The organism is Streptomyces sp. NPDC101227 (assembly GCF_044767545.1).
Lineage (GTDB): Bacteria > Actinomycetota > Actinomycetes > Streptomycetales > Streptomycetaceae > Streptomyces.
Genome location: NZ_JBIWOD010000008.1, coordinates 1 through 226,032, shown reverse-complemented (window position 1 = coordinate 226,032; position 226,032 = coordinate 1). Strand labels below are relative to the sequence as shown.

198 protein-coding genes (1 of these 198 only partly in view) are annotated in these 226,032 nt (G+C 72.3%); 95 read left to right on the top strand and 103 right to left on the bottom strand.

The window, feature by feature from the left end:
- Nucleotides 1-36, bottom strand: the start of a protein-coding gene (locus ACIRPT_RS20920) for a TetR/AcrR family transcriptional regulator (protein ID WP_403829037.1). It extends 600 nt beyond the left edge of the window; only the first 36 of its 636 coding nucleotides appear in the window; its start codon is at nt 34-36; its stop codon lies beyond the left edge, outside the window.
- Nucleotides 37-306: 270 nt separating this feature from the next.
- On the opposite strand from ACIRPT_RS20920, the gene ACIRPT_RS20915 reads away from it, so the two are divergent.
- Nucleotides 307-612: an SHOCT domain-containing protein gene (locus tag ACIRPT_RS20915; RefSeq protein ID WP_403508258.1), complete on the top strand. Its 306-nt coding sequence runs from the start codon at nt 307-309 to the stop codon at nt 610-612.
- A gap of 155 nt (nt 613-767) precedes the next feature.
- On the opposite strand, the gene ACIRPT_RS20910 is transcribed toward ACIRPT_RS20915, so the two are convergent.
- Both ACIRPT_RS20910 and ACIRPT_RS20905 read right to left on the bottom strand, forming a co-directional pair.
- Nucleotides 768-1,295, bottom strand: coding sequence for an ATP-binding protein (locus ACIRPT_RS20910; protein ID WP_403829034.1), 528 nt, complete (start codon nt 1,293-1,295; stop codon nt 768-770).
- A 175-nt stretch (nt 1,296-1,470) separates the two neighbouring features.
- A complete protein-coding gene (locus tag ACIRPT_RS20905) occupies nt 1,471-1,758 on the bottom strand; it encodes a hypothetical protein (protein ID WP_403508254.1) in 288 nt (95 codons plus the stop codon).
- Nucleotides 1,759-2,059: 301 nt separating this feature from the next.
- Between ACIRPT_RS20905 and ACIRPT_RS20900 the strand changes: the two genes are divergently transcribed.
- A complete protein-coding gene (locus tag ACIRPT_RS20900) occupies nt 2,060-3,157 on the top strand; it encodes a PLP-dependent cysteine synthase family protein (protein ID WP_403829424.1) in 1,098 nt (365 codons plus the stop codon).
- Between the two features lie 130 nt (nt 3,158-3,287).
- On the opposite strand, the gene ACIRPT_RS20895 is transcribed toward ACIRPT_RS20900, so the two are convergent.
- Entirely contained in the window at nt 3,288-3,761 is a 474-nt protein-coding gene (locus ACIRPT_RS20895) for an SRPBCC family protein (RefSeq protein WP_403829031.1), read from the bottom strand.
- 181 nt (nt 3,762-3,942) lie between these two features.
- A complete protein-coding gene (locus tag ACIRPT_RS20890) occupies nt 3,943-4,788 on the bottom strand; it encodes a DeoR/GlpR family DNA-binding transcription regulator (protein WP_403829028.1) in 846 nt (281 codons plus the stop codon).
- A 440-nt stretch (nt 4,789-5,228) separates the two neighbouring features.
- Here ACIRPT_RS20890 and ACIRPT_RS20885 point away from each other — a divergent pair, with 440 nt between their 5' ends.
- Complete coding sequence (locus ACIRPT_RS20885) at nt 5,229-7,748, top strand: hypothetical protein (protein ID WP_403829025.1); 2,520 nt, start codon at nt 5,229-5,231, stop codon at nt 7,746-7,748.
- Here the strand turns inward: ACIRPT_RS20885 and ACIRPT_RS20880 are convergent.
- The 6 genes from ACIRPT_RS20880 to ACIRPT_RS20855 all read right to left on the bottom strand — a co-directional run bounded on the left by ACIRPT_RS20880 (nt 7,708) and on the right by ACIRPT_RS20855 (nt 13,826).
- The gene (locus ACIRPT_RS20880) at nt 7,708-10,155 is read right to left on the bottom strand and encodes a right-handed parallel beta-helix repeat-containing protein (RefSeq protein WP_403829422.1); all 2,448 of its coding nucleotides are present in this window, start codon (nt 10,153-10,155) and stop codon (nt 7,708-7,710) included. The two genes, ACIRPT_RS20885 and ACIRPT_RS20880, sit on opposite strands and share 41 nt — an antisense overlap.
- Nucleotides 10,156-10,323: 168 nt before the next feature.
- Nucleotides 10,324-10,926 carry a hypothetical protein gene (locus ACIRPT_RS20875; protein WP_403829023.1) on the bottom strand — a complete coding sequence of 201 codons (603 nt, stop codon included), beginning with the start codon at nt 10,924-10,926 and terminating at the stop codon, nt 10,324-10,326.
- Nucleotides 10,927-11,042: 116 nt separating this feature from the next.
- Nucleotides 11,043-11,504: an ATP-binding protein gene (locus ACIRPT_RS20870; RefSeq protein WP_403829021.1), complete on the bottom strand. Its 462-nt coding sequence runs from the start codon at nt 11,502-11,504 to the stop codon at nt 11,043-11,045.
- The gene (locus ACIRPT_RS20865) at nt 11,498-12,385 is read right to left on the bottom strand and encodes an MEDS domain-containing protein (RefSeq protein WP_403829420.1); all 888 of its coding nucleotides are present in this window, start codon (nt 12,383-12,385) and stop codon (nt 11,498-11,500) included. The genes ACIRPT_RS20870 and ACIRPT_RS20865 overlap by 7 nt, the downstream gene beginning before the upstream one ends.
- Before the next feature lie 65 nt (nt 12,386-12,450).
- Complete coding sequence (locus tag ACIRPT_RS20860) at nt 12,451-13,275, bottom strand: MOSC domain-containing protein (RefSeq protein WP_403829018.1); 825 nt, start codon at nt 13,273-13,275, stop codon at nt 12,451-12,453.
- Between the two features lie 80 nt (nt 13,276-13,355).
- On the bottom strand, nt 13,356-13,826 hold the full coding sequence (locus tag ACIRPT_RS20855) for a DUF6643 family protein (protein ID WP_403829015.1): 471 nt from the start codon (nt 13,824-13,826) through the stop codon (nt 13,356-13,358).
- A 247-nt stretch (nt 13,827-14,073) separates the two neighbouring features.
- Here ACIRPT_RS20855 and ACIRPT_RS20850 point away from each other — a divergent pair, with 247 nt between their 5' ends.
- Nucleotides 14,074-15,405 carry a TerD family protein gene (locus ACIRPT_RS20850; RefSeq protein WP_403829012.1) on the top strand — a complete coding sequence of 444 codons (1,332 nt, stop codon included), beginning with the start codon at nt 14,074-14,076 and terminating at the stop codon, nt 15,403-15,405.
- Between the two features lie 21 nt (nt 15,406-15,426).
- Here ACIRPT_RS20850 and ACIRPT_RS20845 read toward each other — a convergent pair whose 3' ends face one another.
- Nucleotides 15,427-16,575 (bottom strand): glycosyltransferase, encoded by a 1,149-nt coding sequence (locus ACIRPT_RS20845; RefSeq protein ID WP_403829418.1) that lies wholly within the window; start codon nt 16,573-16,575, stop codon nt 15,427-15,429.
- Nucleotides 16,576-16,671: 96 nt separating this feature from the next.
- On the opposite strand from ACIRPT_RS20845, the gene ACIRPT_RS20840 reads away from it, so the two are divergent.
- The 3 genes from ACIRPT_RS20840 to ACIRPT_RS20830 all read left to right on the top strand — a co-directional run bounded on the left by ACIRPT_RS20840 (nt 16,672) and on the right by ACIRPT_RS20830 (nt 18,804).
- Nucleotides 16,672-17,499 (top strand): glutamate racemase, encoded by an 828-nt coding sequence (locus tag ACIRPT_RS20840; RefSeq protein WP_403829010.1) that lies wholly within the window; start codon nt 16,672-16,674, stop codon nt 17,497-17,499.
- A gap of 94 nt (nt 17,500-17,593) precedes the next feature.
- On the top strand, nt 17,594-18,211 hold the full coding sequence (locus tag ACIRPT_RS20835) for a hypothetical protein (protein WP_403829007.1): 618 nt from the start codon (nt 17,594-17,596) through the stop codon (nt 18,209-18,211).
- A 71-nt stretch (nt 18,212-18,282) separates the two neighbouring features.
- On the top strand, nt 18,283-18,804 hold the full coding sequence (locus ACIRPT_RS20830) for an NUDIX hydrolase (RefSeq protein WP_403829005.1): 522 nt from the start codon (nt 18,283-18,285) through the stop codon (nt 18,802-18,804).
- Nucleotides 18,805-18,814: 10 nt separating this feature from the next.
- Here the strand turns inward: ACIRPT_RS20830 and ACIRPT_RS20825 are convergent, their stop codons facing one another.
- Nucleotides 18,815-19,444 (bottom strand): hypothetical protein, encoded by a 630-nt coding sequence (locus tag ACIRPT_RS20825; protein ID WP_403829003.1) that lies wholly within the window; start codon nt 19,442-19,444, stop codon nt 18,815-18,817.
- A gap of 390 nt (nt 19,445-19,834) precedes the next feature.
- Here ACIRPT_RS20825 and ACIRPT_RS20820 point away from each other — a divergent pair, with 390 nt between their 5' ends.
- The gene (locus tag ACIRPT_RS20820; RefSeq protein ID WP_403829000.1) at nt 19,835-20,107 is read left to right on the top strand and encodes an Ada metal-binding domain-containing protein; all 273 of its coding nucleotides are present in this window, start codon (nt 19,835-19,837) and stop codon (nt 20,105-20,107) included.
- 43 nt (nt 20,108-20,150) lie between these two features.
- On the top strand, nt 20,151-20,786 hold the full coding sequence (locus ACIRPT_RS20815; RefSeq protein WP_403508228.1) for a DNA-3-methyladenine glycosylase I: 636 nt from the start codon (nt 20,151-20,153) through the stop codon (nt 20,784-20,786).
- A gap of 158 nt (nt 20,787-20,944) precedes the next feature.
- Here the strand turns inward: ACIRPT_RS20815 and ACIRPT_RS20810 are convergent, their stop codons facing one another.
- The gene (locus ACIRPT_RS20810; protein WP_403828997.1) at nt 20,945-21,529 is read right to left on the bottom strand and encodes a carboxymuconolactone decarboxylase family protein; all 585 of its coding nucleotides are present in this window, start codon (nt 21,527-21,529) and stop codon (nt 20,945-20,947) included.
- 165 nt (nt 21,530-21,694) lie between these two features.
- Between ACIRPT_RS20810 and ACIRPT_RS20805 the strand changes: the two genes are divergently transcribed.
- Nucleotides 21,695-22,000 (top strand): winged helix-turn-helix transcriptional regulator, encoded by a 306-nt coding sequence (locus ACIRPT_RS20805; RefSeq protein ID WP_403828994.1) that lies wholly within the window; start codon nt 21,695-21,697, stop codon nt 21,998-22,000.
- Between the two features lie 797 nt (nt 22,001-22,797).
- On the top strand, nt 22,798-24,423 hold the full coding sequence (locus ACIRPT_RS20800) for an FAD-binding oxidoreductase (RefSeq protein ID WP_403828991.1): 1,626 nt from the start codon (nt 22,798-22,800) through the stop codon (nt 24,421-24,423).
- A 138-nt stretch (nt 24,424-24,561) separates the two neighbouring features.
- Here the strand turns inward: ACIRPT_RS20800 and ACIRPT_RS20795 are convergent, their stop codons facing one another.
- The 7 genes from ACIRPT_RS20795 to ACIRPT_RS20765 form a co-directional block, all read right to left on the bottom strand.
- Nucleotides 24,562-25,305: an SDR family oxidoreductase gene (locus ACIRPT_RS20795; RefSeq protein ID WP_403508220.1), complete on the bottom strand. Its 744-nt coding sequence runs from the start codon at nt 25,303-25,305 to the stop codon at nt 24,562-24,564.
- A 97-nt stretch (nt 25,306-25,402) separates the two neighbouring features.
- Nucleotides 25,403-26,947 (bottom strand): MDR family MFS transporter, encoded by a 1,545-nt coding sequence (locus ACIRPT_RS20790; protein WP_403828988.1) that lies wholly within the window; start codon nt 26,945-26,947, stop codon nt 25,403-25,405.
- Nucleotides 26,948-27,056: 109 nt separating this feature from the next.
- Nucleotides 27,057-27,584: a cupin domain-containing protein gene (locus tag ACIRPT_RS20785; protein WP_403828986.1), complete on the bottom strand. Its 528-nt coding sequence runs from the start codon at nt 27,582-27,584 to the stop codon at nt 27,057-27,059.
- Between the two features lie 143 nt (nt 27,585-27,727).
- Complete coding sequence (locus tag ACIRPT_RS20780) at nt 27,728-28,963, bottom strand: class I adenylate-forming enzyme family protein (protein ID WP_403828984.1); 1,236 nt, start codon at nt 28,961-28,963, stop codon at nt 27,728-27,730.
- 6 nt (nt 28,964-28,969) lie between these two features.
- Nucleotides 28,970-30,448, bottom strand: coding sequence for an amidase (locus ACIRPT_RS20775; RefSeq protein ID WP_403828982.1), 1,479 nt, complete (start codon nt 30,446-30,448; stop codon nt 28,970-28,972).
- A gap of 99 nt (nt 30,449-30,547) precedes the next feature.
- Nucleotides 30,548-31,666, bottom strand: a complete 1,119-nt coding sequence (locus tag ACIRPT_RS20770) for a 3-dehydroquinate synthase II family protein (RefSeq protein WP_403828980.1) — start codon at nt 31,664-31,666, stop codon at nt 30,548-30,550.
- Nucleotides 31,663-32,484: a 2-amino-3,7-dideoxy-D-threo-hept-6-ulosonate synthase gene (locus ACIRPT_RS20765; protein WP_403508208.1), complete on the bottom strand. Its 822-nt coding sequence runs from the start codon at nt 32,482-32,484 to the stop codon at nt 31,663-31,665. The genes ACIRPT_RS20770 and ACIRPT_RS20765 overlap by 4 nt, the downstream gene beginning before the upstream one ends.
- A 358-nt stretch (nt 32,485-32,842) precedes the next feature.
- On the opposite strand from ACIRPT_RS20765, the gene ACIRPT_RS20760 reads away from it, so the two are divergent.
- From ACIRPT_RS20760 to ACIRPT_RS20730, 7 genes are all read left to right on the top strand, one after another.
- On the top strand, nt 32,843-34,039 hold the full coding sequence (locus ACIRPT_RS20760) for an FAD-dependent monooxygenase (RefSeq protein WP_403828977.1): 1,197 nt from the start codon (nt 32,843-32,845) through the stop codon (nt 34,037-34,039).
- 851 nt (nt 34,040-34,890) lie between these two features.
- Entirely contained in the window at nt 34,891-36,177 is a 1,287-nt protein-coding gene (locus ACIRPT_RS20755) for an IS701 family transposase (RefSeq protein WP_403828975.1), read from the top strand.
- A gap of 412 nt (nt 36,178-36,589) precedes the next feature.
- Nucleotides 36,590-37,675: a 50S ribosomal protein L11 methyltransferase gene (locus ACIRPT_RS20750; protein ID WP_403828973.1), complete on the top strand. Its 1,086-nt coding sequence runs from the start codon at nt 36,590-36,592 to the stop codon at nt 37,673-37,675.
- 39 nt (nt 37,676-37,714) lie between these two features.
- Nucleotides 37,715-39,139 carry an iron-containing redox enzyme family protein gene (locus tag ACIRPT_RS20745; protein ID WP_403508201.1) on the top strand — a complete coding sequence of 475 codons (1,425 nt, stop codon included), beginning with the start codon at nt 37,715-37,717 and terminating at the stop codon, nt 39,137-39,139.
- Nucleotides 39,139-39,459: a Rieske 2Fe-2S domain-containing protein gene (locus ACIRPT_RS20740; RefSeq protein ID WP_403508200.1), complete on the top strand. Its 321-nt coding sequence runs from the start codon at nt 39,139-39,141 to the stop codon at nt 39,457-39,459. Before ACIRPT_RS20745 ends, ACIRPT_RS20740 begins: the two co-directional genes overlap by 1 nt.
- A gap of 95 nt (nt 39,460-39,554) precedes the next feature.
- A complete protein-coding gene (locus tag ACIRPT_RS20735) occupies nt 39,555-40,829 on the top strand; it encodes an ATP-grasp domain-containing protein (RefSeq protein WP_403828970.1) in 1,275 nt (424 codons plus the stop codon).
- A 49-nt stretch (nt 40,830-40,878) separates the two neighbouring features.
- Nucleotides 40,879-41,529, top strand: a complete 651-nt coding sequence (locus ACIRPT_RS20730; protein ID WP_403828968.1) for a LysE family translocator — start codon at nt 40,879-40,881, stop codon at nt 41,527-41,529.
- Between the two features lie 17 nt (nt 41,530-41,546).
- On the opposite strand, the gene ACIRPT_RS20725 is transcribed toward ACIRPT_RS20730, so the two are convergent.
- From ACIRPT_RS20725 to ACIRPT_RS20715, 3 genes are all read right to left on the bottom strand, one after another.
- Nucleotides 41,547-42,101 (bottom strand): methylated-DNA--[protein]-cysteine S-methyltransferase, encoded by a 555-nt coding sequence (locus tag ACIRPT_RS20725; protein WP_403508194.1) that lies wholly within the window; start codon nt 42,099-42,101, stop codon nt 41,547-41,549.
- A 143-nt stretch (nt 42,102-42,244) separates the two neighbouring features.
- Nucleotides 42,245-43,027, bottom strand: a complete 783-nt coding sequence (locus ACIRPT_RS20720; RefSeq protein WP_403828965.1) for an Ada metal-binding domain-containing protein — start codon at nt 43,025-43,027, stop codon at nt 42,245-42,247.
- Nucleotides 43,028-43,047: 20 nt separating this feature from the next.
- Complete coding sequence (locus tag ACIRPT_RS20715; RefSeq protein ID WP_403828962.1) at nt 43,048-43,635, bottom strand: RNA polymerase sigma factor; 588 nt, start codon at nt 43,633-43,635, stop codon at nt 43,048-43,050.
- 689 nt (nt 43,636-44,324) lie between these two features.
- On the opposite strand from ACIRPT_RS20715, the gene ACIRPT_RS20710 reads away from it, so the two are divergent.
- Entirely contained in the window at nt 44,325-45,710 is a 1,386-nt protein-coding gene (locus ACIRPT_RS20710) for an aldehyde dehydrogenase family protein (RefSeq protein WP_403828959.1), read from the top strand.
- 799 nt (nt 45,711-46,509) lie between these two features.
- Nucleotides 46,510-47,343: an undecaprenyl-diphosphate phosphatase gene (locus tag ACIRPT_RS20705; protein WP_403828957.1), complete on the top strand. Its 834-nt coding sequence runs from the start codon at nt 46,510-46,512 to the stop codon at nt 47,341-47,343.
- Nucleotides 47,344-47,386: 43 nt separating this feature from the next.
- Here the strand turns inward: ACIRPT_RS20705 and ACIRPT_RS20700 are convergent, their stop codons facing one another.
- The 3 genes from ACIRPT_RS20700 to ACIRPT_RS20690 form a co-directional block, all read right to left on the bottom strand.
- Nucleotides 47,387-47,530, bottom strand: coding sequence for a hypothetical protein (locus ACIRPT_RS20700; RefSeq protein ID WP_403828955.1), 144 nt, complete (start codon nt 47,528-47,530; stop codon nt 47,387-47,389).
- A gap of 215 nt (nt 47,531-47,745) precedes the next feature.
- The gene (locus ACIRPT_RS20695; RefSeq protein ID WP_403828952.1) at nt 47,746-48,981 is read right to left on the bottom strand and encodes an adenosine deaminase; all 1,236 of its coding nucleotides are present in this window, start codon (nt 48,979-48,981) and stop codon (nt 47,746-47,748) included.
- Nucleotides 48,982-49,084: 103 nt separating this feature from the next.
- Nucleotides 49,085-49,831 carry a GntR family transcriptional regulator gene (locus ACIRPT_RS20690; protein ID WP_403828950.1) on the bottom strand — a complete coding sequence of 249 codons (747 nt, stop codon included), beginning with the start codon at nt 49,829-49,831 and terminating at the stop codon, nt 49,085-49,087.
- A 336-nt stretch (nt 49,832-50,167) separates the two neighbouring features.
- Here ACIRPT_RS20690 and ACIRPT_RS20685 point away from each other — a divergent pair, with 336 nt between their 5' ends.
- On the top strand, nt 50,168-51,616 hold the full coding sequence (locus tag ACIRPT_RS20685; protein ID WP_403828947.1) for an MFS transporter: 1,449 nt from the start codon (nt 50,168-50,170) through the stop codon (nt 51,614-51,616).
- Nucleotides 51,617-51,774: 158 nt separating this feature from the next.
- Here the strand turns inward: ACIRPT_RS20685 and ACIRPT_RS20680 are convergent, their stop codons facing one another.
- Nucleotides 51,775-53,058, bottom strand: coding sequence for a cytochrome P450 (locus ACIRPT_RS20680; protein WP_403828944.1), 1,284 nt, complete (start codon nt 53,056-53,058; stop codon nt 51,775-51,777).
- 50 nt (nt 53,059-53,108) lie between these two features.
- Nucleotides 53,109-53,846 (bottom strand): TetR/AcrR family transcriptional regulator, encoded by a 738-nt coding sequence (locus ACIRPT_RS20675; protein WP_403828941.1) that lies wholly within the window; start codon nt 53,844-53,846, stop codon nt 53,109-53,111.
- Nucleotides 53,847-54,250: 404 nt separating this feature from the next.
- On the opposite strand from ACIRPT_RS20675, the gene ACIRPT_RS20670 reads away from it, so the two are divergent.
- Complete coding sequence (locus ACIRPT_RS20670; RefSeq protein WP_403828938.1) at nt 54,251-55,516, top strand: cytochrome P450; 1,266 nt, start codon at nt 54,251-54,253, stop codon at nt 55,514-55,516.
- Nucleotides 55,517-55,667: 151 nt separating this feature from the next.
- Complete coding sequence (locus ACIRPT_RS20665; RefSeq protein WP_403508173.1) at nt 55,668-55,958, top strand: hypothetical protein; 291 nt, start codon at nt 55,668-55,670, stop codon at nt 55,956-55,958.
- 122 nt (nt 55,959-56,080) lie between these two features.
- Here ACIRPT_RS20665 and ACIRPT_RS20660 read toward each other — a convergent pair whose 3' ends face one another.
- On the bottom strand, nt 56,081-57,388 hold the full coding sequence (locus tag ACIRPT_RS20660; RefSeq protein ID WP_403828935.1) for a phosphoribosyltransferase family protein: 1,308 nt from the start codon (nt 57,386-57,388) through the stop codon (nt 56,081-56,083).
- Between the two features lie 238 nt (nt 57,389-57,626).
- Here ACIRPT_RS20660 and ACIRPT_RS20655 point away from each other — a divergent pair, with 238 nt between their 5' ends.
- On the top strand, nt 57,627-58,436 hold the full coding sequence (locus ACIRPT_RS20655; protein ID WP_403829415.1) for an HAD-IIA family hydrolase: 810 nt from the start codon (nt 57,627-57,629) through the stop codon (nt 58,434-58,436).
- On the opposite strand, the gene ACIRPT_RS20650 is transcribed toward ACIRPT_RS20655, so the two are convergent.
- Both ACIRPT_RS20650 and ACIRPT_RS20645 read right to left on the bottom strand, forming a co-directional pair.
- On the bottom strand, nt 58,360-59,004 hold the full coding sequence (locus ACIRPT_RS20650) for a histone deacetylase (RefSeq protein ID WP_403829412.1): 645 nt from the start codon (nt 59,002-59,004) through the stop codon (nt 58,360-58,362). The genes ACIRPT_RS20655 and ACIRPT_RS20650 overlap by 77 nt on opposite strands.
- 73 nt (nt 59,005-59,077) lie before the next feature.
- The gene (locus tag ACIRPT_RS20645; protein WP_403828933.1) at nt 59,078-59,284 is read right to left on the bottom strand and encodes a hypothetical protein; all 207 of its coding nucleotides are present in this window, start codon (nt 59,282-59,284) and stop codon (nt 59,078-59,080) included.
- A gap of 171 nt (nt 59,285-59,455) precedes the next feature.
- Here ACIRPT_RS20645 and ACIRPT_RS20640 point away from each other — a divergent pair, with 171 nt between their 5' ends.
- Complete coding sequence (locus tag ACIRPT_RS20640; protein WP_403828931.1) at nt 59,456-60,481, top strand: hypothetical protein; 1,026 nt, start codon at nt 59,456-59,458, stop codon at nt 60,479-60,481.
- 4 nt (nt 60,482-60,485) lie between these two features.
- On the opposite strand, the gene ACIRPT_RS20635 is transcribed toward ACIRPT_RS20640, so the two are convergent.
- Nucleotides 60,486-61,097 carry a TetR/AcrR family transcriptional regulator gene (locus ACIRPT_RS20635; protein WP_403828929.1) on the bottom strand — a complete coding sequence of 204 codons (612 nt, stop codon included), beginning with the start codon at nt 61,095-61,097 and terminating at the stop codon, nt 60,486-60,488.
- A 369-nt stretch (nt 61,098-61,466) separates the two neighbouring features.
- Here ACIRPT_RS20635 and ACIRPT_RS20630 point away from each other — a divergent pair, with 369 nt between their 5' ends.
- The 5 genes from ACIRPT_RS20630 (at nt 61,467) to ACIRPT_RS20610 (ending at nt 68,067) form a co-directional block, all read left to right on the top strand.
- Complete coding sequence (locus ACIRPT_RS20630; protein WP_403828926.1) at nt 61,467-62,825, top strand: purine-cytosine permease family protein; 1,359 nt, start codon at nt 61,467-61,469, stop codon at nt 62,823-62,825.
- Nucleotides 62,826-62,895: 70 nt separating this feature from the next.
- Nucleotides 62,896-64,560 (top strand): amidohydrolase, encoded by a 1,665-nt coding sequence (locus ACIRPT_RS20625; RefSeq protein ID WP_403828924.1) that lies wholly within the window; start codon nt 62,896-62,898, stop codon nt 64,558-64,560.
- A gap of 132 nt (nt 64,561-64,692) precedes the next feature.
- Nucleotides 64,693-66,240: an ATP-dependent DNA ligase gene (locus ACIRPT_RS20620; RefSeq protein ID WP_403828922.1), complete on the top strand. Its 1,548-nt coding sequence runs from the start codon at nt 64,693-64,695 to the stop codon at nt 66,238-66,240.
- A 4-nt stretch (nt 66,241-66,244) separates the two neighbouring features.
- Complete coding sequence (locus ACIRPT_RS20615) at nt 66,245-66,718, top strand: NUDIX domain-containing protein (protein ID WP_403828919.1); 474 nt, start codon at nt 66,245-66,247, stop codon at nt 66,716-66,718.
- A gap of 338 nt (nt 66,719-67,056) precedes the next feature.
- The gene (locus tag ACIRPT_RS20610) at nt 67,057-68,067 is read left to right on the top strand and encodes an ArsR/SmtB family transcription factor (protein ID WP_403828916.1); all 1,011 of its coding nucleotides are present in this window, start codon (nt 67,057-67,059) and stop codon (nt 68,065-68,067) included.
- A gap of 783 nt (nt 68,068-68,850) precedes the next feature.
- Here the strand turns inward: ACIRPT_RS20610 and ACIRPT_RS20605 are convergent.
- The 6 genes from ACIRPT_RS20605 to ACIRPT_RS20580 form a co-directional block, all read right to left on the bottom strand.
- Complete coding sequence (locus ACIRPT_RS20605; RefSeq protein ID WP_403828913.1) at nt 68,851-69,588, bottom strand: dienelactone hydrolase family protein; 738 nt, start codon at nt 69,586-69,588, stop codon at nt 68,851-68,853.
- Between the two features lie 418 nt (nt 69,589-70,006).
- Nucleotides 70,007-70,999, bottom strand: coding sequence for a zinc-dependent alcohol dehydrogenase family protein (locus ACIRPT_RS20600; RefSeq protein ID WP_403828911.1), 993 nt, complete (start codon nt 70,997-70,999; stop codon nt 70,007-70,009).
- Entirely contained in the window at nt 70,996-71,844 is an 849-nt protein-coding gene (locus tag ACIRPT_RS20595; RefSeq protein ID WP_403828909.1) for a carbohydrate ABC transporter permease, read from the bottom strand. The genes ACIRPT_RS20600 and ACIRPT_RS20595 overlap by 4 nt, the downstream gene beginning before the upstream one ends.
- Nucleotides 71,841-72,821 (bottom strand): carbohydrate ABC transporter permease, encoded by a 981-nt coding sequence (locus tag ACIRPT_RS20590; protein ID WP_403828907.1) that lies wholly within the window; start codon nt 72,819-72,821, stop codon nt 71,841-71,843. Before ACIRPT_RS20590 ends, ACIRPT_RS20595 begins: the two co-directional genes overlap by 4 nt.
- Nucleotides 72,802-74,181 carry an ABC transporter substrate-binding protein gene (locus ACIRPT_RS20585; protein WP_403828904.1) on the bottom strand — a complete coding sequence of 460 codons (1,380 nt, stop codon included), beginning with the start codon at nt 74,179-74,181 and terminating at the stop codon, nt 72,802-72,804. Before ACIRPT_RS20585 ends, ACIRPT_RS20590 begins: the two co-directional genes overlap by 20 nt.
- 230 nt (nt 74,182-74,411) lie before the next feature.
- On the bottom strand, nt 74,412-75,173 hold the full coding sequence (locus ACIRPT_RS20580) for a DeoR/GlpR family DNA-binding transcription regulator (RefSeq protein ID WP_403508147.1): 762 nt from the start codon (nt 75,171-75,173) through the stop codon (nt 74,412-74,414).
- Nucleotides 75,174-75,546: 373 nt separating this feature from the next.
- Here ACIRPT_RS20580 and ACIRPT_RS20575 point away from each other — a divergent pair, with 373 nt between their 5' ends.
- On the top strand, nt 75,547-75,975 hold the full coding sequence (locus tag ACIRPT_RS20575) for an STAS domain-containing protein (protein ID WP_403508146.1): 429 nt from the start codon (nt 75,547-75,549) through the stop codon (nt 75,973-75,975).
- 36 nt (nt 75,976-76,011) lie between these two features.
- Here the strand turns inward: ACIRPT_RS20575 and ACIRPT_RS20570 are convergent, their stop codons facing one another.
- Together ACIRPT_RS20570 and ACIRPT_RS20565 are read right to left on the bottom strand one after the other, a co-directional pair.
- Nucleotides 76,012-77,226 (bottom strand): exo-alpha-sialidase, encoded by a 1,215-nt coding sequence (locus tag ACIRPT_RS20570; RefSeq protein WP_403828901.1) that lies wholly within the window; start codon nt 77,224-77,226, stop codon nt 76,012-76,014.
- A gap of 115 nt (nt 77,227-77,341) precedes the next feature.
- On the bottom strand, nt 77,342-78,238 hold the full coding sequence (locus ACIRPT_RS20565; RefSeq protein ID WP_403828898.1) for a LysR family transcriptional regulator: 897 nt from the start codon (nt 78,236-78,238) through the stop codon (nt 77,342-77,344).
- Between the two features lie 153 nt (nt 78,239-78,391).
- On the opposite strand from ACIRPT_RS20565, the gene ACIRPT_RS20560 reads away from it, so the two are divergent.
- The 3 genes from ACIRPT_RS20560 to ACIRPT_RS20550 are packed head-to-tail and all read left to right on the top strand — an operon-like array spanning nt 78,392 to nt 82,747.
- Nucleotides 78,392-79,636: an NAD(P)/FAD-dependent oxidoreductase gene (locus ACIRPT_RS20560; protein WP_403828896.1), complete on the top strand. Its 1,245-nt coding sequence runs from the start codon at nt 78,392-78,394 to the stop codon at nt 79,634-79,636.
- Between the two features lie 50 nt (nt 79,637-79,686).
- Nucleotides 79,687-81,117, top strand: a complete 1,431-nt coding sequence (locus ACIRPT_RS20555) for a 2-oxoadipate dioxygenase/decarboxylase family protein (protein ID WP_403828893.1) — start codon at nt 79,687-79,689, stop codon at nt 81,115-81,117.
- Nucleotides 81,118-81,169: 52 nt separating this feature from the next.
- Nucleotides 81,170-82,747, top strand: coding sequence for an aldehyde dehydrogenase family protein (locus ACIRPT_RS20550; protein ID WP_403828891.1), 1,578 nt, complete (start codon nt 81,170-81,172; stop codon nt 82,745-82,747).
- A 22-nt stretch (nt 82,748-82,769) separates the two neighbouring features.
- Here ACIRPT_RS20550 and ACIRPT_RS20545 read toward each other — a convergent pair whose 3' ends face one another.
- Together ACIRPT_RS20545 and ACIRPT_RS20540 are read right to left on the bottom strand one after the other, a co-directional pair.
- Nucleotides 82,770-83,552, bottom strand: coding sequence for a hypothetical protein (locus tag ACIRPT_RS20545; protein WP_403508134.1), 783 nt, complete (start codon nt 83,550-83,552; stop codon nt 82,770-82,772).
- A gap of 17 nt (nt 83,553-83,569) precedes the next feature.
- Nucleotides 83,570-84,250, bottom strand: coding sequence for an RNA polymerase sigma factor (locus tag ACIRPT_RS20540; protein ID WP_403828888.1), 681 nt, complete (start codon nt 84,248-84,250; stop codon nt 83,570-83,572).
- Between the two features lie 343 nt (nt 84,251-84,593).
- Here ACIRPT_RS20540 and ACIRPT_RS20535 point away from each other — a divergent pair, with 343 nt between their 5' ends.
- Nucleotides 84,594-85,415 carry an SAM-dependent methyltransferase gene (locus ACIRPT_RS20535; protein WP_403828886.1) on the top strand — a complete coding sequence of 274 codons (822 nt, stop codon included), beginning with the start codon at nt 84,594-84,596 and terminating at the stop codon, nt 85,413-85,415.
- A gap of 18 nt (nt 85,416-85,433) precedes the next feature.
- Here the strand turns inward: ACIRPT_RS20535 and ACIRPT_RS20530 are convergent, their stop codons facing one another.
- The 9 genes from ACIRPT_RS20530 to ACIRPT_RS20490 all read right to left on the bottom strand — a co-directional run bounded on the left by ACIRPT_RS20530 (nt 85,434) and on the right by ACIRPT_RS20490 (nt 95,626).
- Entirely contained in the window at nt 85,434-85,847 is a 414-nt protein-coding gene (locus ACIRPT_RS20530) for a PTS-dependent dihydroxyacetone kinase phosphotransferase subunit DhaM (RefSeq protein ID WP_403828883.1), read from the bottom strand.
- Nucleotides 85,844-86,452, bottom strand: a complete 609-nt coding sequence (gene dhaL / locus ACIRPT_RS20525; protein WP_403828881.1) for a dihydroxyacetone kinase subunit DhaL — start codon at nt 86,450-86,452, stop codon at nt 85,844-85,846. The genes ACIRPT_RS20530 and dhaL overlap by 4 nt, the downstream gene beginning before the upstream one ends.
- Nucleotides 86,453-86,516: 64 nt before the next feature.
- Nucleotides 86,517-87,509, bottom strand: coding sequence for a dihydroxyacetone kinase subunit DhaK (gene dhaK, locus ACIRPT_RS20520; RefSeq protein WP_403828878.1), 993 nt, complete (start codon nt 87,507-87,509; stop codon nt 86,517-86,519).
- Between the two features lie 489 nt (nt 87,510-87,998).
- The gene (locus ACIRPT_RS20515) at nt 87,999-89,471 is read right to left on the bottom strand and encodes an aromatic amino acid ammonia-lyase (protein ID WP_403828875.1); all 1,473 of its coding nucleotides are present in this window, start codon (nt 89,469-89,471) and stop codon (nt 87,999-88,001) included.
- Nucleotides 89,472-89,554: 83 nt separating this feature from the next.
- Nucleotides 89,555-90,880, bottom strand: a complete 1,326-nt coding sequence (locus tag ACIRPT_RS20510) for an MFS transporter (protein ID WP_403828873.1) — start codon at nt 90,878-90,880, stop codon at nt 89,555-89,557.
- Between the two features lie 275 nt (nt 90,881-91,155).
- Entirely contained in the window at nt 91,156-92,130 is a 975-nt protein-coding gene (hutG, locus tag ACIRPT_RS20505) for a formimidoylglutamase (protein WP_403828870.1), read from the bottom strand.
- Nucleotides 92,127-93,803: a urocanate hydratase gene (gene hutU / locus ACIRPT_RS20500; protein ID WP_403828868.1), complete on the bottom strand. Its 1,677-nt coding sequence runs from the start codon at nt 93,801-93,803 to the stop codon at nt 92,127-92,129. Before hutU ends, hutG begins: the two co-directional genes overlap by 4 nt.
- 151 nt (nt 93,804-93,954) lie before the next feature.
- Nucleotides 93,955-94,773 (bottom strand): IclR family transcriptional regulator, encoded by an 819-nt coding sequence (locus tag ACIRPT_RS20495; protein ID WP_403828866.1) that lies wholly within the window; start codon nt 94,771-94,773, stop codon nt 93,955-93,957.
- Nucleotides 94,774-94,822: 49 nt separating this feature from the next.
- Nucleotides 94,823-95,626, bottom strand: a complete 804-nt coding sequence (locus ACIRPT_RS20490) for an IclR family transcriptional regulator (protein WP_403828864.1) — start codon at nt 95,624-95,626, stop codon at nt 94,823-94,825.
- A gap of 233 nt (nt 95,627-95,859) precedes the next feature.
- On the opposite strand from ACIRPT_RS20490, the gene hutI reads away from it, so the two are divergent.
- The 4 genes from hutI to ACIRPT_RS20470 all read left to right on the top strand — a co-directional run bounded on the left by hutI (nt 95,860) and on the right by ACIRPT_RS20470 (nt 101,724).
- Nucleotides 95,860-97,092 (top strand): imidazolonepropionase, encoded by a 1,233-nt coding sequence (gene hutI, locus ACIRPT_RS20485; protein WP_403828861.1) that lies wholly within the window; start codon nt 95,860-95,862, stop codon nt 97,090-97,092.
- A gap of 16 nt (nt 97,093-97,108) precedes the next feature.
- Entirely contained in the window at nt 97,109-99,946 is a 2,838-nt protein-coding gene (locus tag ACIRPT_RS20480; RefSeq protein WP_403828858.1) for an aminotransferase class I/II-fold pyridoxal phosphate-dependent enzyme, read from the top strand.
- A gap of 94 nt (nt 99,947-100,040) precedes the next feature.
- Entirely contained in the window at nt 100,041-100,994 is a 954-nt protein-coding gene (locus tag ACIRPT_RS20475) for a hypothetical protein (protein ID WP_403828855.1), read from the top strand.
- Between the two features lie 178 nt (nt 100,995-101,172).
- Nucleotides 101,173-101,724, top strand: a complete 552-nt coding sequence (locus tag ACIRPT_RS20470; protein ID WP_403828853.1) for a CAP domain-containing protein — start codon at nt 101,173-101,175, stop codon at nt 101,722-101,724.
- Nucleotides 101,725-101,735: 11 nt separating this feature from the next.
- On the opposite strand, the gene ACIRPT_RS20465 is transcribed toward ACIRPT_RS20470, so the two are convergent.
- Complete coding sequence (locus ACIRPT_RS20465) at nt 101,736-101,957, bottom strand: DUF6458 family protein (protein ID WP_403828850.1); 222 nt, start codon at nt 101,955-101,957, stop codon at nt 101,736-101,738.
- A 116-nt stretch (nt 101,958-102,073) separates the two neighbouring features.
- The gene (locus ACIRPT_RS20460) at nt 102,074-103,126 is read right to left on the bottom strand and encodes a Ku protein (RefSeq protein WP_403828847.1); all 1,053 of its coding nucleotides are present in this window, start codon (nt 103,124-103,126) and stop codon (nt 102,074-102,076) included.
- Between the two features lie 200 nt (nt 103,127-103,326).
- On the opposite strand from ACIRPT_RS20460, the gene ligD reads away from it, so the two are divergent.
- Nucleotides 103,327-104,250: a non-homologous end-joining DNA ligase gene (gene ligD / locus ACIRPT_RS20455; RefSeq protein ID WP_403828844.1), complete on the top strand. Its 924-nt coding sequence runs from the start codon at nt 103,327-103,329 to the stop codon at nt 104,248-104,250.
- 69 nt (nt 104,251-104,319) lie between these two features.
- Here the strand turns inward: ligD and ACIRPT_RS20450 are convergent, their stop codons facing one another.
- Nucleotides 104,320-105,309, bottom strand: coding sequence for a cation diffusion facilitator family transporter (locus tag ACIRPT_RS20450; RefSeq protein ID WP_403829410.1), 990 nt, complete (start codon nt 105,307-105,309; stop codon nt 104,320-104,322).
- 319 nt (nt 105,310-105,628) lie between these two features.
- Here ACIRPT_RS20450 and ACIRPT_RS20445 point away from each other — a divergent pair, with 319 nt between their 5' ends.
- Nucleotides 105,629-106,294 (top strand): endonuclease, encoded by a 666-nt coding sequence (locus ACIRPT_RS20445; protein ID WP_403508094.1) that lies wholly within the window; start codon nt 105,629-105,631, stop codon nt 106,292-106,294.
- Between the two features lie 32 nt (nt 106,295-106,326).
- On the opposite strand, the gene ACIRPT_RS20440 is transcribed toward ACIRPT_RS20445, so the two are convergent.
- The 20 genes from ACIRPT_RS20440 to ACIRPT_RS20345 form a co-directional block, all read right to left on the bottom strand.
- A complete protein-coding gene (locus tag ACIRPT_RS20440; RefSeq protein ID WP_403828842.1) occupies nt 106,327-108,141 on the bottom strand; it encodes a complex I subunit 5 family protein in 1,815 nt (604 codons plus the stop codon).
- A complete protein-coding gene (locus tag ACIRPT_RS20435) occupies nt 108,138-108,485 on the bottom strand; it encodes a sodium:proton antiporter (RefSeq protein ID WP_403828839.1) in 348 nt (115 codons plus the stop codon). The genes ACIRPT_RS20440 and ACIRPT_RS20435 overlap by 4 nt, the downstream gene beginning before the upstream one ends.
- On the bottom strand, nt 108,482-109,252 hold the full coding sequence (locus ACIRPT_RS20430; protein WP_403828836.1) for an MnhB domain-containing protein: 771 nt from the start codon (nt 109,250-109,252) through the stop codon (nt 108,482-108,484). The genes ACIRPT_RS20435 and ACIRPT_RS20430 overlap by 4 nt, the downstream gene beginning before the upstream one ends.
- On the bottom strand, nt 109,249-109,533 hold the full coding sequence (locus ACIRPT_RS20425; protein ID WP_403828834.1) for a hydrogenase subunit MbhD domain-containing protein: 285 nt from the start codon (nt 109,531-109,533) through the stop codon (nt 109,249-109,251). Before ACIRPT_RS20425 ends, ACIRPT_RS20430 begins: the two co-directional genes overlap by 4 nt.
- A 58-nt stretch (nt 109,534-109,591) precedes the next feature.
- Nucleotides 109,592-110,080 carry an MrpF/PhaF family protein gene (locus ACIRPT_RS20420; protein WP_403828831.1) on the bottom strand — a complete coding sequence of 163 codons (489 nt, stop codon included), beginning with the start codon at nt 110,078-110,080 and terminating at the stop codon, nt 109,592-109,594.
- Entirely contained in the window at nt 110,077-110,268 is a 192-nt protein-coding gene (locus ACIRPT_RS20415; RefSeq protein WP_403828828.1) for a hypothetical protein, read from the bottom strand. The genes ACIRPT_RS20420 and ACIRPT_RS20415 overlap by 4 nt, the downstream gene beginning before the upstream one ends.
- A gap of 166 nt (nt 110,269-110,434) precedes the next feature.
- Nucleotides 110,435-112,861, bottom strand: a complete 2,427-nt coding sequence (locus tag ACIRPT_RS20410) for a phosphoketolase (protein WP_403828826.1) — start codon at nt 112,859-112,861, stop codon at nt 110,435-110,437.
- Nucleotides 112,862-112,863: 2 nt separating this feature from the next.
- Nucleotides 112,864-113,064, bottom strand: coding sequence for a DUF5133 domain-containing protein (locus ACIRPT_RS20405; protein ID WP_403828824.1), 201 nt, complete (start codon nt 113,062-113,064; stop codon nt 112,864-112,866).
- A gap of 213 nt (nt 113,065-113,277) precedes the next feature.
- On the bottom strand, nt 113,278-113,448 hold the full coding sequence (locus ACIRPT_RS20400) for a hypothetical protein (protein WP_403508079.1): 171 nt from the start codon (nt 113,446-113,448) through the stop codon (nt 113,278-113,280).
- A gap of 366 nt (nt 113,449-113,814) precedes the next feature.
- Nucleotides 113,815-115,044, bottom strand: coding sequence for an NAD(P)/FAD-dependent oxidoreductase (locus ACIRPT_RS20395; protein WP_403828822.1), 1,230 nt, complete (start codon nt 115,042-115,044; stop codon nt 113,815-113,817).
- Nucleotides 115,045-115,177: 133 nt separating this feature from the next.
- Complete coding sequence (locus tag ACIRPT_RS20390) at nt 115,178-115,948, bottom strand: HpcH/HpaI aldolase/citrate lyase family protein (RefSeq protein WP_403828819.1); 771 nt, start codon at nt 115,946-115,948, stop codon at nt 115,178-115,180.
- 1 nt (nt 115,949) lies between these two features.
- Complete coding sequence (locus ACIRPT_RS20385; RefSeq protein WP_403828816.1) at nt 115,950-117,215, bottom strand: type III PLP-dependent enzyme; 1,266 nt, start codon at nt 117,213-117,215, stop codon at nt 115,950-115,952.
- Nucleotides 117,212-119,059 (bottom strand): IucA/IucC family protein, encoded by a 1,848-nt coding sequence (locus ACIRPT_RS20380; RefSeq protein WP_403828814.1) that lies wholly within the window; start codon nt 119,057-119,059, stop codon nt 117,212-117,214. The genes ACIRPT_RS20385 and ACIRPT_RS20380 overlap by 4 nt, the downstream gene beginning before the upstream one ends.
- Nucleotides 119,047-120,606 carry an MFS transporter gene (locus ACIRPT_RS20375; RefSeq protein WP_403828811.1) on the bottom strand — a complete coding sequence of 520 codons (1,560 nt, stop codon included), beginning with the start codon at nt 120,604-120,606 and terminating at the stop codon, nt 119,047-119,049. The genes ACIRPT_RS20380 and ACIRPT_RS20375 overlap by 13 nt, the downstream gene beginning before the upstream one ends.
- Nucleotides 120,606-122,453 carry an IucA/IucC family protein gene (locus tag ACIRPT_RS20370; RefSeq protein WP_403828808.1) on the bottom strand — a complete coding sequence of 616 codons (1,848 nt, stop codon included), beginning with the start codon at nt 122,451-122,453 and terminating at the stop codon, nt 120,606-120,608. Before ACIRPT_RS20370 ends, ACIRPT_RS20375 begins: the two co-directional genes overlap by 1 nt.
- 26 nt (nt 122,454-122,479) lie before the next feature.
- Nucleotides 122,480-123,667, bottom strand: coding sequence for an acetyl-CoA carboxylase biotin carboxylase subunit family protein (locus ACIRPT_RS20365; RefSeq protein WP_403828805.1), 1,188 nt, complete (start codon nt 123,665-123,667; stop codon nt 122,480-122,482).
- A gap of 341 nt (nt 123,668-124,008) precedes the next feature.
- The gene (locus ACIRPT_RS20360) at nt 124,009-125,022 is read right to left on the bottom strand and encodes an ABC transporter substrate-binding protein (protein WP_403828803.1); all 1,014 of its coding nucleotides are present in this window, start codon (nt 125,020-125,022) and stop codon (nt 124,009-124,011) included.
- Between the two features lie 87 nt (nt 125,023-125,109).
- Nucleotides 125,110-125,922: an ABC transporter ATP-binding protein gene (locus ACIRPT_RS20355; RefSeq protein ID WP_403828802.1), complete on the bottom strand. Its 813-nt coding sequence runs from the start codon at nt 125,920-125,922 to the stop codon at nt 125,110-125,112.
- Nucleotides 125,922-126,974 carry a FecCD family ABC transporter permease gene (locus ACIRPT_RS20350; protein ID WP_403828799.1) on the bottom strand — a complete coding sequence of 351 codons (1,053 nt, stop codon included), beginning with the start codon at nt 126,972-126,974 and terminating at the stop codon, nt 125,922-125,924. The genes ACIRPT_RS20355 and ACIRPT_RS20350 overlap by 1 nt, the downstream gene beginning before the upstream one ends.
- Nucleotides 126,971-127,981 (bottom strand): FecCD family ABC transporter permease, encoded by a 1,011-nt coding sequence (locus ACIRPT_RS20345; RefSeq protein ID WP_403829408.1) that lies wholly within the window; start codon nt 127,979-127,981, stop codon nt 126,971-126,973. The genes ACIRPT_RS20350 and ACIRPT_RS20345 overlap by 4 nt, the downstream gene beginning before the upstream one ends.
- 235 nt (nt 127,982-128,216) lie before the next feature.
- Here ACIRPT_RS20345 and ACIRPT_RS20340 point away from each other — a divergent pair, with 235 nt between their 5' ends.
- The 4 genes from ACIRPT_RS20340 (at nt 128,217) to ACIRPT_RS20325 (ending at nt 131,288) form a co-directional block, all read left to right on the top strand.
- Complete coding sequence (locus tag ACIRPT_RS20340; protein WP_403828796.1) at nt 128,217-129,383, top strand: FAD-dependent oxidoreductase; 1,167 nt, start codon at nt 128,217-128,219, stop codon at nt 129,381-129,383.
- A gap of 13 nt (nt 129,384-129,396) precedes the next feature.
- Nucleotides 129,397-130,119 (top strand): FAD-dependent oxidoreductase, encoded by a 723-nt coding sequence (locus ACIRPT_RS20335; protein WP_403828794.1) that lies wholly within the window; start codon nt 129,397-129,399, stop codon nt 130,117-130,119.
- Nucleotides 130,120-130,128: 9 nt separating this feature from the next.
- A complete protein-coding gene (locus ACIRPT_RS20330) occupies nt 130,129-130,710 on the top strand; it encodes a TetR/AcrR family transcriptional regulator (protein WP_403828791.1) in 582 nt (193 codons plus the stop codon).
- A 131-nt stretch (nt 130,711-130,841) separates the two neighbouring features.
- A complete protein-coding gene (locus ACIRPT_RS20325; RefSeq protein ID WP_403508054.1) occupies nt 130,842-131,288 on the top strand; it encodes an SH3 domain-containing protein in 447 nt (148 codons plus the stop codon).
- 73 nt (nt 131,289-131,361) lie between these two features.
- On the opposite strand, the gene ACIRPT_RS20320 is transcribed toward ACIRPT_RS20325, so the two are convergent.
- On the bottom strand, nt 131,362-131,817 hold the full coding sequence (locus ACIRPT_RS20320) for a group II truncated hemoglobin (RefSeq protein ID WP_403828788.1): 456 nt from the start codon (nt 131,815-131,817) through the stop codon (nt 131,362-131,364).
- Nucleotides 131,818-132,012: 195 nt separating this feature from the next.
- Here ACIRPT_RS20320 and ACIRPT_RS20315 point away from each other — a divergent pair, with 195 nt between their 5' ends.
- Genes ACIRPT_RS20315 through ACIRPT_RS20305 form a run of 3 tightly spaced genes read left to right on the top strand, consistent with a single transcriptional unit; the run spans nt 132,013 to nt 136,147 of the window.
- Nucleotides 132,013-133,212, top strand: a complete 1,200-nt coding sequence (locus ACIRPT_RS20315) for an acyl-CoA dehydrogenase family protein (protein ID WP_403508050.1) — start codon at nt 132,013-132,015, stop codon at nt 133,210-133,212.
- A 20-nt stretch (nt 133,213-133,232) separates the two neighbouring features.
- Nucleotides 133,233-134,150: an oxygenase MpaB family protein gene (locus ACIRPT_RS20310; RefSeq protein WP_403828786.1), complete on the top strand. Its 918-nt coding sequence runs from the start codon at nt 133,233-133,235 to the stop codon at nt 134,148-134,150.
- Between the two features lie 32 nt (nt 134,151-134,182).
- The gene (locus ACIRPT_RS20305; protein WP_403828784.1) at nt 134,183-136,147 is read left to right on the top strand and encodes a tetratricopeptide repeat protein; all 1,965 of its coding nucleotides are present in this window, start codon (nt 134,183-134,185) and stop codon (nt 136,145-136,147) included.
- Between the two features lie 31 nt (nt 136,148-136,178).
- On the opposite strand, the gene ACIRPT_RS20300 is transcribed toward ACIRPT_RS20305, so the two are convergent.
- Complete coding sequence (locus ACIRPT_RS20300; RefSeq protein ID WP_403828781.1) at nt 136,179-137,510, bottom strand: glycoside hydrolase family 27 protein; 1,332 nt, start codon at nt 137,508-137,510, stop codon at nt 136,179-136,181.
- A gap of 180 nt (nt 137,511-137,690) precedes the next feature.
- On the opposite strand from ACIRPT_RS20300, the gene ACIRPT_RS20295 reads away from it, so the two are divergent.
- From ACIRPT_RS20295 to ACIRPT_RS20275, 5 genes are all read left to right on the top strand, one after another.
- Complete coding sequence (locus ACIRPT_RS20295; RefSeq protein WP_403828778.1) at nt 137,691-139,250, top strand: phytoene desaturase family protein; 1,560 nt, start codon at nt 137,691-137,693, stop codon at nt 139,248-139,250.
- Nucleotides 139,251-139,382: 132 nt separating this feature from the next.
- Entirely contained in the window at nt 139,383-140,492 is a 1,110-nt protein-coding gene (locus ACIRPT_RS20290) for an NAD(P)H-dependent flavin oxidoreductase (RefSeq protein ID WP_403828775.1), read from the top strand.
- On the top strand, nt 140,489-142,039 hold the full coding sequence (locus ACIRPT_RS20285) for an acyl-CoA synthetase (protein ID WP_403828772.1): 1,551 nt from the start codon (nt 140,489-140,491) through the stop codon (nt 142,037-142,039). Before ACIRPT_RS20290 ends, ACIRPT_RS20285 begins: the two co-directional genes overlap by 4 nt.
- 502 nt (nt 142,040-142,541) lie before the next feature.
- A complete protein-coding gene (locus ACIRPT_RS20280; protein WP_403828770.1) occupies nt 142,542-144,086 on the top strand; it encodes an acyl-CoA synthetase in 1,545 nt (514 codons plus the stop codon).
- Nucleotides 144,087-144,203: 117 nt separating this feature from the next.
- The gene (locus tag ACIRPT_RS20275) at nt 144,204-145,004 is read left to right on the top strand and encodes a VOC family protein (RefSeq protein ID WP_403828768.1); all 801 of its coding nucleotides are present in this window, start codon (nt 144,204-144,206) and stop codon (nt 145,002-145,004) included.
- Between the two features lie 38 nt (nt 145,005-145,042).
- Here ACIRPT_RS20275 and paaK read toward each other — a convergent pair whose 3' ends face one another.
- The gene (gene paaK, locus ACIRPT_RS20270) at nt 145,043-146,407 is read right to left on the bottom strand and encodes a phenylacetate--CoA ligase PaaK (protein WP_403828766.1); all 1,365 of its coding nucleotides are present in this window, start codon (nt 146,405-146,407) and stop codon (nt 145,043-145,045) included.
- Between the two features lie 122 nt (nt 146,408-146,529).
- On the opposite strand from paaK, the gene ACIRPT_RS20265 reads away from it, so the two are divergent.
- Nucleotides 146,530-147,228, top strand: coding sequence for an alpha/beta fold hydrolase (locus ACIRPT_RS20265; protein ID WP_403828764.1), 699 nt, complete (start codon nt 146,530-146,532; stop codon nt 147,226-147,228).
- Nucleotides 147,229-147,270: 42 nt separating this feature from the next.
- Here ACIRPT_RS20265 and ACIRPT_RS20260 read toward each other — a convergent pair whose 3' ends face one another.
- Nucleotides 147,271-147,615: a hypothetical protein gene (locus tag ACIRPT_RS20260; RefSeq protein WP_403828762.1), complete on the bottom strand. Its 345-nt coding sequence runs from the start codon at nt 147,613-147,615 to the stop codon at nt 147,271-147,273.
- A gap of 80 nt (nt 147,616-147,695) precedes the next feature.
- On the opposite strand from ACIRPT_RS20260, the gene ACIRPT_RS20255 reads away from it, so the two are divergent.
- Both ACIRPT_RS20255 and ACIRPT_RS20250 read left to right on the top strand, forming a co-directional pair.
- A complete protein-coding gene (locus ACIRPT_RS20255) occupies nt 147,696-148,955 on the top strand; it encodes a hypothetical protein (RefSeq protein ID WP_403828759.1) in 1,260 nt (419 codons plus the stop codon).
- 225 nt (nt 148,956-149,180) lie between these two features.
- A complete protein-coding gene (locus ACIRPT_RS20250; RefSeq protein WP_403829406.1) occupies nt 149,181-149,792 on the top strand; it encodes a chorismate mutase in 612 nt (203 codons plus the stop codon).
- 64 nt (nt 149,793-149,856) lie between these two features.
- Here ACIRPT_RS20250 and ACIRPT_RS20245 read toward each other — a convergent pair whose 3' ends face one another.
- Nucleotides 149,857-151,485: an acyl-CoA synthetase gene (locus ACIRPT_RS20245; RefSeq protein ID WP_403828757.1), complete on the bottom strand. Its 1,629-nt coding sequence runs from the start codon at nt 151,483-151,485 to the stop codon at nt 149,857-149,859.
- Between the two features lie 131 nt (nt 151,486-151,616).
- On the opposite strand from ACIRPT_RS20245, the gene ACIRPT_RS20240 reads away from it, so the two are divergent.
- Genes ACIRPT_RS20240 through ACIRPT_RS20225 form a run of 4 tightly spaced genes read left to right on the top strand, consistent with a single transcriptional unit; the run spans nt 151,617 to nt 155,874 of the window.
- Nucleotides 151,617-152,612, top strand: coding sequence for a crotonase/enoyl-CoA hydratase family protein (locus ACIRPT_RS20240; RefSeq protein WP_403828755.1), 996 nt, complete (start codon nt 151,617-151,619; stop codon nt 152,610-152,612).
- An 18-nt stretch (nt 152,613-152,630) separates the two neighbouring features.
- Nucleotides 152,631-153,578 (top strand): OB-fold domain-containing protein, encoded by a 948-nt coding sequence (locus ACIRPT_RS20235; RefSeq protein WP_403828753.1) that lies wholly within the window; start codon nt 152,631-152,633, stop codon nt 153,576-153,578.
- Nucleotides 153,578-154,675, top strand: a complete 1,098-nt coding sequence (locus ACIRPT_RS20230; RefSeq protein WP_403828751.1) for a thiolase domain-containing protein — start codon at nt 153,578-153,580, stop codon at nt 154,673-154,675. Before ACIRPT_RS20235 ends, ACIRPT_RS20230 begins: the two co-directional genes overlap by 1 nt.
- Before the next feature lie 8 nt (nt 154,676-154,683).
- On the top strand, nt 154,684-155,874 hold the full coding sequence (locus ACIRPT_RS20225) for a thiolase domain-containing protein (RefSeq protein ID WP_403828749.1): 1,191 nt from the start codon (nt 154,684-154,686) through the stop codon (nt 155,872-155,874).
- Nucleotides 155,875-156,044: 170 nt separating this feature from the next.
- On the opposite strand, the gene ACIRPT_RS20220 is transcribed toward ACIRPT_RS20225, so the two are convergent.
- Both ACIRPT_RS20220 and ACIRPT_RS20215 read right to left on the bottom strand, forming a co-directional pair.
- Nucleotides 156,045-157,073 carry an aminoglycoside phosphotransferase family protein gene (locus tag ACIRPT_RS20220; protein ID WP_403828747.1) on the bottom strand — a complete coding sequence of 343 codons (1,029 nt, stop codon included), beginning with the start codon at nt 157,071-157,073 and terminating at the stop codon, nt 156,045-156,047.
- Nucleotides 157,074-157,189: 116 nt separating this feature from the next.
- The gene (locus ACIRPT_RS20215; RefSeq protein WP_403828745.1) at nt 157,190-158,113 is read right to left on the bottom strand and encodes a GNAT family N-acetyltransferase; all 924 of its coding nucleotides are present in this window, start codon (nt 158,111-158,113) and stop codon (nt 157,190-157,192) included.
- Nucleotides 158,114-158,427: 314 nt separating this feature from the next.
- Between ACIRPT_RS20215 and ACIRPT_RS20210 the strand changes: the two genes are divergently transcribed.
- Entirely contained in the window at nt 158,428-158,823 is a 396-nt protein-coding gene (locus ACIRPT_RS20210) for a RidA family protein (RefSeq protein ID WP_403828743.1), read from the top strand.
- A gap of 137 nt (nt 158,824-158,960) precedes the next feature.
- On the top strand, nt 158,961-159,200 hold the full coding sequence (locus ACIRPT_RS20205) for a DUF397 domain-containing protein (RefSeq protein ID WP_403508008.1): 240 nt from the start codon (nt 158,961-158,963) through the stop codon (nt 159,198-159,200).
- Nucleotides 159,201-159,323: 123 nt separating this feature from the next.
- Here the strand turns inward: ACIRPT_RS20205 and ACIRPT_RS20200 are convergent, their stop codons facing one another.
- Nucleotides 159,324-160,049, bottom strand: coding sequence for a leucine-rich repeat domain-containing protein (locus tag ACIRPT_RS20200; RefSeq protein ID WP_403828741.1), 726 nt, complete (start codon nt 160,047-160,049; stop codon nt 159,324-159,326).
- A 111-nt stretch (nt 160,050-160,160) separates the two neighbouring features.
- Here ACIRPT_RS20200 and ACIRPT_RS20195 point away from each other — a divergent pair, with 111 nt between their 5' ends.
- The 3 genes from ACIRPT_RS20195 to ACIRPT_RS20185 all read left to right on the top strand — a co-directional run bounded on the left by ACIRPT_RS20195 (nt 160,161) and on the right by ACIRPT_RS20185 (nt 161,801).
- Nucleotides 160,161-160,787, top strand: a complete 627-nt coding sequence (locus ACIRPT_RS20195; RefSeq protein ID WP_403508004.1) for a CGNR zinc finger domain-containing protein — start codon at nt 160,161-160,163, stop codon at nt 160,785-160,787.
- Entirely contained in the window at nt 160,784-161,179 is a 396-nt protein-coding gene (locus ACIRPT_RS20190; protein WP_403828739.1) for an ACT domain-containing protein, read from the top strand. The genes ACIRPT_RS20195 and ACIRPT_RS20190 overlap by 4 nt, the downstream gene beginning before the upstream one ends.
- A 121-nt stretch (nt 161,180-161,300) precedes the next feature.
- A complete protein-coding gene (locus ACIRPT_RS20185) occupies nt 161,301-161,801 on the top strand; it encodes a hypothetical protein (RefSeq protein WP_403828737.1) in 501 nt (166 codons plus the stop codon).
- A gap of 175 nt (nt 161,802-161,976) precedes the next feature.
- Here the strand turns inward: ACIRPT_RS20185 and ACIRPT_RS20180 are convergent, their stop codons facing one another.
- Both ACIRPT_RS20180 and ACIRPT_RS20175 read right to left on the bottom strand, forming a co-directional pair.
- The gene (locus tag ACIRPT_RS20180) at nt 161,977-163,974 is read right to left on the bottom strand and encodes an N-acetylmuramoyl-L-alanine amidase (protein WP_403828735.1); all 1,998 of its coding nucleotides are present in this window, start codon (nt 163,972-163,974) and stop codon (nt 161,977-161,979) included.
- 330 nt (nt 163,975-164,304) lie between these two features.
- Nucleotides 164,305-165,438 (bottom strand): aminoglycoside phosphotransferase family protein, encoded by a 1,134-nt coding sequence (locus tag ACIRPT_RS20175; RefSeq protein WP_403507999.1) that lies wholly within the window; start codon nt 165,436-165,438, stop codon nt 164,305-164,307.
- Between the two features lie 285 nt (nt 165,439-165,723).
- Between ACIRPT_RS20175 and ACIRPT_RS20170 the strand changes: the two genes are divergently transcribed.
- A complete protein-coding gene (locus tag ACIRPT_RS20170) occupies nt 165,724-167,265 on the top strand; it encodes a hypothetical protein (RefSeq protein WP_403828733.1) in 1,542 nt (513 codons plus the stop codon).
- 158 nt (nt 167,266-167,423) lie between these two features.
- On the opposite strand, the gene ACIRPT_RS20165 is transcribed toward ACIRPT_RS20170, so the two are convergent.
- Nucleotides 167,424-168,890, bottom strand: a complete 1,467-nt coding sequence (locus tag ACIRPT_RS20165) for a PP2C family protein-serine/threonine phosphatase (protein WP_403828731.1) — start codon at nt 168,888-168,890, stop codon at nt 167,424-167,426.
- A 323-nt stretch (nt 168,891-169,213) separates the two neighbouring features.
- On the opposite strand from ACIRPT_RS20165, the gene ACIRPT_RS20160 reads away from it, so the two are divergent.
- On the top strand, nt 169,214-170,638 hold the full coding sequence (locus ACIRPT_RS20160; protein ID WP_403828729.1) for a HEAT repeat domain-containing protein: 1,425 nt from the start codon (nt 169,214-169,216) through the stop codon (nt 170,636-170,638).
- Nucleotides 170,639-170,662: 24 nt separating this feature from the next.
- Here the strand turns inward: ACIRPT_RS20160 and ACIRPT_RS20155 are convergent, their stop codons facing one another.
- Complete coding sequence (locus ACIRPT_RS20155; RefSeq protein WP_403828727.1) at nt 170,663-170,887, bottom strand: DNA-binding protein; 225 nt, start codon at nt 170,885-170,887, stop codon at nt 170,663-170,665.
- A 178-nt stretch (nt 170,888-171,065) separates the two neighbouring features.
- On the opposite strand from ACIRPT_RS20155, the gene ACIRPT_RS20150 reads away from it, so the two are divergent.
- The 4 genes from ACIRPT_RS20150 to ACIRPT_RS20135 are packed head-to-tail and all read left to right on the top strand — an operon-like array spanning nt 171,066 to nt 177,959.
- Entirely contained in the window at nt 171,066-172,193 is a 1,128-nt protein-coding gene (locus ACIRPT_RS20150; protein WP_403828725.1) for a glycosyltransferase family 4 protein, read from the top strand.
- Nucleotides 172,190-173,443 carry a glycosyltransferase gene (locus tag ACIRPT_RS20145; RefSeq protein ID WP_403828723.1) on the top strand — a complete coding sequence of 418 codons (1,254 nt, stop codon included), beginning with the start codon at nt 172,190-172,192 and terminating at the stop codon, nt 173,441-173,443. The genes ACIRPT_RS20150 and ACIRPT_RS20145 overlap by 4 nt, the downstream gene beginning before the upstream one ends.
- Nucleotides 173,444-173,445: 2 nt before the next feature.
- A complete protein-coding gene (locus tag ACIRPT_RS20140) occupies nt 173,446-174,309 on the top strand; it encodes an SGNH/GDSL hydrolase family protein (RefSeq protein ID WP_403828721.1) in 864 nt (287 codons plus the stop codon).
- Nucleotides 174,306-177,959, top strand: coding sequence for a hydantoinase B/oxoprolinase family protein (locus ACIRPT_RS20135; RefSeq protein WP_403828719.1), 3,654 nt, complete (start codon nt 174,306-174,308; stop codon nt 177,957-177,959). Before ACIRPT_RS20140 ends, ACIRPT_RS20135 begins: the two co-directional genes overlap by 4 nt.
- Before the next feature lie 60 nt (nt 177,960-178,019).
- On the opposite strand, the gene ACIRPT_RS20130 is transcribed toward ACIRPT_RS20135, so the two are convergent.
- From ACIRPT_RS20130 to ACIRPT_RS20120, 3 genes are read right to left on the bottom strand one after another with little or no spacing between them, the layout of a single operon-like run.
- Nucleotides 178,020-178,934, bottom strand: coding sequence for a biotin-dependent carboxyltransferase family protein (locus tag ACIRPT_RS20130; protein ID WP_403828718.1), 915 nt, complete (start codon nt 178,932-178,934; stop codon nt 178,020-178,022).
- Nucleotides 178,931-179,554, bottom strand: coding sequence for a 5-oxoprolinase subunit PxpB (pxpB, locus tag ACIRPT_RS20125; protein WP_403828716.1), 624 nt, complete (start codon nt 179,552-179,554; stop codon nt 178,931-178,933). Before pxpB ends, ACIRPT_RS20130 begins: the two co-directional genes overlap by 4 nt.
- The gene (locus ACIRPT_RS20120) at nt 179,551-180,339 is read right to left on the bottom strand and encodes a LamB/YcsF family protein (protein WP_403828714.1); all 789 of its coding nucleotides are present in this window, start codon (nt 180,337-180,339) and stop codon (nt 179,551-179,553) included. The genes pxpB and ACIRPT_RS20120 overlap by 4 nt, the downstream gene beginning before the upstream one ends.
- A gap of 141 nt (nt 180,340-180,480) precedes the next feature.
- On the opposite strand from ACIRPT_RS20120, the gene ACIRPT_RS20115 reads away from it, so the two are divergent.
- From ACIRPT_RS20115 to ACIRPT_RS20085, 7 genes are all read left to right on the top strand, one after another.
- Nucleotides 180,481-181,224: a GntR family transcriptional regulator gene (locus ACIRPT_RS20115; protein ID WP_403829404.1), complete on the top strand. Its 744-nt coding sequence runs from the start codon at nt 180,481-180,483 to the stop codon at nt 181,222-181,224.
- 113 nt (nt 181,225-181,337) lie between these two features.
- Entirely contained in the window at nt 181,338-182,045 is a 708-nt protein-coding gene (locus tag ACIRPT_RS20110) for a DUF969 domain-containing protein (protein WP_403507974.1), read from the top strand.
- Entirely contained in the window at nt 182,042-183,010 is a 969-nt protein-coding gene (locus ACIRPT_RS20105; protein WP_403828712.1) for a DUF979 domain-containing protein, read from the top strand. Before ACIRPT_RS20110 ends, ACIRPT_RS20105 begins: the two co-directional genes overlap by 4 nt.
- A gap of 20 nt (nt 183,011-183,030) precedes the next feature.
- Complete coding sequence (gene pcp, locus ACIRPT_RS20100) at nt 183,031-183,675, top strand: pyroglutamyl-peptidase I (RefSeq protein WP_403828710.1); 645 nt, start codon at nt 183,031-183,033, stop codon at nt 183,673-183,675.
- A 179-nt stretch (nt 183,676-183,854) separates the two neighbouring features.
- Nucleotides 183,855-185,393 (top strand): hypothetical protein, encoded by a 1,539-nt coding sequence (locus ACIRPT_RS20095; RefSeq protein ID WP_403828708.1) that lies wholly within the window; start codon nt 183,855-183,857, stop codon nt 185,391-185,393.
- A 187-nt stretch (nt 185,394-185,580) separates the two neighbouring features.
- Complete coding sequence (locus ACIRPT_RS20090; RefSeq protein ID WP_403508303.1) at nt 185,581-186,468, top strand: hypothetical protein; 888 nt, start codon at nt 185,581-185,583, stop codon at nt 186,466-186,468.
- 75 nt (nt 186,469-186,543) lie between these two features.
- A complete protein-coding gene (locus tag ACIRPT_RS20085; protein ID WP_403828706.1) occupies nt 186,544-191,247 on the top strand; it encodes a hypothetical protein in 4,704 nt (1,567 codons plus the stop codon).
- A gap of 6 nt (nt 191,248-191,253) precedes the next feature.
- Here ACIRPT_RS20085 and ACIRPT_RS20080 read toward each other — a convergent pair whose 3' ends face one another.
- Both ACIRPT_RS20080 and ACIRPT_RS20075 read right to left on the bottom strand, forming a co-directional pair.
- Entirely contained in the window at nt 191,254-192,339 is a 1,086-nt protein-coding gene (locus ACIRPT_RS20080) for an S-(hydroxymethyl)mycothiol dehydrogenase (protein ID WP_403828704.1), read from the bottom strand.
- Nucleotides 192,340-192,580: 241 nt separating this feature from the next.
- Nucleotides 192,581-193,363 (bottom strand): IclR family transcriptional regulator, encoded by a 783-nt coding sequence (locus ACIRPT_RS20075; RefSeq protein WP_403507962.1) that lies wholly within the window; start codon nt 193,361-193,363, stop codon nt 192,581-192,583.
- Between the two features lie 326 nt (nt 193,364-193,689).
- On the opposite strand from ACIRPT_RS20075, the gene ACIRPT_RS20070 reads away from it, so the two are divergent.
- Nucleotides 193,690-194,019, top strand: a complete 330-nt coding sequence (locus tag ACIRPT_RS20070) for a bifunctional 3-phenylpropionate/cinnamic acid dioxygenase ferredoxin subunit (protein WP_403507960.1) — start codon at nt 193,690-193,692, stop codon at nt 194,017-194,019.
- Between the two features lie 13 nt (nt 194,020-194,032).
- Here the strand turns inward: ACIRPT_RS20070 and ACIRPT_RS20065 are convergent, their stop codons facing one another.
- Nucleotides 194,033-194,416, bottom strand: a complete 384-nt coding sequence (locus ACIRPT_RS20065; protein WP_403828701.1) for a hypothetical protein — start codon at nt 194,414-194,416, stop codon at nt 194,033-194,035.
- Nucleotides 194,417-194,801: 385 nt separating this feature from the next.
- On the opposite strand from ACIRPT_RS20065, the gene ACIRPT_RS20060 reads away from it, so the two are divergent.
- The 6 genes from ACIRPT_RS20060 to ACIRPT_RS20035 all read left to right on the top strand — a co-directional run bounded on the left by ACIRPT_RS20060 (nt 194,802) and on the right by ACIRPT_RS20035 (nt 201,136).
- Nucleotides 194,802-197,636: a nitrate- and nitrite sensing domain-containing protein gene (locus ACIRPT_RS20060; protein ID WP_403828699.1), complete on the top strand. Its 2,835-nt coding sequence runs from the start codon at nt 194,802-194,804 to the stop codon at nt 197,634-197,636.
- A complete protein-coding gene (locus ACIRPT_RS20055; protein WP_403828697.1) occupies nt 197,633-198,082 on the top strand; it encodes a roadblock/LC7 domain-containing protein in 450 nt (149 codons plus the stop codon). Before ACIRPT_RS20060 ends, ACIRPT_RS20055 begins: the two co-directional genes overlap by 4 nt.
- A 27-nt stretch (nt 198,083-198,109) precedes the next feature.
- A complete protein-coding gene (locus ACIRPT_RS20050; RefSeq protein WP_403828695.1) occupies nt 198,110-198,523 on the top strand; it encodes a DUF742 domain-containing protein in 414 nt (137 codons plus the stop codon).
- A gap of 161 nt (nt 198,524-198,684) precedes the next feature.
- A complete protein-coding gene (locus ACIRPT_RS20045) occupies nt 198,685-199,548 on the top strand; it encodes an alpha/beta fold hydrolase (protein ID WP_403828693.1) in 864 nt (287 codons plus the stop codon).
- A 64-nt stretch (nt 199,549-199,612) separates the two neighbouring features.
- Nucleotides 199,613-200,224: a TetR/AcrR family transcriptional regulator gene (locus ACIRPT_RS20040; protein ID WP_403828691.1), complete on the top strand. Its 612-nt coding sequence runs from the start codon at nt 199,613-199,615 to the stop codon at nt 200,222-200,224.
- Between the two features lie 300 nt (nt 200,225-200,524).
- Nucleotides 200,525-201,136, top strand: a complete 612-nt coding sequence (locus tag ACIRPT_RS20035; protein ID WP_403828689.1) for a GTP-binding protein — start codon at nt 200,525-200,527, stop codon at nt 201,134-201,136.
- Between the two features lie 71 nt (nt 201,137-201,207).
- On the opposite strand, the gene glpK is transcribed toward ACIRPT_RS20035, so the two are convergent.
- The 5 genes from glpK to ACIRPT_RS20010 all read right to left on the bottom strand — a co-directional run bounded on the left by glpK (nt 201,208) and on the right by ACIRPT_RS20010 (nt 207,561).
- Nucleotides 201,208-202,725: a glycerol kinase GlpK gene (gene glpK / locus ACIRPT_RS20030; protein WP_403828687.1), complete on the bottom strand. Its 1,518-nt coding sequence runs from the start codon at nt 202,723-202,725 to the stop codon at nt 201,208-201,210.
- A gap of 64 nt (nt 202,726-202,789) precedes the next feature.
- On the bottom strand, nt 202,790-203,557 hold the full coding sequence (locus tag ACIRPT_RS20025; protein WP_403507942.1) for an MIP/aquaporin family protein: 768 nt from the start codon (nt 203,555-203,557) through the stop codon (nt 202,790-202,792).
- 150 nt (nt 203,558-203,707) lie between these two features.
- Complete coding sequence (locus ACIRPT_RS20020) at nt 203,708-205,456, bottom strand: GGDEF domain-containing protein (protein ID WP_403828685.1); 1,749 nt, start codon at nt 205,454-205,456, stop codon at nt 203,708-203,710.
- A gap of 459 nt (nt 205,457-205,915) precedes the next feature.
- The gene (locus tag ACIRPT_RS20015) at nt 205,916-207,106 is read right to left on the bottom strand and encodes a lipid-transfer protein (RefSeq protein ID WP_403507938.1); all 1,191 of its coding nucleotides are present in this window, start codon (nt 207,104-207,106) and stop codon (nt 205,916-205,918) included.
- Entirely contained in the window at nt 207,103-207,561 is a 459-nt protein-coding gene (locus ACIRPT_RS20010; protein ID WP_403828683.1) for a Zn-ribbon domain-containing OB-fold protein, read from the bottom strand. Before ACIRPT_RS20010 ends, ACIRPT_RS20015 begins: the two co-directional genes overlap by 4 nt.
- A 116-nt stretch (nt 207,562-207,677) precedes the next feature.
- Between ACIRPT_RS20010 and ACIRPT_RS20005 the strand changes: the two genes are divergently transcribed.
- From ACIRPT_RS20005 to ACIRPT_RS19990, 4 genes are all read left to right on the top strand, one after another.
- Nucleotides 207,678-208,742: an ABC transporter ATP-binding protein gene (locus ACIRPT_RS20005; RefSeq protein WP_403828681.1), complete on the top strand. Its 1,065-nt coding sequence runs from the start codon at nt 207,678-207,680 to the stop codon at nt 208,740-208,742.
- Nucleotides 208,743-208,836: 94 nt separating this feature from the next.
- Entirely contained in the window at nt 208,837-210,012 is a 1,176-nt protein-coding gene (locus ACIRPT_RS20000; protein WP_403828679.1) for an ABC transporter substrate-binding protein, read from the top strand.
- Between the two features lie 16 nt (nt 210,013-210,028).
- Nucleotides 210,029-210,877: an ABC transporter permease gene (locus tag ACIRPT_RS19995; RefSeq protein WP_403507930.1), complete on the top strand. Its 849-nt coding sequence runs from the start codon at nt 210,029-210,031 to the stop codon at nt 210,875-210,877.
- Between the two features lie 15 nt (nt 210,878-210,892).
- Nucleotides 210,893-211,729, top strand: coding sequence for an ABC transporter permease (locus ACIRPT_RS19990; RefSeq protein WP_403507928.1), 837 nt, complete (start codon nt 210,893-210,895; stop codon nt 211,727-211,729).
- Nucleotides 211,730-211,742: 13 nt separating this feature from the next.
- Here the strand turns inward: ACIRPT_RS19990 and ACIRPT_RS19985 are convergent, their stop codons facing one another.
- Nucleotides 211,743-212,105, bottom strand: a complete 363-nt coding sequence (locus ACIRPT_RS19985) for an Mpo1-like protein (protein WP_403507926.1) — start codon at nt 212,103-212,105, stop codon at nt 211,743-211,745.
- A 107-nt stretch (nt 212,106-212,212) separates the two neighbouring features.
- On the opposite strand from ACIRPT_RS19985, the gene ACIRPT_RS19980 reads away from it, so the two are divergent.
- From ACIRPT_RS19980 to ACIRPT_RS19965, 4 genes are read left to right on the top strand one after another with little or no spacing between them, the layout of a single operon-like run.
- Nucleotides 212,213-213,166 (top strand): NUDIX hydrolase, encoded by a 954-nt coding sequence (locus tag ACIRPT_RS19980; protein WP_403507924.1) that lies wholly within the window; start codon nt 212,213-212,215, stop codon nt 213,164-213,166.
- Nucleotides 213,163-214,206, top strand: coding sequence for a molecular chaperone DnaJ (locus ACIRPT_RS19975; RefSeq protein ID WP_403507922.1), 1,044 nt, complete (start codon nt 213,163-213,165; stop codon nt 214,204-214,206). Before ACIRPT_RS19980 ends, ACIRPT_RS19975 begins: the two co-directional genes overlap by 4 nt.
- Nucleotides 214,207-214,252: 46 nt before the next feature.
- On the top strand, nt 214,253-215,245 hold the full coding sequence (locus ACIRPT_RS19970) for a hypothetical protein (RefSeq protein WP_403507921.1): 993 nt from the start codon (nt 214,253-214,255) through the stop codon (nt 215,243-215,245).
- Nucleotides 215,246-215,283: 38 nt separating this feature from the next.
- Nucleotides 215,284-216,681 (top strand): adenylosuccinate synthetase, encoded by a 1,398-nt coding sequence (locus ACIRPT_RS19965; RefSeq protein WP_403828676.1) that lies wholly within the window; start codon nt 215,284-215,286, stop codon nt 216,679-216,681.
- Here ACIRPT_RS19965 and ACIRPT_RS19960 read toward each other — a convergent pair.
- Together ACIRPT_RS19960 and ACIRPT_RS19955 are read right to left on the bottom strand one after the other, a co-directional pair.
- Entirely contained in the window at nt 216,632-217,426 is a 795-nt protein-coding gene (locus tag ACIRPT_RS19960; RefSeq protein ID WP_403828674.1) for a M15 family metallopeptidase, read from the bottom strand. The two genes, ACIRPT_RS19965 and ACIRPT_RS19960, sit on opposite strands and share 50 nt — an antisense overlap.
- A gap of 60 nt (nt 217,427-217,486) precedes the next feature.
- Nucleotides 217,487-219,880: a glycoside hydrolase family 31 protein gene (locus ACIRPT_RS19955; protein ID WP_403828672.1), complete on the bottom strand. Its 2,394-nt coding sequence runs from the start codon at nt 219,878-219,880 to the stop codon at nt 217,487-217,489.
- A gap of 311 nt (nt 219,881-220,191) precedes the next feature.
- Between ACIRPT_RS19955 and ACIRPT_RS19950 the strand changes: the two genes are divergently transcribed.
- Together ACIRPT_RS19950 and ACIRPT_RS19945 are read left to right on the top strand one after the other, a co-directional pair.
- Nucleotides 220,192-222,234: an acetoacetate--CoA ligase gene (locus ACIRPT_RS19950; protein WP_403828670.1), complete on the top strand. Its 2,043-nt coding sequence runs from the start codon at nt 220,192-220,194 to the stop codon at nt 222,232-222,234.
- 119 nt (nt 222,235-222,353) lie between these two features.
- Complete coding sequence (locus ACIRPT_RS19945) at nt 222,354-223,256, top strand: hypothetical protein (RefSeq protein WP_403828668.1); 903 nt, start codon at nt 222,354-222,356, stop codon at nt 223,254-223,256.
- A gap of 102 nt (nt 223,257-223,358) precedes the next feature.
- Here the strand turns inward: ACIRPT_RS19945 and ptsP are convergent, their stop codons facing one another.
- Both ptsP and ACIRPT_RS19935 read right to left on the bottom strand, forming a co-directional pair.
- A complete protein-coding gene (ptsP, locus tag ACIRPT_RS19940; protein ID WP_403828666.1) occupies nt 223,359-225,029 on the bottom strand; it encodes a phosphoenolpyruvate--protein phosphotransferase in 1,671 nt (556 codons plus the stop codon).
- Nucleotides 225,030-225,108: 79 nt separating this feature from the next.
- Complete coding sequence (locus ACIRPT_RS19935) at nt 225,109-225,558, bottom strand: PTS glucose transporter subunit IIA (RefSeq protein WP_403828664.1); 450 nt, start codon at nt 225,556-225,558, stop codon at nt 225,109-225,111.
- Between the last annotated feature and the right edge of the window lie 474 nt (nt 225,559-226,032).

Below are 226,032 nucleotides of genomic sequence, written 5' to 3'. Positions count from 1 at the left end.
CTGGTTGCCGGGAGGTCGTTCCTGAGTGCTGCTCATGATCGCACTGTACATACTAGTAGTTACAGAACTCAAGAGCGGGCGCCGAACGGTCCTTGAGCGATCGCCACTCGGTCGCCAATCCGTCACCAATCGGTCGTCAAACGCCCCTCGATCGCCGCTCGATCGGCGACCGGAGCAGCCCCGCGCGCCCCGCCTGCTTCCCCCGTCGTATGCGCGAAGCCGCTGGCCGTACGACGACTCGCGGTGCCCGGCGGACGACCCTCGAAGAAGACAGCTAGAACCCGTCTCGCTGAGGAGCTGAACCTGATGTTCGAACTGGCGAATCCCTGGTCCGGAGGCGGCCCCGGCCCCTGGATCCTCTTGGTCCCGGTCCTGTGGGCGCTGGCCGTCCTCACCGTGGTGACCCTGCTGCGCCGCACCGTGTGGCGGCACGGCGGACCGGGCGGGCGGTTCCGTGGCCCGCAGGCCGCCGGCCGGAGCGACGCGCCCACGCCCGTCGTCGTACTCGGCCGTCGCTTCGCCGCCGGCGAGATCGATGAGGAGGAGTACTGGCGGCGGCTGTCCGTCCTGGAGGAGCACTTCGGCGCCGGGCCCAAGGGGGGCGCGGCTTGACCGTCGTCGGCGCCGCCGTATTCACCGTGCCGGGAGGGTAGTTGGCGGCGATTGCGCCGGCCGCCGTGGCAGTGGCCGGGCCGCGTACGGTGCGCCGGGCCGCGGGGCTGGACGCGCTGCGGGCGATCGCCGCCGTAGCGCCGCCGCTGCGCGGCTCAGCCGACCTTCGTGCCCTCGGCCCGGGGGAGGGGGTCGGCCACCGCGGGGGCGGGCTGCAGCGGATCCGGGTCCAGCGGGATGGGCTCCCAGTGGGAGTGCGTCGCGGCGGGCCTTCGGGGGGCGGCGGCCAGGGCCGGGAGAGTGAACCAGACAACCTTTCCCCGGCCGTCCGTGTCCGGGCGCATCCCCCAGCTCTCGCTGAGCGCCGCGATCAGCGACAGGCCGCGGCCGCAGGTCTCCCAGGAGTCGGCGTCGCGGATCCGCGGCAGCCGCGGATCGCGGTCATGCACCGAGACCGTCAACTGATCGAGCAGTGCGTACAGTTCGACCGTGCACTGTTTGCTCGGACGGGCGTGCCGGTGGACATTCGCGAGCAGTTCGCTCACCCCCAGCGCCGCCGGATCTATCAGGGCGTCCAGATGCCAGTAGCGCAATTGCGCCGAGACGATCCTGCGCACATGTCCGATACGGGCCGGAAGGGCTTGAAGCTCCACCGTGCAGTGTCTGCTGGGCTGCCTGATCACGACCACGACTCCCTGATGAGGTCGGGCGCCCCGGCTTCACGGCAGGGGCGAAGATCGGATCCAGCGATGCCGGCTGCACCACAGCGTCACCGCTGGTGAACCCTCAGTGATACGAGTCCCAGGGTCGGGCAGCCGGCGCGGTCCCGCAACCGCACCCCTCGGTCGTCCCGGCCGTTCAGGTGCGTGGTGGACGCGCCGCCTGCACGGCCTTCAGGAAGCGGTCCGGGGCCCCCAGGGTCAGCGAATAACGGTGGCCGTTCAGCCTGGCGAGCGCCCGGTCCCGCGCCGCGAACAGCGGTTTATGGGCCTGTACGGCTCCCAGCGGGGCGCTGTCGATCTCTCTGCCGTAGCTGGTCAGCAGCGCCAGCCGGCCGTCTCTGATGACGACCTGCCCGGCGCGGGTCAGGGACCGCAGCCATCGCTCGATCCGTACGCCGGTCGCGTTGAATTCCGGCTCCGCCATGGCCACCACCTCCTCGGTGCATCGGGCAGGTGCCCTTCACCGCCCCTTCAGGAAGTTTGCCCGTACGACGCCCCGTACACCAGTGCCCCTGGTCACGGGCGGCCACAACAACCCTCTCCCAGGCTCTCCTTGGGGTCTCTCAAAGTGATGTTTATGCAGGTGAGAAGCGTGCGGCAGGTGGTTATAGTCGGAAGCGGCCCGGCGTTGTGCGCGGGCTCATGAATCCCTGAGGAGTGCGCCGGTGAGTACCGCACCGCAGCCGCAGAGCCGGCCGGACCGCGACACGACGGCCGCGGCCCCGATGGCGACCGTCGATGTCGACCGTACGGATCCGGGCTACCGTGACTGGCTGAAAGAGGCCGTCCGCAAGGTCCAGGCGGATGCCAATCGCACCGCCGACACCCACCTCCTGCGCTTCCCGCTGCCCGAACACTGGGGCATCGACCTCTACCTCAAGGACGAGTCGACGCACCCCACCGGGAGCCTCAAGCACCGCCTGGCCCGCTCGCTGTTCCTCTACGGGCTGTGCAACGGCTGGATCCGCCCCGGCAAGCCCGTCATCGAGTCCTCCAGCGGCTCCACGGCCGTCTCCGAGGCGTACTTCGCCTCGCTGATCGGCGTGCCGTTCATCGCGGTGATGCCGGCCACCACCAGCCGCGAGAAGACCCGGCTGATCGAGTTCCACGGCGGCAGCTGCCATCTGGTGCAGGACCCGCGGACCGTCTACGAGGTCTCGGCCCGGCTCGCCGCCGAGTCCGGCGGCCACTACATGGACCAGTTCACCTACGCCGAACGGGCCACCGACTGGCGCGGCAACAACAACATCGCCGAATCGATTTACCAGCAGCTGCGCCTCGAGCGTTACCCCGAGCCCGCCTGGATCGTCGCCACCGCGGGCACCGGCGGCACCTCCGCCACCATCGCCCGCTACGTCCACTACATGCAGTACGACACCCGCGTCTGCGTCCCCGACCCGGAGAACTCCTGCTTCTTCGACGGCTGGCGCACCGGCGACGCCAAGACCGACTGCGCCACCGCCTCCCGCATCGAGGGCATCGGGCGGCCCCGAATGGAGCCCAGCTTCGTGCCCGGCGCGATCGACCGGATGATGAAGGTCCCGGACGCGGCCAGCGTCGCCGCCGTGCGCGCCCTGGAGACGGCGATCGGACGCAAGGCGGGCGGCTCGACCGGGACCGGACTGTGGAGCTCGCTGAAGATCGTCTCGGAGATGGTCGCGGAAGGCCGTACGGGGTCCGTTGTCACCCTGCTCTGCGACCCCGGCGACCGCTACCTCGACAAGTACTACTCCGACGACTGGCTGGCCGCCCAGGGCCTGGACATCGCGCCGTACGCCCGCACCCTCGAGACCTTCCTCGCCGACGGTTCCTGGACGGGCTGACGGCGGCCTGAGGGTGTACGGGGCCTGTGGGCGAACGGGCTTAGGCGCGACGGCGCGGGCGTCGGCGCCGGGGCCGTCGCCGGGGTCGCTCGGCCGGGCCTGCGCCGTGCGTCGTGACACTTCGGTCACGTCACGCCGTGGCGAGGCGGCCCTCCAGCGCCCGTACGGAGTCCCGGAAGGCGCGCCCCAGCCCGGGCCGGGCCAGCGTCATCATCAGCCGGAACGGCGCCGGGCCGTCGGCCGCGAACGTCCACCGCAACCGGGTCCTGCCGCCGGCCGGCGTCAGCCGCCAGTCCTCCAGCAGGGCCCGCAATCCAGGGGCGTTGGTCGCGTCGACGCGGTAGGCGTAGTGCGCGTCGGGCTCGGCCGCAAGGACCGTCTCGGTGAAACGGGTGCCGCCCGTGAGCCGTACGTCGCGGCCTCTGCCGCCGTCCGTGGACTCCGCCCGCGAAACTCCCGTGAACCAGCACGACCAGCCCGCCACATCGTCCGCCAGCGCGGCATACACCGCCTTCGGCGGCGCGGTGACCTCCGCGGCGAACACCAGCCGCAGTGGAGCGGACTCGACGAAGTCGAGCTCGACGGGGCGGAGTCGGCGCGCCATGGACGAGCACCCCCTACGGGCCGGCGGACGGGCCAGGTTCTCCGGGCCCGGAGCCGCACACCATAGCTGACACCTCATCAGATGTCTGCGCCGGATGGCCGCGTCGGATGACTGCCGCAGGTGTAGGCATGGGGCGGCTGCGTCAGCTGTCCGCGTGGGGCGGCCGCATCGGCCGGCTGCGTCAGATGTCCGTGTCGGGTGACTGCTCGCCCGCCACCAGCAGCTCCGGCGGCAGCTCCGCGAACTCCGCCCGCGCCCCGGCGGACAGTCCGGCATCCGTCACCAGCACATCCACGTCCTCCAGCGACGCGAACGAACTCAGCCCGACCTTGCCCCACTTGGTGTGGTCGGCCACCACCACCACGCGCCGCGCGGACCGCACGAAATGCCGGTTGGTCTCCGCCTCCGCAAGATTCGGCGTGGACAGCCCCGCCTCCACCGATATGCCGTGTACCCCGAGGAAGAGCACATCGAAGTGCAGCGACCGGATCGCGGCGTCCGCGACCGGCCCCACCAAGGTGTCCGACGGCGTGCGCACCCCGCCCGTCAGCACCACCGTCGCTGCCCCCGCGCGCGGCGCCGCCCCGCCGCTCGCCGCCGCCCGCTGGGCGTTGTAGAACACATCCGCCACCCGTACCGAATTCGTCACCACCGTCAGATCCGGCACCTCGAGCAGCTGCTGCGCCAGCGCGAACGCGGTCGTCCCGCCCGCCAGGGCGATCGCGCTGCCCGGCGCCGCCATCTCGGCCGCGGCCTTGGCGATGTCCTCCTTGGCGCTCAGCTCCAGGCCCGACTTCGCCTCGAACCCGGGCTCATGCGCACTCGGCTCACTGACCGGCACCGCGCCGCCGTGCACCTTCTCCACCATGCCCTGCCGGGCCAGCGCGTCCAGATCGCGGCGGACCGTCATGTCCGACACGCTGAGCTTGCGGGTGAGCTCATTGACCCGCACCCCGCCCCGCCGCCTGACCTCATCGAGGATCAGGGCACGCCGCTGCTCCGCGAGGAGATTCTGGTTGTCGCTCACCCCGGCCCGTCCCTTCCGCCCGACCAGCTTCCTCGGGTCTTCTGCGCCTGCTGCCGCCTGCGATCACTGTTCCCTCATCCTCGCATGAGGCACTGACAGCGAGGCCTGGGCGGCGGGGCTGCCTCTGCCGGCGCCACTGTCGTTGCCGTCGGCTCACGGGTGTAATGCCGCGGTCCGGTGCAAACCGACGCAGGCGGGCGTTGATCGCCGCGGGCGGGCGCCCCTCGCTATTGATCCCTCGCATTTCGGTCCGAATCGCCCCGCCAATCGCTCCCCGGCCCCCTCCCGCCCCGCCGTGGCGCCCCGCAAGCGCACCCCGCTCACATTCCCCGTGCCAGGGCAAGGCAGGGCGGGACAGGAAGGCCCGCGTCCCACCCCGCCGCCCCGCGACAAGCCCGCCCACTCCCCGGCCGCGACACTTATCCACAGTCTTCACGTCAATGGATGCGCTTCCGCGGAAAAAAGAGAATCCTGAAGGCACCGCACCACACCGCACGGTGCCGTTCAACAACGGGGGAACATCAGTGGAGACCGCGGACACCACACCGCCCACGCACGCAAATGACAAAAAAACCAATGCAGTTGGACCGAAGGTGGTGGGACCACCATCTCTCTCCGTGCCGACCGTCGAGCCGCAACTCGCCCTGGAGTTACTCGTCCACGGCGTCGGCGGCACGACGCCGGAGGAAATGCTCGGCGACCCGCGCGTCCGGCGCATTACCGGCGACGACACCGCTGCCTGCTACCGCCGCACCGAGGACGCGGACGCCGAGGAGCGCCCCGACGCATATCTCGGCGAGCCGGTCCGCGAGGCGTACTGCTGGTCCAATCTCACCTCGGGCAACAGCGCCCGCGCCCTGTGGCTGATCCTGCTGCCCTTCATGGTGGCCAACCTCGCCCACTGGATGCGCCCCGCCGCGCCGCCGGAGCACCGGGCCCAGCGGATCTACGACCTGCTCGTCCGGATCCTGGCCCTGACCCTGACCGTCCTCCTGGCCGCCGCGGCCTGTGAGGTGGCGCTCGACCTGACCGCCTGGCAGTGCGCCGGCACCTCCGTCTGCGCCGACGGCAAGTCCTGGCTGGGCTTCCTCAGCCCCGCCAACTCCGGCTGGTGGAGCGCCCCCGGCCGCCGTCTCGCGCTCGCCTCGACGGTACCCCTGCTCGTCATCGGCTTCCTGTGGTGGCTCTCGCACCGCACCTGGAGCGCCTACGAATCCGCCTCGCCGCCGCCCCGCGACCCCGGCACCTCCCGCGACACCCCCGCCCACCAGCGCACCGTCCTCAGCCTGCACGGCTTCTGGTACGGCCGCCGGCTCGTCGCCCGGCTGCGCGCCGCGCACGCCACGGCGGGCGTGCTCACCATCGCCGCCGCCCTGCGCATCGCCACCGCGCAGCTCGACCGCAGGGGAGGGGGCGGCACCGCTCTCGCCGTCACCGGGCAGGCGCTGACCGCCCTGGTCGTGCTGCTCGCGGTCGCCACCGTGCTGATCGTCTGGCGCACCGCCCGCAGCGAGGCCGCCCCCGACGACCAGTCCGACCGCCTGGTCGTACGGGCGCTGCCGTACGCCTCCCTCGGCCTCCTGGCGCTCATCGCCGTACATACCGCCTGGTCGCGCCCGGGAGCCCACAGCTCCGGCCCGCTGCCGGGCGCCGCCGCCTTCGGCGCCATCGCGGTCTTCCAGAGCCTGGTGGTCCTCGCGCTGGCGGTGACCGCCTGGCTCCTCCACCGCGCCGCCCGCGACGAGGCCCGCAGCGCCCTCAACGGTATGGGCGGTCCCGCCGTCGCCCTGCTGGCCTGCGCCGTCGGCGGCGTGCTGTCCGGGGGAGTGGCCCAGCGCTTCGCCGACTGGATGGACGGCGACGCCACCCCGGGCCAGGCGCACGCCCCCATCCCCGGCCCGCCGGTCCTGCTGTCCTGGCAAGCCTCCGTCATCCCCGCCCTGCTGGTCGTGGTGGCCGTAGTGGTGGTGCTCGCCGCCATCCGCGTGCTGGTCGTCCGCGGCCAGGTGGCCCACAACGTCCCGGGCCTGTACGACCCCCGGGAGCGCCCCGACGCGCGCCGTACGCAGCGGATCGCGGGGACCATCGCCCGGGCCGGACTGACGGACGCGGCACCCGTCCTGGTGGCGGCCATCGCCGCCGTCACCCTCGTCCTGGGGGCCGGCGCGGTGGCGGGCGCCTGGCTCACCGATCTGGCGCCCGGCCGCGCCACCGAAGGGGCACCGCCCGTCGTCCATGCCGCCGCCCAGACCGCGGAGTCCCTCGGCTCCTGGCTGATGAGCGCGGGCGTCATACTCCTGCTCACCATGGGGCGGCGCGCCTACCGCGACCATTCCGCCCGCCGCACCATCGGCATCCTCTGGGACGTCGGCACGTTCTGGCCCCGCGCCGCCCACCCCTTCGCGCCGCCCTGCTACGCGGAGCGCGCCGTACCCGACCTCACCTGGCGGATGGCCACCTGGACCGAGCGGTTCGACGGCCGCCTGGTCATCTCCGGGCACTCCCAGGGCAGCGTGCTGGCCGCGGCCGCCGTCTGGCAGCTGGACCTGGTGACCCGCAGCCGCGTCGCCCTGCTGACGTACGGGAGCCCCCTGGAGCGGCTCTACGGGCGCTGGTTCCCGGCCTACTTCGGACCGGCCGTCCTAGCGGGCCTGCACCGCGAGATGGACGACTGGCGCAACCTGTGGCGCTTCACCGACCCCATCGGCGGCCCGATCCGCCTCACCACCGAGGACGGCGGCAAGGTCGACCAGGGACCGCTGCGCGACCCGCTCGCCTTCGGCCGCACCCTGCAAAATCCGCTGCCCGCCCAGATCCTGGGCCATGGCGACTATCAGGCCGACCCGGTCTTCGGCACCGTACGCAGCGAGCTGATCGCCCGGCTCGGCCCGGGAGTACCGCTCCAGCGGCCGCAGTCCCTCAGGGCAGCTCCGGCAGATCCTCCGCATAGAGCAGGGTGAGATCATCGGTACTCGGGTCGGCCAGCTGCGCGACCCGGCCCGCGTGCCGCTCCACCATCGACTCGAAGGTCTGCCGGGCGGTCCGGCCGTTGCCGAACGCCGGACCCTTGGGCAGCGCGGTGAAGTACTTCAGCAGCGCCTCGCCGGCCCCGTCGGCGAGGTGGTACTCATGCTCCTCGCCCTGCTGCTCGACGATCCGCAGCAGTTCCTCCGGCGCGTAGTCGCCGAAGGTGATGGTGCGTGAGAAACGGGACGCGACACCGGGGTTGACCGCCAGGAAGCGCCGCATCTCGGCGGTGTAGCCCGCCACGATCACGACCACCGCGTCCCGGTGGTCCTCCATCAGCTTCACCAGGGTGTCGATGGCCTCCTTGCCGAAGTCCCGCCCGGAGTCCTCGGGGGAGAGGGCGTAGGCCTCGTCGATGAACAGCACCCCGCCGCGCGCCCGGTCGAACGCCTCCTGGGTGCGAATGGCGGTGGAGCCGATGTGCTCGCCCACCAGGTCCACCCGCGAGACCTCGATCAGATGCCCGCGCTCCAACACCCCCAGGGAGTGCAGGATTTCGCCGTAGAGCCGGGCCACGGTCGTCTTGCCGGTGCCGGGGGAGCCGGTGAAGACCAGGTGGCGGCGCACGGATGCGGCCTTGAGTCCCGCCTCCTGGCGGCGGCGGCCCACCTCGATCATGTTGATCAGGCTGCGCACCTCGCGCTTGACGCTGTCCAGCCCCACGAGCGTGTCCAGTTCGCCCAGCACCTCGTCGGAGGGGCGGCTGACGACGGCCGGCTCGGCGACGGGCGATGCGGTCTGCGCAGGGGCGGCGGCGGGGGCGGCGGGCACATTGCCCAGCAGCCCGGCGGTCTGCGTCGCCTGCTGCATGCCGGGCGTCGTCACCGCCCCGGCGCCCGGCGCCTGCGCGGCCCGGCTCTCGTCGCTGCTGCAGTCCTCGACCGTCGGGCCGCCGCCGCTGCCGCCCCCCTGCGCATCGGCGAATTCGTAGCCGCCACGCGCGCACCGCTCCGTACGGCACCGCGTCAGCGTCGTACGGCAGCCGTCGATCACATGGAAGCCGAACCCCGAACTCCCCGTCACCCGGCAGCCGTTGAAGGTGCCGCGGCCCTCGGCCGAGACATAGAACCCGGCCTCGGCGGGCGAGCTGACCGTGCAGCCCTCGATGGTGGGGTCCGCGCCCTTGGTGACGATCACGCCGGTCTGCGCGCCGTCGATGGTGCAGTTGGCGAGCGTGCCGCCGCTGCCGTGATCGCGGAACCAGGCGCCGGTCGCCGCCTCCCGGATCCGGCAGTCGTCCAGCTGGACGGTCGCCCCGTCGCTCACCGAGACGGCGGTGTTGCGCACCTGGGAGATATCGCTGTCGACGACGTCGGCACGGGAGCCCCGGTCCAGTACGAAGAGGGCGTCCGGGACGTCGTGCACACGCGTCGAGTCCAGGACCGCGGTGGCGCCGTCGCTGACCCACACCGCCGGGTAGTCGCCCGTACTGTCGTGGATCTCGCACTGGTTGGCGTCCACCCGCGTACCCGGGTCCCATACGGACAGCCCGTTACGGCCGAAGTGCCGGACCGTGCTGCGGGTCAGCGTCAGCACCGAACGCGACCGCAGGTCGATGGCGTTCTCCGGGATGTCGTGGATATCGCAGTCGGCGAGTGTGAGGACCGCATCGGTGTCCAGCGTGACGCCGTCGGCGGAGGTCCGGTGCACCGTGCAGTCGGTCAGATGGCCGGTGGCCCGCGCGGCCACCTGGATGCCGGCGCCCTTGATCTCGTACAGCTCGCAGCCGACCGCCTCGACGGCGCTGCCCTCGCCGTTCACGGCCAGCCCGGCGCCGGAGGCGTGGTGGATCCGGCAGTTCTCCAGCCGCGGATGGCCCCCGCCGCGCACCGCGACACCGGCCTGCCCGGCGGCCATCACCTCGCACTCCTCGAAGACCCCGCCGCCGCCGTCCAGGACGCTGATGCCCACGCCGCCGGCGTTGTCGACCGTGCACCGGCGGACCGTCGGGCGGGCGCTGCCGCGCACCTCGATACCGGCCGCGGAACGCGTGACCACCCGCAGACCGGACAGCTCCGGGGCGCCGTCCTCCACCAGAAGCGCGGGGGAGGCGGAATCGGTCGCCTCCAGATGCAGATCGTGGACGGTGGCCGACGCACGTATGGTCAGCGCCACGCCGTCGGACGGGGCGATCCGCACCGAACCGCGGGCACCGTCCGGTCCCCGCAGCGTCACCGCGCGCGCCAGCACCAGATTCTCCCGGTACGTACCGGCCGGGACGGTGAGCACATCACCGTCCCCGGCAGCCTCCAGGGCGGCGGCGAGCGTGCTGTACTCCCCTGTACGGCGCCGCCAACGCGACGTTCCGGAGTGCGTCACCTGGACCGAGCCCTGTGCCATGGCGCTGTCGTGCCCCCACTTCGTACGGCTGTTGTCGGCAAGGCGGACTCCGTCCGCGGATGTCCGCATTCGGGTCCCCGAGGCCCCAGCCGAGAGGCTGGATGCACCACCGTAGCGCGCCCGGCGAGCGGTAGTTGACATGGTCAGCAACCTCACCGGATACCGGAGTCAGCCGCCCGCGCCGGCCCGTCCCCAGTCCTGTCCCGCGCGCTCCCATTCCTGGTCCCAGCGCCGGAAGCGACGCACCATCAGCCGCCAGACGATCAGCCTGCGGCCGCTCTCGACCAGCCCGCCGACGGCCGCCGCGCTGCCCAGACCGGCCAGCACCGCATGCGTACCGGCCGTGCCGGCGTCCATCGGCCTCGGTACCACCCGGCCGTGCTCGTCGGTCCAGATGCGGAAGCGGTCGCCGGGGTCCACGGGCCGCGGTGTGGAGATCGGGCCGAGGTGCCGGCTGCGGTCCCATGCCGTCCACCGGGCGATGACCCGGCGGTGGGCGTCGCGCTGCGACGAGGTCTCCGGATCGGGGTCGAGCGGGGCCCGGGAGACCAGACGGTCGACCGTTGCCCACACCAGATGCCGCTGCTCGTGCTGTATTCGTACGGTCCCCAGCAGCGCTTCGTCGGCGGCCTGCCCGGCCAGGCAGCCCGCCGTCGTGGCGCCGCCGGCGATCAGGAGAGCGGCGGCCAGCGCCACCCAGGCCTCGAGCCGGTCCGTCCGGCGCCGCAGCGGATTGTGCCGCCAGCGCCAAACGCCTGTGATCGCCCGCATCGTCGCTCCCCCCTCTCCGTGTCCGTAAATACCTCATCGGGCGCCGGCCACGCCATAGTTCCGCGAAGAGAGAGCAACATCACGCCAGGTGCGCGCAGCCGTGCCGCGGCGGGCGATCAGCGCAGCCGTACGGCGACCGTCACCACGGCGCCCGCATTGTCCGCATCTGCCGCCCCTGCTACGGCAGTTCCGGCGGACACCGCGAACCGGTCCGCCACCAGACGCGCCAGCCACAGCCCGCGCCCCTTCGGCGCCCCGTCCAGCCCCGGCAGCAGCTCGGGAATCACCGCCTCGCTGAACCCGGGCCCCGCGTCGCTGACCCGGCACTCCAACTCGTCGCCCACCCTCAGCAGCACCAGCCGCCCCGAACCGCCCGCGTGTTCCACGGCGTTCCCGGCGATCTCGTCCACGGCCAGCACGAACTCACCGCGCCGCGGCTCGGGCAGCCCCTCACGGGCCGCGCACTCCTCCACCAGGAGCCGTAGTTGGGGCAGCAGCCGGGCGGTGAAGCGGCGCTGCAGCAGCCGGCGGCCGGACTCCGGCGCCTGCCGGGGACCGGCCGGCTCTGGGCTCAGCACGGCCGTATCACCTCCCGCATCGCCAGCCGCGGCATCGCGTCGGCGCCGAGCCGCCGCAGCAGCCGCCGGTGCCCGGGGCCGCAGCGCACCTCGACCAGATCGTGCCCCGCGGCGCCATGAGCCAGGGCGAGCAGCGCGCCGGCGCAGCCGACCGACAGGAAGTGCAGGCGGGTCAGATCGACGGTCAGCCGCCGGTCCGGCGCCGTACGGGCCAGCGCGATCTCCAGCGACCTCATGAAGGCCGCCCGATTCGCGCCGTCCGCCTCGCCGATGAAGCACAGCTCGTCCTCGGCGCCGCGCACCGAGCGCAGGCTACCCAGCCGCTCCAGAAGGGCATGCGGATGCGCGCCCTCCATGGCGGCGACCATCGCGCGGTCGAACCGGCGGCGGTCGTACGCGCAGATTTCGGTGTACGGGCGCCCGGAGAACAGCCCGTCCGCATGGGTCTCGCGATGCGCCACCGCGGCGAGGTCCGTGCCGAGCGCGGCCACCCAGCCCATGTCGATGAAGGCCCGCAGGCCCGTGTACCCCTCGGCCGTCGCCCGGTCCGTCTCCGCGTGCAGCCGGCCCAGCTGCCGCGCGGCGGTGAACTCCGCGTCCGGGCGGATCACCGCCCGCATGCTGCTGAGCACCAGCTGGCCGCGCTCGCGGGCCGAGGCGGTGCTCCGGCTGGGGAAGTCGATCCTGGCCAGCACCTCCTCCTCGGGCACGGCCGGGCAGGGCAGGACCATGACCTTCTCGCCGCGGGCCAGCCCGAGCCGTACGAACGCCGTGATGACATCCCAGCGGATCTCGTCATTGCCGTAACTCACAAAGGCGTGGTCCCCGGGGTGCAGCTGCTGGACAGGGATGAGATGGCCGTTTTTGTCCCTCGCGGGCATCGTCACGCAGCTCTCGGCCTCCCCCCGTGGCCTCGCCCGCCCCTCGCGCGAGCGCGCCGGGCCGATCAGTCGAGTATCTCGAACGGGTCGCCGACACGGATCGTGCCGCTTCCGCGGGGAATCAGATTCTGGCCGAAGAGCAGCCCGTCGCCGAAGCGGCGATGCCGGCCGAGCGTGCGCAGCGGCTCCTTTCCGCGCTCGGCGGTGTGCTGGTCGGTGGTCGTGACCACGCAGCGTGCACTGGGTTTCGCCACCTGGAAGACCACCTCGCCGATGCGCACCCTGCGCCAGTCGTCCTCCGCCCAGGGCGCGGTGCCGTCCACGACCACATTGGGCCGGAAACGGTTCATGGGAAGGGGGCCCTCATCGGCGTGGTCGCCCTGTGCGATGAGGGAGTTGAGGGCGTCCAGGGACGAGGTGGTCGTCAGCAGCAGGGGGTAGCCGTCGGCGAAGGTCACCGTGTCGCCGGGCTCGGAGTACTGGGGATCGATGGGCCGACGCATCTCCGGGGCATCGAGATACACCAATTCCGCCTCGATGCCCAGATATTCACCGAACCACTCGGCCGCCGCCGGGCCCGCGCTCACCGCCTCGATCTTGTCCCGGAAATGCTCCACCGCAATCGTCTCGCCGGGCCCGGGGACCTCCACCGTCAGCGGCGGCATCCCGGGCGCGGTCAGCCTGAGAGCCCCCGCCGCGAGCTCCTCGGCGTGGGCCAGCGCCATCTTCGGCTGCGGCCGCTGGGTCAGCAGCTTGCTTCCGGCGTCCACCACCATCCAGCGTCGGTCCCCGGCGAGCCCCCACGGCTCTACGTTGGCTTCGCCGGGACCGGACCCCGCAATGGACTTGACCGGATAGAGATGGATCGCTTGGAGCGCAGGATTCGGCATGGATCCATCCTGCCAGCCGCCTGTGACAACCGGCCGAAGGGGCAGGTCAGTGCCCGTTCGGCGAGCGTTCCGCGCCCGTTTCAGTAGCCGCGCGGATACTGCCGGCCGCCGTACGGGTCGTCGTACGGCGAGGCCGGGCGCGGCGCCGCGGGACGGGGCGCGACCGGGGCCGCCGGCCGCATCGCCTCGTACCCCGTGCCCGGGGACGGCCGCTGGGGCTGCTGCGGCTGCTGGGACGGATAGCCGCGGACGCCCGCCTGCTGCGGGATGTACGGCGCCGGAGCGTGCTGCAGCGGCGCCACCGGCTGCGGAGCCGGGCTCGGGTAACCATGCGCCTGCGAGCCGGCGGAGGGGCCGGCCGGCAGCGCCGGCAGTCGCGAGGAGAGCGCGGGCAAATAGGAGGAACCCGTGTCGTAAGGGGAGGGGTTCACCTGGATCGGGGCGATCTGCGGTGTTCCGCGCTCCGCGACGAGGCTGTCGTAGATCGGAGTGTCCGGGAAGGAAGGCGAAGCGTAGTAGCCGCCGCCGTAGGTGGAGCGGGGGGAGGTCATGCCTCATAAGTTAAGCCCACGATGTGCCGATTGGGGAGCCTGAAAAGAGGGTTGTTTTACGTGTTCCGAGTGGTCGTCGATCCCCAATGCGAGCGAACTTGCGGAAATCGGTCGCGATCGGCCGTAGGGATCGTGTAAAGACCTCGCTTCTCGCCGGTGAACAGGGGACGTTCGGGACGCCCCGGGCCAAGTAGGTTGGAGAGTGCCACCGCTGACGGGGCACGGAGGACGAGAGGAAGGCGCGGCCATGTCGATGCTCAAGGGCAGCAACGTTCCGGTCCCGGCACCGGCGGTCCGGCTGGAGCTGGGCTGGCAGGCGCCGCCGGGCGCCCCGGACGTGGACGCCTCCGCCCTGCTGCTGGTGTCCGGAAAGGTCCGCAGCGACGCGGACTTCGTCTTCTACAACCAGCCCGTGCATGCCTCCGGCGCCGTACGCCACGAAGGCAAGCGGCAGACCGGCGGCGGGATGACCGACGCCCTCACCCTCGACCTCGCCGCCGTCGAGAGCACCGTCGAGACGGTGGTGCTCGCCGCCTCCGCGGACGGCGGCGCCTTCGGGGCCGTCCCCGGCCTGCACATCCGCGTCCTGGACGCGGCGAGCGGCGCCGAACTCGCCCGCTTCGACAGCCAGGACGCCACCACCGAGACCGCCTTCGTGCTCGGCGAGCTCTACCGCCGTCAGGGCGGGTGGAAGTTCCGCGCAGTCGGGCAGGGGTACGCCACCGGGCTCGCGGGCCTGGCCACGGACTTCGGCATCGGCGTGGCCGAGGAGCCGCAGCCGGCGCCGGCCCCGCCGCAGGCCCCGCCCGCCGCCATGCCCCCCGCGCCCCCGTTGCCGGCCGGTCAACCCGCGGCGTCAATTCCGCCGCCCCCGGGAGCGCCCGCCCCAGCCCCCGCGCCCACCCCCGTTCATCTGACGAAAGTCACCCTCACGAAGGACGCTCCGACCGTCTCCTTGACGAAACAGGGCGGCACCTCGGGCGCGATGCGGGTGAACCTCAACTGGACCAGCGGCAGTACGGGCAAGCGGCTGACCAAAAAATTCGGCCGCAAGGCCATGCAGGCGCTGGGCGCCGGCGGCGCGCTGCTGCCGCAGTCCGGCGAGCTCGACCTCGATCTGTGCGCGCTCTACCAACTCACCGACGGCTCCGCCGGTGTGGTGCACCCCCTCGGCGGCAATTTCGGCACCCTGCACGCCCCGCCGTACATCCAGCTCGACGGCGACGACCGCACCGGCGCCGTCGCGGCCGGCGAGAACCTCACCATCAACCTCGACCACCAGGCCCGCATCAAGCGCATCCTGATCTTCGTCACCGTCTACGCCGGCGCCCGCAGCTTCGAGGGCCTGCACGCGACCGTCACCCTCCAGCCGCAGTACGGCGCCCCCGTCGACTTCTCGCTCGACGAGTGCACCGTGCCGTCCAACGTCTGCGCGCTGGCCATGATCACCAACACCGGCAGCGAACTCGTCGTCGAGCGCGAGGCCCGCTACCTCGTCCCCGAACCCGGCGTCAGCCCCCAGCGCACCGTCGACTACGCCTACGGGTGGGGCCTGGACTGGTCCCCGGCCAGCAAATGACACCGCTGCCGGGGGCGCGGCTCACGGCGCCCCGTACGTCCGGCCCTTCCAGGCCGCCCCGCGCCCCCGGTAGTGCTGCACCGCCGAGTCCACCGTCATCAGCAGATACAGCAGCGCGGTGAACGGCAGCAGCGGCGCCGTCCACAGCGGCTGCCGGTAGTAGCGCAGCATCGGCAGATACGTCCCGCACATCACCGCCCAGGCCGCCCCGCCCAGCGCCGCCACCGCCCCCTTGCCGCCAGCCGCCCCCACGACCAGCGCGACCGGCGGCGCCAGATACACCAGCGCCAGCCCGATCACCGTGCCCAGCAGCAGCAACGGCCGGTGCAGCAGCTGGGCGTACGCGCTGCGCGAGATCATCCGCCACAGCTCGGCCAGCCGCGGATACGGCCGTACGCTGTCGACCCGGTCCGCCAGCCCCAGCCAGATCCGGCCGCCACTGTCCTGGACCGCCCGCGCCAGCGACACATCGTCGATCACCGCATGCCGGATCGACTCCGGAACACCCGCCCGCTCCGCCGCCTCGGCCCGCAGCAGCAGGCACCCGCCGGCCGCCGCGGCGGTACGCGCCCCGGGCCGGTTGACCCACCGGAACGGATACAGCTGCCCGAAGAAGTACACAAAGGCCGGGACGATCAGCCGCTCCCAGAACGTCACCACCCGCAGCCGCGCCATCTGCGACACCATGCCCAGCCCCGCCGACCGGGCCGCCGCGACCAACTCCCGCAGGCTGTCCGGAGCGTGCGCGATATCGGCATCGGTCAGCAGCAGATACTCCGGCGCCATCCGCTCCCGCGCCAGCGCGATCCCGTGCCGTACGGCCCACAGCTTGCCCGTCCACCCCGGCTCGGGCTCACCGGGCGAGGACACGGTCAGCGGCAGTCCGCCGCGCGCCGCCGCCAGCTCCCGGGCCAGCGCGCCGGTCCCGTCCGTACTGCCGTCGTCGACCAGAAAGACCTCGGCCCGACCCGGATACTTCTGCGCGAGCAGCGACGGCAGGCTCTGCGGCAGCACCTCGGCCTCGTCCCGCGCCGGGACCACCACGGCGACCGACGGCCAGCGCTCCGGATCCCGGCGGGCCGGCAGCCGCACATCCGTCCGCCAGAAGCGGCCCTGCCCCAGCAACAGCCACATCCAGGCCAGCAGTGACCCGGCGCCGATCCACTCCATCGCTCCCACGGCCGCAGTCTGCCGCACCGGCCGCGCCGTGAGCGGTAACACCGTCCGGTATGACAAGTCGGGCGCGCGGACCGATAAAGTGTCCGGGTGAAGATCGCGCTCATGGACTCCGGGACCGGGTTGCTCCCCACTGCCGCCGCCGTGCGACGACTGAGGCCGGACGCCGACCTCATCCTCTCCACCGATCCGGACGGCATGCCCTGGGGCCCGCGCACCTCCAACGACGTCATCGCGCACGCCCTCGAGGTCGCCCGTGCCGCCGCCGCACACGCCCCCGAAGCCCTGATCGTCGCCTGCAACACGGCGTCGGTGCACGCCCTGCCCGCCCTCCGCGCCGAGCTCGAACCCGCCATCCCGGTCATCGGCACGGTCCCGGCCATCAAGCCCGCCGCGGCCGGCGGCGGCCCGATCGCCATCTGGGCCACCCCCGCCACCACCGGCAGCCCCTACCAGCGCGACCTCATCGAACGCTTCGCGCACGGCGTGGACGTCACCGGAGTGCCCTGCCCCGGCCTCGCCGACGCCGTCGAGCAGGCCGACGACGCCGCGATCGACGCCGCCATCGAGGCCGCCGCGCGCCTGACCCCCCGCGACATCCACGCGGTCGTCCTGGGCTGCACCCACTACGAGCTGCTCGCCGAGCGCATCCGCGCCGCCCTCCAGCAGCCCGGCGCCCCCGCCCTCACGCTGCACGGCTCCGCCGAGGCCGTCGCCGCCCAGGCGCTGCGCCGCATCGGCGCCGAGCCCGCGCCCGCGGCCGCCCCGACCGGCGGCCTGCGCGTGATCCTCAGTGGCCGCACGGCGGGACTGCCGACCACGGCACTGGCGTACGCGGAAGGCCGGCTGCTGGCGGGGAGCGGTACGGACAGGGCCGCGGATGCCGCCCTGGTGGGGGACGGGGCCGGGCGACGCTGACGTCAGCCATGACGTCGGGCCCCTCGCGGACCGAGAGGGAAACGACCCGTCCGACGCACTGCCGTAGCGTGCAAAGGCGCGTACGCTGCGTCCCATGAGGGACCACCCCCACGAGGGGGCAGCAGCCCCCGAGGACCACGCCCGTACCGACGGCGCCGACAGCGGCGCACGCGCCCCGAGCGGTGCCCATGCGGACATTCCCGAGGTCTGGCACGGCAGCGCCACCAACCGCGTCCAGTGGCTCCTGGCCGCCGTCGGCGCCGGCTGCCTGGCGCTGGGCGTCGAACTGGCCGTCGACAGCTCCTGGACCTCGAGCCTCACCCCCCTGGTCATGTCGGTGGTCGGCTGTGTCGCCGCCGGCCTGCTGGTGCTGTTCGGCACGCTCGCCTTCGTCCATGTCGCGGTGCGGGTCGAGAAGGACTACCTGGAAGTGCGCTGCGGCCATATAGGGGTGCCGCGCCGCCGGATCCCCCTCGACCTGGTGGTCGGCGCCGATTTCGCGCCACGGGTCACGCCCCGCCACTGGGGCGGCTGGGGCTATCGCTGGCGTCCAGAACAGGGCACCGCCGTGGTCGTACGCCGCGGCGAGGGTCTGGTCCTGAGGCTCGGCGACGGCCGGACCTTCACGGTCACCGTCGACGACGCCGAGGCCGCCGTACGCTGCATCCGCGGCCGGCTGGGGCTGCCCAAGAGCACCCCGGCGGGCGCCTGAGCAGGCGGTTTCCCGGACTTCGGGCGTGTGCGTACCGTGGGCGCACCGCCCGGGTCCCGTAGGCTCGATGCATGGCAACCCCCGACTTCATCCGTGACCTCCGCAGCTCCATCGGCCGGCAGCTCCTGTGGCTGCCGGGCGTCAGCGCGGTCGTCTTCGACGGCGAGGGCCAGGTTCTGCTGGGCAGGCGGGCGGACACCCGCGGCTGGTCGGTGATCGGCGGAATTCCCGAGCCCGGCGAGCAGCCTGCCGAGACCGCGGTGCGCGAGGTGTACGAGGAGACGGCCGTACGGGTGGTGCCCGAGCGGGTCATCCTCGTGGAGGCCATGCCGCCGACGCGGTATCCCAACGGTGATATCTGCCAGTTCATGGACATCACGCTGCGGTGCCGGGCGATCGGCGGCGAGGCGAAGGTCAACGACGACGAGTCGCTGGAGGTGGGCTGGTTCGCCATGGACGCCCTGCCGAAGCTCGACGACTACGCCCTGACCCGGATCAAGCGGGCGATGGAGTCCGCGCCGACGTGGTTCCAGGGGATGGGGGAGGAGCCGCAGGGGCCGGGCGCGGCGGTTTCCCGGAGCTCCTCTTCCTAGGCTCCCGTTCCTAGAGCTCCTCCGTGGACGGCTCGCCCATCGGGTCGCCCGGCTCATCGGGCAGGCTCGGGAGCTGGGACTCGTCCGGTATGCCGGGCGCCTCCGATTCACCGGGGTCCGCCGATTCACCGGGCTCCTCCGGCCCGACGGGCTCCTCCGGCGCGGTGGATGCATCGGGCCCGGCGCCCTGACCGGATGCCTCCTCCGTATGCATCTCCAGCTCGCCCTTGCCGCAGGTACTGATCCAGGTGCCGGTCGGCCCGCTCTCGTACCGGCAGAGCCAGCCCCGCACGGTCAGCGACCCGGGCCTCTCGCCGTCCTGCTGCGGCGCGCGGACAAAGAATTCCGCCATCACGTCGTGTGCCTCCGCGCAGTCCACCGTGCCACCCGCACCGGGATCGGCGAACAGCGCGACGCTCCGGGAATCGCCCAGCGCATCGGAGATCTCGCCGCAGCGCACCGGCTGGCCGGGGACTCCGGCGGACGGGCCCGACGAAGGGGGGCCGGCCCCGGGACCCTCACCGTGGCTGCCGCTGGTCCCGGCCCCACCGTTCGGCCGCTGCCCACTCTCGTCACCGCTGCCACATCCCGCGGAGGTGAGGGCGAGCAGCACGGTCGGCACGGCGATGAGCCTACGCATGATCGGACTCCCTTGATCGGACTCCCCTGGTCGGACTGACGCGGGATCCCTGACGGGGAGTCCCTTGTGCGGAGTCCGTGCCGCGGACTCCCTTGCGACGGCGCTGTTGTCATGGGCAATTGGTGTGGTGATGGCGCTCGTGGAGGAGGTCCGCAGGCGCCGCGCTGCGTCGATTGACGCTAGGAGCCCTGCGGGGGCACGGCGATCCGGGGCGGCCGTTCGGGTGAGGGGAATTCGGCGGTGCGGCCTCGTTCAAGGCCGGCCCCCGCCCGAGGCCGGCGGCGCCGGAGAGCGGAGGCAGCCAGGGGGCAGGCGGTCGGGGAGCCGCCGACACAGCACGATGTCCGAATTCCGCCGGACCTTTGGGCGCGGCGCGTACAGACTCGACTCATGGGCGAGCCGACGTACAGGCTGACGGGGGCCGACGGCCGGCCCTACGTGAGCGCTGTGCCCGGCTCGTTGGGCGGCTACCGGCGGGGAAAGCTGTACGGGCGGCTGGACTGTCCCTCCGCGCTGCGTGCCCTCGCCCGTGGCCACTATCTGCGGCATCGGGTCTTCTTCGCCGATGAGGAGACCGCCGTCGCGGCGGGATACCGGCCGTGTGCGGTGTGCATGCCCCGGCAGTACGCGCGGTGGAAGGCCCGGAGGGCAGGCGCAAGGTGAGGGCTGTCCGCTCGGGGCGGCCCTGGAAGAGAGAAGTGAGTGCGTGACCAGTACAACCGCCAGCGAGTCGGACGTACGGCCGGCGGAGGGCGAAGCCGTCGTGGGGGAGGACGGGCTCGGGCGTTGCCTATGGGCCGCCTCGCACCCGCTCAACAGGCACTACCACGACACCGAATGGGGCCTGCCCGTCCGCGGCGAACAGGCGCTGTTCGAGCGGATCACGCTCGAGGCGTTTCAGTCCGGGCTGAGCTGGCTGACGATTCTCGCCAAGCGGCCGGCCTTCCGCGCGGCGTTCGGCGGGTTCGATCCGGAGGCCGTCGCGGAGTACACGGACGCGGATGTCGAACGGCTCATGGGCGACGCCGGAATCGTCCGTAACCGCGCGAAGATCGAGGCGGCGCGCACCAACGCCCGGGCCGTCCTGAACCTGCGGGAGCACGGCGGGCTCGACCGGCTGATCTGGTCGCACAAGCCCGGCCGCACCCCGGTGCCCCGTACGGTCTCCGAAGTGCCGACCAAGACCGCCGAGTCGAAGGCGCTGGCGGCCGAACTACGTGCGCATGGCTTCCGGTTCGTCGGCCCCACCACGAGTTATGCGCTCATGGAGGCCATCGGGATGGTCGACACGCATCTGGTGGGATGCCATCGGCGTGGGACCTCGCGCCAGCATGACGCGTAGTCGTGTGCCCGAATGGTCATGTGACGGGTAGTCATCTTGGGGCTACGTGACGGCCTGTCAGGTGGCGCCCGATGAGACTGCCGGTGCTGGCCTCCCGGTCCGGGGAACGGACCATCGGGAGCGGGGCGGGTGCGCCGGCCGATGAGGCCCGCCGGATGTCAGGGTGTCCGGCGGGCCGGGGGCGCTACGTCGCCGAACTGCGGCGCGCCGGGTTCCAGGGGAAGCCTGGTGGCGCGAGCGGTGAAGCTGATGGCGTGGTACCAACCGCACAGCATCAGCAGGTCCAGGAGCTGTTCGGGGCTGAACTCGGCGGCGAGCCGCTCCCACAGCGCATCGTCGATGTCCTGGTGGGTGTGCAGCGCATCGGTCGCCTCGATGAGGAGCCGGTCGCGGTCGGCCGTCCAGCAGGCGTCCGTGCTCGTCCCGTGAGTGAGGGAACCGACCTGGGCCGTGGTCAGTCCGGCGCGGGGTGCGAAGCGCGCGATGTGCACGCTCCACTCGTATTCGCATCCGCAGAGCGCGCAGGTGCGGTCGATGACGATCTCCCGGTCCCGCAGGCCGAGGCTGAGCTGCCGACTGAGCTGGTACGTGCCCCAGGCGTGGAGCGCCTCCGTCAGGCGCACATTGCGTGCATAGGTACGGAAGAGGCCGATCGGCTCCTCGCCGGGGGGCATCATGCGACGCAGGACCGGCGCGACCTCTGGCGGATAGGGCGAAGCGAGGGGAGGGATCCGGGCGGTCATGGGGTCATGCCATCCTTTCGCGCTTCGTTTTTAGAAGCATCGGCAGGGACGGTAGTGTTTCTGAAACCGAAGCGCAATCCCATGCGAAGAAGAACGGCGGGCGCAATGACGGCGGCTCCCACACCTCGGCGACCGGTCCGCGGAGCCTCCACGGGTCACCCTGTCATGGCTGCCCTTGACCTGTTCGGGCGCCGGTGGACCCTGCGCATCCTGTGGGAACTGCGGGGCCAGGCCCTTGGCTTCCGGCCGCTGCAGCAACGGTGCGGCGGAATGTCGTCCAGTGTGCTGCAGCAGCGCCTCACCGAACTGCAGGAATCGCTCCTCGTGGAGCGCGATGCCCAGGAGGGCTACCGGCTGACACCCCTCGGCAAAGGTGCCTGCGACGAACTTCAGGGCCTGCACCGTTGGTCCGAACGCTGGGCCGCGGAGCTCGACCGGGCGGCGTCCGACGGGCCGGAGGCGAAACCGTAGCTGTGACCGCGGCGGCGCGGTGGCCGTGAGCAACCGCGTGGTCCGCTGTGGCCCGTGCCGGAGGTCGTTCGGACGTCGTTCGGAGGTTGTCCGGGGGCGTGTTCCCGGCCGAATCGGTGATCGTCCGCTACCTCTTGAGGGGTCACGCCGCCGACAGGGCAAGAGTGAACTTCCTTTCTCCGTACCGTGGTTCTGCCGTGGCGAACCGACCCGTCGTGCCGCCCGCCCGCGCCTCGAACATGTCGGCCCGGGGGCTGGATCCGCGTCGTGACCTGCGGCCACGGCTCGGACTTCGGTAGGCGTCGCCGGCGCCCAAGGGGCGGCCCGGCCCGCCCCAATGCGGCGTCGGCCGACGCAATCACCGTCCAGGGCTCGGGTGTTGAGCGCCCGCTGACCCGGAGGGTGGAACTCCGATTTCGGCAGGCGGGCGGTGTTTTGCGCCAGTTCTGTCACAGCCTCTTGTCGGAATGGCAAACACTGTGCAGGGATACCCCAGTTTTCCTTGAAATCCTGTGGCGCGCGTTTCATTATTTCGGTGACTCCCTTTTGGAGCAGGGGCATTGAGTCCCCTTGCCGAGTGTCGGGGAGTCCAGGATCCGGGGGGAGATCTGTTCAATGGCGCTCCGTGCGCATTCTCTGCCTGCGACACGGCATGTGATCGCGGCGGTCGCACCTTCGGCCCTGATGGCGTTCGCGTCCATCGCCCGCTGCTGCTTCGCGGGCGGCGCAGAGATTCCCGGCTCACGGGGATCGAGTAGGTCCGGGGCAATTCACTCAGGAAGGGCTCGACAACTGTTATGACGAACGAACACGAGGATCAGGTGCGGGGTGGGGGTCCCAGGGGCCGGACGCCCGAGGATGCTCCCGCCGCCGAGTTTTCCGCGGCGACGATCGGGGCGGTGGATCCGCGTTACGGGGATCTGGTGCGCGGGATGAATCAGCGCTGGGTGGGGCGGCCGGAATTCGTACGAGTGGTCGATTCCACTCGGCAGGTTCAGACTGTGGTGCAAGAGGCGGTCCGGGCCGGCAAGAAACTGACGGTCCGCGGTGGCGGGCACTGCTATGAAAACTTCGTCTTCAACGCCGAGACCCAGATAGTGCTCGACATGTCGGAGATGACATCGGTCTACTACGACGACCGGTTCTCCGCATTCGCGGTGGAGGCGGGCGCGACGCTGCTCGATGTCTATGAGCGCCTGTACAAGGTGTGGGGTGTCACCCTCCCCGGCGGTATGTGTTACTCGGTGGGCGTGGGCGGCCATGTCAGCGGCGGCGGATGGGGCATGCTCGCCCGCCGCGACGGCCTGATCATCGATCACCTCTACGCGGTCGAGGTCGTGGTGGTCGATGACCACGGCACCGCGCGTACGGTGGTCGCCACCCGCGAGGAGTCCGACCCCAACCGGGAACTGTGGTGGGCCCACACCGGGGCCGGCGGTGGAAACTTCGGCGTCATTACCCGGTATTGGTTCCGCTCCCCGCGGGCCACCGGCCGCCGTCCGGAACAGGCGCTCATCAAGCCGCCGAGCGAGGTGCTGATCAGCGCCATTGCCTGGCCCTGGGAGGACGTGGCCAAGGAAGCGTTCATCCGCCTCACCCGGAATTACTCGGCCTGGCACACTGCGGACGAGAACTCCGAACCGGGCAGTGCCTACAGCGGGCTGATGAGTTCGCTTCTGCTCAATCACAAGTCGAACGGCCAGATCGCACTGGTGTCCCAGATGGATGCCACCACTCCGAATGCGGAGAAGCTGCTCGAGGCCTATATCGCCGCCGTTACCGAGGGCGTCGATATCGAGCACCAGCCCGTCACCAACACGATGGGCGAGCACAAGCCGATGCCGGAGTACCACAAACCGCAGCGGCTTCCGTGGCTGCAGGCCACACGGTTCTTCGGCACCACCACCAACTTCCTGGTCGACCCGACGCTGCGCGCGGACTACAAGTCGGCCTACAACAAGAAGAATGTGACCGACACCCAGATCGAGGCGATGTACGAGCACCTGGCTCATACCGATCTCGAAATCCCGCACGCGATGGTGCAGTTCAGTTCCTTCGGCTGCGCGGTGAACAGCGTGAAGCCGGGGGACACCGCGAGCGTGCACCGCGATTCACGCTTCAAGCTGCTTTACCAGACGTACTGGAATAACCCGGCCGACGACGATGTGAACATCTCGTGGCTGCGGTCCTTCTACGAGGACGTTTACCAGAAGACGGGTGGCGTTCCGGTCCTCGACGAGACCACCGACGGCTGCTACATCAACTACGCCGACATCGATCTCAACGACCCGAAGCACAACACGTCCGGAGTGCCGTGGCACACCCTGTATTTCGGGGACAACTATTCCCGCATGCAGCAGGTCAAGGCGAAGTACGACCCGGGCAACCACTTCAACCACGGCCAGTCGGTGCGTCTGCCGTAACAGGCGCGCGGTAACGGGCCCAGCAGCACCGCGATGCCGTGCCGGTGATGTCATGCCGGCGATGCTGTCCCGGTGACGCCGTCCCACCCGGAGCTGGTTGCCCCGGGTGGGCCGGCAGAGGGACCGCGGTGAGAAGGCTCAGGCGCCGAAGCCGCCGTCGATGTCCAGGCTCGCGCCGGTGACAAAAGCGGACTCGGGGCCGGCGAGGTACGAGACCATCGCCGCTATCTCATCGGACCGGCCGAACCGGTCCAGGGCCATCCAGCTGAGCATGCTGCTGGACATGGGACCATCCGCCGGGTTGGCGTCCGTGTCGGTCGGGCCGGGCTGGACGTTGTTGACGGTGATACCGCGCGGACCCAGCTCCCGCGACAGGCCGCGGGTCAGGCCGGCCACCGCCGCCTTGGTCATGCCGTAGACGGAACCGCCGGGGAAGGGAATCCGGTCGGCGTTGATGCTGCCGATCGTGATGATGCGGCCCCCGTCGGGGAGATGCCGGAGCGCCTCCCGGATCCCGACGACCACACCACGGATGTTCACATCGATCATCGTGTCGATGGCGTCGATGGGCAGATCCTGAACGGGCCCGAAGGTGCCGCCACCGGCGTTGTTCACCAGGATGTCCAGGCTGCCCAGGACCCGCACCGTCTCATCGACGGCCGCGGCGATGTCCTCGTCCTTGGCGCTGTCGGCCTGAATGGCGTGGGCGCGTCCGCCCGCGGAGTGGATGCCGGCGACGACCTCCTCCGCGCGGTCCTTGGAGTGGGAGTAGGTCAGTGCCACGGCGGCGCCGTCGGCCGCCAGGCGCTGCGCAATCGCCGCCCCGATGCCGCGGGATGCCCCGGTGACCAGGGCGACCTTGCCGTTGAGGGTGTCTGTCACGTTGTGCGTCCTCTCACAGGTATATCGATTTCTTTGATGGTGCGATGTGTTGGGCGGGGGTTCGTGGGGCGGCGGTGGTTCCGCGCGCCGGGGCGGTTCAGGTTTCCGCCGGGGTGCCGCCGCGCTCGGCGGACGGCAGGAAGAGCGCGACTACCGCTCCGACCACGCAGAGGCCCAGCGTCCACCAGAAGGCTGCGCCGAACGCCTCGGTGATCGGCCCGGCCAGATGGGGCGAGGAGACGACCGACGCGGCGGAACCGTTCGGGCCCAGACGGTCGGTGAGCTGCTGCTGTACGACGACGGCGAGCAGGGCCGTGCCGACCGAGCCGCCCAGCTGGATGGAGGCGATCAGGGCGCTGCTGGCCCGGCCGGTGTTCTCCGGGGCGATGCTGGTGAAGCCCGTCGACAGCGCCGGGGCGAGCGTCGTGCCCAGACCGACGCCTCGTACGAGGAGCGCGACGACGAGCAGTGCGGTGTCATGGGCGGGGTCGAACTGGGTGTAGGCAAGCGTGCTGATCGCCGCGAGGGCCATGCCGGCGAGTACGACGGCGCGGGGGCCGAAGCGGGCGACGAGACGTCCCACGGCGGGCAGGATCAGGACCGTGCCGACGCCCTGCGGCGCGAGCAGCAGACCCGAGGTCCAGGCGTCGAAGCCGCCGCCCTGCTGGAAGAAGAGCGGCAGCAGGAACATCATTCCGTAGACCGAGGCCCCGAACAGGAACGAGCCCAGGGCGGCGGCGGTGAACCGGCCGGTGGCGAACAGCCGCACATCGATGAGCGGTACGCCCCGCATCCGGAGCGCGTGCACCACATACGCGATCAGCAGGACCGCGCCGACGCCGAACGAGACCAGGACGACCGGGGCGCCGATGCCTCCGCCGGTGGCCAGCTGGGAGAAGCCGAGCAGCAGTCCCGCGAGGGCCGCGGGCAGCAGCGCCAGGCCGGTCACGTCGAGCCGGGAGACGCCCCGTTGCTCGCGAGGCGGGTCGGTGGGCAGGATGCGCTGGGCCAGCACCGCGCACAGCAGGCCGAGCGGGACGTTGAACCAGAACAGCCAGCGCCAGTCCAGGTTGTCCATCAGCACGCCGCCGACCATCGGACCGAAGACCGGGGCGAGCGTGATGGGGATCTGGACCATGCTCAGCACGGTGGTGGCGCGCTTCGGTCCGGCCGCACGGGCCAGCATCGTGAGCATGATCGGCTCGAACATGGCGCCGCCGATGCCCTGGACGACCCGGGCGCCGATCAGCGCGCCGACGCTGGTGGCGACGGCGGCCAGGACACAGCCGATGAGATAGACGACGATGGAGGCCTGCCAGAGGGTCTTCTCCCCGAAGCGGTCCATCGCCCAGCCGGCGATCGGGATGGCGACGGCGATCGCCAGCAGATAGGCGGTGCTCACCCACTGCACGGTGGACAGCGGCACCGTGAACACCTCGGCGAGGCGCCCCATGCCCACCGACACGATGGTGGTGCTGAGGAGGGCGATGACGGCGCCCAGGGACAACGTCGAGCCGATGGGCAGCAGGCGCTGCTCGCCCTGCTCGCCTCCCTCGGAGGGTGCCCCGGCGCCCGGGGCGTTGTCGACATCCGGCGGGTGTGCCGCCGCGGTCTCTTCCATCGTTACCTTTCGTGCGGTCATTGCGTTCCGTACCGCGCTGTTCGTGAGCGGCGCGCGGGCCGGCGGGGGTGAGGGGTTCGGTGGGCGTCCGCCGGCCGGTGGGCCGCTGGTGCCGGCGGGCGCGATGGGGTCAGTTGGCGGGCTCTTCGCCCGGCTCCCAGCGGTGGCGGGCGCCTATCTCTGCGATGCCCTCGAAGTGCTCCGCGGGCCACGGCTGGGGCTGCACGCCGGGCCGGGCCGGATCGCCGGCCTCCAGGAAGAACCTGTCGAATCCGGCGGGGGTGAACAGAAAGACCATCTTGGCCGCATGCAGGCCGCGGTTCTTGAACCGGTGGGTCACCCCGCGCGGGATGAAGACGAAGTCCCCCTGCCGGATGGTGAACGTACGCTCCCCGTCGAGGACCTCGAGCTCACCGGAGAGCACGTAGTACGCCTCGTCCTCACCGCGGTGGATATGGGCGTCGGGGCCGCAGCCGGGCGGCACGGAGGCCTCGACGAAGGCCAGTCGCCCACCGGTGTTCTCATGGCTCGCCTTGATGGTGTACGTGTTGCCGTCGACCCAGACGGTCGGCCCGTCCCCGGCGGGGACATGGAGCACGCGGTGGAGGCGCTCCGCGTCGTCGTCCTTCTTTCCATCGGACATCGTTGCCTCGGTCATGGGGTCTCCAGAACGGGTGAGTACGGGAACGGAGTCGGTACGACGCGGAGCGTCCGGTTCAGTGGCATGCAATGGGGAAACACCGCCGGTTCCGGAACGGTTGCATCCCGGGCCGAAAGGCGGCCCGGGATGCGTTGATGGATTCAGATGGCGAGGGAGCCGTCGCGGCCGAGAAGCCGGACGACGGCACGGTCGGCGACCTGCCGCTGCGTGGCGCCGGCGGTCAGCCCACGCCGGTCGGCGAGCGGGTCGAGCCGCCCCAGCAGCCGCAACGCCCCGCCGGCCGGATCGACCTCGACGAGGTCCCGGGTGCACAGCCAGCCGCCCGGGTCGCGCCCGCCGTCCGCGAGGAACCGCGCCGGAGGCTCCTCCGGCGCGAGATACGGCGAGTCCGGCAGCCGCACCTGAAGCTCCCCGGAGACCAGCCGGACCCGGACGCCGGGCGCCGGCACGCCGACCGTCCCCGGCCCGTGCGCCCCGGCCGCGTCGACCGCGATGATGCCGGTCTCGGTCGTGCCGTACGCCTGGCCGATCCGCACGCCGAAACGCTCGGCGAAGCGCGCGGGCACCTGCCGCTCCAGCGTGTCCCCCGCGGATATCACCGCCCGTAGCCGGGGCAGGGACGGCGGCGCGCCGTCGTGGTGCGCAAGGGCCGCGAAGTGCCCCGGCGCCCCGAGGACCGCGTCGACCTGATGCGTCCGGCAGGCGTCGAGCACCGCCCGGGGCCCGGTGTCCCGGGCGAAGACCGTGACCGCGCCGGTGTTCATGGCGTGCAGCAGCCCGCCGATGAGGCCGAAGGAGTGTTCCGGCGGCGCCAGCAGCAGCGCCTTCTCGCCGCCGTGGGGCATCCCGCCGATCGCACGGAAGCGCCCGAGTTCCGTGGTGAGGGACTCGGGCGTACGGCCGATCGCCTTCGCGATGCCGGTGCTGCCGGAGGTGAACTGGACCAGGCAGTGCGGGGTCTCGGCCGGGCGGCCGCCGACCAGCCGGCGGACCAGGACCTCGCACTCGTCGTGGAAGGTCCCGGCCGCCCACCCCGGGGCGTCGAAGGAGAGGTGGTACTGCGGCCGGCAGCGGTCCAGAAGGGTGCCCAGCTCCCGGCCGCGCAGGCCCGGCCCCATCAGCATCACCTGGGCGCCGCACGACCACAGCGCGAGCAGGGCCCACATCTGTGTGAAGCTGCGGGCACCCTGGAGGGCGACGGTGTTGCCCGCCCCGATGCCGTACGACCTCAGGGTATGACGTAATGACGTGACCTGGGCGCGCAGTTGGCCGTAGGTGACCGTGCTGCGGGCGAGCGCCCAGGGGGCGTCGGGCGGCCGCCTCTCCAGCAGCCCGGCGCCCCACCAGCCGGTGTCCCGACGGGAAGTGAGGGACACCGTGGCTCAGCCTTCCCGCTCGCGCCGCAGCTCCAGGCGCTCGTAGCCCGCGTGCCAGGGGCGGCGGCGTTCCACGGCGGCGCAGGCGGCGACGACATGCGGCTCGTCGAAGCGCCGGGCGGCGACCTGGAGGCCGATCGGGAGCCCGGCCGGGGTGAAGCCGGCGGGAACCGTGGCGGCGGGGCTGCCGATGAAGTTGTACAGACCCGTCAGACACCATCCGACCAGCGGATTGACGCTCTGACCCGCGACCTGGGAGGGGCCCACGGTGGTGCGGTCGGCGGCGTTGGGTATCCGTGCCACCGACGTCACCGGGCTCACGATGAGGTCGTACTCGTCGAAGACGTCCTCCAGCGAGTCGAGGAGTTCGCTGCGCAGCACGTCCTCGAGGCGGTAGTCGACGGCCGAGGGACGCTCGCCCATCTCCAGGAGTTCCAGATAGGTGGGCGCGATGCGGTCGCGGTGGGCGAGGACGTCCACGCCGGCGCGCCGCATACGGGTGATGAACTCCACCTGGCGGACGGCCTGCATGCGCCGCCACAGCGCGGTGAACTCCTGGTGGGGACGCGGGAGTTTGATGTCGACCTCGACGACGTCGGCGCCGTCGTCGATGAGCGCCCCGAGCGATTCCCGTACGACCGCGGCCACATCGGGTTCGACGGGGAAGCCGCCGAGGTCGGGGGAGTAGGCGACGCGCAGGCCGGTCAGCGGGCGGCGCAGCGCGTCCGTGAGGCGCTCGGGTGCGGCCGGCAGCGAGTAGGGGTCCCGGGGGTGCGGACCGGCCATCACCTCGAACATCAGCACCCCGTCCTCGACGGTGCGGGTGACCGGGCCGTAGCACACCATGGGGTTGAGCAGGCCGAACGCGTTGGGCCGCACCACGGTGGGCACCCGTCCGAAGGTGCCCATCAGGGCGAACACCCCGCACAGGGAGCCCGGGACGCGCAGCGAGCCGCCCGCGTCGGACCCCTGGGCGATGGGCACCAGGCCTTCGGCGACGGCCGCGGCGGCGCCGCCGGAGGACCCGCCCGCGTTGGCGGTCAGGTCGAAGGGCGTGCTGGTGGGCCCGAACAGGAAGTTGTCGGTGATGGCCTTGTGGCCGAATTCCGGGGTGTTCGTCTTGCCGACGACGATGGCCCCGGCCTGCTGGAGCCGTTCGGCGCTCACGCCGTTCGCCTCGGGCACGGTGTCCTGGAAGGCGTACGACGCCTGGGTGGTGCGGATTCCCGCCACCGGGTCGAGGTCCTTGATCCCTATGGGCAGACCGTGCAGCGGCGGCAGCGGACCGCCGGCGAGCACCTCGCGCTCGGCGCGGCGGGCGGCGTCCAGGGCCTCGTCGGCGCAGACCGTGACAAAGGCGTTGACGGCGGGGTTACGGCGTTCGATGCGGTCGAGGCAGGCCTGGACCAGTTCGACCGGGGACAGTTCACGGCGGCGGATCATTTCGGCCAGGCGGGCCGCCGGCTGATAGGCGAGTTCATCCATGGTGCGACTTCCCTCTACTTCGCGCGCGGCCGGCCCGGGCGCCCCGTACGGGACCTGGGAGTCGGCCCGTACAGTGGGCGCCCGAGCCGGCGCGCTGGCCTACTTCTCGACGCAGAACTCGCCAACCGGCCAGCCGACATGGCGCTGGTCGGTGGCGAGGTAGCCCATGAGCTTCTCGCCCTTCTTGAGCTCGGTGACGTTGCGCACCGCGTCCCCGGGGCCGAGGACCCGTACGTGCCAGTCGTCCTGGACGGCGAGGCTCACCAGGGTGCCGTCCTCGGCACGGGTCTTGATGGTCAGCAGCGGGCGCGATTCGAGCTTGACGCGGCCGACCACGACGCGGCGGGTGCGTCCGGTGGTGCTGACGGCCAGGACGGTGTCGCCGGCGCCGAGTTCGCTCAGGTAGTTGGTGCGGTTGTCGGTGCCGAGCACATACGACTGCAGGGCACCGGCGTTGACGCGGAACGGCCGGGTCGGCATGTAGGGCAGCGGATGCGTCTCACTGGAGCACAGGATGAACCCGTGGGAGTACGAGCCGACCAGGATGCCCTCGTCCTTGTGCAGATAGCTGCAGGTGTCGACGCACACCCGGTCGCCGAGCCCGCTGTGCTCGATGGACTCCACCGTCAGCTCGGTGAGCTGCAGCGCCGGGGTGTCGGTCTGGAGGAGCTCGGCGAGCTCCAGCACCTCGGCGACGGAGGTCGGCGCGAGGAGGATGCCCTCCGAGCCCTTCTCCAGCACATCGAGGATGATCTTCGCTTCCTCGAGGGAGTCCGCCCGGCAGATCAGCTGGCCAGGGGCCTTGTCGGCCGCGGCGATCACGATCTCGAGCGGGATCTTGGTGGGGTCCTTGAAGGTGACCGCGGTGTACGGCAGGGCCCGTGCGGCCGAGCACGCCAGGGTGAGCGAGGCGTCGTCGTCGACCGGCACGTGGGCGGCGACGGAGTCCTGGCCCTCCAGGGCACGGCCCTGCAGCACGGCGAGGCCGTTGACGTCGGTGACGTCGGTGAGCAGTACGTCGTAGCCGTCCCAGTCCGCGGCGGCCCCGTCGCCGGGCCCCTTGGCGACCAGTACCTTGCGCACGGTCGGGGGGAGGGTGGCCAGGATCTCCGGTCCGTCGTCGACGATGCCGTCGATCCGGGCGTGCACGGCCGCCTCGACCAGCGCCTTGCGCTGCTCGGCGGAAACGGAACGAATGTCAATCCAGGCGAACTTCACATCGCACCTGCCAGTTCGGGTAGGGAGGTTGAATTCGGGGCGGTTTCCGGTCGTGGTTCGTGGACGGCGGCGGCCAGCGTGCGCACCGCCTCCGCCGGGTCGGGACTGAGGAACACCCGGCGGCCGACCGCGAGTCCGCGGCAGCCGGCGTTCATCGCGAAGTGCGCGAAATCGGTGAGGCCGCGGCCGTCGCCCGACCCGCCGGCCACCACGACCGGGACGGGGGTCTTGGCGACGATGCCTGCCATGTCCTCCGCCGAGCCCGCGGCGACGGTCTTCACCAGGTCGGCGCCGAGGTCGACGGCGATGCTCACCACATGCGCGAGGAGCGCGGGGTCGCGGGGGTCCTCGATGCGCGGTCCGCGTGCGTACATCATCGCCAGCAGCGGCATACCCCACCGTTCGCAGCCCGCCGCGATCGCGCCGAGGTCTTCGAGCTGGCGTTTCTCGGTGTCCGAGCCGATGTTGATATGCACGCTGACCGCGTCCGCCCCGGCGCGTACGGCCTCCTCGACGCCGCCGACGAGGACCTTGGCGTCGCCGTCGGGTGCGTGGGGAGTACTGGCGCTGAGGTGGACGATCAGGGCGGCACCGTTCAGCAGGCCCGGTTCGATGGTGCGGGCGCGCCCCTTGTGCACGACGATGGCGTCGGCACCGGCGGTCACGACGTCACCGACGATCCGGCTGAACCCCGCGGCGTCGGCAATGGGACCGTCGGCCACGGAATGGTCCATGGGTACGATGAGAAATTTTCCGTCGCCGGGCCTGGAAAGCCGGGTAAGGCGCAGCGATTTTCCGCTCAGGGGTAGTAGGGGCACAGCACCCTCCGTAAGCACGGGTGATACGGGAACCGTCAGTCGAAACTGCGGATTGATAAAGACCCGGAGAATGATGAACTCTTGGGTAACGGGCCGACCCAGGCCGGGTGAAAGACTTTTGGAGCGCTCCGGCTTCAGCCCGTGTACGTTCCCGCCGGATACAGATTCTTAAGGCCCGGCGGCGCCCTGAGCAACATCCTCGGGGCTCCGGCGCCGAATGGAGAAGAAGTTGGCGGCTACAGCGGTACTTCGTCGGCCGGGTGAGGTCAATTTCCCCGAGAACGCAACTGAGTTGCGCTCTTCGGTGTTCTGCGGGTGACAGTGCCTGCAGGGGCACCGCGCCGTAGAGGAGGGGCCGATGAGGAAGGACACGCCGCCACGCATCGCTGTGGTCGGAGGAGGGCTGGCGGGTCTGACGCTCGCGCTCGCGCTGCACCGGGCCGGGCTGGAGTGCCAGGTGTATGAGCAGGCGCCCCGGTTGGGGGAGGTGGGCGCGGGTCTGCAGCTGGCGCCGAGTGCGACCAGGCTGCTGCACCGTCTTGGGCTGGAGTCCGCGCTGCGGTCGTCGGCGGTGATACCCGAGGCCATGGAGTTCCGTCGCTGGGCGGACAGCTCGGTGATCAGCCGTGGGCTCCTGGGGGAGTACTGCGAGAAGCGGTACGGCGCGCCGTACTACTCGATGCACCGCGCCGATCTGCACCGGGCGCTTGTCGATGCGCTGCCGCCGGGCATGGTGCGGCTGAACGCCCGGTGCACCATGGCCGAAGAGGGCGCGGACGAGGTCGTGCTGCGGTTCGCGGACGGCTCGGAGGCCGTGGCGGACGCCGTCGTCGGCGCGGACGGCATCCATTCCGTGCTGCGTCAGGCCCTGGTGGCCGACCGGCCGCGGTTCTCCGGCCAGTCCGTCTACCGGGGGCTGGTCGACAGCCGGCGGATACCCGCCCTGGTGGCGGAGCCGCGGGTGCAGTTGTGGCTGGGGCCGGGGCGGCACTTCGTCTGCTATCCGGTCTCGGGCGGACGGCTGGTCAACTTCGTGGCGACGCTGCCCACCAGCGCTTCCGAGGACGAGTCATGGTCGCGCCGGGGACGGGCGGCGGACGTGGCCGCGGCCTACGAGGGGTGGTGCGAGGACGTCACTTCGGTCATCGCCGCGGCGGATCAGGTGAGCCTGTGGGCGCTGCACGACCGCGACCCGATCGAGCGGTGGAGCACCGGCCGCGTCACGCTGCTGGGCGACTCGGCGCATCCGATGCTGCCGTTCCTGGGTCAGGGCGCCAACCAGGCCATCGAGGACGCGGTGGCGCTGGCGGCCTGTCTGCGCGACGCCGCGCCCGGGGACCTCCCCGCGGCGCTGCAGCGCTATGAGTCGCTGCGCCGACCGCGGACCTCGCTGGTGCAGGAGCGTTCCCGGGGCAACAGCACGGCGTTCCATCTGGCGGACGGCGAAGCGCAGCGCGAGCGCGACGCGGCCATGGGCACTCCCGCGCCGGAGCGGCAGGACTGGCTCCATGGCTACGACGTCGAGGACTCGCTGGAGAGTCATCAGCCGGTCTGACACCCGGCGCGATCTCCCGGCCCCCGGACGGCACCTGGCCTCCGGGGGCCGGGCTTTCTACGGGGCCGCCGCCCGAATCCCCTAACTGAGCCCCGTGGAATGTGGCCGGAATCCACCCGATCCACCGACGACCTCCGAGGTCATCCGGAAAGCCTTTTCCGTGGTGTTTCCTGAGGTCGGATCCCGCATGCCGTTCCGCCGATCTCTGCCGTCAATTCTCCGCCCTACCCCTATGGAACACCGCAGAGCTCCGGAAGGTTGCGGAAGGCCCGCTTCAGGAACGGCATTCGAGTCAAACCACCCGACCTGATCATTTCTCCGATCCGGGCAGTTCTCGGCCCGTTACGTGGTCAGCGGGCCGTCTACCTGCATCTACGCTGCCCCTGCTTACCACCGAAGATCTCTTTTCATGGTGCACGCTTTACCTTTTGTTGGGTTAGCTTTTAGTTGCCGAGTCTTCGACCCGTGGGGTTCGCTGGGGTTGGTCCGGAAAGTGCGCAGGGGGTGCCTTCGCGCGATCGGTAAACAAACTGACCGAAAAGTTTGTTTCCGTCGCCGGCCGGACCGTGCGAAGTAACGGGGGGTTCACGACGTGACTGGGCCGGAGCGGCCGGGCTTCGGGCGACTGCATATGCGCGCTCGCAGATACCGGAAGGCATCTGTCCGTTTTCTTGCTGCCCTCTGAGCGTTATTCATCTCACCTGGAATGAAGCACGTACCGCGCCAGAGCAGGTGCGCGGCCATGCGGCCGTGCGCCCGACGGAGGAGCTCTAGTGATCGTTACCGAGTGCGCTACCAGACCGTCGGACATTGCATTACCGACAACACCACCGACACCATCACCGGCGGCATTGCCGACCGGATCACCGACCGCATCGCCGACGTCACCGAAGGACGCGTCACCGGAGGCAATACCGACCGCGGAGAACGTCCGGAATCCGGTAGCCGACGAGACGGCCGCCGTCCACATACCGCCACCGCTGCCCCCGGACGGCGGCTGGGAACCGCCCGTCGCGGGCGGTCGACCGACGCCCCGCGCCGACGACGCCCAACTGTCCAAGGTCCTCGCCGAACTGGGAGAACGGATCGGCCCGCTCTTCGCCCGCCCCGAGCCACGGGCGCAGGCGATGCAGTACGCCCTGGGCCTGCTCGCCGACGGCGGCCGCAGCAACACCTGGCAGCTCGCCCAGCGGGTCGGGGACTCGTCACCCTGGCGGATGCAGCGTCTGCTCACCCGCGCCCGATGGGACGCCGCCGCGGTCCAGGACACCGTCTGCGGCTATCTCGCCGAAAACCTGGGCCACCCCGAGGCGATGCTCGTCCTCGGGCAGAGCGACGCCCTGAAGAAAGGAGCCAAGACCGTCGCCGCGGCCCGCCAGTACACCGAGCTCACCCGCCGCGTCGAAAACTGCCAGACCGCGGTCATGACCGCTTATATCTCCCCGCACGGCCGTGCCTTGATGGACCGTGAGCTGCTTCTGCCGGAGTCCTGGACCGACGACCCGCAGCGATGCATCAAGGCGGGCGTGCCCGAGGAACGCCTCGCGTACCGGACCAAACCCGAGCTGGCCCGGACGATGATCGAGCGCGTCATGGGCGCGTCCGTACCGTTCCAGTGGGTGTGCGGCGGCCAGGACTACGGCCAGGACGAGGCGCTGCGCGGCTGGCTGGAGGAGCAGGGCATCCGCTATGTGTTCGCCGTGCCGGCCAGACGGCTCGGCGCCGCCTCGGCCGCCGCCGCCATCCCGAAGCAGCGCTGGTGGCCGTCTCCTGGAGTCCCGGGCGAGCCCGGCACCGTTCCCGGCAGATGGTCGCGGCTGACCGTGCCGAACACCTCGCACTGGGGCCCCGCGGCGCCGCCCTGCGACGGTTTCACCCGCTCGCTGCTGCTGCACCGCAGGCCCGACGCGGCACGGACCGACTGCTATCTGGTGCACGCCCCTCGGGGCACCAACGGCCACGCCATGGTCACCGCCGCCGCGGCCCGTTGCCATGCGCGCCGCCACCTGGACGAGGCCCGGCTGCACACCGGGCTCGACCGGCACGAGATCCGCACCTGGACCGCCTGGTACCGGCACATCACGCTCTCCCTCCTGGCCATGGCCGCCCACACGGTGGCCCTGGGCCGGGCCGGCTGACAACGGGCCGGCCCGCAGCCGGCCCACGCCGGTCTCCCCACGGGTGAATTCGGCCGCCCGTCATCCCGGTTCGACGCCCCGTGGCGCCGTGCCGGGATGACGCCTGCCCGAACTCGGAAGGCTCCTTATTTCTTTTGTGACGGCCCGGGTACCGGATTGCACATGAGCAAGCGGTGAACTGTCAGGGGCCGCGTCAGTAACCAGCGGAAGGTCCCATCAAAACCCCGCCGCTCTCCCTTCATGAAATCTCCAAGTACCGCAGTAGGACGGCACTCCGAAAGGTTCCTTGCCCGGCCCCCGCGGCGGATGGTGTCCTGAGGATGAGAACGACCCGCTTCGCCCCCATGGGCAATACACACCTCAGCGGCCGTCAATTCGGAAATTCATTCCGGAGGAGCGTGCACACACTGCCATGAGTATTTCCGCCAACTCCCTGACCAACGGGAATACCGAATTCCGGGACGAGCAATTCACCGCGCTCGATCTCGACGCGTCTCCGGGGCTGCGTCTCGCGCTCGCCTCGTTGCAGACCCAGGCGCAGGAGCTGAACCGGCTGGTGACCGCCACGGTCGACGCCATGGCCCGGCCCCGCGAGAGCCTGTCCCCGTACTCCGCGGCCTTCGCCGAGATCGCCGCCCGGACGATCCCGCGCTGGCACTTCGCGATGCTCAACGACACCGAACGCAACGACGCCCTCATCGTGGCGCTGGAGCGCCGCATCCCGGCCGGCTCACACGTCCTGGACATCGGCACCGGCACCGGCCTGCTGGCCATGGCCGCCGCCCGGGCCGGCGCCGGACGCGTCGTCACCTGCGAAGAGAACCCGCTGCTCGCCGAGATCGCCCGTCAGATCATCGCCGAGCACGGCATGTCCGACGTCATCACCGTCGTCAACAAGCGCTCCACCCACCTCGAGATGGGCAGCGACCTGGAACGCCCGGTCGACGTCCTCATCTCCGAGATCGTCGACTGCGGACTGATCGGCGAAGGGCTGCTGCCCACCATGCGCCACGCCCGTACGCACCTCCTCGCCCCGGGCGGAGTCCTGATCCCGGGCGCGGCACGGGTGTACGGCCAGCTCATCCACAGCGAAGTGGCGGACGGCCTCAACCGGGTGGGCAACGCCGGCGGATTCGACGTCTCGCTGATGAACGCGGCGTCCACCCGCGGACACTTCCCCGTACGGCTGCACACCTGGCCGCACGAGATCCTCTCCGGCCCCGTCGAACTCCTCGACTTCGACCTGCTCACCGACCCGCTGGAGGCCGGCAGCCGGGTGATCCCGGTGCCCGCCACCGCCGCCGGGCAGGCCACGGCGCTGGTCGCCTGGTTCGAACTGGACCTCGGCTCCGGAGTCGTACTGCGCAACTCGCCCGACAACGTCGGGTCCCACTGGATGCAGGCCCTGATCCCGTTCGACAAGCCCGTCCCGGTCAGCCCGGGAGAGCGGCTGGACGTGGAACTGCACTGGACGGACTACAGCCTCTCCGCACGCTGAGCAACCGCACCCACCTCACAGGAAGGCCGACCTGATCCGATGAGCCACACTCCGTTCCCCTACGAACCGTTCGAGCTGCACGGCCAGGAACTGCGCGACGCGGTGGTCCGTTACGCCAGCAACCCCATCTACCTCGACAACGAGGAGTGGCAGAACAGCGATAACCCCTACCGCCGCCAGCTGCGCCCGCAGGTACTGCGGCATCTCGACCTCGACCGGGTCCCGGGCCGCGACGAGATACTGGACTACAGCAGCCTGGCCGTGCAGCGCCTGCTCACCAGCATCTACGAGGCCGACCTGGTCTTCCTGCCCAAGGGCGGCCTCAAGGGCGCGGGCAAGTGGGAGGACTTCAAGAGCTTCTACAGCCCGACCAACCGGGTGCTCGGCGAGATGATCCGGCCCGCGCTGGAGCGGTACGCCTTCGGCTTCCTCGACAAGGAGGTCGAGACCTCCGGGAACTGGACCGCCGAAAGCCTGGAGACCTACCTCGAATCCCTCAACGCCCATGAACCGTCCGGTCCTTCCCTCTCCGAGAAGGCCATCACCAACTCCACCGACCGCGAGCGCGCGGCCCGCATGTGGCTGATCCAGTTCGCCCCGGACTTCCTCTCCGAGGCCTCGCCGATGATCCGCAATGTGCTCGGCTACTACGGCGCCGCCCAGTCCGAGTGGTTCAAGATCGTCATCGATGAGTACGGCTACGGGGTCCACGACACCAAGCACAGCCAGCTCTTCGAGCGCACCCTGGAGTCGGTCGGGCTGGAGACCGACGTCCACCGGTACTGGCAGTACTACCTCAACAGCAGCCTGCTGATGAACAATTACTTCCACTACCTGGGCAAGAACCACGAACTGTTCTTCCGCTACGTGGGCGCGCTCTACTACACCGAGGCCACGCTGGTGGACTTCTGCCGCCGGGCCACCGCCCTGCTCAAGGACGTCTTCGGCGACCGCGTCGACGCCCAGTACTTCACCGAACACGTCCACATCGACCAGCACCACGGCCGGATGGCCCTGGAGAAGCTGATTCGCCCGCTCGTCGCCGAGCACGGCGAGCAGATCATCCCGGAGATCGTCCGCGGCATCGAGGAGTACCGCCGCATCCAGGACCTCGCCGACGAGGACTTCGCCACCCAGATCGCCTGGATGGACAACGGGCCCGAGTTCAAGAAGCTGCACGCGCCGGTGTGGGACGCCCTCTCCAGCGGCCGCGTCACCGCCCCGGTCGCCGACATCGTCGAGCCGTACGGCGAACTCTCCAACACCCACTGCCACGACGGCGACGAGCTGTGCCACATCGTGTCCGGCACGATGAAGTTCGTCTCCGGCTTCGACTCGCACCAGATACTCGAAGCCGGCGAGGGCACCGTCATCCAGCGCAACCGGCTGCACGGCGCGATCATCGAATCCGAGGAGTGCGTCTACCAGATCCACTCGGTGGGGGACTACAAGAAGTGCATGTAGTGACGTTCTCCGTGGCCGGCCGGGGCAACTGCGCGATCGTGTCCGGCGAGCCGTATGTGTATGCGCGGACCGACGAGGGCTCCTTCGTGATGCGGGCCCGCTGCCCGCACCGCGGCGGCCCGCTGCATCTGGCCGAACTGGCCCCCGAGGGCAACCGGCTGGTGTGCCCGTGGCACGAGCGCAAGACGTCGCTGACCCGGCTGCGGCAGGAGATACCCGCCGTACGCAGCGGCGACACCGTCACCGCGGTCTTCCCCGGCCTGCCCGAGGCCGAGGTCAGCATCGGGCACCGGCCGCTGTCGGCGGACCTGGCGGGCTGACCGCGCAGTGCGGCCGGGGCCCTGTGGTCCCGGCCGCCGCTGATCCCCCCCGACCGCGAGCCCCCCAACCACCGAGCGGACAAGGAACACCAGCTGTGCCTCCGTATCCTTCCGGCAGCCCTGCCGTCATCGTCGATCCGTTCTCCTCCGGTGGCCTCTACGCGCCGGCCTTCCGCGCCGCGGGCGTGCCGACGGTGGCGGTCGTCTCGTATCCGGAGATCCCGCAGGCCTACGCCGGGTCCTTCCAGCCGGCGGACTTCGACGAGATCCTGACCCTGACCGGCGACGAGGCCCCGCTGGTGGAACGGCTGCGGGCGCTGCGGCCGCGCTGCGTACTGCCGGGCGCCGAGATCGGCGTGGAACTCGCCGACCGGCTGGCGGCCCAGGTCGTGCCCGACGTGGCGAACGTCCCCGGACTGGCGGCGGCCCGGCGCCACAAGTACGCGATGGCGCGAGCCGTCTCCGCGGCCGGGCTGCCGGTGATCCGGCAGCTGTGCACCGACGATCCGGACGAGGTCGCCGCCTGGCTCGACACGGAGCAGCTGACCGGCCACGACCTGGTGGTCAAGCCGCCGAAGAGCGCCAGCACCGACGGCGTGACCCGGATCGCCGGCGGGCACCACTGGCGCCGGGAGTTCCAGGCCCAGCTCGGACAGCTCAACCAATGGGGAATCCGCAACGACCAGATGCTCGTGCAGGAGTACGCGACCGGCACCGAATACGTCGTGGACGTCTTCAGCCACGCGGGCAACCACACCGTCACGGACGTCTGCCGCTACCGCAAGGTCGACAGCGGCGGGCAGATGGCGGTGTACGAATCCATGGACTGGGTCCCCGAGGACCGCCCCGAGGTCCCGGAGCTGGTCCGCTACACCCGCGGTGTGCTGGACGCCGTCGGCTTCCGGTGGGGCGCCGCGCATGTCGAGGTGATGATGACAGCCGACGGGCCACGGCTGATCGAGGTCAACGCCCGGCCGCACGGCGGCGGCCACCCCCGCTTCTGCCGCGCCGCGACCGGCGACAGCCAGGTCGACCGGGCGGTGGCGTACTTCACCGGCCGTCGCGCCCTGCCGTCCGGCTACGAGCTGCGCCGACGGGTCCGCGTGGTGTTCCTGATCAGCCGGGCCTCCGGAGTGGTGCGCAACGCCGAAGTCCTCGATGCCATAAGGGAGGTGAAGAGCCATCATGTCTCCGCCGTTCCGGTGCGCAACGGCGACCGGATCGCCCCGACCAAAGACCTCCTGGGCACGCTTTCGCTGGGCTTCGTCGTCCTGGCCCACGAGGACCCGGAGCAGCTCGACGCCGATCATGCCGAGGTCCGGCGGATCGAGTCGCTGCTGACCGTGGACCCCGAGGAGGACACGGCATGAGCCCACCGTCCCCAGGGGCGACCGCCACCGGGCGCCGCCGGAGCCGGACATGATCAGCGGGTGGTTCCTGGGCAGCTCCCTTCTGGTGATCACGACGCCGGGTCCCGACGCGGCACTGGTCGCCCAGCTGGTGCTGCGCACCGGACGCCGCGCTCCCGCGCTCGCCGCGGCCGCCGGCATGCTGACGGCGGGAGCCGGCCATGCGGCGCTCGCCATCAGCGGGGTCTCCCTCGTCCTGGCCGGCCGGCCCGAGCTGTTCACCGCCATCCGCTGGTGCGGCGCGGCCGTCATGCTGTTCTGGGGCCTACGGGCCCTGCGGTCCGCGCTGCGCCGCCCACCCCCGCCGACCGAGCCGGGCCCCGACCGCGGGCAGCCGCCCGAGGTCTCCCTGCGGCGCTGCTGGCTGCAGGGGCTGCTGTGCACCGGCGCCAACCCCAAGGTCGGACTGTTCCTGCTCGCCTTCCTGCCGCAGTTCGTGCCGCCCGGTGATCCCCCGGCGCGCACGATGGCGGTGCTGGCCACCGTCCATCTGTCGCTGGCGGCGCTGTGGCTGGCCCTGCTGAGCGGCGCCGTACATCTGCTGCGTCGCTGGGCGGCCGCGCGCCGGCCCGACGCGGGCGCCGCGGCATCGCGCGTCGTCGAGGCAGTCGTAGGGACGGTGTTCATCGGCTTCGCCGTACGACTGGGCCTGGGCGGATGAGCGCACGCATCGCCGGCTCAGCCCTGACATTCCAGGGCGAGCAGGAAGCGCTTGGCCTGCACACCGCCCGCATATCCCGTAGGCCGGCCCGAGGCCCCCACGACGCGGTGGCAGGGCAGCACGACGCACAGCGGGTTCGCCCCCAGCGCCTTACCCACCGCCCGCGCGGAGCCGGGACGGTGCACCGCCGCGGCGAGCTCACCGTAGGTGGCCGTCCCGCCGTACGGAACGTGCTCCGCGACCGCCAGCACGACCTCCTTGCTGAACGGTGTCGCCAGGCTCGGGTCCAGCGGCAGGGAGAACGAGCGTCGCTTCCCCGCGAGGAAGTCGTCGAGCTGACCACGCGCCTCGCGCATCACCTCCCACTGGTCCGGGCCGGCCGCCGCTTCGTCCAGACACTCCCACGCACCCGCCGTCAGCCGTTGCCGTACGGTCTCCGGCGGGAAGAAACCGCAGTACAGCAGGGCTTCATCCGTGGCGGCGAGCGCTAGACGGCCGATCGGTGTGTGGTGCTCCGCGACGACCACGGAGCCCACCATTTCGTTAGCAGCGCCCCGGATTCTGGCATGCATGACGTCTTCCTCCCCGCTGAGCGACATGACTGGATGTCCCTTGTTCCGCGGCACCTGACATGCCGCTGGATCCCGCCCGGCGCGAGGGACCTCACGCCGCGAGCGGCCTCACTCCGCGGCGGACCTCATTCCGCCGGGCCGCCTCAGGCCGCTATCGGCCGGCAGCTCTTGCAGGCGCGGTATCCCGCCGCGCGTGCGGCTCGCGCCGAGCGGAACGGCACCTGATGCGGAGCGGTGATCCGCCGTGCATGGGCACAGGTCGGATGGCAGTAGATACGGGTGGTGTCGCTGCCGAGGAACACCGTCCCCGAACGGGACAGTCCCACCAACTCGTCGTCGATACCCTCGGCGGTGCGCAGCACCGCGCCCACTATCGGCCCGTACCGCAGATCGCAGGGCCCGCCGTCGTCGAACGTGACGCGGTGGCAGGGGATCAGCAGCGGCACCGGATTGGCCCCCAGCGCCTCGATGACGGCGGCTTTGTCCGGGAGCGCGGCCTCCCGCACGACCCAGGCAAGCGGCCGCAACTGGCCCCGCGGAATGGTGCGTACCGCATCGAGCGCGGCCCGCTCGGCTTCGGTGAGCTCCGGCAGATCGATCCGCAGACTCTTCGCACGCCCGGTGCGCAGCGCGGTCCGCAGCCCCGGCAGGGGCCGCGTCGTCGGAATCGCGCTTCGTCCCGTGCGGGCGAGGTGCGCCTCCTCGAACGCCTGGGGACCGGACAGGGTCCTGCCCAGCGCGGCTCCGGTCACGGCCTGCTCCCCGTACGCGACGTACAGCCCGCCGGCAGGCGCGTCGAGGTGCAGATACATGTCGTACCGGTCCCTCGGGATTCCGACCCGCTGCAGCACCCGCGCCGCGAAGTCCCCCGGAGCGGGGCCCGCAAGCTCCGCCAGGGCGGCCTCCACGCGGCCCTCCGGCTGCATGGGCCATTTCCCACGTCGGTTCACATCGTCACCTCCCTCAGCAACGCGACTTCTGGTTCCAGCAATTCACGCAGAGTGCCGAGCCCTCTCGACACCTGAGCCTTGACCGTACCGACCGGGCATCGCTGCACCTCGGCCACTTCGGCGTAACTCATCCCGACCACATGCCGCAACACCACCGCCTCCCGGGCCCGCTCGGGTAATCGAGCGAGCGCCGCGACCAGCAGCGCCCGGTCGGCGGCCGTGTCCATCCGCTCCTGCGGCCCCGGCCCTTCGGTGGGCCAGCTTTCGCAGGCGTCCTCCACACGTGCGGTGGCGACGGGCCGGCGGACGCAGGAGCGCACATGGTTGCGCCACACGTTCGCGGCGATCGTCATCAGCCACGCACGGGGACGCAGCGCACGGCGCCGTTCCGCGGAGTACCCCTGCAGTGCCGTATAGGCACGCAGGAATGTCTCCTGGCCCAGGTCGTCCGACTCCGCGGCGTTTCCCGTCATGCGGAGCAAGAAGGCATGGACCGCTGAGGCGTGGACCCTGACCAGTTCCGTAAAACCGTTGTCCAGGTCCGTCGCCAGGCGTTCGCAGAGTGGCTCGGCTGTCTCGTCCATCACTCACAAAAACACCGACGGGCTTCCGATGGTTGCACGGGGCCGCGAGCGCGTCTTCCGCGAGACCGGATCCGTGGCGTCATGCCGCTGCGGCGAGGGGGCCGGCGCGCGTCCGGGGCGACCGTTGGCGGCGGCCCGCACGGGCTCCGTACCGCGTCGCGGAACTCCGTACCGCGCCGCTGTGTGACGGCACGGCCGTCGCTCTCCCGCACGGCTCGGCGCAGGTCCATGACCAGGGACGACGGGCCCTCACCTGTCCGGTCGGCGGCCGGGCGGGTGAATTCGTGCCCTGGGCTGTGATCCACGGGGGCCGGGCGCCTTTAACACACCGATGGCACCTACGACCCGGCTCGCCGCAGGAGCGGCAGGGGCCGGGGGAGCCGACGTCATCCCCCGTTCCTATGCCACCAGGAGCCGCCTGTGTTCCGCGTCCCGCGCTGCGTTTCCCGCCCCGCTCGCCGCCACTCGCTCCCGAGGCACGAGCATCAGGCAGCCCTCGCGGCCGCGGCCGCGCCGAGACCGCGGCTACGGGCGGCCCGCACGACTGCGCCTCGTCCGCCGGCGGCCCGCAGCGGATCGCCACCTGTGGGGCCGCCCTCCATTACGGCGGATTCCCGGCGGCTGCCATGAGCTGAGCAGCCGCGCCCCCTCCCGCCCCACCACCCCCCACCCCTCCAGAACAGAGCGGCATGACCTCCTCCTCCACCCCCTCGGCCCCCACCCCCGCGCAGCTGTGTGCGGACCTTCCCGACCCCACGGCGCTCGGCCTGGTCACGTCGGGAAGCGATGCCTGCGCATCGGTGGCCAGCGCCTTCACCGGCCGGCGACTTGCCACCATCCCGGCGTCCGTTCCCACCGACGTCCACCAGGCCGCGGGGCGTGCCCGAGCCGCCCAACAGCTGTGGCACACCGCACCGTTGTCGAGAAGAATCGGGATTCTCCGGGAGCTGCGGGCCCGGTTCCGGGCGGAGCGCGCCCTCTTGTACCCCGCCCTGGTGCACGGCTGCGGTCTCGGCTCCGTCGACACCGTGACGGAACTGCATCTGGCCGACCGCTACTTCCCGGCCTGTGAGGCCGCCGCCCGCGCACACTTCCGCCGCTACCGCCTGCCCCGGCCGCACCTGAGCGGCCGCGTCGTCCAACGGGCCGCCCCGGCACACGCGGTGGTGACGTCCTGCACGGATGACGCCCACCCGCTGATGTCCCTGCTGGAGGGAGCGCTGCCCGCCCTGCTGTGCGGAAGCGCCGTCATCACCAGGCTGAGTGCCCGTACCGCGGTGGCCGCGCTGCGGATGGCGCAGCACGCCCGCGCCGCCGGACTCCCGGACGGGGTCTGGCAATTCGTCCTGCCCCAGAGCGGGACGGCCACCTGGGCCCTGCACGCCCTCCTGGCCGAACACTCCGACGCGCGCGCCCCGCAGTGCTGCCCGGCCACGCCCCACCCGGAAGGTGAAACCCTGGCCCCTCCGGGCCTGTTGGTCGTACGGCACGACGCGGCCGTCCCCGCGGCCGTGCGTGCGGCCGTACCGTCCTGCTTCGGGCGCGCCGGCCGCACCTGTGCGGCCGCTTCCCTCATCGCCGTACATCAGAGCGTCTGGTCCCCCTTCGAGAGCGCCTTCACCAGGGCAGCACTCCATTACTCGGCCCACCCCGCCAGCCGCACCGCCCTCCCCGTGGCCAACGCCGAGCGCGGAGCCGCATGGGCGCAGGCCGCCCGCGCCTGCGGGGCCCGGCCGGTTCTCGGGACCCCCCGGGGGTTCGCGCCCCGCCCGGACGCCCTCTGGCACCCCATGGTCCTGGCCGCGTCCTCCTGGGACGGCGCGCCGATCCCCGCCGTCCCGCGCGCCCCTCTCGCGCTGCTGGTCCGCTTCACGGCCTGGTCCGAGGTCCTGGACCTGGCCCGGCACAGCAACCGCCACCTGGGGATGTTCACCCGCACGCGGTTCTCCCAGTTCCTGCCGCAGTTCGCCGGCCTCCCCGCCGAACACATCACCCCCAATGCGGCACCCCGGTCGGGGCTCTCCCCCCGGCAGGCGCTGCACGCCCTGCAGCATCCGGCCGGCCCCTACGGCTGAGCGCGGCGGGCTTGGTGCGGCGGGCTTGGTGCGGAGCGCCGAGCTCCTGGGTGTCAGGCCGGCCGTATCGGCCGCCGTCCGCCCCTGACCGGGAACGGCCCACGTGCGCTCCCAGTCCGAAATTCCCGCTGTGTCCCTATATGAACATCCGGCATGTGAACATCCAGCCGGCCGCACTCCACCGGGTCGTCCGTTCACTCAGGGCGGCGACCGGCCGCCTGGCCCGGCGCACGCCAGGCGGGCCAGGAGGTCCACGCTGCCCAGCTGCACGCCGATGTGAGGGAACCGGCCGGCGCGGCGTCGGCCGCGCAGCGTACGGGGGTGAGGTGGCGCCGCCTGTGACGCGGCATCGGACGGTTCCCACGGGGCTTCGGCTGATCCAGCCGGTTGTCACCGACTCCTGCGCCCTCCGGTCAGCCGGCCCGCAGCAAGGCCCTCCGGCAGATCACCGCGCCGGGGCCCTTCATGGGGCGTGCCAGGGGCCCGGACTCCGTGGGCGTCAGCGGGGCGGCCCGGCCAGGCCCGGCCGGCTCCTGGTGTACGGGAGGTACCCCGTCCATCGACCCGAGACCGGCCTCCCCCTGGGGTCGTCTACAGTGATGTAGACCATCGCCGTGCGTTGCCAGCGGGGCAATGCCGCTCTGGCATCCTCACAGCGGTACCATCCTGCGTCCATTGCCGCACGGCGCTCCACCGGCCCGGACCGCTCGTCGGCCGGCCGTGGAAGCCGCCCCCGGCAATGTCCCCGCGACGCAGCCGCCCACGCCCACCGCCCACACCTTCCCCAGAAGTGGACCCCATGAGCGCGATCAACATCGGCCAAGCCCTCGTCCTCGGAGCAGTCGAGGGGGTGACGGAATTCCTCCCCGTCTCCTCCACCGGCCACCTCAAGATCGCCGAGGGCCTGATGGGGATCCCCGTCGACGCCAAGTCCGTCGTCGGCTTCTCCGCCGTCATCCAGGTCGGCGCGATCGCCGCGGCGCTCGTCTACTTCGGCAAGGACATCGTGCGCATCGTGGGCGCGTGGTTCCGCGGCCTGCGCAACCGCGAGGAGCGCTACCACCACGACTACAAGTTCGCCTGGTGGGTCATCTACGCCACCATCCCGATCGTCGTCGTCGGCCTGGCCGCCAAGCCCCTGATCGAGGGCCCGCTCGCCTCCCTGTGGGTGGTGGCCGGCTCACTGATCATCGGCAGCGGCGTGATGTGGGCGGCGGACCAGATGGGCCGCCACAAGCGAGGCGAGGACGACACCTCCCTCAAGGACGCCATGTGGGTCGGCTGCTCCCAGATCCTCGCGCTCCTCTTCCCCGGCTTCTCCCGCTCCGGCGCGACCATGTCCACCGCCCTCATCCTCGACCTGGAACGCGTCGCGGCCACCCGCCTGTCCTTCTTCCTCGGCATCCCCGCGCTCACCGGAGCTGGCATCTACGAGCTGAAGGACGCCGTCGGTTCGGGTGCCTCCCTCGCGCCGCTGGCCGTCGGCACCGTCGTTTCCTTCGGTGTCGCCTACGCCTCGATCTCCTGGCTGCTGAAGTTCGTGGCCAAGCACTCGTTCAACTCGTTCGTCATCTACCGGATCATCATCGGCGTGCTTCTGTTCGGGCTGCTGAGCGTGGGGATGGTGGGCTGACGCCCCGATCTGGGCGGAGGATTCCGGCGGGCGGAGTGCCGGTTCACCACTCGCCCCCGGCCGTGACCCCGACCCCGTCCCGGGCGAGGTGGCGGCCGTAGCCGGGTCCTCCGCGCACGATGCGGGACTTGCCCGCGGCGGGCACGGTGGCGGCCGGGCCGAGGACGGACCACAGCCCGGGCAGCACGGGGCGACGATCTTCTGTGCGGGCGTCCAGCGGCTCAGCCGGGCGAGGACGCTGCCCGCCGAGGGCAGCACCGGCAGCAGGGCGACGTCAGCGCGGGGTGCTGCCGGCCGCGCCGGGCGGGCGCGGTAGGCGGCGGGGCGTACGGCTGCGGCGGTACATGGCTCTCCAGCGTCCGATACCGCGTGCCCGGCCCGTTGACGGCCCGGACGAGGCCGCTACGCAGAAACCGCCGCCGTCGCGGCCCAGGCGGCCGGGAGGCGGCTGAGGCTCTGGGTGCGCAGCTGGGCGTAGCCGGGGCGGATGGTCTGGTGGATCAGGGCGAGGCGCTCGTCGAACGGGATGAACGCGGACTTCATCGCGTTCACGGTGAACCACTCCATCTCGTCCAGGCCGTAACCGAAGGTGTCGGTGAGGTGCTGGAATTCCTGCGTCATCGTGGTGCCGCTGACCAGGCGGTTGTCGGTGTTGACGCAGACGCGGAACTTCAGCCGGCGCAGCAGGTCGATGGGGTGCTCGGCGTAAGAAGAGGCCGCACCCGTCTGGAGGTTGGACGTGGGACACACCTCCAGGGCGATGCGGTGGTCGCGCACATAGGAGGCGAGCCGGCCGAGGGTGACCGAGCCGTCGGCGGCGACGGTGATGTCGTCCGCGATACGGACGCCGTGGCCGAGCCGGTGGGCCCCGCAGCGCTGCACCGCCTCCTGGATGGAGGGCAGGCCCACGACCTCGCCGGCGTGGATGGTGATGTGGCTGTTGGCGGCCCTGAGGTGGTCGAACGCGTCGATGTGCCGCTCGGGCGGGTTGCCGGCCTCGGCTCCGGCGATGTCGAAGCCGACGACGCCGGAATCACGGTGGGCGACGGCCAGTTCGGCGATCTCGCGGGAGCGGTCGGCGTGCCGCATGGCGGTCAGCAGGGTGGCGACGCGGATCGTGCGCCCGTCGGCGGCGGCGCGCCGTTCACCTTCGCGGAAGCCGTCGTTGACCGCCTCGATGACCTGCTCCAGGCTGAGGCCGCCCTCGAGGTGCTGCTCGGGCGCGTAACGGATCTCGGCGTAGACGACCCCGTCGGCGGCCAGGTCCTCGGCGGCCTCCGCGGCGACCCGGTGCAGCGCCGCTCGGGTCTGCATCACGGCGCAGGTGTGCGCGAAGGTCTCCAGGTATCGCTCGAGGGAGCCGGAGTCGGCGGCGTCGCGGAACCATGCGCCGAGCCGGGCGGGGTCGGTGGTGGGCAGGGCGTCGTAGCCCGCGTCGCGGGCGAGTTCGACGATGGTGGCGGGACGCAGGCCGCCGTCCAGATGGTCGTGCAGAAGGACCTTGGGGGCCTGCCGGATCTGCTCGTGGTCGAGGGCGCCGGTACCGGTTCCCGCGCCGGGGGCGGGGGAGATGCCGGGTGCGTCGGATGCGGCGAGTGCGTCAAGCGCGTCGGGGGATTGCTTGTCTGACAAGTGCATGGGGTGGGAGTGTAGCCGCGGGCTTCCGGAACCGGAACGGGGGGCGTGCCCGACGCGCCACGCACCGTTTGTCGCGCCGCCCTCGCCCGTTCGTCCGGCCCGTTCAGCGCGATTGCCAGACGGGAAGCGCCGGGGCCCCGGTGGGCAGCATGTACTTGGCCGCCAGGACGGGGGTCCGCCCCGCGTGGACGACCTGCGTCACCAGGACGGCCGGGGTGTCCGCGGGGCGCTCGAACTGCGCCCCGCGGTCGCGGCCGAGCATGGTGGCGACCATGGTCGAGGAGCCCTTCAGGGGCATTCCGCGCCCCGCCTCCAGCAGCAGCCGGAGCATGGTCGAGGGCGCTCCTTGTGCGTCGTCGAGGGCCTGCGCGGGCGCGAGCCCGAGCCCGGCGAGGGTTTCGTCGGTGGCCGCCCACTCGTGCGCCAGGCAGGACGGCAGGCCGTTGACCTCGACCATGCTCTCCCAGAACCGGACTTCGCCGTGCGCGGGAAGCAGCAGATGCTGCGCCGAGAAGTCGGTCGGCTCCTCAAGGGTTTGCGCCAGCCGGACGGTACGGACCGCCTGCCCCGCGCCGAGCAGTTCTTCCATGGGCTTGAGGGTCTCGAAGCCGCGCCGCGGCGGATGGTGGTTGACCGTACGGCCCACCCCGCGCCGTACCGTGATGACCCCGTCCTCCTGGAGCAGGATGAGCGCCTCGCGCAGCGCGGGCCGGCTCACACCCAGGTCGGCGGCGAGCCGCGGTTCGGTCGGCAGCTGCGACCCGGGCGGATAGACGCCCTGATGGATCGCTTCCACGATCCGCTCGTACAGCACGACGACCGGGCGCCGCTGCTGTTGTCTGTCAGCCATTGCCATCTCCTGAGGGTGTCGTCGGACCGCCGCTGACCGGCGGTCCAGCCTACGCAGGTGGGGGAGCGGCGGGGCAGTGCGGCCGGTGTGCGGGGAGTGCGGGGGACAGGGGATCCCTTGACAGGTCTCCGAGCACGGGGGTAGACCAGGCTCACCATCCCTTCTTGTCTGACAAGTAGTGCTCGGGCGTCACATCAATGGCGTACCGAGGGCCGTCCTTGTCCGGTGCATGTCCTGCTTCGCGGACAGCCATTACGGAGAGCGGAAGTACGGGGCCGACCCCCCACGCCCCACCTCCCCCCCACAGCCCCAACCCCTCTCCCGTTAGGAGCCGCCATGTCGACGCGCTCTGACCGCCCCGAGAAGCCGCGGTCCGACAGCCGTCCCGGCATGCTGGTGGCGTTGGCTCTGGCCGTGCTCGGCTATCAGCTCAACGCCACCATGCTCAGCCCCGCCCTCCCCGACGTCATCCGGCGCCTGCACACCACCAGCGGACTCGTCGGGCTCTCGCAGACGCTGTTCTTCCTGTTCGCGGCGGTCGGGCAGGTCACGCTGGCCCGTCTCAGTGACTACCGCGGCCGCAAGCCGATGATGCTGCTGGGCTGTCTGCTGGTGATCGCGGGCGACATCGCCTGCGCCGCGGCCCCGGACATCGGCGTATTCCTCGCGGGGCGCGTGCTGCAAGGCTTCTCCGCCGCGCTGTTCACCCTGTCGTTCCTGACCCTGAACGACACGCTGTCACCCAAGGGCTTCGGCCGCGCCGCGGGCATCATCACCGCGGTCAACGGCGGATTCGCCGGTGTGGACGCCGTCTTCGGCGGCCGGCTTGCGGACACGGTCGGCTTCCGCGGCATCTTCCTGGCCGGCCTCGCGGTGTCGCTGGCCGGCACCCTGGCCGTGATCAAGACCGTCCCCGCCGCGCCGCCGGCGGCAGCCGGCCGTATGGACTGGCGCGGTACGTGCTTCCTGGGCCTCGGCCTGACCGGCGTGCTGATAGGCCTGGCGCAGGGCGAGTCGTGGGGCTGGCTGTCCGCGCCGACCGCGGGCTGCGTGCTGGCCGGTCTCGTCTGTCTGGTCGCGTTCGTCCTGGTCAGCAGGGGCAACCGGGACGCCATCATCGACACCGGGTTGCTGGCGTCGCGCCGCGCCTGGCCGCTGCTGGCCACGACCGTACTGACCCTCGCCGGCGCCTTCGGGGCGCTCACCCTCACCGTGCCCCTGTTCACCCAGGACCCGCACGCCGGTTACGGCCTGAGCGCGACGCAGTCGGCGCTGCTGTTCGCCACCCCCGCCCAGGCCATCGGCGTGATCGGCGCCCCGCTCGCGGGCATCCTCGGCCCGCGGATCGGCTGGCGCCGCAGCGTGGTCATCGGCTCCGCGGGCTCGCTGGTCGCGTTCGCCGTCGCGGTGCCGTTCATGACCTCGCAGTGGGTCCTGATGGCCGCGCTCGCGGTGCTCGGCATCACGTACAACGGCCTGAGCATCACCGCCATCAACGCCCTGGCCGTCGTCTCGGCCCCCGCGGACCAAAAGGGCGCACTGCCCGGTCTGAACGGCGCCTGCTTCGGCATCGGCGCCTCCCTCGGGACCGCGCTGGCCTCCGCCCTGATCACGGCCGCGGGCAGCGGCGGCGCGCAGGGCCCGGACCTGTACGCGACCGCGATGTGGGCCTCGTTGGGGCTGCTGGCTGCGGCGATGGTGACAACGGTCGCCCTCAAGGCCGTGCCGAGGGAGGCTATGGGGCCGGAGGGGGCTGATGTGGCGGTACCCGCCCTGCATATGTGAGCCCTCGGTCATACGAGCCGTTGTCTCTCGTTGGCGGAACTCAACCAGCGGGGTGGGGCGGGCCGGTAGGCACCGGCCCGCCCCCTCCCGCTCGCATTGCCGTCGCTCGCTCGCGAGGAGAACGGCGCGACGCGATCGCCCGCACCGCCGCCCGGGCGCTACAGCCGCAGCGGCAAGGAGGCGAGCCGCCAGCCGCCGGGCAGTTCCGGGCGCTCGAGACGGTCGGGCTCGACGGCCAGCGATACGTCGGGGTAGCGCGCGAACAGTTTGCCCAGGGCGACTTCGCCCTCCTGGCGGGCGAGGGAGGCGCCCAGGCAATAGTGCATGCCATGGCCGAACCCGACGTGGTTCTCGGCGTGGCCGGCCGGGTGCCGGGTGATGTCCAGGCGGTCCGGGTCGTCGTAGTGGCGGGGGTCGAAGTTGGCGGAGACCAGGACGAGTTGGACGGCCTCGCCCTTGCGGATCGTGGTGCCCGCGAAGTCGATGTCCTCGGAGGCGTACCGCAGTTGGGTCACATGGACCGGACCGCACCAGCGCATCAGCTCATGGACCGCGCGGGGGAGCAGGGCCGGGTCCGACGTGAGCAGGCGTAGCTGATCGGGGTGGGTGAGGAGGGCGGCCGTGCCGTTGCCGATGAGGTGGGCGGTGGTTTCGTGACCGGCGAAGACCAAGGTGAGGACCAAGGTGGCCATTTCGACGTCGCTGAGCCGGCTGCCGTCGTCGTCGTGCGTCCGGATCAGCTCGCTGAGCAGGTCGTCGGTCAGCGCGCCGCGTCGCTCCCGGATCAGTTCGTGGATGTGGTCGATCATCGGCGGGACCGCTGCCCTGAGGCGTTCCGGAGACAGCGACACCAGGTCGGCGCCCCATTGCCGCCATTGCGGACGGTCCGCCTCCGGAATGCCGACCAGCTCGCAGATGACGGAGATGGGGAGTGGGTAGGCGAAGTGCTCGATGAGGTCGACGACGCCGTTCTCGGCATGGCCGGGGAGCTGGGCCAGCAGCTCGTCGGCTATCTGCGCCACACGCGGGCGCAGATCGTTGATCTTGCGTGCGGTGAAGGCGCGGGACACCAGGCGGCGGAGGCGGGTGTGGTCGGGGGCGTCGGCGTTGAGGATCGTTTCGAGGAGGTAGGGGTGGAGCTCCTCGGGGAGCCCCATGGTCTCCATCAGACGGGTCAGCGGGTTGTCGTCCACGCCGCCCAGTGCGGAAGACCGGTTGTTGACGAATCGCTGGTCGCGTAAGACCTCACGGACGTCGTCGAAGCGGGTGATGAACCAGACGGGCGAGTCGTCCAGGAAACGGCCACGGACCACGGGGCCTTGCTCGCGGAGCTCGCCGTAGCCCTTGAAGGGGTCGATGACCAGTGCCGGGTCCATCACGTTGGTCTCGCCAGGGTGTTTCCCGACATGCACGGCCAGGGGGTTGGTGGGGGATGCGGACATCGTCTGTTCTCCTCCGGACATCGTTTTCTCCTCCGGGTGGTGACTTGGCGTCAGTCGCGCAGCTGCCTGCGCATTTCCTGTGAGCTGAGCTCTTCCACGTGCTCGTAGAGAGCGATGATCTCGGGGGCGACGGCGGTGGCCGCCGCGAGCGCGCGGTCGGCGGAACCGGTGTCCGGGGCGACCGGGAATTCCAGTACGCCCCGGAGCGTGTGGGCCAGGATGTCGATCCGGTCCTCCGGTGCGACCGGGACGGCCGGAGAGTCCGGGGCGCCGGTGCCGAGGGCTTCGGTCATGAAGAATCCGGTGGACACCGCCAGCATGGCGTAGTGCTGGTGGGCGACGCTGACGTCCTCGCGCACCAGGCCGTGTGCGCGCAGCACTTGGAGATGGCGGCGCAGGGCGTCATTGCCGTGTGCCATCAGTTCCGCGAGCTCCTGCTTGGCGGTGTCATTGAGGCGGCCGAGGATGTCGGAGTCGTCGGTCTGTACGGCGCGCAGCACCGGGTCGGCCAGGTAGTCGCGGTGGAGCCCGCACATCATCCGGCTGGGCAGGACGGCCATCGGATCGGCGCGCATCCGCTCCAACTGGCGGCGCAGACTCCGCGATTTGGCGTTCAGCACGACGGCCAGGAGCAGGGCGTCCTTGGTCTTCCAGTGAAGGTAGACCGTGCCCTTGCCGACCTTGGCGCGGCGGGCGATCTCGTCGATGGTCACCCGCCGGTAGCCCCAGGCGAGCAGCAGCTCACCGGCGACCTCGAGGATGCGTTCACCGCGCTGTGTCTGTTCCACGACCTGTGCCTCTTCGGGGGCGAGTGCGACGAGCGGGACCGGCGTGACCAGATTTTGAATCTGGTCACGTGGTCAAAGCTAGACGGAGCAAGGGTGGGGGACAAGGTGTTAATCCGGTCAGATACGGCGGCGGGAAGCGGCAAGAACGGCGGGCGCGGCAACCGCGCTGCCAGCGGCGCGAGTGTCGGGGGCTCGGGCGTCCCCACGTGCCCCGCAGCGTGAAGGGGTGGGGGCTACGTGGCGAGATGGGCCCTCTGGACCGACCCGGTCGCCCTGCCATAGCGTCGGGCGGCATCGCAGGGGCGCCGGCCGCCCGACGCGATCCCGCTCCCCGACCTCACGCCCATCTCCATCCCTCTCCCGACCCCGATCCTGCTCCTCCTCAGGGAAGCCGAGGACGCGTCGTGACCACGATTCCGCAGCCGCCCGACATCCTCTCCCCGGAATTCGAAGCCGACCCCTACTCCGCGTATCGCGTCCTGCGGGAGCACTACCCGCTGTTTCACGATCCGGGGACCGGAAGCTATCTGATATCCCGGTACGAGGATGTCCAACGGGCCTTCCGCGAACCGGTGTTCACCAGCGACAACTACGACTGGCAGCTCGAGCCGGTGCACGGAGGCAGGACCCTGCCCCAGATGAGCGGGCGCGAACACGCCGTCCGCCGCGCACTGGTGGCGCCCGCGTTCCGCGGCCGCGAGCTGCGCGAGAAATTCCTGCCGGTGATCGAGCGCAACGCCCGGGAGCTGATCGACGGTTTCCGCGACGCCGACGAGACCGACCTCGTGGCGCGTTTCGCGACCCGCTTTCCGATCAACGTCATCGTCGACATGCTCGGTCTCGACCGGGCCGACCACGACCGCTTCCACGCGTGGTACGAGGCGGTCGTCGCGTTCCTCGCCAACCTCGCCCAGGACCCGGCCGTCACCGCCATCGGCCTGCGGACCAGCGAGGAGCTGGCCGCGTACATGTTCCCCATCATCCAGGAACGGCGCGCCGCACCCGGTGACGATCTGCTGTCCACCCTGTGCACCACCGAAATCGACGGCACCCGGATGAACGACCGGGACATCACCGCGTTCGTCAGCCTGCTGCTCTCGGCCGGCGGCGAGACCACGGACAAGGCCCTCGCGGGCATCTTCCGCAACCTGCTCGCCCACCCCGACCAGCTCGCCGCCGTACGGGCCGACCGCAGCCTCGTACCGGCGGCGTTCGCCGAAACCCTGCGCTACAGCCCGCCCGTCCAGATGATCATGCGGCAGCCCGCCGAGGACGTCGCCCTCAGTGGTGGCACCGTACCGGCGGGCTCCACGGTCACCTGCCTGATCGGGGCCGCCAACCGCGACGAGCGGCGCTACGACCACCCCGAGACATTCGACATCTTCCGTAAGGAGAATGCGGCGGCCAGTGCCTTCAGCGCCGCCGCCGACCACGTTGCCTTCGGGCTCGGGCGGCACTTCTGTGTAGGCGCGCTGCTGGCCAAGGCCGAGGTGGAGGTCGGCGTGAACCAGCTGCTGGACGCCTTCCCCGATATGTCCCTCCCGGACGGCGCCGCGCCCGCCGAGGCCGGGGTCTTCACCCGGGGGCCCACGCGACTGCCGGTACGGCTCACGACCACGGGCGGCCAGGGACGCGGCCAGGAAGGGGGCCGGAAGTACGAGCAAGAATAACTGTGCGTAGCCAGGAACGGGGTGCGTCCCGGCGGACCGCCCCGTTCCGGAATACCGGGTCGATGCGCTGCGCCGTCGCCCGTCCGGTGTCAGACTTGAAAGACCGCACTGGCTGCCGGCGGCCGGTGGCCCCTGGCACCAAGGGGGAGTCATGACCTGGGCATCTTGGACCACGATCGGCATCTACGCGCGGCCCGGGGTGGTACGCACCGAGGAGGTCGGCGTGATCGACGGTGACCTGAGTGTGCATACGACCTGGTCGGAGGGCCAGGCTCATGTGGCGGTGCAGTACACGGGCGCCACGGACTGGTTCACCATGGCCGGCAGCCCGGTCCCCTGTGGCTCGGAAGAGGACAGCCGCAGCTTTCACCAAGCGGTGGTCGAAGCGATGCGGGACGGCGATGAGGCCGAGCATCCGCTTCGGGAGCTGTTCCACCAGTAGGCGGTTGGCGGTTCACCGTCAGTGCGGTTGACGGAGCGTCATGTGGTCTCGCGCCGCCACATGAGGTCGCCGAGGGGTATCGGGGCGACGTGCGGTGCGGGCGGCGGAACGCCCCCGGCCTGCTACCCGGCCTGCGGGACCAAGTGCCTGGTGAACCAGTCCTGCGCCAGACCGGCGACCGCGTCCAGCGCTCCCGGCTCCTCGAAGAGGTGCGTGGCATGCGGCACGACCTCGAGCTGGTTCTCGCAGCGCAGCTCTTCCAGGGCCTGCCGGTTGAGGTCGAGGACCAGGGCGTCATTGCCGCCCACGATCAGCAGCGTCGGCGCCCGTACGTCACCGAGATGCGGCCCGGCGAGGTCGGGGCGGCCGCCGCGGGAGACCACGGCGCCGATGTCGACATCGGCGTCCGCGGCGGCTCGCAGCGCGGCAGCGGCTCCGGTGCTGGCGCCGAAATAGCCGATCGGGATCGGCACCCGGCCGTGCAGCCAGTGGGTGGCGTCGGCCAGCCTCCCGGCCAGGGTCCCGATGTCGAAGACCTTCGCCCGGTCGCCCTCTTCGGCCGGGGTGAGCAGGTCGAAGAGGAGGGTGCCCAGGCCGGCCCGGTTCAGGACCGTGGCCACCATCCGGTTACGGGGACTGTGGCGGCTGCTCCCCGAGCCATGGGCGAACATCACGACCGCCTCGGCGCCCTCCGGGAGGGCGAGGTCCCCGGCCAGCCGTAGGCCGCCCGCGTCCACCTCCACCGGCTCCTCGACCACCGACCCGTGGTCCGGACCGGGCGGGTCGGTCATCGGGCGGGCCGCCGCCTCGGTCAGCAGGGCGATGACCTCCTCGTCCGGGGTCTGGGAGAAGTCCTGGTACCACTCGCCGACGGCGGAGAACGAGGCCGGCGTGGACAGGCACACCACCTCATCCGCCTTGGTACGCAGCCAGGCGGCGGCGTCCGGCGGCGCCACCGGGACGGCCAGCACCACCCGGGCCGCGCCCTGGGCCCGTACGACTTCGCAGGCGGCCGCCGCCGTCGCGCCGGTCGCGATCCCGTCGTCCACCAGGACCGCCGTGCGGCCCTTGAGCGACAGCCGCGTCCGGCCGGCGCGGAAGCGTCGCGCCTGACGCGTGAGCTCCGCCTCCTCGGTGCGCTCGACGGCCTGGAGGTCCGCCTGCCGGATCCGGCCGCGGCGGACGATGTCCTCGCTGATCACCCGTACGCCGCCCTCACCGATGGCGCCGAAGCCCAGCTCACGGTGGTACGGAACGCCCAGCTTGCGGACGACGATGACATCGAGAGGCGCGCCGAGGGCCAGCGCCACCTGGTAGGCAACGGGGACTCCGCCGCGGGGCAGCCCGAGGACTATGGGGTCTTCCCCGGAGAGACGGCCGAGCGCCTCGGCCAGCCGGTGCCCCGCGTCCGTGCGATCGGTGAACAGCACAATCGTGCACCCCCTACCCAGGGGAGACTGAAGCCACGTCCACACCTACTTCGAAACAACCCCATGTACCGGTGTTTCGCAAGTCGGGAGGCGGGTCCGTTTGCCGCCGTGGACCGGTCGCGGCTGTCGTGGTTACGGTCGGCATATGGCACGAAGCGGTACGGGGCCGAGTGGTACGGGAGCGAGCGGTTCGGGACCGGGTGGCAGCGGGCCGTGCGGCACCGGGCCGGGCGGTCGCATCGGGGCGGTCCTGATCGATATCGACGGTGTGCTCACGGTGTCCTGGAAGCCGCTGCCCGGTGCCGTGGCGGCCATGGAACGGCTGCGGGCCGCCGGGCTCCCGCTGGCCCTGGTCACCAACAACACCTCGCGGACCCGCGCCGTGATCGCCAGGAGGCTGGCCGACGCGGGATTCCCGGTCGACGCCGACGACATCCTCACCGCACCCGCCGTCACCGCCGGGTATCTGCGCGAGCACCACCCGGGTGCCCGCTGCCTGCTGATCAACTCCGGTGATGTGCGCGCCGACCTCGAAGGCGTGACGCTCGTCGAGGAAGGGGCGGACGAGGCCCCGGACGTGATCGTTTTCGGGGGTGCGGGCGGCGCATTCGACTACCCGGCCCTCAACGCGGCCTTCCGCCATCTGCAGCGCGGCGCCCGGCTCGTGGCCATGCACCGGAATCTGTACTGGCGTACGGCGGAGGGGCTCGACCTCGACACCGGGGCCTTTCTCCTGGGGCTGGAACGGGCCGCCCGGGTCGAGGCCCAGGTCACCGGCAAGCCCGCCGAGGCGTTCTTCGCCACCGCCCTGCACCACCTCGGGGCCACGGCGGCCGAGACCCTGATGGTGGGCGACGACATCGCATCCGATGTGCTGGCGGCCCAGCGCGCCGGAATCACCGGCGTACTCGTCAAGACCGGGAAGTATCTGCCCGAGACGCACCGGGCGGCCGACGGCACGCCCGATCACGTCATCGATTCCTTCGCCGACCTGCCGGATCTTCTGGGGCTTGCGGACCCTGCGCCCCCGGGGACCCGTCCCGGGTGACCAGCGCCTCGATCTCCGCGACCGACCACCGCCCCGCCGCCCCCGGGCACCCGGCCAGGTACTCGGCCGTCCGCCGTGCGCTCCACCGGTGCCCGGCGATGATGCCCGCCGCGATGTGGCGGAGATACGCTGCGGACGGGGCGTTCCACGGGACGTCGGCGCAGCGCCACGGGGCCGTGAAGGTCAGGATGGGGGATCCGTCCAGCCGGCCCGCGCGGACCAGCGTTTCGTAGCGGCCGGGGCCGATCTCCGCCCGCCCCAGGCTGAGCACGTCCGTCAGATCGAGGTCCTCGCCGGGCGTCCGGAACATCTCCTGGGCCGCGATGTCGGAGAACTGGCCGAGCGTCAGAAGGTAGGCGCGGGCCGGGAGCTGGTCCTCGACCCCGGGGTCGTAGAAGGCCCGGCCGCCGGTCCAGGTCAGGGACTCGGTGGCGAAGTAGAGCAGGCCCGGCAGCATCACCGGCTCGGCGCGCAGGGGCGGGCGGGGGTCCCGGCAGCCTGGATAGTCGATCCGCCCGCCGGGTGGCCGGCCGCCCTCCAGATAGGCGGTCAGCCGGTCGAGGTGCATGTTGGAGCCGTATGCCGCGTACCAGACCCGGCAGGCGGTGGGATGGTGAGGCGTGGTCAACGGGGCGTTCCCTTCACGCTCGGGCCGCTTCCGTGGCGCCTACGCGGTACGTCGACACCTCGGCGGCGGGAGTCTTCGCGGTCCGTTCCCGATTCGGCTTCGCGCGGCGCAGCGTCATCGGCTGTTCGTCCGATTCTCCCTCGTTCTCCCCATTCCCTCGAACCCTCTCCATTCCCTCGGTCACCGCACTTTCTTCCTGCGCCGAGTTCACGCCATTCACGGCATTCACGGTAGTCGCGGCATGGTGCTCGGTGGCGGCGCAGTTCTCGGTGAACTCGGCGGACGGTCAGGTGAATTGGCGGCGGGACGGTGGCGCCGGGGGGAGGTTTTGCGGGGTGTGGGGTGGAGAGGCGCGTTGTGCGGGGGTGACGTGGCGACGGACGGAGGCGGCGTGGCGGATGGACTGGGCAGCGCGGACGGGGCGGGCGGCGTGGGCAGTGCGGACGGGGCGAGCCGCCGCAGGATCCTCGCCGCCGCCGCGGCCGGGCTCGGCCTCCTCGCGGGATGCGGCGAATCGGCCGCCCGGGACGACCCCGCGAACGGAGCGCCGCCGCCCGGGCGGCGGACGAAGCCGCCGCGCGCCCCGTCCGTCCGGCCGCCCGGGCGCCGGCCGCGCCCCCGCCCCGAACTCCCACGGGGCGGGCGGGAGCTGTTCCCCCGGCACCGCCTGGTGGGGTTTTGCGGGCTGCCCGGCGCCGATGCGCTCGGCTGGCTCGGCATGGGGGACCCCGGCGCCCGCGCCGCCGAGATCGAGAAGGTGGCGCACTCCTACGCCGCGGGGCGCGAGCCGTTGCCCGTACTGGAACTGCTGGCGGTGGTCGCGAATGCCGCCCCCGGACCCGACGGGGCATACCGTACGCGGACGCCGTCCGCCACGATCCGCCGCTTCCACGAACTCGCGCGGGCGCGCCGCGCCATGCTTCTGCTGAATATCCAGCCGGGCCGCGCGGCGCCGCTCGACGAGGTGAAGGCGCTGCGCGACTGGCTGGTGCATCCCGATGTCGGGATCGCGCTCGATCCGGAATGGGAGATGGGACCGGGCGAGGTGCCGGGACGGAAATTCGGCCACACCGGCGGGCGGGAAGTGACCGGCGTCGCCCGCTATCTGTCCGGCCTCGTCGAGGCACACGATCTGCCGGCGAAGCCGCTGGTCTTCCACCAGGTCTCCGCCTCCGTGCTGCGCGCGGAATCCGCGCTGCGGCCGCAGCCCGGTGTGGCGCTGATCAAGAGCGTCGACGGGATCGGCTCCCCGGGCCTGAAGCGGGGCACGTGGCGCCGGCTCGTCTCCCGCATACCCGAGGACGTGCACACCGGCTTCAAGCTCTTCTACGAGGAGGATGCGCAGGGCAGCCGGCTGATGACGCCGAAGGAGGTCCTGGCGCTGACGCCCCGCCCGGAGTACGTGATGTACGAGTAGGCCGTCAGGAGCCGGCCGCCCTGGCGATGAGGCGATCCGTCGCCGAGCGGGCCGCGGCCAGGGCCTGCCGGTGGTCGGTGCCGCGCTGACCGAGTACGACGCGGGTGCTCAACCCGTCCAGCAGCGCCAGGAGTTCGGAGGCGCGCGAGGGGACGTCCATCGGCGCGAACCTGCCGCGCTGCACCCCCTTGGTCAGCAGCGCCTCCAGGTCGTCCTGCCAGACCTGGTCCATCTCCTCCTGTGCCTGGTGCAGCGGCTCGTTCGACGGGGTGCGGGCCCAGAGCTCGATCCACAGCGTCCAGCGCGCGTCGCGCGGGCCACGCGGCAGATACAGCTCCAGGAACAGGTCGAGTTTGCGCTCCGCGGTCAGCCGGCGGGCCAGCAGCGCGCGCCGCTCCTCGCCGAGGGCCGCCTCGCTCCAGCGCAGGGCCTCCAGGAGCAGCAGGTCCTTGCTGCCGAAGTAGTACAGGATGTGGCCGCCGCTGGTGCCCAGCCGCTCGGCGAGGGCGGACATGGTGAGCGTGGCCAGGCCGTTCTCGGCGATGGCCGTCATGGCCTCCTCGAGCATCCGTTCCTGGGTGATGTGCCCATCGCGCCGTCGTGCCGCCCGTGCCACCCGTACCGCCCCCGCCTTCGCTGTCCTGCCGGTCTCGTCGCCGCGCCTTCGCGGTGTCGCAGCCCCGAGCCTATCCGCGAATTTGTGCAGGGGTCTTGACGGGTGGGGGAGTGGTCGCACATCTTGAATGTCGTTCTAGGAGTTAGAACAGCATTCAAGATATGGGCGTGGAAGGGTGGTGCGCGGATGGCGCGGCGACAGTCGGATACGGAGATCCCGGACGCAGAGATCCCGGGTGCGGGGGGCAGGGGGGCGGCGGAGGCGGCGAGTCATGCGGCCGATACGCCCGCAGCCACCTCCATCGGCGTTTCGGTCAATTCGACCCATACGGCTAATCCGGTCAGTCCGGTCAATCCAGATGCCGATGAAGTGTTCCGGGTCGAGACCCACGGCATCGACCCGATCCCCGACGACGAGCGGCACGGCAGCGCCAAGGACCTCTTCTGGCTCTGGTTCGGCTCCAACCTCACCTTCACCTACGTGATCAACGGCGCCCTCGCGGTCGGCTTCGGCCTGTCCTTCTGGCAGGCGACCGCGGTCGTGGTCCTCGGCGGGCTGTCGTTCTTCGCGATCAGCGCGGCCGGCCTGAGCGGCATCCGCACCGGCACCGCCACCCTGGTGATCTCCCGCGCCGCCTTCGGCGTCCGCGGCAACTGGCCCGCCGGACTGCTCAACTGGGTGGTCAGCATCGGCTACACCATCGTGAACACGGTCGTCGGAACCCTCGCCCTCGAGGCGTTCTTCGCCGACCTGGGCTGGGTCGGCGGCAACCTCGCCCGCGCCCTCGCGCTGCTGGTCACCCTCGCGCTCACCTTCGTGGTGGCGATGTGGGGCCATGCCACGGTCCAGTTCGCCGAACGCTGGATGGCCTACGTCCTCGCCGTCGGCTTCGCCGGACTGCTGGTCTTCGTCCTGCCCGGCGCGCACACCACCGGCCACGCCTCGGCCCCCGGCGCCGCGGGCTGGAGCCTGGCGTTCGTGGTCATGCTGGCCGGACCGTTCTCGTACGTGCCGATGCCCGCCGACTACACCCGCTATCTGCCGAAGGCGACCTCGCTGCGCGCCATCACCTGGTCCGGCGCGCTCGGCGGCTTCATCTCGTCCGTCGCGCTCGGCGTCATCGGCGTGGCCGCGGCGAGCCGTACGGACATGACCGACGCCGTGGCCGGAACCGAGAAGCTGCTGCCCGGTTGGTTCCAGCCGGTCTTTCTCGCCCTGGTCCTGCTCGGCTCGGTCACCAACTCGATCATCACGCTCTACTCGTCGTCGCTGAACCTCCAGGTCCTCGGCATCCCCTGGAGCCGCTCCAAGGCCATCATCATCAGCGCCGCGGTCACCGCGCTCGGCTCGCTCGGCGCGCTCTTCTTCACCGACTTCACCGAGTCGCTGCTGTCCTTCCTCTCCCTGCTGATCATCGTCTTCGCCCCCTGGGGCGGCGTCTTCCTCGCCGACATGGTGCTGCGCCGCTGCCGGTACGACACCGAAGCCCTGCACTCCGGGCGCGCGGGCGCGTACTGGTACCGCTCCGGCTACCACCCCGCGGGCATGACCGCGCTGCTCGCCGGCATGGTCTTCGCGGCCCTGACCTGCGACTCCGAGCTGTGGACCGGCCCCCTGGTCGCGCCCCTCGGCGGCGCCGACCTCACGCTGCTCGGCTCGGTCGTCTCCGGCCTCGTCTACTGGGCGCTCGCCCGCCGCACCGTCCGCCCCACGGCCGTGGCCGGCTGACGGCACGCCCCTTACTCCTCATCCACTCACCCACCGAGCACCACCCGCACCACCTCAGGAGCAACCCCTCATGTCCGCTATCGCCGCGTCCGCCCCCGTCCCGGCCGACCTGGTCCTCACCGGCGCCCGTATCCACACCGTCGACCCCGACCTGCCCGAGGCGCAGGCGCTCGCCGTACGCGACGGCCGGATCGCCTGGCTCGGTGCGGACGCCGACGCCGGACGGTGGACCGGCCCCGACACCGAGGTGATCGACGCCGGCGGCCGACTGGTGCTGCCCGGATTCATCGACGCCCACAACCACGTCCGGCTCGGCTCCGACGACGCCTGCGTCCAGCTCGCGGGCGTCCGCACCCTCGAGGCGATCCACGAGCGCATCCGCACCTGGCTCGACGCCCATCCGGACGCCGAGTGGATCGAGGCCGAGGCCTTCGACTACTCCGCGATCCCCGGCGGCCGGATGCCGCGCGCGAGCGATCTCGACCCCGTCACCGGCGACACCCCCGCCTTCGTCCTCAGCTACGACGTCCACACCGCCTGGCTCAACACCGCCGCGCTGCGCCGCCTGGGCATCGACCGGGACCGTACGAGCCTGCCCTTCGGCGAGGCGGAGACCGACCCCGAGACCGGCGAACCCACCGGATTCATCAAGGACTTCGCCGTCAAGGGCCTCTCCCGCGACGGACACCGCGCCCTGAAGGAACTCGGCGTGCCGTGGGCCTCCCCCGACCGCCAGTACGGGCGCCTCGCCAAGAGCCTCGACGACGCCATCCGCTTCGGCATCACCACCGTCGTCGAACCGCAGAACTCCCTCGACGACCTCTCCCTCTTCGAGCGGGCCCGCGCCGAGGGCCGGCTCCGCTCGCGGATCGTCGCGGCGCTCTTCCACCCGCGCGGCACCACCGACGCCGACCTCGACGACTTCGCGGCGGCCGCGCGGCGCCACGACGACGACCGGCTGCGGGTCGGCCCCCTCAAGCTGTACATCGACGATGTCGTCGAGCCGCGCACGGCCGCCCTCCTGGAGCCGTACACGGGCTGCGGCCACCACCGGGGCGAGACGTTCTACCCCGCCGCCGACTTCGGCGATCTGCTCACCAAGCTGGACGCCCGCGGCTTCCAGTGCTTTGTGCACGCCACCGGCGACCGCGGCATCCGCACCGTCCTCGACGCCGTCGAGCAGGCCCGTACGGTCAACGGCCCGCGCGACGCCCGCCACCAGGTCGTCCACGTCGAATGCCTCGACCCCCGGGACACCCCGCGCTTCGCCGAACTGGGCGTGGTGGCCTGTATGCAGCCGCGGCACTGCGCCCCGGAGATCGCCGGACCCGGACAGGACTGGGCGGAGAACGTCGGCCCGGACCGCTGGCACAAGGCCTGGCCGATGCGCAGCCTGCACGCCGAGGGCGCCGTACTGGCCTTCTCCAGCGACTGGAACGTCGCCGAGATGGACCCGATGATCGGCATCTACACCGCCCTCACCCGTAAGCCGCTGGCCGGCGGCGAGGCCTGGCAGCCGGAGGAGACGGTGGGCATCGAGACCGCGGTGTACGCGTACACGATGGGCTCCGCCTACGCCAACTTCCTTGAGGAGGAACGCGGTTCGCTGACCGTCGGCAAGCTCGCCGACTTCGTGGTGCTCTCCCGGGACATCCTGCGGGCCGCGCCCGAGGACATCCCCGGGACGGTCGCCGAGACGGTCGTCGTCGGCGGTGCGGTCGTCCACCAGGGCTGACGGCAATCCGCCGGGCCGTCGCCCCCGGCGGCCCGACGGGTCGTCGGGGGCAGGCGCCCGAGACCGGCCCCGAGCCCCGGAAAGCCGTGGATCCCGGAGGCAGGGGCGGCGTCGGGGGCGCACCATGGCCCTATGCTGCTGGCCGATCTCGCACAGGTCTCCGCGGACGTCGCCGCGGCCTCGGCGCGGTCCCGGAAGATCGCGCTGCTGGCCGAGCTGTTCCGGGCCGCGGAACCGCAGGACGTACCGATCGTCATCCCCTGCCTCGCCGGGCGGCTGCCCCAAGGGCGGATCGGCGTCGGCTGGAGCGTGCTGGGCGAGGCGGTGCCGGCGGCGGAGCGCGCCACGCTCACCGTGCAGGAGGCCGACGCGGCGCTCACCGCGCTGGCCCGGGTCGGGGGCGCCGGTGCGCAGGGCGAGCGCCGGCGGCTGGTCCACGCGCTGATGTCCGCGGCGACCGCACCGGAGCAGCGGTTCCTGCTCGGCCTGCTGACCGGGGACGTGCGGCAGGGCGCGCTGGACGCCATCGCCGCCGAGGCGCTCGCGGCCGCGACGCAGGCGCCCGCGGCGGACGTCCGGCGCGCCGTGATGCTGGCCGGCTCGCTGCCGGACGTGGCGCGGGCGCTGCTCGCGGAGGGCCCGCCGGCGCTGGCGCGCTTCCGGCTCACCGTCGGGCGCCCCGTCGGCCCGATGCTCGCGCACAGCGCCCCATCGGTGGCCGCGGCGATCGACAAGCTCGGACCGTGCGCGGTGGAGCAGAAGCTCGACGGCATCCGGGTGCAGGTCCACCGTGACGGCGACGTCGTACGGATCTACACCCGCACCCTGGACGAGGTCACCGACCGCCTCCCCGAGGTCGTCTCCCTCGCCCGCGGCCTGCCCGCCTCGTGCTTCATCCTGGACGGCGAGGTCATCGCCCTGGACGAGAACGGGCGGCCGGTGCCGTTCCAGCGGGTCGCGGGACGCTTCGGGTCCCGGGTGGACGTCACCGCCGCGCGGGCCGCGCTCCCGCTGTCGCCCGTCTTCTTCGACATCCTCTCGGCCGACGGCCGTGACCTGCTGGAACTGCCCGGCGCCGAACGTCACACGGAGCTGGTCCGGCTGCTGCCGGAGGAGGTCCGGGTGCGCCGCCGGCTGGTCCCCGACCCGGCCGACGCGGCGGGCCGCGCCGCCGCCGAGGACTTCTGGACCCGGACGCTGCGCGACGGCCACGAGGGCGTCGTCGTCAAGGCGCTGGGCGCCCCGTACAGCGCGGGCCGCCGCGGCGCCGCCTGGCTCAAGGTGAAGCCGGTGCACACCCTCGACCTGGTCGTCCTCGCGGCGGAATGGGGCCACGGCCGGCGCACCGGCAAGCTCTCCAACCTCCACCTCGGGGCGCGCGACCCGGAGGGCGGGTTCGTCATGCTCGGCAAGACCTTCAAGGGCCTCACCGACGCCACCCTGGCCTGGCAGACCGAACGGCTGCAGGAACTGGCGGTGGAGGAGCGGGGGCAGGTCGTCGCCGTACGGCCGGAACTGGTCGTCGAGGTCGCCTACGACGGCCTGCAGACGTCCACGCGCTACCCCGCCGGCGTGACGCTGCGCTTCGCCCGCGTGCTGCGCTACCGCGACGACAAGACGGCGGCGGAGGCGGACACGGTGGAGACGGTGCTGGCCGCGCACCGGGACGGGGAGACGTAGGCCCATGGCGGGGAGGCGCAGCGCCGGGCTGCTCCTGTACCGACGGCGTGCGGGCGGCGTCGAGGTGCTGTTGGCGCACATGGGCGGGCCGTTGTGGGCCCGGCGGGACACCGGCGCCTGGTCGGTGCCCAAGGGGGAGTACGCACCGCCGGAGGAAGCGCGGGACGCGGCCCGGCGGGAGTTCGAGGAGGAACTGGGGATACCGCCACCGGCCGGGCCGTACCTGGCACTGGGCGAGACCCGCCAGGCGAGCGGCAAAGTCGTGACCGTCTGGGCCGTCGAGAGCGATCTCGATCCCGAAGGTGTCGTGCCCGGCACCTTCGAGATGGAATGGCCGCGGGGTTCGGGCACGACCCGTAGCTTTCCGGAGATCGACCGCGTGGCGTGGTTCACCCCGCAGGGGGCGGCGGAGCGGTTGGTGAAGGGACAGCGGGTGTTTCTGGAACGGCTGGCCGAGGCCCTCGCGGCGGCCGGCTGAGGGCCCTGGGCGGCCCACCGGCCCGGTGGACGCGAACGCCGCCGCGCCCGGCACCTACCGCGACGCCGTCGGCGCGCTGCTCGGGTCCGATGCCCTCGACCTCGTCGCCGGGCTGCTCGCCGGGCTCTTCGTCGTCCGGCTCACGATGATGCAGGACGCAAAGGCCCGGCAGGGCCGGTCGCCGGTGGTGGACACGGCGCCGTTCGACGCCTGGACCGCCCCGGCCGGGCTCTGGGCACAACTCGGCCTGGACACCCCCCTTTCCGCCGGGCAGGCTGTGCGCGGGGAGAAAACGGGGGGCCTTGGGGACGGGGTCATGAGCATGCCGCGGGGGCCGCATGTTGCGTATCCATTTCGACGAGCGGGACATCGCGCGCGTGCAGATCGCGGCCGAGCCGGACCCGTTGTGGGAAACGGTGCTGGCGATGCATCAGCTGACGGCGCCCGGGAACGGCCTGCCGCCGTACGCCGCCTGGCGGATGCGCGCGCGGGCCGAGCTGGCCGAGCGCGGGCTGACCCGTGCCGCCCGGCTGATCAGCGCGCTGGCGCCGGGCGACGCCCGCTACTTCCCCGACTTCCTCACGCCCGATGAGGGACGCCACGGCCTGGCGGCCGGGCTGACGGCGCTGCGGGAGACGCCCCGGGCCCGGCTGACCGCGGAGCTGCGCCGGGCCGCCCTCCCCGCCCGGCTTCCGCGCTGGGCCGGCGCGGTGGCCAAGGGCAGCCGGGCGCCCCTGGACGAGCTGGCCGACGCGTTCCGGCAGGTGCACGGGACGGTGGTCGCCCCCGACTGGACGGAGGCGACCGCGACGGCCGCCCGCGACCGGGCCGGTCGCGCCCGGACGCTGTGCCACGGCGGCGTCGACCGGATGCTCAACTCCTTCCGTCCGTACCTGCGCTGGGAGCCGCCGGTGCTCCACGTCGACTACCCCCGCGAGGGGGATCTGCGGCTGCACGGACGCGGACTGCGGCTGGTGCCGTCCCACTTCTGCTGGCGCCGGCCCATCGCGCTCGCCGACCCGGACCTGCCGCCGGTGCTGGTGCACCCCGTCGAACACACCACGGCCTGGGCGCCCGCCACCACCCGCGCCTGCCATCCGCAGGCCCTGTCCGCGCTGCTCGGCCGCACCCGGGCCCGCGTCCTCACCGCGCTCGACGCGCCCGCCACCACCGGCGAACTGGCCCGCAGGCTACGGGTCTCCGCCCCCTCGGCGAGCGAGCACGTCAGCGCGCTGCGCGAGGCGAACCTGGCCCACAGCCGCCGCGACGGCGGAAGCGTGGTCCATGCCCTGACCCCGCTCGGCGCGGCGCTGCTGCACGGCGAGCTGGCGCCCGTACGGGGGGTGTGACCGAGATACGCGCCAAAGGAGCAAGGGGATGTTCTTGAAGTCCTGATGCGCTTGGACTCGCCTGCGGCGGCGGGCCGCGGGGTCGCGTTCGGCGACGTGTCGGGCGACCGAGTCGCAACCGGGGCGGGCGTACCGCTCCAGGGAGCGCACGGAGGTGTGGCGGGAGCGGGCCAGCAGCATCGGGGTGGAGGTGCCGTCCTCCACTGCGTCTTCTCCCGCAGGGTGACGTCCAGACGCCACAGGGCGGCGATCTGGTTCTCCGCCAGGGCCTTGGTGGGGTCGGGCGGCGCCGGCCGCCGCGCGATACCGATCGTCGGATCGTCTTCGATCCAGCCCTGGCGCTGCCACCAGCCGATCACCAGCGAGATCCGGTAGATCCGCGCGGACGACTTCGCGATGCCCGCACCGGTGAGGTAGCGCTCGACCGCCGCGCTGTACGTGGCCGGAGTGGCGGACAGAGGTACGACGCGGGCGCGCGGCAACCGCAACGAGCCCCTGCCTTCGAGTTCGGTCACCGGTTGGATCGTCACGCCCGCCCCGCCCTCCCGGTCCTGCCGCAGTAAATGCGTACACCTCACCCCGGCGGCCGGAGCACCCCGCCGCAGGTCGCGATGATCGCGGTAGAGGATCCGTCGCAGTAAATCCGGCATTTACTGCGGCAGTTGTGCATACGTCTCCGCAATCCAGCATCTGCCCGAATGCGGTTCAGCTGTGCGGACTTGAGGGGAGGGGACTGTCAGTGCCCGACGCCGACCATGCCTGGTGTCAGCATGTTTGCCTGGGTCATACCCCCAGGTCCTCCGTCACGGGCAGGCACTCGGCGAGCAGGTCGACGACGTCGCGCCAGGCTCGCTGCGCGTGCTGTGGGTGGTAGCCGACGCCGGGACGCACGGTGTGGTCGACCGATGGGTGGTGGAAGGCGTGCAAGGCGCCGCCGTAGACCACGAGGCGCCAGTCGACGCCCGCGGCCTGCATCTCAGCGGTGAACGCGTTCCGTTGCGCGGGCGGCATGATCGGGTCTTCCGACCCGACTCCGGCCCACACCGGGCAGCGGATGCGCGCCGCCTCGCCCGGTCGGCCCGTGGTCAGCGCGTTGACTGTCCCGATCGCGCGCAGGTTGACGCCGTCGCGCCCGAGTTCCAGCGCGATTGCGCCCCCGGTGCCGTAGCCGACGGCGGCGATCCGGTCGGGGTCGGTCCGCGGTTCGGTGCGGAGCACGTCGAGCGCTGCGTGGCCGATGCCTCGCATCCGGTCGGGGTCGGCGAGCAGCGGCATGCAACGGGCAAGCATCTCCTCAGGGTCGCCCAAATAGCGCCCGCCGTGGAGGTCGAAGGCCAGCGCCACGTATCCCAGCTCGGCGAGCGCGTCGGCCCGGCGGCGCTCGACGTCGCTGAGCCCCGTGCCCTCGGGCCCGACCAGGACCGCGGGCCGGCGGTCGGCACCGGCCGGGAGTGCGAGGTGCCCGATCATCGTCAGGCCGTCGGCCGCGTATTCGACCGTGCGCGTGGTAATCGTCGTCATGAGCCTGGACTGTAGTGATCGCCGGGCCCGGTCCGGCCGGTGTTCTGCCGCTGGCAGAACAGCCCGGGTATCCCAAATGCGGCGAGGGCTCACAAGAACCGTCACAAACCCCGTCCCCACGGCAGTGCTATCGGATCATCCGCCCAGGCCACGGCGTTGGAGGCTGACCCTCGCAGCAGGATTCTGGGGTAGACCGGCCCGCTCCCGTGAAGGGCGTCCCCAGCTAGTTCACCTCACGGTTCAGGCGGCTTGGCCGAGACCGGCGGCAGTCAGGTCCTGCTCGCGCAGCGGGGGTGCGGACCAGGCCCCGGTGATGCTTGGCCGTCCGCTCCACCCGGTGCACCGGCAGCGTGCCCTCCACCACCGTCTCCGGGACGTCCTCCAGCGCGGGAAGCACCCCATACGCCGGGTCACGGGCTCACGGCCGCACCTGGATCTTGCGTCCCTGCCCGGCCCGGAAGCGCTCCAGCGCCGCCGCGTAGTCCGTCAGCGGCAGCCGGTCGCTGATGAAGATCTCCGGGTCCAGGGCGCCGGCCGCGAACAGCTCGGCGGCGCGTTCGTAGCTGTGCAGGACGGCCATCGAGCCGGTGATGGTGATCTCCTGGTTGTAGATGCGGTACGGCTCGATGACGGCGCGGGCCGCATAGTCGGCGACCCCGAACTGGAGGAACGTGCCGCCCCTGCCGACCCGCCCGAGCGCGTCCTGGATGGCGCGTTCATTGCCGGTGGCGTCGATGACCACGTCCCAGCCGCGCGGCCGGTCCAGCTCGTCGGCGGAACCGGCCGCGTTGCTGCAGCCCAGGGTGCGGGCGGTGGCCAGCCGGTCCGGGTTGATGTCCACCACGTCCACGCCCGCCGCACCGGTGCGCTTGGCCAGTTCGAGCATCATCAGGCCCATCGTCCCGGAGCCGTAGATCAGGACCTGGGTGCCCAGCTGCTGGGAGCGCAGGATGTCGTAGCCGCGCACGGCGCAGGAGAGCGGCTCGATCAGGGCCGCGTCCTCGGTGCGTACATGGTCGGGCAGCTTGATGCAGTTGGCGACGGGGGCGAGAGCGAACTCGGCGGCGCCGCCGGCCCGGGTCACCCCGATCGCCGCCCAGCGCTCACAGAGGTTGTTGCGGCCGATGCGGCAGTAGTGGCACTCGTAGCAGTACAGCGACGGGTCGACCGCCACCCGGTCGCCCTCGGCGAGTTCGGTGACGGCGCTGCCGGTGGCGACGACCGTACCGGCGAATTCATGACCGGGCACGACGGGCAGGGTGGGGGCGAACTCGCCCTGGAGGATGTGCAGATCGGTGCCGCACAGCCCGCAGGCGGCGACCGAGACGACGACGTCGCGGGGTCCGGGGGTGGGGTCGTCGACGGTGGTGACCTCGACCTTGCCGGGGGCGCTGATCACTGCGGCTTTCATTTCACGGCTCCGAGGGAGAGGCCCTGGACGAGCTTGTCCTGGGCGGCGAATCCGGCGATGAGCACCGGGAGGGAGATGACGGTGGCGGCGGCGCACACCTTGGCGAGGAAGAGGCCCTGACTGGTGACGAATCCGGTCAGGAACACCGGCGACGTACCGGCCACGATGCCGGTCAGGACCCGGGCGAACAGCAGCTCGTTCCAGCTGAAGATGAAGGAGATGAGAGCCGTCGCGGCGATTCCCGGCATGGCCACGGGCGCGACGATCCGCAGCAGGGTGGTGCCCAGCCCCGCGCCGTCGATCGAGGCGGCCTCCAGCATCTCCACCGGGACCTCGGAGAGGAACGAGCGCATCATCCATACCGCGATCGGCAGATTCATCGAGGTGTAGAGGATGACCAGCAGCCAGATGTTGTCCAGCATCCCGGTGTTCTGCGCGACCAGATAGATCGGCAGCAGCCCCGCCACCAGCGGCAGCATCTTCGTGGAGAGGAAGAAGAACAGCACATCGCTCCACTTGCGCACCGGCTTGATCGACAGCGCGTACGCCGCAGGTACGGCCAGCAGCAGGACGAGGAGCGTGGAGGCGACCGAGGCGGTCAGCGAGTTGATCAGCGGGGGCCAGGGGCTGACGCCGCTGCCCGCGCCGAAGAACTCCCGGTAGCCGTGCAGGCTGAGCCCGGCGCCGACGCTCGGCGGGTTGGTCGCCGCGTCCGTCTCGCTGTGGAAGGACGTCAGCACCATCCATGCGACGGGCAGGAAGAAGGCGATCCCGCACAGCCAGGCCACCAGGCCCAGCAGGCCGTTGGTGCGCCGTCGGCGCGGGGTCGGGGGTGCGCTGTTCATCGGGTTCCCTCCTCGCGCAGCAGGGACGAGACGGTGCGCAGTGCGAAGGTCGCCACCAGCAGCGAGCACAGCACGACCACGACGCCCTGCGCGGACGCCCGTCCGTAGTCATGGGCCTGGTAAAAGGTCTGATAGATGGTGTACGGGAGGTTGGCGGTGCCGAGGCCGCCGGAGGTGATGGTGAAGACCGCGTCGAAGTTCTGCACGACGTAGACGGTCCCGAGCAGGGCGGCCAGCTCCAGATAGCGGCGCAGATGCGGCAGGGTCAGATAGCGGAAGATGTCCCACGGCGTGGCGCCGTCCATCCGGGCCGCCTCGACGGCGTCCGACGGCCGGCTCTGCAGCCCCGCCAGCAGGATCAGCATCATGAACGGTGTCCACTGCCAGATCAGCGACATCTCCACCGCGGCCAGCGGCGAGTCGGTCATCCAGTCAGGCTGCGGGGGACTGTCGCTGCCGAAAAGCCCCCAGATCCACGTCAGCGCGCCGTTGAGCAGCCCGTACGAGGCGTTGTAGAGGGCGTGCTTCCAGAGCAGGGCGGACGCGACCGGCACGACGAGGAACGGGGTGATCAGCAGGGTCCGGACGATGCCGCGGCCGCGGAAGCTGCGGTCCAGCAGCAGCGCGAGGCCCAGCCCCAGCAGCAGGCTGACCAGCACCACGGTCACCGTCAGCAGCACCGTCGTCAGCACCGAGGAACGCATCGCCGGGTCGGTGAAGACGGCCGCGTAGTTGTCGAGGGCGGCGAAGCCGCGGTTGTCGGGGGCCAGCGCGTTCCACCGGGTGAAGGAGATCACCACGGTTGCCACGAACGGCAGTTGGGTCACGACGATCAGGAAGACGAGGGCGGGCAGCAGGGGAGCGCGCCGGGCCCAGTCCTTCGCCCGCTGTGCCCGCCGGGCGCGCGCCGCTTGACGGCCGGGAGCCGCGGCGACGGCCTCGGCGGACCGGGGTGCCTCAGTGGTCGGCGTAGGCATCGGACACCTCCTGCGCCAGCCGCTGGCTCTTCTTCAGGGCCTCGGTCACGGTCTGCTTGCCGGCGATCGCCGAGCTCACCTCGTTGGAGACCTTCGTTCCCAGGTCGGCGAACTCGGGGATGCCGACGAACTGGATGCCGGGGGCCGGGCGTTCCTGAACGCCGGGATCGTGCGGCCTCGCCGAGCTGATCGCCTGCTTGGTCGCGGGCGCGAAGGCCCCCGCATTCTTCAGGTACTGGGGGTTGCGGTAGAGGGACGCCCGCTTGCCGCCGGGCACCTTCGACCAGCCCAGCGTGCGGCCCACCAGCTGCTCGTACTTCTGGCCGGAGGCCCAGCGGATGAACTTCCAGGCCGCGTCCTGATGCGTGCTGGCCTTCTGCACGCCCCACGCCCAGGTGTAGAGCCAGCCCGAACCGGCCGTCCGCTCGACCGGCGCCGGTGCGTAGCCAATCTTCCCGGCGACCTTGGAATCGGAGCTCTCCAGGGAGCCGGCGCCGGCGGTCGCGTCGTACCACATGGCGACCTTGCCCTGCTGCATGTCGTTGAGGCACTCGGCGTAGCCGGCCTGCGGCGCGCCCGCCTCGCCGTGCTTGCGCACCAGGTCGACATAGAACTGGGTGGCCTTGGTGAACTCCGGGCTGTCCAGCCGCGCTTTCCAGTCCTTGGTGAACCAGGTCCCGCCGAAGGTGTTGACGACGGTCGTCAGCGGGGCGACCAGCTGGCCCCAGCCGACCTGTCCACGCAGGCAGATGCCCTTCATTCCCTTGCTGGATCCATCCAACTTGCCGGCGATATCGGCTACTTGATGCCAGGTGGGCCGGGCGGGCATGGTCAGCCCGGCGGCTTTGAGGAGGTCCTTGCGGTACATCAGGAATGACGATTCGCCGTAGAAGGGCTCGGCGTAGACCTTGTCGTCGGCGGCGGTGAGCGAGGTACGGACCGGGGCGAGGATGTCGCCCTGGTCGAACTCCGGGTCCTTGTCGGCCCGTTCGCCCAGCGGGGCCAGCCAGCCGTTGCGGGCGTAGATGGGCGTCTCGTAGTTGCTGAGGCTGGCCACGTCGTACTGCCCGGCCTGGCTGGAGAAGTCCTGGCTCATCTTGTCGCGCAGATCGTCCTCCGGCAGCACGGTGTAATTCACCTTGATGCCGGTCTCCTTGGTGAAGTGCTCCGCGGTGAGCCGCTGCAGATCCACCATCTGCGGGTTGTTGACCATCAGCACATTGAGGGTGTGCGCGTCGCCGTTGGCCGCGCTGTTGGCGCCGCCGAAACAGCCGGTGGTGGCCAGCGCCAGGGTCAGGGCGGTCGAGGTCAGGGCTACGGTGCGGCCGGTACGGCCGCGGCTGAGGGGTCGTGCTCTCACAGCTCTTGCCTTTCTGGGGACGTCTGGGGGAGGCGGGGACACCGGGGGACGGTGCCGGGAACGGGGGAGGGAACTGGGGGAATGGGGGACTGGGGGACTGGGCGGTACCGGGACCTTGCCGCGGGGTTCCGGGCAGGCTCGGGGGACCGTCCGAGGGCCGGGGTGTGGCCGTCGGCGGTGCGGTGGCGGTGGTTTGTGCGGGGCCGGTCGTCCGGGCGGGCCCGCCCCGGTCAGACCCGGAGCACCTGCGGCCCCAGGAGCGAGTAGCGATGCGCCTCCGGCGCGGAGAGCCCGGCGTCGGTGACGACCGTGTCGAAGTCGCTCACCTCGGCGAACCGGCAGAAGCTGCTGGCCCCGAACTTGCTGTGCACCCCGACCAGCACCCGGCGCCGCGAGGACCGCACGGCCTGCGCCTTCACCTCGGCGACGGCCGGATCGGGAGTGGTCAGGCCGTGCTCCCGGGAGATCCCGTTCGCGCCCATGAAGGCCAGGTCGATCACGAACCCGGCGAGCATGTCGCGGGCCCAGGAACCCACCGTCGCCTGCGTCCCGGCGCGGACCCGGCCGCCGGCCAGCAGGACGGTGGTGGAGTCGGACGCGGAGACCAGCGAGGCGGTGCGCAGCGAGGCGGTGAGCACGGTCAGCGGGCGGTCGGTGGGCAGCAGCGTGGCGACCAGCTCGGGGGTGTAGCCCTCGTCCACGAACACCGTCTCCGCCGCGCCCACCAACTGCGCCGCGGCCGCCGCGATCCGGCGTTTCTCCGCCACCTGCTGGGTCTCCCGCTTTGCCAGCGTTGTCTCAAAACCCGCGCTCTCGACCGGATACGCCGCGCCGTGCGTCCGCCGGATCAGGCCGCGCCGCTCCAGCTCGCTCAGATCGCGCCGTACGGTCTCCCGGGCGACCCCGAACTCCGCCGCGGCGTCGGCGACCTCGACCCGGCCCGACTGCCGGGCGAGCACGAGGAGGCGGTGCTGACGTTCCTCGGCCCTCATGGTGGCCTCCTGCCCGTGGCGTCGTGGCGTCGTGGCTGTGCGGTACGGGCCCTCGGCGGCCCGTGGCGGCGGTGCGAAACGGCGGCCCGAAACGGTGCTCCGTTCGGTCATGGGCCCGCCCGTTTCTGCCCGCCCGAGGTTTATAGCAACGGTAGGACGCCGAACCTCCGCCCGTAACGGCGCAAAACCAGCCCGTTTCTGCCCGCGCCGGCTCGTCTCCGACCTGGCCGGATGGCCCCTCCAGGTGCCCGTACGGCCCCGCGGAACGCTCCGCAGGGCCGCCCGCGGGCGTGCGGGCGACCGGGGGACGACCCGCGTACACCCGTCGGCCGTGTCGATGATGCGGTCGAAAAGGGCGCATAGTCTGGACGCCATGAGTGCGGAGATGCGGTCCTTGGCGGTCACGGCGATCGTCGAGGCGGACGAGTGCGCGGTGCTGCGGGTCAGCGGGGAGCTGGATCTCCGTACCGAGCAGGCTTTCCTCGACGAGGCCCGGAGCATCGTCTCGGCGGGCCATCGCTTCCTCGTGCTCGATCTGACCGCCCTGCGCTTCTGCGACTCACGGGGGCTGAGCTGTCTGCTGGCCCTGGAGTGGCTGTGCCGGCGCCTGGAGGGCCGGCTGTTTCTGGCCTCGCTCGGCGTACGGATGCTGCGGCTGCTGGTCGGCACCCAGTCGCTGGGGGTCTTCTCCTGCTACCCCACCGTCGGCCACGCGCTGGCCGCCGTTCCCGACAACGCGCGTCCGGCGTGGCCTCCCGCCGTGGAAGAGCCGCCGATGGCGAGCGATGATCCGTTCGTGTGACGTGACGCGGCATCGGGGTGACGGCCACGGCGGCGGTCATCCGGCCGGGCAGCTCGCCCCCAGCCAGGCGCCGTCGAACCGCGCGAAGACGATCTTCTGATACGGACCGGACTCGTAGAGCAGCCCGAAGGTGCCGTCCTTCAGGCGGGTCAGGGTCGAGTACGCCGCCGGGCCGGGGGTGACGACCCGGGAGACGGGCCAGCTCCGCCCGTCGTCGCAGGACAGCCGTACGGTGAGGTTCTGCCGGGCGGTGGCGCTGGCCGTATTGCTGAACAGCAGCCAGTGCGCCCGCCCGTCCTCCGGCGGCAGCGTGGGGTCGTAGCGCAGGATCGACGCGTTGTTGACCGGGTCGACCAGTTCGTCGTCCGCGACCGGGGAGCTGTAGGTCAGCCCGCCGTCCGCGGAGTAGGCGACCAGCCGTCTTGTGGTGCTGCCGGTGCGGCTGTTGAGCATGATGCGGCCATCGGCCAGCTCGACGGTCTTGTTCTCGTCCATCAGCGGCCCGACCGGTGTTCCCAGGCGCCAGGTCGCCCCGTGGTCGTCGCTGTAGGCGCTGGCCGCCCACATACTGCCGTCGGCCTTACGGAACGCGTACTGCTGCAGCAGCCGCCCGGTGGACAGCTGGATGCCGGCGCCGGACGAGGCGAAGATGCCGAGCCAGGACGGGTCCTTGAGGTCATGGGTCAGGCGGCGGGCCCGCCAGCTGCGGCCGCCGTCGTCGGAGTAGTGGTAGTCGGCGTGCAGGGTCGTGGTGCTGTCGTGGTCGTTGCCCGGGCCCGCGTTACGGAAGCCGATGCCCTTGGGGCCGTACGCGTGAAAGAGGAAGAGGCGGCCGGTGTGCCGGTCGGCGAGCAGACTGGGGTCGCCGGCGCCCGCACCGGCGTCGTAGTCGGCGACCGTCTGCGGGGCGCTCCAGGTCCGCCCGTTGTCGGTGCTGCGCCGCACCACCACATCCACGTTGCCCGGCAGATCGGCGGCGCTGTCGTTGCGCCGGTCGTAGGCGGCGACGAGGGTGCCGTCGGGGAGGGTCGTCAGGGCCGGGATGCGGTAGGTGTGCGCGCCCTGCCCGGCGACCGCGAGGTCGGTGGTCTCGTACAGCGGGGTGGGCTCGTGCGGCGGGGAGGGCGCGCGCCGGGGCGGCGCTTCGGCGGCGGGCGCCGCGCGGGCGGCCGTCGCGAGGGTGCCGCCGGCCGCGAGCAGGACGGCCAGCGACAGGGAACGGGCGGCTCGCGCCGAACGGGCTGCTCTCACCGGTACCTCCAGGGCGGGGCAGGACGGGCCGGGGTGGTGTGCGCCTCGACGTCAAGGTAAGCCGCGCCGACGGACCGCGCCGGGGCGCGCGTTGGCCGCGGGGCCGCCCCTCGCGCTATGCCGCGGCGCCCTCGCGCAGCGCGGCGATCAGCGCCTCGACCGACGGCCGCCGGCGCGCGGCGGCGCCCACCGCGACCACGATGTGCCGCTCGACCACATCCGCCAGCGGCACCGAGTCGATCCCCCCGGACCGCAGCCGCAGCATCAGGTCCGTCAGCGGCGCGACCCCCAGCCCCGCCCCGACCATCGCCAGTGACGTGGCGGTATCGGTCACCTCGTGCACCACCCGCGGCTCGAACCCGGCCCGGCGGCAGGCGGCCCGTACCGCCCGCCCGTAGTACGAACCGGGCGCGGGCAGGATCCAGTCGAACCCGGCGGCCTCCACCAGCCGCAGCGGCCGCCGCCCGCTCACCCACCCGGCCGCCACGGCCAGCGCGAACCGCTCCGACCGCAGCCGTATCAGCTCCACCGCGCCGTCCGGCGCGAGCGGCGCATCCGGGTAGTCCAGGCCCAGCGCCAGATCCACCCGACCGGCGCAGACCTCCGTGTACGCCTGGTCCACATCCACCTCGCGGCTCGCCACGCACACCCCCGGATGCCGCGCCCGCAGCCTTTCCAGCGCGGGCGGCAGGAGCACGGCCGCCGCCGTACCGAAGACGCCCAGCCGCAGCCGCGCCGCGACCTCGCCGCGGCCGCGCTCCAGGGCCGCCACCGCCTCGGCCTGCGCGGCCAGGATCCGCGCGGCGTGCGCGGCGAGGGTGTGCCCGGCGTCCGTCAGCTCCACCCGCCGGCCCAGCCGCCGCACCAGCTCCGTCCCGGTGGCCCGCTCCAGCGCCGCGATCTGCTGGGACACCGCGCCCGGCGTGTAGCCCAGGGCCGCGGCCGCCGCGGTCATGGTGCCGCTGCGGGTCAGCTCCAGCAGCGCCCTCAGCTGGACCCCCGGCAATTCCATGCCGGGACCCTACCCAGCGCTCCCGAAGGCCAGAACTTCTGAAAGATCGCCTCCAGCAACTGTGCATGGACGGGGGACGTCCCACCCGCCACCATCAAAAGTGACCGGCTCGACGACGAGCGGGCCCCGCGCGACGACGGGAAGGCGGCCCCGATGGCTCCCACTTCTGTCCCCCGCCCCGAACAGGCCGACCTCCCCGAACCGGCCGATGTCCTCGCACCGGCCGACCTCCCCGGGACGGCGGCGCTCCCCGAGCAGGCCGACGTCGTGATCATCGGCGGCGGCGTCATCGGCGCGAGCATCGCCTTCCACCTGGCCGAGGCGGGTGTCCGCCGGGTGCTGCTGCTCGAACGCGACCGGCCCGCCTCCGGCTCGTCCGGCAAACCCATCGGCGGAGTCCGCGCCCAGTTCTCCGACCCGCTCAACATCCGGCTCGGCCGGCGCAGCCTGGACGCCTGGCACTCCTTCGCCCGCCGCCCCGGCGCCGACATCGGACTGGAATCCGTCGGCTACCTCTTCCTCCTCGGCGACGACACCGAACTGGCCACCTTCACCGAGGGAGTGGAGACCCAGAACGCCCTCGGCCTGCCCAGCCGCATCCTCACCCCGCGCGAGGCCGCCGAGCTGTGCCCGTACGTCGACCCCCGCAGCATCGTCGCCGCCGCCTACTCGCCCACCGACGGCTACGCCCTCCCCAAGGCCGCCGTCACCGGCTATCTCCGCGCGGCCCGCCGGCTCGGCGCCACCGTCCGCACCCGCTGCCCGGTCACCGCGATCGACACCGCCGACGGCGCGCTCCAAGCCGTCCGCACCCCGTACGGCACGGTGCGCACACCCACCGTGATCTGCTGCGCCGGCGCCTGGTCCGCCGCCGTCGGGGCGATGGCCGGCGTCGACCTCCCCGTCACCCCGCTGCGCCGCCAGATCGCCCTCACCGGACCGCTGCGCCCGGCCCCGCCCCGCATCCCCTTCACCCTCGACTTCGCCTCCACCCTCTACTTCCACAACGACACCGCGGACGGTCTCCTCCTGGGCCTGTCCGATCCCGGCCAACAGCCGGGATTCGGGCGGCGGTTCACCCGCGAATGGCTGCGCCCGTTCCGCACCGCGGCCGCCCGCCGGGCACCGGAACTCGCCGACCTGCCCGTCACCGGCGGCTGGGCCGGCCTGTACGAGATGACCCCGGACCACAACGCCCTGATAGGCGAGGCCGCCCAACCGGGCCGCTTCCTCTACGCCACCGGTTTCTCCGGCCACGGCTTCCTCCAGGCGCCCGCCGTCGGCGAGATCATCCGCGACCTCTGTCTCGGCCGCGAACCGTTCCTCGACATCGCCCCGCTCACCGCCGCCCGCTTCGACGGCCGCAGCGCCACCCGCCGCGAGGCCCACATCATCTGACGCCCCCTGTCACCCGCCCCCGTCCTCCGCCCTACGCCCGGGAGCCCCTCATGGTCCCCACCTGGCGGCTACGCGCCGCATTCGCCCGTCGGCTATCCGATATGTACGGCACCGAGGTGCCCGCCTACACCACGCTCCTGGAGGTGGCCGGGCAGGTCAACGACGAGGTCGCGGGCCGCGACCCGGACGCCGAACGGCTCGGCAGCATCTCCAGGGTCACCGCCGAACGCCACGGCGCCATTCGCGTCGGCACCGAGGACGAACTGCGCCAGGCCGCCCAGATCTTCGCCGCCCTCGGGATGAGCCCGGTGGGCTTCTACGACCTGCGCGACGGCGAGGTCGGCGCCGTACCGGTCGTCTCCACCGCCTTCCGCCCCACCGCCACCGAAGAACTGGACCGCAACCCCTTCCGCGTCTTCACCTCCCTCCTCACCACCTCCGACCGCCGCTTCTTCGACGCCGGCCTCGAATCCCGGCTGGACGCGTTCCTCGCCCGCCGCCGCCTCTTCCCGCCGGAACTCCTCCAACTCGCCGAGCGGGCCGAGGAGTCGGAGGGGCTGCCGGAGCCCGAGGCCGAGCGCTTCCTCGCCCTCGCGGTAGCCGCCTTCGAACTCTCGCCGGAGCCCGTCGACCGCGCCTGGTACGCCGAACTGGAACGCGTCTCCGCCGTCGCCGCCGACATCGGCGGGGTGGCCGCCACCCACATCAACCACCTCACCCCCCGCGTCCTCGACATCGACGCCCTCTACCGCCGCATGGGGGAGCGCAAAATCGCCATGATCGACCGGATCCAGGGGCCCCCGCGCTGGGACGGACCGGATGTGCTCCTGCGTCAGACGTCCTTCCGCGCCCTCGCCGAGCCGCGGCGCTTCCGCGAGCCCGACGGCCGCGTCACCGGCGGCTCGCTACGGGTCCGCTTCGGCGAGGTCGAGGCCCGCGGCATCGCCCTGACCCGCGTCGGCCGGGCCCGCTACGACGAGCTGATGACCGCGACGGACCGCCACCTCGCCCAGTACCCGGACGCCGACCGGCAGGAGAGCGCCCGCGCCCTGTGGCACCGCACCTTCCCCCGCACCGAACGCCAACTCGCCGTGGAACACCAGGCGTTCTTCACCTACCACCCAGCCGCCGGACGGCCCCGCGACGGCCACCGGCCGCCCGCCGACCTCGCCGGGCTCCTCGACGGCGGCTGGCTCACCGCCCACCCGATCGTCTACGAGGACTTCCTGCCCCGCTCCGCCGCCGGCATCTTCCGCTCCAACCTCACCGGCGAAGGCACCCAGGACGCGGACCTGACCGGCACCCCCTTCGACGCCCACCGCCTGTCCGAAGCCATCGGCCGCCCCGTGCTCGACCCGTTCGCCCTCTACGCCGCACAGCAGGAACGCTCCCTGCGCCAGGCGCTGTTCACGCTGCGGGCGGGCGCGGCGCTGCGCGCCCTGGACGCCGGTGGCGGACCCCCGGCATCCCCCGCCACCTGACGCCCGCCCACCGCCTCCCACCGCCAGCCCCCCGACCTCCAAGGAGCCCGCAATGACCGCCGGCCCGGCCGCCACCCCCTCCACCGGCCCCCGATTCCCCTCCGCCGACGCCCTGCGCTCCCGCGCGGCCACGGCCCTGCGCCACTGCGGCGTGGACCTCGACGCCCTCGACGCGCCCGATCCGGCATCCGACGTCCTGCCGGCCCGTACCCCCCTGACCGGCGCCAGCCTCGCCCGGCTCCCCGTCACCACCGCCGAACAGGCGGACCGGGCCATCGGCGAGTCCCACCGTGCCTTCCACCAGTGGCGCACCGTCCCGGCCCCCCGGCGCGGCGCCCTGGTCAAGCGGCTCGGTGAGCTCCTCACCCGCCACAAGGACGACCTCGCCGACCTGGTCACCCTCGAAGCGGGGAAGATCCGCTCCGAGGCGCTCGGCGAAGTCCAGGAAATGATCGACATCTGCGACTTCGCGGTGGGCCTGTCCCGACAGCTCTACGGCCGCACCATCGCCGGCGAACGCCCCGGCCACCGCCTCGCCGAGACCTGGCACCCGCTCGGCGTCGTCGGCGTCATCTCCGCCTTCAACTTCCCCGTCGCCGTCTGGTCCTGGAACACCGCCATCGCCCTGGTCTGCGGCGACACCGTCGTCTGGAAGCCCTCCGAGCTCACCCCGCTCACCGCGCTGGCCTGCGACGGCCTGCTCGCCCGCGCCGCCGCCGAGACCGGTGCGCCGCCCGGCGTGCACCGGCTGCTTCTCGGGGCGCGCGAATGCGGCGAGCGGCTGGTCGACGACGGACGCGTGGCGCTGCTCAGCGCGACCGGCTCGGTACGGATGGGCCGGCAGGTCGGCCCGCGGGTGGCCGCCCGCTTCGGCCGCTGCCTGCTGGAACTCGGCGGCAACAACGCCGCCGTCGTCACCCCCTCCGCCGACCTCGACCTGACCGTCCGCGGCGTCGTCTTCTCCGCCGCCGGCACCGCGGGCCAGCGCTGTACGACGCTGCGCCGGCTGATCGTCCACGAAGACCTCGCCGACGCTCTCACCGAACGCATGGTGCACGCATACGGCCAACTGCCGCTCGGCGACCCCTTCGAGGCCTCGACCCTCGTCGGCCCGCTCATCACCACGGCCGCCCACACGGCCATGACCGATGCCCTGGCGACCGCGCAGCGCGACGGCGGCAAGCTGCTGACCGGCGGGGACCGCCACTTCACGGCCGAGGCCCCGGACGCCGCCTATGTCCGCCCGGCCATCGTCCGGATGCCGGAACAGACCGGGATCGTCCGCACCGAGACCTTCGCCCCGATCCTGTACGTCCTCACCTACCGCACCCTCGACGAGGCCATCGCCCTGCACAACGACGTTCCCCAGGGCCTGTCGTCCAGCATCTTCACCCAGGACCAGCGGGAGGCCGAGCGCTTCCTTGCCGCGGACGGCTCCGACTGCGGCATCGCCAACGTCAACATCGGCACCTCGGGTGCGGAGATCGGCGGCGCGTTCGGGGGCGAGAAGGAGACCGGCGGCGGCCGCGAATCCGGCTCCGACGCCTGGCGCGCCTATATGCGCCGGGCCACCAACACGGTGAACTACTCCGCGGACCTCCCCCTCGCCCAGGGGGTCAACTTCCTCTGAGCCAACCGCCCCCGGAGGTACGTCAGTTGACCCTGCCGAGGTCCCGGACGAGGGTGGGCGACGGCCGCGGGATCTCCCCGAAGTCCTCGTCGTCGCCCTCCACCACAAGGCGGTTGATCACATTCTCCAGCGCCGTCGGCAGGGTCGGGGCGAGCCCGCTGTGCCACTGGACGAGGAGATTGTGCCGGGCCGAGTCCGGTAGCAACTGCTTCTCGTCGAACGCGGCCACCGCCGGACGTTCCTCGTCCGGCGCGTGCGCGGCCTGCCCGCGCCAGTAGTCGGCATCGCGGTAATCCCCGTCGCGCCGATGGGCGAGATAGAGGCAGTACGCGGCGGTCCGGCTCCCCGCGCCCGCGCCGAAGTGCCACCAGAAGTGCGCCGCGTCGAAGCGCCCGGTGATGTGCAGCAGACACGCGAAGACCAGTGCGCCCTCGGGGTCGATGCGGTGGTCGTCGACCAGCCGCTCCAGGCTGGCCGCGGCCGCCGCGGCATTGACGACCAGCGCACAGGCCAGCTCCAGTTCATGGGTGGCCTCGTCGCGGGCGCTCGGGTAGGCGCTGGGCGCGCCGTGGTCGGCGCGGACCGGGTGCGCGCCGGGCACCGCCGCCATCGCCCCGGTGCGGCACTCCGCCTCCGTGGCGGCCTCGAAGCAGCCCAGACCGTCGAGCGCGCCCGCGTCATCGAGATCGCAGAAACCGGCGAGGCCGTCGATTCCGGCCACCGCCGCGGCGGCGCTCAGCAGTGTTTCGACGGTCTCCCGACGCCCGGAGTGATCGGCGCGATGGAGGCGATCGGTGGACGACATGGTCAATTCCCCCCTGCTCATGCGTGGTGGTGATTCCGTACGGTGGTGCCCTGGTCGATGCCGAGCGCGGCGGCGAGCTTGCGTTTGCCGCGGCTGGCGTAGGAGCGGACGGTGACTTCGTCGACGCCGAGCAGCGCGGCGATCTGCGCGTCGTCGTACCCGATGACATGCCGCAGCACGATCACGTCGCACTGCCGCTCGGGCAGCCGTGAGATCGCCGCATACAGCCCCAACTGGCTCTCCAGCAGCGCGAACCGCTGCTGGCACTCGCGCAGCAGGGCATGCGTGACGACCGCGAAGGCGGCGGTCTCGGTGAGCGCGGTGGGCTGCTGGTGGTCGTACAGCCACTCCACCACGCACTCCTTGAGCACCGACCACGCGAACGCCTCCACCGACGCCTGCCGCAGCGCATGCGGCCACAGCCGGCCCAGCCGCCGGAAGGCGGACCGGGTCACCTCCTGGGCCGCGCCCTCGCTGCCGGTGTGCAGATAGGCGTAGGTCACCCACTTCGGGGCATGCGTGGCATGGAAGGCCTCCAGGGCTATGGACAGCTGACGGCCCGAGGCGTTCGCGGAACCCGGTGGGCCGTACGGTCCGGTCGAACCGGCCGGCAGCCGGCGGGGGAGCGCGGCTAACTCCGCGCGGGGGCCGCGCGCCTCCGCACACGCCGGCAGAAGTCGGTCCCGGTTTGCGCCCACGAGCCGTCCTCGTTCCGTTCGCCGTGCACCGCTCCTGCCGCACCGAGATGCCGGCGGCAGCGGAAGGACTGTCTGCCCTCACCTCTAATGAACAGGAAAGTGCGCCCGTTTGTGGCACCGGGGCGCAAGAAATCTTCCGCTGCGTATTCATATGACTACGCGTGCCGCGGGCATGTTCATCCGGCACGCCGCCGCGCTGTGCATGCTCCGGGCGTGCGCCGGGGCGCACGAGGCCTCCTCGGTATGATCCGGACCGTACCGGGCATTGCTCCAACTGCCGGGCGGGCGGCGGCATTCGGAACGTCGTCGGGCACCCGGCGGCCGACTGGGGAGGCAGCGCACGATGAGCGACCGCAATGAGCCCGTGGTGGACCTACAGCTCGACCGGGCCCACTCCTCCCGGATCTACGACTACTTCCTCGGCGGCAAGACCAACTTCCTGGCCGACCGGATGGCCGCCGGCAGCGTCCTGTCCGTCTTCCCCAGCGCACTGGTCGCCGCCCGGATCAACCGCGAGTTCATGCACCGCGCCACCCGATTCCTCGCCGGGTCGGGGATGCGTCAGTTCCTCGACATCGGCACGGGTATCCCCACCCCGCCCAACCTGCACGACATCGCCCAGGGCATCGCCCCCGAGGCCCGCGTGGTCTACACGGACAACGACCCCATCGTCCTCGCGCACGCCGCGGCCCTCCTCCTGAGCACCCACGAGGGACGCACCGCGTACGTGCAGGCCGATGTCAACGACCCCGCGGGCATCCTCGCGGCGCCGCAACTCCTCGACACCCTCGACCTGCGCAAGCCGGTCGCCCTCAGCCTGAACGCCCTGATGCACTTCGTCACCGACGACGGCCGACGGCGTGCCCACGCCATCGTCGACACCCTCAAGGCCGCCCTGCCCAGCGGCAGCACCCTGGCCATGAGCCATGCGACACCGGACTTCGACCCCGAGGCGATGCACAAGATCATCGACATCTACCGCGGCGCGGGCACCACCCTCCAGTTCCGCTCCCGCGCCGAATTCCTCCGGTTCTTCGACGGCTGGGAGCTGCTGGAGCCGGGCGTCGCCCTCCCCCACCAGTGGCGCCCCGACCACCCCGGGGACGCCACCCACGTCACCGACGCCGAGGCGGCCTGCTACGCGGCCATCGCCCGCAAGCCCTGATCGGCCGCCCCGCGCCCCTCACTCCTTCCGATAGCCGTACGCCTCCCCGGCCGCCGCCGCCACCGCGTCCAGATCCGCGCCGGCCGAGGCGGTGACCACCGCGGCCACCGCGCCCTCCACGAACGGCGCATCCACCAGCCGTGCGCCCTCGGGCAGCTCGTCCCCCTCCGCCACCATGGCCTTCACGGTCAGTACGGCGCTCCCCAGGTCGACCAGGACCGCCACCCCGGCGCCCCGGTCGACCTCCCGCGCCGCCGCCGCGATCAGCTCCGTACTCGTACCGAGCCCGCCGTCCGGCGTACCGCCCGCCGCGGCCACCGGCGCCGTGCCGCCACCTCCGGCCAGCCCCACCGCCATCGCCGCGACCGACTCGGCCACCGGCCCGCTGTGCGAGACCAGCACGATCCCCACCGGCGAAGCGTCCCCGCTCACTTCGCCACCTCCGCGAGGGCCCCGAACAGCAGGGCCGACGAGGTCGCCCCCGGATCCTGATGCCCGATGCTGCGCTCCCGCAGATAGCTGGCCCGGCCCTTTTTGGCCAGCAGCGGCACGGTGGCCAGCGCGCCTTGTTCCGCCGCCGCGGCCGCCGCCTCGAACGACGTCCCCAGCGCCGCCACCGCCGGCACCAGCGCATCCAGCATCGTCTTGTCCCCCGGCGCCGCACCGCCCAGCTGCGCCAGCATGTCCACCCCGGCCTGCAGCCCCGCCCGCAGCTCCCGCCTCGTCACCTGCGGTGCCTCGCCCAGCGCCTTCCCGCTGCGCCGCAGCAGCGTCCCGTACAGCGGCCCCGACGCGCCCCCCACGCTCGAGATCAACTGCCGCCCCGCGGCGACCAGCACGGCCCCGGGCGTCGAAGGCCCCTCGGCCTCCAGCATCTTCGCCACGGCGACGAACCCCCGCTGCATATTGGCCCCGTGATCGGCATCCCCGATGGCGGAATCCAGTTCGGTCAGCCGGTCGACCTCCCGGTCCACGGCGGCGGCCATCTCCGTCATCCACCGGATGAAGAACGCGGCATCCAAGACGGTGTCCGACACTTAGTACTCCTCTGCTCTTGCACTGGCTGATTCGTCGGGTCCTGAGGGGCGAGGCCTGCGGGGCTCACCGCCCCCAGCGCAGCCCCGCCGTCTCCACCGGCGCGTCCCACAGCCGCAGCAGCTCGCCGTCCACCTGGCACAACGACACCGAGCACCCCGCCATGTCCAGCGACGTCACATAGTTCCCGACGAGCGTACGAGCCACCGCCACCCCTCGTTCGTCGAGCACGCGCCGCACCTCCGCGTTGAACCCGTACAGCTCCAGCAGCGGCGTCGCGCCCATGCCGTTGACGAGAACCAGCACCGGCAGCCTCGGCTGCAGATCCTCCAGGATCGCCTCCACCGCGAAGTCCGCGATCTCGCGGGCGGTCATCATCGCGCGCCGTTCCCGTCCCGGCTCGCCGTGGATGCCGACCCCCAACTCCAGCTCCCCGGCCGGAAGGTCGAAGGTAGGGCTGCCCTTCGCCGGTGTCGTGCAGGCGCCGAGCGCCACCCCGAAGCTCCGCGAGGACTCAACGACCCGCCGGGCGAGCGCCTCGACCCGCTCCAGCGGCATGCCCTCCTCGGCCGCCGCCCCGGCAATCTTCTCGACGAAGAGCGTGGCCCCGGTGCCCCGCCGCCCGGCCGTGAAGGTCGAGTCGCTCACCGCCACGTCGTCATTGACGAGCACGCTGGCGACCTGCACCCCTTCGTCCTCGGCAAGTTCCGCCGCCATCTGGAAATTGAGCACATCGCCGGTGTAGTTCTTCACGACGAACAGCACGCCGCGCCCACTGTCCACCGCCGCGGCGGCCCGCACCATCTGATCCGGCACCGGCGACGTGAACACCTCCCCGGGACAGGCGGCATCCAGCATCCCCGGTCCCACGAACCCTCCGTGCAGCGGCTCATGCCCACTCCCGCCCCCGGACACCAGCGCCACCTTCTCCGCCACCGGCGCATCCCGCCGCACGATCACCCGGTTCTCGGCATCCACCACCAATTCGGGATGCGCCGCTGCCATTCCCCGCAGCGCGTCCGCCACGACGGTCTCGGCGACGTTGATGAGCATCTTCATGGGTACCTCCTGGTGAGCTGAGCAGTCGGGGCCCTGACCTGTGTCTTCCGGGTCGCGGGACGTTCTGCGAGTGGGGGGCGTCCTGCGAGTCGTTGATCCGGGCGATCGTCGGCGGTCGGAAGCGGGGGTCCGGCGGGTCCAGTATCGGACGGTGAGCGTGGTGACGGCACCGCTGTGCGCGGGTGTCGTTCCGCTTCGCGTGGTGTGTTCACCTCGGGGTCACCCGGAGGCGGCCGCCGCCATGGGGGCGTCACTTCGCGGGCGGCCTCGGGCGCCGCTCCCGCCGCCGCGCCCGGGACCAGGTCACGCCGGGACGGGCGGGAGCGCGGTCACGCTCCGGTGGAAGGGAGGTCTTCCGGTCTCTGAGGCCGGACGGTCAGGACGAACGGGCTGACCGCCGATCAGCGGCCGGACGGCTCATCCGTGTTCACCGACGGCACCCGCAAGCGTTTGCCGACACGCGGGCCCCGATTCAGGCGTTGCCGTCGGTCATCGGACGGCGCCCGGGCCCGCCGGATCGTGATGCCCGGCGCCGAGCAGCGCCGCCGCGGCGTGGACGTCCCCGGTGAGCTTGCGGTCGGCGGTGGACGGGTCGAGGACGGCTTCGACGGACCGCCGCAGGTCCCTCAGTTCCGGGGCCCCGAACGGCGGCAGGGCGCGCATGCGCAGTGCCCGTCCGGCGGCCAGGAGTTCGCAGGCCAGCACGTAGCGGAAGGCCGCAACGGCCTCCTGCAGCCGGCGGACGGCGGTCGAGGCGAAGCTGGCGTGCTCCTCGACGCCACGGGAGAGTACGGCGTGACCGAGCATGCTCGGCTGGGCGGCACCCCGCAGATCCGCGAGGGCGGACTGGGCGGCGTACTCGACGATCATGATTCCGCTGCTGCCGTCCCGGTCCGGGGCGAGGAAGGGCGGCAGTCCGGTGAAGTCCGGTTCGACCAGGACGCCGAGGCGGGCGGTGGACAGTCCGGCGGTGCCCAGCAGGGCGAGTCGCAGCTGGTCCAGTGCCAGGGCCAGGGAGGCCTGGTGGAAGCCGCCGTGGTGGTGGTATTCCGCCGCGTCGAGGTTGAGCAGCGGGTTCTCGCAGGCGGCGTTGAGTTCTACGTCCAGCACCCGGTCCAGTGCCGTCGTCGCGTCGAGGGCGGCGCCGTGGACCTGGGGCAGACAGCGGAAGCCGAAGGGGTCCTGGATCAGGGCGGGTTCCCAGGCCGGCCGCCCCAGGAGGGCGCACATGCGGGCGGCGGTGCGCCGCGCTCCCGAGTGCGGCCGGCGGGCGTGCACGTCCTCGGCGTAGGGCTCGGTCGACCCCTGGACCGCCGCCAGGGACAGCGCCGCCACCATCGGTACCCGGTCGAGCAGATCCCTCAACTCCGTGACGGCCAGGGCGGCTTGGCCTATGGTCAGCGCGCTGCTGGACATCAGCGGCAAGGCGTCCCAGTGGCTCAGCCGCAGGGGCTCGGGGGCCGGTCCGGTGCCCTCCCGCCAAGGCAGGTCGCCGGCGAGGGCGAGGCCCAGCTCGGCCAGCGCCGACAGATCGCCGGTGCCCACCGAGCCGTAGGTGTGCACCGCGGGGACGTGTCCCGAGGCCAGTGCCTGTTCGAGGCGGTCGGCGATGCCCACGCTGATCGCCGTGCCGGCCCCCAGCAGCTGGTTCAGCCGTACCGCGAGCATGGCCCGCACCTGCTCCGCCGGTACCAGGGGGCCGATTCCGCCGCTGTGACTGCGCAGCAGCCGCAGGCCGTGCTCATCGGCAGAGTCGCCGGGTACGGCGGTGGTGCGGTTGGCGCCCACGCCGGTGGTGTGGCCGTACACCGGGCGCAGGGCCACCACCTGCTCGGCCACCAGGCGGGCCTTGCACATCCGGTCGCGGGCGTACGGGGCGACCTCGGCGCGCGCCGTTCTCCTGGCAAGGGCCGCCACGTGGGACGCGGTCAGGCCGGTGCCGTCGAGGCGGAGGGAGGCCATCGGTGGTGCGGTCGGTGGTGCGGTCGGTGGTTCCGTCCGTGGGGCCGGCCGTGGCTCCGCCAGCGGTTCCATCAGCGGTTCCATCAGTGGTGCCAGCCTTCCGTCGTCACCGAGTCCTTGGTCTCCGGTGCCCAGGCGATGCTGATGACCGTGCCGAGCAGCAGGACGCCGGCCAGCCAGGCCATCGACCAGGTGACGCCGAGGTGGTCCAGGCTGACGGGGAGGACGAAGGTGCCGATGGCCGCGGCCACCCGGCTGGTTCCGCAGAGGAAGCCCACGCCGGAGGAGCGCAGCGCGGTGGGGTAGAGCTCGGGCGGATACACCTGGGTGATGTTGGAAGCCCCGGCCATGACGAACGTGTAGATCACGAAGGGGATCATCATGGCCAGCGGCGACGCGTCCGCGAGCACCGCCAGCGCGGCGAGGGCGACGGTGAGGATGCCGAAGCTGATGATGGTGAACGGGCGGCGCCCCATCCGCTGCGTGGGCCACAGGCCGACCACGCCGCCGAGCAGCAGGAACAGGTTGAGCAGCAGGTTCTGGGTGTCCGCGTCGGAGACCTGCATCGCGGACAGGATGGTGCCCATGAAGGTGTAGATGGCGAAGTAGGGGAGCACCTGGGCGCTGTAGAAGAGCACGCCGAACCAGGTGTTGCGCCGCTGGCCCCTGGCGAACAGCTGACCGTACCCGGCCGCCTTCCGTTCCTTGTCCGCTCCCGTGGGGCCGTCCGCTTCGACGTCCAGCTCGGCGCCCAGGAAGCGGCGGGCGATGGCGCGGGCCTCCTCGATCCGTCCCTGGCTGACCAGCCAGCTGGGCGACTCCGGGGTGCCGATGCGCAGCAGCAGGACCAGCGCGGCGGGCAGCGCGGCGCTGGCCAGCAGCAGGTGCGAGGAGCCGTCGTCGAGCGACAGGTAGCTGCCGAGGATGTTGGCCACGACGTACCCGACGGTCCACAGCACGGTGAGCGAGCCGAGCAGCACGCCGCGGAGCCGTCGCGGGGCGAACTCGGCCAGCAGCGTCGGTCCCACCGCGTAGTCCGCGCCGAGCCCGAAGCCGATCAGCAGGCGCAGCACGAACAGGAGGAGCGGGTCGTGCGCCCACAGCTGCAGCGCCGAGGCGACGGTGATCAGGGCGAAGTTGTAGATGTAGAGCTTCTGGCGGCCGATGAGGTCGCCGACCCAGCCCAGCACGATGCTGCCGAAGAACAGGCCGATCAGCGCGGACGCGCCGAGCAGGCCCTGCCACCAGCCGGAGAGGTGCATGGAGGCGGTGAGGGCAGGCAGGACTGCCCCGATGATGCCGAGGGCGTAGCCGTCGGAGAAATTGGCTCCGAACGTGGTCGCGGTGATCCGGAGATGGAAGCCCTTCAGGGGCTCCTCGGTCCGGGGTTCGACGGTGAGCGTGGCCATGCATGACCTCCCAGAGTGGGGATGCGGCACAGAGGGGATGGAGGGAATCTTGAATGGATACTTACAGCCAAGCAAGAGATGAATGGCTATTTCTCATATGCGAGACGCGGTAGCGCGGTCCCCCCACCGGATCGGGTCGGAGCGGAGCGCCGTCCGGCCCCAACGGCGTTGTCCGCATGGGGAGTTCACGGACGTAGGGCCCGCGGTGGCACGCGGGCCCGATCGCCGTCGGCGGCGCCGGCCCGCTCCGCCCGTCGTCTGCCACCGGCGCCCTGCTACCGGCGGGCGGCGGCGCCCGGCGAGGTCAGGATGCGGTGGACCAGCCGGGCGCCGGCCCGTGCCGTGCGGTGGTCGATGTCGAGCTGCGGATTCAGCTCGGCGACATCGCACACGGCGAGCTTCCGGCTCGCCGCCACCCTCGCGCAGACCCGCTCGACGATCTCCATCGGCACTCCGTACGCGGCGGGCGCGCTGACACCGGGCGCCGCGCCCGCGGGGAGCACATCGAGGTCGATGCTCAGATGCACGACATCGCAGCTCGCGAGGAACTCGTCGAGGAAGGCGTCGACGCGCTCGCGGTCGAGCAGCCCGCACTCGGTGTCGGGCAGATGGCGCACGCCGAGCTCGTCCGCGGTGTGGAACAGCCGCTCCGTGTTGCTCGGCTGGCTCACGCCGAGCACCCAGTAGTTCAGCCGCCGCCCGTGCCGCTCCTCGTCCCGCGCCATCTGGAGGAAGGGCGTGCCGGAGCTGGGCCGGGCGTCGTCACGCAGGTCGAAGTGGGCGTCGAGGTTCAGTACCCCCAGCCGCGCACCGTCGCGCAGCGCGCCGCTGCCGGCCAGCCCGAGATAGCTGCCGTAGGCGACCTCATGGCCGCCGCCCAGCACCACCACCGAGCTGCCGCGGTCGACGAGCGAGGAGACGACCTCGCCCAGCCGGCGCTGTCCGTCCTCCAGCTCGCCGTCGCCCACCTCGACGTCGCCGACATCCAGCGCCCGCACCGGTGCCGGCAGCGCCATCGACGCCAGGGCGCCGCGCAGGGCACGCGGCCCGTCCGCCGCGCCCGGACGGCCCTTGTTGCGCCGGACGCCTTCGTCGCTGCGGAAGCCGACGAACGCGACATCGCGGGGTCCGGCCGGGCCGGCGTCGACGCCGACCGCATGGTGCCAGCGCAGATTGCCCGGCCCGTGTCCGTCGTCCCGGCCCGTCCAGGGCTCCGGGGCCCTGTCCACGGCCGTCGTCGCGGTCGTCACTTCGTCTCGTCCTCCGTCATCGGGACGCGCACTCCGCGCTGCTGCGCCACGTTCGCGGCGTGCTCGTAGCCGGCGTCCACATGGCGGATGACGCCCATACCGGGGTCGTTGGTCAGCACACGGGACAGCTTCTGCGCGGCGAGCTCGGTGCCGTCGGCGATGCAGACCTGGCCGGCGTGGATCGAGCGGCCCATGCCGACGCCGCCGCCGTGGTGGATGGAGACCCAGGACGCGCCGGACGAGGTGTTCACCAGGGCGTTGAGCAGCGGCCAGTCGGCGATCGCGTCGGATCCGTCGAGCATCGACTCGGTCTCGCGGTACGGCGACGCCACGGAGCCCGAGTCCAGGTGGTCACGGCCGATGGCGAGCGGCGCCGACAGCTCCCCGGACGCGACCATCTCGTTGAACCGCAGACCGGCGCGGTGCCGCTCGCCGTAGCCGAGCCAGCAGATGCGGGCCGGCAGGCCCTCGAACGCCACCCGCTCGCCGGCCATCTTGATCCAGCGGTGCAGATGCTCGTTCTCCGGGAACAGCTCCAGGATGGCCCGGTCGGTGGCCTCGATGTCCTTGGGGTCGCCCGACAGCGCGGCCCAGCGGAACGGGCCGAGGCCCTCCTCGAACAGCGGGCGGATGTGCGCCGGCACGAAGCCGGGGAAGTCGAACGCCCGCTGATACCCGGCCTTGCGGGCCTCGTCGCGGATGGAGTTGCCGTAGTCGAAGACCTCGGCGCCGGCGTCGAGGAAACCGACCATCGCCTCGACGTGCCGCGCCATGGACGCACGGGCGCGCTCGGTGAAGTCGGCCGGGTCCTTACGGGCCTGCTCGTGCCACTCCTCCATGCTCACGCCGACCGGGAGGTAGGACAGCGGGTCGTGGGCCGAGGTCTGGTCGGTCACGATGTCGAGGGGCGCGCCCATCTCCAGCAGCTTCGGGAAGACCTGCGCGGCATTGCCGGCGAGCCCGATGGACAGCGGCTTGCGGGCGTCGCGGGCCTCGATGGCGAGCCGGAGGGCGTGGTCCAGGTCGTCGGCGGCGACATCGAGGTAGCGGTGCGCGATGCGGCGCTCGATGCGGGTGGGGTCGACATCGACGCAGAGGGCGACGCCGTCGTTCATCGTCACGGCCAGCGGCTGGGCGCCGCCCATGCCGCCGAGTCCGGCGGTGAGGGTGATCGTGCCGGCAAGGGTCCCGTTGAACTTCTTGCGGGCGACCGCGCCGAACGTCTCGTACGTGCCCTGGAGGATTCCCTGGCTGCCGATGTAGATCCAGGAACCCGCGGTCATCTGGCCGTACATGGTCAGTCCCTGGGCCTCCAGGGACCGGAACTCCTCCCAATTGGCCCAGTCGCCGACCAGGTTGGAGTTGGCGAGGAGCACGCGCGGCGCCCACTCGTGGGTGCGCATGACGCCGACCGGCTTACCGGACTGGACGAGCAGCGTCTCGTCGTCCTTGAGCGTCTTGAGCGTGCGGACGATGGCGTCGTAGGCGCCCCAGTTTCGCGCGGCCTTGCCGGTGCCGCCGTAGACGACCAGGTCCTGCGGGTGCTCGGCGACCTCGGGGTCGAGATTGTTCATGAGCATCCGCAGGGCGCCCTCCTGCTGCCAGCCGAGGCAGTTCAGTTCGGAGCCGCGGGGGGCGCGGATGCCGCGGGCATCCGGGAAAACGCTGGTCATGGTGCCTCCTGGGGAGTCGGGTCTGCTCGCGTCCCATGACAGGCGACGGGAGGGGCGGCAGCCAGGCACACCGGCCGGGTTTCTCGGATCCGAGAACGAATCGGCCGGGGCCCCGCAGCGACGCACCGATGCGCCCGAGGGCCCGCGGCCGTCAGCCCGTCGCCCGCCGGGCGGGCGCGCGGCCGGACACCGCGGCCGTCAGCCGCGCGGCGCCCTGCTGGAGGACCTCCCGCACATGGTCCGGGTCGTGCCGGCAGTGGTGCCGGTGCCAGGTGCTGCTGAGCGCCGCCACCGGCCGCTCGTTGTGGTCGAAGGCCGCCACGCCCATCGAACGCAGCCCCTCCGACACCAGCTCGATCTCCTCCGACCAGCCCCGCTCGCGGTCCCGCGCCAGCTGACTGCGCAGCTCGGCCAGCGAACGCGGGCCCTTGCCGGTGCGGGTGATGAGGTCGCCGGGCCGCGGGAACAGCGCCCGTAGCTGCGCCTCCGTGGAATGGGCGAGGATCGCGCAGCCGTTGGCCGTCAGATGCGCCGGGAGCCGGACCCCGATGTCGGTGACGAGCGCGACGTCGACGTCGCCGGCCCGTGCCGTGGACGGTCGCTCCTTCAGCAGGTACACCGTCTCCGCGCCGTGCAGGATGCCCAGGTGAACCGTCTGGCCGAGCCGGTTCGAGAGGCTGCGCAGGATGGGGCGGGCGCGCCGCTCCAGCGGCTCGTGCCGCAGATAGGCGGAGCCGATCTCGAAGGACGCGACGCCCAGCCCGTACGCCTGCTCCTTCGGGACGTAGGTGACGAAGCCGCGGTCCACCAGGACCGAGAGGATGTGATACGCCGAGGACCGCGGGATCCCCAGGTCCCGGGCCAGCGCCCCCGCCTGCACCAGACCGGAACGGCCGGCGAGGTGCAGCAGGATGTCGAGCGCCCGCCCGACAGCCGGCGAGGTGCTCGAAATCGTCTCGCGTTCACTCATGCGGTCATCCCTGACAGAGCCGTATATACAGGAATATACAAGTCGACATTCAGCGGTCGTCTCCGTCCGTCCCGCAGGACAGAGCAGCGTGCCCGGCCTCGCCGCCGACGCGCCGGCTGAGTTCGCGAGCCGTCCGGGCCACCTGCGCGGCGATGCCCCGCCGCCGCTCCGGGCCCACTTCACCGGCCGGGAAGGTGACCGACACGGCCGCGACCGGGTGGGCGCTGTGGTCGAGGATCGGCACGGCGACGGAGGAGAAGCCCGCCGTCACCTCTCCGTCCTCCGTCGCGTAGCCGCTGCGCCGTACCTCCACGAACAGGCCCCGGAGCGCGGACAGCGAGCCGGGGCCGCGGCCGTTGCGCGACACGAAGGCGGCGGGATCGGGAAACAGCGCCCGTACCTGGGCCTGCGGCAGGCGCGCCAGCATCGCCCGGCCGCTGGCGGTGAGCTGCGCGGGCAACCGGACGCCGACCTCGGTGACCAGCGGCGGACGTCCCGGTGCCCGCTCCTCGATGACGTAGATGACCTCGCGGCCGTGCGGCACGGCCAGATGGGCGTTGTGTCCGGTGCGGTCCACGAGCGTGGCCAGTGGGACCCGGGCCAGGCGCTGGAACGGGGCCTGCCGGCTGTAGCCGGAACCCAGCTCGAAGGCGCCGACTCCCAGCCCGTAGCGGCGCTCCTCGGGCAGGTGCACCGCAAAGCCCTCGCGGACGAGGGTGTCGAGCAGGTGGTACGTCGTCGACCGGGGCAGCCGGACATCGCGGCTGATGGCCGCGGCCGGCACCGGGCCGCCCTGACCGGCGAGGTACCGGAGGATGGCCAGGACCTGCGCGGCGGCGGGAACCATGGACATGCCGCGAGCGTAGATTCCGGCCTCCGGCCCCCGGCGCAGGCCGTCGCCGACGTCTGGGATACGAGACGGATTGCCGCCCTGGGCCGTAGCAGAAGCGCTCCCGCCCGGTGCTTCATGGACCCAGACGCACGGCACCCGCGGCGGCGGCCGGTACGCCGTCGCCCCCGAACGCCACCGGCACCGGCCGGCACCGCCGTCGCGAACGCATCCGCACCACGCCCCGGAGAACCCGCATGGCACCGCACGATCACCGCGCCGTACCCCACGAGGACACCCCCGCCCCGGCGACCGGGACGACCCTCCTCACCCACATCGGCACTCTGGTGACCAACGATCCCTCCCTCGGCGACGGCGCCCTCGGAACGATCACCGACGCCGCGCTGGTCATCGACGGCGACGCCATCGCCTGGGCCGGGCCCGCCGCGCAGGCACCCGCGGCCGACCACCGTTTCGACGCCGGGGGCCGGGCGGTCATCCCGGGCTTCGTCGACTCCCACTCCCATCTGGTCTTCGGCGGCGACCGCACCGAAGAGTTCAACGCCCGTATGTCGGGGCGCCCTTACCGCGCGGGCGGCATCCGCACCACCGTCGCCGCCACCCGGGCCGCGACCGACGCCGAGCTGCACGCCCGCGTGGACCGCCATCTGCGCGAGGCACTCCGGCAGGGCACCACGACCATGGAAACCAAGTCGGGGTACGGCCTGACCGTCGACGAGGAGGTCCGCGCGCTCGCCATCGCGGCCGGCCACACCGACGAGGTGACCTTCCTCGGCGCGCACGTCGTGCCCGAAGAGTTCGCCGACGACCCCGGCGGCTATGTCGACCTCGTCACGGAGCCGATGCTGGAGGCCTGCGCCCCCCACGCCCGCTGGGTGGATGTCTTCTGCGAACAGGGCGCCTTCGACGGCGACCAGGCCCGCGCGATCCTCCGGGCCGGCGCCGCCCACGGGCTGCTGCCCAGAATCCACGCCAACCAGCTCTCCTACGGCCCCGGCGTCCGGCTCGCCGTCGAACTCGGGGCGGCCGCGGCCGACCACTGCACCTACCTCACCGACGCCGACGTCGACGCCCTCGCCCAGGGAAGCACCGTCGCCACGCTCCTGCCGGGTGCGGAGTTCTCCACGCGCAGCCCCTATCCCGACGCGCGACGGCTGCTCGATGCGGGCGTCACCGTCGCCCTGTCCACGGACTGCAACCCGGGCTCCTCCTTCACCAGCTCCATGGCCTTCTGCGTGGCGCTGGCCGTACGGGAGATGGGCATGAGCCCCGACGAGGCCCTCTGGTCGGCGACGGCCGGCGGCGCGCGGGCGCTGCGCCGCACGGACGTCGGACGACTGGCGCCCGGGGCGCGCGCCGATCTCGTCGTCCTGGACGCTCCCTCCCCCGTGCACCTGGCCTATCGCCCCGGGGTGCCCCTGGCCGCCGCCGTCTGGTGGGCGGGCCAACGGGTCTTCGGATCCGCGTGACGCGAGGACGAGACAGATGAACGACCGCTACCACCGCACCACGCCGTACGAAGGGAACCACCCGATGGGTGACAGGGCCGCCGAGGCGGCAACAACCCCGCCCGCCGATCCGCCGACCCCCAGTGTCTACAACAGCGTCCGGCAGCTGCGCGCGGACGCCTGGAGCTCGCTGGCGGAGCTGACCCGCCGGTCGGCCCTCGCCACCGGCGCCGACGCCCCTCCCCGGGCGACGGCCGACCGGGTGGAGGAACTGCTGCGGCTGCTGACGCCGATCGAGAACTGCTGGGCCTTTCCCGGCAAGGCGCGCCTCGGCGAACTGCGCCGGCTCCACGAGACCGGTGACCGGCACCGGCTGGCGCGGTACGCGGACTGCCTCAACCGGGCGCTGGGCACGGACTCCTACCGCAACGCCCCGCCCCCACAGGACCGCCCCGAGGACGCGGCCGCCGAGGACGTCCCGGTGCGCGACGCCGCCGCCCGGCCCTACTTCGAGGTGCTCGTCGTCGGGGATTTCGACGACAGCGAAGAGGAGGCGCTGCGCGACGAGCTGCGCAACCAGCGCCGCGCCGACGACGAGTTCGGGTACGAGCTCGTCATGGCCCCCAGTTTCGAGGACGCGGTGGTCACCGCGCTGGTGAACTCCGACGTCCAGGCGGTCGTGATCCGCCACCGGTTCGGCAACCGGTCACCCCATGACCTCCAGGTGGCGCGCACCTTCTTCGAAGGCAGCGCCGCGGGAGCCGTCCCCGAGGGCCACCGGTTCGAGGAGCGGGCCCGCGCGCTCGGCTCCCGGCTGCGCGAACTGCGGCCCGAGCTGGACCTCTACCTGATGACGGAAGGGTCGGTGGAGCGGACCGCGGGCACCCTCGGCGCGGACTTCACCCGGGTCTTCCACGCCAGGGAAGGACTTCTCGACCTCCACCTGTCGATCCTGCACGGAATCGGCGAGCGCTACCGCACCCCCTTCTTCGCCGCCCTGCGCGCCCACAGCCAACGGCCCACCGGCGTCTTCCACGCCCTCCCCATCTCCCGCGGCACCTCCGTGGTCACCTCGCACTGGATACCGGAGATGGCCCGCTTCTACGGGCTGAACATCTTCCTCGCCGAGACCTCCGCCACCTCCGGCGGCCTGGACTCCCTGCTGGAGCCCACCGGCCCGCTCCGCGAGGCCCAGGACCTGGCGGCCCGTACCTTCGGCGCCCGGCAGACGTACTTCGTCACCAACGGCACCTCCACCGCCAACAAGGTCGTCGTGCAGGCGCTGGTCCGGCCGGGCGACATCGTCCTCGTGGACCGCAACTGCCACAAGTCCCACCACTACGGGCTGATGCTCGCCGGCGCCCACGTGGTCTACCTCGACGCCTATCCGCTGGACCGGTACGGCATGTACGGGGCCGTGCCACTGGCGGAGATCAAGCGCAAGCTGCTGATGCTGAAGCAGGAAGGGCTCCTGGACCGCGTCAAGCTTCTCCTCCTCACCAACTGCACGTTCGACGGAATCGTCTACCACCCCGCCCGGGTCATGGAGGAGTGCCTGGCGCTCAAGCCGGACCTGGCGTTCCTGTGGGACGAGGCGTGGTTCGCCTTCGCGCGCTTCCACCCCGTCTACCGCAGCCGCACCGCGATGGCCGCGGCCCGCGAGCTGACCGAGCGCTACCGCGACCCGCACTACGCCGACCGGTACGCCGCGCACCGGCAGCAACTCGGGGCGGAGCCGGACGACGAGACCCTGCTCGACGGGCGGCTGCTGCCCGATCCCGAAAAGGTCCGCGTCCGGGTGTACGCCACCCAGTCGACGCACAAGACCCTGACGTCGCTGCGCCAGGGATCCATGATCCATGTCTTCGACCAGGACTTCCGGCACAAGGCCGCGGAGACGTTCCGCGAGGCGTATATGACCCATACGTCGACATCCCCCAACTACCAGATACTCGCCTCTCTCGATCTCGGCCGCCGGCAGGGTGCGCTGGAAGGGTTCGAGCTGGTGCAGAAGCAGCTCGAGCAGGCGGGCGTACTGCGGGACGCCATCGAACAACACCCGGTCCTGAGCCGGTATTTGCGCTTCCTCACCACCCCCGAGCTGATACCGGAACGGTTCCGCTCGTCCGGCGTGGACCAGCCGTTGCGGACCGGGCTGTCCGGAATGGCGGCCGCGTGGGAGGAGGACGAGTTCGTCCTCGACCCGAGCCGGGCGACGCTGCACATCGGGCTCACGGGAATCGACGGAGACACCTTCAAGCACGAATACCTGATGGACCGCTATGGCGTTCAGGTCAATAAGACGACCCGCAACACCTTGCTGTTCATGACCACCATCGGAACCACCCGCAGCGCGGTCGCCTACCTCATCGAGGTACTCGTCAAGATCATCGAGGGCCTGGAGGAAGGCATCGGGGAAATGAGCCTGCGCGAACGCGCCCGGCACGACCGGCGCAGCGCCGCCCTCAGCGGACGATCCGCCGCCCTGCCGGACTTCAGCGCCTTCCACGCCGGATTCCGCCCGAGCGCGCACACCCCCGAGGGGGACCTGCGCAAGGCGTTCTTCCTGGCGTACGACGACACCCGGTGCGAGTACCTGCCCGCGGACGACATCGCCGATCTCCTCGCGGGCGGCCGCGAAGTCGTCTCGGCCACTTTCGTCACGCCGTATCCCCCGGGCTTTCCCGTGCTCGTGCCCGGCCAGGTGATCAACGACGCGGTGCTGCGCTACATGGCGGCCCTCGACACTCGCGAAATCCACGGATACCGGCCGGACACCGGTTACCGGGTCTTCACCGAACCCGCGTTGAAGGAGCTCTTCCCGGCGGATGCCGCAGCGGACGACCCGCCGGGTCCTCGCCAGGGGCCCGAGTGATCGCTTGCATATACCCCTAGGGGGTATATGCTGTCCTCGATGTCATCGCAGCGGTACGGCAGTTGGCCGGCCCGGACGATCAGAGGAGAGCGCCATGAAGGACCCGCTGAAGATCACCGCATACGCCGCCGCGCTCGCCGCGTTCTTCGCCGGGGCCTACGGCGTGGGGCACGTCGTAGGCCCCGGTGCCGCCGACACCGGACCGGCCGCACACGCCGGACACGGCACGCCCGGGAGCGGGACGGCCGGCGGCCAGGACGCACCCGCCGGCGGTCTGGAGATCTCCGGGAACGGCTACACCCTCGACCTCAAGACGCCCCGCGTAGCGGCGGACCGCAACAGCGCACTGCGCTTCGCCATCCGCGACCGCACGGGCCGGCAGGTCACCGCCTACCAACGCCGGCACGACAAGGAACTCCATCTCATCCTCACCTCAAGGGACTTGGGTACCTTCCGCCACCTGCACCCCACCCGCGCCGCCGACGGCACCTGGAGCGCCCCGGCCGACCTCCCCGAGGCCGGCACCTACCGCCTCTTCGCCGACTTCACTCCCGCCGGCAAGGGCGCCAAGAACCTCACCCTGGGCGCGGACCTCGCCGTCTCCGGTGACTACCGGCCCGCCCCGCTCCCCGCCGCCTCCGCCGTCGCCAGGGTCGACGGCTACACCGTCACGCTCGCCGGCCGGCTGCACCCCGGGACGGCGGGCGAGCTGACGGTGAAGGTCACCAGGAACGGCCGCCCCGTCACCGATCTCGACCCCTACCTCGGCGCGTACGGCCACCTGGTCGCCCTGCGCTCCGGCGACCTCGCCTACCTGCACGTCCACCCCAACGGCGAACCCGGCGACGGCAGGACGAAGCCCGGCCCCGAGGTCTCCTTCACCGCCACCGCCCCGAGCGCCGGTGCGTACCGGCTCTTTCTCGACTTCCGGCACCACGGCACGGTCCGCACCGCCGCCTTCACGGTCACGGCGAGCGGCGGCGGGCGGACGAACGAGAAGGCGCAGAGGGCGCAGCCCGAGGAGGCGGCCGCGGGACATCGGCACTGACGCCCGGATGCCGGGCCGTGGTGCGGGGGGCGTTGAACACAACTCGCGCACAGATAACGCGGATTAAGTGAGTACTGCGGCAATCACACTCTTATGCAGTGAGGTGATCCACCGTGGGGGAGGCATCGCCGCGCCGGACGGTGAGCGGCACCGTCCCGCAGGCGAGAGGAATGTGTCTGTGCTCCCTCACGGTGGCGGCCCGCGGGGCCCGCTTCGTCGACCCGCAACCGCAGCCGGCCGCGCGATCGCCGGCACTGCCGTCGTCGCGGCCTACCTGCTCCTGCTTCCGCTCGCCGGCACCGCCGGGGCCGGCACCGCCGCGGCGGAATCCGCGGTCCGCGCCCGCGAGGTACGCCATGTCGTCCAGCGCACCAACATCGCCCGGAGTACCGCCCGTTGCCCGGCGGTCAGGGAGGACCCCCGACTCGACCGGGCGGCCCGCCAGCACGCCGCGTATCTGGCCCGCGTCGGCCGGCTCACCCATCACGGTGCCGGGGGAACCTCCACGGGGCAGCGGGCCCGCCGTAACGGATACCGGTGGTCGGCGGTGGGGGAGGCCATCGCCCAGGGCTACCGCGACGCCACGGCCGTGGTCGACGCCTGGATGGACAGCCCACCGCACCGGCGCCTCCTGGTCACCTGCGGCTATCGCGACATAGGAGTGGGCGTGGCCCGACGCGACGGCAGAAAGTGGTGGGTTCAGGTCCTGGCCACCCCCGCGGGCGCGTGAGCGCGCCCCGCTCAGCGGCGGTTGTCCTCGACGTCGACCACCGGGGCGCCCGGGGAGGGCGGTTGGGTGCGGCGCCGCTTGAGGATGTTCACGTAGGCCGCGAGGCCGATGATCCCGACGACCATCAAGATGATTCCGACCAGATCGACATTCACTCCGGCCATGTGCCAGTCCACCGCGAAGGTGAGGATCGCCCCCACCGCGAGCAGACCGATGCACCCGCCGATACCCATGGTTTCCGCCTCCGTAGTGGTAGGGGGGAAGGACTAGGTGTGCGTGGAGGTTCGGGTACCCGGACGTGCGCTCTTCATGTCCGGGTGGGCGGGGGAGGCGGGCCCGCCGGGGGCGGTCAGCCGGCTCGGCGACGGGGCTTGCCTGCGGTTTTCTTGGCCGCGGTCGCCTTGGCGGCCGCGGACTTCTTTGCGGAGCCGGCGGACTTCCCGGCGCCGCCGGCCTTGGCCGTACGGGCGGCCGTCTTCTTCGCCGTGCCGCCGGTGGATTTCTTGGCGGACGCCTTTTCCGTGGCGCTCTTCCTCGTGGTGCTCTTCTTCGCGGCGCTCTGCTGCGACGGGTGGCCGGTCAGCGAGGTCACGGTGGCGCCCTCGGTGTCACCGCCCTCGCCGCGCGACTGCTGCGCGGCCCGAACGCTGTCCTGAAGGGCCGCCATCAGGTCCATCACCTGGGCCGCGGGCTCCGCCTGCGGTGCTTCGAAGTCCGGCTCGCGGTGCGCCAGCTTCGCCGCGACCATCTCTTCGAGCGCCTCGCGGTAATGATCGTGCACGTCGCCTTCCGACAGCTCGCGATAGGAGTCCATCAGGCTCTCCGCGGCCTCCACCTCCTGGGCGCCGAGATCCACCCCGCCCTCGGGCAGTACACCCTCCATCGGGCGGATCTGGTCCGGCCACAGCAGGACCTGCATCACGAGCGTGTCCTCGACCGGACGGATCATGGCCAGCGTCTCCCGGCCGTGCAGCGCGACCTTGCCCAGCCCGACGCGCTGATGCCGTTCCATGGCCTCACGCAGCAGGACGTAGGGCTTGGCCGCGGCGCTGCCGTCGGCGCTCAGGTAGTAGCCCTTGCCCATCTGGAGGGGGTCGATGTCGCCACCGTCCACGAAGGCCAGGATCGTCAGCGTCTTCGCGGTCGGCAGCGGCAGCGCGGCGAGATCCTCGTCGGTCAGCGGTACCAGCGTGTCGTCGTCGGCCTTGTAGCCCCGGCCGATCTCGTCCTCCGTGACCTCGACGCCCTCGAGCGAGCACACCGGTTGATTGCGCACCCGTCCGCCGTCCGCCGTGTGGATGCGCACGAAGCTGACGGAGGCGGTGGTGTCCGTGGCGGAGTAGGCGGCCACGGGGATGGTGACCAGGCCGAAACTGATGGAGAACTTCGCCGTGGGGCGCATGGGGGCCGCTTTCATCGGTACCTGTCGGCGGGCCGGCGGTCGGGGTGTCGGCGGGTGTCGGCGTTGACAGCAATGCTAGGCGGGTCGGTCGGGGCGTACATCTCCGCCGTGCGGCCGGATCGGCCGATAGGGGTAAGCGGGTACCGGCCGCCACCCGGACGCACGAGACTGCGGCCGGGCCGTTCGGGTAGGCCCGCCCCATGAGCAACGCGGACCACACCGACAGCGTGCGCGCGGGACGGCATACCGTGCAGCTTCACCGGCCGGACAAGGTGCTGTTTCCCGACGACGGATTCACCAAGGCGGATGTGGTCGACTACTACGGTCGGGTGGCCGCGGCGATGGTGCCGCAGTTGCGGGGGCGGCCCCTGATGCTGGAGCGGCTTCCGGAGGGGCTGGGCGGGCCGCAGTTCATGCAGAAGGACACCCCCGACCACTACCCCGACTGGATCCGGCGCGCCGAGGTCGCCAAGGAAGGCGGCACGGTCACCCACACCGTCTGCGACGACAAGGCGACCCTGCTCTTCCTCGCCGACCAGGCATGCCTGACCCTGCACCGCTGGCTGTCGCGCGCCGACCGCCCCGATACGCCGGATCGGCTGGTGTTCGATCTGGACCCACCCGGCGACGACTTCGAGTCCGTACGCCGGGCCGCCCGGTGGCTGACGGATCTGCTCGACGAGCTCGGTCTGCCGGCCGTGTTGATGACCACGGGGTCCAAGGGACTGCATGTGACGGTGCCGCTCGACGGGCACAGCGATTTCGACGCGTCCCGCGGCTTCGCGCAGCAGGTCGCGGAGGTGCTCGCGGCGCGCCACCCGGACCGGCTGACCACCGCCGTACGCAAGAAGGCCCGCGGGAACCGGCTCTACCTCGACGTCCAGCGCAACGCCTATGCGCAGACCGCCGTCGCCCCATGGTCGATCCGGCCGAAGCCGGGAGCGCCGGTGGCGACGCCGATCAGCCGGCGGCAGCTGGCGGACCGGGAACTGACCGCGCGGAGCTGGTCGTTGAAGGATGTGGCGGGCGTGCTGGAGCAGATGCGGTCCCGGCCGTGGTCCGGGGTGCCGGGGCGCGGGCGTTCACTGCGGGCCGCCCGCAAGCGGCTGGACGCGCTCGGCTGACCCGCGTGGGGCGGGGCCGTACGGCAAGGCCGCCCGCCGCGGACGCCCGGTCGCCGGTCCCCGGCGGACTCAGCTCTCGCGCCCGGCCGCACCGTCGGCCCCGGAGGCGGCCCCGCCGTCCCGCCCGCCCTCCTCCGCCACCGTCTCGTCGAGCCGCCGGCGCTCCCGCCGGGCCCGTGCGCGGTCCCTGGGGGAGGCCTCCGTGACATCGAGGAAAATCTGGTCGGCGATCGGCCACCGCCGCGACATGGCGGACTTCACCCGGACCAGGACCTCCTCGACCTCCTCGCTGTCGAGCCCGCCGACCAGATCGACCCGGGCCGCGACCAGCGTCGACCGGGTGCCCAGCCGCATCGACAGCAGCGTCGTCACGGTGTCGATCTCCGGCTGCTCGTCCAGGAACGCCTGCATGGCCTGGCGCAGCGAGGGATCGGCGGCCTCCCCGATGATCTGGCCGCGTGATTCCTTGGCGAGCTGATACGCCACGAACATGAGCAGGGCGCCGATGAGCAGCGACGCCCACGCCTCGTACGCCACATTGCCCGTGATCATGTGCAGCCCCATACCGGCCATCGCGACGAGCACACCGAGGCAGGCGGTGGAATCCTCGGCCAGCACCGTCCGCAGCGCGGGATCGCCGCCCGCCCGGATCGTCCCGCGCATGCCCCGGCCGTCCGCGCGCGCCTGCCCGTGCACCTGCGCCAGCGCGCGGATCAGGGACGACCCCTCGGCGATCAGTGCCACGGCCAGCACGGCGAGCCCGGCGATATAGCCCGCACGGCTTTCCGCGCTGCCCGTGCGCAATGCCTCAAGGCCCTGAAAGAACGAAAAACAGCCGCCCATGACGAAAATTCCGACGGCGGCGAGCAGGGACCAGAAATAGCGCTCCTTGCCATAACCGAACGGGTGCAGTGTGTCGGGGGCGCGTTTGCTGCGCTTGAGTGAGGCGAGCAGAAAGAGTTCGTTGATGCTGTCGGCCACCGAGTGCGCGGCCTCGGACAGCAGCGCGGGCGATCCGGCGAAAACGCCACCGAGCGCCTTGGCCAGCGCAATCACCATATTGGCGCCGAGCGCGACGACGACGGTGACCGCCGTCTCGGCATCTTCGCTCTCACCTTTACGGGACACGTGTGTCCTCCCCGGGAAGCGGTATCGGTTTCCGTATCCCCGGCCCGGGGGTACGGAAACCGAAGCGGATTCTGGCGCAGAAACTGACGCCGATAATGACGCAGATACTGACACGGCCGATCGACGGAGGATATTGCGTGGCCGCAATCGCATTCAGGGACGTGGGGGAGGGCACCGCAGACGCCGGCGGAGGGTGCGTCGGGGAGCGCCTCTCCGAGAACTCCACCGGCCCGCGCACCGGCGGCCGGGCATGAGCGGCGACGGCGGGCACCGGGCCATCGCCCGGGTTCTGCTGGACCGGCACGGCGAGACCTACGCCGAACAGTGCGGCATCACGGTGCGGAACACCCCGCAGCCGCTCTATCAGCTGCTGGTGCTGGCGGATCTGCTCAGTACGCGGATCCGCGCATCGGTGGCGGTCGCCTCGGCGCGGGCCCTGTTCGACGCGGGTATGGGCACCGCGCGCCGCATGCTGGACGCCACCTGGCAGCAGCGCGTCGACGCGCTCGGCGAGGGCGGCTACCGGCGCTACGACGAGAGCACCGCCACCCGGCTCGGCGAGGGCGCCTCGCTGCTGCTGGACAAGTACGGCGGCGATCTGCGGCGGATGCGGCAGGCGGCCGACGGCGATGCCGGCGCGCTGCGCCGGGCGCTCGAGGAGCTGCCGGGTGTCGGGCCCACCGGATCCGCGATCTTCCTGCGCGAGGTGCAGGGCGTCTGGACGGAGTTCGCCCCGTTCCTCGATCCGAAGGCCGTACAGGGCGCGGAGCGGCTGGGGCTGCCCGGCGACAGCAGGAGGCTGGCGCGCCTGGTCACCGAGGACGATTCGGCCGCGTTCGCCTCGGCGTTGGTACGTGCGGCGCTGGACCGGGACATCGCCGAGGAGGTACGGGAGGCCGCGGCGCACTCGGGCTGACCCGCCACGGTGACTTCCCCAAGCCGGCGGTGTCATAGGGCCAGTGCCGCCAGCAACGTGACCCCCACCAGAAGCCATGCGACGTAGTCGCCCACATGGCCCGAGTGGAGGCGGCGCAGCGGCACGGTCCATCGGGCGGGCTCCTGGCGTACCGCCCGGCGTACGGCCAGGACGGCGAGGGCCGCGGCGAGGGCGGTGGCCAGCAGTCCCCACAGGACGCCGGTCAGCGACCAGTGGGGCGGGGGAGTGGGCGCGGGCGGCGGCGCGTGGCCGTCCAGGACGGATGCCGCATAGCCCGTGTGGTCGGCGAAGGTGTCCGCGGCCCGGCCGATGGCCGGGCGCAGGCCGGGGACGAGTCCGACCGTCAGCGCCCCGAGGAGCAGCACGGCGGGCACGGCCGGCATCGACTCCGGGATCCGGGACAGCCGGCCGCCCCGCGTCTCCGGCTCCTCGTTCTCACCGGTCGTCTCCTCCGGGGCATCCGCCGGGCGCGGGCCGAGCCCGAGGAACACCCGCGCCCCGGCGCGCAGTACCGCCCCGCCGGTGGCCGCCGAGACCAGCACGCACAGCGCCGTCGCCCAGCCTCCGGCCGCCTCCTCGATGACGGCCTTGCCCAGCGCGGTGCCGAAGGGCGGCAGCCCGGCGAGCGCCAGGCCGCCGACCCCGAACAGCACACCCACCCACGGAAGTTCCCGCCCCTTGCCGTGCAGCTGGTGTTCGTCGACGCTCCCGAAGTGGTCCAGGAGGATGCCCACGCAGGCGAACAGCGCCGCCTTGACTCCCGCGTGCGCCAGTACGTAGAGCGCCACGCCGCCGATGCCCTCCGGGGTGAGCACCGCGAGGCCGATGAGGAACAGGCCGGTGTGCGCGACGGTGGAGTAGGCGAGGAGGCGTTTGAGGTGGCGCTGCAGCCAGCACATCACCGCGCCCAGTACGGCCGTCACGATGCCGAGGGTCACCAGGACACGGTGCGCGTCGGGCGCCGGGATGCCGCCGGGGCCCGCGAAGACGGTCCAGTAGACGCGGGCGGCGCCGTACAGGCCCAGCTCGACCATGACCCCGGACAGCAGCATGCACACCGGTGTCGGGGCCACCGCGTGCGCGTCGGCGAGCCAGAAGTGGAAGGGCACCGACGCGGCCTTGACTAGCAGGCCGGTGAGGACGAGGACGAAGGCGGCGATCACCAGGGCATCGGGGCCGCCGGAGCCGTGGGGGTGGGCGTCGAGGGCCCGGCCGATCGGCGCGAAGCCCAGCTCGCCGGTGCGCGCGTACAGCAGCCCGATGCCCAGCAACGTGGCATACGCACCCACGGAGTTGACCAGGGCGAAGACCAGCGCGCCGTGCACCGCGCGGGCCTCCTCGACGCGGTAGCCGGTCAGCGCGTACGCGACCACGCCCATCAGCTCGAAGAAGACGAACGCATTGAAGAGGTCACCCGTCAGCGCGAAGCCGCACATGCCCGCCTGGAAGAGGAGGACCAGCCCGGGGAAGGAACCGGCGTGGCGCAGCGGGGGCTCGTCGAAGTACCGCCAGGCGAAGGCGAGGGAGGCAAGCACCAGTACGGAGACCAGCGCGGCCAGCCCGAGACCGACGGGGTCGCCGACGAGGACGATGCCCACCCCCGCGCCGTGGTGCGGGCGCCAGCCGCCCAGCCATTCCGCGGGCCGCGCGCCGGCCGACGGCGTGGCGGCCAGCGCGCCCAGGGCCAGCGCCCCCGTACCGGCACAGATCGCGCAACCCATGACCTCGGCGGCGTAACGGGGCAGCCGCCGGCCCGCCCCGACCAGCAGCGCCGCGCCGAGCATCGGGACGGCCACGATCAGCGGAAGGATCCCCGCGACGCTCACCCCCGCAGCTCGGAGAGCTCATCGGGGTCCACGGTCCGGTGCCGTTTGGCGATCTGGATGACCAGGGAGAGGAGGAGCGCGGTGACGGTCGCGCCGATGACGATGTCGGTCAGGACCAGGGCCTGGACGACGGGGTCGACCACGGGGCGGGAGCCGGGGGCGATGTCGGAGAAGACCGGTGCGGTGCCGCCCTTCCGGTAGCCGATGGCGAGCAGCAGGACGTAGGTCGAGGACTGGCAGACGACCAGGCATCCCACGGCGTGGAGGAGATTGCGGCTGGTGGCCAGCCCGTAGCAGCCCACCAGGAACAGCCACCCCGCGATGGCATACGGCAGCACATTCACCGCTCTCCCGCCTCCGTTCCGGCACGCCCGTCATCGCGCCGTGCGTCCTCGATCTCCACGGCCTGGTCCAGAAAGCGGGCCAGCAGCACCACGACCCCGCAGGCGACCTCCACCCCGATGGCGGCGTTGAGAAGGGGGACGGTGCCGCCGGAGGAGAGGGTGTTGAAGGTGCCGTACGGGAGGAAGTTGGTCAGGAAGGCGGCACCGGTCAGCAGGGCGGCGCCGCCCACCAGGAGGTAGGCCGCCTCGCCCGCGGCGTCCGCCACCTCGTACAGGCCGACCGGCCGGATGCGCTCCAGGGCGCGGTAGTCGACGGCGACATAGAGCAGATGCAGCGCCGTCGCGGCCACGATGCCGCCCTGGAAGCCGCCGCCGGGGCTGAGTTGGCCGTGCGCGATGACGTACAGGCCGATCAGCAGGGTGACGGGCAGGGCGAGCAGCGCATAGCGGCGCACCGGCGGGGCGACGCGGGCGGGTTGGGGCGGCAGGCGTCCCTCGTCGCGGGTCTGGCGGAGCAGGACGACGGTGCCCAGGACGGCGCCGAAGAGGATGGACTCCTCGCCGAGGGTGTCGAAGGCGCGCTGGTCGAAGTTGACCGAGGAGATGGTGTTGGCGGTGTGACGGGTGAGAGCGGCGTGGACGGCCCGGTCGCCGTACGGGTGCCAGGTCCCGCCCCAGCGCGGCAGCTCGCCGCACGCGGCGGCGAAGAGGGCGGCCACGCCCAGGCCGCCCAGGAGGAGCACCCACAACCGGAGCCTTCTGCTCATTCTCGCTCGTCCCGGATCTCGTCGCGGGCGCGGCGCCGGACCTTGCGCACGGACAGCAGCAGCATCAGCGGGGTCAGCGCGGAGCCGACGGCCAGCTGGGAGAGCGCCACATCCGGCGCCTGCAGCAGCAGGAAGAGGAGCGCGAGGGCGAGCCCGAGGACGGAGAGCAGAAACGACTGGCGTACGGGGTCGCGGACCAGCACCGTGGCGGTTCCGGCGACGGCCACCAGCACCAGGCCGAGCGACAGCGGAAGGCCGAGCGACAGCGGGAAGTCGGACACGGGACATCCCCTCTCTTCAGGCACGGGATCTCTTCAGGCATGAACCCTCCCGGCCGGGTCAGACATCGGACATTCCCTCCGCGGGCGCGGCCGGCCCGTTCCCCGACGAGACGGCCGCGGTCACGGCCCGGGTCGCCACCCGGCTGCCGAGCACCAACAACGCCCCGATGACCAGCAGTTTCAGCATGGCGCGACCGGGGCCCGTGGCCACACACAGCGGCAATACGACCAGGAGTACCGCGACGAAGTTCAGCCAGGTCGCCGCCCGCAGCGGGCCCGGCGGCGGACCGGCCGCCAACTTGTCCGCGAGCAGCCGCACATACACCAGCGTCCCGGCCGGGCCGAGCACCGCGAGCACCAGGGCCGGGTCCTGGTACGCGGGGCGGCCGAAGCCCTGGGCCAGCAGCAGGACGGCCAGGCTGAGCAGCGTGGTCGCCGAGTTCTGGGCGACCACCCGCCGCCCTACCGGACCGGTGGCCGCGGCCCAGCCGGCCGGTGCCGCGCCGCACAGCAGCAGCGCCGTGGCCGCGGCCGTCCAGCCGTTCACCGGCGGCCGGATGCGCGCCGCGCGGCGCAGGCCGCACAGGCGGCGAGCAGCGCGGCGAGGGTACCGGTCACCCGCTCCAGCGTGTCGACGGCGCTGATCAAGACGATCCACAAGCCGGTCAACGCCGCCCACCAGGCGAGGAGTTCCCCTCCCGCCACGAGTGCCCGCGTCGCCATCGGGTGAGCCATCCGTGCACCTCCTGCCGACCGGCTACCCCGGGCCCAGGCTCACATGCGGGCGAGTGGCCGCCGGGTCACCGCGCCGCGGGTTACTCCGACGGGGTATGCACGCCGGACGCCGGGGCCGCACGCCGGGTGTGCCCCCGGACGCCGGGGCCGCGTCCCGCTCCCGCCCTCACCCGGTCCACGTCCAGTCCGCCACCTCCGGGAGGTCCGTCCCGTGCTCGCGGACCCAGGCGTGATGGCGGGTACGGACATCCGCCATCGCCTGGCGCAGCGCGACGGCGCGGACGCCGAGCCCGGGAACGCGGTCCACGACGTCCATCACCAGGCGGTAGCGGTCGAGGTCGTTGCGTACGACCATGTCGAAGGGCGTGGTCGTGGTGCCCTCCTCCTTGTAGCCGCGGACGTGCAGATGGCGGTGGCCGGTGCGGCGGTAGCAGAGGCGGTGGATCAGCCAGGGATAGCCGTGGTAGGCGAAGATGACCGGCTTGTCCGGGGTGAAGAGGGCGTCGTACTCGAAGTCCGGCATGCCGTGGGGGTGTTCTCCCGGGGGCAGCAGCCGGGCCATGTCGACGACGTTGACGACCCGGACGGCGAGTTCGGGCAGATGGCGCCGGAGCAGACCGGCGGCGGCCAGGATCTCCTGGGTGGGGATGTCTCCGGCGCAGGCCAGAACGACATCCGGGCCGGTGGTGTGCCCCGCCCGGGGCGAGCCGGGAGCCTGGGGCGGATTGCCGTCCTCGGTGCCCGCCCAGGCCCACGCCCCGGCGCCGCGCGCGCAGTGGGCGCGGGCCTCGTCGAGGGTGAGCCAGTCGAAGCTCGGCTGCTTGCCCGCCACGATCACATTCACGTAATCGCGGCTGCGCAGCGCATGATCGGCCACCGAGAGCAGGGTGTTGGTGTCCGGCGGGAGATAGACGCGGACGGCCTCGGGGCTCTTGTTGAGGATGTGGTCGACGAAGCCGGGGTCCTGGTGGGAGAAGCCGTTGTGGTCCTGGCGCCAGACGTGCGAGGTGAGGAGGTAGTTGAGGGAGGCGATGGGGCGGCGCCAGGGGAGCCGGCGGGTGGTGCGCAGCCATTTGATGTGCTGGTTGACCATCGAGTCGACGATATGGGCGAACGCCTCGTAGCTGGAGAGGAGGCCGTGCCGGCCGGTGAGGAGATAGCCCTCCAGCCAGCCCTGGCACAGATGCTCGGAAAGCACCTCCATGACCCGGCCGTCGTGCGCCAGATGCTCGTCCGTGGCGACCGTCTCGGCCTGCCAGGCCTTGCCGGTGGCTTCGTAGAGGGCGTCCAGGCGGTTGGAGGCGGTCTCGTCGGGGCCGACGACGCGGAAGTTACGGCGCTCCGCGGTGTCCGCCATGATCGCGCGCAGCAGGCCGCCGAGGACCCGGGTCGGCTCGTGCAGCACGGTGCCGGGCTTGTCGACGTCCACGGCGTGCCGCTCCAGGGGCGGGAGCGGCAGATCGCGCAGCAGGAGCCCGCCATTGGCGTGCGGGGAGGCGCCCAGCCGCCGCGACCCCTCCGGCACCCAGGCCAGCACGTCCGGCCGGGGCCCGCCCGACGCGTCGAAGAGTTCCTCCGGGCGGTACGAGCGCAGCCAGGCCTCCAGCTGATGGCGATGGCCGGCGTGGTCGCGTACGCCGGACAGCGGGACCTGGTGCGCGCGCCAGGTGCCCTCGACGGGCACACCGTCGACCTCGCGCGGGCCGGTCCAGCCCTTGGGCGTCCGCAGCACGATCACCGGCCAGTGCGGCCGCTCCCGCTCGCCTCCGGAGCGGGCGCGCCGCTGGATGTCGGCGATCCGGTCCAGCGCCCGGTCCATGGCGGCGGCCAGCGCGTCGTGCACGGTCGCGGGGTCGTTGCCGACGACGTACAGCGGCTCGTGGCCGTAGCCGCGCAGCAGGGCGTCCAGTTCGTCGTGCGGGATCCGGGCGAGCACCGCCGGGTTGGCGATCTTGTAGCCGTTGAGGTGCAGGATCGGCAGGACGGCGCCGTCGTGTACCGGGTCGAGGAATTTGGTGCTGTGCCAGGACGCGGCGAGCGGTCCGGTCTCCGCCTCGCCGTCCCCGACCACGCAGGCGACCAGCAGGCCGGGGTTGTCGAACGCCGCCCCATAGGCATGGGCGAGGGAGTAGCCCAGCTCGCCGCCCTCATGGATGGAGCCGGGCGTCTCCGGTGCGACATGGCTGGGCACGCCGCCGGGGAAGGAGAACTGCCGGAAGAGGCGTGCCATGCCCGCGTGGTCCCGGCTCACGTCGGGGTACGTCTCGCTGTAGGTGCCGTCCAGCCAGGAGTTGGCCAGCACGGCGGGGCCGCCGTGTCCCGGACCCCAGACGCACAGCGCCTCCAGACCGCGGGCCTTGATGACGCGGTTGAGGTGGGTGTGCACGAGGTTCAGGCCCGGCGAGGTGCCCCAGTGGCCCAGCAGCCGCGGCTTGATGTGCTCGGGGCGCAGCGGCTCGGTCAGGAGGGGGTTGGCCATCAGATAGATCTGGCCGACGGACAGGTAGTTGGCGGCACGCCAGTGGGCGTCCAGGGTTCGCAGGTCGGCGGGGTCGAGGTGGGTCGGCGCGGGCGTCGTCGCTGCGTCGCGCATGCTCATCTCCTCGCGAGGAAGCTCTCCGCCGCGATGACCGCCTCGCGGGCGGTGCGGCGGCCCGTCAGTACGCACAGGGTGTAGGCGACATCCTCCAGCCGACGGCGCCGGGCCGCGTCATGGGGCTCGGCGTCCACGAGGTCTTCCCACACCCGGTAGCGCCGCAGCTGTGCAGCGAGCACAGTTCTGTCCGGCAGCAGCATGCTGTCTTCTCCCGCGTGGTGTTCGCCTGCCGGGGCCCGTGGAGCCCCTCCACCACCAGGGGGTGGGAAGTTCCACGTTGCGCCGTTCATGCTGTGCACGCAAGCGGAGGCGCGCTGCACGGGGGCGGGCGGCGTCGCGCGGGCGGGGCCGGGCCGTGCCGGGCGGCCGGTCGGGAGGGTGTCGGCCGGTCGGGGTGTCGGCGCGGGCGCCGGTCAGTCGGGAGGTTCCGGCGCCGGATGCTCGTCCGGTCCGGTACCCGGCGGTTCCGCCGGGCGCGGGCCCGGCTCGTCCGGCTCCGGTTCGGCCGGTCGGGGGTCGCGCGGCACGGGATCCGGCTCGCGCGGCACGGGGCCCGGCCCGTCGGGAAGCGGCTCAGTGGTCATGGCGGCCCTCCTTCGTCTCCATGGTGCGCGCGTCTCTTCGCCCGCGCGCGATCCCCGGTTCGGGTAACCGCCGGCCCGGGACGCAAACGTGCGGCCGGCCCCCTTTCCGCCCCTTCAAGAGCTTCACTTCAACAACGCAAACAGCCGCCCGGCGTGCTCTTGCGTTCACAACATGGATGAACGCATGCTCGACGGCAGCTTCGGGGACGTGGACCACGGCTCGGTGGGCGGCCGGCACACCGACTGCCGGTGACCCGACGACCGCATCGCCGCCCACGGCGGGCTGCGTCAACAGCCTTACCTCTAGGGCACGTCGGCGCTGCTGCGATCCGTTCCGGAAGGGAACCGCCGGCCCCGGCCGTCACCTCATACGAGCTCCGCCAGCGGCACCCCGGGGTCGGCCAGACGCGCCGTATCGACCGTCCGCCCGCTGGTCACCAGCGCCCGGATCGGCTCCACCACATCCCAGATGTTGACGTTCATACCGGCCAGCACCCGGCCGTCGGAGAGCCAGAAGGCGAGGAACTCGCGGCTGCCCGGATCGCCCCGGAAGACGACGCGGTCATAGCCGCCGGGCGCGACGTAGCCGGTGTACTCCATCCCCAGGTCGTACTGATCGGTGAAGAAGTACGGCAGCCGGTCGTACGCCACGTCCTGACCGAGCATCGCCTTGGCCGCGGTCGCCGGCTGATGGAGGGCATTGGCCCAGTGCTCGACCCGCAGGTGCGTCTCCAGCAGGGGATGGAAGGCGTTCGCGACATCCCCGGCGGCGTGGATGTCCGGGTGCGAGGAGCGCAGCTGCGCATCCACCCGCACGCCGTTGTCCACCTCGAGTCCCGCGTCCTCGGCCGGCCGGCTGTTGGGCACGACGCCGATACCGATGATCACCGCGTCCGCCGGCACATGGGTGCCGTCCGCCAGCTGCACCCCGTCCGCGTGCCCGAGCGTGCCGGTGATCTCACCGACCTGGACGCCGCACCGGATCTCCACCCCGTGATCGGTGTGCAGATCCGCGAAGACCTGCGCGACCTCGCGGCCCAGCACCTTGAGCAGCGGGAGCTCCGCCGCCTCCAGAACGGTCACCTCCACGCCGGCGGCGCGGGCGGCGGCCGTCGTCTCCAGCCCGATCCAGCCGCCGCCGATCACCGCGATGCGGGTGGCGTGCCGGAAGGTCTCCTTGAGCGTGTCGCTGTCCCCCAGCTGCCGCAGATAGTGCACCCCGTCGAGCTCCGCGCCCGGCACCGACAGCCGGCGCGGCGCGGCACCGGTGGCCAGCAGCAGCTTCGCGTAGCCCTGGCGGCTCCCGTCGGCGAGGGTCAGCTCATGGGCCGCGGGATCGATGGCGGTGACCGCCGTACCCAGCCGCAGATCGACGTCATGGTCGCCGTACCACCGGCTCGGATGCACATACGCCTTCTCCCGTTCCGAGGTGCCCAGCAGATACCCCTTGGACAGCGGCGGCCGCTCGTACGGGCGCTCGCGCTCGTCCCCCAGCAGCACCAGCGGCCCGTCGAACCCCTCCTCGCGCAGCGCCTCCGCCGCCTTCGCCCCGGCCAGCCCCGCTCCCGCGATGACCAGCGCATTGCTCGTGCCCATTCCGCTCAGCTCCCTCTGTCCCGTACTTCAGGCCACAGGTACCCACTGGGCGGCCGGGCGGATCCCGCCGATGGTGTTGCCGGGGCGGGAGCCGCGAGCGCCGGGCGCCGGGCGCCGGCGACGGCCGGGCCCCTCAGCCGCCCCCGCCCATCCGCTCCAGCTGTCCCCGCAGCGCCCGCGCCGTCAGATCGCGGTCCTCGCCGAGCACGAACGCGGTGACGCCGTCGGCGCGCCAGTCCGCGCGGCGTTCCGGGGTGGTGGACATGGCGCAGAAGGGGACGGAGTGACGGGCGCAGGCCGCGCGGACGGAGCGGACCGCCTCCTGGACGCGGGGGTGGCGGACCTGCCAGGGCACGCCGTAGGACTGCGAGAGGTCGCCGGGGCCGGGCAGGACGAGGTCGACGCCGCCGGGAGCGAGGATGTCCTCGATCGCCGCGACGCCCTCGGCGTCCTCGATCAGCGGGATGAGCATGATCTCTGCGTTGGCCCGCCGGATGTAGTCCGTGAGCTCGATCCGGCCGAAGCCGGGGCCGCGGCCGCCGTTGAGGGAGCGCATGCCCTCGGGGGCGTAGCGGGCGGCGCGGATCGCGGCGTCCACGTCCGCGCGGGTGCGTACGTGCGGGACGACGATGCCCATGGCCCCGGCGTCCAGGGCGCGCAGCACGGCACCGGGGTCGGCCTCGGGGACGCGGACGAACGGGGTGAGGCCGTTGGCCTCCGCGGCCCGGATGAGGTTTTCCAGCTGCTGAGGGTCGGTCAGGGTGTGCTCGGTGTCCAGGATCACGAAGTCGTATCCGGCGCAGCCGATCATTTCGACCAGGGCGGGCTCGGGCAGCGTGCTGAACAGGCCGTTGACCTCCTGGCCCGCGGCGAGTTTCCGGCGTACCTGGTTGGGACGGAGCATCTCAGGCCTCGCCCGCCGCGACGCCTGCCGTACCGGTGTGCTCCGTGCCGGCGCGCTCCTCGGTGCCGAGGAAGTGGAACCCCGGGCGCGGGTGCATCAGGAAGTCATGGTGCGAGATGTTCCAGGCATACGCCCCGGCCACCCCGAACGCCACCCGGTCACCGGCCCGCAGCCCCGGCGCCGCGACATCGCGGGCGAGAACGTCCTTGGGGGTGCACAGCTGGCCGGTCAGCGTCACCCGGTCGCCCGTCGCCGCCGAGCGGGGCCAGGGATGCGGCCAGGGCTCGTCGTGCGGCAGCACCGTGCAGGGCTGGTCGTGGCCCTTGGTCGCCGGGGTGCGCAGGTGGTGGGTGCCGCCGCGGACCACGGCGAACTCCTCGCCGTGACTGTGCTTCACATCCAGCACCTCGGTCGCGTACCAGCCGCAGTACGCGGTGAGCGCGCGGCCCGGCTCGATGCGCAGCGTGACGCCGGGGTGCGCGGCGGCGAGCCGGGCCAGGCCCGCCCCATAGGCCGCCCAGTCGAAACGGGCATCCGGAGCGGCGTAGTCCACGGCCATACCGCCGCCGATGGTCACCTCGGGGAGGGGGACGCGGTGGCGCTCGGCCAGCTGCGCGGCCCAGGTCACGATGGACCCGGCGACCGCGAGCTGCTCGGGCGCCTCCAGGCCGCTCGCCAAATGGGCGTGGATTCCGCAGAGTTCCAGCTGCGGGTAGGTGCCGTCCGTCAGGAGGGCGACCACCTCGTCGGCCTGCGCGGGGTCCAGACCGAAGGGAGTGGGGCGACCGCCCATCGCCAGCGAGCTGCCGTCCAGGGTGCCGTCGCCCACGGGAAGATTGAAGCGCGGCAGCACGGCGAGGCGCCGGCCCGCGCCGTGCCGGGCGGCCAGCCCGGCCAGCATGTGGAGCTCGTACACGCTCTCCACATGGAAGCGCGCGACGCCCAGATCCAGCGCCTGAGTGATCTCGGCCGGCGTCTTGCCGGGCCCTCCGAAGGCCAGCGGGGCACCGGGCACGGCCTTGCCGACGTGCGCCAGCTCGCCGCCCGAGGACACCTCGTAGCCGTCGACGTACGGGCGCAGCGCCGCCAGGATCTCCGGTTCAGGGTTGGCCTTCGCGGCGTAATACAGCTCCACGGCGGAGGGAAGGGCCGCGCGGATACCGCGCAGGTGCTCCCGCAGGGCCGTCATGTCGTACACATAGGCCGGGAGTTCGTCAGCGCGCAGGGTGCGGAGGCGTTCGCGGACCAGGGGGGTGGGGGCGGTCATCGGGCGTTCCAGGGGGTGGTGTCGTCGGTGCGTACGGTGCCGGTCAGAACGGACTCGGCGAGGGGCGAGGGCAGCAGGACGTAGCCGGCCTCGCGGTCGGCCTTGCGCTCCCAGCGGGTGAGGAGGTTCGCCTTGGCCGGCAGCGGGACGCCGGCGAGCAGGGCGGCCAGCCGGGGCGGGCAGCCGTACCGGTCGGCATGGGTCCCCAGGGTGCGCCGGACCTGTGCCCACAGCTCGGCCTCGGTGTCCGGGTGCAGATCGGCGAGCGCGGCGAGCATCTCGGAGACGTGGTTGACCAGCAGGCAGTAGACGACGCGGTCCCAGCCGCGCTGCGCGTCGTACGTCATCGGCGCCGCGACCGCCTCGGGCAGCGAGGCCAGCAGCTCGGCGTGGCGTTCGGGGACGAGCTTGGTGCCCTCCAGGTCACGGAAGAGGACCTGGGCGGGCATGCCGTCGCCGTCGACGCAGACCAGGACGTTCTGCAGATGCGGCTCCAGCACCACGCCGTGGTCGAAGTAGGCGGCGAGCACGGGCGGGAGGAGCAGGTTGAGGTAGGCGGCCCACCAGTCGAGCGCGGCCTGCGGGCCGGCGCCGTCCAGGAGGCGGGAGATATGGGCGGCGCTGTGCGGGTACTCGTCGGCGACCGCGGCGGCCAGCAGCGGAGTGGTGCCGGGGAGCAGCCGCTGGGACAGGCCCTCGCGGATGATCACGCCGAACCCTTCGAGCAGCTCGGTGTCCGTCCGGCCGTCCGGCCCCGGCAGGGCGAGGCTGCGGTAGGCGGGCTCGCGCAGCACCGCACTGCCCGGGAAGCGGGTGGCCAGGTCGGCGAGCACCGGCTCCAGCAGCCGGGTGAGGGCGACCGCCCCGGACAGCTCGTAACTGGCGTTCTTGCGGAGGCAGTTGGTGATCCGGACGTTCAGGCTGAACTTGAGGAAGGACGCGCCGTCGTAGAGCGTACGGACGGAGGCGGTGGCGGCGAAGGGGGTCCGGCCGGTGCCCAGGATGCGGATGTCGCCGCGGTCCAGCGCCTCCCGCAGACCGGGACGTTCGCGCAGCAGCTCGTACTGCCAGGGGTGCGCGGGCAGCAGCCGGTAGCCCTCCGGGACCTCGGCGTGCAGCGCGTCCAGGGGCGCGGCGTCGCCTGGCGCGGCCGACTCCTCGACGATCAGCTCGTCGCGCACGGCGAGCAGCAGCAGCGGGAAGGACGCCCCGGCCTCCGGCGCATACGCACCCCAGGAGGCGGCCTCGCCGGTGCGGGCCTTGGGGGTGGGGTGGAAGCGGTGACCGAGGACCAGGGACTGTTCGGAGGCGAGGTAACGGGCCAGCCAGTCGTCGGCGTCGGTGTTGGTGCCGGTCGCGCCGTCGGCGGCCGGTCCGGCCGGACGCGGCACCGTACGGCCCTCGAGTGCGGCGGAGACCGCCTGATGGCTGGAGGTGATCTGCGCCAGGAACTCGTCGTTGTCCACACCGGTCCGCAGCGACAGCTCCGCATGGACGTACTCGGCCAGCCGGCGCCAGCCGACCTCGGCCCAGCCGCCGTCGGTCTCCTCGGTCACCGGGCCGGTGAACCGGTGCGCACCGATCAGCGACGTACGGCGCAGCGCGACGCGCAGCAGCACACCGCGGCGCGGCAGTCGCAGCAGCAGATGGCCGGTGTCGACGGCGGTCTGGTGCTCGGGCCCGGAGACCTCGCGCAGCAGACAGTTCAGGAGGGTGTGCGCGACGGCCTGGTCGGCGGTGGGCGGACCGGCGGGCGCGGCGGAGCCGGGGGCCGGGACGGTGTCGGAGGCCGGGACGGTGTCAGGGGCCGGGACGGTGTCGGGCGAATTGGTCAGCGGGGGCATCGAGGGCTCCTGCGGGTGCGGGGGAGACGGGACAGCAGAGCGGGGGTGACGGTCGCGAGCACTGTGACCAGCGCAATCGCGGTACCGATCAGGAGGGGCGCGGCGGGGCCGAACAGGTCGTTGCCGGCCGCCGCGGCCAGACCGGCGGCGACGGCGCCGGCCTTGGAGAAGAATTCGATGGAGCCGAACAGCCCGCCGGGCGCCCGGCCCCTGGCGCAGTCGGCGGCCAGCACGGACAGACAGACCAGGCCCATGGTGAGACCCGCGCCGAGTACCAGGCGGACCGCGATGAACGTGGTGAGCGAGTCGGCGAAACCATGGCCCGCCAGGCCGAGCGCTATACAGCCGAAGCCGATCGCTATGCCGAGCCGGGGGCGGGTACGGAACAGCGCGTGCACCGCTATCGCCGCGACGAGGTAGCACATGTGCGGCAGCGCGAACAGCACACCCGACACCATCGGACCGGTGCCCGGTATGCGCTCCTTGATGAGCGAGATCAGATACGGGAAGGAGATCACGGTCGAGAAGACGAAGGCGAACTCCAGCGCGTAGAGCGTGCGCAGGGAGGCGGCCGGGGCGCGTCCGGACGGCTCGGCCGCGGCGGCGTCCACGGCCGTCGCCTCGACTTCGGAGGCGGCCGGGGCGCGCGCGGCCGACTGCTGCTGCGGCGGCTCGGGGAGCGCCGCCAGCATCAGGGCCGCGGCCAGCGGCAGCACGGCCAGCAGGGCGTACTGGCGGTGCGGCGAGAGCCAGGGCGTCAGCGCGCCGACGACGATCGGCGCGAAGACCAGCGCCGCGCGGGCGCTGCCCTGCATCACCGTCAGCGCCCGGGACAGGGAAGCGCCCTCGAGCGCCGCCCCCAGATACCCGTTCGATGCGGCGAAGGTGCCGCCCAGCATGCCCTGGAGGACCAGCGCGGCGGCGAAGGTCCCCAGCGAGTCGGCCCAGCCGGCCAGCAGGAACGCGGCGGCGAGCCCCAACTGCGCGCGCAGCAGCAGTCGTTTACGGCCGAAGCGGTCGGCGAGGCGGCCCCACAGCGGGGCGCCGATGGCGCCGAAAATGGTCGGGACGATGTAGAGCAGACCGGCCCAGCGGGCGGCCCCGTCGCCCAGCTCGGGCAGGATCTCGGTGAGATACGGCGGCAGGCCGAGCGCGGCGAACGACGCCACGAAGTAGCAGCCGGCCACCGCGTACACCTGACGGCGCGGCAGGCCCGGCCGGACCTTGGTCTCGACGCCGGCCGCGGCGAGCCGCTGCGACTGTACGGTTCCGGCGCCTCGTTCCGTTCCGGCGCCTCGTTCGGTGCCGGTGACCTTGTGCGGATCGGCAACGACCTTCCGGGAACCGGCAACTCTCTGTGATCCTGCGGTGTTCTGTGAGGTAGCGGCGTTCTCCGAGGCGGAGGCGTGCGGGGGAGTGGAGGTGATCCGTGATGCGGCGCCACTGGACGAAGCTGATGACGTCGACGAAGCGGAGGAGGCCGACGAAGCGGAGGAGGCCGACGAAGCGGAGGAGGTGGCTGAGGTGGATGAGGTGGAGGTGGCCATCAGAAAATCCCCGTCGGCAGTCGAGGGCTCCGCAGCGAAGAATTCGCCGGCAGAGCTTCCGGCAGCAGGTAGTTGGGACCGCTGGCGTAGTGCTTGTTGATGTCGGCCGCGCCCGAGCGCTCCTTGGAGAGCAGCGTCCCGGCGCTGACCATGGCCTTTATCGGCAGTTCCGGCGCGTCCAGGACGGCCGCGCGCAGCGCCGCGCCCGGCTCGCCCGCTCCGGTGCCCAGCCGTTCGACGGCCTCGGCGAGCCGGTCGCGGACCAGGCCCAGCAGCCGCCCGAGCGGCGCCCGGCCGTGCCGGGCCAGCCCGAAGGCGTAGGAGCCGGCGCAGAGGTGGAGGGTGATGGTCGTGAACAGGTCCAGCACCGGCCGGTCGCCGTCGGCGAATATCCGCGGGTCGGCGAAGTCCTCGGGGTCCGGCGCGTCCGCGCCCAGGGTGTCCCGCAGCCGTACGGTATTGATGCGCGGCGCGTCATTGTCCTTGAACAGCAGCCGCAGCCGGGTGTCGCCGGCCGCCCGGTCCAGCACCAGCGAGATGTTCTGCTGATGGGACTCCAGCCCGATGCCGTAGCCGAAGAGGGTGGTCTGCCAGTCGAAGAGGAGGGTGAGGAAGGCGTCCAGCAGGGCCAGCGGTTCGCCGCCGTAGTAACGGTCGGCGAGGTGGTCGAGCACCAGCCGCCCGCCCGGTGCCCGGCCCAGCAGCGCCGCCATCGGCACGACGGTGCTGCCCTCGAGACCGGCCGGGTAGCGACGGCAGAGCACGGCCAGCAGTTCATGGCCGGCATGCGCGTAGACGGTCTCGTCGGCCTGCAGGACCGACCGGGCGAAGCGCGGCTCGCGGGCGATCACCTTCTCCAGCAGCCGCTGCCCCTCGGCACCGTCGATGAGGGTGCGGGGCTTGATGGTGCGCCGGTTGCGCAGACCCAGGGTCGCGGTGGCCAGCGGCAGCTTCAGATGCAGCGCCGGATCGACGGTCAGCGCCACGGTGCGCATCGACAGCGTCGGTACGACGGAGAGCCGGGCGGACTCGGCCCGCACCGCCTCGCCCTCCAGCCCGCTCTTGCGCAGCGCATCATGCAGCGCGTCGCCGAGCGTCAAGGGATGAACGGGGAAGGGGAGATGGGTGCCTTCGAGGTGCGGCAGGCCCAGCTCCGCCGGGGTCGGCCAGCAGGCGGGCAGGGTCGCCTCGCCGCCCGGCACGGTGACCGCGGCGCGCGGCAGGGCGAGCCAGCGCAGCGCGAAGTCCGGCCGGAATTCCGGCGCGTACGCGCGCAGCTGCGCCTCGTCGAGGCCGGCGCGGCCACGGGACGTCGGATAGACGGGATGGTCGAGGCGGGCGGCCAGCGCCTCATACGCCAGACCGCCGTCCAGCCCCAGCCAGGCGCCCGGGTCATCCCCGTGACGCTTCGTCAGCTCCGTCTCGGTCTCGTCCCGCGTACGGGCGTGCAGCCGCATCGTCGCCAGCGTCTGGCGGCACTCCTCGGCGAAGGCGTCGAAGCCCCCGTGGTCCTCGGGGGCGGCGAGCGCGCGCAGCGCGGTGAGGACGGCTTCGACGGTGCTCAGCCGGGCGCCGTCGGACTCGCGGACCAGCAGCGGCAGCCGGGCGGTGTAGGCGCTCTGATAGCCGTCTGTGGCGAGCGGCAGCAGCAGGGCGCCGGCTGTCTCGTCCGCGGGCAGCCGTAGCCAGGGGCCGTCGGGGCGTTCCAGCACGGTGCCGCGGGTGCGCAGCCCGACGACGTCCTCGCGCAGCAGGGCGCCCAGGACCCGTATCAGCAGCTCGGCCTCCTCGGCCTCGCCCGAAGCGTCTCCGTCCCGACCACCGGTGGTCTCCAGTGCCTCACTCATCACGACTTCTTCCGGCGCTCCGCGCATCACGAGATCTCCCAGCGCTCGGCGGCGAAGAAGCCGTCCACGGCCCGGTCCACCGCGCCCTGGTCGCTGCCGATGGCTCGGACGACGCCGAGGTAGTCGCGGTTGGTGCGGTAGAAGGGGTGCTCCGTGCCCACGGCGCGCAGCGGCCGGTAGGCCAGCCGTACGCCGTCCGCGGCCCGGTCCATGGCCTCGGGCGCCGCGGTGAGCGTCCCGGCCCGGTCGGCGAGGGCGTACTCCACCCGGGCCGCGCCGTCCTTGCGGGCGCCGAGGTCCGCGGGCAGCGGCTCTCCCGCATGCGTCCGCAGAATGTGCTCGAACAGCGGAATGTCCAGGACCTGCGCGAGCAGCAGATCGCACTGGTCACCGATGACCCGGTAGTTCACCTCGATGAGCCGGGCCCGGCCCTCGTGCACCACGAACTCCGTGTGACAGGCGCCGAAACCGACACCCAGCGCGTCCAGTTGGGCCAGCACCTGGGCGCTCACGGACTCCGGGTGGACGGCGACGAACTCGTGCCGTTCCTCGATGAAGGTCGGCGGCGCGGAGAGGGTCGAGTGGAACCCACCCAGGGCGTGCCGCAGCCGGCCGTCGCCGAGCGTCTCCAGCGTGTAGAGCTCGCCGGCCAGGAACTCCTCGGCGACCAGCGCCGCTTCCGGCCGCCGCGCCTGGATTTCCTTGGCCCGCACCACGAGTTCCTCGGGCCCCTCGACCAGCACCACATCCTCGCTGGCCACGCCCTCGCGGGGCTTGACGACACAGGGATAGGGCAGGTCGGCGGCGGCCAGCGCCGACGGGTCCTGGCCGGGGCCGAGTTCCACGGCCCGCACGACGTCCACGCCCGTGGCGGCCAGATGACGGCGCATCTCGGCCTTGTTCTTGGCGCGCAGCGTGGCCCGCCAGTCCTTGCCGGGCAGCCCGAAGTACGCGGCGGCAAGCGCCGCTTGGGTCTGCAGGTGATCGCTGTTGGTGAAGATCGCGTCGGCCGGGTGGTGGCCTGCTACGCGGGTGATGACGGCGCGGAAGTCATGGACGTCGCACTCCAGGATCTCGGTCTGGGGGCAGCGGCGCCGGTGCGCTTCGGGCTGGTCGGTCAGGACCGTGATATCGAGACCGAGGCGGGCGGCGGCGGGCAGAAATCCCTCGGTGACCGAGTCGGTGGGGTTGAGGGCGAGCAGATACATCCGCATGAGCGGGACCCCTTCGGGATCATGGGTGGTGCGGGGGGACAGGCGGGGGCGGGCCGGAGGCGGCAAGAGGCGACAACTGGCCACCCACCGCAAGGAACTAATGACTCTCCGTAATCGTTGCCGGAAAGGAAGGAGGCGCACGAGGCACAAGGCGAAGGCACGCGCCACACAGGGCACGGGCACGAGTACGAGCCATCCGCTCCGCTGCACCCCGGGCGAGCCACCCCCTTCGGCCGAGGGCCCGCCCCCTCCGACGAGCGACGCCGGCGTCGACGGGGCGGGGCGCCGGGTGGCCGTCCTTCGCTCAGGACGGCCCGCCCCCTTCGGCTTTCGGCGGCCGGTCAGGCCTTCGGCAGCGGCACGCCGGTGGCCTTCGCCACGTCGGCGAGCATGTGCTCGGCGGCCTGGATACCGATGCCGGACATCCAGGTCTCGTCCGGAACGTCGAAGACCTTGTGGTTCTTCACGGCGGGCAGCGCCTTCCAGACCGGGTTGGACGTGACGTCCTTCTTCTGGGTCTTGTCGGGCAGATCCGCGACGGTGACGAAGACCAGGTCGGCGTCGGCCTTGTCGATCTCCTCCGGGCTGACGTCGAGCATGGTCTTCACCGGGTCGGTGGAGCTCTGCGACTTCGGACGGGCCAGGCCGATGTCGTTCAGGACGACACCGCTGTAGGAGGACTTCTGGTAGAGGCGGGTCGGGCCCGCGACGAAGCGGACCACGGAGACCGACGGCATCTTGCCGTGGTACTTCTTCTTGATCTCCGCGCCCAGCGCCTTGGCGCGCGTCTCGTACGCCTTGAGCTTCTGGTCGGCCTCCTTCTCCAGGCCCAGCGCCTTGGCGTGGACCTTCAGGTTGGCCTTCCAGGGGCCGCCGGTGGTCTCGGTGAAGACGGTCGGCGCGATGCCCTTGAGCTTGTCGTAGATCTTCTCGTGCCGGACCTTGGAGGACAGGATCAGGTCGGGCTTGAGGGAGATGATCTTCTCGAGGTTGGGCTCGAGCAGCGGGCCGACGTCCTTGACCCCGCCGATCTCGTCCTTGAGGTACGAGGGGAAGCCGCCCTCGGTCTTCATGTGCGGGGAGACGGCGCCGACCGGCTTGACGCCGAGCGTGGTGACGTCGTCGAGCTCACCGGTGTCGAGGACCACGACGCGCTTGGGCTTCGCGGAGATCGGTACGTCGCCCATGGCGGTCTTGATCGTGCGGGGGAAGCCGGCGCCGGCGTTGCCCTTCGCCGAGTCATCGTCGGCGGACTTGCCGCCACCGCAGGCGGTGAGGGCGGCGGTGCCCAGGGCGAGGGTGAGCAGAGCGGCCGGCAGTCGGCGGATACGACGCGAAGCGGGTCTGGTGAACATGAGGGTTCGACTTCCTTAGGGGGAGCGGAGCGGTGTGGAAGGGGGGACGGAGGGCGAGGGACCGCTCGTGGGGGAGAGCGGGCCCGGTCAGGCGGTCACGGCGGCGTGCCGCTTTGCGCTGCCCTTGGGGACGACCAGCGGGGTGCCGGTCTCGGGGTCGGGGATCACCCGGCAGTCCACGTCGAACACGGACTTGACCAGCTCCGCGTCGAGCACGTCCGCCGGTGCGCCGGCCGCCGCCAGCTGCCCGTCCTTGAGGACCACGAGGTGGTCCGCGTAACGGGCCGCCTGCCCGAGGTCGTGCAGCACCATCACCACGGTGCGGCCCGCCTCGGCGTGCAACTCGGCGACCAGGTCGAGGACATCGAGCTGATGCCGCAGATCGAGGAAGGTGGTGGGCTCGTCGAGCAGCAGCAGATCGGTGTCCTGGGCCAGCGCCAGGGCGATCCAGGCGCGCTGCCGCTGCCCGCCGGAGAGCTGGTCGACGCACTGGTCGCGCAGTGCGGTGGTCCCGGTGCGCTCCAGCGCGTCGTCCACGGCCCGCTGGTCGGCCGCCGACCAGGGGCTCAGCAGCTTCTGGTGCGGGTAGCGGCCGAGCCGTACGAGCGCCTCGACGGTGATCGCGTCGGGGGTGACCGGCTGTTGCGGGAGCAGCCCCATCCGCAGGGCGAGCGCACGGGCCGGCATCCGGTGGATGTCCGCGCCGTCCAGCGTGACGGTGCCCGCGGCGGGAGCCAGCAGCCGGGTCAGGCCGCGCAACAGGGTGGACTTGCCGCAGGCGTTGGGGCCGACGACCGCCGTGACGGCGCCGCCGGGCAGCACCAGATCGAGGCCGCCGACGATCAGCCGGTCGCCGTAGCGCAGATCGAGCCCGTGCGTGGAGAGCTGGTTGGCGGTCATCAAACACTCCTGTTCACGGAACTGCTCTGACGGATCATCAGCACCAGCAGCCAGGGCGCACCCAGGGTGGCGGTGACCACCCCGACCGGCAGCCCGCTGACCGGCAGCAGATGCTGCGCCACCAGGTCGGAGGCGAGCAGCAGTACGGCACCGGCGAGACCGGACAGCGCCAGCGTCCCGGCGGTGGGCGGGCCGGCCAGGAACCGCACCATGTGCGGCACGGCCAGCGCGACGAAGGCGACCGGGCCGGTGAGCGCGGCGGCCAGCGACGCCAGCACGATGGCGGTCACCAGGACCTGGAGGCGGGCGGCGTCGGCGTTCAGGCCGAGCGCGCCGGCCGAGTCGTCGCCCAGGTCGAGTACGGCCAGCCGGCGGTGCAGCGCGAAGGCGATGACCATCGTCACGGCCACCCCGCCGCCCGCGGCCCACACTTCGGTCCAGGTCCGTCCGTACACCGAGCCGGTCGTCCACTGCAGGGCGGAGCCCGCCAGTTCGGTGGGGAAGCGCACGACCATGAAGTTCACCGCGGCGGTCAGCCCGGCCTGTACGGCGAGGCCCACCAGCACCAGCCGGGTCACGCTGGCACCGGAACGCCAGCCCAGCACCCCCAGCAGCACCGCGGCGAGCAGCCCGCCGCCGAGCGCGGCCAGCGGCATCAGCGCCTGCGAGGCACCGGCGGCCAGCATCACCACCGCACCGAACGACGCCCCGCCGGTCACCCCCATGACGTCGGGCGAGGCGAGCGGATTGCGGAACAGTCGCTGCAGCAGCGCACCGGCCACCGCCAGCCCGGCCCCCGCGATGATCGCGGCGGCCATCCGCGGGGCGCGGAACTCCTGGACGATCAGCACCGTGGCCGTATCGCCCACCCCGAACAGGCCCCGCAGCGCATCGAACGGCGGGAGCGGCATATCGCCCGTGGACACCGACGCCGTGACCAGGGCGAGCAGCACCGCGACGGCGCCGAGGGCCAGCAGCGGAGTACGGCGAACGGTGCGCCGGCGCACGGTGGTTGACGAGGCGGGCTGCGCGGGACGCAGGACGTCGGTCATCGGGCCACCTTCCGGGCCAGCAGCGCCAGCAGCGGGGCGCCGAGGAAGGCGCTGATGATGCCGACCTGAAGCTCGGACGGCCGGATGACGAGCCGTCCGAGGATGTCGGCGGCGAGCAGCAGCAGCGGTCCGGCGATCAGGCAGCCGGGGATCAGGATGCGGTGGTCGGAGGTGCGGAACAGCTGCCGTACGAGATGCGGTGCGGCCAGCCCGATGAAGGCGAGCGGCCCGGCGACCGCGACGGCCGAGGCGGCGAGTAGTACCACGGCGAGGCCGCCGGCCAGCCGGATGCGGTTCACCGGTACGCCGAGCGCCTGCGCCGAATCGTCGCCCAGCGCCAGGGTGTTGAGCGCCGGGGTGATGGCCAGCGCGATGACCAGGCCGATCACCAGGGTGGGCAGCACCGGCCAGAGAACCGACAGCGGGCGCTCGGACAGCGAGCCTGCCAGCCAGAACCGGGCCTCGTCCAGCGACCGCTTGCTGGCCAGCATCACCGTCGACGTCCAGGACAGCAGCACGAGTTGGAGGACGGTGCCGCCCAGCGCGAGCCGTACCGGGTCGAGGTCTCCGGCCCGCCGGGCCAGCGCCTGGGCGAACACCGCGGCGGCCGCGGCGCCGGCGAAGGCGAACCAGAGGTATTCGATGGGGTGGGTCAGATGGAACGCGTAGATGGCGGTGACCACGGCGAAACCGGCGCCGTGGTTGATGCCGAGGGTGGTCGGTGAGGCGAGCGGGTTGCGGGTGATGCCCTGGACGACCGCTCCGGCGACGCCGAGCGCCGCGCCGACCGCGAGTCCGACGATGGTGCGCGGCAGCCGAAGCCCCGTCACCACGAGGGCGTCCCGCCCGTGTTCGGTCCCTGACAGGGCGTCGAGCACGGTGGACAGCGGTACGGAACGGGCCCCCAATGCGAGGCTCAGCGCCGCACAGGCCGCCAGCACGCACAGGCCGGCCACGAACAGCGGGACACGCCGCCAGGTCCGCGCGGCGGGGCGCGGTCCGGGCACAGGGGGTGCGGTGGCAGGTGGTTTGGTCGTCGACACGCGTCGTTACATTAGGTTAGGCATACCTAATTCTGCAAGTGCAAGGACTGGATGCGGTCAACTGTCCTTTTTGTCGGCGAAGTTGAGTTGAAGCCTGCCTTTCGAAGGTCCCTTCAGGGGTGCGGTACCTCTCGCAGGATTGACTCGCTTAAAAAGTTTATTGATTGCACTTTCTTAGTGGCTGTGCTTTTCTGGAGTCATGACCACCACCCCGCGTATCGCGATCATCGGCGGCGGCCCCGGCGGGCTGACCTGCGCCCGGGTCCTCCAGCGGCACGGCATCGAGGTCACCGTCTTCGACCGCGATGCCTACGCCGAAGACCGCCCGCAAGGCGGCACGCTCGACATGCACGAGACCACCGGACAGGCGGCCCTGCGCGCGGCGGATCTGGACAAGGAGTTCTTCGCTCTCGCCCGCCCCGAGGGCCAGGAGATGCGACTGCTGGACCACACCGGCACCCTGCTCTTCCGGCACGCACCGGACGCCGGCGAGCGGGACAAACCCGAGATCGACCGCGGCGAACTGCGCCGCCTCCTCCTGGACTCGCTCGCCCCCGGCACCGTCCGCTGGGGCCGCTATCTGCGCACCCTCCACCCGCGCGGCGACGGTGCCCACGAGGCCGAGTTCGACGGCGGCCCGTCCGAGACCTTCGACCTGGTCATCGGCGCCGACGGGGCCTGGTCCCGGGTGCGGCCGCTGCTCTCGGACGACTCGCCCCACTATGCGGGCGTCACCTTCGTCGAGACCGGATTCGACGAGGCCGACACCCGCCACCCGGCCGTCGCCCGACTCGTCGGCGACGGCGGCATGATGGCCGCGCACCGCAACAAGGCCCTGATCGCCCAGCGCAATTCCCGCGCCCGGATCCGCGTGTACGCCGCCTTCCGGGGGTCCCAGGACTGGGCGTTGGAGCGCGGCATCCACCTCGCCGACCCGGAAGCGGTGCGCGCCGCGCTGCTGGAACGCTTCGCCGGCTGGGACGACCGGCTGCTGGCACTGCTACGGGAGAGCGACGACGGGTTCGCCAACCGGCCGCTGTACGCCCTGCCCGTGCCCCACACCTGGACCCACACCCCGGGCCTGACCCTGCTGGGTGACGCCGCGCATCTGATGACGCCGTTCTCCGGCATGGGCGCCAACCTCGCCATGCTCGACGGCTGCGAACTGGCCCAGTCCCTCGCCCGTCACGCGGAGTTGGACGAGGCGGTGCGCGCGTACGAGGCCGCCATGCTGCCCCGCGCCGCCCGGGCGGCCGAGGCCGCCGCCCGCGGCCTGGACAACGCCATCGCCCCCGACGCCCCGCAGGGCTCCCTGCGCCATATGCGCCGCTTCCACCGGTCCACCGACCTGCCGCCCGCCCCGTAAGGAGACACCTTCCATGTCCCGCGTCCCTCCTGCCCGCATCGCCATGGTCGGCGGCGGCCTCGGTGGCCTCACCCTCGCCCGCATCGTCCAGATGCACGGCGTCGAGGCGGTCCTCTACGAGGCGGAGACCACGCTCGATGCCCGCGCCCAGGGCGGCACGCTCGATCTGCACCCCGAATCCGGCCAGTATGCGATCCGCGCGGCGGGACTGGACCGGGCCTTTCGGGCGATCGCCCGTCCCGAGGGGCAGGACCTGAAGATCGTCGACAAGACGGGCGCGGTCCACTTCGCCGAGATCGCCGAAGAGTCCGACGGCGACCGCCCCGAAGCCGACCGCGGCGCGCTGCGCGCCGTCCTGCTCGACGCCATCGACCCCGCAACGATCCGCTGGGGACACCGCCCGAGCCGGGCCACACCGCTAGGCGACGGGCGCCACCGGCTGCACTTCGCCAACGGCGTGACCGAGACCCACGACCTCCTGATCGGCGCCGACGGTGACCTCACCGCCGCCCTCGGCGCGTACGAGAAGACCATGACGGAACGCGCGGCCGCCCACGCCGAGGAGTCCGCGCGCAATCTCGACCTCTGTATCGCCCCTGACGGCGCCCGCCTGATGGCCGCCCAGGCGGCCCGCTACGCCCAACGGCCACCGGGCGGCGCCACATCCTCGTCCGCCCGCACCGACCGTACGCCCGTACCGACTCCACTTTCCGAGTCGCTCAACCCTGAGAGTTAGTCTGACGTTATGACTCAGCCGACGACCGGCCGCCGGGAACGCAAGAAGGCCCAGACCCGCAAGGCGCTGGCGGACTCCGCCCTCGAGCTGTTCCTGGAGCGTGGCTACGACCAGGTGAGCGTCAAGGATGTGGCGGAGGCCGCCGATGTGTCGGTGACCACCTTGTTCAAGCACTTCAGCGGCAAAGAGGCGCTGGTGTTCGACCAGGACGCCGAGCGGGGCGAGGCGCTGGTCGCGGCGGTACGGGACCGGGCGCCGGGCCGGACGGTCCTGGACGGGCTGCGCGACCATCTGCGGCCCCTCGTGCTCAAGGTCCATGAGGCGCCGGATTTCCGCAGGTTCCGGGAGCTGATCGACGGCACCCCGGCGCTCGGCGAGTACGCGCACCGCATGTGGATGCGGCACGAGACGGCCCTGGCCGGTGCGATCGCGGCGGAGACCGGCGCCGACGCGGACGATGTGCAGATCCGCGCGCTGGCCCACTACGCGCTGGCCGCGCCCCGGCTGGCCGGCGGCGGCGAGGATCCCGGCGCGGATCTGGACCGCATCTTCACCCTTCTGCGACACGGCTGGGGTGACCTGGGCGCCTGACGGGACGAATCTTCATTTCGTCACACGAACGGCTCCTCGACCGCCGTTGCGTCGTCGAATTCTTGTGATTTACGCGTAATGTCCGCTTCGCGCCAATGGTGGCATTGCGCGTCAAGAACAGGAGAACCTTTATGTCCACGACCGACATCTTCGGGGGCCGAGGCAAGCAGCTGGCGGCCGGTGCGGGCGCACTGACCGCGGCCCTCACCCTCGGTGCGACGCTGCTCGCTGCGGCCCCCGCTCAGGCGGCACCCCCCGCGCCCCCCTCGCCGCCCCAGGGTGCGGCCGCGAAGCCGTACGGCACGATCACCGCCAGTCACGGTCTGACGCTGCGTCAGGACCCGAGCACGGACGCTCTGGTGCGGGGCTACATCCGCCACCAGGTGCGGATCGGCCTGCAGTGCAAGGTCCGTGCGCAGAGCATCGAGGGGAACAACATCTGGTACCTGGTCCGTGACACCCGGGACAGCTGGATCTCGGCGAAGCACGTGAACAACAGCGGAGCCGTCAAGTTCTGCAAGGACATGCCGCACAACAAGGTCGCACCGAACAACCCGCCCAAGCACGCCAAGGGCTGACCGGCCCGGCGAGGCCCGGTCCGGCACCCCCGCGGTGCCGGACCGGGCCTTCCACGTGCGCCGAACGGGCGCGTCAGACCAGGCCGTTCCAGCCCCACCGGGGCGTGGGGCCAGGGTCGCCGAGGTCGGTGCCGGCCGGATCGGCGGACACCTCGCGGGCGATCTTGGTGCCCCAGTCGAAGTACGCGATGACCTGCCCGCGCAGCTCCTCGTCGTGCGGCAGCTCCTTCTCGACGGCTCCGGTCATCAGTTCCATCCAGCGCAGCCGCTGCTCCTCGGTGATCTCCAGGCCGAGATGGGAACGCAACAGGGCCTGGTGGCCGCCCAGTTCGTCGGTGAATGCGGTGTCCCCGCCGAAGATCTCCGCCAGCCAGACGGCGACATGCTCGATATGGGTGCGGGTGAAGTCCGCGAACACCGGTGCCAGCACGGGGTCGGCGAGCACCGCCTCGTAAAAGGTGTTGCTCAGGCGGCGCAGCACCTCGATGCCGCCGATCGCTTCCAGCGGCGTGTGCGGTCGCTCGGTCATGGCTCCGGTTCCCTCCGTTGGTGTCACCGCATCGGTGATCGTCCGGCGAGCGTAGGGCGGACGGCCGGCGCCGAGAGGCCCTTCCGTATTAATGGAACACGTTCTACTGTGCCCTTCGGTCCGGTGGCCGACGGACCGTCAGGATCGCCGCGCGCCATCGCACCGGATGACCGGACCGGACGAACTGGAGGGGCCGTGCACCTCGAATACACCCCCGAGCAGCAGCAGTTGCGGGCCGAGCTGCGGACATACTTCGCCGAACTGGTGCCGGACAACGCCTACGCCCGGTACGCCGACCCCGCCGCCCAGAAGCGCTTCTACCGCGACACCGTGCGCCGGCTCGGCTCCGACGGCTGGCTGGGCGTCGGCTGGCCCAAGGAATTCGGCGGCCGCGGGCTGACCCCGATGGAACAGTTCATCTTCTTCGACGAGGCCGCGCAGGCGGGCGTCCCGCTGCCGCTGATGGCGCTGAACACCGTCGGCCCGACGATCATGCAGTTCGGGACCGACGAGCAGAAGGCCTACTTCCTGCCCCGGATCCTCTCCGGCGAGATCGACTTCGCCATCGGCTACAGCGAACCGGACGCCGGGACGGACCTGGCCGCGCTCAAGACCCGCGCCGTACGCGAAGGGGACGAGGAGAGCGGCCACTACGTCGTCAACGGGCAGAAGATCTGGACGACCAACGGCGACACCGCGGACTGGGTCTGGCTCGCCGTACGCACCGCCTTCGAAGATCCAGCCGCCCCGCCCCACAAGGGCATCACCATGCTCCTCGTCCCCACCAGCGACCCCGGCTACTCCTGCACCCTGATCAACACCCTCGCCTCGCACGACACCTCCGCCAGCTACTACGAGAACATCACCGTCCCCGCCTCCCGCCGCGTCGGCCAGGAGAACAAGGGCTGGCGGATCATCACCAACCAGCTCAACCACGAGCGGGTCACCCTCGCCGCGCACGGCACCATGGCCATCCGCGCGCTGCACAACGTCCAGCGCTGGGCGTCCCACACCAAGCTCGCCGACGGCCGCCGCGTCATCGACCTGGGCTGGGTCCGTGGACGGCTGGCCCGCACCCACACCAAACTGGATGCGATGAAGCTGCTGAACTGGAAGATGGTCGACGCGCTCCAGCAGGGCACGCTCACCCCCCAGGACGCCTCCGCTGTCAAGGTCTACGGCTCCGAGGCGCGGCGGGACGCCTACGCCTGGCTGATGGAGATCGTCGGCGCCGCGGGCCCCCTCAAGGAGGGCTCGGCCGGCGCGGTGCTGCACGGCGAACTGGAACGCGGCTACCGCTCCGCCGTCATCTTCACCTTCGGCGGCGGCAACAATGAGATCCAGCGCGAGATCATCTCGTGGATCGGCCTCGGGATGCCCCGCGTACGGCGCTGACCTGCAGCGGAGGTGTGGTGATGGCAGGCGACCCCGGGCTCTTCGGGCCCCGATCGGTGACCTGGCAGATGCACGGCGATCCGATGATGTGGATCGCGGGCATCCGCGCGCTGTACCTCCAGGCGCTGCATCCCCGCGCGGTGGCCGGCGTCATCCAGAACTCCGCCGCCTTTCAACAAAACAAGAGGGGCAGGCGCGACGCCTGGGGCCGGCTGATGCGTACCGCGAACTTCGTCGGCACCCTCACCTACGGCACCACCGACGCCGCCGAACGGGCCGGCGCCGCGGTCCGCGCCCTCCACCGCAGGCTGTCCGCCACCGACCCGGCCACCGGCGAGCGCTACCGCATCGACGACCCGGAGCTGCTGCTGTGGGTCCACTGCGCCGAGGTGGACTCCTACCTCCACGTCGTGCGCCGCTCCGGGTTCGCGCTCAGTGACGCCCAGGCCGACGCCTACCTGGACGAACACCGCGTCAGCGCCGGGCTCGTCGGCCTCGACCCGGCCACCGTCCCCGGCGACCGGGCCGCACTCGCCGCCTACTTCGCGGCCGTACGGCCCGGCCTCGCGCTCACCCCCGGGGCCCGGCAGGTCGACGACTTCCTGCGCAGCCCGCCGGCCCCCGCCCCCCTCGTCCCCGCCCGCGCCCTCCTGTGGCGCCGGGTGGCCACGCTCGCCTACGGCGCACTGCCCGCATTCGCCCACGAGCTGTACGGGCGCCCGGCGCCACCGCCCGCCACCGTCACCCGCCGGCTGCGCACCACCGGCCGGGTCCTGCGCACCATTCCTCCCACCCTGCGCTGGCAACTTCCGCCGAAACACATCCTGCGCGCCGTCGCGCGGCTCGGCCCCGACGCCCGCCCAGCGCCCTACAAGCCGCGCCGGTCCGCCGCCATACTGGACGGGCAGAAGGACCCGCAGGGGGAGCTGCACGACTGAACGCGGGGCGTGGACGGGGGCGGCGATACGCGATGGCGGAAAACAGGCTGATCCAGGGGCGCTACCGGCTGCTCGACATCATCGGGCGCGGCGGCATGGGCGAGGTCTGGCGGGCTCGTGACGAATCGCTGGGCCGCCAGGTCGCCGTCAAATGCCTCAAGCCCGTGGGGCCGCGGCACGATCCGGGATTCCTCACGGTGCTGCGCGAGCGCTTCCGCCGTGAGGCGCGGGCCGCCGCCGGCCTCCAGCACCGCGGCATCACCGTCGTCCATGACTTCGGCGAGGACGACGGCACCCTCTTCCTCGTCATGGAGCTGCTCAACGGCCGCAACCTCAGCCAGCTGCTGGACGACAACCGCCGCCAGCCGCTGCCCGTCCCGGACGTCATCGACATCGCCGAGCAGGTCGGCGCCGCGCTCGCCTACACCCATGCGCAGGTCATCGTGCACCGCGACCTGAAACCGGCGAACATCGTGCGGACCATCGACGGCACGGTCAAGATCTGCGACTTCGGCATCGCCCGGCTCGGCCACGACATCGGCTTCACCGCACGGCTGACCGGCACCGGCGTCGCCATGGGCAGCCCGCACTACATGTCGCCCGAGCAGATCGGCGCGGACACCGTCGACCACCGCAGCGATCTGTACTCGCTGGGCTGTGTGCTGTACGAGATCGCCACCGGCGCCCCGCCGTTCGGCACCGGAGACGCCTGGGCGGTGCTCGTCGGCCATCGCGACACCGCCCCGCAGCCCCCGCGCGGGCGCCGCCCCGACCTGCCCGCGCCCTACGAGCGGATCATCCTCGACCTGCTCGCCAAGGACCCGGACGACCGCCCCCAGGACGCCGATGAACTGGGCAAACGCCTGGCCGACGCCCGCCAGGGGCGGCCCGCCCGCACATCCCTGGCGGCCGACGAGGACACCGTGCCCACCCCGCGCCCGCCCTCCTGGACCCACGGCATGACCCTCGGCTCTGCGGTGAGCACGCCCCGCCTTCACCCCTTCGACCGGGCCACCGCCGTCCTCACCGACACCTGGACGGGCGGCAGCGGCGGCCTGCGCCACGAGGCCTCACCGGCCGCCGCGATCGCCCGGCCGGCGGCGCCCGGTGACGACCCCGACGCCCTCACCGCCCGCCTCGAGGCAGGCTTCGCACTGGAGAGGCTCGGCCGGCACTTCGAGGCGCAGCAGATCTGCGCCGCGGTGCTCGCCGGCCGGGAACGCGTACTGGGACCCGACCACCCCGACACCCTCGGCTGCCGCCATCACCTCGCGTTCGGCCTCGCCCGGCTGGGCCGGCTCGAGGACTGCTACGCGATGGCCTGCGAGGTCGCCGACGCGCGCGCCAGGGTGCTCGGCGCGCGGCATCCCGACACCCTCGTCACCCGCTACGAAATCGCCCATGTGCTGGGGCAGCTGGGCAGGTGGCAGGAGGCGCTGCGGACCTACCAGGAGGTGGCGGCGGCGCGCGCCGAAACGCTCGGCCCCGAACACCCCGACACCCTCGCCGCCCGCTACGAGTGCGGCATCAGCTTCGGCCGGCTGGGCCGAGGGGCCGAGGCCCTGGCGCTCTACCGCGACCTGGTGGCCGTCCGCAGCCGCGCACGGGGCGCCGACGACCCCGAGACGCTGCGCGCCCGGCACGGTCTGGGCGTCAACCTCGGGCGGCTGGGCCGCTGGGAGGAGGCGCTGGCCGAGGCCCGCGAGGTGGCGGCGGCGCGCGAGCGGGTGCTCGGCGCCGACCACCCCGACACCCTGGTCAGCCGCCGGGAGGTCGCCGTGGCGCTCGGCTGGCTGGGCCGCTGGGCCGCGGCGCTGGCCGACTACCGCCAGGTCGCCGACGCCCGCGAGCGGGTCCTGGGCGCCGGCCATCTCGACGCGCTGGCCAGCCGTACGGACGAGGCGCAGTGCCTGGAGCAGCTGGGCCGCGCGGAGGAGGCGGCCGCCCTCTACCGCCGGGTCGCGGCGCTGCGCCGGGAGCGCGCCGCGCGACGGTAGCGGACGGCCGCCCTCCGGCGGCCCGGCCGCGTCAGCGCGCGGCGACCCGGTAGAGCACGGTGCCGTGCGCCGGCACGTCCCGCGCGACGATGTCCCCGGAGCTGCGCCTGTCGTGTCCGGTGACCAGATCGCGCAGCCGGTACGAGGACGCCTGGGGCAGCCCCACCGCGGCCGCCGTGGTCGACACCGTCCGCGGGGTGTCACCCGTGTTGAACAGCGCCACCGCCCGCTGCCCGTGCCGGAGCGGCTTGGACATCACCGTGAAGCCGTCGTTCTGCTCGATGACCTTGCCCTGCTTGCCGAGCGGGTCCTGGTCGACGGCGATGATCTCTTCGTTCCCCAGCACCTCGCGCGCCTCCGGGGAGAGCTTGCCGAGATCCGTACTGGAGATCAGCGGCGCGGCCATCATCGCCCACAGCGACATCTGGCTCTGCATCTCGTGCCGGTTGAGCCCCGAGTCGCCCACGAGCAGGAAGTCCGGGTCGTTCCAGCGTCCGGGCCGCTGGAGCTGCGCCAGCCCCGCGTTGTAGCGGAAGTTGTAGACGATGGAGGACCACTTCGTGGCCGGGCTCTGCTGCTCCAGGGCGATGTCCCGCCCGCCCCGCCACAGATTGCCGAGCCGGGCGGACCAGTCGATGACCTCGTGCCAGACGCTGTCGCCGTCGTACTGGAAATAGGCCGGCGCGGACACCGAGAAGGTGATGGGCCGTCCGGTGGCCTCCAGCGCCTGGCTCTGCTGCTCGTACACCTCGCGGTAGATCTGCTCCTTGGTACGGCCGGCGGGCCGCGGCACATTGCAGCCGTCCGCCTTGAGGTAGTCGACCCCCCAACGAGCGAACAGCTGCGCGTCCTCCTTGAAATGGCCGTAACTGCCCGGGTATTTCCCGCAGGTAAGGGTGCCGACGTCCTCGTAGATCCCGAACTTCAGTCCCATCCGGTGCAGTTCCCGCCCGATGTATGCCATGCCGTGCGGGAACTTCGCCTGGTCCGGCACCAGCTCGCCCTGGGGACCGCGCTGCTTGGCCATCCAGCAGTCGTCGACGGTGACGGTGTCGTAGCCCTTCTTCGCGAGCCCGGTCCGCACCAGCGCCCGGGCGTTGTCCAGGACGACCTTCTCGTTGATGTCGCACATGTAGTACGACCAGTTGTTCCAGCCCATCGGCGGGGTCGGGGCCAGATTCGGATACGCGGCGGAGGCGCGCGCGCGGGCCGCGGTACGCGTGGCACCGGAGGCCGCGCCGGCGTCCGCATCGGAGGCGGCGGAGGCGGGGCCGGTGGCCGCGAGCAGCCCTGCCGAGCAGGCGGCGACGGCGGCCAGGGCGACGAAGGTGCGGCCGGTGCGGGGAACCTGACGGTGGGACACGGGTCACCTCACGGGGTGGGTGGGACGGCCGGAGCGCGGCACCGTACGGCGGAAGCGGTGCGGCGCACGGCCGGACGCTAAAAGTCGGCCCCGGCGCGGTCAAGAAGCCGCACCGACCCGCCCGGAGGTTTCAGCCGCCTGCGCCTGGCGAGCGAGATCACCGCGTGCTATTCCATGGGCATGCCGGAACGGACTTCGTATGACGCGGTCATCGTCGGCGGCGGGCACAACGGACTGGTTGCCGCCGCCTATCTCGCACGCGCCGGGCGCAGCGTGCTGGTGCTGGAGCGGCTGGACCACACGGGTGGTGCGGCCGTGTCGACCCGGGCGTTCGCCGGGGTCGACGCCCGGCTGTCCCGCTACTCCTACCTCGTCAGCCTGCTGCCACCGAAAATCGTGCGGGACCTCGGCCTGCGCTTCGCGGTCCGCAAACGCACCGTCTCCTCCTACACCCCCGCCGTGCGCCACGGCCGCCCCACCGGCCTCCTGGTGGGCGGCGGCGAAGCCCGTACCCGTACCGCGTTCGCCGAACTCACCGGATCGGACCGGGAGTTCACCGCCTGGCAGCGTTTCTACGGCACCACCCAACGCCTGGCCGAGCGCGTCTTCCCCACCCTCACCGAGCCGCTGCCCACCCGCGCCGCGCTGCGCGCCACCATCGACGACGACGCCACCTGGCACGCCCTCTTCGAACGCCCCCTGGGGGAACTCGTCGAGGAGACCTTCTCCGACGACCTGATCCGCGGCGTCGTCCTCACCGACGCCCTGATCGGCACCTTCGCCACCGCCCACGACCCCTCCCTGCGCCAGAACCGCTGCTTCCTCTACCACGTCATCGGCGGCGGCACCGGCGACTGGGACGTCCCCATCGGCGGCATGGGCGCGCTCACCGACGCCCTGGCCGACGCCGCCCGCCGGGCCGGTGCGGAGATCGTCACCGATTGCCCGGTCACGGCCATCGCCACGGACGGCCGGGCCGCCGAGGTGACGTCGGCCCGGGGCACGTTCGGCGCCCGCCGGGTGCTGGTCAACGCCGCACCCCGAGAGCTGGCCCGGCTGCTCGGCGAGGGCCCGCCACCGCCCGCGGAAGGCGCCCAGCTCAAGGTCAACATGCTGCTCACCCGCCTGCCGCGGCTGCGGGACGCCGGCGTGGACCCCCGGGAAGCCTTCTCCGGCACCTTCCACATCGCGGAGGGGTACGGCCAGTTGGAGGCGGCCTACCGGCAGGCGGCCTCCGGGAAGCTGCCCGCCGCCCCACCCTCCGAGATCTACTGCCACTCGCTCACCGACCCCTCCATCCTCGGCGGCGACCTGGTCCGCCAGGGTTACCAGACCCTCACCCTCTTCGGCCTGCACGCCCCCGCCCGGCTGTTCGCCGCCGACAACGACACCACCCGGGAACGGCTGCTGACCGCCACCCTCGCGGAACTCGACACCCACCTGGCCGAACCGCTCGCCGACTGCCTGGCCCGCGACGCCGACGGCCGCCCCTGCATCGAGGCCCGCAGCCCGCTCGATCTCGACCGGGAGCTGGGGCTGCCGGGCGGCAACATCTTCCACCGGGACCTGGCCTTCCCCTACGCCGACGAGGAGGCCGCCGGGGCCACCGCGCCCGGCCGCTGGGGCGTGGCCACCGGGCACGCCAATGTGCTGCTGTGCGGGGCGGGCGCGGTGCGCGGCGGGGGAGTGAGCGGCATTCCCGGGCACAACGCGGCGATGGCGGTGCTGGAGGAGGGCTGAGGGCCGTTCGGCGGAACGGGCTCCGCTCCGGGGCGGGCACCCGGACCCGTCGCCGGGCCGCCCCGGGCGAGTTTCTGACGCAGCATCAGAAACTCTCTTCCCTCCCACGCCCCGCTGCGGCATCCTGCGCCCATGCAGACGGAGCTGAGCAACACGCTGGGCGTCGAGCACGCCGTCTTCGGGTTCACGCCCTTCCCCGCGGTCGCCGCGGCGATCACCCGGGCGGGCGGCTTCGGGGTGCTCGGCGCGGTCCGCTACACCGCGCCCGACGAACTGGCCCGCGACCTCGACTGGATGCAGGACCACACCGACGGGCTGCCCTACGGCCTCGACGTCGTGATGCCCGCCAAGAAGGTGGAAGGCGTCACCGAGGCCGACGTGGAGGCGATGATCCCCGAGGAACACCGCCGGTACGTCGCGGGGCTCCTCGACAAGTACCAGGTGCCGCAGCTCGCCGACGGGGAAAGATCCGGCTGGCGGATCACCGGCTGGATGGAGCAGGTCGCCCGCAACCAGCTCGATGTCGCCTTCGACTACCCGATCAAGCTCCTCGCCAACGCTCTCGGCTCACCGCCCCCCGACGTCATCCAGCGAGCCCACGACCGCGGCGTCCTGGTCGCCGCACTGGCCGGCAGCCCGCGCCACGCCCGGCACCACAAGGCGGCCGGAATCGACATCGTGGTCGCCCAGGGCTACGAGGCCGGCGGGCACACCGGCGAGATCGCCACCATGGTCCTCACCCCCGAAGTGGTCGCCGCCGTCGACCCGCTGCCCGTACTCGCCGCCGGTGGCATCGGCACCGGCGAACAGATCGCCGCCGGGCTGGCCCTCGGCGCCCAGGGCGTCTGGCTCGGCTCCCTCTGGCTGACCACCGAGGAGGCCGAGCTGCACTCCCGCCGGCTGACCGCCAAACTGCTCGCCGCCGGCCCCGGCGACACCGTCCGCTCCCGCGCCCTGACCGGCAAGCCCGCCCGCCAGCTGCGCACCGAATGGACCGACGCCTGGGACGATCCCGGCGGCCCCGGCCCGCTTCCCATGCCGCTGCAGGGACTGCTGGTCGCCGAGGCCAACTCCCGTATCCAGCGCCACGAGGTCGAGCCGCTGCTCGGCACCCCGGTCGGCCAGATCGTCGGCCGGATGACCAGCGAACGCAGCGTCCAGGCCGTCTTCGACGACCTCACCCGAGGCTTCGAGCGGGCCATCGACCGCATCAACCGCATCGCCGGAAGGAGCCAGCAGTGAGCCAGCCCCCCAACGGCTTCTGGGCACAGGCCGCCGCCGACCCGGCCCGCACCGTCCTGATCGCCCCGGACGGCGAGGAATGGGCCGCGGGCCGCCTGCACGCCGCCGTCAACCAACTGGTCCACGGACTGCGCGCGGCGGGTCTGGAGCGCGGCGACGCCTTCGCCGTCGTCCTCCCCAACGGCGTCGAGTTCCTCACCGCCTACCTGGCCGCGTCCCAGGCCGGTTTCTACCTCGTCCCCGTCAACCACCACCTGGTCGGCCCCGAGATCGCCTGGATCGTCGCCGACTCCGGCGCGAAGGTGCTGATCGCCCACGAGCGGTACGGCGCCGCCGCGCGCCAGGCCGCCGACGAGGCGGAACTCCCGGCCGCCCGGCGGTACGCCGTGGGTGCGGCCGACGGATTCCGCCCGTACGCCGAACTCCTGGCCGGACAACCGGAATCCGCGCCCGCCGAGCGCACCCTGGGCTGGGTCATGAACTACACCTCGGGCACCACCGGACGCCCCCGCGGCATTCGCCGCCCGCTGCCCGGCAAGCCCCCCGAGGAGACCTACCTCGGCGGATTCCTCGGCATCTTCGGCATCAAACCGTTCGACGACAACGTCCACCTCGTCTGCTCGCCGCTCTACCACACCGCCGTACTCCAGTTCGCCGGCGCCTCGCTGCACATCGGGCACCGCCTCGTCCTGATGGACAAGTGGACCCCACGGGACATGCTGGCCCTGATCGATGCGCACCGCTGCACCCACACCCATATGGTGCCCACCCAGTTCCACCGCCTGCTCGCCCTCCCCGAGGAGGTGCGGGCGACCTACGACGTCACCGCCATGCGGCACGCCATCCATGGCGCCGCGCCCTGCCCCGACCACGTCAAACGCGCCATGATCGACTGGTGGGGCGGCTGCGTCGAGGAGTACTACGCGGCAAGTGAGGGCGGCGGCGCCTTCGCCACCGCCGAGGACTGGCTCAAGAAGCCCGGAACGGTCGGAAAGCCCTGGCCGATCAGCGAGCTGGCGGTCTTCGACGACGACGGCAACCGGCTGCCGCCCGGCGAACTGGGCACCGTCTACATGAAAATGACCACCGGCGGCTTCAGCTACCACAAGGACGAGGGCAAGACGAAGAAGAACCGCATCGGCGACTTCTTCACCGTCGGTGACCTCGGCTATCTGGACGAGGACGGCTATCTCTTCCTCCGCGACCGCAAGATCGACATGATCATCTCCGGCGGCGTCAACATCTACCCCGCCGAGATCGAATCCGCCCTCCTCGGCCACCCCGCCGTCGCCGACGCGGCCGCCTTCGGCATCCCGCACGACGACTGGGGCGAGGAGGTCAAGGCCGTCGTCGAGCCGGCCGAGGGCTACGAGGCGGGGCCCGCGCTCGCCGACGAGATCCTCGCCCACTGCGAACGCCAACTGGCGGGCTACAAACGCCCCCGCTCCGTCGACTTCGTCGACACCCTGCCCCGCGACCCCAACGGCAAGCTCTACAAACGGCGGCTCCGCGACCCGTACTGGGCGGGCCGGGAACGCGCCGTTTAGCAACGCCGGCTACGCGCCCGGGGGCGCTGGCGGTGCGCCCAGGGCCGCTGGCGGCGCGGCGCCCGGGTCGTTGACGGTGCGGTACCCGGGGCCGTCGGGGGCGCGGCGCCCTGCCTCGCGGCGCCTCGCCTCGCCTTGCCCCGCCTCGCCTCGCCTTGCCCCGCCTTGCCCCGCCTTGTCCCGTCTCGCCTCGCCTCGCCTCGCCCCGCCTCGCCCCGCCTCGTGCGGCCCCGCGCCGCTTTGCCTTGCCTCGCCCCGGCCTGCCCGTCTCGCCCCGCCCCGCGCTTCTCCACCCGCCCACCCCCCGAAGGGGGGTGGGCGGCGGGGAAACAACAACACCGGGGTGGGCGGCGGGGAAACAACAACACCGGGGTGGGCGGCGGGGAAACAACAACACCGGGGTGGGCGGCGGGGAAACAACCCAGGGGCGGGTACGGCCCGCCCCGGCGGCGCGTTGTCCACAAGGCTTGACCGGGCATCGGGTGGCCCCGAGGATCGCGCCATGACGCAAGTGCGGAGCAACACGGTGGACGCGGTCCTGCGGCGCAGCGCGCGGCGGGAGCCCGGGCGGACGGCGGTCCGGTATGCGGAGCGGGCGTGGACCTACCGCGAGCTGGACGAGGCGGTGACGGCCGCGGCCCGGGTGCTGCTGGCGGAGGGGCTGCGGCCCGGCGACCGGGTCGCCTCGTACGGGCACAACTCCGACGCGTACCTGATCGGCTTCCTGGCCTGCGCCCGCGCCGGCCTGGTGCATGTGCCGGTCAACCACGGCCTCACCGGCGAGGACCTGAGCTACGTCCTGGAGCAGTCCGGCAGCGCGCTCGCCCTCACCGACCCCGCCCTCGCGCACCTCCTGCCCGCCTCCGTACGCACCATGCCGCTGCACGGCGCCCCCGACGGGCTGCTGGAGCGGCTGGCCGCGGCCGGTGACGAGGCGGGCGGGCCGGACCCCGCACAGCCTGCGGCGGACGCCGACACGCTCGTCCAGCTGCTCTACACCTCGGGCACCACCGCCCTCCCCAAGGGCGCGATGATGACGCACGGCGCGCTGGTGCACGAATACACCAGCGCCATCGTCGCCCTGGACCTGAACGAGAACGACCGGCCGCTGCACTCCCTGCCGCTCTATCACTCCGCGCAGATGCACGTCTTCCTGCTGCCCTACCTCGCGGTCGGTGCGGAGAACATCATCCTGGACGGGCCCGATCCCGGGCGGATCTTCGACCTGGTCGAAGCGGGCCTGGCGGACAGCCTGTTCGCGCCGCCGACCGTCTGGATCGCGCTCTCGAACCACCCGGGCTTCGCGGTACGGGAGCTGAGCGGCCTGCGCAAGGCGTACTACGGCGCCTCGATCATGCCCGTACCGGTCCTGGAGCGGCTGCGCGCCCGGCTGCCCTCGCTCGCCTTCTACAACTGCTTCGGGCAGAGCGAGATCGGCCCCCTGGCCACCGTGCTCGGCCCGGGCGAACACGAAGGCCGGATGGACTCCTGCGGGCGCCCGGTGCTCTTCGTGGAGGCGCGGGTGGTCGACGAGGCGGGCCGGGAGGTGCCGGACGGCAGCCGTGGTGAGGTCGTCTACCGCTCGCCGCAGCTGTGCGCCGGCTACTGGGACAAGCCCGAGGAGACCGCCGAGGCCTTCCGGGACGGCTGGTTCCACTCCGGCGATCTCGCCGTACGGGACGCGGAGGGCTATTTCACGGTCGTCGACCGGGTCAAGGACGTCATCAACTCCGGCGGCGTACTGGTCGCTTCCCGCCAGGTGGAGGACGTGCTCTACGAGCATCCGCAGGTCGCCGAGGTGGCGGTCATCGGGCTGCCGGACGAGCGGTGGATCGAGGCGGTGACCGCCGTGGTCGTACGGCGCACAACGGCCGACGGCGGCACCGGCAACGGCGAGGTGAGCGAGCGGGAGCTGATCGACGCCGCCCGCGCCCGCCTCGCGCCGTTCAAGGCGCCCAAGCGGGTGATGTTCGTGGACGCGCTGCCGCGCAACGCCAGCGGCAAGGTCCTCAAGCGGGAGCTGCGGAGCCGCTTCGGCGCGCCCTGAACGGCGAGCAAAGGCCGACTGTCAGTGCCTCCTGCCATGCTGAGAGTGACCTGAAAAGCGGTCGTGCACCTCACACGCACGACCCCGATCGGCAAGCAGCGCACTGGAGGAGCGACCATGCTGACGACCCATTACGTCCCCGGCACACCGAACTGGCTCGACCTCGGGACGCCCGACATCGACGCCGCCGTCGACTTCTACACCGGCGTCTTCGGCTGGACCTTCCAGTCGGCGGGCCCGGAGGCCGGCGGCTATGGCTTCTTCCAGCTCGACGGAAAGACCGTCGGCGCGGTCGGCCCGCTGATGGAGGAGGGCGCGAGCTCCGCCTGGACGGCGTACTTCCAGGCCGCCGACGCGGACGCCACGACCAAGGCCGTGCAGCAGGCGGGCGGCGCGGTCCGCGTCCAGCCGATGGATGTCCTCACCGCCGGCCGGCTGGCCGCCTTCACCGACCCGACGGGCGCCGATTTCGCCGTATGGCAGCCCGGTGACACCAAGGGCCTGGAGACGGTCATGGAAGCGAACACCCTCTGCTGGACCGAGCTTTACACCACCGATTCCGCCGCCGCGAAGGACTTCTACACCTCGGTGTTCTCCTGGGACTACCAGGACATGCCGATGGGCGGCGACATGGTGTACTCCGTCGTCTCCTCGCCCGGCGGCGGCAAGGAGGGCGACACGGGGCAGGGCGGCATCATGCAGCTCCCGAAGGAGAACCTCCAGGCGGGCTCGACGTCCGAATGGCACCCGTACTTCGGCGTGACCGACTGCGACGCGACGTTCGCCGCGGCCACCTCCCGCGGCGCAACGGTCCTCATTCCCCCCAGCGACGCACCGGGCGTCGGCCGGCTGGCCATGCTCAAGGACCCCGCGGGCGCGCCCTTCGCCCTGATCAAGGGCGAGCCGAGTACGGACTGAGCCGGCCGGACACGCTGAGAGGCATGCCCATGGGCCGGCTACGACTCGTCCCGCGGCCGCGCGTCCACGATGCGTTTGATCTTGCCGACCGAGCGCTCCAGCGTCTCGGGATCGACGATCTCGACCGCGACCCCGATGCCGTCCTTGACGCCTCGGGCGATCCCCCCGACGGCCGCCGTGCGCTCCTCCGGAGTCGCATCCGGCCGGGCCTCGGCGCGCACGGTCAGGTGGTCCATCCGGCCCTCGCGGGTCAGCCGCAGCTGGAAGTGCGGGGCGACGCCCGGCGTGCGCAGCACGATCTCCTCGATCTGCGCGGGGAAAAGATTGACGCCACGCAGAATGATCATGTCGTCGCTGCGCCCGGTGATCTTCTCCATCCGGCGGAAGGCGGCGCGAGCGGTGCCGGGCAGCAGCCGGGTCAGATCGCGGGTGCGGTAGCGGATGACCGGCATGGCTTCCTTGGTGAGCGAGGTGAAGACCAGCTCGCCGTGCTCGCCGTCCGGCAGCACCTCGCCGGTGAACGGATCGACCACCTCCGGATAGAAGTGGTCCTCCCAGATGTGCAGCCCGTCCTTGGTCTCCAGGCACTCCTGGGCGACGCCCGGTCCCATGACCTCCGACAGGCCGTATATGTCCACGGCGTCGATCGCGAACCGTTCCTCGATCTCCCGGCGCATCTCCTGGGTCCACGGCTCGGCGCCGAAGATGCCCACCTTGAGGGAGGTGGCACGGGGATCGATGCCCTGGCGCTCGAACTCGTCCAGGAGGGTGAGCATGTACGACGGCGTCACCATGATGATCTCGGGGCGGAAGTCCTGGATGATCTGGACCTGCCGGGCGGTCATCCCGCCCGACGCCGGCACGACCGTACAGCCGAGCCGTTCCGCGCCGTAGTGCGCGCCGAGGCCGCCGGTGAACAGCCCGTATCCATAGGCGATATGGACGGTGTGCCCCGGGCGCCCGCCCGCCGCGTGGATCGAGCGGGCGACGACATCCGCCCAGTGGGAGAGGTCGCGTTCGGTGTAGCCGACGACCGTCGGCCGGCCGGTGGTGCCGCTGGAGGCGTGAATGCGGCGCACCTCCTCCTTCGGGACGGCGAACATGCCGAAGGGGTACTGGGCGCGCAGATCGTCCTTGACGGTGAAGGGGAAGCGGGCGAGATCGGCGAGCGAGCGGCAGTCGTCGGGGTGCACTCCGGCGCGGTCGAACGACTCCCGGTAGAACGGGACGCGGTCATACGCATACCGCAACGAGGCGCGCAGCCGGGTCAGTTGCAGCTCTCGCAAGGCCTCCTCGGAGAGCCGTTCCGCATCGTCGAACGTCTCGCCCGCGCCGCGGCCCAAAGCGCCCGAAGACGTTCCCGTAGCCGCTTCCCTGGCCGATTTCGGAGCCGTTTCCGGCATGGAATGTCACCGCCTCGTCTCCCTACCGATCATTCGGTAGCTGGATGCGGATCCAAGTAATCAGCGCGCGGCGAACACGTCAAGGGGCGTGCCGCATACTGCTCGCGGGTAGCGTCCAGCGCATGAGTGACGTCCAGAAAGTGCAGGTCGGTGAGGTCCAGCTGGCATACAGGGTGTGGGGTGAGCCGGACGCGCCGCCGGTTGTGCTGCTGCACTGCCTCGGGGAGGACGGCGAGGACTGGCGCGGCGTGGTCGGCCGGCTCGCCGGCACGCATCGTGTCTTCGCCCTCGACCAGCGGGGACACGGACGCAGCGACTGGCCCGGGGAGTACGGTTTCGCGCGCTGGCGGGACGACGCCATCGGTTTTGTCACGGCCCTGGGCCTGGCACGGGTCACCCTCATCGGGCACTCGCTGGGAGCCGTGACCGCGCTGCTGCTGGCCGCGGACCGCCCGGAGCTGGTGGACATGCTGGTCCTGGAAGAAGCCGCGCCGCCGGTGCCGGCCGATCCCCCGCAGGAGGTGCCCGAGCAGCCGAAGGGGCCGCAGTCGTTCGACTGGCGGGCCAAGACCGCGGTGGTGGCGGAGCGCAATATGCCCGACGCCTTCGAGTGGGACGCCCTGGCGAAGATCAGCGCGCCCACCCTCGTCATCGCGGGCGGCTCCACCAGCCATATCCCGCAGCACCACCTCGCCGAGGTGGCCGACCGGATCCCCGACGCCCGGCTGGTGACCGTCGAGGGCGGCGGTCATTTCGTCCATGAGGAGCGCCCCGGGGAATTCCTCACCGCGGTGACCGCTTTCCTGGGGGCACGGTCGTGACGCCCTTCCCCCACGCGGGACCGTAGCGGGCGCGGTACCGCGTCACAGGGCGGTGCAGCCGTACGCCAACGTCATGCCGTCGACCCGCACGGGGTGCCCGGGCGGCAGCGGCGTGCCGGTGAGCGGCGGTATGGCGAGGCCGGCCGGGTCCCCGTCGCCGGCCGGGCCGTCAGTGGCCGCGCAGAGGTCGTGCGCGGCCACGAACCGGCCGTTCTCGTGGACCCGCAGCCGGAAGGGATCGGCGGCGGGCTCATCCGCGTCCAACTCCCGCATCGCCACGACGGCTCGGCGGACGTCGTCCGGGTCGCTCAGCACGAAGACATGGTGGGAAAGATCGCCGTTGTTGTTGAGGAGGTCGGAGCGGTGCAGAACGTAATAGCTGTACATGGACGGCCTTTCGCTGCGGCGGAGAGCTGAGGGGACCGTATCCCGCGGGACTGTCAGTGGCGGGTGCGAAGATGACGCACATGACAGCGACGGGGGAGACGGAGCCGGGCCGGCTGGACTCGCTGCGGCGGGCGGCCGACGGCGGACAGCAGGCGGCCGCAAGGGAGTTGGGGCACCGGCTCGGCGTGCTGGACGACGCGGTGATACTCCGGCGGCCCGATGAGGTACCCGAGGCGGAGCGATGGCTGCGACGGGCCCTGGAGCTGGAGCCGGGCGATGCCCTCGCGGGCACACTCCTCGCCGGGCTGCTGGGCCGCCAGTGTGAGTCCGTGGTGGCGGGGCAGCCGTGGGAGTGGTCGGAGGAGGCCGCGGCGGACGACGAGGAGCCGGAAGACCCCTGGTTCCGGGCGCTGCGCGAGCGGCTGCGGGAGGGCGAGCGCATCCTCGCCGCGATACTCGCCGCGGATCCGGACAACGCCACGGCGGCGAGCGGGCTGGCGCTGGTGGCGGCCGGACGTGCGGACATCGAGGACTACATCACCGACTACTTCGGGGAGTCCGGCCCCGACGAGGAGGACGAAGCGAGCGGAGGGACCGGGGACGGCGAAGGGGAGGAAGCGGACGACGGGCCCGGGGGCGACGCGGCGGACCGGCGGGAGTACTGGTGCCGGCGCGCCCTGTCGGTGAACGGCGGCGATACGGCGGCCGCGGGCGTCCTGGCCGCCGTGCTCGAGGAACGGGGGGAGACGCAGGAGGCCGCCGGCCTCTGGGGGCGGCTGGTCGAGCTGAACCCACAGGACTACAGGGCGGCATGCCGGCTGGTCATGACCGGCGGGGACACCACCCGGGCGGAGCGGGCGAGCCGGGAGCCGGCCGCCGCGGGCGACCCGCAGGCGGTCCTCACGTTGGCCCTGCTGCTGGACGCCACCGGCCGGGAGACCGAGGCCGACGACTGGCTGGCCCGGCCCACCACCTACCCCATGCCCCAGCCCGTGCTCCCCAGGGACACCCTGGGGCTCCACCACCGCCCGCTGCCCGCCCTGGAGCTGGCCCGCTCGTTCCAGCACGCCGAGGACCTCGCCGGGGCTCGGAGGTGGGCCGGCCGCGCGGTCCGCCAGGCAGACGGCAAAAGGCGGCTGATCGCCGCCGTCGAGCGCTACGCCGAGCTGCTCAAGGGCGCCGACGACGACGCCGGAATACGGGAATTCCTGGAGGCCGGAGCCGCAGCGGGCCAGGCCGCCGCCGCGTTCGCCCTGATGACATGGCATCGCGTGCTGGGCCACCGGAAGGACGAGGAACGCTGGCGCAGCCGCGGTCAGGAACTGCTCGGCAGCTCATGACCCGGCACTCCCGTCCCCGCAGGCGAGGCGCCGGATATCCGCCGCTCGGCCGCCGCGGCGGGCGCGGCCGTGCAGCGGAGCCCCGTCCGCGCCCGCCGGGCCGCGGCCACCGAGTCGCCGGGCGGCCGCATACCGGGTGCAGTACGGTGACGTGACCACCCAACTCTCCACCGCCCGCAGTGCATTCCGTTGCGAGAAAGGCCGAATGTGCAGCCGACCAGCCCGATGCGCCGCGCGCTGATCGCCGGTGCCACCGCGACCCTCCTGTTCGCCGGTGCCGGTGGTGCCGTGGCGGCGCCGGCGCACCCGGACGCCGCCTCCGTCACCGCCACCGCGCCCCCCGCCTCCCCGTACAGCAGGCTCCGTCCGCTGGCCGAGCTGTCCGCCGAGCGGCTGGCCACCGCCGATCTGGTGGCCGCGGCGAAGTGGGGCACCGGCAGCCCGATCGACGATCCCGCGCGTGAGCGGGCGGTGCTGGACGCGGTGGCGGAACAGGCGCGGCGCTCGGGCGCCGATCCCGAGGCGACGGTGCGGATCTTCCGGGACCAGATCGAGGCGAATAAGATCGTTCAGCGGGGGCTGTTCCGGGAGTGGGACGCGGACCCTTCGCGGGCGCCGGCCGAGCGGCCCGACCTCGACGAGGTCCGCAAGGAGATCAACCGCATCAACGGCGCACTGGTGACGGCCGTCGCCGAGTCCCCGCGGGCCCGCTCCGCGCCGTACTGCGGTCCGCTGCTGTCCGGGGCCGCCGTCCGCGTCCGGCACGAGCGCAGGCTGGACGCCCTGCACACCGTGGCGCTGGCCCGCGCGCTGCGCTCGGTCTGCGCCCCGGGCTGACCGTGGAAGAGGCAGGACCGCCGTACGGGCGACGGCCGGCCCCCTCACCCGGTCGGCCCGCCCCTCACCCGGTCGGCTCGCCCGCCACCATGGCCTTCGCCCAGCGGTAGTCCGCCTTCCCGCTGGGCGAGCGCTGGATACGGTCGGTGAAGACCACGGCCCGCGGGATCTTGTATCCGGCCAGCCGGGTACGGCAGTGGTCCTGTACCCCCGCAAGGTCCAACGGCCCCGCTCCGGACCGCAGTTGGACCACGGCCGCGACCCGGTTGCCCCACCGCGCGTCCGGCACCCCCGCCACCAGCGCGTCGTACACATCCGGATGGGCCTTCAGCGCCTGCTCGACCTCCTCCGGATAGATCTTTTCGCCGCCGGAGTTGATGCACTGCGACCCCCGGCCGAGGACGGTGACAATGCCCTCGGGATCGACGGTCGCCATGTCCCCCAGCAGCACCCACCGGTCCCCGCCCGCCTCGAAGAACGTCTCGGCGGTCTTCTTCGCGTCGTTGTAGTAGCCCAGCGGTACGTGTCCGCGCAGCGCGAGACGGCCCGGCTCGCCCACTCCGACCGGCTGGTGGGTGGCCGGATCCACCACCGCCGTACGGGAGTTGACCCGTAGCCGGAACCCCGTATCCGGGCCCGAGTCCGCCGTCGCGGTCCCGTTGAAGCCGGATTCCGAGGAGCCGAAGTTGTTGAGCAGCATGGCGTTCGGAACCAGGGCGCTGAACTGGGACCGCACGGTCTCGGAGAGGATCGCGCCGGAGCTGCTGACGCTGAAGAGGGACGAGCAGTCGGTGCCCTTCAGCGGTCCGGCCAGCGCATCGACGAGCGGGCGCAGCATCGCATCGCCGACCAGCGACACGCTGGTGACCTTCTCGCGCGCGACGGTCACCAGCACCTCCTCCGGCACGTACTTGCGGTGAATGACGACCTTCTGGCCGAAGTGGAAGGCGATGAACGCGGTGAGCGTGGAGGTGCCGTGCATCAGCGGGGGTGTGGGGAAGAAGACGAGCCCTTCGCCGCCGGCCGCGACCCGCTCGGCCAGTTCCTGCGGCCGTTTCACCGGCTCGCCGGTCGGTGCGCCGCCGCCCATTCCGGAGAAGAAGATGTCCTCGTGGCGCCACATCACGCCCTTGGGCATCCCGGTGGTGCCGCCGGTGTAGATGACGATCTGGTCGTCGGCGGAGCGCGGGCCGAAGCCGCGCGCGGGCGATCCGTCGGCCTCGGCGTCCGCCAGGGCCACGGGCGCGATCGCCGGCTCGGGGGCATCGGCGGGCGGCGTGCCGACCCGTACCAGATGCCGCAGCTTCGGCGTCTGGGGGAGCGCGGCGGCCACCCGCTCGGTGAATTCCGCGTCGAAGACCAGGCCCACCAGATCCGCATCCCGGTAGAGGTAGACCAGCTCTTCCTCGACGTAGCGGTAGTTGACGTTGACCGGCACGGCGCGGATCTTCAGGCAGGCGTAGGCGGCCTGGAGATATTCGATGCCGTTGTACATATGCAGTCCGACGTGCTGGCCGGGGCCGATCCCGCGGTCGCTCAGGTGGTGGGCGAGGCGGTTGGCGGCCCGGTCCAGTTCCGCGTAGGTGAGGCGGCGTTCGGCACCGGTTCCCGGGTGATCGACGTACACCAGCGCCTCGCGGTCGGGAACCGTGTCGACGATCGACTCGAAGAGGTCGGCAAGGTTGTACTCCACGTCTCCTCCAGACCGGGCGGGCATCGACTCGGCCCGGTCCGCCGGACCGGGCCTCGGCGGTCATTAGAGCGCCGGGGAGGGGAGCAGGGAAGGGGCACGGCCAAGAAATCTGACTGAGTGTCAGAAAAGCCTTGAAGTCGCCGTGCGGCTACTGCAACCTGTTCTACGCCTTGAGACGGGAGGACGGAATGGGCGGTACAGACGGAACAGGCAGCGGAGATGACACAGGCAGCACGCAGGGAACAGGCAGCACGGACGGAACAGGCAGCGCAAACAGCACAGAGGGAACCGGCAGCACGGACGGAAGGGGCAGCGGGCACGGACCAGCTGGGGGCACGGAGCATCTGACCATGGAGCGCGTCGGCGCGACCCTGGTGCTCACCCTCAACCGGCCCGAGGCGAAGAACGCCCTCTCGCTGCCGATGCTGGTGGGCCTGTACGACGGCTGGGTCGCGGCCGACGCGGACGACGACGTCCGCTCCATCGTCCTCACCGGTGCCGGCGGCACCTTCTGCGCCGGGATGGACCTGAAGGCCCTGGCCGGTAAGGGCATGGCGGGCCAGCAGTACCGCGACCGCCTGCGCGCCGATCCCGACCTGCACTGGAAGGCGATGCTGCGGCATCACCGCCCCCGCAAACCGGTGATCGCCGCCGTCGAGGGCCACTGCGTCGCCGGGGGTACGGAGATCCTCCAGGGCACCGACATCCGCGTCGCCGGCGAGGGTGCGACCTTCGGGCTCTTCGAGGTCAAGCGGGGGCTGTTCCCCATCGGCGGCTCCACCGTCCGGCTCGCCCGCCAGATCCCCCACACCCACGCCCTCGAGATGCTGCTCACCGGCCGCCCGTACCCGGCGGCCGAGGCCGAACGCATCGGACTGATCGGGCATGTCGTGCCCGACGGCACCGCACTCGACAAGGCCCTGGAGATCGCCGAACGGATCAACGCGTGCGGGCCGCTCGCCGTCGAGGCCGTCAAGGCATCCGTCTACGAGACCGCCGAGATGACCGAGACCGACGGGCTCAAGGCCGAACTCGCCCGCGGCTGGCCGATTTTCGACACCGCTGACGCCAAAGAGGGCTCCCGGGCCTTCGCGGAGAAGCGCCCGCCCGTCTACCGGCGCGCCTGACACCCTACGGAGCCCCGCATGCCAGAAGTCCTCACGGCGCCCCTCGTCGTCGAATTCCCCTTCACCCGCTCGCTCGGCCCCGTACAGAGCGCCTTCCTCACCGGGCTGCGCGAGCGCACCGTCCTCGGTGTCACGGCGAGCGACGGCCGGGTCGTCGTCCCGCCCACCGAATACGACCCGGTCACCGCCGAGGAGATCCGCGATCTGGTCGAGGTCGGCACCACCGGCACCGTCACCACCTGGGCCTGGAACCCGGCCCCGCGCCGCGGCCAGCCCCTGCAAACCCCCTTCGCCTGGGTCCTGGTCCGGCTCGACGGCGCCGACACCGCCCTGCTGCACGCCCTGGACGCACCCGGCCCCGATGCCGTACGCACCGGCATGCGGGTAGCCATCCGCTGGGCCGCCGAACGCACCGGCGCGATCACCGACATCGCCTGCTTCGAACCGTCCGGCGCGGACGAGCCCACCACCGGACGGGGGCCGCACAGCGGCGAGTTCGCCGACCCCGTCACCGGCATCACCGCCTCCGCCCGCCTCGACTACACCTACTCGCCCGGCCGCGCCCAGTCCCGCTACATCCAGGCGCTCGCCGACCACAAGACCATCGGCGAGCGCTGCCCCTCCTGCCGCAAGGTGTACGTCCCGCCCCGCGGCGCCTGCCCCACCTGCGGCGTCGCCACCGACACCCAGGTCGAGGTCGGCCCCCGCGGCACCGTCACCACCTTCTGCATCGTCAACATCAAAGCCAAGAACCTCGACATTGAAGTCCCCTACGTCTACGCCCATATCGCACTCGACGGCGCCGACCTCGCCCTGCACGCCCGGATCGGCGGCATCCCCTACGACGAGGTCCGCATGGGCCTCCGCGTCGAACCCGTATGGAGCGAGGGCGGCCGGTACCCCGACCACTACCGCCCCACCGGCGAACCCGACGCCGACTACGACAGCTACAAGGAGCTGATCTGATGCCCGAGCCAGTGCGGGATCCAGCGGGCGGTCCGGTGCGGGGCCCCGGGCGCGAGGTCGCCATCGTCGCCTTCGGGCAGAGCGCACACGTCCGCGACAGCGCGGCGGCCTCCGAGGTCGAAATGCTGATGCCGGTGCTCCACGACGTCCTGGCGCAGACCGGCCTCAAGGCCAGCGACATCGACTTCACCTGCTCCGGCTCCAGCGACTACCTCGCCGGCCGCGCCTTCTCCTTCACCATGGCGCTGGACGGCGTCGGAGCCTGGCCGCCGATCTCCGAGTCCCACGTCGAAATGGACGGCGCCTGGGCGCTGTACGAGGCCTGGGTCAAGCTCCTGACCGGCGAGGCCGAGACCGCGCTGGTCTACTCGTACGGCAAATCCTCGCCCGGCGACATCCGTGAGGTCCTCACCCGCCAGCTCGACCCCTATTACGTGGCCCCGCTGTGGCCCGACTCCGTCGCGCTGGCCGCCCTCCAGGCCCAGGCGCTGATCGACGCGGGACTGACCGACGAGCGCCAACTGGCCGGTATCGCGGCCCGCAGCCGCACCTCCGCCGAGTCCAACCCGCACGCCCAGCTCCGCGGCCCCGTACCTCCCGGCGCCCCCGTCGTCGCCCCCCTGCGCACCGGCGACTGCCCGCCCATCAGCGACGGCGCGGCCGCCGTCGTCCTCGCCGTCGGTGACACCGCCCGCAGGCTGTGCGACCGGCCCGCCTGGATCCGCGGCCTCGACCACCGCATCGAGGCGCACAGCCTGGGCGTCCGCGACCTCACCGACTCCCCGTCCACCCGCCTCGCCGCCGAACGGGCCGGCGCCTTTACCCGGCCGGTCGACACCGCCGAGCTGCACGCCCCCTTCACCTCGCAGGAGGTGGTGCTGCGCCGCGCCCTCGAACTCGACGCGGCCGGCTCCACCGTCCGGATCAATCCGTCCGGCGGCGCACTGGCCGCCAACCCCGCCATGGCCGCCGGCCTCATCCGCCTCGGCGAAGCCGCCGCCGGTATCCAGCGCGGGGACTCCGACCGCGCCCTCGCGCACGCCACCTCGGGGCCGTGCCTGCAGCAGAACCTGGTCGCCGTCCTGGAAGGTGAGTGAGGAGCGTCATGAGCGACAGGAGCAAGGCCGCGACGGCGAAAGAGCCGGTGGCCGTCGTCGGCATCGGCCAGACCAAGCACGTCGCCGCCCGCCGCGATGTCTCGATCGCCGGACTGGTCCGTGAGGCCGCCCAACGTGCCCTGGAAGACGCCCAGTTGACCTGGGCCGACATCGACGCCGTCGTCATCGGCAAGGCCCCCGACTTCTTCGAGGGCGTGATGATGCCGGAGCTCTACCTCGCCGACGCGCTCGGCGCCGTCGGCAAGCCGATGCTGCGCGTGCACACAGCGGGCTCCGTCGGCGGCTCCACCGCCCTGGTCGCCACCAACCTCGTCGCCGCCCGGGTCCACCGCACGGTCCTGACCCTCGCCTTCGAGAAGCAGTCCGAGTCCAACGCCATGTGGGGCCTGTCCCTGCCGATCCCCTTCCAGCAGCCCCTGCTCGCCGGCGCCGGCGGATTCTTCGCCCCGCACATCCGCGCCTATATGCGCCGCACCGGCGCCCCGGAGACCATCGGCTCCCTCGTCGCCTACAAGGACCGCCGCAACGCCCTGAAGAACCCCTACGCCCACCTCCACGAAACCGGCCTCACCCTCGAAAAGGTCCAGGCGTCCCCCATGCTCTGGGACCCCGTCCGCTACTCCGAGACCTGCCCGTCCTCCGACGGCGCCTGCGCCATGATCCTCACCGACCGCAGCGGCGCCGCGCGCGCACCTCACCCTCCCGCCTGGGTACACGGCGGCGCGATGCGCAGCGAACCCACCCTCTTCGCCGGCAAGGACTTCGTCTCCCCGCAGGCGGGCAAGGACTGCGCCGCCGACGTCTACCGCCAGGCCGGTGTCACCGACCCCCGCCGCGAGATCGACGCCGTCGAGATGTACGTCCCGTTCTCCTGGTACGAGCCGATGTGGCTGGAAAACCTGGGCTTCGCCGCCGAGGGCGAGGGCTGGAAGCTCACCGAGTCAGGCGTCACGGAACTCGACGGCGACCTCCCCGTCAACCCCTCCGGCGGCGTCCTCTCCACCAACCCCATCGGCGCCTCCGGAATGATCCGCTTCGCCGAGGCCGCGCTCCAGGTACGCGGCCGGGCGGGCGAGCACCAAGTCGACGGCGCACGACGCGCATTGGGGCATGCGTACGGCGGCGGCTCCCAGTTCTTCTCCATGTGGCTGGTCGGCGCCGAACCCCCGGCCAACTAGGCGTACTGCTCACGAGCGGTGCCGACAGCCGCCGGGCTTGATCATGGCGAAGGCTTCCGGCGTGGTGGACCTGGACAGCGCCACCACACCGGAGGCCTTCGTATACCGCCGCCGTGATCCACGGGCTCATGGACTCCGGGCCGTGCAGCGGGACGAGGGATCAGGGTGCCCTATGGCCGTTGCAGGGGCAGCGGTTGAAGCGCGGGCCAGCGGGTGAGCATGGCCCGCCGGATGTCCGTGGCGAGTTGCCCCAGGCACCGGAGCTCACCGCCGTCAGCGGTCATCCGGCTGACGATGCCGAGACGGTGGACGAGTCGCTGCCGGGCCGTTGCCGTACCCCACTTCCAGTCCCGGTCCGGGACCTCGGCCAAGTGGTCGGCGGTTCCGCGGTACGCCCGCTGGACCAGCGCGTCGCCCCGTAGCAGCCAGCCGGCACATGCGTCGGCGAGATCGTCCTGGACCTCGGTGCCCGTCGCCTCGCGCCATGCCGCCCGATAGGCGGCCTCGGCCGCGTGCAGCAGGGGCTCAGGTGGGGCGGTGGCGCACCAGCAGGTCGGGAAACCGATGCGCAGGTAGGCAAGTTCCACCAGCCCGTCGCCCAGCGCGGCCTGTTCGAAGTCGATGAACCGGATGCCACTGCTGGTGTGCATGTCATTGCCGGGGCAGGGGTCGCCGTGCAGCAGGGCGTGGCCGGGTGTGCCGAGCAGACGGCCGACGAGCCCCTCCAGCTCGGCTCGTGCTCCGGACGGCACCGCGACACCGAGCGTCCTGGCGAGCCCGAGGAAGGAGTCGATGTCGTCCTGGGTCGGGCCGGACCAGGCGGGGAGCATGTCTGCGTCCTCGGCGCCGGTGGCCGCGTGGAGCCGGGCCAGCGCCGAGGCGTAGTCGACCACCCAGTCCTCGCGGGGCTTCTGGTGCTCCAGGTGCTCGAGGACCAGGACCCGTTCCCCCGGGTCGGTGCCGAGCAGCACCGGCGCCACGGGCGGGTCAACCCGGGAGGCGAGCTTCAGCGCGGCCACCTCGCGTGCATACCTCTCGGCGGCCTCCGGAGCGTCGATGAGCTGCTTGACCACCACTCGCGTGCCGGACAGCTCGGCCCGCCACACCCGCGACCGCGGGCTGCTTTCCAGCCGGCGACCCCGGCCAGGTGCGCCGAGCTCGGCCCGCAACTTCTCCCCGAACGGCAGTCTTGACCACATGGCTTCATCCTTGCTTGCGCCTGAACACTGCTGACTGTGGAACGAGTTGGAAAGCGGGTTGGCCTTGAAGGCCCCGGCACGTGCGGCTGCGCTGGAGTTCCCCCCCCGTGCCTCGGTCAGCTCCAGGTCATGTTGATCTCACGCGCGAAATTGATGTATCCGGCGCGCCGGAAGGCGTTCGCCATGGGGATGTTGCCGAGGTCTGTGGACGCCCGGATGCGCGGGACGTCTTGCTCGGCGAGGACCCGGGTGCCCTCGGCGAGGATGTCGTCGACGTAGCCGTTGCCGCGGTGTGTGGGCAGGACCGCGAGGTACGCGATGACCGGGTTGTAGTCGTTGTGGGCCGGGATGACGAACCCCACCGGCTCTCCATCGGGCAGCGTGGCGATGCGCCACCAGTCCCGCGGGCTCCGGTAGCGCGCGAGTTCGTCCTCGTAGTGTCTGACGGCCGCTTCGTGGGCGGACATCCGGGTCAGGTCCGCCCGGCCGTGTGCATCCAGCGTCCCTTCCAGCACCGAGGCCATCAGAGCCACGAGTTCCTCGGCATCGTGGACCGGCCGGAAGACGAGGCGCCTGCTGACCTCGGGAACCGGCAATTCCGGACGCCATTCCAGCCGCAGTCGTTCGACCAGGAGCCGGGCGCCGGTCCGTTCCAGTAGCGTCATCCGCTCTTCCACGACTCGTCTGCTCGTCGCGTCCTCGCGCCAGTCCGGCGGGACGAAGCGGCTGTACTCGGGTGGACGCGCCCCGTTCGGAAAGGCGGCGGCCATCGCGGTGCGCAGAAGCCGCACCCCGATGTCCACGTGAGGGGAACCCGAGGCGCCGTCTTCGATGTCGAGGACGTCCAGGAGGAGCGGTGCGTCGCCCGCCGATCGGCTCCACCAGGCTGCCCTGGCCAGCAGTTGGTCACCGCGGAGGGCGACCCACATCCATTGCGGACGCCGGCGGCCGGCGGCGAGGTCTTCCGTCAGTTCCTCGTTGAGGACGTAGGGCAGTCGGGAGAAGAGGTCGAGTTCTTCGCGTCCGGTGATCGGACGCATGGTCAGCTCATTCGCTTTCACGGTCAAGGCACGCTCCGGTGAAGGCGCTTGTCCGCTCCGGGGTCAGACGCGGTCGGCGCCCCGGGAGGACACAAGCGCGGTGATCATGGCGATCATGGGCTTATCCCTCCTCTCGCTGTCGTGGCCCCTCGCCCTCGTGGCGGAGGTCCGACGCCAACGTCTATCCAACCGCAGCCCCGCCCGCAAACCCTTTTCGACCGCCCCGCCGGTCGCGAACAGTGGGTTTCGGTTGTCAGCCGCAGTTTCCGATCACCGTGGTGCCTGGCAGGAAACCGGCCTGAGAGCATGGTGCGATGGAACACGTTCGACAGCTGGTCAGTTCTGGCTCACCACTTGAGCCCCGGATCGGATTCTCCCGGGCGGTCCGCAAAGGGCAGCATGTCGTGGTGGCCGGCACCGCGGCCATCGGGGACGACGGGAAGACGGTGGGGCAGGGCGACGTCTACGCCCAGACCGTGCGGTGCCTGGATATCGCCGAGGCCGCGCTGAAGGAAGCCGGGGCGGGGCGGGAAGATGTGGTGCGGACCCGCATCATGCTCACGGACGTGACGCGGTGGAAGGAGGCCGCGAAGGCGCACGGAGAGCGGTTTGCCTCGGTCCGGCCGGCCTGCACCTTCGTCGAGGTCTCGCGTTTCATCGACCCCGACTGGCTCGTCGAGCTCGAGCTCGACGCGATCCTCGACGACTGACCATCCGCGGCTGATCGTCCACGGCCGGGATCCGCTTCCCCCAGGGCCCCGGCTCGCCCCCGGACGGTCGCACCCTGTCCGTCACCGGGCCCGGTCACTACGCTGACGCCGGATGACCAACCGGGAGGAGCGGCAACGTGGCCGACAGCATCACCGAGCAGCGACTGACGGGCGAAAGCGCACCCGCGCTCGACCTGACCGAAGCCGAGTGGCAGTCGAGCAGTCAGGGCGTGGGTGACGTCCAGATCGCCTTCGTCGAGGGCTACATCGCGATGCGTAATGGTCGCAGTCCGGAGATCCCGGCACTGATCTTCACCCCTGCCGAGTGGCGGGCGTTCGTACTGGGCGCGCGGGAGGGGGAGTTCGACCTCACGTAGCTCGACCGCACGCGGGCCGGCGTGGAGCGGGCCGGTATGGCGCGGGTCGACGTGGCGCGGGCCCGCCTCATGCGGCCCGCCCTCGCCCGGCCCGCGCAACGGAATTCCATGCCGTGCTCACCCTTACGTGAGCACCACGCAGCCCCTTTCCCGCAGCGCCACGACCGGTTCCGCGGTGTCCGCCACCGCGTTCCACCGCAGATCGAGCTTTTCCAGTGACGGCAGCTCGGCGATCCATGACGGCAATTCCCCGATCCGATTTCCCCGCAGGTCGATCCGGCGCAGCAGTGGCAGTGCGCGCAGCGCCTCGGGGACACCGGGCAGGGCATTGTTCCGGAGCTCCAGCACCCGCAAGGCGTGCAAGGCGGTGAACGAGGCGGGCAGGCCGGTCAGGGCATTGCCGCCCAGCCACAGTTCCCGTAGCAGTCCGAGCCGGCCGGCCGACGCCGGTACATTCGTCAACTGGGCGTTCTGGGCGCGGAGTTCGACCAGTCCGCCCATCTCGCCGATTTCCTCCGGCAAGCGGCCCAGCGGATTGTCCCCGGCATTGAGATAGCCGAGCCGGTCCAGCGCGCACAGCCCGTCCGGCAGGCCGGTGAGCCGGTTGTCGTGGAGATACAGGTACCGGGTCAGTCCGGGCGCCAACTCGCCGATTTCCTCCGGTATCCCGGTCAGCGCGTTGTGGCCGAGGTCGAGGGTGTGCAGTGCACGGAGGCGGCCGAGGGCGGGTGGAATCCCGGTGAGGTGGTTGTCGGCGAGGATCAGGACCTCGCAGTCCTCGCGTCGCCAGACCTCGGGCGGGACCGAACGCAGGCCCGCCTTCCAGTAGTTGAGGCGGGTGTCCCTCACGGCCTCCCGCGGCGCGCGGCCCGCCGGCCTCGCCGTGCGAGCGGTGAGACAAGGATCGGCCATCGTTCCCCTCCATGATTAATGGCAGGCGGCGACGCTACCATTAGCCGCATGACCGCAGCACGGCTCGCCCTCGACCTCGCCGTCACCCTCCGCCACGACGGCCACGGCGGCGTCGCCGACGACCTCGCCGATACGGCCGGCCTCACCGCCTGGCTACGGGAACGGGCCGCCCTCCTGGACGGCGCCCCGGACGCCTCCGCGGACAAGGCCCTGCTCGCCGCCGTACGGGAGGTGCGGGCCGCCACCCGGTCCCTGTTCGCCCGCGCCGTCCGGCCCGGGCCGCCCAGCAGCGCCGACGCCCACCGGCTGCTCCCGGAGAGCGAGGCGATCCGCCGGCTGAACGCCGCTGCGGCCCTGGTCCCGACCGTGCCGCGGCTCGCCTGGCCGCCCGGCGCACCGCCGACGACGGAACGCCGGCCGACGGGCGAGCCGCCCGCCGCCGACCGGCTCACCGCCGCGCTCGCCCGCGCCGTCATCGCCTTCCTCGACGGCCCCGACCGCACGCTCCTGCGGGCCTGCCCCGCCCCTCGCTGCGTCCGCTATTTCGTCAAGGACCACGCCCGCCAGGAGTGGTGCACCCCCTCCTGCGGCAACCGCGCCCGGGTGGCCCGCCACCACGGACGGCGCCGGGAAGAGCGCGCGGAACGGCGTGCGGAAGGGCGGGGCGCCGCATGACGGGCGAGCGCGACCTCCAGGTACTGATCAGGAGCATGCGACCCCAGCTCCACGAGGGGCGATATGTGTTCACGACCGTGCGCGGCGCCGTCCCCGAGGGCCTGGAGCCGGTGGTCACGGTCGCGGAGCCGGAGGGCAGCACGCTCGTCGTCCGACAGGAGGACGCCGACCGGGCGGGCCTGGCCTACGACTACGTGGCCGGCTGGCTCACCCTCCGGGTGCACTCCGCGCTGGATGCCGTCGGGCTGACCGCCGCGGTCGCCGCCGAACTCGCCGCCGCGGGCCTCAGCTGCAATGTCGTCGCCGGGTACTTCCATGATCACCTCTTTGTGCCGTACGCCGCGGCCGACGAGGCGGTCCGGCTGCTCACCGCGCTGGCCGAGCGGGTCTGAGGAGGGCCGCAGCCGACCGGGCAGGCGCGCGAGCCGGTCCGGCCGCAGCCCCGGCCGCAGCCGCCGTCACTCGCCCCGATGTCCGCGCGGCGAGCCCGGCGCGGACACGTACGATGGCGGCATGTCCTTCCTCCGCCGCCGTAGCGCAGCCACGCCCGCTGGTCCTGACTTCGACGTTCTCGCGATGGACCCCGGGGACTGGCCGGGCAACCTCGGTGCCGGGCTGCTGCCCGCGCCCGACGGCACCTGCCAGGGTGTTTTTCTGCGCTACGACCTGTTCGGCGGCCGCGGCCCCGCGATGATCATCGGCAATCTGCCGGAGGGCTCACCGGCCCGCGACCTCGCCGACGACGAGGTGCCCTTCGAGGTGGCCCAGCTGCTCGCGGCGCTCGGCAACGACGAGCCGGTGACGGTCGTCGAGAGCGAGGACACCCCCGTGATGCACGAGGACAACCTGCTCATCGTCAAGCGCATCAAGTGCTCCGAGAGCCGGATCTCCTGCGCCCAGTTCGACCGCAGTGACGGCGTGCTGGTCACCATCGCCAGCTGGGAACGCCCGATCACCGACGATCTCTACGCGCTGCTCAAGCCGCTGCCCGCGGAGCTCTTCCAGCAGGGCTGACGCCGGAGCGGAGGCGCGTCGCGCCCGGTGGACGAGAGGACCGTCCACCGGGCGCGACGCTTGCCGTCACACGAGCGGAGTCATCCCCCGGCGTCGTCGATACGGCCTGTACGGCCCATACGGCCACACGCGACAGCGGGCCGCACCGCGCGCGACCGCAGCACGCGCGACCGCACTACGCGTCCGACCGGCGGATATCCACATCGTCCGCCCGGACATAGCCGACCCGGTGGCCGAGCTGGATCTCGTAGTAGACGTCGTTGCCGCGCACGACCGTGTGCTGGGAGACGTCGAACGTCGGCGCATAGAAGTAGTCGCCGCGCATCCGGTCGCCGACCGCGTACTCCTGGCCGGCCGTGATCTTGTACGGGAGTGGGGTCACGGCCTGGTACGGCACGCCTGCCGGGTAGGCCTCCTTCTCCGGGTACGCCCGGCCGTAGACCGGGATCTCCGCCCGGCCGTCCTTCGGCGTGGCGACCGGGCCCCGCGAGTTCACCGCCGTCCGGGCGCCGGCCGGGTTGCGGAACCACGCCCGCTGCCCGAGGTACCAGATCGCCGTCCAGTCACCGGCACGCTCCGCCACCGCGAACTGCTGCCCGGTGGAGGCGCGGGCGCCGGTGTCATTGACATCGATGGTGGAGTCGCTGCCGTCCGGGTGCAGCCCGATGTCCCTGACCAGCGGAGCGTGCTCGTCCGGCGCGGTGTACAGCCGGACCGCCGCCGAACCGTGCGACGCACACGGCTCGCCGGGCTTCGTGCAACCGGTGTAGTCGGGCCGGTTCTGGCCGTAGTGGGGGCGGATGGTCACCAATCCGCCGCGCGGTCCCGCATTGGGTGTGAAGGGCGCGCCCAGCAGCGTGAAGTAGTGGTCCCAGTCCCAGTACGGCCCCGGGTCGGTGTGCATGCCCTTGATCGTCGCCGGGGTCGTGCCGGGCACATTGTCGTGGCCCACGATGTGCTGCCGGTCGAGCGGCACGTCGTACTTCCGGCTCAGATACCGCACCAGCCGGGCCGACGTGCGGTACATGGCCTCCGTGTACCAGGCGTCCGGCGACGCCAGGAAGCCCTCGTGCTCGATGCCGACCGAGTGCGAGTTGATGTACCAGTTCCCGGCGTGCCAGGCGACGTCCTTGGTCGGCACATGCTGCGCGATCAGCCCGTCGGAGGATCGGATCGTGTAGTGCCAGGACACGTACGTCGGGTCCTTGATCAGCTTCAGCGTGGTCTCCCACGAGCCCTCGGTGTCATGGATGACGATCGTGCTGACGCGCTGGTCCCGGGGGCGGTTCGCCAGGTCGTGGTTGCCGTAGTCGTGGTCGCCGAACTCCTCGTACGGCGCCGGGACCGACTCGCAGGCCACGCTCCACGGGCACTCCAGATCGGGCGCGGGGCCCTCGTCCGTCTGCATGCCGGCACGTTTCGCCTGCCCGGAGTCGAGGTGCAGGCTGGGCACGGCGGCCAGCGTCACCCGCTGCCCGGCGTCCGTCGTCCGGGTCAGGCCGCGCCGGATCACCGCGTACACATCGTTGGCGAACGACCGGCCGGCCTCGGAGTTGTCCTCGCCCGCGTAGCGCGCCACCGCCGCGTACCACTGGGCCGGATCGGCGCTGCCGGCCGTCCCCGTCCGGCGCTGCTCCGCGGCGAGCAGCGCCGCGCCGCCGAGCACATTGGCCGCCGGGTCCGTACGCAGCTTCTCGGGCGACAGCCCGGTCAGCCCGGCGGCCGTGTGCAAGGTCCGCAGCCGGGCGGGGAGTTCGCCCGGCAGCTTCGCCCGCTCCGCCTGGCGGGCCGACACGGCCTTACGGCCGCGCGAGCCGTCCCCGCGGGCGTCCTCGGCCGGCCCGCTGAACTCCGGCTCCCGCGACAGGGCCGTCCGGGCGTCGGTCAGATGCATCGGGCCGTAGCCCCCGGAGACGCTGGGCGCGCCGCCGTGATCGTCCCACCGGGACTCCAGGTACGAGACGCCGAGCAGCACGCTGCGCGGTACGTGATAGCGCTCCGCGGCTTCGGTGAAGGCGCGCTGCAGATCGCCGGGGCCGGGCTTGCCGGCGCCCGCGGACGGAGTGGCCGCGATCAGCGGCAGCAACAGCACCGCGGCGGCGACGGCGGTGACGGACCTGCGCAGGGCGGGACGGGCGGTTCTCTTGTCGTCTTCCGGGGCGGATCCTCGCAAAACAGCCTCCTCAAGCCGGCCCGAGCCGACGCGATGTGACGGTTGATGCGCAAACGGCCGTACGAAGCGAAGGACCCGAGACTAAAGCCACCGGTCGGCCCAGAGCCAGGGGTTTGCCGACGCTCCGTCAATCGCCACGCCGCCTCCGGATTTCGCATGTCAGCGCATCTTCCGGGGATCCTTCCCGGACCGGGCTCCGGGCCTGCGGAGCGTCAGTGGAATGGACCAATGAACCGGCACCCCACACACGGGTGAGCGGCGCGCCCCGTCCCGGGCGCGCCGCTCCTCTTCCCTCACCGCCTGAACGGCGCGGGGGACCCCCGCCCGCCGTCAGCGCGTACCGACCGCCGCCCGCACCGCACGCCGCGCCATCTGGCAGTCGTCGTGCAGCCGGCGCAGGAGCAGCCGCTGCTCCTCGCCCGCCGCGGGGGCCCCGGGCTGTCCCGGTCCCGGAGTCCCCGTAGGCGCGGGCTCGCGCATGGTCCGCTGCACGGCCGTTTCGTAGCGCCGGATCTCGCGGGTCAGGACCAGCATCAGATTCACGAGGAAGGCGTCCCGCGAAGCCGGTCCCGCGGACTGCGCGAGCTGGCTGATCTGACGGCGTGCCACCGGGGCGTCACCGAGCACCGACCACAGCGTCGCCAGGTCGTAGCCCGGCAGATACCAGCCCGCGTTGTCCCAGTCCAGCAGCACCGGGCCGGCGGGCGAGAGCAGGACGTTGTTCAGCAACGCGTCGCCGTGGCAGAACTGCCCCTGGGTGTGCGCCAGGCCGTGCAGCAGCTTCTGCAGATCACCCAGGTCCCGGTCGGTGAGCAGCCCCAGGTCGTGATACCGGCCGATCCGGCCCGCGTAGTCCAGCGGGGCGTCGAACAGCCCGGCCGGCGGCCGCCAGGTGTTGATCCGGCAGATCGCGCCGAGCGCGGCCCGTACGTCCGCGCGGGGAGGCGCCTCGGACGGATGCCGCGCCGCGGCCGCGACCCGGCCGGGCATGCGCTCGACGACCAGCGTGCAATTGTCGGGATCGGCCGCTACCAGCCGCGGCACCCGTACCGGCGGGCGATGCCGGACGAATGCGCGGTAAGCAGCTATTTCCTGCCGGAACCGCTCGGACCACGCGGGAGAGTGGTCCAGTAAACACTTCGCGACCGCGCTCGTCCGGCCCGTCGTGCCCACCAGGAGGACGGACTTGCCGCTGCGGCGCAGCACCTGGACCGGATTGAACTCCGGACAGATGCGGTGCACCGAGGCGACGGCGGCGCGCAGCTGAGCGCCCTGGGGGCCGGACAAATCGAGTCTCCCGCTGAGCGGTTGGGTGCCCGTCCCCTGTGGCCGCCGGTTACGTCCGCCGGTGAGGCCGGCGACGCTCCCCACGGAAGGGGAGGGGTCGAGATACGGCCCGCTGCCGGAGGGGTGCGGGCGGTACGGCCGGGCGGTGGCGGTCACGGCGGACGATGCTGCATACATGGGTGAGACAGATCCCTTCGTGCGCCGACGAATTGCGTGCGCTCCCGGCCCGGTGGTGGGAACCCGGTGAACGGGCCCGCAGAAGGAGGCCGATCCAGGGTCCCTGTGAAGGGCGCGCACCCTGGGGAATGCGGTCCCGCCACCGGGCCGGGGGCTGCACACCTACCGAACACGGGGCTATGGGTGGCAGACCATCTGGCGCACCCTGGCGAACCCTGGCGAATGGTCGCAGCCCCCCTCACCGGCCGTTACTGTCAACTCAGTCGAGGAACCTGGGGGCTTGACGTGGACAGGCAGCCGAACACCCGTCTCGCGGACCTTTTCGGCCTGGCCGGCTGGTCCAAGGGAGAGCTGGCGAGACTGGTCAACCGGCAGGCGGCGGCCATGGGCCATCCGCAGCTGGCGACCGACACCTCGCGAGTGCGGCGCTGGATCGACATGGGGGAGACGCCCCGCGATCCGGTGCCCAAGGTCCTGGCTTCCTTGTTCACCGAGCGCCTCGGCCGTGTCGTAACCATCGAGGACCTCGGGTTCGCCAGAACCGGTCGCTCGGGGAAACGGCAGGCCACGGACGGTCTGCCGTGGGCTCCCGAACGGACCGCTGCGGTCCTCACGGAATTCACGGGAATGGACCTCATGCTCAACCGACGCGGCTTGGTGGGCGCGGGCGCGGCGCTCGCCGCGGGATCCGCACTCACCGGCGCCATGCACGACTGGCTGCACACCGACCCCGCCCTGACCGCCGAAGCCCCACGCCACGGCGATCCCTTCTCCGCCGACTCCCTCGACCAACTCGACCAGATCGGCCTCGACCGCTACGAGGCGGCCCCCGTCGGGTCCCAGGAGATCGACGCGCTGGAGCGCTCGGTCGAAGTCTTCCGCGCCTGGGACGCGAACCGCGGCGGCGGCCTCCAGCGCAAGGCAGTCGTGGGACAGCTCAACGAGGTCGGCGGCATGCTCGCCTACCGCCACCCCGACCATCTCCAGCGCAGGCTGTGGGGCGTGGCGGCCAACCTCGCCGTGCTGGCCGGCTGGATGTCCCATGACGTGGGGCTGGAGCCCACCGCGCAGAAGTACTTCGTCATCGCCGCCCATGCCGCGCGCGAGGGCGGCGACCGACCCCGGGCCGGCGAGGCGCTCTCCCGCGCCGCCCGGCAGATGGTCCACCTGGGCCGCCCGGACGACGCCCTGGACCTGATGAAGCTGGCCAAGTCCGGCTCCGGCGAGCAGACCCTGCCGCGGACCCGCGCCATGCTGCACACCATCGAGGCCTGGGCACAGGCCTCCAAGGGCAACGGCCAGGCGATGCGCCGCACCCTGGGCGAGGCGGAGGAGCTGTTCGTCTCGGACAAGGGCGATGTGCCGCCGCCCAGTTGGATGCAGATGTTCGACGAGGCGGATCTGCACGGCATGCAGGCGCTGGCCTTCCGTACGCTCGCCGATCACGACCCCTCCGTCGCGAAGATCGCCCAGAGTCACGCCAAGCAGGCGCTGCGGCTGCGGAACGCCGGCTTTCAGCGGTCCCAGATCTTCGACTACATCTCGATGGCCTCGGCCTGCTTCATCGGCAACGACCCCGAACAGGCCGACCGCTACGCCCGGCTGGCTCTGGTGTCCATCGGCGAGAACTCTTCGCATCGGACCTGGGACCGGCTGCGCGAGATGTTCCGGCTCACCAATCAGTACGCCAGCTACACCAAGATCCAGGACCTGCGCGAGGAGATCCAGCATGTCCTGCCGAAGGCGAAGACCAAGCCGAAGGGAAGCGCGTCAGGGCTCGGACCAGGGCTGGGATCGACGGGCCTGGGCCCCAACTTCGCCGTATGACAAGGGATATGGCGCGGCGTCAAGTGAAGGTCACGATGACGAGGCATCACATGGCGATGTCTCGGGTGATGTCGGTGCCCTGAAGTCCGTTGCGCCGTGCGACGGTGCTTCCGTGTCGGACGGCGCGTACGTGTCTGCCGGTGCGTGCGCGGTGTGTGTCAGTCGCCGATCCTGGCGATCAGCACACATGCGTCATCCTCGCGCTCCGTGCTGCCGAACTCCTCGACGACGATACGGACGCTGTCCTGCGCACTGCGGGCCGCGGCGAACCGTGGCGCCAGTGCGAGCAGCCGCTCGGCCCCCTCGTGGGCGTCGGCGGTGGGGTTGCGGCGGGGCACCAGACCATCGGTGTGCAGAACGAGCAGATCGCCCGGCTCGAGTTGTTCGGTGCGCTGGGCGTACGTCGCGCCCGAGGTCGCGCCGAGCAGTACGCCCTCGGGCGGGTCCAGCGCGCGCCCCGTGCCGCCGCGGAACAGCAGCGGCGCGGGGTGCCCGGCCTGGGCCCACTCCAGCCGGCGGGTGTCGGGGTCGAAGCGGCAGCACACCGCGCTGCCCAGTGCGGGCTGCGCGGTAGTGTCCAGAAGCTGGTTGAGGAAGCCCATCAGCGGTCCCGGCTCCTGCCCGGCGACGGCCATCCCGCGCAGCGCGCCGAGCACCATCGCCATCCCGGACGTGGCGGTGACGCCGTGCCCGGTGAGATCGCCGACGCTCAACAGCGTCTTGCCGTCCGGGAGTTGCAGTGCGTCGTACCAGTCGCCGCCGATCAGCGCGCTGGTGCCGGACGGAAGGTAGCGGCCGGCGAAGTCGAGGGCGACCGGGCCACCCTGCGGGAAGCGCAGCGAATCGCGCCACTGCGGCAGCACGGCCTCCTGGAGCTCGACCGCCAGACGGTGTTCGGTCTGCTCGGCATGCCGCTCGCGCTGCAGCGAGTCCACGCTGTCGCGCACCGCGGCCTGGCTGCGCCGCAGCTCGCTGACGTCGCGCAGCACGGCCCACATGCATGCCGTACTGCCGTCGGAGTCGAGCACCGGCTCGCCCACCATGTGGACCGTGCGCAGGCTCGCGTCCGGGCGCACGATCCGGACCTCGCCGTCGATCGGCTTGCCGTCCACCAGGCAGTCGGTGACCATCGCGGCCAGCCCCTCCTGGTCCTCTGCAAGCACCAGCGACGGCAGCTCGTCCAGGGTCAGCGGTCCGTCGGCGGGCTTCCGGCCGAACATCGCGAAGAGCTCGTCGGACCAGGTCGCCTCGTCCGTGAGCAGATTCCACTCGGCGCTGCCCACCCGGCGCAGCAGCGAGCCGCGCTCGTGCGCCGCGGGCTCGGGCGGTGCCGCGGGCAATTCCGCATACGGCGCCTCGTCCTCGTCGTTCTCCGGCGGAAGTCCCTCTCTCAGCTGGTCGAGATGACCGCCGAGGTCGTCGAGGTGGTGGACGGCGAGGTCGCACAGCGCCCGCTGCCAGCGCAGCTGCGGGTCGGTGGCGAGGCCGGTGTCCACGGCCGCGGACTCCCGGCGCACCGCGTCCAGGCCACCGCGCAGGCGGCGGGCCTGCGTGATGAGTGCCTCGACGGTGTCGCGCTCGGGAGACCGGTCGGCTGAGTGATCCGCGAAGAGAGGGGACGGCATGACGTACTCCGTGATCAGGCGGCGCCGGGGCCAGGTCTGACAGAAGGGGCCGGTTACGACTGTTGCACAGGCTGCGACGGTCCGTAAGGGATTTGGCATTACCCGATACGGTGGTGCACCTGGCATATGCCGTTGGCCTTCCGTGGCAACCCCGGGTCGAATCGGCGGAATGACAGCTTCCAGGCTAGGCTGCGGCCGCCGTAGAGCTGTCATGCCCGCCGATCCATGGTGGGAACGACGCATACAGCCCGCAGTCACCGGCAAGAATGCCGGTCAGCGGAAATCCCGTTGCCAGCCTGCCCCTCGCCCCGGATGCTGACCTCATGTTCGATCCAGACATAGCGCCCAGCGGCACCCTGCTCGGCCTCCTTCAGCGAGGCCGCGGCGACGGGACCCTGCATGCCCTCGCGGCGCCGCGTGCCGAGGCGCTCGCGGCGCTCAACGACAGCGTGCTGCGTGACCCCAGGCGCGACTGGCAGATCGAGAACCGCTCGCTCTACTACGCGCGCCTCTACATGCAGCTCGACGGCGGACTCGAAGAGATCGAACGCCACCTCTTCCACGCCGACGACCTCGTCGACACCGGCGAGGAGCGCACCGGTCTCGCCCTCGCCGTGCTCGGCCACCTCGCCTCGTACGGCCGGGCCGCCGCCCGCCTGCTGCTGCGCAGCTACGCCGCGGCCGGCAGCAACTGGCGCTGGGCCCTCGACGAGCTCGCGCTGCGTGACGACGACGCCGGGCTGATGACCCTCGCCCCCGCCGCGCTCGCCCGCTTCCCGGAGACCGAGGAGGGCGAGGCGGAACTCGCCGCCGCCGTCCGCGATGCCTTCGAGCCCCGGCCCTGGCGGCTGTGGGCCGAGGACCCCCGCTACCGCGCCCGGCTGGCCGCCGCTGCCGAGCAGGGCTCCTTCGACCGGTGGCAGCGCCAGCTGCGCCCCCGTGGGCCGCGCCCCGGCTGGAGCGTGACCGAGGTCCTCGCGTGGGCCCAGCAGGGCCTGGAGCTCGAGCCCGAGGAGCACCGGTACGTCGCCGCCGCCCGCTGCCTGGGCGCCGTCGCCGGACCCGAGGACCGCCCCGAGCTGCTGAATGCCGCCCGTACGGGCCCGGACGCCGCGCGCGCCGCGGCCCTGCACCACCTCGCCGACCGCGGCGACGCGGACGTCCTCGATCTGATCGAGGACGCGGTCGCCTGCCCCCTCTCCTCCGAATTGCCGGTCTCGGCCGCGCTCGCCGCCTTCGCGCGGATGCGCAGTGTGGCGGCCGTGGAGCGGGCCCGCATCTGGGCCCCGCGCACGGACCGCCTCGGTGCCTCGGCCGCCGCGATGCTCGCCCGCCGTGGCGCGCAGCGCGACGCCGATCTGGTGCTGGCCGCGCTGCGCCGCACGGTTCGTGAGGAGGGCCCGGACGCGGGCGGTCTGTGGGAGCTCGTCGACGGCGTCGGCCGCCTCGGCGTCGCCTGCGCCGCCCCCGTACTGCGCCACATCTACCGGGAGACCTCCTCCTCGCACCTCCGGGGCCGGGCGGCCGGTGCGCTCGCCGCCACCGATCCCGGCTTCGCGGCCGGCTTCGCCGTCGAGTGCCTGTGGGACTGCGAGGAGACCACCCGCGAACTCGCCGCCCGGCACGCCGCCACCGGCGACGACCGGGTCGTCGAACAGCTCCGCCGCCTCGCCGCCGATCCGGCGGAGGAGGCCGAGGTCCAGACGGCGGTCCGCAGCCGCTTCGGGCCGGAGGCCCAGGGGGTGTAGGGCGCCGGTGGTTCCGGGCCCCGCTCACTCCCCGGCGAAGGACATCCCCTGCGCCGCCAGCGCGTCCCGCAGGATGCCCAGGGCCTTGGGGCCCATCCCGTGCAGCTGCCGCAGCTCGGCCTCGTTCGCGCCGGCCAGTTGCGACAGCCGCAGATAGCCCGCCCGCTCCAGGGCCCGGCGTGCCGGGGCGCCGATCCGCGGGGGGAGGCCGTCGGCGGGCTCGTCGGGCTCCGCTTCGTAGGAGGTCACACGTCTCCTCGTCCGTCCGCTCCGCTTCGGCGCCGCGGCGCCGGGTCCACTTCCAGCCTGACATCCGATCCGGCCGGCCGCCCGGCGGCGCCGCGCGCAGCGGAACGCTCATGGGACGTTCCCCGGCTGGAAAGATCCCCTTGGCCCGGTCCACGCACGGCGCGCCGAGAACAGCCGTATGCGTGTCGTCATCGTCACCGAATCCTTCCCGCCCGATGTCAACGGCGTCGCACACTGCGCCCTGGAAACCACCCGGCATCTCGTCCGGCGCGGCCACGATCCGCTGGTCATCGCGCCGCTCGCCGCTCATGAGCCGGCGGTAGCGGCCGTCGAGAGCCCCTGCCCCGTCGTCCGGGTGCCCTCCGTGCCGCTGCCCGGCTATCCCCAGGTACGGATCGCGCTGCCGGGGCGGAGACTGTCCGCCGCGCTCGACGCGCACCGGCCGGACGTGGTGCACCTCGCCAGCCCCTTCGTCCTCGGCGCCCGCGGGATGGCCGCGGCGGCCCGGCGCCGGGTGCCCGCGATCGCCGTCTACCAGACCGATCTGGGCCGCTACGCCCGCACCTATCTGGGCGGCGGCGCCGCGACGGCCTGGCGCCGGATCCGGGCGGTGCATGCGGCCGCCGACCGGACGCTCGCGCCCTCCAGCGCGGCGCTGCTGGATCTGACCGAGCACGGCGTGCCGCGGGTCCATCTGTGGCCCCGCGGGGTCGACTCCGCGCGCTTCCACCCCGGCCGGCGCGATGCGGTGCTGCGCGGCTCGCTGGCCGCGGGGCGTGAGCTGCTGGTGGGGTACGTGGGGCGGCTGGCCCCGGAGAAGGACGTCCGCCTGCTGGCCGAGACCTCCCGGCTGCCCGGCGTGCGCACCGTCGTCATCGGCGACGGCCCCAGCGCCCCTGGACTGCGCGCCGCCCTCCCCGAGGTGCGCTTCCTGGGCCGCCGCACCGGCGATGAACTCGCCCGGATCTATGCCTCGCTGGACATTTTCGTGCACACCGGTCCGTACGAGACCTTCTGTCAGACCGTGCAGGAGGCGATGGCCTCCGGGGTGCCCGTGGTCGCGCCGCGCGCCGGCGGCCCGCTCGACCTGGTGGACCACGGCCGCACCGGGCTGCTGGTGACGCCGGGCGACGGCGGGGCCGTGCGGGACGCGGTGCGGCTGCTCGGGGACAGCGCCGAACTGCGCATCCGGTACGGCGCGGCGGGCCGTGCGGCCGTCGAGGACCGCACCTGGGAGGCCGTGGGCGATCAGCTCCTCGGCCATTACGAGGACGTGCTCGCCGGCCGGACGGCGGTGGCGGCATGAGCGGTGACGCCGCGGACGGCATACGAAGCGCTGCGAAAGCCCGCCGGGGCCGCGGGGCGGGGCTGCGGATCGTACGGGTCGCCAATTTCGTCACCCCGGCGTCGGGCGGGCTGCGTACCGCGCTGCGCGAGCTCGGCGCCGGCTACGCGGCCGCCGGGCACGAGCCGGTGCTCATCGTGCCGGGGGCGGGACACGGGACGTCCGACGAGCTCACCGGACAGGGCCGGGTGATCACTCTGCCGGGGCCCGCGGTGCCCGGCACCGGGGGCTATCGGGTACTGACCGACGGGCGCCGGCTGCGGCGGGTGCTGCGGGCGCTGGACCCCGACCGGCTGGAGGTCTCCGACCGTACGACGCTGCGGTGGACGGGCGAGTGGGCGCGCCGGGCCCGGGTCCCCGCGGTGATGGTCTCGCACGAGAGCGTCGACGGGGTGCTGCGGACCTGGGGCGTGCCGCACCCGCTCGCCCGCGCCGCCGCGGACCGGCTCAACTCCCGTACCGCACACGCCTACAGCCGCATCGTGTGCACCACCGAATGGGCGGCGGCGGAGTTCACCCGGGTCGGGGCGCGCAATGTCGTGCGGGCGCCGCTCGGCGTCGACCTCGCCGCCTGGCACCCGGACTGCCGGAGTGCGGAGCTGCGGCGGCGCTGCGCGGGACGGGCCGCCGTCCTGATGGTGATGTGCTCCCGGCTGTCGCCGGAGAAGCGGCCGGGGCGGGCGCTGGACGCGCTGGCGGAGCTGCGCCGGCGGGGTGTCGACGCGGCGCTGGTGGTGGCCGGTGACGGGCCGCTGCGGGCGCGGCTGGAGGGCCGGGCGCGGGCGGAGCGGCTGCCCGCGGCGTTCCTGGGGCACCTCGCCGACCGCGCCCACCTCGCCGCGCTCCAGGCCAGCGCCGACCTCGCGCTGGCGCCGGGCCCGGCCGAGACCTTCGGCCTGGCGGCCCTGGAGGCGCTCGCCTGCGGCACACCCGTGGTCGCCAGCGCCGCCTCCGCGCTGGCCGGCCTGGTCGGCAGCAGCGGCGACACCGCGCTCGACGACGGCCCCTCCTTCGCCGACGCCGCCCAGCGGGTGCTGGCCCGCCCCGAGCCCGCCCGCCGCGCCGCCGCCCGGCAGCGCGCGGAGGGGTACGGCTGGCGGCCCGCCGTCGAGGCCTTCCTGGCCGCGCACGACGCGCACGACGCGTCCGCGCCATGCGGCCCGGCGGACGTCGAGCCCGTGTCGCCGGTGCGTCCCCGGGCCGGGTGGTGACGATGCAACGGTCCGGCTTCGCCGCGCTCGGCGACTCGCTCACCGAGGGCCTGGGGGACCCCCTGCCCGCCGGCGGCTGGCGCGGATGGGCGGCGCTGCTGGCCGCGGCGGCGGGGGAGCGGCCGGGAAGCGTGCCGCTGGTGAATCTGGCGTGCAGCGGGGCGCTGGCGGCCGATGTGGCCACGCGGCAGCTGCCCGCGGCGCGGTCCCTGGCGCCCCGCTACGCCTCGCTCGTCGTCGGTGCGAACGACACCTTGCGGGCCGCCTTCGCCATAGAGCGGGTCGCCGCCGCGCTCGATCTGACACACCGTACGCTCAGCGCCGACGGCACCGTGGTGCTGACCGCGTGTCTGCCCGACCCGGGGCGGATGCTGGGACTGCCCGCGCCGCTGGCCCGCCCGCTCGCCCGGCGGATGCGCGCGGTGAACACCGTCGTCCATGCGGTGTCAGGCCGCTACGGAGGCATCCATCTGCACCTCGCCGACCACGCCTGGGTCGCCGACCGCGCCAGCTGGAGCGTGGACCGGCTGCACCCCAGCGAGCGCGGCCACCGGCTGCTGGCCCGCGGCTTCCACGCGGCGCTGGCCGCCGCCGGGCACGCCGTGGGGCCGCCTCCCTCGCTCACCCTCGACGGGCCGCCGCCGACCCGCGCCGGGTCCGCCTGGTGGATGGCCACCCGCGGCACCCGCTGGGTCGCCGACCGCTGTACGGATCTGCTGCCCGGCCTGCTCGCCCTCGCGCTCCAGGAATGCCGGCACGGTCTGGCCGGTTCCGGACGGCTCCTCGATGCCACCGCCGAACGCGCCACGCGCGCCGCGCTCGCCGCCCTTTCGGATCCGAAGGGCGCTGCGACAATGGCCGGATGACCGGACGCTGGGAGTTCTGGATCGACCGCGGCGGCACCTTCACGGATGTCATCGGCAGACGGCCGGACGGCCACCTCGTCACCCACAAGCTGCTCTCGCACCACCCCGAGCGCTACCGGGACGCCGCGGTGGCCGGGATCCGGCTGATGCTGGGGCTGGGACCGGACGAGCCGGTGCCCGCCGAGCGGGTCTCCGTCGTCAAGATGGGCACCACCGTCGCCACCAACGCCCTCCTGGAACGTACGGGCGAGCCGACGGTGCTGCTCATCACCGAGGGATTCCGGGACGCGCTGCGCATCGCGTACCAGAACCGGCCGCGGATCTTCGACCGGCGGATCGTGCTGCCCGAGGCGCTCTACGCGCGGGTGATCGAGGTGCCCGAGCGGATCGGCGCGCACGGCGAGACCGTACGGCCGCTGGACGCCGACGGGGTCCGCGAGGCGCTGATCCGGGCCCGCGCGGACGGGCTGCGCAGCGCGGCCGTCGTCCTGATGCACGGCTACCGCCACGCCGCCCACGAGAAGGCCGTCGCCGAACTGGCCCGGCGGGCGGGCTTTGCGCAGGTGAGCTGTTCGCACGAGGTCAGCCCGCTGATGAAGCTGGTGCCGCGCGGCGACACGACCGTCGTCGACGCCTATCTCTCGCCGATCCTGGGCCGGTACGTCGACGAGATCGCCGCGCAACTCCCCGGCATCCGGCTGATGTTCCTCCAGTCCAACGGCGGGCTCCGGGAGGCCGAGCACTTCCGGGGCAAGGACGCGGTGCTGTCCGGGCCCGCGGGCGGCGTCGTCGGCATGGTCCGCGCCGCCGAGGACGCCGGGGGCCACGACCGGGTGATCGGCTTCGACATGGGCGGCACCTCCACCGATGTGTCCCACTACGCCGGGGAGTTCGAGCGGGTCTTCGGCAACGAGGTCGCGGGAGTGCGGATGCGCTCCCCGATGATGAACATCCACACCGTCGCGGCCGGCGGGGGCTCCGTGCTGCACTTCGACGGGCGCCGCTACCGCGTCGGGCCCGACTCGGCCGGCGCCGTCCCGGGACCGGCCTGCTACCGGCGCGGCGGGCCGCTGACCGTCACCGACGCCAATGTGATGCTCGGCCGCATCCAGCCCGACCACTTCCCCGCGGTGTTCGGCCCCGGCGGCGACCGGCCGCTGGACGCCGACGTCGTCCGCACCCGGTTCGCCGAGCTCGCCGCCCGCGCCGCGGCCGCCACCGGGGACGACCGCGGCCCCGAGGACGTGGCCGCCGGCTTCCTGGACATCGCCGTGCTCAACATGGCCAACGCGGTCAAGAAGATCTCCGTCCAGCGCGGCCATGACATCACCCGCTACGCCCTCACCAGCTTCGGCGGCGCGGGCGGCCAGCACGCCTGCGCGGTCGCCGACGCGCTGGGCATCGGCACGGTGCTCGTACCGCCGCTGGCCGGTGTCCTCTCCGCGTACGGCATCGGGGTCGCCGACGCCACCGCGATGCGCGAGGCGGCCGTCGAGGCGGAATTCGGGCAGGCCGGGGCCGTCGACCGGGTGCACGAGGTGTGCGACACCCTCGCCGGGCAGACCCGGAGCGAGCTGCTCGACGACGGCGTGCCCGAGGAGAGCATCACCACCCGGGCGCGGGTGCTCATCCGCTACGCCGGGACGGACTCCACCATCGGCGTCCCACTGGCCGACGCCGCCACCATGGCCGATGACTTCGACCGGGCGCACCGCGCCCGCTACGCCTTCACCATGGACAAGCCGCTGGTGGCCGAGGCGGTGTCGGTCGAGGCGGTCGGGGCGGCCGGCGGGGCGAGCGGCTACGAGGTCCCCGTCACGGAGCGGTCCGGAGATGTGCGGCCGCTGACCACCGTGCGGATGTATGCGCAGGGCCGCCGGCAGGACACCCGGCTCTACCGGCGCACCGATCTGCGCCCCGGCGACTCCCTCACCGGCCCGGCGATCATCGCCGAGGAGGACGCCACCACCGTGCTCGACCCGGGCTGGCGGGCGGCCGTGGGCGAGCGCGGGCACCTGCTGCTGACGCGTGTACGGGAGCGCGAGGGCCGCACGGCGGTGGGCACGGAGGCCGACCCCGTGATGCTGGAGGTCTTCAACAGCCTCTTCATGGCCATCGCCGAGCAGATGGGCGTCCGCCTGGAGAACACCGCGCACTCCGTCAACATCAAGGAGCGCCTCGACTTCTCCTGTGCGCTGTTCGACGCCGACGGCAATCTGATCGCCAATGCCCCGCACATCCCCGTGCACCTGGGCTCGATGGGGGAGTCCATCAAGGAGGTGCTGCGGCGGCGCGGCGGCGACATGCGGCCCGGCGATGTCTACGCGATCAACGATCCCTACCACGGCGGCACCCACCTCCCCGACGTCACGGTCGTCACCCCCGTCTTCGCCACGCACGATGACGCGACTCGCGAAGCCGGAACTCACGGTGAGGTAACGCACGGTGACGAGCTGTTGTTCCTGGTCGCCTCCCGCGGCCACCACGCCGAGATCGGCGGCATCACCCCGGGCTCGATGCCCGCCTTCAGCAGCACCATCCAGGAGGAGGGCATCCTCTTCGACAACTGGCTGCTGGTGCGCGACGGCGAGCTGCGCGAGCGCGAGACCCGCGAACTGCTCGCCTCCGGCCCGTACCCCTCCCGCGCCCCGGACGCCAATATCGCCGATCTGCGCGCCCAGATCGCCGCCAACGAGAAGGGCATCGAGGAACTGCGGCGGATGACCGGGCAGTTCGGCCTGGATGTCGTACGGGCCTACATGGGGCACGTCCAGGACAACGCCGAGGAATCGGTGCGGCGGATCATCGCCGGGCTGTCGGACGGCTCCTGCCGCTACGAGACCGACAGCGGCGCCGAGATCCATGTCGCGCTCACCGTCGACCGCGCGGCCCGCGGCGCCGTACTGGACTTCGCCGGGACCTCACCCCAGCAGCCCGGCAACGCCAACGCGCCCAGCTCGGTGGTGATGGCCGCGGTGCTGTACGTCTTCCGCACCCTCGTCGCCGAGGACATCCCCCTCAACAGCGGCTGCCTCAAGCCCGTCCAGGTCCGTATCCCGCCGGGCTCGATGCTCGCCCCGCGGTTCCCGGCGGCCACCGTGGCGGGCAATGTGGAGACCTCCCAGGCGGTCACCGGCGCCCTCTACGCGGCGCTCGGCATCCAGGCCGAAGGCTCGGGCACCATGAACAACCTCACCTTCGGCAACGACCGGGTGCAGTACTACGAGACCGTGGCCGGCGGTTCCGGAGCGGGCGACGGCTTCGACGGCGCGGACGCCGTACAGACCCATATGACCAACTCCCGGCTGACCGACCCCGAGGTACTGGAGTGGCGCTACCCCGTCCGCGTCGACCGCTTCGCCATCCGCAGCGGCAGCGGCGGAAGCGGGCGCTGGCACGGGGGCTGCGGCGCCGAACGCCGGCTGCGTTTCCTGGAGCCGATGACGGTGGCCCTGCTGAGCAACCACCGCAGGGTCGCGCCCTACGGGATGGCGGGCGGCGCGCCCGGCTCGCTGGGCGTCAACACCGTGGAACGGGCGGACGGTTCGCACGAGGCGCTGCGCGGCTGCGACGCGGCGGACGTGGGGGTGGACGATGTGCTGGTGATCCGCACGCCCGGCGGGGGCGGGTACGGGCCGGCGGAGGGCTAGGGCTGAACTCCTTCACCGACCTTGTCGGCCGGGTCCACTCGCCTGCCTCCGGCGTCGCCTTCAAGCGCACCCGGGGCTCGTGGTCGGCGTCGATGTACCGGCCCGCAGCACCGGGCGCATGCGCACGAAGCGGACCGGCGTCCCCGGTACGGCCTGGGCGGCGGGTGCCAGGAAGCGTTCGGGGACCACGCCGATGACCGGATAGCCGCCGGTGGTGGGGTGGTCGTGGAGGAAGAGCACCGGAAGGCCGTTGGGCGGGACCTGGAGGGCGCCCAACGGCATGCCCTCGCTGTGGAGTTCGCCGGGGCGGGCGCGTTCCAGGGGCGGGCCCTCGGTGCGCAGGCCGATGCGGTTGCTCGCCGCGGAGACGCGGAAGCGGCCGGTGGTCAGGGTGTGCAGGCCGGCGTCGGTGAACCACGCGTCGCGCGGGCCGGGCAGGAAGGGGAGGATCAGTTCCGTGACCGGGCCGGGGTGCGGGACGGCGTCCGCGGTGGCGGGCGGGGCGCCGGGCCGGCCCAGGGGGAGGACCGCGCCGTCGCCGAGCGGGTCGGGCCCCAGTCCCGAGAGCAGGTCACTGGCGCGGCTGCCCAGGACGGGACCGGCCTCGATGCCGCCGCCGAAGGCGAGATACGAGCGCAGGCCGTGGGTGGCGGGCCCGGCATCCAGGACGGCGCCCGCCGGGACGTGTACCGGGGCGCCCCAGGGGGCGGGGCGGCCGTCGACCGTCACGGGGCAGGGAGCGCCGGTCACCGCGACGGCGGTGGCCGTGCGGACCCGTACGGCGCACCCCGTCAGGGTCGTCTCCAGGGTGGCGGCCCGCTCCGGGTTGCCCACCAGGCGGTTGGCGAGGCGGTGCGCGGGCTCGTCGAGGGCGCCGGCGCGGGGCACGCCCAGGTGGGCATGGCCGGGCCGGCCGAGGTCCTGGACGGTGGTGAGCGCTCCGGCCCGTACGACCGAGAGGGCGCGGTCGGTCATCGGGCGGTCTCCTGGGGGACGAAGCGGACGCGGGTGCCGGGCGCGAGCAGCGCCGCGGGTTCGCGGTCGGGGTCCCACAGAACGGTGTCGGTGGTGCCGATCAGCTGCCAGCCACCGGGGGAGGAGCGGGGGTAGACGCCGGTGTACGGGCCCGCGAGCGCGACCGAGCCGACCGGGACCCTGGTGCGGGGGGTCGCCCGGCGGGGGACGTGCAGCTGCCGGGGCAGGCCGGTGAGATAGCCGAAGCCGGGGGCGAAGCCGCAGAAGGCGACGTGGAAGGCGGTGCCGGAGTGCAGACGGACGACCTCGTCGGGGGTGACGTCCCACAGGGCGGCCACCTCGACGAGGTCGGGGCCGTCGTAGCGGACGGGGATCTCGACGGCGGGGCGGTCGCCGGACGTCAGCGGCGGGATGTCCCACGTCGGCAGTTCCGCGATGAGGCCGCGGGGGTCGGCGAGGCCGTCGAGGAAGACCGTGCCGGCGGCGGGCACGATCTCGCGGACCGGCGGCAGCGTGCCCTCGGCGGCGCGGCGGCGCAGCTCGGCGTGCAGCGCCTCGACCTCCTCGGCGGAGTCCAGCTCGATGAGCAGCCCGTGCTCACCGACGGGCAGCGGCCTCATGCACCGCTCCGGACGAAGCCGCGCACCTGCACGCCGGCCGCGGTCAGTTCGGAGCGCACGCGGCGGGCCAGGCCGGCCGCGCCGGGCGTGTCGCCGTGCAGGCACAGCGAGCGCGCCGTGATCGCGATGCCCCGGCCGGCGATCGAGGTGACGGTGCGGTCGCGGGCCATGCCCAGGGCGCGCTTGACGACCTCGTCCGGATCGTGGATCACGGCGCCCGGCTCGCGGCGCGGGACGAGGGTGCCCTCGGCGGTGTAGGCCCGGTCGGCGAACGCCTCGCCGACGACGGGGAGCCCGGCCTCCCGGGCCGCGTGGTGCAGCCGGGAGCCCGCGAGGCCGAGGACGGGCAGTGCGCCGCCCGCGGCGCGGACGCCGGCGATGACGGCGACGGCCTGCGCCTCGTCGTGCACACAGCGGTTGTAGAGCGCGCCATGCGGTTTGACATAGCCGACGCGGGCACCGGCGGCGCGCGCGAAGACTTCCAACGCGCCGATCTGGTACGTGACTTCGTCGGCCAGCTCGTCCGGCGGGACGTCCATCGCGCGGCGGCCGAACCCGGCCAGATCGCGGTAGGAGACCTGGGCGCCGATGACCACACCGCGCTCGGCGGCCAGCTCGCACACCCGGCGCATGGTGGACGGGTCGCCGGCGTGGAAGCCGCAGGCGACGTTCGCGCTGGTGACGACGGACAGCAGGGCGTCGTCGTCGGTGAGCTGCCAGCGGCCGAAGCCTTCCCCGAGGTCGGCGTTGAGGTCGATTACGGGAGGGGCCGCCGGGTCGGTCATGGGTGTCCGTTCCGTGGTGTGCACGTGCAGGGGCGCCGGCCAACGTACTGGATTGTTGAACGATCCGACAAGAGGTGTGTTGTCTCGTTCTCCCATCTGGGATTGACTGCCGCCGACACGACAGCGGAGAGCGGGAGTGCAATGGCCGGCGGAGTGGCGAAGAACGATCAGCGGCGGCTGGCCGAGGTCAAGGGCCTGGAGTCGGACCGGGCCCTGCTCGGGCGCGCCAGTACCGCCGAGCGGGTCGCCGACATCCTGCGGGACCGGATCACCGAGGGCTTCTTCCCGCCCGGCGCCCGGCTGTCCGAGGAGAGCATCGGCGGCGCGCTGGGCGTCTCGCGCAACACGCTGCGGGAGGCGTTCCGGCTGCTCACGCACGAGCGGCTGCTGGAGCACCGGCTCAACCGCGGGGTGTTCGTACGGCTCGTGACGGTCGAGGACCTGGACGATATCTTCCGGGTCCGCATGATCGTGGAGTCCGCGGCGGTGCGGGGGCTGGGGCGGGGCCCGTACGACGCCGGGGTGGGCGAGGCGATCGAGGCCATCGACGCGGCGGTGCGGGCCGGTGAGCGGGCCGCCGCGGACCGCGCCTGGGAGGACCTCTCGACCGCCAATATCCGCTTTCATCAGGCCGTCGTCGCCCTCGCCGGCAGCCCGCGCACGGATGAGCTGATGCGCGGCGTACTGGCCGAACTCCGGCTGGTCTTCCACGTCATGGACGATCCGCAGCGTTTCTACGCGCCGTATCTGGTCCGCAACCGGCAGATCGCGGACGCGCTGCTGGCGGGCGAGGCCGCCGAGGCCGAACGGCTGCTGCTGGACTATCTGGAGGACTCGCGCGGCCAGTTGTCGGGGGCGTACGCCCAGCGCATCGCGGAGGGATGAGGCTCGCCGGAGTTCGCCCCCGCCGACCCCTTGTCGGATCGTTGAACAATCGCCTAGCCTCCTCGGCATTCTCCTCACCGTCCGTGGGGTCCCTGCATGCGGAAGGCGGACCCATGATCGTGCTCCTGGGTGTGCTCGTGGTGGTGGTCGGCTTCGCCACGAAACGCAATCCCCTCCTGGTCGTCGGGGCGGCCGGCATCGCGACCGGCTTCCTCGGCGGGCTCTCGCCCGGCAAGGTGCTGGCCGCCTTCGGCGACGGCTTCGCCAACAGCCGAGCGGCGACGATCTTCGCCATCACCCTCCCCGTCATCGGCCTCCTGGAGCGCTACGGCCTCCAGGAGCAGGCCCGCAACCTCATCGCCAGGTTCGCCAAACTCACCACCGGACGCTTCCTCGCCCTCTATCTGGGCATGCGGCAGATCGGCGCCGCGGTCGGGCTGACCAACGTCTTCGGGCCCGCACAGACCGTGCGCCCGCTCGCCGTGCCGATGGCCGAGGGTGCCGCGGAGCGGAAGTACGGACAACTCCCCGAGCGGGCACGGGAGAAGGTCAGGTCGTTCGCCGCCAGCGCGGACAACGTCGGCCTGTTCTTCGGTGAGGACGTCTTCCTGGCCGTCGGCTCGATCCTGCTGATCACCGGCTTCGTCAACACCTCCTACGGCACCCACCTCGAACCGCTGCACCTCGCGCTGTGGGCGATTCCCACCGCCGTGTGCGCCTTCCTCGTCCACGGCTGGCGACTGCTACGGCTGGACCGACAGTTGGAACGTGAACTGCGCGCCGCCCCGGCCGGCGCCGAGGTGACGGAGGCCGCCCAGTGATCAAGGCAGAGTGGTTCTACTGGCTGGTCGGCCTCAGCTTCCTGGTGATGGCCGCCCAGATGTTCACCGACCGCAGCAACCCCAAGCGCTTCGGCACCGGCGCCTTCTGGGGCCTGGTCGGCACCGGATTCATCTACAGCAGCTGGGTGGTCACGCACCAGGCGCCGGCCGAGCCGCTGGGCGTCGCGGTGCTCGTCATGGCCGCTCTGGCGGGCTTCGGCCGCACCGGGCGCGGCACCCCGCGCACCACCACGGCGACGGAGCGCGTGGCCGCCGCCGCCCGGCTCGGCAACAAGCTCTTCGTCCCCGCGCTCACCATCCCCCTCGTCGCGATGGTCTGCGCGATCGGCGTCAAACACCTCTCCTTCGGGGGCGAACCCGTCCTCCAGGAAGGCAGCGAGACCATTCTGGGACTGGGTCTGGGCGCCGTCGTCGCCCTGGTCGTCGGCATGGTCATGCTGCGCGAGAAGCGGGTCTCGGTGCCCGTGGAGTCCGGCCGCTCCATGCTGGAGGCGATGGGCTGGGCGATGCTGCTGCCGCAGATGCTGGCCACGCTGGGCGCCATCTTCCAGGTGTCGGGCGTCGGCACCCAGGTGGGCAAGCTCGCCACCGCCGTGCTGCCCAAGGACTCGCTGTACGTCGCCGTCGTCGTCTACTGCGTGGGCATGTTCCTGTTCACCACGATCATGGGCAACGCCTTCGCCGCCTTCCCGGTGATGACCGCCGCCGTCGGCTGGCCGGTCCTGATCGGCCACTTCGACGGCAATCCCGCCGCCGTCCTGGCCATCGGCATGCTGGCCGGATTCTGCGGCACCCTCGTCACCCCGATGGCCGCCAACTTCAACATCGTCCCGGCGGCCCTGCTGGAACTGAAGGACCGGTACGGGCCCATCAAGGCCCAGCTGCCGACCGCCGGCGTGCTGCTCGGCTGCAACATCGTCTTCATGTCCCTGTTCGCCTTCTGAGACCGTCGAGGAATCCCGATATGACCCGGGTGCTGCTGACCGGATTCGAGCCCTTCGACGGCGAGTCCGCCAACCCCTCCTGGCAGGCGGTCCGCGCCGTCGCGGACCGGCCGCCCGCCGGCCTCGAGGTGTCGGCCGTGGAACTGCCCTGCGTCTACGGTGCATCGATGACCGCCCTGCGCGCCGCGATTGCGGACCGGCGCCCGGAGATCGTGGTGTGCGTCGGCCAGGCGGGCGGCCGCCCCGACGTCACGGTCGAACGCATCGCCATCAACGTGGATGATGCTCGCATTCCGGATGTTATGGGTGCGGAGCCGGTCGACGAGGTGATCGTGCCCGGCGGCCCCGCCGCGTACTTCTCCACCCTGCCGATCAAGGCCTGTGTGGCGGCGGTCCGTGCCGTGGGGGTGCCCGCCTCGGTCTCCAACACCGCGGGCACCTTCGTCTGCAACCACGTGTTCTACGGGCTCGCGTATCTCCTCGCCACCGAACTGCCCGGCGTACGGGGCGGCTTCGTGCACGTGCCGTACGCGCCGGAGCAGGTCGTGGACCGGGCCCAGCCGTCGCTGTCCGTGGCGGTGGTGGCGCGGGCGCTGGGGGAGATCGCGGCGACGGCCGCCCGCGTCCGTACGGACATCCGCGTGGCGGAGGGGGCCACGCACTGAGCCGAGGAGCACGTGGTGAAGGGGGCGGTGGGCGCGGCACGGGGCCGCCGTAGACTGGTGCGCCGGCCGGCGAGCGGGTCCCGTCAACAGGTCCCGCGGCGGTCCCACCAGCGGGTTCCGTGCGGTGCCCCACCGCGCCGTTTCGTCCGTTGTCAGTGCGAGCGCCTACTCTGTGCGACGTGACTTTTTCCGCCCCGGGGCCCGCTGCGTCCCAGCTCAACGGGCCGGCCCGGCCCGCGCCGGGACCGGCCGCCGACGAAGGCCTGGCCCGTCGGCTGCGTGCCCTGGCATGCACGGCGCCGCTGCACGACCTCGATGCGCGCAAGGCCAACCTCGCGGGCGAGTACGGCGTCTATGCGATGGCGGAGGTGGCGCTCGCCGTCATCGATCTCGTCACGCTCAACATGGACTTCGACACCGGCGCCGATCATGAAGAGATAGTGGCGAAGGTGCTCCCGCGGGTCGCCGCCCAGGCTCCCCGGCGCCCCCAGGTCGAGCACGAACGGGTCGCCCGCTGGGTGCTGGAGAACCTCATCAACGTCGGCAGCGTGGACCGCGGCTTCCGGGCCGTCTACGGCACCTTCACCACCGACGGTGAGTACGTCCGCCGCGACTACGACTTCAAGCTCATCGAGGAGGTCCCGGGCCCCGGCGGCACGGTCTACCTCCGGGCCACCGACGAGGCGGTCAACGTCCTGGTCGGCGCGCTCGACACGGACGTCACCAGCGCCCAGATCGCCGCCGAGGTCAAGCTCGAGGTGCTGATCAACCGCGGCAGGCTGGCCGACGCCCAGCTCGCCGCCGAGCAGGCCCGCTACCGCACCGTGCAGTACGCCGAGACGCTGCGCAAGACCCTGGACGCCACCCGGCGCAACGTCCGCGCGGTCGACTGGCTGGAGACCGTCCCGGACATGATCGCCGAGGCGCTGGACCACGTCGCGGACCGCTACCGCCATGAGAACGCCATCCTCACCAACATCCGCAAGACCCGTGACGAGGCCGAGGCCGTCGACCAGAAAACCGGCGAGCACAAGCGGCGCGCCGCCGAGCTCGTCGACATCGTCAAGGACTGCATCCGGCGGCACACCCAGCTCCAGTCCCGGCTGCTCGAAGCCGGCCCGCTCTTCCGCGCCGAGCAGGACCGGCAGGCCTTCGCCGCCCCCACCGCCCGCTCCGGCCTCGACCTCTACGGCCAGCTGGTCGCCCCGCTGCTGCCGCTGCCCGCCGAACGGGCCATCCGCGTCACCGACGCCTTCTTCGCCCACGGCACGGGCCTGCGCACCCCCTCCGCGGTCCGCGTCGGCGATCTCGTCGAGATGCTGCTCACGCCGCCCCTGGAGCGCGAGCACCTCGGCGCCGAGATGCCCGAGCCCGATCTGGTGGCCACGCCCGACGACAGCCGCTTCAGCGAGGAGCAGCTCGACGCCGCGATGGAACTGCTCGACCTGCCCGCCGACGCGCCCCGCAGGCTCTCCGGCCTGCTGGCCGACGCGCGCCGCAAGGACCCCGAACTCCCTTACCTCGTCGCCCTGCTGGCGGTGCACGCCGCCAGCCCCCCGGTCGGCACGGCCTACCGCCAGGGCGAGTCGCAGCTGCTGTTCGCCGTGGACGACGGCACGGAGCTGGCCGACCCCGAGTTCGGCGGCGCCGACCTCATCGTCGGCACGGCCCTGCTCGACGCGGCCGGCATGGCCGCCGGCCGCTCGGAGGTGGCCTGATGTCCCCGAACGCGATGTCCCCGGGCCTGCTGTCCCCGGGCCCTGCGCGCCCGGCCCCGATGTCCCCGGCCCGACGGATACCGCCGCTGCCGCACCCCCACCCGGCCGTCCGGACCCCGCACAAGGAGCTTCAACCGTGACCGAGTCCATTGGGTCCACCGCCGCCGACCAGACGGCGCCGGATCCCCTGAGCGACGCCGCGTCCTGGGGCGGGCCCGCAGACGAGACGCCGGCGCCGGCCGCCCCCGCGCCCCTGAGCCCGGCCGACGCCGCGGACGCCGCCCGGCTGGTCTCCTTCGGGCTCCAGCCCAAGCTGCTGCCCGCCCGCGACGCCGAGTACGCCGAGCTGCTGCGCCGCTATCGGGACGAGCCCGCCTTCGCCCGCCTCGCCGACGCGGTCGCCACGGGACTGGGCCTGGTCGTCCTGGAGGTCTCCACCCGCGCCGGGATGGCCGTCACCGCCGCCGAGGACTCCGTCTTCGCCGTACGGATGGGCGACTACGCCCGCCGCGCCTCCACCGACTCCGCCGACCGCTTTCTGCACGGCCTGGCCCATCTCGCGGTCGCCGCGCTGGCGTTCCCCCGCCCCGAGGACCTCGCCGACGACGGCTACATCGGCCGGATCACCGTCAACGGCGTCGACGCGTTCGTCCGCCAGGCCTGCCGCCGCCTGGAGGAGCGCGCCGAGCAGGACGGCGAGAACACCGACCCGGTCAGCGATGCGCCCGGCCTGGAGTCCGCCTGGCGGGTCTATGCCCGGCGGAGCGCGACCGGCGCCACGAAGGACGCCCGGCGGCTGGCCGGTTCGACCACCGGCATCATCGCCAAGGCCGTAACGTTCCTCGTCGACTCCGGCTTCCTCCAGCGCACCGGCGACGACGCCGGAGGCGCGTACCGCACCACCGCCCGCTATCAGCTCCAGGTCCGCGACATGGCCGGCAGCGCCGCCATGGCCGAGCTGCTGGAGCTGGGCGTGGTCCCCGTAGCCGACGGCAGCGGCTCGCTGCTGCCCGGCGAGGACACCGACGACCTCGACCTGGTCTCCGATGCGGGACTGCCCTTCCACTCCGGCTGACCGCCCGCAACCACCGCCGTACGACCGCCGCCCAGTCCGCCAGACCACCGACCGACACCACAACGAGAGTCCGCCATGTACGAGCTGTCCCGGGTCCGCCTCTACTCCATCGGGCCCGCCGGTGCGCGCTATGCCGACACGGTGCTGGACCTGCGCGGGGTCGGCGCACCTGTGCCCCAACCGGCCCCGGCGCAGGCGGACTTCTTCGAGGACGAACCGGTCGGCCCGCCGCGCCGCCCGGCCCCGGCCGGCGTGCTCTTCCTGGAGAACGGCGGCGGCAAGTCCGTCCTGCTCAAGCTGATCTTCTCGGTGATGCTGCCCGGCCACCGCAACACCCTGGGCGGAGCCAGCTCGGGCGTGCTGCGCAAGTTCCTGCTCGCCGACGACTGCGGGCATGTCGCCCTGGAGTGGCAGCACGTCCTCACCGGCGAGAGCATCGTCGTCGGCAAGGTCAGCGAATGGCGCGGCCGCCAGGTCTCCAACGACCCCCGTAAGTTCGCCGAGGCCTGGTACAGCTTCCGGCCGGGCCCCGGGATGAGCCTGGACTCCCTCCCGGTGGCCGAGGCCACCATCGTCCGGCCCCGCCAGGAGAAGGGCGAGGGCGCGTCCGGGGCCCAGGGCCGCCGCCGCACGATGAAGGGCTTCCGCGACGTCCTGACCGAGGCGGGGAAGAACTACCCGAATCTGGACGTGGTGTGGGAGGAGATCCACGAGCGCTGGAACGAGCACCTCGGCATGCTGGGCCTGGACCCCGAGCTGTTCCGGTACCAGCGCGAGATGAATGCCGACGAGGGCGAAGCCGCCGGACTGTTCGCCGTCAAGAACGACTCCGACTTCACCGATCTGCTGCTGCGCGCCGTCACCGACACCCGTGACACCGACGGCCTCGCCGACCTGGTGCACGGCTTCGCGCACAAGCTCGGCCGGCGCGCCGAGCTGACCGCCGAGCGGGACTTCACCGCCGGATCGCTGGATCTGCTGTCGCGGATCGCCGAATCCGCCGAGCAGCGCGAGCGGGCCCGCGAGGTCCATGCGGGGGCCGAGCGCCGTACCCGGGGCCTGGCCCAGCGGCTGCATGCCCGCGGCACCGAGGAGCGCGGCCGGGCCGCAGAGCTCGCCGAACAGCTCGCCGCCGCGGCGCACCGCGTCACCGACGCCGAGCGCACCCGCGAGCGCCGCTCCCTGGTCTCCGCCGAGCTGGCCTACCGTCACGCCTCGCTGGCGCTGGCCGCCGCGGAGAAGGGCGCCGCCGCCCAGCGCCGCGAACTGAACGACGCCCGTACGCTGCACAGCGCCTGGCAGGCCGCCGAGACCGCGCTGCGGCACCGCGCCGCCGCCGACCGCTCCGCGCGGGTCGCCGCCGCCATCCGCGAGGCCGAGCGGGACGCCGCCCCGGCGCTCGCCGCCCGTGCCACCGCCGCCACCGACCTCGTCCGCGCCCTGCAGGTGGCCGCCGAGGCGGGCGAGCGGGTCGCCAACGAAGAAGAGGAACGATCCGCCGCCCTCCAGGAGGCCGGCGAATCGGCGCACCGCGACGCCACCGCCGCCGCCACCCACGCCCAGCGCGCCCGCAGCGAGGCCGACCACCTCAAGCAGCGTCTGGCCGAGGTCGCCCAGGAGACCGCCGAGGCCGTCCGGGCGGGCTGGCTGGACGACTCCGCCCCGGACGCCGACCCGGCCCGCGCCGCGCTCGCCGCCTCCGACGCGGAGAAGACCGCCGTGCAGGCCTGGGACTCGGCCCGCGAGGCCGCCCGGACGGCCACCGACCGTGCCCGGGAGGCCGCGGCCCGGCACTCCGCCGCGGAGCTGGCGGCGGCCCGCGCCGAGGACGCCGCGCAGGCCGCGGAGCGGGCGTACGACGCCGAGCGCCGCGCCGCCGGCTCGATCGGGTCCGAACAACGGCTGGCCGACCTCCTCGGACTCCCCGAGGCGAAGGCCGTCGCGCTGCCCGGCCCCCGTACGGCCGACGCCGGTACGGACGGCGGCGCTCCCGCGGGACCGCTGACCGCCGAGGAGCTGGACCGCAGCGCCGACGCGCTGCGCGAACTGCTCGAGGAGGGCGTGGCCGCGGCCGAGCGCCAGCTGTTCGACCTGCGCACGGCCGCCGCCGACGACTCCCGGATCCTCGGCGCGCTGGGCGACGGGGGGCTGCTGCCCCCGGGGCCCGATGTGCTGGCCGCCGTGGAGTACCTGGGCGAGCACGGCGTCCCCGCGCTGCCCGGCTGGCGCTATCTCGCCCAGTCCGTCGACCCGGCCGACCACGTCCGGGTGCTCGCCGCCCGCCCCGAGCTGGTCGACGGCGTGATCATCACCGACCCCGACACCCACGCACGGGCCCGCGAGGTGCTCTCCCAGGCCGCGCTGCTGCCCCGCTCCGCGGTCGCCGTCGGCACCGCCGCCGCGCTGCTCGCCCCCACCCCCGCCCCCGACGGCCGGGACAACAGCGCCTCCCAGGTATTTCTCGTCCCGCCGAACCCCGCGATGCACGACGAATCGGCGGCGGACGAGGAACGCCAGGCGCTGCGCACCCGCGCCGCCGAGCGCGACGAGGAGATCCGCGGGCTCGCCGCCCGCCTCGCCGGGGACCGCGCGCTGGCCGCCCGGCTCGCGTCCTGGCGTACGGGATGCCCGCAGGGCCGCCTCGCCGAGCTGGCCGGCGCGGCCGAGCAGACCCGTACGGCCGCCGATGAGGCGGCGGCCGAGCTGGCCGAGGCCCGCACGGTCCGCGCCGAGGCCGACGAGGTGGCGGCCGAGGCCACCCGGGTGCGCGACGAGCGGCAGGAGAACGCACAGCGCGCCCGCCGGGCCGCCGACCTGCTGGCAGGGCTGGCCCACCGGCTGCGCGAGCGCGCCACCTGGCAGTCGCGGCTGCGTGAACTGGCCGATGAGGCGGCCGAGTTCGAGGCCCGCGCCGAGGAGTGCGTGGACCGCGCACGGGCCGCCGACGAGGACCGCAGGGCCGCCCAGCGCGCCGCCGACGACGCCCGCCGCACCGCCCGCGCGCTGCGCGCCGAGCGGGCCGAGATCGCCGGCGTACCGGACGACCCGGGCGCGGCGCCCGAGGGCACGAGCACCTCGCTCCCCGCGCTGCGCGAGGCCTACCGCGCCGCTTCCCAGCTCTACGAAAAGGTCGGCGTCGGCGCCGATCTGCGCGCCGAACAGGCCCGCGCCGAAGGCGACGAGTCCGCGGCGCTGGCCGAGCTGAACCGCCTCACCAACAAGGTCCGCACCCGCGCCGAGGCGCTCCTGGAGAGCCCGGACGCCGCCGACGGCCCGTCCCGCCAGGCCGCCGCGGCCCGCGCCGAATCGCTCGTCCAGATGCTGGAGAGCCGCGCCTCGGCCGCCAGCGAGCAGCTCGGCCGGCTGCGCGGCGAGGCCGAGCGGCTCGCGCCCACCGACGGCGAGGCGCACACGGAGCTGCCCGACGAGCTGGTCCCCGCGGACGCCGACCGCGCCAAGGAGCTGCTGCGCGCCGCCAATGCCGAACTGGCCACCGCCGCGGAGGCGTTGGAGGACGCCCGCGCACGGCACGAGGAGCTGCTGCGCGGCCACCGCAGCGCCGAGGACGCGGCCGGCGGCTTCGACGAGACCGCCGCCCTGCTGCGCGACCTGCTCCGCGACCACCAGGAGGCCGAGGACGCGGCGAACGGCGAGATCGAGCCGTACGCCGGCAGCCTGGCCGAGGCACGGCAGGCCGCCGCCGAGTCCCGCCGCTCGCTGCGCGGCTGCGCCGCCGACCTCTCCGGCGCCGATGCCGCGGTCCGCGAGGCCTCCGACATCCTCGTACGGCACGCCAACTCCACCCGTTACGAACAGGTCCGCACCCCCGCCCGGCAGCAGATCCGCGAACTGCCCGCCGCGGCCCTGCCCGACCACGCCGCCAAGTGGGCGGAGGCCTTCGCGCCCCGGCTGCGGGTGCTCACCGACGAGCTGGCGCAGCTCGAGCGCAACCGCGACTCCATCGTCGACCGGCTGCGCGGCCTCGTGGAGTCGTCCCTGACGACGCTGCGCTCCGCCCAGCGGCTGTCCCGGCTGCCCGAGGGGCTGGGGGAGTGGTCGGGCCAGGAGTTCCTGCGGATCCGTTTCGAGGATCCCGACCAGGCCACGCTCACCGAGCGGCTGGGCGAGGTCATCGACGAGGCGACCCGCTCGGCGGTCAAGAAGAACAGCGATCTGCGGCGGGACGGAATGTCCCTGCTGCTGCGCGGGGTCGGCGCGGCGCTGCTGCCGCGCGGCGTGGCCGTGGAGATCCTCAAGCCGGACGCGGTGCTGCGCGCCGAGCGGGTGCCCGTCGGGCAGATGGGCGATGTCTTCTCCGGCGGCCAGCTGCTGACCGCCGCCATCGCCCTGTACTGCACGATGGCGGCGCTGCGCAGCAACGACCGGGGCCGCGACAAGCAGCGGCACGCCGGCACGCTGTTCCTCGACAACCCCATCGGCCGCGCCAACGCCACCTATCTGCTGGAGCTCCAGCGCGCCGTCGCCGATGCGCTCGGCGTCCAGCTGCTCTATACGACCGGACTCTTCGACACCACCGCGCTCGCCGAGTTCCCGCTGGTCATCCGGCTGCGCAACGACGCGGACCTGCGCGCCGGGCTGAAGTACATCAGCGTCGAGGAGCATCTGCGGCCGGGCCTGCCGCAGCAGAACGCGACCGGGGAAGCGGTGCACGGCCAGATCACGGCGACACGGATGTACCGCCGCCCGGACGAGACGCCGCAGGTGCCCGCCCAGCAGGAGACGGGGCCGGAGGACGCGCCGGGCGGGTCCCCGCTCTGACGGCCGTCAGAGCGTGACCACCGACCGCAGGACCTCGCCGCGCCGCATCTTGGCGAAGGCCGCTTCGAGGTCGTCGAGTCCGATGGTCTCGGTGACGAACCGGTCCAGGTGGAGCTTGCCGCTCAGGTAGAGATCGATCAGGACCGGGAAGTCCCGGCTGGGCAGGCAGTCGCCGTACCAGGAGGACTTCAGGGCGCCGCCGCGGGAGAAGAGATCGATGAGCGGGAGTTCGATCTTCATCTCCGGGTCGGGAACGCCCACTTGGACCAGGGTTCCGGCGAGGTCGCGCATATAGAAGGCCTGGGTGTACGTCTCCGGGCGGCCGACGGCGTCGATGACGACATCGGCGCCGTGACCGCCGGTGAGCCCCCGGACCGCCTCGACCGGGTCCGTACCCCGGGAGTTGACGGTGTCGGTGGCGCCGAACCGCTCGGCGGCGTCCAGCTTGCCGTCGTCGAGGTCGATGGCGATGACGCGCCGGGCGCCGGCCCGTGAGGCCCCGGCGATGGCGGCGTTGCCGACGCCGCCGCAGCCGATGACGGCAACGGTGTCGCCGCTGCCGACGGCCCCGGTGTGCACGGCGGCGCCGTAGCCCGCCATCACGCCGCAGCCGATGAGCCCGGCGGCCTCCGGACGCGCCGCGGGGTCCACCTTCACCGCCTGGCCGGCCGCGACCAGCGTCTTCTCGGCGAACGCGCCGATCCCCAGGGCCGCGGACAGCGGGGTGCCGTCCAGGAGGGTCATCGGCTGGGTGGCGTTACGGGAGTCGAAGCAGTACCAGGGGCGGCCGCGGCGGCAGGACCGGCACTGGCCGCAGGGCGCCCGCCAGGCGAGCACCACATAGTCGCCGGGAGCCAGGTCCCTGACGCCGGGGCCGACCGCCTCGACGAGACCCGCCGCCTCGTGGCCGAGCAGATAGGGAAAGTCATCGCCGATCGCGCCCTCGCGGTAGTGCAGATCGGTATGACAGACGCCGCAGGCCTGGACGGCGACCAGTACTTCCCCCGGGCCGGGATCCGGCACCAGGATCGTCTGCACCTCGGCGGGTGCACCCTTCTTGACGGCGACGGCGGCGCGGACTTCGTACGGCATGTCTCACTCCTCAACAACGCCCGGACGACGATCCGGCAGCGCGGCGACGTCGGCCCAAAGTTGCTTATGGCGCTCTGGGTTGCGCCATGGGAGACATGCTGGGAGCCCGTCAGGGATCCGTCAAGAGGCGATTTCCCGCTGCCGGAGGAGTGCATGATGAGTGCCTGATGGGTGCCTGATGGGTGTTGAGTGACTACCGGATGGCTGCCCGATTCCTGCCCCCCCCGCCGCCGCTGGCCGGTCACCCCGGGTAGCCCATCCGGCGGGAGAGTTCGGCGGCGGCCTTCGCGGAACGCTCCGCGAGCTCCGGGAGCAGGGCGCACTCCATCCGGTACGCCGGCCCCGAGACGCCGATCGCCCCGATCACCGCGCCGTCGTGCGCCCGTACCGGCGCCGCCACCGCGTTCAGCCCGATCTCCAACTCCTGGGTGGAACGGGCGAATCCGTCCTCGAAAGCGGCCGTCAGCTGCTCGCGCAGCCCGGCCGGTGTGGTCAGGGTGTTCTCGGTGAACCGGGCGAGTTTGCGGGTCACCAGGGTCTCCCGGCGCTCCCGGGGCAGATGCGCCAGCAGCACCTTGCCGCTTGCGGTGGCGTGCAGCGGGGTGCGCCTGCCCAGCCAGTTGTACGCGGTCACCGCGGCGGCGCCCCTGGCCTGCATGATGTTGACCGCCGCATCGCCGTCCAGCACCGCGATGTTGGCGGTCTCCCCGGTGTCGTCGGCGAGCGCCCGGCACACCGGCTGGCCCTCCTGAGAGATGTCCAGCCGGATCGCCGCCGCGCCCGCCAGCCGCAGCACCCCGGCGCCCAGGAAGTACTTCCCGCGCTCCTTCTCCTGGCCCACCAGCCCGCGGTTCTCCAGCACCCCGAGGATCCGGAACGCCGTCGACTTGTGGACGCCCAGCTCCTCGGAAAGCTCGGTCACCCCGGCCTCGCCCAGCCGGGCCAGGATCTCCAGCACGCTCACCGCCCGGTCCACGGACTGGACGGAGCCGGCACCGCCGCGCCGCTCCTCGGTCCGCTCCATCGCCGCCCCGCCTTCCGAGGCCACCGAGGTGTCCGGGACATCCGGCGCATTCGCCGGGCCTGACGTGCCTGACGTGTTTGCCGTACCTGCCGTGCTCGCCGTATCCGATGCGCTCGATGTGCGTGCTGCGTTCGATGCGTTCGATGTGCTTGACATGGGTGTTTGCGTCACCGCCCGTTCGGCCACCGCGGGGCGCCTCTCAGGGTGTTTGTCCGGATCTCCGGAAAGCCCTTGACGGCCCGCTCCCCGACTTGGATTCTGTTGCGCATCGCGCTCTGCGATGCGTTATTCAAAACGATGATACCGATCAGCGCGAGGGGGGCCAGATGATTGCCGTCTGCCGCATCGAGGACCTGCCCGAGGGTGAGTCCCTCCGGATCGAGATCGACGACACCACGCCGGCGATCGCCGTCTTTCACGCCGAGGGCGGTTTCTACGCCGTCGACGACACCTGCAGCCACCAGGACGCCTCGCTCTCCGAGGGCTGGGTCGAGGGCTGCTTCGTGGAATGCCCGCTGCATGCGGCGCTGTTCGACCTGCGTACCGGAGCGCCGACCTGCCTGCCCGCCCGTCGTCCCGTGCGCACCCACGAGGTCAGCGTCGTGGACGGGATGATCCATGTCCGGCCCGCCGTGAGGGAAGAGGCGGTGGCGTAACGGCCGCCCGCGCTCAGGCGGCCGCGCGGTCGATCCGGGACGGACCGTCCCGCGTCTCCCGCGCCGCCGCCCGGCGCGCCCGCCGCCGCTCGCGCCGCAACTCCCGTGCCGTACTGCTCGGTTGGGACTGCACGCCATGGCGCTGCACCCACACCTGGCGGGTCACCCACACGTCCAGCACGGCCCAGGTCGCCACCACGGTGCTGGCGACCGTGCTGAGCACCGCGGGAAAGGCAAGCCAGGAACCCGCCAGCGTGCTCAGGAAAGCCACCATGGCTTGAATCAGCGTGATCGCGGCGATGATGACGGCGCGCACCGCGGCCGTACGCACGGGATCCGCCATCCGGCGCCGCGGTGCGGACTCCTCCTGCCACAAAGGACGCCTGTCGGTGTCCATGAAAACGTCACTCTCCCCGCACTCTCCCCGCCTGTCCGACTCCTCGGTGGCTGCCCGGGTTTCGCCGGGTACATGCCCCTGGTGCCGCTCCCCGTCTTCCTCTGTCCTCCCTTATCGTCACGCACCGTTCGGGCGCGGAGTTCCCCGGGGTAGGAGAATTCCGGCCAGTTACCGGGGGCGCCCACCGGACGGTCGCGGGGGGTTCGCTGCCCCTGGTCGCGGGCGTGTTGTCCGCGTATCGACGGACAACATGTGACGATCCCGCCGCGCACCCGACTCCCAACGTCCAGGCGGGCCTTCGGATTGGTCCCCCGGCAGTAGTAGGCTCTCGCCGTTTGTTGACGGAACACCACCCCCGTGCGCCGGGGTTGACGTAGGGGAGGCCATGCGCTTTCGCGGAAAGTCGATCCGCCGGAAGATCGTGGCGTTGCTGCTCGTACCGCTGGTGTCCCTGACGGCCATGTGGACGTTCGCGACGTACATCACCGGGCGCGAGGCCGACCAGCTGCTCGAAGTCGCCAGCGTCATGCAGAAGGTCGGCTATCCGGCCGAGGACGTCGTCCAGGCCCTCCAGCGCGAGCGCCGCCAGAGCCTGCTGTATCTCGCGGACCGGCGCGGCGCCGACGCGCTCACCCGGCTGCGGCAGCAGACCCGGGCCACCGACGAGGCGATCGCCCGGCTGCGCGGCAACGCCCAGGACCCCGGGGTGCTCGACGAGCTCCACGGCGGGGTCGCCAATCAGGCGGAGAACGTCGTCAAGAGCCTGACCGGGCTCCCCGAGCTGCGGAAACAGGTCGAGGACAACACCGTCAGCCGCGACGAGACCCTGGAGGCGTACAACTCCGTCGTCGACCCCAACTACGACTTCCTCGCCTCCCTCAACTCCCTGCAGAGTGTGGAGATGGACAAGCAGGCCCGCGCGCTGGTGCAGGTCACCCGCGCCCGCGAGGCCTTCTCCCGCGAGGACGCGCTGATGTCCGCTGCGCTCGCCTCCGGCAGCATGACCAGGCGCGATCTGCGGATGCTCGCCGACCGGGTCGCCGAACGCCGGATCCTCTACGGCACCAGCCTCACCCTCCTGCCCGCCAAGGACCGGGGCATCTTCGAGGACTACTGGCGCTCGGCCAGGGCGCGCGAGGTGACCTCCTACGAGGACACGGCGATCGCGGCCGGCGCCCGGTCCGCGCCGCATGTCGTCAACGCCGAACGCTGGAACACCTCCGCGGACAAGGTGCTCGACGACCTCACCCGGATGGGCAAGGAGGCCGGCGACCGCTACCAGAAGCGGGTCGAGCCGTACGCCACCAGAGTCGTCCTGAAGGCCGCCATCGCCGGCGTGCTCGGCTTCGTCGCGCTGCTGGTCTCGGTCATCGTCTCGTTCCGTATCGGCCGTAAGCACGTCAAGGACCTGACCCGGCTGCGCAAGGCTGCGCACGAGGTCTCCGGCGTACGCCTGCCCAGCGTGATGCGCCGGCTCGCGGCGGGCGAACGGGTCGATGTGGAGACCGAGGCGCCCCGGCTCGAATTCGGCCAGGACGAGACCGGCCAGGTCGGCCAGGCGCTCAACACTCTCCAGCGGGCCGCCGTCGAGGCCGCCGTCAAGCAGGCGGACATGCGCCGCGGCGTCTCCGAGGTGTTCGTCAACCTCGCCCGCCGCAGCCAGGTGCTGCTGCACCGCCAGCTGACCCTCCTGGACGCCATGGAGCGGCGCACCGAGGACACCGACGAACTCGCCGACCTCTTCCGCCTCGACCACCTCACCACCCGTATGCGGCGGCACGCCGAGGGCCTGGTCATCCTCTCCGGCGCGGCCCCCTCCCGGCAGTGGCGCAAGCCGATCCAGCTGATGGACGTGGTGCGCGCGGCCGTCGCCGAGGTGGAGGACTACGAGCGGATCGAGGTGCGGCGGCTGCCGCGGCTCGCGGTGGACGGCCCGGCCGTCTCCGACCTCACCCACCTGATCGCCGAACTCCTCGAGAACGCCACCGTCTTCTCGCCGCCGCACACCGCCGTCCAGGTTCTCGGCGAGCGGGTCACCAACGGCTTCACCCTCGAGATCCACGACCGTGGCCTGGGCATGGCCGCCGACCTGCTGCTGGACGCCAACCTCCGGCTCGCCGAGACCCCGGAGTTCGAGCTGTCCGACACCGACCGGCTGGGCCTGTTCGTGGTCAGCCGGCTCGCCCAGCGGCAGGGCGTACGGGTCTCCCTGCAGACCTCGCCGTACGGCGGCACCACCGCCGTGGTCTTCATCCCCGGAGCGATCCTGACCGAGACCTCCGAGGGCGGCCGCGAGGACACCGGAGCGCATGCGCTCGGTCCGGCGGACGGGCGCGGCGGCAATGAACTGGAGCGCGCCGCGGGCCGGCCGGCCGCGCTCTCCCGGGGGCCGGCGGCGCTTCCGGAGCGTCGCACCCCGCACGTCATCGACGGCCCCGTAGAACTCGAGGCGCCGCTCGCCCTGGACGACCTGGGGCCCCTGGACGACGAGGACAGCTTCTTCCGCGGCCGGGAAAACGGCCGGGAAAACGGCCGGGAAAGGAGCCGGGAAGGCGCCCGGGAACGCGGCCGTGAGCGGCCCGGACCGGTCGCCCGGCCGACCGGCCCCACCCCCTCACCGGCCGCGCCGCCCGGCCTGGCGCCGGTGCGCTCCGTCGAGCAGCATCAGCAGGCCCGCGACCAGGCGCCCGGCGGCGACCCCGCCCCGCTGCCGCGCCGTCGTAAGCCGCCGGTCCTGGTCTCCGACCACGGCAGGACGGTCGACGGCGGGGACGCGCAGGCGTCCGCCGAACGGCCGGAACCGGAGCGCCGCGGCCCGCGGCGTCCCGAGCCCGTCGAGGAGCCGCCCGAGGGCGGCACCCCCGAGGCCCCCGCCCCGCTGACACCGGGCGGGCTGCCCCGCCGGGTACGCCAGGCCAGCCTCGCACCCCAGCTCAAGAAGGAACCCGAGCGGCAGTCCGGGGACCGCCCGGCCGAGGAGCCCGCGGACGACCGCGACGCCGAGGCCGTACGGGCCCGGATGGCCTCGCTCCAGCGCGGCTGGCAGCGCGGCCGCCGCGACAACGAGGACACCGCGGCCGGTGACCGTCCCGAAGGCGACGACCCGGCACGCGACGACGACGCCCACCGCGCCGAGACCGGCCGCGGGGCACCGGCCCACGGCGGCGACGACGGTGACAGCACAGCACCAGGAACCACAACGGGAGGGGACGGTCCATGACCGCATCGAAGGCAGCAGCGTCGATCGCATCGGCTTCGGGGCAGGCACACAGGGGGTCCGGCGAGCTGAACTGGCTCCTGGACGAGCTGGTGGAGCGGGTCGGCTCGATACGCAAGGCGCTGATCCTCTCCAGCGACGGCCTGGCCACCGGCGCCTCGAAGGATCTGACCCGCGAGGACGGCGAGCATCTGGCCGCGGTCGCCTCCGGTTTCCACAGCCTGGCCAAGGGGGTCGGCCGGCATTTCGAGGCGGGCCGGGTCCGGCAGACGCTGGTCGAGCTGGACGATGCGTTCCTGTTCGTCAGCGCGGCCGGTGACGGCAGCTGCCTGGCCGTCCTGGCCGACGCCGACTCCGACGTGGGGCTGATCGCCTACGAGATGACGCTGCTGGTCAAGCGCGTGGGTACGCACCTGGGCACGGCGCCCAGGTCCGGTCCGGTCACCTGATCGACGACGGATCACGACGGTGACGCCATGAGTGATCAGGACGGCCGCGCCGTACCGAAGCGGGGCGCGGCCCGCTGGTTCGACGACGACGCGGGCCCGGTCGTCCGTCCGTACGCGATGACCCGCGGGCGCACCCGGACGACGGCGGAGGGGCGGCTGGATCTGATCGCGCAGGTGATCGCCGAGAGCCGCGCGGAACATGACGTGGCCGATCAGCTGCTGTCGCCCGAGCATGTCGAGATCGTCGAGCTGTGCCGTCAGGCGCCGCTCTCGGTCGCCGAGCTGGCGGCCGAACTCGACCTGCCGGTGGGTGTGGTGCGGGTGCTCATCGGCGATCTGCTGGAGGCGGAGCTGGTGCGGGTCAGCCGGCCCGTACCGCCCGCCGAGCTGCCGGACGAGCAGGTGCTGCGCGAGGTGATCGACGGTCTGCGGGCGCTGTGACGCGGCCGCTCGGCCATCGCCGCCGCCGTCGGGCTCCCGCCCGGGGCGGCGGCTCTTGCGTGTACGGGGAGCACACGTACCGCCCCGGCACTTGTTGAGCAATACTCAACGCAGCGGTACGGTGCTTGTTAAGCAGCCGTCAATACGAGGAGAGCGTCGCCATGGCCACCACACCGGCCCCCTTCGAGCGCCTGGAGCTCCAGGTCGGCCCGCACACCTACGACGCCCTGGCCACCGGCCCGGCCGACGGCGAGCTCGTCCTGCTGCTGCACGGCTGGCCCGAATTCGCCGACTCCTGGAGCGGCGTGCTCCCCGCCCTGGGTGCGGCCGGCTACCGCGCCGTCGCCGTCGACCAGCGCGGCTACTCCCCGGGCGCCCGCCCCTCCGCCGTCGCCGACTACGCCGTGCCCGAGCTGGTCGCCGACGCCCTCGCCTTCGCCGACTCCCAGGGCGCGGACCGCTTCCACCTCGTCTCGCACGACTGGGGCGGCATCGTCGCCTGGGCGCTGGCCGGCGCCCACCCCGAGCGGCTGAAGTCGCTGACCGTACTGGCCACCCCGCACCCCGAAGCGCTCAACCGCGCCGCCGCCGGCGATGCCGACCAGTACCACCGGTTCGACTACATCCGCTTCTTCCGGACCGAGGGCCACGTTGCCGAGGCGGCCCTGCTCGCCGACGACGCCGGCCGGCTGCGCGCCGCCTACGGCGGCAAGGTCCCGGACGCACTCGTCGAGGCCAATGTCCGCCGGCTCGCCGAGCCGGGCGCGCTGACCGCCACCCTCAACTGGTACCGGGCGCCCGCATCGGTCATCTCCGTACCCACGGGCCGGATCGCCGTGCCGACCCTCTTCCTGTGGGGCAGCGAGGACGTCGCCCTCGGCCGGATCGCGGCCGAATCGACGGCGGAGTGGGTGGACGGCCCGTACACCTTCGAAGAGCTCGCGGGCGCCAGCCACTGGCTGCCCGAAGAGGTCCCCGACGTGGTCACGCCGAAGATCCTCGACCACCTCGGCAAGCACGCCTGACGAGCCGCCGGGCCGGTACGCACCGAGATCGTTCCGGCCCGGCCGGCCCCCGTACACTGCGGGCATGTCCGGCAAGCGGGTCACCCGCCTCACCCCCGACCAGCGCAGGGAACAGCTGGTCGGCATCGGTCTGGAGATGCTCGCCGACCGCTCCCTGGACGAACTGTCCACCGACGAGGTCGCCCGCCGGGCCGGCATCTCCCGCGGACTGCTCTTCCACTACTTCGACTCCAAGCGCGACTTCTTCCGCGCCGTGGTCCGCGCGGAGTGCGAGCGCTTCACGGCCGCCACCGAACCGGACCCCGAGCTGGCCCCGGTCCCATGGATGCGGGCCTTCATCGCCGGTTTCGTCGCGTACGTCATGCCGCACCGCCAGGTGTATCTCGCGCTGGTCCGGGGCGCGGCGGGCAGCCACCCCGCGGTGACCGACATCCTCGACGAGACCCGCGAGGTCCTCGCCCGCCGGGTCCGCGACGGCCAGCGGCGGCTGGGCATGCCGGACGCACCCCGGCTGGATCTGGCCTCCCGGGCCTGGATGGCCTTCGCCGAGGAGGCCGTCCTCAGCTGGCCGGCCGAGGAGGACGGCGACCACGAGGAGCTGTGCGCCTTCGTGGAGTCCAGCTTCGTGTGCTTCCTGGGGCTGCTCGACCGGCCCGCGGCACTCGCCCAGAGCTGACCCGCCGCCTCGGCGGCTCCGGTCCAGCGCCCTCGGCCGATCCGGTCCCTCGCCTCGCGTCTCCCTCGCCTCAACCGTCCGCTCCGCCTCCCCAAAGGGCCCGCTCCGGCGCCCTTTTGGGCCCATTGGGGGCCTCTGGGAAGCGACCGTTCCGGATGAGGTCCCACCTCAAGTGGGCGCCGCGCGGCGCACGTTGTACCGTTCCCTGTAGCTGCCATCGGTGTGCCGCACCGCTTCCCGGCAGGCCGTACAAAATCTTGATTTCCCCCTGCACATACGGCAATTCAGGAGAAGAATCCCATGGCCTTCGGGCGTTCCGAGCGCCGCCGCCGGTCACCGGCAGCCGACCCGATGACGCTCAAGATCCTGGTCGCGGGCGGCTTCGGCGTGGGCAAGACCACCCTGGTGGGCGCCGTCAGCGAGATCAAGCCGCTGCGCACCGAGGAGCGGCTGACCGAGGCCGGCCGGCCGGTCGACGACCTGGAGGGGGTGGAGGGCAAGACCACCACCACCGTCATGATGGATTTCGGCCGCATCACCCTCAACGAGGAACTGATCCTCTATCTCTTCGGCACCCCGGGTCAGGACCGCTTCTGGTTCCTGTGGGACGAGCTGGCGCGCGGCGCCCTCGGCGCGGTGGTGCTCGCCGACACCCGGCGCCTGGCGGACAGCTTCGGCGCGATCGACTACTTCGAGCGGGGCGGCCTGCCCTTCACCGTGGCCGTCAACTGCTTCGACGGCGCCGAGCACTACCCTGCGGAGACCATCCGGGAGGCCCTGGACCTGGACGCCGGGGTGCCGGTGATGCTGTGTGACGCCCGGCGCAAGGACTCCGCACGGGACGTGCTGATCGCGGTCGTCCGGCACGCGATGCAGTTCAGCGCCGAGCAGCGGGAGCCCGCGCTGCCCTGACCGGGCGCGCGGCTGCGGCCCGTACCCCGCCGTCCGGGGCACGGGCCGCAGGCCGGCCTACCCGTCCCCGGTCACGACCCCCCGTCCAGCCAGCCGAAGCTGCGCTCCACGGCCTTGCGCCAGTTGCCGTACTCGCGCTCCCTGGCCTGCCCGTCCATCCGCGGCGTCCACTCCGTGTCGCGCTTCCAGTGCGCCTTCAGCTCGTCCAGGTCCTGCCAGACACCGGTCGCCAGCCCCGCCGCGTACGCCGCGCCCAGGCACGTCGTCTCCGGGATCACCGGGCGGATCACCGGCACGCCCAGCACATCCGCCTGATGCTGCATCAGCAGATTGTTGGCCGTCATCCCGCCGTCGACCTTGAGCTGGGTGATCCGCACCCCCGAGTCCTGGTACATGGCATCGACGACCTCGCGGGTCTGCCAGCTGGTCGCCTCCAGTACGGCGCGCGCCAGATGGGCCTTGGTCACGAAGCCGGTGAGCCCGGTGATCACCCCGCGCGCGTCCGAGCGCCAGTACGGCGCGAACAGGCCGGAGAACGCCGGGACGACATAGGCGCCGCCGTTGTCCGGGACGCTCGCCGCCAGCGGCTCGATCTCGGCCGCCGACGCGATGATGCCGAGCTGGTCGCGCAGCCACTGCACCAGGGCGCCGGTGATCGCGATGGAGCCCTCCAGGCAGTAGACCGGCGCCTCGCCGCCGAGCTGATAGCCCATGGTCGTCAGCAGCCCGCTCTTGGACGGAACCGGGCGGTTGCCGGTGTTCAGCAGCAGGAACGAGCCGGTGCCGTAGGTGTTCTTGGCCTCGCCGACGCCGTAGCAGGTCTGCCCGAAGACGGCCGCCTGCTGGTCGCCCAGCGCGGACGCCACCGGGACGCCCTGCAGCTGCCCGACGGCCGTCCCGTACACCTCGGCCGACGACCGGATTTCGGGCAGTACCGCCTCCGGCACCCGCATCGCCGACAGGATCGCCGGGTCCCACTGGAGGGTGGTCAGGTTCATGAGCATGGTGCGGCCCGCGTTGGTGACGTCCGTGACATGCACGCCGCCGTCGGTGCCGCCGGTCAGGTTCCAGATCAGCCAGGAGTCGATGGTGCCGAACGCGATCTCGCCGCGCTCGGCGCGGGCCCGCAGCCCCGGGATCTCATCCAGCAGCCAGGCGGCCTTCGGCCCGGAGAAATAGCTCGCCAGCGGCAGCCCGGTGGCCTCCCGGAAGCGGTCCTGGCCGTCCTCGCCGCCCAGTTCGGCGCACAGCTGGGAGGTACGGGTGTCCTGCCAGACGATCGCGTGGTGCACCGGCTTTCCGGTGGCCCGGTCCCACAGGACCGTGGTCTCGCGCTGGTTGGTGATGCCCAGGGCGCTCAGCTGGTCCGCGCGCAGTCCCGCCTTGGCCAGCGCGCCCGCCACCACGGCCTGCACCTTCGACCAGATCTCGGTGGCGTCGTGCTCCACCCAGCCCGGCTGCGGAAAGATCTGCCGGTGCTCGCGCTGGTCGACGGCGACGATCGCCCCGTCGTGGTTGAAGATGATGCAGCGGCTCGACGTGGTGCCCTGGTCGATCGCCGCGACGTACTTCTCGGTGTGCTCCGTCATGCCTCACGCCTCCTGAAGTCCTGGTAGTGGGTGCAGCGGGCCCGCCGGTTTCGCAGCCGGGGGATCAGAACGCCGCTTGGTAGGCCAGGCCGGAGAGCACCGCGCCGATCAGCGGACCGGCCACCGGCACCCAGGAATAACTCCAGTCGGAGGAGCCCTTGTTGGGTATCGGCAGCAGCGCGTGCGCGATCCGCGGACCGAGGTCGCGGGCGGGATTGATGGCGTAGCCGGTGGGCCCCCCGAGCGAGAGTCCGATGCCGACGACGAGCAGCGCGACCAGCAGCACATTGATTCCGGAGCCGTAGACGCCCGCTTTCGCGCCCGGGACCTGGCCGATGCCGATGCCCTTGTTCTCGCCGAAGAACAGCAGCGGCAGCACCAGACCGATGGTGGCGATGATCTCCGTGACGAGGTTGGCGGCCGGATTGCGGATCTCCGGACCGGTGGCGAAGATCCCCACGGTCGGCTGCGCCTTGTCCTGTTCGGAGTTGGCGGCGAACTGCGCGTAATACAGGGCCCAGGCCAGCACGGCGCCGATCAGCGCGCCGATCAGCTGGGCCAGGATGTACAGCGGCACCTTCGACCACTCGGTGCCGCCCGCGACGGCCGAGCCGACCGTCACCGCCGGGTTGAGGTGTCCCCCGGACAGTGGCGCGGCGGTGTAGGCCCCGGCGAGTACGCCCAGACCCCAGCCGAAGGCGATCACCACCCAGCCGGCGGATCTCGCTTTCGAGTAGTGCAGTGTGACGGCGGCGCACACCCCGGCGCCGAACAGAATCAGGATCGCGGTGCCGATCACTTCACCGACGACGATGTCCCCATTGGAATACATGGCGGCTCCTTGGCCCTCGCCCGGGGCGGCCCCCCGGACCTCCGTGCAGGCACCGGGAAGTGTTCACCTGAGGTGATGGAGCGTCAAGGTCGCGCACAGCGGAGGTTGTTGAGGAAGGAGGGACGGTGTGGAGGACGCCCTATGGCGCCGTTACAGGCGGCTTCGTAGCCCGCCTGCGCCCTCGGTGCCCGCCATGTCCGCGGTGCCCGTACCGGTCGGACCGGCCGGCGGCGGCACCCGCGCCGCGCCTCCCCGCCGGACCTCCGTACGCTCCGTGCCCGGCCGGCCGACCACCCAGCTCGCCCCCGGCAGCGCCTTCGCGGCCTGCTTCAGCGGCGCGAGGGCGGCCGCCGCCTCACGGTGACCGCGGACGCTGCCCGGCGGACAGTCCACCGTCGCCAGCGACAGCGTGACCGGCCGCCCGCCCGCCGACCACGTCACATCCAGTACCGCCGCCGCGAACGGCGCCAGCGCCTCGGACCCGGTCAGCACCAGGAAGTCGTCCCCGCCGATGTGTCCCACCCGGGCGCCCGGCTCGCGCGCCGCGACCTCCGCCAGCGTCCGTCCCACCGCGCGGATCAGCTCATCGCCCGCCGCGAACCCCGCACCGTCGTTGACCTGCTTGAAACCGTCCACATCCAGCCAGCTCAGCGCGAACGCCCGGCCCTCGGCTATCCGCCGGTCCACCTCGCCGTTGACCGCGTCCGAACCGGGCAGCCGGGTCAGCGGATTGAGCCGCGCGGCCTCCTCCACCCGGCTCTCGGCCAGCGCCCGCACGATGTCGGCGAGATGGACCACACCCATGCACCGGCCGCGCTCGTCCACCACCGCCACATCGTCGCCGGTACGGTCGCGCTCCCCATCGGCGATCAGGTCCAGCACCTGCCAGGCGGTGGCGTCCGCACCCACCGTGCGCGGCCGGTCCGCCAGCCGCAGCGCCGGCCGGTCCGCGTACAGCGCATGCCCGTACCTCCCCGACAGCGACAACAGGAACCGGTCGCGGTCGATCGCCCGCACCGGCACCCCGTCGGTGTCCACCAGCAGCACCCCCGACACCCCCGGAAACCCGGTGAGATGGCTGCGCACGGCGCCCGCCGACGCGGACATCGGCAGCATCGCCGCGGGCTGGAGGAACTGGGCGACCGGCGGCCCCGACGGCGGGCTGTACGGTGCCGGGCCGCGGCTCTGCGGCGGGCGCTCGGCCGGCAGATACACATCGACGGCGGCGCGCCGGGCGGGCGGCGCGAACAGATGCCCCTGCGCCAGCTGCACCCCCGCCGCCCGCGCCGCCGCGTACTGCCGCTCGGTCTCCACCCCCTCGATGGCCAGCAGCCCGCCCACCTGCTCGCACAGCTGGCGCATCGCGGCCACCGCGGCCCGCCGGCCCCGGTCGGTGGCCAGCCCCGCGCACAGCGACCGGTCGAGTTTGACCAGGTCCGGCGTGAGTTCGCCGAGCAGCCGCAGCGGCAGATCGCCGTCCCCGACCCCGTCCGCGCAGATCCGGTACCCCTCGTCGCGCAGCCCCGCCACCGCCTCCAGCAGCGCGCGGTGCGGGACATGGGTGAACGGTCCGCCGATGTCCAGCGTGATCTCCCACGTCCGGCGTCCCACGTCCCGGACCGCCTTGCCCAGGGACGTCAGCGACGGCAGCTCGGCCACCGTCGCCGCGAAGACGTTCACATGCAGCGGCAGCATCGTCTCCTGGCGTGCCGCGGCCCGTACGGCGAGCGCCGCCAGCTCGGCGTCCAGATCGGGGCAGCGGTGCGCGGAGCCCAGTATGTCGAAGCCGCCCTCGCCGTCCTCGGGGCGGGCGAGTATCTCCAGCGCGGCGACCGAACCGGTCGCGAGGTTCACGACGGGCTGAAAGGCGAAGCGAAGCTGGTCCATCCAGGCAGGCACCGCGCCAGCATGCCGCTCCCGGGCTCCGAACGGCGCCCGGTTCACGCACTGTTCACGCACCCTTTCGGAGCGTACGGACCGCTGCCCGGCGAGGCACACACGGTCTTCGGGCGGGTAGGTCGTGTCCGCAAACTCCCGCTTGGCTCGCGGCGCTCCCCCAGCTAACGCTGGGAGGTGCCCCCAGGCACGGCACTCCCCCAGCTAACGCTGGGGGCACCCCTCGCGGCGTTGTCGGCGCACCCGCAGAGAACCTCCCCCACGCCTTAAGGGCGCGGGGGACCCCCATTGCGGGCGCACCTGCGCCTTGCGATGCAGCTCGGCATCCGGGGATCGCATCGAAGAGCCGAGACGGAGCGAGCGAAGCGAGTGCAGTGCACCAGACGCCGCGAGCCCGCCCTACGGGCAACAACGGGAGTTTGCGGACACGACCTAGCGGCCGGGTGTCGCACGGCCGGCCGTTCACCGTACGGCGACGACCGCCGACCCGTGTCCGAACAGCCCCTGATTGGCCGTCATGCCGACCCGTGCGCCGGGCACCTGACGCTCACCCGCCCGCCCCCGCAGCTGCCACGTCAGCTCGCAGACCTGGGCGATCGCCTGGGCCGGCACCGCCTCGCCGAACGAGGCCAGCCCGCCGCTGGTGTTCACCGGAATCCGCCCGCCGAGCGCCGTCGCCCCGTCCCCCAGCAGCTTCGCCGCCTCGCCCGTCCCGCACAGTCCCAGGTCCTCGTACCACTCCAGCTCCAGCGCGGTGGACAGGTCATAGACCTCGGCCAGCGAGAGGTCCTCGGGGCCCAGCCCCGCCTCCTCGTACGCCTGGCGCGCGATGGAGGCCCGGAATCCGGTCTCCGGCTCCGGCACGGCGGCCGCGGAGTCGGTGGCGATATCGGGCAGGTCCAGTACGGTCCGCGGATAGCGCGGGGAGGCCGTGGAGACCGCCCGGATCCGGACCGGGTCACCCGCGCCGTGCCGCCGCGCGAAGTCCATGCTGCTCAGGACCAGCGCCGCAGCGCCGTCGGAGGTGGCGCAGATGTCCAGCAGCCGCAGCGGATCGCAGACCACGGCCGACGCGGCGACCTCCTGCGCGCTGACCCGCTTGCGGTAGCGGGCGTACGGATTGAGCGCGCCCGCCGCCGCGTTCTTCACCTTCACCTGCGCGAAGTGGTCCGTCGTATCGCCGTACAGCGCCATCCTGCGGCGCGCGTACAGCCCGAAGTACGCCGGATTGGTGGCACCCAGCACCCGGAACCGCAGCCAGTCCGGATCGTCCGGGCGCTCGCCGCCGGCCGGGGCGAAGAACCCCTTGGGCGCGGCGTCCGCACCCACCACCAGAGCCACGTCCGCCAGGCCCGCCAGGATCTGCGCCCGCGCGGTGCCGATGGCCTGCGCCCCGGACGCGCAGGCCGCATAGACGCTGGTCACCCGCGCGCCCTGCCAGCCCAGTGCCCGGGCGAAGGTCGCCCCCGCCACCTGGCCCGGATAACCGCCGCGCACCGTATTCGCGCCGACCACGCTCCGTACGGCGCTCCAATCGAGCCCCGCGTCCGCCAGCGCATCCCGCGCCGCCTTCGTCCCGTACTCGACAAAGCTGCGTCCCCACTTGCCCCAGGGGTGCATCCCCGCGCCGAGCACCGCCACGTCGCGCGTCACGGGGCCTCCCCGCGGCCGTCGGCGATCGGCTTCCAGTGCCAGGTCGTCCAGGTGTGCCCGGCATCCTCGTTGAGCACCCCCGGCACCAGCTCGACCTCCGCGCCGACCTCGAGATCCCCGACGCTCACGCCGGGCGCCGCCTGCCCGAGCACCACCATCCGCTCCGCCGCCAGCTCCACGGCGACCAGCGTGTACGGCCGCCACTCGGTGTCGGGGTCGCTGACGTAGGGGGCGGGCGGGCGATAGCGGGCATCGGTGTAGGACCAGACCGTGCCGCGGCGGGAGAGCGGCACCTCGACCAGCTCGCCGCCCGCGCAGCCGGGATTGCGGCAGAAGACCTCCTCGCGCGGGAAGAACACCGCGCCACAGGCCCGGCACCGCGTCCCCAGCAGATGGAACTCCGCGGCGTCGGGGTCGAACCACCCCGGCACCACCGGACTGCGTGAGCGTGACACGACGCCTCCCAGGACCCGAAACTGACGGAACGTCAGAAGTGTGGCACGCTGCCGCTCGGCGCGGAACCCCGGTACAGTCGCCGGCGCGATCACGCCGTTCACGAGGGGGACCGCCCGTGACCGAAGCCCGCGCCGACGCCGGTGCCGCCCGCACCGCCGCGCCTCCCGCCGTCCATCTGGCCTCCGTCGCCAAGGACTTCGGCACCCGCCGCGCCGTCGACACCACGGAACTGACCCTCCGCAAAGGTGAGTTCTTCTCCCTCCTCGGCCCCTCCGGCTCCGGCAAGACCACCCTGCTGCGCCTGATCGCCGGCTTCGAACGCCCCACCACCGGCCGCATCACCCTCGCCGGCCGCGATGTCACCGACCTCCCGCCCAGCCGGCGCGACGTCCACACCGTCTTCCAGGACTACGCCCTCTTCCCGCACATGACCGTCGAGCAGAACGTCGCCTACGCGCTGACCGTGCGCGGCATCCGCAAACCCGAACGCCTCGCCCGCGCCCGCGAGGCCCTGGCGACCGTCCGGCTCGACGGCTACGGACCGCGCCGCCCCGACCGGCTCTCCGGCGGCGAGCGCCAGCGCGTCGCCCTCGCCCGCGCCCTGATCGACAGCCCCGGACTGCTGCTCCTCGACGAGCCCCTCGGTGCCCTCGACCTCAAGCTGCGCCAGGAGATGCAGGCGGAGCTCAAACGCATCCAGCGCGCCACCGGGGTCACGTTCCTCCTCGTCACCCACGACCAGGAGGAGGCGCTGACGCTCAGCGACCGCCTCGCCGTCCTCGACGGCGGCCGCATCCAGCAGACCGGCCCGCCGCTGGAGGTCTACGACCACCCGGCCACCGCCTTCGTCGCGGGCTTCGTCGGCACCACCAATCTGCTGCGCGACGAGGCGGCGGCGCGCGTCGTCGGCGCCCCGGGCACGTACAGCATCCGCCCCGAGCGCATCCGGATCGCGGAACCCGGCAGCGTGCCGGGACCGGGGGAGCGCGGCCTGCCCGGCCGGATCACCGATATCGCCCATGCCGGAGCCCACACCCGCTTCGTGGTCCGTCTCGACGGCGGTGACGACCGGCTCACCGTGCTGCGGCAGAACACCGCAAGGATGCCGGCGGCGGCGCGTACCGGTGCGGCCGTGCACCTCCTGTGGGACGTCGGCGACGCCTTCCCCGTGCCGGGCTGAGGGGCCGTCGCGCATCCGACGCCCTCTGGTGGCGGCCGGCCGGTTTCCGGATACTGGCGGGGCCCGACAGCCGTGTGCGACAGGGGAGTTCACCATGCGCAACGCCAAGGTGTGGCAGGCCGCCGCGGCGGCCGGAGTCCTGCTGCTGGCCGCCGCCTGCGGCTCCGGCGGCGGTGCCGGCGACGGCGGGCCCGCCGAGCGGAAGACCGTCGGCAAGGGCGAGGGGCAGGTCGACATCGTCGCCTGGGCGGGCTACGCCGAGGATGGCTCCAACGACCCCAAGGCCGACTGGGTGCACCCCTTCGAGAAACGGACCGGCTGCAAGGTCAACACCAAGACCGCCGGGACCTCCGACGAGATGGTCGCGCTGATGAAGACCGGCCAGTACGACACCGTCTCCGCCTCCGGCGACGCCACCCTGCGCCTGATCGCCGCCAAGGACGTGGCACCCGTCAACACCAAGCTGGTCCCGAACTACCGCGACATCTTCGCCGGCCTCAAGATGCGCCCGTTCAACTCCAGGAACGGGCGGATGTACGGCATTCCGCACGGCCGCGGCGCCAATCTGCTGATGTACCGCACCGACAAGGTCTCCCCGGCCCCCGACTCCTGGAAGGCCGTCTTCGACGGCGCGCCGAAGTACTCGGGCAAGGTGACCGCCTACGACTCGCCCATCTATATCGCCGACGCCGCCCTCTACCTGATGAAGACCGAGCCGGCGCTCGGCATCAAGGACCCGTACGCCCTGGACGGCAAGCAACTGGCCGCGGCCGTAGCCCTGTTGAAGAAGCAGCGGCAGCACATCGGCGAATACTGGAGCGACTACCAGAAGGAAGTCACCGCCTTCAAGGGCGGCGACAGCGTCATCGGCACCAGCTGGCAGGTCATCGCCAACACCGCCAAGGCGGAAAAGGCCCCGGTCAAGGCCGTGCTGCCCAAGGAAGGCGCGACCGGCTGGTCCGACACCTGGATGGTCTCCGCCCGGGCCGAGCACCCCAACTGCGCCTACAAATGGCTCGACTGGATCGTCTCGCCGAAGGTCAACGCCCAGGTGGCCGAGTACTTCGGCGAGGCGCCGGCGAACGCCAAGGCCTGCAAGGAGACCGCCGACCCCCGGCACTGTGCGGTCTACCACGCCGACGACGAGAGCTACTACCGCCGCGTCCACTTCTGGACCACGCCGGTCCCGCAGTGCCTCGACGGGCGGAAGAACGTCACGTGCACCGATTACGCGGAATGGACCCGCGCCTGGACGGAGATCAAGGGTTAGCAGGGCGAGCCGTCGGATGTCCTCCACCAGCGACGGGCCCGGCGCCCGCGCCCGGCTCGCCGCCCTGCTCGCCCCGCCGCTCCTCTGGCTGGTCCTCGCCTACCTCGGCTCCCTCGCCGTCCTCCTCCTCACCGCCTTCTGGACGACCGACCCCTTCACCTCCGACGTCGTCCACTCCTTCACCACCGACAACTTCCGCGACGTCCTCACCACCCCGGTCTATCGCACCGTCGCCCTGCGCACGCTAGGCATCGCCGTCGCCGTCACGCTCCTCGACGCCGCCCTCGCCCTGCCCATGGCCCTCTTCATGGCGCGGGTGGCCACCGGCCGGCTACGTGCCGCCCTCCTGGTGGCCGTCCTCACCCCGCTGTGGGCCGGCTACCTCGTCAAGGCGTACGCCTGGCGGGTCATGCTCGGCGAGCACGGCCTCGTCAACGCGGTGCTCGCCCCGCTCGGGCTGCACGGCCCCGGATACGGCACGACGGCCGTCGTCCTCGTCCTCGCCTACCTGTGGCTGCCGTACATGATCCTGCCGGTCCACGCGGCCCTGGAACGGCTGCCCGCCCACCAGCTGGAGGCCTCCGCCGACCTCGGCGCGGGCACCCTGCGAACGCTGCGCTCCGTCGTCGCCCCGGCCGTCCGGCCCGCGCTCCTGGCCGGTTCCGTCTTCACCTTCTCCCTCTCGCTCGGCGACTACCTCACCGTGGGGATCGTCGGCGGCCGCACCCAGCTCCTGGGCAATGTCATCGCCTCCCAGGTCACCCTCGACCTGCCGCTCGCCGCGGCCCTGTCCGCCGTGCCCGTGGCCCTCATCGTCTGCTACCTCGCCGCCGTCCGCAGGGCGGGCGCCCTCGACTCCCTCTAGCCAGGAGGTGGTTCGGTGCATCTGCCGCGCACCGCCCGCATCGTGCTCGGCTGCGTCACGGCCGCCGGACTCACCCTGATCTATCTCCCGCTGATCGTGGTCGTCCTCAACTCGGTCAACGCCGACCGCTCGTTCGCCTGGCCACCCGGCGCGCTCACGGGCGAGTGGTGGCGCCGCGCCCTGCACAGCGCGGGCGCCCGCGACGCCCTGTGGACCTCCCTGCAGGCGGGCCTCGGCGCCACCGCCATCGCCCTGGTCCTCGGCTCGCTCGCCGCGTTCGCCGTGCACCGCCACCGCTTCTTCGGCCGGGGGACCGTCTCGTTCCTGATCGTGCTGCCGATCGCGCTGCCCGGCATCGTCACCGGCATCGCCCTCAACGCCGCGTTCCGCACCGTCCTGGAACCGCTCGGCATCGGCTTCGGCCTGTTCACCGTCGTCGTCGGCCATGCGACCTTCTGCGTCGTCATCGTCTTCAACAACGTCGCCGCCCGGCTCCGCCGGATCGCCCCCTCGCAGGCCGAGGCCTCCGCGGACCTGGGCGCCGGCCCCTGGCAGACCCTGCGCCATGTCACGTTCCCCGCGCTGCGTCCGGCCCTTTTCGCCGGCGCGCTGCTGGCCTTCGCGCTCTCCTTCGACGAGATCGTGGTGACCACCTTCACGGCGGGCGCGGGCACCAGGACGCTGCCCGTCTGGATCTACGAGAACCTCGCCCGCCCCCGCCAGGCGCCGGTCGTCGACGTCGTCGCCACGCTGCTGATCGCGCTGTCCGTGATCCCCGTCCACCTGGCGCAGCGACTGTCGTCGGATCCGGCGGGCGGGCGGATCCGGCGCCTGCCGACCGGCGGAACCTGACGCCCTTCGTCCGTCAACTCCCGTTCTCGGCAAGCCACTTCGCCGCGATCTCGGCCAGCTCCGCATCCCGTCCCGCGAGCATCATCCGGATCATCTGCGCATCCCCGCGCAGCGACCAGGCCGGGTGGCCGAAGGTCGCGGGGTTGTTGCCCTCGATGAGGAAGTGCGCGGGCCAGGCCGTGCCGTAGCCGATGACCGGCAGGGCGAGCAGCAACTTGGGCCGCCGCCGCAGCGCCCCGTACGCGGACAGCGCCAGCCCGGTCAGGGTGCCGGTCAGATGGATCCAGCGGGTGGCCGCCTTCGAGTGCATCGCCACGTAGTAGGGCCAGAACTCCTCGTACGAGCCGAACTCGCGGCCGGCGCAGTCATCAGTCATGCCCGCACGGTAGTGCCGCCCCTGGACGCTGTCAGTACCCGGTGCTATGTTGTTCTCGCTTCGAGAAAGACTCAAAGTGAGAATGACAAGCAGGGGGCGATGCGACCATGGACGCGCACCGGGGGAGTGGCACCGCGGACGGCGGCGACGACGGCGCGTTCCTCGCGGCGTACGACCCGCGCGACTTCCCGGCCATCGCCGTGACCGTCGACATCGTCGTACTGACGCTGCGTCAGGGCGCCCTGCACATCCTGCTCGTGGAGCGCGGCGGCCGGCCCTTCAAGGGCTCCTGGGCGCTGCCCGGCGGCTTCGTCCAAGCCGGCCGGGAATCGCTCGACGAGGCCGCGGCCCGCGAACTGGCCGAGGAAACCGGGCTGGACGCCACGCAGCTGGAGCGCGTCCACCTCGAACAGCTCGGCTCCTACGGCGACCCCGGCCGCGACCCGCGGATGCCCGTCGTCACCGTCGCCTACCTGGCCTTCGCCCCCGACCTCCCCGAGGCGCGGGGCGGCAGCGACGCCTCGTCCGCCGCCTGGATCCCGGTCGCCGGACTGGGGCTCGGCGCGGGGCAGGACTTCGCTGTGGGCGATACTTCCGCCGTCACCGAACCGGACGCGGCCCGCCCGCGTCCCCCAGAGCAGGGCCCGGGGCACGGGATCGACGGGGGTGGTTCCGTGCCCCGGCCCGACGACGAAACACCCCAGGCGCCCGGCCGCACGGCCCTCCCGCTCGCCTTCGACCACGCCCGGATCGTCACCGACGGCCTCGACCGCGCCCGCGCCAAGCTCGAATACACCCCGCTGGCCACGGCCTTCCTCGGCGAGGAATTCACCATCGTCGAACTCCGCGGCGTCTACGAAGCCATCTGGGGCAGCCCACTGCACGCCGGGAACTTCCACCGCAAGGTGCTCTCGGTCCCCGGCTTCGTCGAATCCACCGGCGCGACCGCCGCCCGCGGCGGAGCCCGCGGCGGCCCCCGCGCCCGCCTCTACCGCGCCGGCGACGCCCGGCTGCTGCACCCGGCGCTGCTGAGGCCGGACCGCGAGGAGAGCGTGCGATGACCGGCACGCCGGACACCCGCGCCGCCGCCCGCGCCGCCCTGGCCGCCGCCCGGGCCCCCGCCGACCTCTTCCCCGCCGACGACGCCGCGGCCGCCCGCATCCACCGCAGGCTCGCCCGCCTCCTGCACCCGGACGCCGTCCCAGAGGCCGAACGCCCGGTTGCCGAGGCCGAGTTCGCCCGCCTCGATACCCTCTGGCGGCGACGCACCGCCACCACCCGCCCCACACTCACCACCCGCCGCCGCACCTACACCCTCGGGCCGGTCGCGGCCTCCGGCGACCTCGCCGTACTCCGCGAGGCGTCGTACGAGCGGGGCGGCACCCGGCACCGCGCCCTGCTGAAGATCCCGCGCGCGCTCGCCGACAACGACCTGATGGAACGCGAGGCGAGCGCCCTGAACCGGCTCGCCCGCCGCGGCGAGCCACGCCACCGCGGCTACGCACCCCGGCTCCTGGAGACCGTCCGCCACCGCGACCCGGACACCGGAGCCGAACGCCGCATCAACTCCCTCGTCCCGCTGACCGGCTGGCACACCCTGACCGACGTCCGGGCCGCCCACCCCGACGGCCTCGAACCACGCGACGCCGCCTGGATGTGGCGCCGGCTCCTGGTCGCCCTCGGCTGGGCACACCGCGCCGGCCTGGTGCACGGCGCCGTCCTGCCCGACCACCTCCTCATCCACCCCGGGCAGCACGGCCTCGTCCTCGTCGACTGGTGCTACAGCACCGCCCTGGGCGAGCGAGTCCCCGCCCTCGTCGAACGCCACCGCGACCACTACCCGCCCGAGGTCACCGGCCGCCGCCCGGCGACCGAGGCCACCGACATCCACCTCGCGTCCCGCACCATGGCCACCCTCATGGGAGAACGCGCCCCACAACCGATGCGGGCCTTCCTGCGCGGCTGCACCCTCCCCGCCGAGGCCCGCCGCCCGCACGACGCCTGGCGGCTGCTGGCCGAGCTGGACGAACTCCTCGACCGCCTGTACGGGCCCCGTACCTTCCGTCCGTTCGCGATGCCGGCCCCACGGCCGCATCCCTAGACGGCATCCCACCACGCAACGACACACCACCTCAGGGGGAATCACCATGGGCAGCGGAACCTGGTCCACCAACGTCTACGGCGCCGCGGCGAGCTACCGCGCCGCCTCCGGCACCAGCGCCTTCGACTACAGCGACCGCACCACCGCCTCCACACCGCGCCACACCTGGACGGCACACCCCTCGCTCGCCCCCGACGGCCTCACCACCCGGGAGAGCCGCGACTCCGACGAACACCCCACGTCGCTCGCCATCTCCGTCGTCTTCGACGTCACCGGATCGATGGGCTCGGTGCCGCGGGTGCTCCAGACCAAGCTCCCCGAGCTGTTCGGCCTGCTGCTGCGCAAGGGGTACGTCGAACACCCACAGATCCTCTTCGGCGCCGTCGGCGACGCCACCTGCGACCGCGTGCCGCTCCAGCTCGGCCAGTTCGAGTCCGACAACCGCATGGACGACGACCTCGGCAACATCCTGCTCGAGGGCGGCGGAGGCGGCCAGATGACCGAGTCGTACGAACTCGCGCTCTACGCCATGGCGCGGCACACCAGCCTCGACTGCCACGAAAAGCGCGGCCGCCGCGGCTACCTCTTCCTCATCGGCGACGAGATGCCCTACGGCAAGGTCAAGGCCCGCGAGGTCCGCGCCGTCTTCGGCGACCACCTCACCGAGGACATCCCGCTGCCCGCGATCCTCGCCGAACTGCGGCGGAAGTTCGAGGTGTACTTCATCGTCCCCGCCGGGGCCGCCCACGTCGGCAACACCGCCGTCCTCGGCACCTGGCGGAAGCTCCTGGGCCAGAACGTCATCGAACTCGACGACCTCGACGCCGTCTGCGAGACCATCGCGCTGACCATCGGCCTCGGCGAGGAGGCCATCGACCTCGCCTCCGGACTCGACGACCTCGCCGACATCGGCTCCGACGCCGGCGCCACCGTCGGCAGGGCGCTGGCCACCCTCGGCCGGGAGAACGGCACGGTGGCCCGGTCGTCCGCACCGCTGATCGACGGCGACCCCGGGGCGGGCGGCACCACCCGCCTGTGACCCCGGACGGCCGGCCCCGAGAGCTTCTGGAGAACACCGTGCACACCATCGTGGTCGACCTCGGCTACGGCGACGCAGGCAAGGGCACCGTCGTCGACCGGCTCTGCACCCCCCGGCCGGGCGCAGAGCCGGTCACGGCGGTGATCCGCTTCAACGGCGGCGCCCAGGCCGCCCACAACGTCGTCACCACCGACGACCGCCACCACACCTTCGCCCAGTTCGGCTCCGGCACCTTCAGCCACGTCCCCACCCACCTCTCCCGCCTGATGCTGGTCGACCCGCTCGCGCTCGCCGCCGAGGCCCGCCATCTGGCCGGCCTCGGCGTCCCCGACCCGCTCGCGCTCCTCACCGTCGACCGCCGCGCCCTGCTCACCACCCCCTACCACGCCGCCGCCAACCAGGCCCGCGAACGCGCCCGCGGCACCGCCCGGCACGGCTCCTGCGGCATGGGCATCGGCGAAACCGCCGCCTACGCCCTCGCCCATCCGGCCGACGCCCCGACGGCCGGCGACTGCACCTCCCGCACGACGCTGCGCCGCAAACTCACCCTGCTCCGCGACCGGCTGGCCTCTCCCATTCCCCTCAAGGGCATGGGAGACGCCCCCGTCCCCGGCCCCCTCGACGTCCCGCCCGTCGAGGCCTGCCTGGACGCCTTCACCGCCTTCGCCGACCACGTCACGCTCGTCGACGAGAGCCATCTGCCCCGGCTGCTGCGCAGCGGACGCGCCGTCTTCGAAGGCGCCCAGGGCGTGCTGCTCGACGAGTGGTACGGCTTCCACCCGTATACCACCTGGTCGACGACCACCTTCGACGGCGCGGAAACCCTCCTCGCCGAAGCGGGCCGGCCGCGGGAGTCCGCGCTCCGCCTCGGCGTCGTACGGACCTACACCACGCGGCACGGCCCCGGCCCCCTCGTCACCGAGGACCCCGCCCTCACCGCCGCCCTCCCCGAACCGCACAACGGACACGGCCGCTGGCAGGGCGCCTTCCGCGCCGGGCATTTCGACGCGCCCGCGCACGCCTATGCGGTGGCGGCCTGCGGGGGAGTGGACGGGCTGGCCGTCACCCACCTCGACGCACCCGCACGCCGTCCCGGGCTGCGCCTCGCCCGCGGCTATCGCACCCCACAGGGCCCGATGCCCCGCATACCGGCCGCGGCCCGGCCCGGCGATCTCGTCCGCCAACAGCGGCTCACCGAACGGCTGTTGACCGCCCGCCCGGCCGACTGGCAGTCACCGGGCCCCGATCCCCACGCCTGGACGGAGGCCATCGCCGGCGCCCTGTCCGCGCCGGTGCTGATGCAGTCGTACGGGCCGACCGCGGCCGACAAGACCGAAACGACCGGAGCCCTCGGCACGCTAGGCATGCTCGGCACGGCCGGGAAGATCACTGCACCGGGAAGTCGAAATACGTGTCCGGAAAGGTCTCCGGCTTGAAGGTGTAGTGCCACCACTCTTCCGGGAGGTTCACGAACCCGGCCCGCTCCAGGCCCTTCTTGAGCAGCAGCCGGTTCTTCAGCTGCCGACCGTGGATCCGCGGATCGAGGGTGTGCGCGAGCGTGTCGAAGCAGTCGAAGCCGGTCCCCATGTCGAGGGAGTTGTCCGGGAAACGCGCGGCCTTCGGCCCGTAGCACGGCGTCAGCGGCTCACCCGGCACATACGGACGGGTGGGCACCGCGGGCAGCCGCACCAGCGTCACATCGAGCGTACTGCCCCGGCTGTGGCCGGACTTGGCGGCGATATAGCCGTCGTCGAACAGCTTCGTCTTGTCCACCCGCGGATAGAACTCGGCCTTCATCCGCTGATCGCCGAGGTCCTTGGCCCACCGGACGAAATGGTCCACCGCGCGCTGCGGCCGGTAGCAGTCGTACACCTTGAGCGAGAAGCCCCGCTTCAGGAAGGAGCGCTGGGCGCGGTGCAGCGCCTGCGCGGCATCCCGCGTCAAGAGGCACTTCGGCCTGCGATAACCGTCCACCGCCACGCCCATGAAGTCGTGCGAGGTGAAGTAGCGCATCTCCTGAAGGATCGTGGGATCCACATCGCGCAGCGCGACGAACTCCTTCGGCCGGTCGGACGGACGCGGCACCGTGCCCGCCGAGGCGCCCGACGGGACAGTGGTGACGGTCAGCAGGGCGGCGGCGGCGACGGCGAGGCCGCGCAGCGCGGCAGCAAGTCTCGGCATGGCCCTGATCTACCAGCCGCGGCCACCGGAACGGAAGACCACGACACCCCCCGGGGCCGCCTAGCCATCCAGCCCCCGCACCCGCACCCGATACCCCACCGCGCCCCCGCCCTGCCGCTCCACGACCACCGCGCCGCCCTCCAGCCGCGAGGTGAACCGCTCCACCTCCGGCCGCCGCCAGCCGTCCCCGACATCCGGCACCACCACGCCACCCCCCAGACGCCCCGCCGCCGGCGCCCAGACCTCCAGCACCGTCCCGCCGTCCGCATCCGCCACCGGCAGCACCGCACCCGCCCGCGCCAGCACCGGAATCCGCGACAGCGGCGCGTCCACCACCACCTGGCCGGGCCCCTCGTACGCCCGCCCGGTGGCCGTGTCGTACCACCGCCCGCGCGGCAGCCGCACCGACCGCCGCGTCACGCCACCCTCCAGCACCGGCGCCACCAGCAGCCCGTCCCCCAGCAGGAAGGCGTCCTCACAGTTCCGCAACCCCCGGTCCCGCGGCGCGTTCCACCACACCGGCCGGACGTACGGCGCGCCGGTCAGCCGCGCCAGCTGCCCCAGCGTGTGGAAATACGGCAGCAGCCGCTCCCGCCCGCGCAGCGCCGTACGGGCGTGCTCCAGCACCTCGCTCCCGTACTCCCACGGCTCCCGGCGCCCCGCCCCCAGCGCCGAATGGGTACGGAACAGCGGCAGATACGCGCCCAGTTGGAACCACCGCAGATACAGCTCCCGGGACGGCTGTGCCGAGAAGCCGCCGATATCGGGGCCGCTGTAGGGCACCCCGCACAGCCCGAGCCCCAGCACCAGCGACAGCGAGGCCCGCAGTCCCGGCCAGCCCGTCGCCACATCCCCCGACCAGGTGCCGCCGTAGCGCTGCAGCCCCGCCCAGCCCGACCGCGAGAACAGGAAGGGCCGTTCCTCGGGCCGCAGTTCGCACAGCCCCTCATAGCCGGCCCGCGCCATCGCCAGCCCGTAGACGTTGTGCCCCTCCCGGTGGTCGCCGCCCCGGCCCTCCAGCGCGTGCCGGGCCGAGCGGGGCAGCGTCGGCTCCCCGAAGGCGGCGAAGGACACCGGCTCGTTCATGTCGTGCCAGACACCCGCGAAGCCCTGCCCGAGCCGCTCCGCGTACAGCGCGCCCCACCACTTGCGCACCCGCGCATCGGTGAAATCCGGATACACCGACTCGCCCGGCCACACCACCCCGCGCACCTCCCGCCCGCGCGCGTCCCGCACGAAGGCATCGGCCGCCGCCCCGCCCTCGTAGACCGCATCGCCCGGCGCCGCCTTCACCGCCGGATCCACGATCGACACCAGCCGCACCCCCTCCGCGCGCAACTCCCGCGCCAGACCCGGCAGATCCGGATACCGGTCCCGGTCGACGGTGAAGACCCGGCGGCGGTCGTAATGGTCGATGTCCAGATGGACGGCGGACAGCGGCAGACCGCGCTCCCGATAACCGGCGACCACACGGCGCACCTCGTCCTGCCCGCCGAAACCCCACCGGGCGTGCTGATACCCCAGCGCCCAACGGGGCGGCAGCGCCGGCGCGCCGGTCAGCGCCGACCACCCCAGGAGCACCCGGGCGGGGGCGCCGAGCAGCACCCAGTAGCGCAGCGGCCCGCCGTCCATCCGCAGCTCACACGTGCCGGGCCGGTCGTGCCCGGAGCCCGCGCCCTCCGCGCCCTCGCGCAGCGTCACCCGGCCGTCCCAGGAATTGTCGTGGAAGACCAGATGCGTCCCGGCGTCCGCCACCACCATCTGGACCGGCATCGTCAGGGACAGCGGATCGTCCCCCGGCACGAACGCCCCGCCCGGATCGGTGTTCCACAGCCGGTACACCCCGTCCCGCAGCCGTGGCCCGTGCGCCCGGCCGCCCAGCCCGAAGAACCGCGCGTCGGCCCCCACCTCCGAACGCTGCACCCACCGCGAGACGCCGCCCCCCTCCGGCCGCCCGTCGGCCGCCGTATCGCCCGCCGTGTCCGCGGCATCCCACCAGCGCGGCGGCAGCTCCCGCCGCAGCGTGACACCCCCGGGCGTGCGCACCTCGACCGCACCGTGCCGGGACACCGTCACCAGCACCCGCTCCGAGACGACCCGCCAGCCGCCCTCCGTGTCCGGCTCCAGCACCGCCCGCGGATCCACCTCCGGACACGCCCCGGCCAGCGCGTACGAGGGCTCCGGCTCCGCGCCGTCCCAGCCGCAGAACACCGCGCCGCCCGACGCGACCCGCACCCGCAGCGACGACCGCGCGAAGTGGATCAGCCCGCCACCCGGCTGCGGCTCCGCACCGCTCGCCGCCCCCGGCACCCGCGCCCGCTCCCCGCCCTGCCGCGCAAACGCCCGCGCATCCGCTCTCCGGCGTCGCCACGCCGTACGCACGGACCGCAGCCCCTGCGCCGGCCCGACCGCCCTGACCATCCGTACCGACCGCACCAGTTCCCGCCCGTCCATGCAGGCCAGCCTGCCATTGACGCACCGGTGGGCGGGCTGCGTTCAACTGCCGTTCACCTGCGCGGGGTCACCCTCGGCCATGTTCAGGCCCGCGGACCGGGGCCCGATGGCTTGATACCGGCGGGCAACCGGACGATCACCACACCCCGTGGCCGCCGCCACCCCCGAATGTGGGAAACCCACCCTGGTGCACAAGTCGATCACATGGCATGGTCCAGGCAAGCCGTGTCACGCGCGCGCCCCCACCCACCAGGCAACCGGGGCCCGCGCCCGACCGACGCACACCACGCGTATCGCCCGGGAGCCGCATCATGACCACCGCACCGCAGTCCGCCGACCGGCCGGAACCGCAGCCGGAACCCCTCTGGCAACCCGGCCCGGACCGCATCGCCGGCGCCCGGATCACCCGCTTCCACACCTGGGCCGCCACCCACCACGGCGCGCCCGAACCCACCCCGGGCGACCCCGCCGCAAGCTACGCCGACCTGCACCGCTGGTCCGTCGCCGACCTCCCGGCCTTCTGGCAGGCCACCGCCGAATGGTTCGACGTCCGCTTCACCACCCCGTACGAAACACCCCTCGCCGACCGAACGATGCCCGGCGCCAGCTGGTTCCCCGGCGCCACCCTCAACTACGCCGAACACGCCCTGCGCGCCGCCGAGGACCCGGCCCGCGCCGACGCCCCGGCGCTCCTGTACGTCGACGAGACCCACGAGCCCACCACCGTCACCTGGGGCCGGCTGCGCGACCAGGTCGGCTCGCTGGCCGCCGCGCTCCGCCGCCTCGGCGTCCGCCCCGGCGACCGCGTCAGCGGCTATGTCCCCAACATCCCGCAAGCCGTCGTCGCCCTCCTGGCCACCGCCGCGGTCGGCGCCGTATGGACCTCCTGCGCCCCCGACTTCGGCGCCCGCAGCGTCCTGGACCGCTTCCAGCAGATCGAACCGGTCGTCCTGTTCACCGTCGACGGCTACCGCTACGGCGGCAAGGAACACGACCGCCGCGACACCGTCACCGAACTGCGCGCCGAACTCCCCACCCTCCGCGCCGTCATCCACATCCCCCTGCTCGGCACCCCCGCCCCCGAAGGCGCCCTGAACTGGTCCGACCTGACCACGAACGGCACCGGAACCCCCACCGAACCGGTCTTCGAACAGGTCCCCTTCGACCACCCCCTCTGGGTCCTGTACTCCTCCGGCACCACCGGCCTGCCCAAGGCCATCGTCCAGTCCCAGGGCGGCATCCTGCTCGAACACCTCAAGCAGACCGGCCTGCACTGCGACCTCGGCCCCGAAGACCGCTTCTTCTGGTACACCTCCACCGGCTGGATGATGTGGAACTTCCTCGTCGGCGGCCTCCTGGTGGGCGCCACGATCGTGCTCTACGACGGCAGCCCCGGCCACCCCGACATCTCCGCCCAGTGGCGGGTCGCCGAAACCACCCGCGCCACCGTCTTCGGCACCTCCGCCGCCTACGTCATGGCCTGCCGCAAGGCCGGCATCCACCCGGCCCGCGACCTCGACCTCTCCGCCATCACCTGCGTCGCCACCACCGGCTCCCCGCTCCCGCCGGACGGCTTCCGCTGGCTGCACGAATGCTTCGCGGAGAGCGGCGCCGACCTGTGGACCGCCTCCGTCAGCGGCGGCACCGACGTCTGCAGCTGCTTCGCCGGCGCCGTCCCCACCCTCCCCGTCCACATCGGCGAACTCCAGGCCCCCTGCCTCGGCACCGGCCTCCAGGCCTGGGACCCCCAGGGCAAGCCCGTCACCGACGAGGTCGGCGAACTCGTCGTCACCAACCCCATGCCGTCCATGCCCATCCACTTCTGGAACGACCCCGACGGCAGCCGCTACCACGACAGCTACTTCGACATGTACCCCGGCGTCTGGCGGCACGGCGACTGGATCACCCTCACCTCCCGCGGCAGCGTCATCATCCACGGCCGCTCCGACTCCACCCTCAACCGCCAGGGCGTCCGGATGGGCTCCGCGGACATCTACGAGGCCGTCGAACGCCTCCCCGAGATCCGCGAATCCCTGGTCATCGGCCTCGAACTCCCCAACGGCGGCTACTGGATGCCCCTGTTCGTCCACCTCGCACCCGGCGCCACCCTCGACGACGCCCTCCGCAACCGCATCAAACAGACCATCCGCACCGAACTCTCCCCCCGCCACGTCCCCGACGACATCATCGAGGCCCCCGGCGTCCCGCACACCCTCACCGGCAAGCGCATCGAGGTCCCCGTCAAACGCCTCCTCCAGGGCACCCCGCTCGACAAGGCCGTCAACCCCGGCTCCGTCGACAACCTCGAACTCCTCCGCTTCTACGAGCAGGTGGCCCGCGACCGCGCCCAGTAACCACGACTGAGGCCCTGGTCAGCGCCGCCCCGCCGGCCGCCGAACGGCCATTGTCAGACCCCCCGCTTACTCTCAGTGACAAGTGACGTTCGACCAACGCACCTCACTGAGGGGGAGTCATGACATCCACGACCCGGCACACCGACCAGGCCGCCGCCCGCCGCAAGCTGCGCCGCGAAGTCCCCAGCACCGCCGCCGTCCTGGCCGACGAGCGGGACTTCGCGGCCATGCGCCGCTACCGCACCTTCCCGTTCGACGACCACCGCAGCTACCTCCAGCAGATGGAAGCCCTGCTCCGCACCCTCGCCGCCCAAGGCGTGCTCACGACCCTGAGCCGCTTCGACCCGGCCGCCTACGAGCAGTACTGCGGGGACCGCGCGCTGGACCCGGACCACCCCGACAGCCGCACGCGCTACACCGCCGAACTCGCCTGTACGGGAGCCACGTTGCCCTACGCCGGCGAGCCACTGGTCCAGCTTCTCCCCGTGCTCATCGAGGAGGCCGACCGCCACGCGACCTGGGACCGGGCATCCGCCCTCCTGGCCCGCGCGGGCAGCTGCCCCGACTGCGGCGCGGACCTCGGCCACGCCGCCTTCGCCCGCGCCACCGCCGCCGTCCGACAACTCCTCGAAGCGCTCGGCGACGGCGCCCACCACCTCGTCTGCAGCATCCCCGCGGGGGATCCACCCCTCCTCGCGATCCTGCACACCACCGCAGGCGAGACCGGCCGGCCGCGCCTCTCCGAGTCCGAGACCCTCATCTTCTGTACGGTCCTCGCCGCCGGCCTGGCGCTGAGCACCCCGGGAGGCATCGTCGCCCGCACCACGACCGGCGAGAGCCGTTCCACCGTCCGCGGCTGGTCCCTGCGCGACGGCTGGCCCTGCCCGCTCACCGAGGCCGAGGTCTTCACGGCGTACTGCACCGACGCCGACACCGGCGAGCCCATCCCACCCGAGCACGGCGTCGACTACGCCCCCGGCCTCACCCTCACACCCCCACCGGACGAACACCGCCACCACTGACCACGCGCTCCGCCCGGCCGCTACGCCTCAACGGCAGATGGCCGCCCCACCACACGGCGGGACGGCCGTCAAAGGCTCCGGCGACGCATGCGCCGGCCGGCGCTACTCCCCGGAGAGCACCGCCCGCGCCGCGGCCCGCGCATCATCGGCGGTGTCCGCGGCCCGCGCCGCGGCCGCCGCACGCTCGCACTGCGCCAGCGTGTGCTTCGCCAGCGTCGCGCGCACATACGGAATCGAGGCCGCACCCATCGAAAGGCTGGTGACACCAAGCCCCGTCAGCACACACGCCAACTCCGGATCGGAGGCAGCCTCACCACACACACCACAGCTCTTGCCCTCGGCCTTCGCGGCCTCGGCCGAAGCCGCCACCAGGTCCAGCAGCGCCGGCTGCCACGGATCCTGCAGCCGCGACACCGCCCCCACCTGACGGTCGGCGGCAAAGGTGTACTGCGCCAGGTCATTGGTCCCCAGCGAAAGGAACTCCACCTCTTGCAGAATCGACCGCGCCCGAAGAGCCGCGGACGGAATCTCCACCATCGCGCCGAACTTCGCCCGCAGCCCGGCCTCCCGGCACGCATCCGCGAACGCCTTGGCGTCGATCCGGTCCGCCACCATCGGGGCCATGACCTCGAGGTAGACCGGCAGCCCCTCGGCCGCCCTGGCCAGCGCGGCCAGCTGCGTCCGCAGCACGTCGGGGTGGTCCAGCAGCGTCCGCAGACCCCGCACACCCAGCGCGGGGTTCGGCTCGTCGGCCGGCGTCAGGAAGTCCAGCGGCTTGTCGGCACCGGCGTCGAGCACCCGCACCACAACGCGTCCCTCGGGGAACGCCTCCAGCACCTTCCGGTACGCCTCGACCTGCTTGTCCTCCGACGGCGCCTTCTTGCTGTCGTCAAGGAACAGGAACTCGGTACGGAAGAGACCGACCCCCTCCGCCCCGGCCTCCACCGCAGCGGGCACATCGCCGGGCCCACCGACATTCGCCAGCAACGGCACCTTGTGCCCGTCGGACGTGGCACCCGGACCGGACGAAGCGGCCAGCGCCGCCTTCCGCTCCGCCGCGGCCCGCTCGAGCGCCGCCCGCTGGTCCGCATCCGGCTCGACGAACACCTCACCGGTGCTGCCGTCCACCGCGATCACGGTGCCTTCGACGATCTCGCCGGCCCCGGGCAGCGCCACCACGGCCGGCACGCCCAGCGCCCGCGCCAGAATCGCACTGTGGCTGGTCGGCCCGCCCTCTTCCGTCACGAAGCCCAGCACCAGCGCCGGATCCAGCAGCGCGGTGTCCGCCGGCGCAAGATCCCGCGCGATCAGCACAAACGGCTCGTCGCTGTCCGGCACACCCGGCATCGGCACACCCAGCAGCCGCGCGACGATACGGTTCCGCACATCATCAAGATCGGCGACCCGCCCTGCCAGGTACTCACCGGCCCCCGCCAGCAGCGCCCGATAGGCAGCAAAAGCGTCATACACGGCCCGCTCGGCGGTGCTGCCCACGGCGATCCGCCGCTCCACATCCGCCATCAGCTCGGGGTCCTGCGCCATCATGGCCTGCGCCTCGAGCACGCCCTGCGCCTCGCCGCCCGCCAGATTCCCCCGTGCGACCAGATCGGCGGCAACAGCCTCCACGGCCTGACGCGCGCGCCCCTGCTCGCGCTCCGCCTCCTCCGCCGGAATCTGCTTGGCCGGCGGCTCGAGTACCGCCGTACCCATGTGCCGCACCTCGCCTATGGCCACGCCGTGGCTTACGCCGACGCCCCGCAGCGTTGTCTCCATGTCACCCGTCTCCCTTGATGCGGCGGTCCCGGCCGCCGCGATGGATGTCGTACCTGCCGTCAGAGACGGCGTCCGGCTGCTACTGCCAGGAGAAGAGCGCGTCGCCCGCCTTGACGTCGCCGTCCTCGCGCACGTCACCGAGCGAGTCCGCGGCCGCCTCCAGCGCGACAACCGGGCACACCGCCGACTTGCCGGCCTCCTCGACCGCAGCCGGGTTCCAGCGCACGACCGCCTGGCCGCGGGAGACGGTGTCCCCCTTGTTGACGAGCAGCTCAAAGCCCTCGCCATTGAGCTGAACGGTGTCGATACCAAGGTGCGTCAGCACCCCGTGCCCCTCGGCGTCGACAACGACGAAGGCGTGCGGGTGCAGCGAAACAACAACGCCGTCCACGGGCGAAACCGCCTCGGACGGCTCACGAACGGGGTCGATGGCGGTACCCGGACCCACCATCGCTCCGGAGAACACCGGATCGGGCACTGCCGCGAGTCCGATGGCGCGTCCAGCAAGAGGGGACGTCACGGTGGTCATGGGAAGCCTCCCAGGGGTGGAGATTCATCAGGCCGCCGTCACTACCTGTCCTGGACGGCGCACCGTTCAGAAGCGTAAGTCATAAGAACGGCCGATTCCGCATGGGCGACACCGGCCGAACGGACCCTGATCCCCGCTGAATCGATTTGCCTCGCCCACAGCAGGCCTGTACTGTCTGAGACCTGCCCCAGACAGTCAGGCCGCAATCAACTGCGGCCCGTACGGCCGTGGGCGGTACCCCCTCAGAGTCTTGATCGAGATTCTCGAATTGTGTGTTTCTGCATTTCTGCAGAAAAGCAGCGGTTCGAAAGCCCCGAAAAGGCCTGATAGAGTGTGAAACACCGAAGGGAAGCGCCCGGAGGAAACCCGAGAGGGAATCCAAAGGAAGCGTCCGTTCCTTGAGAACTCAACAGCGTGCCAAAAGTCAACGCCAGATATGTTGATACCCCGTCGACCGGAAACATCCGGGAGATG

Bases quoted from the DNA above. Each gene is read 5' to 3' on its own strand.
- ACIRPT_RS20915 (WP_403508258.1), top strand. From the start codon at position 307: ATGTTCGAACTGGCGAATCCCTGGTCCGGAGGCGGCCCCGGCCCCTGG.
- ACIRPT_RS20905 (WP_403508254.1), bottom strand. From the start codon at position 1,758: ATGGCGGAGCCGGAATTCAACGCGACCGGCGTACGGATCGAGCGATGG.
- ACIRPT_RS20900 (WP_403829424.1), top strand. From the start codon at position 2,060: ATGGCGACCGTCGATGTCGACCGTACGGATCCGGGCTACCGTGACTGG.
- ACIRPT_RS20895 (WP_403829031.1), bottom strand. From the start codon at position 3,761: ATGGCGCGCCGACTCCGCCCCGTCGAGCTCGACTTCGTCGAGTCCGCT.
- ACIRPT_RS20885 (WP_403829025.1), top strand. From the start codon at position 5,229: ATGGATGCGCTTCCGCGGAAAAAAGAGAATCCTGAAGGCACCGCACCA.
- ACIRPT_RS20880 (WP_403829422.1), bottom strand. From the start codon at position 10,155: ATGGCACAGGGCTCGGTCCAGGTGACGCACTCCGGAACGTCGCGTTGG.
- ACIRPT_RS20875 (WP_403829023.1), bottom strand. From the start codon at position 10,926: ATGCGGGCGATCACAGGCGTTTGGCGCTGGCGGCACAATCCGCTGCGG.
- ACIRPT_RS20865 (WP_403829420.1), bottom strand. From the start codon at position 12,385: ATGCCCGCGAGGGACAAAAACGGCCATCTCATCCCTGTCCAGCAGCTG.
- ACIRPT_RS20860 (WP_403829018.1), bottom strand. From the start codon at position 13,275: ATGCCGAATCCTGCGCTCCAAGCGATCCATCTCTATCCGGTCAAGTCC.
- ACIRPT_RS20855 (WP_403829015.1), bottom strand. From the start codon at position 13,826: ATGACCTCCCCCCGCTCCACCTACGGCGGCGGCTACTACGCTTCGCCT.
- ACIRPT_RS20850 (WP_403829012.1), top strand. From the start codon at position 14,074: ATGTCGATGCTCAAGGGCAGCAACGTTCCGGTCCCGGCACCGGCGGTC.
- ACIRPT_RS20845 (WP_403829418.1), bottom strand. From the start codon at position 16,575: ATGGAGTGGATCGGCGCCGGGTCACTGCTGGCCTGGATGTGGCTGTTG.
- ACIRPT_RS20835 (WP_403829007.1), top strand. From the start codon at position 17,594: ATGAGGGACCACCCCCACGAGGGGGCAGCAGCCCCCGAGGACCACGCC.
- ACIRPT_RS20830 (WP_403829005.1), top strand. From the start codon at position 18,283: ATGGCAACCCCCGACTTCATCCGTGACCTCCGCAGCTCCATCGGCCGG.
- ACIRPT_RS20825 (WP_403829003.1), bottom strand. From the start codon at position 19,444: ATGCGTAGGCTCATCGCCGTGCCGACCGTGCTGCTCGCCCTCACCTCC.
- ACIRPT_RS20820 (WP_403829000.1), top strand. From the start codon at position 19,835: ATGGGCGAGCCGACGTACAGGCTGACGGGGGCCGACGGCCGGCCCTAC.
- ACIRPT_RS20810 (WP_403828997.1), bottom strand. From the start codon at position 21,529: ATGACCGCCCGGATCCCTCCCCTCGCTTCGCCCTATCCGCCAGAGGTC.
- ACIRPT_RS20805 (WP_403828994.1), top strand. From the start codon at position 21,695: ATGGCTGCCCTTGACCTGTTCGGGCGCCGGTGGACCCTGCGCATCCTG.
- ACIRPT_RS20800 (WP_403828991.1), top strand. From the start codon at position 22,798: ATGACGAACGAACACGAGGATCAGGTGCGGGGTGGGGGTCCCAGGGGC.
- ACIRPT_RS20790 (WP_403828988.1), bottom strand. From the start codon at position 26,947: ATGACCGCACGAAAGGTAACGATGGAAGAGACCGCGGCGGCACACCCG.
- ACIRPT_RS20785 (WP_403828986.1), bottom strand. From the start codon at position 27,584: ATGACCGAGGCAACGATGTCCGATGGAAAGAAGGACGACGACGCGGAG.
- ACIRPT_RS20775 (WP_403828982.1), bottom strand. From the start codon at position 30,448: ATGGATGAACTCGCCTATCAGCCGGCGGCCCGCCTGGCCGAAATGATC.
- ACIRPT_RS20760 (WP_403828977.1), top strand. From the start codon at position 32,843: ATGAGGAAGGACACGCCGCCACGCATCGCTGTGGTCGGAGGAGGGCTG.
- ACIRPT_RS20750 (WP_403828973.1), top strand. From the start codon at position 36,590: ATGAGTATTTCCGCCAACTCCCTGACCAACGGGAATACCGAATTCCGG.
- ACIRPT_RS20745 (WP_403508201.1), top strand. From the start codon at position 37,715: ATGAGCCACACTCCGTTCCCCTACGAACCGTTCGAGCTGCACGGCCAG.
- ACIRPT_RS20730 (WP_403828968.1), top strand. From the start codon at position 40,879: ATGATCAGCGGGTGGTTCCTGGGCAGCTCCCTTCTGGTGATCACGACG.
- ACIRPT_RS20725 (WP_403508194.1), bottom strand. From the start codon at position 42,101: ATGCATGCCAGAATCCGGGGCGCTGCTAACGAAATGGTGGGCTCCGTG.
- ACIRPT_RS20720 (WP_403828965.1), bottom strand. From the start codon at position 43,027: ATGCAGCCGGAGGGCCGCGTGGAGGCCGCCCTGGCGGAGCTTGCGGGC.
- ACIRPT_RS20715 (WP_403828962.1), bottom strand. From the start codon at position 43,635: ATGGACGAGACAGCCGAGCCACTCTGCGAACGCCTGGCGACGGACCTG.
- ACIRPT_RS20710 (WP_403828959.1), top strand. From the start codon at position 44,325: ATGACCTCCTCCTCCACCCCCTCGGCCCCCACCCCCGCGCAGCTGTGT.
- ACIRPT_RS20705 (WP_403828957.1), top strand. From the start codon at position 46,510: ATGAGCGCGATCAACATCGGCCAAGCCCTCGTCCTCGGAGCAGTCGAG.
- ACIRPT_RS20695 (WP_403828952.1), bottom strand. From the start codon at position 48,981: ATGCACTTGTCAGACAAGCAATCCCCCGACGCGCTTGACGCACTCGCC.
- ACIRPT_RS20690 (WP_403828950.1), bottom strand. From the start codon at position 49,831: ATGGCTGACAGACAACAGCAGCGGCGCCCGGTCGTCGTGCTGTACGAG.
- ACIRPT_RS20685 (WP_403828947.1), top strand. From the start codon at position 50,168: ATGTCGACGCGCTCTGACCGCCCCGAGAAGCCGCGGTCCGACAGCCGT.
- ACIRPT_RS20680 (WP_403828944.1), bottom strand. From the start codon at position 53,058: ATGTCCGCATCCCCCACCAACCCCCTGGCCGTGCATGTCGGGAAACAC.
- ACIRPT_RS20665 (WP_403508173.1), top strand. From the start codon at position 55,668: ATGACCTGGGCATCTTGGACCACGATCGGCATCTACGCGCGGCCCGGG.
- ACIRPT_RS20650 (WP_403829412.1), bottom strand. From the start codon at position 59,004: ATGCACCTCGACCGGCTGACCGCCTATCTGGAGGGCGGCCGGCCACCC.
- ACIRPT_RS20625 (WP_403828924.1), top strand. From the start codon at position 62,896: ATGTCCGCTATCGCCGCGTCCGCCCCCGTCCCGGCCGACCTGGTCCTC.
- ACIRPT_RS20620 (WP_403828922.1), top strand. From the start codon at position 64,693: ATGCTGCTGGCCGATCTCGCACAGGTCTCCGCGGACGTCGCCGCGGCC.
- ACIRPT_RS20615 (WP_403828919.1), top strand. From the start codon at position 66,245: ATGGCGGGGAGGCGCAGCGCCGGGCTGCTCCTGTACCGACGGCGTGCG.
- ACIRPT_RS20610 (WP_403828916.1), top strand. From the start codon at position 67,057: ATGTTGCGTATCCATTTCGACGAGCGGGACATCGCGCGCGTGCAGATC.
- ACIRPT_RS20605 (WP_403828913.1), bottom strand. From the start codon at position 69,588: ATGACGACGATTACCACGCGCACGGTCGAATACGCGGCCGACGGCCTG.
- ACIRPT_RS20600 (WP_403828911.1), bottom strand. From the start codon at position 70,999: ATGAAAGCCGCAGTGATCAGCGCCCCCGGCAAGGTCGAGGTCACCACC.
- ACIRPT_RS20595 (WP_403828909.1), bottom strand. From the start codon at position 71,844: ATGAACAGCGCACCCCCGACCCCGCGCCGACGGCGCACCAACGGCCTG.
- ACIRPT_RS20590 (WP_403828907.1), bottom strand. From the start codon at position 72,821: ATGCCTACGCCGACCACTGAGGCACCCCGGTCCGCCGAGGCCGTCGCC.
- ACIRPT_RS20580 (WP_403508147.1), bottom strand. From the start codon at position 75,173: ATGAGGGCCGAGGAACGTCAGCACCGCCTCCTCGTGCTCGCCCGGCAG.
- ACIRPT_RS20575 (WP_403508146.1), top strand. From the start codon at position 75,547: ATGAGTGCGGAGATGCGGTCCTTGGCGGTCACGGCGATCGTCGAGGCG.
- ACIRPT_RS20565 (WP_403828898.1), bottom strand. From the start codon at position 78,238: ATGGAATTGCCGGGGGTCCAGCTGAGGGCGCTGCTGGAGCTGACCCGC.
- ACIRPT_RS20560 (WP_403828896.1), top strand. From the start codon at position 78,392: ATGGCTCCCACTTCTGTCCCCCGCCCCGAACAGGCCGACCTCCCCGAA.
- ACIRPT_RS20555 (WP_403828893.1), top strand. From the start codon at position 79,687: ATGGTCCCCACCTGGCGGCTACGCGCCGCATTCGCCCGTCGGCTATCC.
- ACIRPT_RS20550 (WP_403828891.1), top strand. From the start codon at position 81,170: ATGACCGCCGGCCCGGCCGCCACCCCCTCCACCGGCCCCCGATTCCCC.
- ACIRPT_RS20545 (WP_403508134.1), bottom strand. From the start codon at position 83,552: ATGTCGTCCACCGATCGCCTCCATCGCGCCGATCACTCCGGGCGTCGG.
- ACIRPT_RS20535 (WP_403828886.1), top strand. From the start codon at position 84,594: ATGAGCGACCGCAATGAGCCCGTGGTGGACCTACAGCTCGACCGGGCC.
- dhaK (WP_403828878.1), bottom strand. From the start codon at position 87,509: ATGAAGATGCTCATCAACGTCGCCGAGACCGTCGTGGCGGACGCGCTG.
- ACIRPT_RS20515 (WP_403828875.1), bottom strand. From the start codon at position 89,471: ATGGCCTCCCTCCGCCTCGACGGCACCGGCCTGACCGCGTCCCACGTG.
- ACIRPT_RS20510 (WP_403828873.1), bottom strand. From the start codon at position 90,880: ATGGCCACGCTCACCGTCGAACCCCGGACCGAGGAGCCCCTGAAGGGC.
- hutU (WP_403828868.1), bottom strand. From the start codon at position 93,803: ATGACCAGCGTTTTCCCGGATGCCCGCGGCATCCGCGCCCCCCGCGGC.
- ACIRPT_RS20495 (WP_403828866.1), bottom strand. From the start codon at position 94,773: ATGAGTGAACGCGAGACGATTTCGAGCACCTCGCCGGCTGTCGGGCGG.
- ACIRPT_RS20490 (WP_403828864.1), bottom strand. From the start codon at position 95,626: ATGTCCATGGTTCCCGCCGCCGCGCAGGTCCTGGCCATCCTCCGGTAC.
- hutI (WP_403828861.1), top strand. From the start codon at position 95,860: ATGGCACCGCACGATCACCGCGCCGTACCCCACGAGGACACCCCCGCC.
- ACIRPT_RS20480 (WP_403828858.1), top strand. From the start codon at position 97,109: ATGAACGACCGCTACCACCGCACCACGCCGTACGAAGGGAACCACCCG.
- ACIRPT_RS20475 (WP_403828855.1), top strand. From the start codon at position 100,041: ATGAAGGACCCGCTGAAGATCACCGCATACGCCGCCGCGCTCGCCGCG.
- ACIRPT_RS20465 (WP_403828850.1), bottom strand. From the start codon at position 101,957: ATGGGTATCGGCGGGTGCATCGGTCTGCTCGCGGTGGGGGCGATCCTC.
- ACIRPT_RS20460 (WP_403828847.1), bottom strand. From the start codon at position 103,126: ATGCGCCCCACGGCGAAGTTCTCCATCAGTTTCGGCCTGGTCACCATC.
- ligD (WP_403828844.1), top strand. From the start codon at position 103,327: ATGAGCAACGCGGACCACACCGACAGCGTGCGCGCGGGACGGCATACC.
- ACIRPT_RS20450 (WP_403829410.1), bottom strand. From the start codon at position 105,309: ATGGTGATTGCGCTGGCCAAGGCGCTCGGTGGCGTTTTCGCCGGATCG.
- ACIRPT_RS20445 (WP_403508094.1), top strand. From the start codon at position 105,629: ATGAGCGGCGACGGCGGGCACCGGGCCATCGCCCGGGTTCTGCTGGAC.
- ACIRPT_RS20430 (WP_403828836.1), bottom strand. From the start codon at position 109,252: ATGAGCAGAAGGCTCCGGTTGTGGGTGCTCCTCCTGGGCGGCCTGGGC.
- ACIRPT_RS20415 (WP_403828828.1), bottom strand. From the start codon at position 110,268: ATGGCTCACCCGATGGCGACGCGGGCACTCGTGGCGGGAGGGGAACTC.
- ACIRPT_RS20410 (WP_403828826.1), bottom strand. From the start codon at position 112,861: ATGCGCGACGCAGCGACGACGCCCGCGCCGACCCACCTCGACCCCGCC.
- ACIRPT_RS20405 (WP_403828824.1), bottom strand. From the start codon at position 113,064: ATGCTGCTGCCGGACAGAACTGTGCTCGCTGCACAGCTGCGGCGCTAC.
- ACIRPT_RS20400 (WP_403508079.1), bottom strand. From the start codon at position 113,448: ATGACCACTGAGCCGCTTCCCGACGGGCCGGGCCCCGTGCCGCGCGAG.
- ACIRPT_RS20395 (WP_403828822.1), bottom strand. From the start codon at position 115,044: ATGGGCACGAGCAATGCGCTGGTCATCGCGGGAGCGGGGCTGGCCGGG.
- ACIRPT_RS20390 (WP_403828819.1), bottom strand. From the start codon at position 115,948: ATGCTCCGTCCCAACCAGGTACGCCGGAAACTCGCCGCGGGCCAGGAG.
- ACIRPT_RS20385 (WP_403828816.1), bottom strand. From the start codon at position 117,215: ATGACCGCCCCCACCCCCCTGGTCCGCGAACGCCTCCGCACCCTGCGC.
- ACIRPT_RS20380 (WP_403828814.1), bottom strand. From the start codon at position 119,059: ATGCCCCCGCTGACCAATTCGCCCGACACCGTCCCGGCCCCTGACACC.
- ACIRPT_RS20375 (WP_403828811.1), bottom strand. From the start codon at position 120,606: ATGGCCACCTCCACCTCATCCACCTCAGCCACCTCCTCCGCTTCGTCG.
- ACIRPT_RS20370 (WP_403828808.1), bottom strand. From the start codon at position 122,453: ATGAGTGAGGCACTGGAGACCACCGGTGGTCGGGACGGAGACGCTTCG.
- ACIRPT_RS20365 (WP_403828805.1), bottom strand. From the start codon at position 123,667: ATGCGGATGTATCTGCTCGCCCTCAACCCCACCGACTCGGTCACCGAG.
- ACIRPT_RS20360 (WP_403828803.1), bottom strand. From the start codon at position 125,022: ATGTTCACCAGACCCGCTTCGCGTCGTATCCGCCGACTGCCGGCCGCT.
- ACIRPT_RS20355 (WP_403828802.1), bottom strand. From the start codon at position 125,922: ATGACCGCCAACCAGCTCTCCACGCACGGGCTCGATCTGCGCTACGGC.
- ACIRPT_RS20350 (WP_403828799.1), bottom strand. From the start codon at position 126,974: ATGACCGACGTCCTGCGTCCCGCGCAGCCCGCCTCGTCAACCACCGTG.
- ACIRPT_RS20340 (WP_403828796.1), top strand. From the start codon at position 128,217: ATGACCACCACCCCGCGTATCGCGATCATCGGCGGCGGCCCCGGCGGG.
- ACIRPT_RS20335 (WP_403828794.1), top strand. From the start codon at position 129,397: ATGTCCCGCGTCCCTCCTGCCCGCATCGCCATGGTCGGCGGCGGCCTC.
- ACIRPT_RS20330 (WP_403828791.1), top strand. From the start codon at position 130,129: ATGACTCAGCCGACGACCGGCCGCCGGGAACGCAAGAAGGCCCAGACC.
- ACIRPT_RS20325 (WP_403508054.1), top strand. From the start codon at position 130,842: ATGTCCACGACCGACATCTTCGGGGGCCGAGGCAAGCAGCTGGCGGCC.
- ACIRPT_RS20320 (WP_403828788.1), bottom strand. From the start codon at position 131,817: ATGACCGAGCGACCGCACACGCCGCTGGAAGCGATCGGCGGCATCGAG.
- ACIRPT_RS20310 (WP_403828786.1), top strand. From the start codon at position 133,233: ATGGCAGGCGACCCCGGGCTCTTCGGGCCCCGATCGGTGACCTGGCAG.
- ACIRPT_RS20305 (WP_403828784.1), top strand. From the start codon at position 134,183: ATGGCGGAAAACAGGCTGATCCAGGGGCGCTACCGGCTGCTCGACATC.
- ACIRPT_RS20295 (WP_403828778.1), top strand. From the start codon at position 137,691: ATGCCGGAACGGACTTCGTATGACGCGGTCATCGTCGGCGGCGGGCAC.
- ACIRPT_RS20290 (WP_403828775.1), top strand. From the start codon at position 139,383: ATGCAGACGGAGCTGAGCAACACGCTGGGCGTCGAGCACGCCGTCTTC.
- ACIRPT_RS20280 (WP_403828770.1), top strand. From the start codon at position 142,542: ATGACGCAAGTGCGGAGCAACACGGTGGACGCGGTCCTGCGGCGCAGC.
- ACIRPT_RS20275 (WP_403828768.1), top strand. From the start codon at position 144,204: ATGCTGACGACCCATTACGTCCCCGGCACACCGAACTGGCTCGACCTC.
- paaK (WP_403828766.1), bottom strand. From the start codon at position 146,407: ATGCCGGAAACGGCTCCGAAATCGGCCAGGGAAGCGGCTACGGGAACG.
- ACIRPT_RS20265 (WP_403828764.1), top strand. From the start codon at position 146,530: ATGAGTGACGTCCAGAAAGTGCAGGTCGGTGAGGTCCAGCTGGCATAC.
- ACIRPT_RS20260 (WP_403828762.1), bottom strand. From the start codon at position 147,615: ATGTACAGCTATTACGTTCTGCACCGCTCCGACCTCCTCAACAACAAC.
- ACIRPT_RS20255 (WP_403828759.1), top strand. From the start codon at position 147,696: ATGACAGCGACGGGGGAGACGGAGCCGGGCCGGCTGGACTCGCTGCGG.
- ACIRPT_RS20250 (WP_403829406.1), top strand. From the start codon at position 149,181: ATGCGCCGCGCGCTGATCGCCGGTGCCACCGCGACCCTCCTGTTCGCC.
- ACIRPT_RS20235 (WP_403828753.1), top strand. From the start codon at position 152,631: ATGCCAGAAGTCCTCACGGCGCCCCTCGTCGTCGAATTCCCCTTCACC.
- ACIRPT_RS20230 (WP_403828751.1), top strand. From the start codon at position 153,578: ATGCCCGAGCCAGTGCGGGATCCAGCGGGCGGTCCGGTGCGGGGCCCC.
- ACIRPT_RS20225 (WP_403828749.1), top strand. From the start codon at position 154,684: ATGAGCGACAGGAGCAAGGCCGCGACGGCGAAAGAGCCGGTGGCCGTC.
- ACIRPT_RS20220 (WP_403828747.1), bottom strand. From the start codon at position 157,073: ATGTGGTCAAGACTGCCGTTCGGGGAGAAGTTGCGGGCCGAGCTCGGC.
- ACIRPT_RS20215 (WP_403828745.1), bottom strand. From the start codon at position 158,113: ATGCGTCCGATCACCGGACGCGAAGAACTCGACCTCTTCTCCCGACTG.
- ACIRPT_RS20210 (WP_403828743.1), top strand. From the start codon at position 158,428: ATGGAACACGTTCGACAGCTGGTCAGTTCTGGCTCACCACTTGAGCCC.
- ACIRPT_RS20195 (WP_403508004.1), top strand. From the start codon at position 160,161: ATGACCGCAGCACGGCTCGCCCTCGACCTCGCCGTCACCCTCCGCCAC.
- ACIRPT_RS20190 (WP_403828739.1), top strand. From the start codon at position 160,784: ATGACGGGCGAGCGCGACCTCCAGGTACTGATCAGGAGCATGCGACCC.
- ACIRPT_RS20185 (WP_403828737.1), top strand. From the start codon at position 161,301: ATGTCCTTCCTCCGCCGCCGTAGCGCAGCCACGCCCGCTGGTCCTGAC.
- ACIRPT_RS20175 (WP_403507999.1), bottom strand. From the start codon at position 165,438: ATGTATGCAGCATCGTCCGCCGTGACCGCCACCGCCCGGCCGTACCGC.
- ACIRPT_RS20165 (WP_403828731.1), bottom strand. From the start codon at position 168,890: ATGCCGTCCCCTCTCTTCGCGGATCACTCAGCCGACCGGTCTCCCGAG.
- ACIRPT_RS20160 (WP_403828729.1), top strand. From the start codon at position 169,214: ATGTTCGATCCAGACATAGCGCCCAGCGGCACCCTGCTCGGCCTCCTT.
- ACIRPT_RS20150 (WP_403828725.1), top strand. From the start codon at position 171,066: ATGCGTGTCGTCATCGTCACCGAATCCTTCCCGCCCGATGTCAACGGC.
- ACIRPT_RS20145 (WP_403828723.1), top strand. From the start codon at position 172,190: ATGAGCGGTGACGCCGCGGACGGCATACGAAGCGCTGCGAAAGCCCGC.
- ACIRPT_RS20140 (WP_403828721.1), top strand. From the start codon at position 173,446: ATGCAACGGTCCGGCTTCGCCGCGCTCGGCGACTCGCTCACCGAGGGC.
- ACIRPT_RS20135 (WP_403828719.1), top strand. From the start codon at position 174,306: ATGACCGGACGCTGGGAGTTCTGGATCGACCGCGGCGGCACCTTCACG.
- ACIRPT_RS20130 (WP_403828718.1), bottom strand. From the start codon at position 178,934: ATGACCGACCGCGCCCTCTCGGTCGTACGGGCCGGAGCGCTCACCACC.
- pxpB (WP_403828716.1), bottom strand. From the start codon at position 179,554: ATGAGGCCGCTGCCCGTCGGTGAGCACGGGCTGCTCATCGAGCTGGAC.
- ACIRPT_RS20120 (WP_403828714.1), bottom strand. From the start codon at position 180,339: ATGACCGACCCGGCGGCCCCTCCCGTAATCGACCTCAACGCCGACCTC.
- ACIRPT_RS20115 (WP_403829404.1), top strand. From the start codon at position 180,481: ATGGCCGGCGGAGTGGCGAAGAACGATCAGCGGCGGCTGGCCGAGGTC.
- ACIRPT_RS20110 (WP_403507974.1), top strand. From the start codon at position 181,338: ATGATCGTGCTCCTGGGTGTGCTCGTGGTGGTGGTCGGCTTCGCCACG.
- pcp (WP_403828710.1), top strand. From the start codon at position 183,031: ATGACCCGGGTGCTGCTGACCGGATTCGAGCCCTTCGACGGCGAGTCC.
- ACIRPT_RS20085 (WP_403828706.1), top strand. From the start codon at position 186,544: ATGTACGAGCTGTCCCGGGTCCGCCTCTACTCCATCGGGCCCGCCGGT.
- ACIRPT_RS20080 (WP_403828704.1), bottom strand. From the start codon at position 192,339: ATGCCGTACGAAGTCCGCGCCGCCGTCGCCGTCAAGAAGGGTGCACCC.
- ACIRPT_RS20075 (WP_403507962.1), bottom strand. From the start codon at position 193,363: ATGGAGCGGACCGAGGAGCGGCGCGGCGGTGCCGGCTCCGTCCAGTCC.
- ACIRPT_RS20070 (WP_403507960.1), top strand. From the start codon at position 193,690: ATGATTGCCGTCTGCCGCATCGAGGACCTGCCCGAGGGTGAGTCCCTC.
- ACIRPT_RS20065 (WP_403828701.1), bottom strand. From the start codon at position 194,416: ATGGACACCGACAGGCGTCCTTTGTGGCAGGAGGAGTCCGCACCGCGG.
- ACIRPT_RS20060 (WP_403828699.1), top strand. From the start codon at position 194,802: ATGCGCTTTCGCGGAAAGTCGATCCGCCGGAAGATCGTGGCGTTGCTG.
- ACIRPT_RS20055 (WP_403828697.1), top strand. From the start codon at position 197,633: ATGACCGCATCGAAGGCAGCAGCGTCGATCGCATCGGCTTCGGGGCAG.
- ACIRPT_RS20050 (WP_403828695.1), top strand. From the start codon at position 198,110: ATGAGTGATCAGGACGGCCGCGCCGTACCGAAGCGGGGCGCGGCCCGC.
- ACIRPT_RS20045 (WP_403828693.1), top strand. From the start codon at position 198,685: ATGGCCACCACACCGGCCCCCTTCGAGCGCCTGGAGCTCCAGGTCGGC.
- ACIRPT_RS20040 (WP_403828691.1), top strand. From the start codon at position 199,613: ATGTCCGGCAAGCGGGTCACCCGCCTCACCCCCGACCAGCGCAGGGAA.
- ACIRPT_RS20035 (WP_403828689.1), top strand. From the start codon at position 200,525: ATGGCCTTCGGGCGTTCCGAGCGCCGCCGCCGGTCACCGGCAGCCGAC.
- glpK (WP_403828687.1), bottom strand. From the start codon at position 202,725: ATGACGGAGCACACCGAGAAGTACGTCGCGGCGATCGACCAGGGCACC.
- ACIRPT_RS20025 (WP_403507942.1), bottom strand. From the start codon at position 203,557: ATGTATTCCAATGGGGACATCGTCGTCGGTGAAGTGATCGGCACCGCG.
- ACIRPT_RS20000 (WP_403828679.1), top strand. From the start codon at position 208,837: ATGCGCAACGCCAAGGTGTGGCAGGCCGCCGCGGCGGCCGGAGTCCTG.
- ACIRPT_RS19995 (WP_403507930.1), top strand. From the start codon at position 210,029: ATGTCCTCCACCAGCGACGGGCCCGGCGCCCGCGCCCGGCTCGCCGCC.
- ACIRPT_RS19985 (WP_403507926.1), bottom strand. From the start codon at position 212,105: ATGACTGATGACTGCGCCGGCCGCGAGTTCGGCTCGTACGAGGAGTTC.
- ACIRPT_RS19980 (WP_403507924.1), top strand. From the start codon at position 212,213: ATGGACGCGCACCGGGGGAGTGGCACCGCGGACGGCGGCGACGACGGC.
- ACIRPT_RS19975 (WP_403507922.1), top strand. From the start codon at position 213,163: ATGACCGGCACGCCGGACACCCGCGCCGCCGCCCGCGCCGCCCTGGCC.
- ACIRPT_RS19970 (WP_403507921.1), top strand. From the start codon at position 214,253: ATGGGCAGCGGAACCTGGTCCACCAACGTCTACGGCGCCGCGGCGAGC.
- ACIRPT_RS19960 (WP_403828674.1), bottom strand. From the start codon at position 217,426: ATGCCGAGACTTGCTGCCGCGCTGCGCGGCCTCGCCGTCGCCGCCGCC.
- ACIRPT_RS19955 (WP_403828672.1), bottom strand. From the start codon at position 219,880: ATGGACGGGCGGGAACTGGTGCGGTCGGTACGGATGGTCAGGGCGGTC.
- ACIRPT_RS19950 (WP_403828670.1), top strand. From the start codon at position 220,192: ATGACCACCGCACCGCAGTCCGCCGACCGGCCGGAACCGCAGCCGGAA.
- ACIRPT_RS19945 (WP_403828668.1), top strand. From the start codon at position 222,354: ATGACATCCACGACCCGGCACACCGACCAGGCCGCCGCCCGCCGCAAG.
- ptsP (WP_403828666.1), bottom strand. From the start codon at position 225,029: ATGGAGACAACGCTGCGGGGCGTCGGCGTAAGCCACGGCGTGGCCATA.
- ACIRPT_RS19935 (WP_403828664.1), bottom strand. From the start codon at position 225,558: ATGACCACCGTGACGTCCCCTCTTGCTGGACGCGCCATCGGACTCGCG.